Genomic DNA, 230686 nt, shown 5'->3' on the forward strand with positions numbered 1-230686 from the left:
CTGATGTTTTCAAAGCGTCTTCTGAGAATTCGATGTTCATCCCACTTACAACCTCCGAATCAGGACACAATTTTTTGATATCCTGAAAGGTATGTCCAAGCCATCCGGCATTTGAGGCAAAAGGAATGATTTTTTTACCGCGTAAATCTATTTCTGATAAAAATGTAAAGACTGCTGGTGCCATGGTATACCACCATACCGGTGTGCCAAGAATGATAATTACAATTTTTCATATACGTCATCTGTTACGGCCTCTAACCATTCATTGCAGCCACCTTCTGCCGGTACTTCCACAGCCAGATGTGAAAACCAGCTGTCGCTGGCTGCACCATGCCAGTGTTTTACTTCAGGCGGGATGTTTACCACATCGCCCGGCTGCAGTACTATTGCTTCTTTTCCCCATTCCTGATAATATCCTCTGCCGCCTGTTACTAAGAGAATCTGTCCACCCTTATGATGGATATGCCAGTTATTGCGGCATCCTGGTTCAAAAGTCACGTTTCCAATGGGAACTCCAGTGGTTGTTAACATATTCAGGTACGCCTGACCGATAAAATACTTGCTGAACATTTCCGGGAGTTTATCACCGATGTGAAAAATAACGCCTTTACTTAAATCCTTTGTTTCATTCATGTGTTTGCCTCCAATCGTTTATGTTTTTTTTGACTTTGCTCATTCAAGTTTTTTACTTGCTTTCCTCTATCACGACTGACGCTTCATTGACACATCGAAGAGCATTCAGGCTCCTTGGATATCCAATATACGGCAAGCACTGGGATATGATTTTAATCAGAAATTGCTTGTCATTGCCTATCCTCATATTAGCTGCTGCGTGACTTGTAAGCTGCGGTTCGCAGCCGCCCTGTGCAGACAGAAAGCAAAAGGTAATCATCTCACGCATTTTGTAGTCAAGACCTGTACGGGTGTAATAATCACCGAAGCAGTTAGCTGCCAGCCAATAATTGATATGGCGTGATTCCTCCGGTCCTGATTTGTGAAACCCTTCCATCTGTGGCCCGAAAATATCCACCTGTGCCTGAATTCCCATCTCCAGACGGTTTTCAGTTGTTGTGGCTGCCTGTCCTTCCAGTGGCAGCGTAATTCCACTCTCTATCAGTACATCATTGGTAGCATGTAAAAAATCAAATATCCTTCCTATTCCAAGGTAAGCGACTGCTTGATATACCACCTCTTTTATCTCAACAGGAGTGACTCCGAAGTTCATTGCTGCCTTCATCATCGCCTTGTATTCATTCACGCATTGTGCACCAACGAGTGTCGCCAGTATTGAAATCATACGTGTGCGGTCATCTAGGTCATCACAATTTACTACTTCGTCAAAAGCAAAGTTGTCAAAGCGTTCAATAAATTCCGGATCTGTTTCTAAAAGTTTAGATTCATATCCCGGAAACATTTTTTCATGATATTTTTTAGAGAATTCCGTAATTGCCATAAATTGCTCCCTTCTTAACTGCTGTATTATTATCTATCTGATGTTAGCTTAACATCTGGAGTTCACTCCAAGTCAAGGCAATGTTTTCATTTTTTTCTTATCCATTTTCTAAAGGCCACAGCCTAATCCATCCATTACTCTCCTCCCGGAAAGTCGGTAGAAGCTGCTAACTCTGTCTGTGTTTCGTAATCAGCAATGCGTGCCTTTAGGGTTGAAATCGTACTTGCAAGTGCCTGTGAACCAAGCATCATACGCATTGGCGCATTTTCCTTTTCAACACTCTCGATGATACGTGCAGCCATTCGAACAGGATCTCCAGGTGCAAGTCCATTAGAAGCATCAAGCATTTTCAGGAAACTATGTGCAGGATTGCCATCATATTCAGGCATGAGGTTGGCAATCTTTGCACTACCATAGCGGAACTCTGTACGAGCTCCACCAGGCTCAACAAGTGTCACCCCAATATTGAAAGGCTTAACTTCCTGAGCAACTGCCTCACAAAATCCCTCGATTCCAAATTTTGTAGCGTGATACATAGAATTTCCAGGGAAAGCAACCTGACCGCCGTAGGAAGAAATCTGAATGATACGGCCACCTCCCTGCGCGCGCAGATGAGGCAATGCTGACCTAATGAGCTGAATTGAACCGGTCAGATTAGTAGCTATAATATTATTAACCTCTGTGTCAGAAAGTTCTTCAGCAGCTCCGAATAGACCATAGCCTGCGTTGCTCACGAAGACGTCAATACGTCCAAATTTTTCGAAAGAACTGTCAACAAGTTTATGGATGCTAGGAACATCTGTTACATCCAAGATTTCACACTTGAATGTGTCTGGATGCTTATCAATAAAATCTGCAACCTTTTGTTTACTACGAACGGTGCCGATAACCACATCTCCTTTTTCGAGAAGTTGTTTCGTTAACTCATGTCCAAAACCACTGCTAATTCCTGTTATAAACCAAGTACGTCTTTTCATGATAACTATCTCCTTTACTTTGAATTAATTAATTTGCTACTATCATGGATAGAATAATTTCGATTTTAATTTAACAACTAAATTATTGTCCAATTGATGTCAGCTTAGCACTTGGAGTCAACTCTAAGTCAAGATATATTTTTTATTTTTTTCCACTTTATCTACCAACATTCAGAAAATGTTTTCCAGCCTTCCATAATGCACTCATAGACAAAGGTTACCTTTATAACAATAAAAAACGGCTGACTTAAAGTTTTCACTCCAAATCAGCCGCCTTAATGATTATTTTATTCACCGCCACATTCCATCTCTGTCCCGTCCATAAAGGTAAAATCTTCTTTGCTACATCTGCCGCATCTTCCGCCAGAATCGATCCCTGGTATAACAGTCATGGTCACAGTACTTTCGCTCGTTGGCTCAGTGTTGTAATAAATCCAGCCATCGAGCACAGAATTCAGCTATTTCATTTGGCCTAGCTTTTTACTATACTGTTTGCCTCTCGTTATAATCCCATTGACTCAGCGACGAGTTCAGTGATATCTAGGACCTTGATATCTGCGCCAATTTTCTTAGCTGCATTTTTGAAGCTCCATTTGCAGAACGAACACGCAGTGACAAGTGTTGTTGCTCCAGTCGTTTGAGCCTCTTTTACCCTTTCCGTACCTGCTAGTAATGTAGTTTCGGGTAATTCTTGTGGATAGTGCCCGCAGCATACGGTGTAATCTTTATTTCCTTCCATCTCAACCAGATTTATGCCAGGGATACTCCCGATAACAGTTCTTGGCTGTTCAGTGATTTTAGCGGTTCTTGACAGCTGACATGGATCCTGGAAGGTAACTGTTTCCAGGTATTCCTTGGATAACGTAATCTTCTTTTCTTCGAGCAGTCTCGCCAGAAGCTCTGAGCTATGCAATACGGTGAAGCCCAAATCTCCGACAACCTTGGGATAATCCAATTTAAGGGTTTTGTAACAGTCAGCGCAAGTTGTAACAACTTCTGTAGCACCAGAGGCTCTTATGGCCTCAACATTATGCTTTACTTGATCTTCAAATTGCTTGACCAATCCAGCGTTAAGCAATTGCGGTCCGCCGCAGCACCATTCTTCTTCACCTAGAATTGCAAATTCAACTCCGGCTTCATTTAAAATTTTAGCAAAGCTCTGTGCGTTTTCTTTATTTCTATACGAAGCCATACAACCGACATAGAAGAGAAGCTTTCCTTTACTCGGAATCTGCATACCCTCTGGAACCCATGCCGTTCTATCAGACTGGAGTCTAGCAAAGCGGTTATGGCCTTTTTCTATGGCTGCCGCAACTTTCTTGAAGTTGTCGGTGGGGCCGACGCCGGCTTTGACAAGGTCAGCTCTGAACGCTCTGACGACATCAGGCACCTTGACACCGTGGCCGATGTCCTTGCCGATCACCGTCCGGAGAAAATTAAACACTTCGCCGCAGCTCGTTTCGCAGTGGCCACAAAGCACGCACGCGTAAATAGCGTTGACGAGCTCGTCACTAATCTCGAGATCGCCCTCGATCACACCTCTGGCAATCGTATTCATGCCAGCACCGCTGTAGCTCAAGAAACGGTCTTTTTCTCTCATAGGGCAGGTCCTGTTGGGCATGTAGTCATGGAAAACGACATTAGGACGGAAGGGATCGACAGGTCCCTGGACACACTGGCCGCAGATGCTGCATCCGTAAATTTCGCCTTTAATTTTATTAAGATTTTCGAATGACATTATTTATTCCTCCTTGTATACGGAATAACTTTCGGATTCATGATATTATTCGGATCGATAGTATCCTTGATGCTCCTCAGGAGCGCATGATGCGTCGGCTTGAGCGGATCGAGGTTCCACTTCGTCGTGCTCGTAACCGACATGCCCGGAGCAGAATTCGGCACAGAGAACCACGCTTCGCAGATTTCTGTCCAAGCTGCGTTCATTGCATCCCGCTGGTCAGGCTCTCTATAGGCAACGACCGGGAAGGAGCAACCGACACCCTTCATAAACCAACCAAAGATGCAGTTCTCGTGTAGGCCATGCTTAGCCAAGATTTCCTTGAAAGACTTATAAAGAAATGGATATACCTCCAATGAATGCCAGTAAGAGTCGATAAAGACTAGATGGCCATAGCCTTCCTTCTTGTAAATATAAGCGGTCAGCGCTCCTCCGTAGTAAATCAAGGATGCCACATCCGGACCTAGGTCAAGTCCGCCGGTTTCAACACCGATTTTCTGACAGAGCTTTACTTTTCTGGAGACTTCATCCGGATGACCGGAAATTGTCATGGAGATCATATGCGGAAGAGGAAGATCAAGGCCGATGATTTTACCCACACCGTCATCGTTGATGTCGATGGTATCCGGGATGTCGGCACGGAAGATGAGGTTTACGGCTTTAAGCAGGCCATCAAAATTATCGTGATTGTAGGCAAGCGTGATGAAGCCAAAACTCTCAGGCTTGGGGTGTATACGGCAGCTCACTTCAGTCACTACGCCCATTGAACCACGCGAGCCGACGAAAATACCAGTCAGGTCGCTCGTGTGGGTGTATCTGCAATAGGGTTCGCAGTTTTGCAGGCCGTTGACGCCGGTCCTGACGATTTCGCCGGTAGGCAGGACGACTTCGATACCTGTTACGTTCTCGGAGAAGTATCCGTAACGGGCGCAGTTGCCACCGATTCCGACAGTGTTGACCCAGGCGCCGATGGAGGCGACAGGACCGAACATCGGACGGCCGGAGAGAATAAATCCTCTCTTATCCAGCTCTTTGCTGATCTGATAAACCGAAGCTCCACCCTGAGCTGTCAGATATAAACAAGCATCTTCATCGATCTTTATAATTTTGTTCATTCTATTCAGGTCAAGAATGATGCCTTCTTTTGAAGTACACAGAGCCGCCGTTGTGGCGCCGCCGCGGACGTTAATGGGCGTATCCGTTCTATTTGCGAGACGCATAATCTCGGCAACTTCTTCCGTACAACCAGGAAGGACTATGATTTGTGCCTTCTGTGGTGGCAAGGAACTGTAATCCCGGGAGTAAACAACCAGGGAAATCGGATCATCCGAAACATTTTTAGCACCGACGATTTGTTCGAGCAAAGGCTTTATTTCTTTAATATTCATGAAGTTATTTCCTCCTTCTGGGTCATAAAATTAAGCTGTAAAGACATATTTTGTAAAAATAAAATCATATAAAGATTTAGCACGTTTGCGTTATGGCGGATGGCCTCGGTTGATATCCAATGTTGTCATCTCCTCCTCATTGTCCTTCTATTCTTATTTAAAATCATTAGGGACCCTCCTTCAAGGTACAAATCTTTGCGAATGCGCATGAAGTATACATGGAGTGAAAATTGTGAATAATCTCAAAACAAAATAAACCGTCTTAAGAAAATTTCCTAAGACGGTTTATAATGTATAAAATTGGTAATTTATATTTATCTTTTGAATGATTTATATTTTTCTAAATATATATACTATTTGCGTTAAAAAAAATAATTTAGTAATTTTGTTCAGACATTTAATAATTTTTTTAAATCCTGAGACATATTGCTGACCATTTTTTGGGCAATAGATTCCGGAGAATCAACCATTTTCTTACTGAGCCATTCCCATGCTATGTTAACTTGACCATAACAGTTGTACTTAATGATGAAGACTACATCATTGGAAAGTGCATCCTTGCCAAAACGTCTTTCTATTAAACCCGCATAAAAATTATAGGCGCATTCGGAAAAAAAATCCAGAAAACAGTTTTGCCCTTCTATGCATAGCGCATTGGAATAAAAAACTTCGTTATCTTTCATAAAACTTAAAATGCGGCCTATAACCTTATCCACAGGCTCAATATCGGCATACTGTTCCACGATATCGTTAAAACTTGTTTTAAATATCCAATTGATCAAATCGTATTTATCGGTAAAATGGTTATAAAAGGTTCTTCTTACAGCCTGACAATTATCGACAATGCTTTGGATGGTTATTTTGTCTAAAGATCTTTTTTTAGCCAGATCAATAATAGAATCTGCCAGAACCCGTTTAGCATCTACATGCATCTTTAATTGCATTTTAACACCTTTCTCTCTTGCCTGGGCAGGATAATATTATAAAATTGACCCATTACCGAATATCTTTGGTATAGTTACTTCGCCAGAAAACAGCTTATAATGGTGTTTGGAACCATCCTAGTATTAGCGACTTTAATTTTTGCGAATATACACACTACAATTCTAGTTTATTTTAGCATAAACACATTGTTAAGTATAGAATCATGTGTACAGACTACAGAACGCGAACAATGGACTTATGTGTCAATAATCCCTCCCCCCTGACAGACGTAAACAGCGGGAGCTTTTAGTCTGATATTCTTCATCCGGGTAATAGCCCAGCATACGATACGCTTTATTAATGTCCTCGTGCCTGAGGCAAGCGTGGATTAGGGTACTGGATACCACTTCATCCTCAAAAATCACCGGGGGTAGAATGTGTGCCTGAAATCCGTATTTTTCGCCCAGGGTCATTAATAATTGAAAAACCCTGCCCCCGCTTTTTTGGTTTTCGGACCCGAATCCATTAGTCCAAACGAAAGAAACGGCTAAGCAGGGAAAAGATGATACGATGAGGCAAAATCTCTCTTTTCAGTTCCATAAAATAAATGATAATCAAACGGGCTTAAAGAAAGCGATTACCACAGCCAAAGAAATTGCAATGCGAGTAGCGTTGATATTCTCCACAAGTAAAAAACTCAAAATTGTGGCCATGACCAGTATCGCCCAAATAACTGTTGGCGTAGAGATTATGTTTTTTTCTTCATTCGCCCTCAATAAATAGAATAAGGGAAATAGAATCCGAAAACCCTCCACACTTATTTAAAATCATCAGGGCCCTCCATTCAAGGCACAAATCTTTGCGAATGTGCATGGAATATACATTATATGAAAATTGTGCATATTCTCAAATTAGCAAAATAAGCCGTCTTAAGAAAATTTCTCAAGACGGCTGCAAATTTTATTGTTCTTCATCATCACTGCATGACGCGCCAGGCTCCGCCCAGGATTACCAGGACACTGAGCACTGTCCAGACTCTAAAGATGATATTACAAGGAAAAGCCCCTTTTTTCAGTTCCATAAAATAATTGATAATCAGCGTAGATTTAATGGCAGCGACCAGAACGATTACCAATACTACACTGCGAGCAGACATGGCGCTCTGCCCACACGCATAGCTCACAATTGTGGCTACCATCACTGTCACCCAAGCAACTGTTGTATTTCTCATCATACCACCCTCAATAAAAAGAATAAGGGGAATATAAAGACCCACAGCATATCGACCACATGCCAGAAACTGCCGGCGGATTCAAGCCACCCGACATAGCCTTCATCCACCGGGGCGTTTTTCGCTTGCAAATAACACAAAATTAAAAATACCAAACCTGCCAGCACATGCAGGAAATGATAGGCGGTTACACAGAAGTAATACCCGAAAAACGCATTTCCGTCGATTAAATTCCCCGCCTGGACATCTCCCACCCAGCCAGTTATCTTCAGCACTATGAATACAAATCCAAGCACGATGGCCACTCGCAAATTGCTTTGTACCTTGGCGCGAATACCCTCTCTCGCCGCTTCAAGAGCCCGGACGACAAACCAGCTGCTGGTGAGTAAAACAAGGGTTATGGCTAAGCCTATATTGGCATTCAGCTGTTGCCGGCTCGCCTCAAAAATCGTCGGATTTTGAATTCGCATGATCATGACGAATATCCAAAAACCCAGGAATGTGATTATGTCGAGCGTAATGGGCATCCATATACCAGGTTTGCCCGGCAGACGGGACTTCCTGTTTGCCTGCTCGACCGTGGAAGTGTTAGTTGACATACTTACTGATCATCCTCCCATAACTTTCTCCGGATTAGTTAGCCGTCAGGTCTTCTGAAAGCCAGCGTCGTTCAAACGCAGGCAAGCGATAAGGCTTGCTATATCCTCTATGCTTTTGCTGCCGCTAAGGCTTCCAGCTTCTCCTGCTTCAAGCGCGGGATAGCCTTCAAGCCGTAGAAGGAGAATAAAAAGGCCCAGCTAAACCAGATCGGGAACTCAAACCAGTAGTTGAACAGACCGCCGCGGGCGAAAATACCGTCATACATGAACGGCATCACGCACTCTGCAGCGAAGGAAACGCCGATAAAAATGCAATACCAGTTCACCCAGGCAGGAATAAGCGGCTTTTCCCGGTAATCCTGTAAAAACGCGCTGCCCAAGGCGAACATTTGTATCGATGTTACGGCGTACGCCAGATCAAAGATCATCCAGCCGTTGTCAAACAGCTGCATCAGCTGGGTACCCGGCAAGCTTGGACGGTAGCCCATAGTCAGCCAGTAAGCACAGGAAATCATCAGGCTCATACACGTCAACGCGCCGCCAATGACTTGCAGAGGAATCAGAATGCTGTCCTTGCCGACGACTTTTCCCATGAGTTTTCCCATACCAACGGCCCATACATAATTAAGCGTAAGTGTGCTCATGGCCAGGACCATGCCCAAACGTATCATATTATAATTTTCGCGGACAAGGATTTCAATTTGATCCGGAGTCATAAGGGCGGATATAGGCGGCATATTAGGGGTCATTATTCCCCAGAATACTATAAAACACAACATGAAAATCATTCCAGCTAAGTTGCAAAAAGTCCAACCATGGAACTCATACATCGGGTCTAATAGTAACTTTTCTTCGATACTGGCCGGTCTTCGCTTAACATTGGACTTTACCGACGTCTTTTCCGATATGCCACCGGTTACTCCCAAGTCACTCATCTATTTCACCCCTATTTTTTCAATCTCGCAATTGACTAAATAAACTGATTAGTCTAAAGAAATAACACTGTGTTACGGCGGATGAACGCCATTGTTAGCCACTAACATTGCCAATCACCTCCTCACAGCTTCTTCTATCTAAATTTAAACTTATGAGACCCGTCCATTCAAGGTACATTTTTTTTCAAATGCGCACGAGATATACACGGAGCGAAAATTGTGAATAATCTAAATTCAACAGACAGGAATGTGCACCTGTCCATCGTAATGGGTATCCACAAATGTAGAACCCTGGCCACTCTTATGAGCGACCAGGGTTCTCTGATTTTGTCGAGTCTAAATTACTTTGCTTGGGCTAATGCCTTTTCTACAGCTTCCTTGATTGCACCCGAACTCTTACTAGCTCCGGTAACAGAATCCACTTGAGTCGATTGTGATGTAACGATTAATGCGGGAAGCTTTTCAACAGCCACAGAGCCGATCCCGTCGGTCTCATGGTGTTCAGTAACTTTTATTTCAGAAATCTTTCCATCTTTCACGACGACAGATACCTTTAGGCCTGGATGTATTCCTGCATCGCTGGAGCCTTCGTACGTACCGTCTTTATAGCTACTTGCAGATGGGGCGACATTAGTGGCCGGGGACTTTTTTGCTATAGCATTAGCTTCATTTCCAGTCGGTTTCTCAGTTGTCGTGGGGTTAGAACTACATCCCGCAGTAATACCTAGGGCAAGTAATAATGATAACGTTAAGACAAATTTGTTCTTTTTCATTTTCTGAACTCCTCATAGAAATTATTATCAGATTGACTTATTTCCCAAGTAGCACATTGATCAAATGGAAGCTAATTTTGCAGCATGCCCGCCTGCTTTGCGTCCCCAGTGTACAGTACCCATAATTGCGGTCCCAGAGCCTGGATAGTAGGGGCCAATCCAAGCGCCCGCATTCAGGCCCCCTGCATACAGGCGAGGAATAAATTCACCGTTCGGCCGAAGAACCTGCCCGTCCACATTAATTTTTACACCGCCCAGTGAGCCAAGGTTAAAGGAAAGATTTTTATAGGCATAAAATGGTCCTTCAATAGGGGCTAGACCTGTTTTTCTGCTATATTGATTATCTTTTTTATTCTGCATATCGGAATTCCAAGTTGCCAATGTCGACGCAAGATTTGCAGGGTCGACTTTAATCAAATCGGCCAGTGCCTCAATGGTATCTGCTTTAAAGACAACACCATCCGCTACATCCTTGGCGACAGTTTCTTTCGTCCAGGGAGCCTTTTCTGCTGAAAGACTACTCTTTCCAAAAACCATGTAGGTCGGACCATCGAGTTGTTTTTCTTGCTGGAAGATTGCCCGATAATGGTAGGCGTAGGTAGCATCTTCACAGACGAACCTTCTTCCTTTTTTATTGACGATAAAGGATGGGAATAAGGGTACACGATTATCCGTTGCAGCGCCCGTTTTACCACAAAAATCAATTGTGCCACCAAAACCACAGACTGCGGCACCGATTTCCATAGCTATACGAATTCCATCACCCGTATTGGTAGGAGTACATAGACATTTCTGAGTGGTCAAATCCCAGTAATGTTGCGGGTTTAAGGCTTTAGCCATTTCTTTATTTTGATCAATACCTGCCGCGGCTAAAATAACACCTTTCTTGGCCTTTACTTTAATTTCAGCACCTTTCTGCTTTGCAGTAACACCAATGACTTCCCCCGCTTCGTTGGTAAGAAGTTTTGTGACTTCCGTTTCGTATTCGATAAGTGCACCTTTTGCCTCGGCTACCTTTAAGAGAGCCTTCGTAAGGATCGTGCCACTGCCTATTCCGCCTCCATTCTCATAAACATGAATGCGATCAGCGAACAGGGACTCCTCAACATAAGGAATATGGGAATGTCCATAAACACTTGTCCATTTAAGACCTACTGTATCTGTCAGCCATTGAATATGCTCCGGAGCTTTGTATGCCAGATCTTTCACTAGTTCTTCGTCGACTGTCCCTTCACCGGCTTTCAGCCATAACTTATAGTGTTTTTCTGGAGTATCATCTTGATAAGAAGTCTTTTGTTTTTGAATATCTGTGCCTGCCGCCTGCATAACACCGCCGGAGAGGTTTGTGGTTCCTCCTGCAATACCAGCCTTTTCAAGAACTAATACCTTGGCACCATCAAGGGTAGCTTGAAGAGCCGCCGCGAGTCCGGTACCTCCTCCACCGACGATAACCACATCTGCCTCTTTATCCCATTTTGCTTCGTTGGGCTTTGAGGTTGACTCCTGGGCACAACCGCTAAGAAAACCTACCGTGGCTACGCCTACAGCTCCAGCTGCAGCACGTTTGACAAAATCTCTTCTTGAAATCATAATACATGCCTCCTTGCTTGTACTTTATTTCTTTTTCTGATTTTATTTTAATGAGTTATTTCGTTTTAGCATAGAAACAAGCCAATCAATCTGTCTCATTCCAATGAGACAAATAGATAAATATGTCTTATCATTTTTAACAGTTCTAGAGAAGAGATCTCTTGACTATCTGTTGCAACCTATTATAATTTAAGAAAAAGAAACCTTGGCTTCACTCTGTACTCCTAAGTGAAAATAATTTTTTTCTTTAATACAGAAAGACGTTACCCTGAAGGAGGAATAGGGATGGAGCAGAAATTGTGTGAAGAATTGTTATTTGGCGCATTAAGTAACTTGCTTCACAAAAGACCTATAGACAAGTTGTCGGTTACCGATATCATAAAAAGTTCAGGGGTAAGCAGGGCTACTTTTTACCGATACTATAACGACAAGTATGATTTGCTAAACTCAAACTATAAAAAGATTCTAGAAGACACCTTATTTCGTTTTAATGAAGGTATCCCCTGGAAGGATACCCAGTACTTGTTATATAAAGAATTGAAGGAAAATCTAAGGTTATTCCAAAATGCCTTTCGGTCATCCGATATAAACTCTCTAAAAAATTATATCTTCAATATGAGCATGGATTTTCACCTTAACGTTTTAAAGAAGAATGGTATAGATATCCATGACTGGAAGCTTAGGAAGCAGATGGAAGCCTGTATATATGGAAACTTAGAAATTACTGTGATCTGGATATTAGAAGGGGCTAAGGAGCCCATCGAGGATCTTTTGGAAGTCATTAATGCTGTATTGCCGTCCCAATTCAGACAATACTTCATACCATCGGACAATCCAAAGTAAGATGTTAGACACTCTCGTAAGCGGTGGAACATTAAAAGGGACCCTTGTTTGCCACGTAAATGATTAGCGTGACCTTCAAGGGTCCCTTTTCACCTCTATATCTCAAGTTATTACAATCTTACTTAAATCAAGAATTGGAAACAATTCAAGAAGTAAAAGGCATTAACCAATCATGCTTCAGTGTTCCTTCTTTTCAGCGTCTTATTTCGGACTAAGCAAACGGTCGATTTTGGACTTAAGCAGCATTCTTGCCAAGCCCATATTGGTCATTTTGCCTCTTGCCCGTCCAAGCTTGATGTTCATGGTGGCGACGCTTTTAGGGACAAGAGCATGGGGGTTGTCCGTCTTGCGCTTCATGCTCAGCGAATGACCGGGACAAGTGTTCACGCAAAGCCCACAGCCTATGCAGCGATCTGCATCCAGCACCGCTATGCGATTTTCAAGTTTGATCGCATCCATCTGACAACGTTTGAGGCAGAGACTACACCCGATACAGGTATCCGGGTCGACCTGAGCCGTGAAGGGTGAGCTTACCAAGTCCGCCGGTTTCGGATGGGATTTGGCGCTCCTCAGCACTGCGCAGCAACACCCGCAGCAGAAGCAGATGAACGACGCTCTTTGGGAGTTGCTTGGAGAAACTACTAATCCGGCCTTTTGGGCCTGCTTGAGGATGCCCAAGGCCTCCTCCTGGGTGATCGCCCTGCCCCAACCGTTGTGCCGGTAAAAGTCGGCTCCGTCGCCAAAGCTCAGGCAAGTTTCAAGAGGCTTATCGCAGCCTTTGCCCCTCATGCGCTGCTCTTGCCGGCAGATGCAGGGGGTCACGGTCATCCTGTCTTGCGCCCGGACTAATTCTTCAGCCTTCTCATAGGACATCACATCCATCGTGGAGTCGATGGATTCATTGATAGGGATCGTGCGAAGCTGGGGCACCTTGTTCCAGCTGGCCGCAAACAGATAGGGCATATATTCTTCGAACTCCTCTATTAACCCCGGTGTTAAGCGGGCCACCTGAAACTCCCAGATACCGACGACAAAATTCATCGCCATATATTGCGGTGGTTCGCCCGGGGGATGCACGGCGAAGAGGAGACCCTTGGTCTCCATTTCTGCCAACCGTTGTGCAGCCTCCTCGACCGGAATCCCTGCTCGATGGGCAATTACCCGGGATTCTTCGGTCAGCAGGGTTAAGGACAGAGCCAGTTCGGCTTCTTCCGGGGTGAACAGCCGCCGCAAGATGCGCAGCTCTACTCCGCTTGGGGTTGACGGGAAACCGCCGGGCAGGCTATCCAAATGCTGGGCTAGTTTGATATAAGCATCAGTGGTCATTAATCCATCACCTCCTCGTAAATATTTCTTAAAAAATTTGGTTGCAGTAACCCTTAGTTGCACTTTTCGTGTACCTCAAAAAAAGAATTCGCGATGAATAACAAATACGGAAATATTAACTATTATTTCTTGTTCGACATAATTTGATAAGTCCCCTTTTAAGTTGAGGAAATATTTGTAGGATAAACAAAAAACAGAAATAGCGCCCTTCAGTTTCGATTGAAACTAAAAGGCGCCGTTTAACGCTATTCCGCATCATCGTCATTCTGTAATGTGCCAATCAAACGGGGCGGTAATTATACGGTCTAATTTGGGTTTCTATTGTTTGGCTCAATTTCAGGGTCAAGAGAAGGGCTATTTGTCACACAGCTCCTTTAAAAACAGCGGCACGTGCATGCTGAAGATGCGAACCGCCGTCGCAACCGGCATAACCATACCATCCCTGCCCCACTTTGTGGTGAGCGAGGCCAGTGCCCAGATGGTGTAGTCGAGTTCGATCAGCTCCTCTTCCGTCCACCGGTGGTTTTTGCGGACCGCAACGTTTTGCTTTACCGCAGAAAAACCTCCTCGGTAGCCATATTCCAAGATTGAATTGTTATCATTTTCCCGGTAGATTTTGCTGAAAAGTGACTTGTACCGCAAAATGTTCTCAAACATGATGCGGTGACCCTCGTCCCAGGTAAGGCCGTCGCCGATCTTATAAAGCGAGTTTCCCATCATGCTATCCCATTTCCATTGGGGAACGGAATAGATATCATTGAAATATGAATAAAAAGTTGACCTCGGCACGCCGCTCAAGCGGCAAACATCCTTCACTTTGACCTCCGACAGGCTCCTGGTCTGAACCAGCTTTTCCAGAGAATCGCAGATTTTTATTTGTCCCTCGCGCTGTCTTACCCCCACCACAATCCACCCCCAATTGCTGACGTTTCCAGGTGTACCGAGACGTCCGAATACCATTTAACGCATGTATATTATATCACAATGTCTGTAGAATGTGAATCCGTATCAGAGCCGATTCGATTTTTTTAGACATTTTTTATTATTTGTCCAGATTTAATGGACAAAATGTCAAATCTGTTCGATGTATTTTCCGGTGATTAATCGTAAAATGAGTCATGCATGTGATAACTTTCATTAAGGAGGAAAAGATAATGAGCAGTAATATCTCCCGCAGAGACTTTTTCAAAAGTGCTGCCATCGGAGCAGCCGGCATTGGAATCATGGGACTGGCAGGCTGCAGCACGCCCACGAGCGAAGCCTCATCCGCGGCTCCCACATCGCCGGAAGGGTCGGTCGCGCTTCCCGGCACTTTCTCACTTGACGAGTTCAAGGATTCGCTCGTACAGCTTGACCCCATTACCAAATTTGTCGGCGAGGTTACAGCAGACATCATCGTGATAGGAGCCGGTGCGTCCGGTGTACCGGCGGCGGTTACTGCGGCCGAAGAGGGCAATTCCGTCGTCGTGCTGCAAAAGCAGGCTACGGTCGTCTCCCAGGGTAACTGCGGCTCCGGCCTCATTGTCAACGAGAGCGACACCGAGGGTCTCCTGCGGTATGTGCAGCAGACAAACAGCCTGAACAACTGGCGGTCCGACCCTGAGCTTCTTAAAGCCTACGTCATGAATTCGGGTGAGGCCGTAAAGTGGGTCTACGACCGCGCACGCCTGACCGGTACTTCTCCCAACAAGCCCAATGACAAAGGCCTCTTCGCCTACCTAGACACCAGTATGGATTTCACCGGGGAATGGACCGACGGTCGCTACAGCAAGTTCGACTATGGCAAAGCTAAAGCCCGTATGTATGCGCCTTGGATGGGCCCAAAGCCGAATAATATCGGCACTTACCTGAGCTATGTGCTTGACGAGGCCGCCAAGCAGTATTCCGACCACATGAAGGTCTTTTACAGTACTCCGGGCGTCCAGCTTATTATGGACTCCGGAAAGGTAAAAGGAGTCGTCGGTAAGCTTAGTGACGGGACTTATGTAAAATTTAACGCTAACAAAGCCGTTATTATAGCCACAGGTGACTATCAAAACAACCCCGCTATGGTGAAGCACTGGTGCCCGGATGTGGAGAACTTTGACAAGAAGCAGTTTCAGAAGACGGGCGACGGCCACCTCTTGGCGGTCACAGCCGGGGCTGTCATGGAAAAACTCGGACACACCAAAATGCTCCACGACTTTGATGCCGGCCTCATGTTTGAAGAGCCGTTCCTTTCCGTTAATATGAAAGGCAAACGCTTCTGCAACGAGTTCGTCGGCTTTGTCTACATGAACGACATTATGTGCCATCAAGATATGTACAAGGGCGGCAAGAACTACGACGATCCCAACAAGGGCTCTCTCGGTTGGTATTGTCAGGTTTACGACAGCGACTACATGAAGCACGAGAAATTCGACACCTTAGTCCCACCTGCCGTCATGGAAAAATACATGCCGGAGATTTCCGATAAAGATTACGCTGCCCTGCACAATGGCGCAGCCCGCACGGGTGTCTTCCCACACCTGATTGATACCTGGCGCGCCGACACCCTCGAAGAGCTGGCCGGCAAACTCGGCATCGAGGATAAGGCAGCATTCCTTGCCACGATCAAGAGCTACAATGAACAGTGCGAAAATGGCGTAGATAAGGACTTTGGCAAAGATAAAAAGTGGATGAATGCTATTAAGACGCCTCCTTTTTATGGTATTCGCCGCCATCTGCGCGTCTCAGCTCTCTGCTCCGGCGTCTACATTAACGCAAACGGGCAGGCTCTCAATGAAAACAAGGCGCCTATCGCAGGACTGTACTGCGTAGGTAATCTCGGCGGACAGTTCTACGGCGGGGCGGATTATCCTTTCCACGCCACAGGTCTCTCCATCGGGCGTTGCTTCACTTTCGGCCGTCTGTCTGCGAAACATGCCGTCTCCCTCTCCGGCGGTAATGGAAAGATCGCGGAGTCCGGTACCACAGCCATCGCCACAAGCACAGTCGGCTCCTCTGGCAATTGGAAGGACGGTACCTATCAAGGCACCGGTTCCGGGGTCATGGGAGATCCTATCAAGGTGAGCGTCACGATATCCGGCAAAAAGATCAAGTCCATCACCGTAGATGAGCAGAAAGAAACCCCAACCATCGGCGGCGCGGCATTGCCCAAATACGTTGATGCGGTCATTGCTAACCAGTCCACCAAGATTGATGCGGTCTCCGGCGCTACCTTGACGATGAAAGGCTTCACAGATGCGGTAAACGACGCGCTTAAGAAGGCATCCTCCTGAAACGTTAAAAATTAATCACCGAAATAGTGCTAAAGGTCACCTGTCGAGCGCTTAAGCTCTTACACAGGTGACCTTTCTATTCTCGAAATTGCTATTATTGAAGACAATATAAAAAGCCTTTAAGCGTAAGCGGTGGAACAAATAGTGGTGCATAAAAATTTGCCCCGATTATATTGACACAGCCCCTTATTATTTGGGACAAGTCACTTATTGTATAAATCATTGCAGATAAAGTACAAAAAGAAGGTTTAGGAATGCCCTACTACAAGGCACTCCTAAACCTTCTTTTTGTGTAAATTAGCTATTCAACCGAGCTTCAAATTTTCAAGGTGCCACTCCCGAATCATCGCACCTTTATATACTGATTGACTAGCCTTTCTTAAACTATTCATCCAACTTTGCTAATTCAATGAATACATTGGTTCCCTTTGATAGCTTAGATTCTGCCCATATCCTTCCGCCGTGCTTTTCTATTATCTCTCGTGATATGAACAAACCGAGACCTGTGGATTCATCATTATTATCTTTTTTCACAGCTTTGTAGTAACGATCAAAAATATGCAGCAAATCCTCCTCAGCTATACCAATACCATTGTCATGAATACTTATAACAACCTTATCATCCTCTTCCCATACTCTTACAATTATACTTCCGTTTTTATTTGTATATTTTATTGAGTTTCCTATTATATTATCAATAACTTGATGAATTCTATACTTGTCACCTTCTATTTTCAATTCACTAATTGAGATTTGAAAAGATATGTGTATATTTTTTCTTAATGCCTTTTTTTCCGAATCATTAATTACTTGTTCAATTAAAGAAATCAAATCAAAAACAACCAAACTGAATTTAATCTTGTTGTCCTCGAGCTTTGCAACAAAAAATAAATCTTCTATCAACCTGCTTAAATATTCTGTCTTAGCCTGTATTCGCTTTAGGTATTGTGACAAAGCTTCCTTATCCTTAACCAAATCCTCATTTATTGCTTCAATATAGCCTTTGATTACAAATAACGGACTTCGCAAATCATGTGATATATTTAAAAGAAGATTATGCCTTTGTCTCTGAAGGTTCATTATCTGATTGTATGAATTTTTAAGCTCTACAGTTTTTTCATCCACCATTGCTTCTAAGTTTTTATTCATATATTCAAGCTCATCGCCCAATTTCTCAGCTTCATCGAATTTTTTGGCAAACTTGTTAGCTACGGTTAAAACAATAATTATTGTAAAAATTAAATAGGCATATTGTGAAGTATTAATATAAATGCTGACCATACCAACATCTAAAAGCCCGGTATTGATCAATACCTCGAATATAAATGCCCAGGTAAACAAAATACCTCCAGCCATAATAAGTGTATTGCACCTTCCTTGAAGAAAAGCAGATACTATTATAAAAAAATTGATAGGAACTAATATTCTAACAACATACAAACTTAAATTTCCTCTGAAGAGTGTTACCTCCAAAGGAAGCAATGCTATTATTAAAGCCAGTGAACTTGACACCGTCAAAAATATTTTCTGTTTTTTCCCTGAAAATGAACCATAAAAAAGCTTATTAAACATCATAAATACAAATATGGGAATAAACAAGGTTGCCATGTTAATAAGCCTGATCCAGCCCTGCGCCCTTATATTAAATATCGGAATAACTGAAAGAATATTAGAATCCAATGAATTCGCTAAAATATTGTTTAATGCCAGCAACCCAAGATACAGCAGGTATCCTTCGCTTCTTTTTTTCACAAACAATGAAAAGCTGTAAATTACAACAAGCATATAACAACCTATAGCAAGCGTATTTAAAACAAGGTTAATATCTTGAGTATTTGCTAAAGCCGATGAATTACCTATCATCAGCTTAATGGGTCTTTCTCTGTAGCTGATTCTATCTTGAACTTCTAAGACTATTTCTATTTCATAGCCTTTAGGGGTAATATTGTATTGTTCCTTACTAATCAATACAGTATTCATTCTCTGGATTTCTGAGTTCTTATTGTTTAATCTGTAATCCATAATTAAGCTATTGTTAATCCACAGTTTAAATGCACTTATGTCAGGTATAAGAAGCCCCATCTCATAAATATCATCAGATAAAATTCTCAATCGATATGTTCTGTTATGACTGCCGGAATTAATACTATCTCTGCCACTTGACATATAAGTCATTATTGGTGCATATTTTTCAATTTCTTCAGGGCCAATCAGCACTCCATCATATATCTCCCATTCACCGCTAAGAAGATATTTGTCATAATCGTCCAATTCAATTCCTGAAATATCTAACACACCCTCGTGTGCATACAATCTGCCGCTATATTTGTTATATTCAATTATAACTTGAAATAAAACCAGCGAAGATAGTATTAATGCAAATAAAACTACAACGCTCTTCCTCTTACCCATAATATGTTCCTTTTTATTTAATTTAATTTAATTTATTATATAATATCATAGTAGTATTTTGGGAGGATTATCTATGTATAAAATATTACTTGTTGAAGATGATTTAGATATTTGCGAGATTATTAAAATGTATATGTCTCGCACAAAAAACAGCATTTATATCGCAAATTCTGCCAATGAAGCTTTGCAGATGGTCAATGAAGACAGTTTTGACTTAATTCTGCTAGATATTATGCTGCCGGATATAACAGGAATAGACCTATGCAGCAGGCTTAGAAAGGATTTGTTATGTCCAATAATATTTATTAGCTGCATCGATGATGATGAGACAATAATAAAAGCTCTTGAAATGGGCGGAGACGATTATATAGTTAAACCCTTCAACTGCAGTGTACTCTTAGCCCGCATAGAGGCAAATATGAGGCGCGTGCGAATTGAGGAAAAAAATCCCTCTGCTAAAAATAAAATCGTATTAGATGATTTCACCATAGATGGCAGCGACTACACGGTTATCAAGGATGGTCACAAAAAAACCCTGACACCTATAGAATTTAAGATTGCAACCTATATGTCAACACATCCCAACAGAGTAATAACTCTTGAAGAACTGTATCAAAATATTTGGAACGAACCAAGCTTTGATGACGTCAGAACCGTCAAAGTACACGTAAGCAATCTTAGGAAAAAAGTCGAGGATAATCCATCAAATCCTAAACATATTAAGACTGTCCGCAAAATAGGATATATCTTTCAATAAAAAGGACGTTTCAAATCCTTCATTTAAGATTTCTGAAACGTCCTAATAATATATTTCCAATATATTTAAAATTTATTTAATTTCAGCAGCAACTGCTTCTGCTGACAATTTGCCGGAAGTTAATGCCCAAGCATTGTTAGCACCTGAAGGTGAATCATCACCCATTACTCCGCCTACAACTTCACCTGCTGCAAAAAGTCCTGGAATAACTTTATCGCTTGTATTCATAACCTGAAGTTTAGTATTGATAACCAAACCACCCATAGTTGTTGCAAAACGAGGTTTCTGCTCGACCAAATAATAAGAACCGTTGCCTATTTCTTTTTTTAGATAATCTGCTGAACGTCCAAAATCCGCATCATTTCCTGCCTTCACAAATCCATTATAGCGATCAACTGTAGCTTGGAGAGTTGAAGCATCCATTCCAGCTTTTGCAGCAAGATCTGCTATCGTATCTGCATGGAAGAAGTAGGGTTTTTTTGATCCGTTGTTTCCCAACCATTCGGTTAGATTACTTTCAGTAATACTCGCCTCACCAAGTTTTGATTTGAATGCATCAAATGTCGATTGATCCATCAGAAGATACATCATTTGATCTTTTTGAGTCAATTCAACTTCTAGAATGCTTCTATTGCTAGATTTTTCGTTTACAATTCTTTGTCCGCTTGCGTTTACTAGGATGCCACTCTCAGTGAAAGCCGCATAATTACCGGCAATTGTTGATTTGGCAGCGCCTTCAGAAACTTCAATACCGTTTGGATATCTTTTTCCATATTCCATAAGGCGTGTTGCTGCGTCAATACCTTTTGCAGTAGCCATACCCAGTCCGTCACCTGTTGAAGATGCAGGTCCGTAATAAAGTGCTTTATCCATTTCATCAGAAAGGATTTCCTTGTTGTTTCCATATCCTCCGATAGAGTACAATTAAGTTCGCAAAAGTAAAAAAGGAAAAGCCATCGGTAACTCCGAAAAGGTAAGTGCTGAAGCAAACCAAAAAGGAGTTGTTAACCGATGGCTTACCCAAATTCTACCGTACCTTTTGAAAAAATGCTAATGAAATTTGTAACCGAAGAAGATCCCATGCAGGCTATGTTAAAATGGCTCTGCGAAAGGCTGATGGAAGCAGAAGTGGATGCAAAGCTAGGTGCTGAAAAATCAGAACGGTCTACTGAACGTCAAGGGTATCGATCAGGCTATCGCGTTCGCCGTTTCGATACCCGGATGGGGACACTGTATTTAATGGTACCCAAACTGCGAAATGGCGGCTATATCCCTTTCTTTGTGGAAGGTAAGAAACGTTCTGAATTGGCCTTGATGAATGTGATTCAAGAAGCCTATGTTAATGGCGTATCCACCCGTAAAATAGAGAAACTCACTAAGTCCTTAGGCATTGACTCCATGTCACGAAGTCAGGTATCAAGCATCGCTAAAGAACTGAACGAACAGGTTGAAGCCTTTCGTAATCGAAGTCTCGATAAAGTCTATCCCGTACTCTGGGTGGATGCTCTCTATGAGAAAATCCGAGATGATCGAAGGGTCAAAAATATGGCAGTGCTGATTGTAACGGGTATTGATCTAGAAGGCAAACGAGATATTCTGGCCGTAGAGCCCATGCCAGAAGAGTCCACAGCAACCTACACCAGTCTCTTCGAAAAGTTAAAGTCACGAGGACTAGAGAAAGTCTGGCTGGTTGTCTCAGATGCCCATAAAGGGTTAGTTAAAGCTGTTCAAGAGTCCTTTATCGGGTGTTCCTGGCAACGCTGTAAAGTGCATTTTATGCGGAACATCCTCGCTCATATATCCGGTCGAGATAAGCAAGCGTTTGCTAATAAACTAAAGCAAATCTGGCTTCAACCAGACTATAGCAGTGCAAAGAAATACGCTAATTCTCTGATGGATGAGTTTGAGGCCAAATATCCTGAAGCCATTAAAACTCTGGAAGAAGGGTTGGAAGACTCACTACAGTTTTTCAGCTTTGCAGAGATTGATTCAAGAAAGATCGCGTCAACCAACCTGCTGGAAAGACTCAACCGAGAAGTACGTAGAAGAACCCGGGTGGTTGGGATATTCCCAAGTATGGATTCCTATATTCGGCTAGTAACCAGCTACCTTATTGAGTATAGCGAAGACTGGTGCAGTGGCCGATCCTATATCAATCCAAAAATCATCACTTCGATTGAGCAGGAACGTTCAAAAGCTGCGTAAGCCTTAATCATTAATTCAGAAAAGCATGACGCTCGGCGCTAGCCAAGCAAACTCTCTTTGATTTAGGGTTACTCTTTGGGGTGAAAGAGACTTTGCCGTCTTCAAGCGTTTTGGTAGGGTGCACGTGTCAATGGGATGATGCCGAGCATATCCTCGGCCTGACGGCCTCCGGTATCCCTCGCATCACCCTTGACACTCTTCCCAACTTACGCTTTTACATAAAACATTTAGCCTTAAGGGGTTCTGATGGTTTTTGCGAACATTTCTTGACACTATCATATCCTCCGGTAGCCATTACAACAGCTTTAGCTGTAATATTATAAGTCTTTCCGGTATTATCTTTCGCAACAACCCCTGTCACAGTTCCATTTTCACCTGTAACAAGTTTCTCGGCTTTTGTCTGAAGATATACTTTAACTCCGGACTCTGCGATTTTTTTGCGAGCCTGCGCAGCAAATCCCTGTCCTCCGCCTTCATAAGCGAGTTCACGGTTATGGGAATATTCCGCTAATTTATGAAGTCCGCCCTTCATGTCATATTGTATTCCTACATACGAGTTTAGCCAATCTGTTGTTTGACCAACATTTTTTGCATATAAAGTTAAAAGTTCTACAACATTTTTTTGAGCACCATTTTTACGGAAATCTTCAACCATACTTTCAACGCTATCATCAGTTACACCCGCTTCTTTCTGAAGTTTTGAAAGAGTTACAACCTGATTTCCACCGCTGATAGATATCGCACCGCCAATGGTAGGCATTTTCTCAAGCAAAATTGTTTTTAAACCAAGCTCATCAGCACGAAGTGATGCTGACATTCCTGCTGCCCCACCACCAATAACAACTACGTCTGTTGTTAAATTAACAACTTCGTTAGAAGTTCCTTTTTCTTTTGCTACTTCGAAATCTGCGGGGTTGCCGCCAGCCTGTACGATACAATCCCTTACGGCTGCAATAATTCCCTGTGATGCATGTGTAGCTCCTGATATTGTATCTACAGCAAGGGTTTGACCATCAACAATTGCTTGCGGTATGGTTTTAATTGCAGGATCAGATATGCCTGGTGTTTCAGAATGTTCTAAAACTTTTACAGAAGCAATTTTTCCTCCTTCAATCTTCATTTCAACCTTAATATTTCCATTGTTTCCTTTACCTGTTCCCACATATGTTCCGTCTTTTAATGTGCTTGCAGGGGCACTTGCAGGAGCGCTATTTGTACATCCTGAAAGCATACCAACTAACATTAATGCTACTAAAAGAATCGATAATATCTTTTTCAATTATCTACGCCCTCCAATTTATTTGATTTTTTCTCACATTTATTATTAAATATTTACCCCCTCCTATGTGTTTGACATCTCTTTCACATTCATTATTATAATATAAAACTTGTAAAAGTTTTTTAAAGATATGGTAAAGAATAAACTCCGGGGTAAGGGGCAGAGCCCCGTTCTTTTAAAGATGGATACCTAAATACGATAGTTTCAAAATATAATTGATATTGCAAAATCCGCAAGAGATTCTTCGCTCAACTGCTCAGAATGACAATTAGACGTCATTCTGAGGAGCTTTAGCTCCGAAGAATCTTATTGCTTCGTGCACAGTTTCTTTGGAAAGCTTATTGTGCAACAGCCTCTTCGAGGCTATGTTTTACGCTATTGAGTGCCTGACCGTGTAACCTATGAATCTGACGATAACTATAGTTCATCCTTTCCGCGATATTTTCCCAGGTCAAGAAGCTTAGGTATCTAAGTTCCAACAGGAGATGATACTCAGGCTGCTCGACGGAGTTGATGACCCTTATGATTTCGCGCTTCAGATCCACAAGCTTGTCAATATCCGCATCAATCTCCTTTTCCAGGTCAAGCATCTTAACGATAGCATTCTCCATCGGACTGCGCTGCTTTGACCCGCTGACACGCCCCACCTGGATACTTGCGGTCGCTTTATTCGCCAGCCCACTCAGGGCAGCGACCTGCTCTAATTTACTACTTATTCTCTGGTCCAACCGAAACGCAAGTACCAATCGAGGAAATCAACAAAGGATCTGCGCTCCGACAAAAGGGCAAGATCTCAGAGCTCGCCCTGGGTTACGGCGAACTGAAGGTACCAGCGGAACTGCTGGACTTCAAATTCCGAGTCCTGAAACGTAAAGGCTACAAGGTCATTGATCCCCCGCTCAAGGCGAATTCCGATTCTCTTAAGAAAGTATAACAATTGGGTGATACAAATGGACGATAGTAAGGTTTATGTGGAAGTAGTCGTTTCTTTTGCCCGCGACGGAAGATTGCTGCCAAAGTCCCTCACCTGGGAAGACGGTCGTGAATATAGAATCGAACGAGTACTGGCTGTCCAATCGGCGGCCGCTTTGAAAGCGGGTGGACAGGGGGACCGTTATACGGTCCGTGTACAGGGTCGGGACAAATACCTCTTTTTTGAGCGTAATGCTAGCATCAAGGGCAATAACCTTGGCAGATGGTTCGTGGAACGACGCACTGCAAATTAACAATCTCCCCTATTTTCGCAATAGCCCTGACTCTCAATCTGAACGGCCTCGCAACTAATGATACTTTCTCAGGCGAATTTTTCTAAGTCCTTATTTATAATGCATGGGATACATCAATTTAGGACTAAAGGATCGCAGTTTATGTCTAGAGACCTGTTGGACAAAAAAAAGCCACGAAGAGAATCGCCGTGCTAGATTTGGTGCCTTGGCCCTAATAGCAAATAACCCACCGGCTTTCACTTTCCGGTAGGTTATCTGTTGTGTTCTTAGTATGGATCGGCCATCACCTATTATAGCGACGTCTTGTGTCGCTCTCGCTTGTTCCTTCGTGATGGTTAAATTTCCTTTCCTAGGTACTTCATTATTTCGAAAGGAAATGTAGAAGTGGAAAGCTGGCAAGGAGAAGGATTTCAAATAGCAGAAGTCTTCTTTCCGATCGTTTGTTTCTAAAGCTGAAATATTCCCCTGTTATGGAGTCCACGATTTTCATCTGATTAGATAAAACGGTATACCTTTCATCAAGCTCAAAGTACTCGCTCATTGTGTCAAATAGTTCTCTTGATTCGATCGTTCGATTAAATTCCGAAGGTCTGTCAAGAAGTCTTAGGCTTTCAATGCTCCTATATTTAAAGCGGGTGCTTTTAGCTATGGTTGAAGTCACCTTTTTGGTATTTGCCCTGAGATATCCATGATTTAATTGTTTTAAAAACTTACCCGTTTCATCAAAGACTTCCGACAGCTCAGTTTCAACGTTATAAAGTTCGGTGGACTTCGCTAATACTGCTGCCGCAATATCCTCGACAAACGGTTGATAATGAAATTCTACGTCAGCGTCTTCCCATAAGGATACCTTGAAATCATCGGAGAGGTACAGGATATGGGTCTCGTTAAACTTAGTCAAGGATCTATAATCGATATCGATGTAGAGTGTCTCTAAATATTCAAAGAAACGAGAAATCTCATCCTGGTTAAAGTTTAAAAAGGTAATACACCCAAATTTATAGAAGTAAACTGCCTTTTTAGCTGAAGTATATTTCAGGATCCTATCGACTTCTATCCCCTCTACTTTGATATACTCTTTCCTGCCCGCTTCCTTCCTTAGATTAAAAAAAGGGGCAATCCGACCCAGAGGCAATCTCACCGCAACTTTATAAGTATTAAGAAATATTTTTTCCATCATTCACCTGTCATTATCTAAATAAATCGGGAAGCATAAGTAATATTTCAACAACAATCAAAAGAGCAATCACCCACTCAACAAACAATCCGCGGATGGATTGGCTGATGGTGGCAAGCCCATCAATGATACTTTTTAAGATTTCCGTCTTGCTTTTTATGACTTCGTAGCGATCATTTAACTCAAAAAACTCTGACATTTTTTCATAAAAATCGGCAGCATCACTGTTTATCCAAGTAATGTCGGGTTTATCAAGAATCATAATATAGGCAATGGTATTGTATTCATGGCGAACAATCCTCGAAGTCGTCTTGGCAAGTTCTTTATTGCCAACATTCAATTTGCCTTTTTCCAGATTATCAATTTTGCTCTCAAGATCATCCAGAATTTTACCGAGTTGCTCTTCAATCCTTTCTAGCGCGACAGACTTGGCGATTACGATGGAAATGAGCTCAGGGTAAAACAGCGCCATGTTGGGAATCTGAACATAGCTATCGGTAAATTCAATTTCCTCGCCCTCGGATGGATGAAGCACATAGTCATCCTGAAAGAGGTCATAACGTCTGATATCGATTTCAGGCTTTATACTTTTCAGATAGTGCATAAATATTTCCGTATGTTGTTGGGTCGAGTTAATAAAAACAATACTCCCAAAAGAAAAAACAAGAATCGTCTCTTCTTTCCCGGGTTCCTCTTTAATAATAAGCCTGAGCACCTCGTTCTGAAGAATCAGAGGCTCCTCCCAGGTGTACTTTTTCCGGATATTGCATTCTCCAGCAATCTTATTGAGATCGACTTCATTGGTCACTGCAAAGGCTTTAAACTTTAATTCATTCATATAATTCCCTTAACCTTCTTATGAATACCAAGTGCTTTTATATTATTGCTCGTTATGTAGCAATAATAAACCTAGGTTAACCTCATCTCAAAATATTCTCCAACTGCCGGTTGACCAAATCAATAGAAAGAGCCTCTCATCTGATCCCACGTAATTCAGTTACTCATTCCCTCCAAAAGAACACGACCCTCTGCTAGCAATCTGTTGGTTGAGCTTAATAAACCCATAATGCTCTGCAATGATCGTAATAACAGCACTCTTCGTATCCTTTGAACGCGGTTTAATATTGATCCGTGAGCAAATCTCCAGAAGCTGGTTTTTAGTAAAGGCGTTCAAATAAACTTTTGTTTCATCACGATCCTTCAGTTCAAGATTTCCTAGTACCTCAGAGACATCAAATGTTGGTTTTTCATGGGGAACATCAGGATATTGAGGTTTCGTCGAGATGGGCGAAGGTGTAACTATTACCTTAGAACTAAGCAATTTTAAGACATCAACAAATTCTTCCTCCTCGTAATCTTTGAGGAGATCAAGTATGGCAGTAAGCATCCGAGTGATTTTCTTGACTTTCATTACTGATCTCCTTCTAGCCTTGCTAAGAGTTCTTTAAGAATATTTTTAAGAAGTAAACTCTGCTTGGAGGCATTGCCAAGACTAGTCCCGAGTGCATAAACGGGTATTCCCTCTACGGAGGCTCTTGCTATCCCGTCCCCATAGGTTAGATAGCATTCAAACAAATTATCGGGATAGGTAGTTTTTAATACAGCCAGGATATTTGCCTGAGAGGCTTTTGGTCCACCACGGTCAATTACGTTATTTGCAACAATTCCCGCCAATTTCGTCTCCGTATAATCTTCGCATGCGGAGGCAAAGGTTTTGTTCAGTGAATTAACCTTATGAATAATTGAAGCGATTCCATAAGAAGAGAGTTTATCAGGAATAGTCGGGACTAAGAAATAATCACTCGCATACAGTGCATTTTGCGTGATGAAATTGAGGTTTGGCGGACAGTCTATAAAAATAAAATCATATTCTTTTCGGACCTGCTGCAAAATCCTGTGCAAAATCTGAAATTTATAGATATCGGAATTCAGTAAATTGCTTCTAAAGTCGGCCTTTGAGTATGCAGCAATATTCATATCGCTAAAAATAAGATCCTGATGAGCCGGTAGTAGATCAACGTTACTATATAGATACTTATCAGCCCGACGTACTAGCTTGTGTAGAATGTAATCATTAACCTCGATTCCCGGTTTGTCCTGGGTCAAGAAAAGATCGATAAGATCTTTTATCGTTGGGGTGTTATTGACATAGACATAGTTCTCAAATTTATCATCACGCAGGCATGAAATAGATAAATTACACTGAGCATCGAGGTCGATTAACAGAACTCTGGGATAACGACTTATGTGCAAATATTGTTTGATATCACTTAGAGTTAATTCTTGTAGCCCCGTACCGAGATGATGGGTCAACGTGGTCTTACCAACGCCACCTTTCCAATTCAAAACACTGATAACTTTTGTACCGTTCATAGTAACCCCCTAACAGAAACTTTCATTGTTTATGAGTATTCTTCATCATGTGAAATGAGAAGTTTTTGTTTCTGGGTTGGTTTAAAGCTGGCCTCTGCTAAGGATGATTTCGGATTTTCTCAAGAAAGTAAAGTAATCGGGTGATAAAATAGAAGATAGTAGGGTTATATGGAAGTAGTCTCTTTTCCCGTGACGGAAGCTTACGGCCAAGGTCTCACCTGGAAGACGGGAGTGAATATAGGATTGAACAGGTATTGCGGTTCAATCTGCAATAGCTATTAAAGCGGGTTTCCAGGGGGATGCAGCTCAAGTGCAATAACTCTGGCATTGTTTTATAAATTTCTCAAAAAATTACTTGTATAAATGAAGTTACCTTTAATGTACCTTGCCATGATTAATTTAATAGTCTCTCATTTTATCCTTCTCTTCGTCAACAGCTTGAAAATATCAGGTAGTTTTTGTTGCTTGTTTTTCAGCCAAGTTAGTAATATAATTTTAGATTAGGTTACTGTATCTCTACTTTATGAAAGGGCGTAATCTTATGGAATATGACAGTTTATATGATTCTACTAATCCAAAAAGCATAGAAGCATATGCCCAGAGATTAATCGGACATACCTTTTTAGAAGTTTTAGAGTGGAGCAGTCCTTCTATAATTCACGAAGCTGCTGTTTCTTATGGAAATTCATCAAGGAAGGGTGGCTTAGGTAATTTATTAGAAGAAAAGTATTTCGGTTATAAGGCAAACAGCAATTCTGAAGCAGACTTCATTGAGGCTGGTGTAGAACTTAAAGCAACGCCTTATGAGAAGAACAAAAATGGGTCACTTCGTGCCGGCGAGCGACTCGTCCTCACAATGATAAATTATGACCGGCCTGTTGATGAGGATTTTTACAAATCACATCTATGGAAGAAAAGTCAGTTTATTCTATTGATTTATTACTGGAGAAATAAGCTTCTTCAAAGCAATTTGTACTATACGATTGACTATATCAAGTTGTTCTCGCCACCTAAAAGTGATTTGGCGATTATTCTTAATGACTACACTATTATTATTGGAAAAATTAAAGCAGGGAAGGCTCATGAACTTTCTGAAAGCGACACAATGTATTTAGGGGCATGCACCAAGGGAGCAACAGCGATCAAGAGTACTGTTCCTCAGTTTTATTCTCCTCAAATACCTGCAAGAAAGAGAGCATTTTGCTACAAAGTTTCCTATATGTCTTATGTATTGAATTCCTATATCGTACCAAACAAAGAGACTTATGAGCCGATTGTAAAGAATCCGGAAGAACTTGAGAAAACTACTTTCATCAATTACGTAACTGGTTTGATTAACCAATATGCCGGAAAATCTGATAAAGAACTATGTGCTTTATTTAGCAGAGAGTACAATAACAATAAGTCACAGTGGATTGAGTTAGCGTATCGTATGCTTGGAATTAAATCTAATCGTGCCGAAGAATTTGTTAAAGCTAACATCTCAGTTAAAGCAATAAGGTTAGAGGAAAATGGCACAATGATTGAAAGCAGTTCATTGCCTACTATAGAATTCAAAAAATTAGTGAATGAAGACTGGGAAGACTCTTCTCTGTATTCTTATTTTGAAGAAACGAAGTTTTTATTTGTTGTCTACAAAAGAAAAGGTTCTAACTATAAACTTAAGGGTTGCCTAATGTGGAATATGCCATATCATGATTTAAACGTAGTTGTAAGAAGCGGATGGGAACAAGTAAGACAGATAGTCAGAAATGGTATTGTATTTACGAAAAAGCCTGTGAAAAATGGTGTAGAAGTTAAAAACAATCTACCGCCCAAAAGTGCAAATCCCATTATTCATGTTCGGCCACATACAGCTAAACGATTTTATCAATTTGAAAATGGTGAAATCTTAGGTAATGGTTCGTATTCAAATGCTGATGAACTTCCTGATGGTAGATGGATGACTAAACAAAGTTTCTGGATTAATAATAGCTATATTTTGGAACAGTTACCATCGCACCTTAAAACTGATTAATATTGAGTATTGAGATGCCGTAATCATTTTATTGAAAGAGGAAGGAAAAAATATGGAGAAAACTGTCTGTGAATTGTTTGCCGGAGTCGGTGGCTTTCGTCTAGGATTAGAAAGGGCTTCAAAAGAATGGAAAACCGTTTGGTTTTCACAATGGGAACCCGGTAGAACAAAACAATGGGCACATAATTGTTATGTCAGCCATTGGGGAGATATTGATGAAAACACAGGTTTAGATATTGGAATTGTGGATAAAGAACAAATACCTAGCCACAACTTATTAGTAGGCGGCTTCCCTTGCCAGGATTATTCTGTGGCCAGACCATTACCAGGAAGTTCAGGAATTGAAGGGAAGAAAGGAGTCCTTTGGTGGCAGATTAGGGATACTTTGCAAGCAAAGGGAGCCTCGTTTGTATTGCTTGAAAATGTTGACAGATTGCTTAAGTCCCCAGCATCACAGCGTGGAAGAGACTTTGGAGTTATTCTTTCCTGCCTCGCTGATTTAGGATATGCAGTGGAATGGAGAGTTGTCAACGCAGCAGAATATGGAGCAGGTCAGCGTAGAAGAAGGATTTTTATTTTTGCTTACAATTTGTCTTCAAAGTATTCTAATGCCTTAAAGGGTGCTGCGGTAAGCGAGATAGTGAACAGCAAAGGTTTCTTCGCTCGCACATTTCCCATCCATCCCACTGATATCATTTCTTCTACTACACTCAATTATCATGATATTCCAAATGTGTCTGAAACCTTTAAGTTTGGGTTTGAAAACGCTGGATATATGATTAACGGAACTGTGTATACAGCTAAGGTTTCTCCTGTCATTGAAAAAGCTATTCCTCTTAGGGTATTACTTGAGAGGGATGTGCCAGAAAAATATGTCTTAAAATCAGATTTAGGAAAATGGGAATACTTAAAGGGTTCAAAAAAAGTTAATCGTATAAGCAAAACTGGTCACGAGTATGTGTTTAGCGAAGGACCAATTGCCTTTCCAGATGACATAGATATGCCTGCCAGAACAATGCTAACCTCAGAATCAAGTCTTAATAGGAGCACTCATGTTATTAGAGACTCGCAAAATGGCGAGCTTCGTCTATTGACTCCAGTAGAAGCTGAGCGAATTCAAGGCTTTGACCCTGACTGGACGAATACAGGAATGCCCGAGAAGTTTAGATATTTCTGTATGGGGAATGCTTTAGTAGTACCAATGATTACAAGAATGGGCAAAACGCTTAATGAAATATTTGACGCTGAATAACGTTAAACTCAAAAAGGCAATTACCATTAAGAAGTGGTAATTGCCTTTTTCATAAGTGTAAAATTAGTTAATCGTATCGTTTCTATTGATACATTATTTTCCTAATCTCACCACGCGAGTCTTCGACATCCAAGTGGTAATAAGGAATACCCTGCATATAAATATGGAAAACAGTCTCTACTGTTGCTCCGACATTGACCCCAATATTATACGCTCCTGCAGGAATTTCTTGGCTACAATGTATAACTTCAAAACTATTAGCAAAATGCCGTTATTGCCTGCTTACTTCATAATCTGAATATTACGGTTCACGAGAGCCACTATTTGAACCAGTAGAAGATTCATTCAATTATTATTAAGAACCTAATACTTCTGCTCTATAATCTTTTTGCGTAATACTCCTCCAACTTATCGTCGCAATGTCTCACTATCCACTCCTTCTCCTGAGTGGATAACTTTTTGAAGATATGCCGATTGAACTCCACATACTCAATTTCCTTACACCGATTCATAAATCTCATGTCCTCAAAACGTTTAAAGGGATTGGCGAAAATATTCCGTTCGATTTCCTTTTTGGTATAGCCTTCTTTGCAATAAACACTTGATTTTTTCTCAACGATTAGACCCTTTTCTTTCCTGTCACGATAATAGTCCATGAAGTAATTTACGATATCCTCTACTGGCACTCTACCATTTTCGTTAACATGTCTTAGCATGGCCTTGAGTAGCAATGGTTTATAAGAGAAACTCATATCCATGGTCCTGACCATCTCCATGAATTTATCCTTCATATTTGCTGGGTTAAGCAAGTCCTAACCGAGCTGTTCTGCATATCTCTTAACCGTTTCTTCTTTAAAGTATTTAAAACTCCATTGGGTCCCTATAGGTACGTCAAGGTCAGAAGTTATTTTCCCTTCGCGGATATATCTTTCAATGGTTTCTGATTGCACATCGACCATCCGTACGAATTCCAGTTGAGATATCATATCTTTGACTTCATCCTGCCAATTAAATAGGTCTATCAATTCATAATCTGAGACATCCATAGGGAAGTCTAGATAAACTGAGGGCTTTTGACCTTTAGCCAGTAAATCCTGGTCTAACTTAAACTGTTCTTTTGAAGCCAGGACATATTTCCCTGGCTGATAGTCCTTTATGTTAAAAATCCTATGCAAAGAGTAAGGCGCATTAAATAAATTAACATTTTCTATGAAATCAAAAACCATCAAATATTCTTTGCCCTTGCTCTTGCGCATTCCACTCCCCAGTTGCTGAAGGTAGAGTGTTTTTGAGAGAGTCGGCCTTGCCATAAATAATACCTCGGTTTTGGGGCTATCCCAACCTTCGTTTAGGAGATCACAGGCGCATAGAACATCAATATCTCCATTTTCATACTGTTCCAGGATTCTCAATCTTTCCGAAGATTTTAACGTTCCTGATACAGCCTCACTCCGGATACCGTTTTGTTTAAACAACTCTGCAATTTCCTGAGCATGACGGACTGAGGCACAGAAAACCACCGTCTTTTTATTCTTAACCCAATTCTGGTAGGTATCAACGAGTATCCGGTTTCTCTCCGGCACAAAGAGTTTACTTTCCAAATCCTGCGAGTTATATTTAATGCCATCGATTCGGACCGTTGAGAGGTCAATATTAGTTTTTACTCTAATACATCGAATAGGGACGAGCTCTCCGATTTCAACCGCTGTTTGCAAATCCAGCTTATGGGCTACTTTCTTAAAGACTTCGAGCAAATCTCGCTTTCAAGTGCAAAATCGATGAAGCGCCTATTTCCGTAGATATCGGTAAAAGGGTATTGAACAAAAAGATATTGTGATTTATCCTGCTCACCTACTCCCCTATGATACTTAAATTATACAAGAAAAAAGGTACAGCTACTCATTTTTCTTGAGTTGCTGTACCTTTTTTCTTGTATAAAAGAACTTTTTCAGTGGCCACCCATTTCGAGCAGGGTATTTCCTTTTGTGAGAGTAAACATAAGAAGGATTATCTTGTTTTCTAATGAGTCCCAGTAAATTACCGGTAGCTATGCTGAAATTTCTTCTAAGATCTTCCCTTTGGTTTCTTCCCCTAGAATCGCTACTACTACAGCTGCGACCACAAAACAAGCTGCACCTAGAGCAAATACTCCCGAGTTTCCTGCTGTGGGAAGAATGACTGCAACAATATAAGGTCCTAATAAGGAACCAAAACGGCCAATCGAAGAAGCAAAACCAGCTCCAGTTGCCCGAGCCCGAGTCGGATAAAGTTCAGGGGTGTAGGCATACATACTCGACCACATTCCAAAGAGGAAAAACTGCATACATAAGCCGAACCCTATGAGAGTGTTTAGACTTGAAGCAGTTCCATAGAAGTAAGCCGAAACAGCCGATCCTAGGAGAACGAAAATAACGGTTGGTTTTCTCCCGATTTTTTCAACCAGGTAAGCTGCCGTAAAGAAACCTGGAACACCCGCTAGAGATATAAGCAGTGTATAGAATACGGACTTCGTAACAGAATAACCTGCTTGTTGTAGAAAAGCACCGAGCCACGTTGTTAATCCGTAATAACCGAGGAGAGCAAAAAACCACAGGGACCAAACCATAATCGTCCGTTTTTTATAGCCTGGAGCCCACAATTCCAGGAAGGAGAAACGGCGCTCTTTCTTAACTTTTGGAGCGTGAACTTCCTTAATCGGCGGTAACTCTGCGCCTCCTAATTCAATTTGCACACGATTTTCAAATTCTGTCATTACTCGATCTGCTTCCGCGTCCTTACCACTATCGGCTAACCAACGTGGAGATTCAGGCACAAAACGACGAATAATAAGTACGAAAATTGCTGGTATACCTTCAGCTATAAATACCCAACGCCAACCGCCGACTGGCAAAATGAAATAGGATAATAACCCTGCACCGATAAAACCGATGGGCCAAAAACCCTCTAAAAGTGCAATGTAACGTCCACGATTTTGGGCAGGAATAAATTCTGAAACGAGGGATTGACCGATAGGGAATTCCATACCCATTCCAAAACCTAAAAGAATTCGCAATATGGCTAATTGCTCAACAGACTGGGCAAAGGCACAACCAATACTTGCAGCCCCCCACAGAATCATACTGGTCTGAAAGACAATTTTTCGTCCAAACTTATCGGCGACCATACCTGCAGTTGCGGCTCCTAGGAACATTCCTAAAAAGCTTGCACTGGAGAGCAACCCCGCCTGAACATTATTTAGACCAAAATAAGTTTTGATGGATCCTAAGACGAACGTTAACATACCAAGATCCATAGAATCGAAAAACCAAGCTGTTGCGATGATGTAGAAAATCTTTTTCTGATATGAAGTTAGGGGTAACCGCTCCAACCGCTGGGGAATGCTATACTGAGAATTCAATGAGAGTTGAGCCATAAACTTCACTCCTTTCTAATAATTGAAATTATTCTGATAATTATCTTCAAGAGTTACCCCCACTTTTTTGGTGGGCAACTATGAATTCTTATTCTGTCAGGACTAAGACCATTTCTTTAGCCACTAGCTAAATAAGTGATCTTCAATACTTAGTCCGTTTTGAATCTGTACAAAATCCTCATCCCAAGGTCCTAAAAGTAATTTCCGAATGTAATCTAAGGATCCGGCAATCTCTTCATATTGGAGTTTGAAGAACCTAGCGAATTCTAGGACGTATTTTTTTGCTGAATCTTCATTCTCTTGGGTACGGATCAACACGGTTCTACGATAATGCTTTAAACTCTCCGTAGCTGTCCACTCAGCGGTCTCCTCATCATACTTTTCAAGGGTTTTATAATACTCTTTTAAAGGGTCATCTGCAGCTTCGACCCATCCCTTTGTAAAGTAGTACGTCCCTGGATTCTGCGCGAACTCAGTATAGTACCTTGACCTAAACCCTAGACTTAAACCGATACAATCATCGATTTTCGGGATGATTAGGGTTTGATTCTTACCAGCCGTAAGCCCTATTACTGCTCGACTGCATAACCCATAGCCTAATAAAATGTAATCGTAGGTATTGGCCTTGAAGATCTCACGCTCTAACTCTTTTCTTAACATGGCGGGTGTTCTGTGGAGGCCCTGCTCCAGATAGGTGTAATCGTAGTTCATTGCCCCAATGGCTTCGATTTGATCCTTCAGTACATTACAGGCAATAACTAGGGTTTTTATGGGAGTATCTATCCCCCTTTCATCCACTTCCATCCTGTCATCGTCACCTCCCTAGCATTGAACGTTCTTAAAGGAGGAGATTATTATTTTTAGTAAGGATAAACTCAATATTTACAGTTATCTTGGAATGTCTCCCACATCGCAATAAAGTTTTCAATAGGAACGTCATCTTGTATATTGTGAACTGCCGAGAAGACAAAACCTCCATCTCTTGCAAACGTGTCAATATTTCTCTCAACTTCTTCTCTTACCTGTTCAGGCGTTCCGTTCGGAAGAGTGGATTGGGTATTGATCCCTCCGCCCCAGAACACGATGTCCTTCCCGAACCTACTCTTTAATAGTTCAGGGCCCATATCCGCTGCGCTTATTTGCACCGGATTTAAGATGTTAAAGCCTGCGTTAATGATGTCCGGCAAAGCAGCAGTGACTGATCCGCAGCTATGCAGGGTCATTTTGATATCTCCCTTAGACTTAATATAGTCATTCAGCTTCTTATGATAAGGAAGAATCATCTCTCGAATGAGCTTGGGCGAAACAAAGGTTCCCCGCTGTGTTCCAAAATCATCCGCTTCACAGCAAACATCCACCAGACCACCGTAGACCTCAAAAATGTTGTCATAGTACTCCATTTTCTTTTCAAGCAATGTATCCATAAACGCGGTACAACGCTCAGGTTCAGCGACTAACATAGCAAGCCAGTTTTCAAAATTCCAGATCAAGGGACCAGTCTGCAAAAATCCATTTCCAAACGTCTCAGATATCGTGGTTGCAAGGCCTGCTGCTCGATAATCTTCGAGCTCCTTCCGACCCGAAGGATCAAATTTATCCGGTGTAGGCCAAACGAACTTCTTATCATCATCTTCATCTTCAGCATTCTTCAAGATGCAATCATATAAATCAAAATAAAGCCCGTTTTGCTTTGGCATTCTGTAGGTGGTTCCCCAATCATTCATATAATAAAAGCTTTCTTCGTCTTCCCATTTCTTTGCGTAGACACTTATTCCTTGTTTAATGGGTTTGAGCCTAGCTGCCCGTACATCACAGCGTAGCAAATCTAACACCTTGTCAGATGCGTAAACAAGTTGATAAGGAACATGGCAGACTTGAATTTCCTCCTCTTTAATGCCGAAATAATCTAGAAGTTTGAGATAAAAATATTTAGTGAATTTACATGAATTCCCTGCTCCCAGGTCGAGAGGTATGCGATCTGGTTCTTTATGATTAAGAGCACATAAAAGCCTTTCTCGACTGTTCATTCTGTTACCTCCACCTTTCAAAAAATTAGGATAAATCTTCCTATTCCTTAATTGTTGGCTTCATTAACCTACAACTAGGCAAGAATTTCTTTGGCAATGTCAGCAGCGGTTGCTGCATCAGGGGCAAAAGCATCGGCGCCGATTCTATTCGCATATTCTTGAGTGATTGGTGCACCACCGACGATTATTTTAACCTGGGTGTTCAAACCTGCCTCAGTAATTGCTTCGATGGCCTCTTTTAAATGGGGCATGGTTGTCGTTAATAGGCAGGAGAGACCGATAAGCTTACATTCCGGATTTGCTTTAATGGCTTCGATGAATTTTTCTGCTTTGACATCAACACCTAAGTCGATAACATTATAGCCGGCGCTTTCAATCATCATCGCGACAAGGTTTTTGCCGATATCATGCAAATCGCCATCCACTGTCCCGATTATGAAGGTCTTCGCATTATCACTGTAGTCAGTGACTAAATAAGGTCTTAATACTTCCACACCTTCCTTCATGGCACGTGCAGCGACGAGCATTTCCGGGACATAAATTTCACCGACTTTAAATTTCTCCCCCACTAAACTCATGGCATCAATCATACCTTGATTTAAGATATCGATTGGGCTAAGACCTTCGGCTAGTGCCTCTTCAACAAGATTGCGTACATTTTTCTTCTTACCGAATTCAATTGCTTTTGAAATCTCTTGAATTTTTGACATATAAGTCCCTCCCATTTTAAAACTTATTTGTAGTAAATCTTTTTAACTTAGTTCGCAGGTTTAGGCAATGCTCCGATTAAGCCCTCTTTATATATAGAGATAAATTCTAAGCAGTATTCATCTTTTTCGAGCAATGCATTTGTAGCGTACTACTTTCCCCTTTTTGTAATTTTCAGCGGTTAGATCTTATTAACAAACTAATACACTGCAATATTCATGCCAATTTGAATAGTCTGAATCTTACGGCTGTTGGGGAGTCCCTTGATTCCGATTATAATCAAATACATAGTTTGTACGCTCTAATGAAGTTAGTAAAACTCAGATCTACTGAACAAAAAAAGTGATTACAAACGAAATCACTGATTCCATCTGTAATCACTTCACAGGATAGTTCAACTCTCACCTAAGCTATATTTTTTCATTTTCTTTACTAAAGCCGATTGACTAATTCCTAATAATTGTGCAGCTCTACGAGTGTTTTTTGTTGCTTTATATGCCTCATCGATCATCCTTTTTTCTTCACCTGCTAGGTATCCATAAAGAGAGGTGAGGGCCTTTACACTTTTCTCTCGTGGGAGGAAAGATAAAACACTTAGATTATTTTCCCCTATACAATCTTCTAGACTTGTTACGAGGAGTCGTTCAATGGTATTTTCTAATTCACGAACATTACCTGGCCAATTATACTCCAGTAATTTCTCCATAACATCGGGATGGATCCATTTTTGAAGCTCATAACGTTGGTTAAACTGATTCAGGAATTCCATAACAAGTGGTAAAATATCGTCTTTCCGTTCTCTTAACGGAGGGATGGTTATAGGTACAACCTTTAATCGATAGTAAAGATCCTCTCGAAATGTTTTCTCTTCAACCATTTTTTCCAGGTCACAATTCGTTGCCGCCACTATCCTAATATTTAGTTTTATTGATTTCTGAGCACCAATCCGAGTTATCTCTTTTTCTTGAATTGCTCTTAACACTTTAACCTGTAAATCTAAAGGCAATTCCCCTACTTCATCTAAAAATAAAGTCCCCTCATTAGCAAGTTCGAAAAGTCCGGGCTTTCCTTGTCTTAAGGCTCCCGTAAAAGCACCAGGCTCGTAACCAAAAAATTCTGATTCCAAAAGGTTTGCGGGTATCGCTCCACAATTAATTTTAATAAAAGGCCCCTTTGAACGTTTGCTTGCTCTGTGAATGAGTTGAGCAATAAGCTCTTTCCCTACCCCGGACTCTCCTAATATAAGAACTGTACTATCAACCTTGGCAACATATCGAGCCATCTCTATGCTAGTCTTCATTTCTGAATTCCGAGTTATAATTTTCTTAAAGGGCTCTTGGGATCTCAACAATTCTAATTCATGAAAATAAGAATTTTTTACCTTTTCACTGTTTGCGAGTTGCTCTTTCAAAGCCTTAAGCACCGATACATCTCGGACAGCGGTCACGACGTAAATTATGTTTCCTGAATCATCAAAAACGGGCATTCCTGTGAATAATAAGTCTTTACCGTTACGAATATCAATAACATCCACTCTGGATTTTCTTTCGATTACCTTCTCAGTAACGGAAATATTCATATATCCCTGTAAAAGCAGCTCTCTTACATGCTTCCCCACAAATTCTTTAGCTGTAATACCTGTCATACGTTGGTATGCATCATTGGCTCGAACAATATAGCACTTCGCGTTAGCTACGACAATCCCATCCTCTACAGCTTCGATAATGGCATCAAGTTCTTTGTTTAATGCCTGTACTGAGTTCAATTGATTCGAAAGAACTTCATAATCAGACATATCCTGGAAAATTCCGATCGCACCGATAATCTCGGCTCCGTTGCGAACAGGACTTCGATTTACTATAACGAGTCTCTTCCCCATCCACATTTTTTGATTGAGTTCAGTTTTTCCATTCTCCATAACTTCGATCAAGCGTGTATTAGGAAGCACTTCCTCGATTTGGATACCTAGCGTCTGAGATTTTGGCGATTCAAGGATTTGCTCAGCCTTTTTGTTATATAAAATAATTTGCCTCTTACGATTAATAGCAATCATTCCGTCATTCGCATTTTCAAAGATCTCCTGCCAATTTGCTTTTTCAAAATCAATTGTCATAGAGATTTCTCTCCTCACTCCTAGCTTATTTTCTCATCAGTCTTATAAAAAAATTTAAAATTAGTTTATAATTCGGCACAGATATTTCTGAACCTTCTGAAAGATATAAATCTATATGCCCTTATTTGGTGTAAAATGCTCCACCGCAAGTTAGCGTAGAGAGATAATCCCCAAACAGGGGGTGAGGCAGATGAACTATTTCTGCATATCTTATGGAAGAAAAAGGTTTTCTTGGAAGGAGGAATAGCCTTTGAATGAAGCATTATTCCGAGCGATGATGAAGCAAAATGGTAAAAAAATAGCCAAGCTTTCAACGGGGATCATCCTCTATGAAGGACTCTTAACCTACGTGTACCCCGTTATTTCTGAGAATCCAGCAGTGACGCAAATCGCTGAATCCATTCCTTCAGCTGTCAAGACGGTATTTGGTGTCTCTGAGGAGGCTAGGGTGGATACGTTTGAAGCCTTTATCTCAGCTCAGTTTTTTGCCCGAATCTGGGCGATGCTTATGGCTTTATATAACGTGGAGAGTGCTAATGAACTTCTGGCCAAAATGGTGGATGATGGCTCCCTAGCCTTTCTCCTCTCCACACCAGTTCCACGCGATGAGTTTCTTTCCACGCAAGCGCTGGTACTTTTTAGCGGGAATGCCCTCCTGGTACTCTTTACTATCTTGGGGTTATATGGAGGAACTTACCGTTTCGGGATCGAGATTGATCGCTGGCGCTACTTTCGTTTTGCTATTCTCGGGTTTGCTTTCTTTTCTCTGATTGGTGCTTATAGCCTATTTTTCTCGGCATCGCTTGCCCGGGAGGATATTGCTGTCACGCTTGCAGCCGGGTTAACCTTAACCTTTTATGCCTTTGATGTCGCGGGAGGACTTAGTGATAAATTGTCCTCACTTCGCAAACTCTCTCTTTTTCAAGCTTATCAACCACAAGAAGTATTGGAGGGTACTGCCGATCCCGCGAAAAAGATCTTAGGACTCACTGCTGGGGCCGCCGTTCTCTTAAGTCTGGCTCTATTCGCTTTTGACAAGAAGGATTTGCCCCTTTAATGGAAAAATATGAAGCGAGGATTAAAGAATGCTTGGAATACCCTTAAGACACCTTGCTCGTTATTCGGAAATAATCTCTGTATTGATACGCTACGACTTAGGTTATTTCGTCATGGCACAGCTCCCGCTACCCATGACGACTAGCATCGGCAAGCCAACTCAACGTGATTATTCAGAAGCAGATTTAGCACAGATTGGGGCTCGTTTGCGGGGAGCCCTCACAGAACTTGGACCTACCTTTATTAAGATGGGGCAATTGGCAAGTACCCGTTCTGATATCCTGCCACAACCGCTTGTCGCAGAATTGACGAAGCTTCAAGATCAGGTGCGACCGCTCTCATTCGCGGACGTCCGACACGTTCTGGAAAGTTCCCTTCAACAGAGCTTGGATACTATATTTAGGAAATTTGACCCAAAGCCTCTTGCAGCAGCATCAATAGGGCAAGTGCATCAGGCTGTGCTAACGAACGGTGACAAAGTAGCCGTTAAAGTTCAACGACCTCATCTGCGTGAGGTCGCTAACGTCGACTTGGAAATTTTTAAGACACTTGTTGCTCAGTTAGAACAGCGAACAGACTGGGGAAAACGTTATCCCCTACGGCTAATCCTTGATGAGTTCGGAAAAAGTCTATTGGCAGAGCTGGATTTTACGCTGGAAGGACGAAATTCGGAGAAACTGGCTCAACTTGATGGGCAAGAGCATTTCATTATTCCGAAAATCTACTGGGAATTTTCTAATGCTACCGTCCTCACTCAAGAATTTATGGCTGGGGTTTCTGTGTCCCAAATGCTTCATACGAAGAACGTTGCACCCCCTGCTTCAGACTATAATCTCCCGCTTATCGCCAAACAGTTAAGTCAAGGTCTTCTTCAACAAATCCTGCGAGATGGGTATTTTCATGGTGACCCCCATCCCGGAAATATCCTGTTTTTACCTGGTGGGAAAATAGCGTTAATCGATTTTGGCATTGTTGGAATGTTAACTGATACCATGCGTTCTCAGCTAGCTGAGCTTGTCATTGCTCTTATTCACGGAGCCGAGACGGAACTTTTAGATACTCTCTCGCAAATGGGGATTGTCCCAGAACAAATTGACCGAGTTCTCTTTCAAGAGGATGTCTCGGTTTTACGCATAAAACACTTTAAAAAAACCAACTGGAAAATAGGCTTCAGCGAAGTTGTGCAGGACTTCTTTCATATTATAAATCGTCACGGAATCTATATTCCTTCAGAGTTCGTGCTTGTTGGTAAATCCTTATTGACCCTAGAGTGTATTCTAAAGCAACTGGATCCTGAATTTAGTCTGGTTGATCAAATTAAGCCTTTTAGTCGGAAGCTGATCTTGAAAAAATATACTCCACTAGATTTCTTCCAGAGAGTTCAAAATCACTTCCATACTTTGAGTAGCTATTTTTCCCATTAACTTGTATCCTTCAATCCCAGGATGGAATTCATCTCCAAAAAGTTTAGCGGACTGTCCTTCCTTCACTGCAGTCCAGAAGGGTGAGTAAAAATCTATTATCTTAAGATTTTCCCTATTAGCATAATCCTTTAGCCAATTACGATAGTCCGCCATAATATTCTCTTCTTCCGGCATCAGGGAAGGTATGGGTAAGCCGAGAATAGGGATAATCCCCTGTTGGCGACTCATTTCCACCATTGCTGTAAGATTTGTACTTACCTCAGCCAGTGGATAGCCTGCAATTGCGTCATTAGTTCCACCTAGTATGATTACGTGCGTAGGACTGTATACAAGTACCTCCCTCCGAAAACGCTCACGCATATTCAGGGTGAGATCCCCGCATACCCCTTTATTTAGAATATCAATATTTAATTCCTGGGCTACGTATCTTACCCAGGACTCCTTAGAGCTATATGGATATCCCTTAGTGATTGAATCACCTATGGCAACGATTTTCATGGTCCTTACTCCCTCTTTTCAATTGCCTGAAGATTGTTTCTGCATTACTTGTCTAAATCCTGCCGATTCTTTTCACTATGCAAAAAAGGCTCATCCATACTCTGGAATTATTCCATTCTTATGATCATTACATTCTTAATAAAATAAGGCTTACGCATGAGACGGTGTTTTTGCCATTATAATAGGGCATCCCACAACTTTTTTCCAAGGCCATAACATCAATTCCATAAGACTCGACAGAAGGAACTGCTTCTTCTGGAAAACGGCACTCTTGACTGTCAAGGAAAGCACACTTACCACAGTAAGTACAGGGACCTACGTTCAAGGGCAGAATCTCTTGGAGGGTATCCATCTTTCTTAGCTCAGCTAAGATATTCCTAAAAGTTATGGTATGATCGACAGTAGCTTGCTGCATACCTTTCCAATCAAAGGAGCTTTTGAGTTGATACACGGTCTGGAACAATAATCCATGGTTATATTGTAAAACTCTATTCCTTAGTTCATTAATCGAACCAATACTTGGAGGGCACATCCAGTTTTTATTGTAGCTGCCACAGGTATTCTGCTCACATTGCATTCTGAAGTCTTCATTAAACTTAATATCTTGCACAGCAATAATGGCAGCATGAGCTACACCTAGAGATTTTGCCAGAGAGCATAAATTATCGAGATTAAATTCCAAGTGTATTACCTCCTCTCCTTGATGCAACTACCTTTTTACTAACGTTGAAACCGGGTACTCTTTTTCTACACAGTCCTCAAAGCATTGCCTTGCGTATCCGTCAAGTATCACCTTAGTCGTACCAAATATTATTGCAGTTGCATTGATGGTGACCTTTTTTAGTTTCGCTTCACTCCATCCCGCAGATGGATTCATATTAATAGCCTTACCGGTAGAAGATAACCAAAGATTTTCCGTCCCCTCAATAAAAACCTTAATATGCCCTACAAACCCCTCATTATTACTCACCCATTTGAGGATCTCTTCGATCCAGTGAACCAGGGCCTCTTGGACAGGCAGCGTGCTGCTTTCTTTCATAAGTAAAAATTCATAGGTTTCGGAAAAAATCGCGGGATCGAGACTATGATCATGATCGTTTTCATGGGCATGTTCGTCTTCATGCCCATACTCATTCTTGTGCTCGTGACAGTGCTCATACTCATGCTCGTGTTTAGGTTCGCTCATCACTTATCACCGCCTCACGCCAGATTTCCGGCCTAATTCCCGTAAAGGTAGATACACAATAAAGCTGTGCGGAGGGGTTCAGCTTTGCCAAGCTTTTCTCTATCTCAGTCAAAGCCTCGGGCTGCAAACAGTCAATCTTATTTAAAAAGACAGTATCGGCATTGCTTACTTGACCTTCGACAAGCCCAGGTACTATCTCCGTGAGTTCTTCCCAACGTTCGGCATCAGCGACGATCATAATCTTCAAGCTCTCGATTCCCTTCCCATAGCTGCGAAGCGTTTCGGCGATTTTATGGGGATAAGCCATTCCAGTTGCCTCGATAATTACCCATTGAGGATCATAGGTCTCATAAAGTTCATTCAAGGTCACCGTAAGTTCCGTGGTTAGTGTACAACAGATACAGCCTGAGAAAAGCTCCCGTACCATGAGTCCATCGGCCTTGAGGATCTTGTCATCTATTCCTGTCTCTCCTACTTCATTTTCAATGATAACTAAAGAAGGCTTTTCCTGAATTGATACGGATGCTTTTTGGATATTTTCCGTAAGGAATTTTGCGGCGGAGAGAATTAATGAGGTCTTTCCCGAACCTAAAAAGCCGCCAAATAGTAGGATATTCAAGCTATTTCACCTCCGGGAATGCTAGATTCTTAATAAAACTTTTTTGAAAATGGGGATGATTTGCTAATTCAATGAACTCGGCTTTCTCGGCGATAGCTCGACAACGCTGAATATTGTAGCCTGAGAGCAAGGCCTTGACAGCCCCTTCTCCAGCAGCGTTTCCAACCGAGCGAACCTTTTGACGCTCTTGCACAGGTATTAAGCCTATAGCTAAGGCACTATCCAAATCAACAAAGCTTCCAAAAGCGCCGGCGATAAGAACTTGTTCAACGTCCTTTGGATTGACTCCAAATCCTTCCATTAAGATTTGGGAACCGGTGCAAATCGAGGACTTAACCAGCTGAATTTCCCTAACATCGGCTTGGGTAATCACAATATCCGAATGGGTTGCGCTCTCCTCAGCAAAAGCCAGCACAAATTCCCGATGCCCTTCCCTTTCTTTTATTCTTGACTGGAGCTTACCGGGGAGTTTAGAAATTTGACTGCCACTAATAAATCGTCCCGAAGAGGTGATAATTCCCGCCCGGACCATTTCTGCTAGTGCCTTAATAATACCTGACCCACAAATTCCTGCTGGTTTTTGATCTTTAATCGTCCAGATTAAGACATCCTCCGTAATCATTACATCATCGATCGCTCCATCGGTTGCCCTCATACCACATCTTAACTGTGCTCCTTCAAAAGCTGGTCCAGCAGCAGTCGAGGAAACGATCAGCCGCTCCCTATTGCCGAGTACAATCTCTCCATTGGTTCCTAAATCAATCAATAAAGTGAGTTTTGAAGTCAGATCCTGATCCATTGCCATAACAGCTGCAGTTGTATCCGCACCAACAAAACTAGCAATATTGGGCAGGAGTAACACTCGCCCGCCAGAATTAATATCAAGGGAGAGATCCTGCGGGCGTTGGGGACGTAAATATTTAAAGCCTTGAACATAGGGAGGCATCGTTAAGCAAGTCGGGGAGATCCCCATCAGGAGATGTTCCATCGTTGAATTCCCCACAACTGTTACGAGATAAACATCCTGTCCTGTAATCCTGACTGTGGCACAAAGCTGTTCAATAAGGTTATTTAAGCAATTACAAATAAGATCAGAAAGTTGCTTTAACCCTTCTGGGTTTTCTGCTGCTTTGATTCGGGAAATCACATCTGCACCAAAAGCGGTTTGAGGATTTGTTTCAGCAGCTGCAGCAACCACTTCTCCCCTATTCATATCCATAAGCATTCCTGCTACAGTCGTACTCCCAATATCAAAGGCTACTCCGTAAAATGTAGCGGAAGTATCCCTTGGTTCCACAGCCGTAACGGTATTGTCTATATGAATCAGCGTATACGTCTCAGTTTTGGTCGGCGCAAGCAAAGAGATTTCTTGCAGGGCCAGCCTATCGAAATCGAGTTCCATCTTTAGGGCATTTTGGATCATGTCCTGCAGCGAATAGTTTTGGTCTAAGGCTGGATAAGTCGGTCGAACACTAGACTTTTTGAGCACTGGAATTCTATGTTTGACTGGAATATGGATTCTCCCAATTTCGCCTTTTGCACTTACCCCTTTGGGAACCATTTTGTCCAAGACCACTTGTCCTTGAGCATAAACCTGACAAGCTAAGTATGTACCATCTTTTTCAGGTTTGGCAGGGCTTCCACTGCTATCCACGACCTGCCCACTCAAAACGCGTACTTTGCATTTGCTGCAAGTTCCTTTCCCACCACAGATCGACTCCAAAAAAATGCCCGAAGCCGTTAATGCCTCCATTAGTGTCTGCTTTGTATCTCTAACCTGGACAGGTTTTTGCCCCTCTAGGATGATTTGGGCTTTAATCTCCTCACTCATCGTTAAAAAACCTCGCCCTAATCCTCAATTTTTTTATATTACTTCGCTATACCGATCAGTGTCTGCAGCATCGGTTCGGAATTGTCGAGGCGTAAATGGTTTAAGGTGACTATCCCTCCCGGAGGAATAACCACAAACTCATGATCCCAAGGACCGGTGAGTAATTTTTTCAAATAACGGGTGGAACCGGGTATAACCTGATGAGATAATTTTAGGGTTTCAGCAATCTTTTCTGTGAGTTCAAGGAATTCAGACACCTCATAGGCGCCGGTGTCAATCACTGCAAGACGATGGTAATGATTGAGTATTTGTCGGAAAAGCCGCTCTGCTTTTTCTTTCCCATAGCGCTTAACCGCATATTGATATTCCTGCCAAATGTTACTTTCAAATTCCAGCCAACCTTTGGTGAGATAATAGGTACCCGTTTCTTCGGATATCTTTTTCCGTGCTTGCTGGGAGCCCAACAAAAGGCTGATACAGTCATCGACCCGGGGAAAAACCAATTCAGCAACAGGAGATGTCAACCCGAGCAGCGAGTTACCACAATACCCGAAAGCCATTAACACGCGATCCACATTGGAGATCCGATCTAGTTCCTGTTGCAGACGCTTATTTAAAGTTTCCGTATAGAGATGCAAACCGGATTCTACCCATAAAACGGGATATTCGCATCCCGTCTCTTGAATCGCGCAGTTCAGTTCGTCATTCATTGTATGGCAAGCCAAAATAACAGTTTTCATGCAATTCACCCTCAGGAAATTTCTTGATGTGCCTCAGTCTTGAAAAGAGAGGAACAGAGCTTAACTCCTTCCGAACAGTCCTTTACCCAATAATCTGCCTTTGTGAACTGTCTCACCTGTTCGTTGACTAACCCTCCAATGATGACTTTTACACCCGGTCTTAAGCCCATTTTTTCAAGGGCCTGAACGGTTAAGCGCATGGAATCATAGGATTGGGTAATCAGACCAGACAAGCAAACGATGGAAGCTTTATATTCAAGGCAGGCTTCCACAAATTTCTCAGGTGCTACATCCACACCCAAGTCGATGACCTTAAACCCATTAAAGCGAAGGAGGCTAATCATTAAATTCTTACCTATATCATGGATATCTTTTTTTACAGTTCCGAACAAAAGGGTATTGGATGGATTTAATACAGGTAAGGAATCTGCCTTGTCCGACACAAGTCCAATAACGTCTTTAAAGATCTCCGCAGACATCATGAGATCCGCTAAAAAATACTTTCCCTGGTCGTATAAATTTCCAACTTGTGTCATCCCTTGGCGTGTTTCTTCAATAATTACAATGGAGTCTTTTCCACTTTTCATTTCCGACTCTGCTAGAGATAGTACTTTATCCACATCGAGACGAGTCACTGCGGCAGAGAGCATGCTTTCAACCATTTACGTACCTTCCCCTCTAATTTGGAAGCAATTTTACACTATCAGAATGTATAACTTTTTATCGGTAGATAGTATAAGGTGACTAAGGCTTCCGCCTGCGCTAAGGCTAACAGGTGCGAAGGCAATGCCTTCGGGCGCAAACCAAGTTCTCTTTAGCTGAAGAAACTTTTTGTTGAAGCGACGAGATGATATTTTTCGCCATGACAAATCATGATTGATAATCCTAAAGGAGTACTTTGTCTTCCATAAACTAGTTGTTCAATTTTTAAGGCAGGAATTCCTTCCATAGTTTGTAATAATTCGGAATCGGTAAGGGATAAGGGTACAGCAGTTATCGTGACTTGATTGCGTTCAGATACCATTCCTGTATGATTGGCCACCGCTTCAGGAAAATCTGCATATTTGATTTCATTCTCTACAAGGGGTTGACCTCTTCGATAGGTTAGATAGCGATTCTCCACAGCGATAGGTTCCTCGTCTATAAGGAGCAGCCGGCGAAACTGAATGAGTTTACTTCCAGGCTTGATCTGAAGAAGCGAAGCAACACTTTCATCTGCCGAAACAACATGGATACCGAGAAACTTGATATCGTGGTTACTCGAACTTTCTAAGCTCTGATACGAGAGTTTAAGAATAAGCTCATTCAGGTTGGGGCGAGCTACAAAACTCCCTTTTCCTCGGAAAGATTCAATCAGTCCTTCCTCTACCAAAAGCCTTAGTCCATGGCGTACAGTCATTTTACTAATACCATATTGCTCACCCAATTGTGTTTCCGAAGGCAAAGCATCACCAGACATTAGTTCTCCCGAAAGGATTTTCTCCTTGAGGTCTTCAGCAAGCTGAAAATAAGCAGGAACAAATGATTCACGATTCTTCATAATGGCCTTCTTCCTTTAGTAATGTAGGCAAAGGCAGTCCAGCTGCCTTTGCCCATTTTATAAACAATTATTTGGAGGTTACAGCAGCTACCATCGCTTGGACATTTTCTAATTTGGCGTCAATCGGAATATCGCATCCCGGATGCAGAATGAAACCTGTGGGTCCGATCTCTTCAATCAATTTTTGACAATATTTATGCACAGCATCTGGTGTGCCCAGGGTAAGAAGAGATGCCGGAACATCACCCATAATACACATGGTATCCCCTAAAATTTCTTTAGCCTTAAAGATATCCGTCATGCCATCAAGCTCTAAGATAATCTTTCCTTTCGGGAAGTCTTTGAAACGCGCTAAATCGCGGGTCCAGTTCGAATCAAAATGCAATATTGGCGTAAGTCCTGCGTCAAGGATTTCGTAGGTAAGTTTTTCATAATACGGGAAAACAAAGCGATCCCACTGCGCCTGCGACAACATCTCACTGGCAGCCCGCCAGCCGCCTAGCCAAATATATCCTGCACCTAATTGTTTCGATCCTGCTAAACTTTGGGGAGCCATGTAGGGTAAAACAACATCCATAGCCGCTTGAACTTTATCCGGTATTTTAAACAAATCCCGTACGAACTTGGAGAAAGAGCGGCCTCCACAAAATGCTTCAAACGGAATGGAAATGGGAGCACCACCAGTCAAAGCAGGAATACCAGCTTCTTTCCACATCTCTGCTACTTTGGGAGCATATTGCGCTTGAGCCATAACTTGGGGGAACAGGTCAGGACTGATCCGTTCATGAATATAGGACATAAGCCAATTCGGCCAACCTTCGGCAATAATCCGGTCATAGTCATCTTGTTTCATCAATTCTGCCTCAACGACCTGCCACAATTCGTTTTCCGGAAGCTCCTCCCCCGGAAGTTTTTGTTTGCTTAACCATAACATTTCGAGGCCATGTTTAAAATAGCTTCCATAGTCCACGCCGTCTGCTCCGCCGACTTTTTCCACCGTCTTAATCATGGCTTCGGCAGAAGTTAAGCTATGACTCGTAAATTCAGCAACCGTCATATTCTGGGCCCTGGCTGCAAAGGCTGCAAATTCTAATACTACAGGAGTCCGATCCGTTTTCTCGAGCGCCACAGCTTTAGCTATTCTAGCTCTCCGCTCTTCATATAACTGACTATTTGTCATTAATTTCACTCCTAACTTTCACAAAGTTCTCGGATCTAATAATCTAAGCTTGATCATATAGCCCTTCTCTAAAAGCGTTATTGTAGGCCCGACAATGCCTATCCAACCCAAGCAAGGCCATGGAACCTTTCAGTGATCCCAACATTCCTTTATCCGTAGGATTAAGAATATAGGCATCCATACCTGCACTCATGGTTTGAACCATAAAAAGACGGTTTAAGACTTTTCGGGCAGGTAATCCATAGGAAATATTGCTCAAGCCACAGATCGTGTGAACACCTGGATATCCCTCCATAATTTTACGAATAACCGCTAATAAAATCTTACCGGTTTTTTGGTCTGTGCTTATGGGAGTCACCAAGGGATCAATATAAATATCAGCTAAGGGGACTCCAGCCTGAGTAAGTTTGTTAATGATCGCATCAGTGATTCTTAAACGATCCTCAAGACCCTTTGGCATTCCGGCTTCTTCAATGCATAGGGCAATGATTTTAGCTTTGTATTCCAAAACTAAAGGTAATACGCTATTCCAACGCTCAGTTTCATCAGAAATCGAATTTATCATCGGCTGACCATTCTTAGACCGGTTTAACCCTTTAACCAAAGCAGCTGCATTGGGACTATCGATACTAAGGGGTAAGTTTGATACCTCTTGAATCGTATCCACTAGCCAGGTCATCGCTTCAAGTTCCTGTTCCACCAAATTTCCGCAATTTACATCAAGGTAGCTAGCCCCCGCTTCCTCTTGGGCTTTAGCCACCCGTTGAATGGTATCTGCATCTCTGTTTAAGACAGCTGTCTTAATTTCTGCACGACTAGTATTGATCAATTCTCCAACAATGAGCATTAGAGGGCCTCCTATTCTAGTTCGATTCGCTTCTACCGAATGCCTTCGTTTTTACGCAATGAATTTTTGTGTGACGTCCACGGCTTCTTGGGCACTCTTACAGACAGCATCCGCTTTTACGTAATCACATACGGTTTGATCAACAGGACCTCCGCCAATAAGAATCTTTAGGTCTTTCCTTAATCCAGCTTTATCAATCTCTTCGATGGCAGTCTTTATGTTGTCAAACGCAGTGGTAAGTAGGCAGGAGAAACCTATTACTCTTGGTTGATATTCTTTAATAGCTTCGATGAATTTCTCCGTGGGTACGTCTACACCAAGGTCAACCACATTAAAGCCATTACATTTTAAAACCGTACCCACAATATTTTTTCCGATATCGTGAATATCGCCATAGATTGTACCCAACACGAAATTACCGAGATTTGATGTATCTGCTCCAGACAGATCACCTAGTGAATCAATAGCTTCATTAAAGATTTCTGCAGACATAATTAATTCAGAGAGGAAAAATTCTTTAGCTTCGTATTTTTGACCGACTACTTGCATTCCTTCTTGTAATTCCTGAATGATCTCTAGTCCGGGAACGCCTTGCTCCTTTAACGCTTGTACTCCTGCTAAGACCGCATCCTCATCCAATTCTCCAAGTTGTTTTGCTAGTTCACCGTTCAAAACAATTACCTCCTTTAACTATTATAGGTGTATATACAACTATACTTGTTTTTTATAATATATCTAATTTTCTAAATTGTAAAGACAATTTTTACTTCTTATAATGACAGGATTCTACAAGTGTACAAGCTTTCTTTATATTCTTGCTCTAATCCTTTCAACTGTTAGTTATTACTAAGATTAACTTACAATCCTTGTATAATAATGGTAATAATTAACCTTTACGAAAATTAGAGAGAAATGCTATGATTAAGCTATTATTTTGTCCATAAAAAACATTTACGGGTTTTTGACTTAAATTTTAAGCGAAAATTCCCCGAGTTCTTCTTCCTACTCTCGAAGACAAGTATCCGGTTATCGGCCAGGCTTTCTACCCTGGTACTTATTCGTACTAAACCTGACCTGACTTTGGAACTTTCTCCTATCAAATAACTTACGAGGTGGGGTTTACATTTGATTTGTGTAAAAATGGACGAGAAGGAGTGAATGTATTGAAGCGTAAATTGATTGCCTTAAGCACGATTATATTAGTCCTTTCTCTACCGACAATTGCTCAAGCTGATTTACAGCAGAATCTCTCGAATTATCAACACCAATATAAGGACTTAGAGAATCAACAAAATGCTCAGAAGCAAAAAGAAAACGAACTCGTCGGTCAGGTTGCTGGGCTTAATCAGTCTACCCGGACTTTAAACGCAAATATTGCCTTACAAGAACGTTCAATAAAAGACAACCAGGCAGAAATAAAGAAATTAAAGGATCAGCAAAAACAACTCGCTGACCAAAAAGAAAAAAACCTTCAAGAACTACGATTCATTTTACGGATGAATTACATGGGTAGTCCTTTGAACTATTTAGAGAGTTTATTTGAGTCTAAAAGCCTTATTGATATGCTCGAAAAAGTAGAACAAATCAATTATATCGTTAAAGGGTTTGACAAATCCCAAAAAGAAATTGTTCAATTAAATCAAGAAATTAGCGAGAAGAAATCCTTAAGCGAACAGAAAAGTAGTGAATTGCAAGCAGCCTTAGAAAGCCTTAAAACCTCGAAAGCAAGTACAGAACAAGCTACTAATAAGCAAAAGGATTTACTCTCGCAATTAAATGCGGAACAAAGAGCAACCCTAAATTCCAAGAACCAGACCCAGGCCAACATTGATTATGTTCAGCAATTAATTATCCAAGAACAAATTGACGCGGAAAATGCGAAGAAAAATCCTGTTGTCAGCGATAATGGAGGAGGAAGTATTTCTCAGCCGGTTAAACTCACTGGAACGGTAGGCGACCTTATTGCTTATGCCGAGAGATTTATCGGGGTTCGCTATTTATGGGGTGGTACAACCCCTTCGGGCTTTGATTGTTCGGGTTATACCCAATATGTTTTTCGGAATTTCGGAATTAATCTCCCCCGAGTATCCCAGGACCAATTTAATGTGGGAACTTCTGTAGACAAAGGAGATTTAAAACCGGGGGATCTTGTGTTCTTTAGCACCTATGGGCCCGGTGCAACTCACGTTGGAATTTTTATCGGTGGGGACACCATGATCGATTCAGAGTCCAGAGGGGTAACTGTGACCTCCTTATTTAGCAATAATTATTGGTCACCCCGATATATTGGAGCAAGACGAGTAATTCAAAATTAAAATAGTTATGATCGAACATCAAAAGTTTATAGTGTAAAAAGCAAAAAGGCTTAGGAGCAGTTCAACTTGAGCATTCCTAAGCCTTTTGTCATGTAAACTCCGGTTTTCTTATAAGTACTTGCTGCCCCATGATGGCATTCAACTCAATCAAATAATGAAAGCTGAGCATCTCCGTATCCATGCTTATAGTTTTTAGTAATATCATTCATTTTATAAGAAATACCCAGTCTGTCACATTCACCTTGAAACAATCTCCACAACTCTTTAGCTTTTGGCGAGTGGCATTCATACGCATTTCCATATTGCTCTATATATTTTCTCTTAATGGACGGAAAATGCTCATCTAATTTACAATAATACCACTCTCTCTGATTTTGTCGTAAAGTCACTCCAAAAGCGGGGTAAATAAATTTTGCCCCATTTTCATGGGCAAGTCTAATAATGCTACTGATGTTTTCCTCGTTATCTTCTAAAAAAGGAAGAACAGGCATCAATAATATCCCTGCAAAAACACCTTTATCCGATAGCTTTTTTATAGTGGCAAATCTCTCAGATGATATAGCCACATTGGGTTCAATCTTTTTACACAAAAAATCATCAGCGGTTGTAATTGTCATCTTTATAAGCACTGGAGAGTGTAGCGAAATTGCTTTTAGAATATCAATATCTCTTGAAATCAAATCGCTTTTCGTGTCGATAGAAATCCCGAATCGGTAACGGTTAATAAGCTCCAACGCACCTCTGGTTAGCTTAAATTCCTTCTCAAATGGATTGTAGGGATCACTCATTGCACCTGTTCCAATAACACCAGTTTTTCGTTTGGACTTGAGCTCACGTTCAATTAAGGCAAGTGCATTTTCTTTTGCCCTTACCTCATCAAAATTCTCTACATGATAACATTCACTGCGACTGTCACAGTAAATACAGCCATGACAGCAACCTTTATAGATATTCATATTATAGTTGTTACCAAACCAAGAATTGTTAGCACTGTAACCAGATATAATTGTTTTTGCCGGTATAAACTTCATATTAAAAGCCCTTTTCCTCAAGGAATTTTATAAACTTACTATCCAACTCTATCACTTTGTATGATATGCTCTACATTATTTCAAGAAGTGAATTAATTTGCAAATGCATCACCCACTTTATTTTACCACAAATATATGACAACATCGTGTCCTATTAACGTTCGGTCAAGGTGAACCGAAATTCATACTGGCGCACTATTCAAAACCGCTCCTTCCAATCCGGAGGAAGCGGTTACGTTCTCTTAGACTTCCTCAAACAAAGATGCTTGATATATTTTACTTCAAATCATTTACTGTAATAAATTTGTATCCCTCTTTATTAAACAATTCTATTATTTGATGAAGGATAGATGTTTCCGAGTAAGTATTAAGTGGGTAACCCTCAGAAGATTTTGTAATTACAATATCATCAAATTCAAGATAAGGATGATAGAAAAAACTTGCTAAAATAGTATCTCGTTTTCGCTTCAACCTTATTTACAGATAACCACCAGCTAATTATAAGTATTCTCGGTGCTTGCCGAGTGTTTCTGCTTGGTATAATTATAAAAGGATTAAAACTAGATTTGAAGGTGAACCATGAATAGTAAATTAAGCGAACAGGATATAGCTCAAACTCTCAAGGACTTCGATACTTTTTGCACTTATCTCGAAGAGAATCGGCCGAAATTAACCAAGGCTCGTGAAGAGCTAGGTAAGAAGGATTGTTTTAATATTAACTCCCAGCTTTCAGCCCCTAGAGATATGGATGGCCCCAAATACTTAATGACCTCCTATCCAAGTGTCAACCTCTTCTTCAATATTGCATTGATTGCGGAATTCTTTGGCCTGGAGTATGGAAAAGGGGATTCTTATTTCTTGTCCCTACAAAAAAACTAGAACTTTATCGGGCCCTAAATCCAATCAATCGGTATATGCTACTTCTTAAAATCTATTGGACAAAACTTGATTTCGCTGAGCTGTACTATGACTCAATGTCCATGTATTCTAAAACCATACCTCTGCGGGCTCAAGTCATTGAGAGAAGAGGATAAACAACCCCTAACTAGGTTCCATTATCGATATAGCTAGAGCTGCTTTGGAAGTGAAAAGCCAGTTTTGTATCTTAGTTAACATCCTTCAAAAAAGAGCAAGAAGCTCCCATCTTAAAAGGGGGTTTCTTGCTCTAATTTTTTGCTATAACAATCCATGGCTAGTATTAAGATAATTCCTCAATTAATTGTTCTACAAACTTAGCCAACTTAGAATAGGCCTCTTCCATTCCAACCATAACACCAGGGATGCCGTTCACTAACGGTCGCATTTTCCGCCAACGCAATTCTGAACCATAAGCATGGCGAAACATATGCCTAAATCTTCGATATTCATCCAGTTCCTCCGCCAATTCCAAACTTATGATTGCTGGTCTTATATTCGGAATTTCATAGCTCATGGAACTCACTAGCTCCCGATGGTAGTCACCACTCGTTGATGCCCCTCCATCTATTACCCGTGCAATTCGTTCAAACATGGATTCTATACCGGTATAAAAATGGTGGATAAAGGCCGCGCAAGAAATTAAATCACGACTAGGTATTGTCCCTTGAATTTTTTCAATATCTTGGGCTATTTCGTCAATCTCATGTCTGAGTTTCTTAATAGAGTCCATGTCCACCTGTAAATCGCCAATCAGTTTATGATACCGTATGATTTTCTTTTCCCCACTCGTCATAACCTCACTCCATCCCGTTCGATTTTCTGACCCATTGTTTCCGATGCAAACTCTACCTGTACTAGATCTACCGTTATCGGTTTAGCAATAAATTCAGCGATTTTAAGGGCTTTATAGTACTCCTCTTCAGGTAGTCCTTTTATGGCAAGGTCAATATCCGAATTTAACTCATAAAGGTCGGATGTAAGCGAGCCGAAAAGCCATACTTCGACCCCTGGATATGCCTTAATGAACTCTTGTGCAATGCGCTTGGCCTTAATCATAGCCTCATCATAAAATTTTTCTCGTCGTTTATCCTCGGCTTCAATATTGGCTTTGTGTCCAGATATATACGGAGAAATATCCACAAGCCTCACCATCCCATTATTTTCCTATTATCAGAATAGCATAAATAACCGCCCATCACAATGCCGAATCAAGATGACAAAAGGGGAGCCCACCAAAATGCACTCCTAAGCCTTTTTTCCACAGCTTCAACTCCTATTGTTGCAGTTTCTGTAAAAGCATATCGAATTCTTTAATATAATAAAGAGATATTCTTTCAGCAATTTCCTTAGCCATTTCTTTCTTATACATGTGTGAAGTCATGTTTCTGTCATTTAACATGAGAAGCCAGTTTTTTTCATCAACTAAAAGTTTCTGGACATAGGCTTCTTTAATTACGCCTTTTGGAGAATTCACTTCAACAATACCTTGATCCTCTAGGAACACTTTAATGGTTTTCCAAGCGAGTTCGTAAGTAATTCAAATCTTTGAATCACTCCATCTTGTATTACACCACTCGCATTGGGCTGCTTAAATTCTTCAATTGCTTCGCTTAATCCTTCATATGCATCTTTGAAATTTGTCAGTTTCGTTTCAAACTTACTATTCATAGAAAATTACACCCTCTCTTGTAATATTCTTCAGTAAATCATCAGTAGCACTATCATAGATAAATACTATATCAATTTTTTTAAGAGTCTCAATTTCATCTACATCTGCTTGGTCCCAGTCACGTAGCTTTATCTGAATGGCATGGGTTTGTCTCCCTGCATAGTTGACCCGGACATAACGGTCTATTCCTTTGATTCCTTCAGCGACTCGCTGGGCCTGCTTTCCCTAGGGCGTGACGGTCCACTCTTGAAGGTCTGCTGTAGATATTGTTTTTGGGGACATTTCAGAAAGATAGGTTTCGATCTGAGATCGCATTGTTCACTACTCACCCCTCTTAGGCTTATAAAACTAGTTTACCATGTCTTGGCAAAGCGTAAAACCTTACATTTCCCCGTTATAACCACTCTCTTAGTTTAGCAAGAGCAAACTCCTTAAAGCGGGTGAACCCGATTTTAACGATGAAAACCCAGCATTTCGTCGTTTTGCTCAGTTTTTGCAAGATCATTACAAAATGGCCGAAAATGAAGCAAAGGAAATTGCCTATGAATGTCAGCAGATTATTCAACAGGATCTCGGTACATCTGGTCTGGTTAAATTCTTAGAGACCCGGATTGAATTTCCAGCCTTCGAGTTTATGCAACTTGTGACTCGTGAGCTTGTGTATCTCTCAAATCATACGCGTCGATGGATTCTTAAGGGTCATACTCCAGACGAGCTTTCTTCGGTTAATACGGAATCTTTGTCTACCATACCCCCCTTTGCCCTTTGATGTTCACCTACTCCCTGTTGAAAAGCCTCATGCCTTAGCTCCTTCTTTAGCTCACCGAAAAAATGTAGTCATGACTGGACAGCCTACTCAGCCTACTAAAACGGCTAATAATATAGTCGATATGAGAACACGACAAAAAATTGGTCGTAACGATCCTTGCCCTTGTGGAAGTGGAAAGAAGTTTAAGCAGTGTTGTGGTAAAGGATGAGAAAGAAGCTTCCCTAAGGCTAATAAAACACCCCCAGGCCTGAAACAGGTTCTGGGGGTGTATCTTCTTTCTTTTACTTTGACTTAAACAATCCTGAGTCAAAAATATCATAATCTGCTCGATGAATATACAAGGACTTTCCATCGACGATAAGTCGTGTCATTTTAGGCAGATCAGCCGGTATCTCTACGAGAACCTTGTTCCCTTGGTAGACCCCAATAATAATGCCCATCTGACTCTTAACAATGATGGTTTTATTCTTGCCTACAAGATTCATATAGGAGTTAATTGTTCTATCTACAGGAACCAGTGTCCCCTGCCCTGTGGTCGATGCATTTTTAAGATACTCCATATCATAATCTTTAATCATATCGATGCCCTTTTCAGCAAAAATCATGGTTGAACCTACATGAAGTAATTGTTTGCCTTCAACAGTAATGTCTAAGACTTCAGACTTAAAACCATTACTTGTCGCATCTCTATTTGCGAAATTCTCGAAAAGACCGATATTGATATTTCTTCCTTGGGCAGTCAAGGTGTTATTCCCAAAATCATCGTAGGATAAGATTTTGTAGTCATCCCCGACGAGTTTCCCTTGAATTTTGTTCGTAAATGCTGAAATGGCGGCACAACCGCTTAGGGTTACAAGTGTTAAAATTAATAACCCTACCAATAGTGAAAATCTTTTTCCTGCTTTCATTGCCCTATCCTCCTCTTTTAAGTAGAAATCTTCTCCCATTGTAACCTACTGTATCATCAATAAAAGGCAGCTTATACTTCGTCAGTACTATCCTACATTTTTCTCAATTAGGAGTGACCTCAGAATCCAGGGGGTTGAACGTCGGGGTCACTTTATCGTTGGTTAGGCGACCATCTCCTGTAATGGGAATTGCTTCACCTAAGAAAGTTGGCTTAGGTTTTAAGAGATTCACATAGAGATAGTCTTTATTCCGAGCTGCCATTTCTCGAAGTTTATAACGTTCAATTCCAACATAATTATGTTTGTCTGCGGGAACACCATATGCCTCAAGCCCAATTGCTCGGGCTATATAGAGCGCTCGGTAGAGGTGATATTCCTGAGTCACAATGACCAACTTTTTAATTTGAAAGATTTCCTTTGCTCGGTAGAGACTTTCATAGGTCGAAAAACCTGCGTGATCCATAAATACATCTTCATCGCGGATATCTTTTTTCGTCATAATATAGTTCTTCATTGAATTTACTTCATCATAGGTTGTCCGACCATGGTCACCACTGACAAGAAACTTTGCCTCGTTCTGATCATAGACTTCAAGCGCTGTATCTAAACGATCTGTCAAAATATCTGAAGGGCGACCTGTCGGGTTGACATAGGCTCCCAAAACAAGTATCGCATCTGCCGAAGGGACTTGTTCCAGATCGACGATGTACTCAGACCCTACGGAGCGAACATGGTAGTCGATAAGAAAGACCATCGAAGCACTCAGTAAAAAAATCACAAGACTGGATAAAAGGATGGTTTTTATGTTCAGAAGTCCTCTTTTCTTTAATTTTTGCTTTCGGTTGTTCATAAGACTTGAGATTCTCCTTCTGTTCTGTGACTTGGAAGTTCCTATTTGTATATCTAACATTCTAGCCTTTACCATTTACACATACTAATCCTACAAGAAGTTTAAGCTTCTTTCAACTGCCTAAAGATTAATAAATCAGCTTTCTCATAGAATTTCCTTTGTCTTCATTTACTATTAGAATCGTCGGTACTATCCACTTGAGTAAGCTTTATCCTTTAAACACCACAACCGCTCCTTCACATATATGGAAGAAGCGGTTGTCGGGTACGCCCCTCTAATACTCTAGAATAAGATCCTCGAGTTTTCTCTTCGGAACATGATGGATACCCTGTTCATCACGCCAGTAACGTACATTTCCTGATTCCTCTAATTCATCCAATACGACAATCTCTTTAGGCTTTCCAATCGCTAATACCATCAGGATTTCATATTCATCCGGAATTCGCAGTTCGGCACGCAGCACTTCTCGATCAATATTGCTAAACTGACAAGCTCCGAATCCTTTTTCCGTTAAACCTAAAAGTATCGTCTGGGCTGCTAAACCATGATCCCAAAATACAGGTTGCTTTTGCTCTTTGAGCATAATGATATAGGCGGTTGGTCGTTCGCCCTCATTGGGTCCTGGCCACTCCTTTAAGTACCCCGCCCATCTAAGAGTATTGAATATTCGCTGGTTCTTCTCTTCTTCATTAGAAAGAAGATATCTTAAGGATTGGAGGTTACTCCCTGAGGGGGCAAGTCGGGCAAGGTCAATTACCTCCCGCAATATCTCCATAGATACAGGGACGTCTTGAAAAAATCTCCTGTAACTTCTCGTTCTTACTACTAGATCTTTAAGCATAATATTATCTTCCCTTTCTTTATGATGATCTCCTTTTCAGTAGCTTTCCTCTTAGTATGGCCTCAGAACTTTGATGATCTTTCGACGACTTCAGCCCTAACTTAATTCTTCATTATTTTCCCTATCCCTGCTATCCCCTATTTATTTCCGCACACCCCATAATGTAGAATTCCTTCGAAAAAGAGAAAGAAGCTCACATTTGTAATGAGTTGCGTTTTGTGTTCTAGGTTTAACTATTTATTTTTAAGGATTTATGATTCGTGCTTTTGTCATTTTTGAGCTAGGACTATCTTGGCGAGTTTAAAAGGAATTATATGAATTTTGTAGAAATATCTATATTGTAAATTCAATACTTATTTCTCGGAGGAAGATACTACGATGCACGGTCTAGATTTTCTAAACGCCAATCCCAAACTACAGCGGATTCTACTGAATTCGAAACTACTAGACATCATCCCAGGCGGGTTTTCCATTGCCACAGATGTATCTTGTCAAACAATTATTCATAATCCAGTAGCCGCCAACTTCCTCCGTATTGAGCCTTGGGGTAAGTTATCGTATTCATCACCTGAGCCCCCACCGTTGACTTGCTTTTCTAATGGTAAGCCGCTCGAGCCAAAAGATTTGCCGACTCAACGAGCAGCTTGGAAAGGTGAGGAAGTCTCTGGATTGGAAATCGAATTTGTATGGGAAGATGGGGTCTCAAAAACTGCCCGATCCAGTTCTAGCCCTTTGAGAGACGAAGAGGGCAACATCTGTGGAGCCATAACCACTATGGAGGATATCACTGATCTTGTCCATCTAGCTAGAGAACTCGATATGAAAAACAAAGAGTTTGAGCAAACCATGAGCGATCTCCAGCAGAGTAAAGAGCTTTTTTATAATACTGTGGAAAATCAGATGGATTCTGTTATTATCTGTACAGCGGTCCGGGACGACGACAGCAAGATTGTGGACTTCACTCTTGACTATGCCAACCAAGTCGCTTGTAAAACCAGTAATAAAACTAGAGAAGACCTTATCGGCCATAGTTTATTAGCCTTTTCTACAGATATGGTTGATACTGGGCTTTTTGATGCATACTGTCAGGTAGTAGAGACTGGCGAATCCTTTTCGAGTGAATCCATTTATTATAGCAACCCGAATAACAAGGTTGTCGAGGGAGCTTACGATAACAGAACGTTTAAAGTGGGCGATGGGGTAGTCGTTACTTACCGGAACATTACCGAAAGGAAGCGGTCAGAAACGGACATACTTAGAGCTTCTGAGGAACGGTTTGCTAAGATTTTCTACTCTAGTCCATTAATGATATTAATCATGGGTGCTGACGAATTTCGTATTATCGATGTTAATGACCGTTTTCTGGAGTTCGCTGAATGTTCAAGAGAAGATGTACTTGGAAAAACACCATTGGAACTAGGTCTACCTAAAAAAGATTTTAGAAAATTTATTAGTTTATTTAAAAAGCAAGGCTACATTCGTAATCAAGAACATTGTACTCAAAAAAACCAACAAATTCTTTTTTCTTCTGATCCTATGGTGTTGAATGGTAAGGAATGCGTCTTAATAACTTCCTTTGATATTTCGGAAAAGAAACTAATGGAAAAAGAAATGGCGCGTCTTGACCGCCTAAATTTAATCGGTCAAATGGCAGCCGGTATCGGCCATGAAATCCGGAATCCAATGACAGTGGTTAAAGGATACCTCCAGCTAATGGGGGCTAAGCCGAAGTTTGAATCAGAGCATTCTACTATAGATACTATGATCAATGAAATCGATCGTGCAAATTCAATAATCTCCGAATTTCTGTCACTTGTTAGGAACAAGCCTACTGAGAAGAGAAGTCAAAACATTAATGGTATCTTACGGAATCTATACCCACTTCTTGAGGCTGATAGCTTTACTCAAGACAAACAAATAGTATTGACAATGCAGGAAACCCCCGACATCCTTTTGGACTCGAAAGAGATATCTCAACTCGTGCTTAATTTATGTAGAAACGGTCTTGAAGCCATGCAAAATCACGGTTCTTTAACCCTTCATACCTATGTCGAAGATGACCAAGTCGTTCTATCTGTTCGGGATGAGGGGACTGGTATAGCTGCAGAGTATTTAGACAAACTGGGCACTCCCTTTTTTACAACTAAAGATAACGGTACCGGACTGGGTTTAGCGACCTGTTACAGTATAGCGGAACGACATAACGCTAAGGTTAGCGTAGAAAGTAGTCCGAGTGGTACCTCCTTTAAGGTACATTTTCCTCTTTGATTAGCTTAATCGATACTATTGAAAAAGGCTTAGGAAGCGTCTTATGCATTCCTAAGCCTTTTCCTTTGAAGGGAGTTTCATTAAATTGAGCCGCCTAAAAGACCTTTGCTAATTGAATTGCTGCTTCAATACCCTTCGCTTTAATCTTCTCCGCCTTATCCGGTGCTTGGGCCATTCCTTCAAGGATTAAGGATTTGATTGAGGTCACACCAAGAAAAGTGAGTATGGTCCGCATATATCGGTCTCCAAATTCAAAATCCTTCATCAGTCCCTTAGAGTAGACCCCTCCTCTAGCTTGGATATGAAGTGCCTTCTTGTTTTTTAATAAACCGACAGGTCCTGATTCGGTATACTTAAAGGTTTTACCTGCAATGCATATCGCATCGATGTAGGCTTTCATCTTAGGCGGAATACCGAGATTCCATAAGGGAGTAACAAAAACATACTTATCAGCCTCGAAAAATTGATTACATAGTTTATCGATCTGAGTCACTTTCGTTTGTTCTGCAGGGGTTAAAGCGTTTAAATCGGTTCCCTGTGCGAGTTTCCCCCAACCGTTGAACACATCCGCATCGACATAGGGAATATCAAGATTATAGACGTCGAGTTTTATAATCTGATCTCGAGGATTACTATGGATATAAGTTTTCATAAACGCTTCACCAGCGGATAAACTAAATGACTCCCCCACTGCCTTGGGGTTAGCACAGATATACAAAACAGTGCTCATTTCAATCGAAACCTCCTTTGGGTGAATGCATCAACCTAGAGGCCTAAGAATCCTTAAACCTCGTATTAAAGCTTTAGTACCATTATAAACGGGTAAGACAAATACTATACAGCCTAATTGATTACTTCTGGATGATAGGAGCGACTGATTGACTGATTCTGTTCGAGAGCGCTTGGTAGCCTGCCGAATTCGGATGCATACCATCTAGGGCAATGTATTTTCCGAGATTATATTTCACCAAGTCATGGGTGGGAATAAAGATGGCCTTCCCATCCGCTTCCACGAGTTGTTGGGAATTATAGTTCCAGGTATTCAAAAGCCGGACATCATCGAGAGTATCTGCTTTCTCATAAGGATTATAGAGACCGAGAAAAACAATCGTAGCCTTGGGGTTGGTCTTCCTTAGTTCTTGGAGTGACAGCTTTAAGCGATTCATATAACTGTCCAGTCTTGTTTTGAAGGCATCTTCTTTCTGAAGGGTGTTCAGTGAAAGGATTTTGCGCACATCATTACCTCCGATGGAGATAAAGATCAGATCGGAGTCGGCGATGTTTTTCACGAACCTTTGGCTATGGAGCTGTTCTAGAAGCCCTGCGCTTTCGAGTCCATCTACGGCTTGATTATCAACGACGATTTCTTTCGAGGTCGTGTTTTTCAAAGCTTCCGAGAGATCACCAGAAAATCCTTTGCCTGTTTCATCTCCTGTACCTTTAGCAAGCGAATCTCCTAGGAAGAGCAGTTTATATGAGTTGGGATCCTTCGAGGAAGGAGCTGAATTCTCGGCTGGCTGAGGCAGAAGACCTTCTGACGAAGGCTGAGCTTCAGGGGCTTCCTGTGAGGGTTGCGCAACTGCGGCAGCGACCGGTGAGAGAGAGCTCGGCAACGTCGAAGTAAGAAGGGCTTGATAGAAGCCGAACGCTAAGACGATGATGCCTGCACAGGCAAGCGTAAGAATAGAGTACAACATACTCTTTTTAAACATAGCGATTTTCTCCTTTAGCGAGGATAGCTTAGACCAAGACATCTTGTCGTGTGAAATAGACGAAGCTAACGATAATCGAGGCAAGTGCCCAAACTGAGAGGACTGTAATTGAGAAAAGCATATTCATCCCCTCGATCGGCTGGACCGATCCGGATAAGTAATCGGTGAGACGAAGGTTGACCATAAACATGTAACGGGCAATCTGCCAATCTGCGAGAAAATAGCTGATGAAATTACCTGCGATGAGAGAGGCCATGATAATGCCGATCGAAGCCGCGGTGCTTTTGACGAGAACCGATATCATAAAGGAGATGCTGCCAACGACGACAGCCACAAAATAAGCTAAAGAATAGACCATGAGGGTATAGTTCCACTGCGGAACATTATAGACCAGGGAGGTGTCTAACTTTCCGCCGATGACTTTGAACCCTGCCGCCACCGGAGCAAACCATCCTCCGAAACCAAAGTAGTAGCCTGAAATGAGTACAGAAAACAGGAAGGCAAAAAACAACACGACAACCTCAAAGATTAACAGGGTGATATACTTACTCAGCAGGATTTTCCAGCGCGGAACGTTTCTGACGAGAAGGAGTTTGATGGTTCCGCTTGAGGCTTCTCCGGATACCATATCTGCAGCTAACATGATGACTAAAAGAGGGAAAAACAAAAAAATCGCTTGCTCCATGTAGCGGGTTGTGAATTTTGCAGCAGACAGATCGAGTGGATTGATATTATTATCCAGGTTGTATTGTAGCTGTTCCATGCGGACTTGGAGTGAGGATTTACTTTTTTCATCCATATACGGGCTGTTCAGTCGGCCCTTCATATCGGTTAACTGCTGATCAGCCAACGTGTGCCAGTCATTTGTCGCCGTGATTCCCATTCGGTGAGTGAGTTGTGCCTTTGTTCTTAGCAAGTTTTGGTTTTGCCCATAGGCAAAACCCGCGATGAGCACCACCAGAATGGCCAAAATAAATAGAAGGCGTTTCTTGGCAAGCATTTTAATGATTTCATTTTCAACCAGGTTAAACAATTTCATCACCTTCCGTAAGATCTAAAAATAGATCTTCTAAAGTGCGCTGCTTTCTCGTGCAATAGCTGAGAGCGAGGCCTTCTCGAATAAAAAACTCATTGAGCTTATCGAGGGGGTGCTTACCTATGTCCGCGCTGAGGGTATTCTTCTTTAACCGAGTCGCTTCGATATACCAATGCTCCCTGAGAAGGGCGATGGCTTTCTCAGGATCATCCAACTGCCATTCAATGGTATAATCCTGCAAGATCTCCTGAACCTGGGCCGTTTTAATGACCCTCCCTTGCTTGATGATGGAAACGCTATCACACATCTGCTGAATTTCCAAGAGTAAATGGCTTGAGATGAAGATGGTCATACCTTCCTCATAGGCAAGTTTTCGGATTAAATGTCTAAACTCTGTAATTCCAGCGGGGTCAAGGCCATTGGTGGGTTCATCTAAAATAAGAAGCTTAGGTTTACTCAGGATGGCTTGAGCGATTCCAAGACGTTGCCGCATTCCTAAAGAATAGGTGTTGACCTTGTCCTGGATTCGATGCTGGAGACCGACCATTTCCACCACGTCAGCGATCCGCTGCTGAGTAATCGTTTTATTCATGGCAGCAAATTGTAACAAGTTATCCATTCCTGTTAAGTATTTGTACATATCGGGGCTCTCGATGATGCAGCCGACGTTAGAGAGTGCCTTGACAAAATCCTGGGTTACCGAGTGGCCGCAGATACGGACGGACCCTTCTGTCGGTTTGATTAATCCGACAATCATCCGGATCGTCGTCGTCTTTCCTGCGCCATTCGGACCTAAAAAGCCAAAGATTTGAGAGGGGTAAAGCGTGAGATTCACCCCTTTGACGATGTCCTTCCTTTTAATGGTTTTTCCTAAGTTAGTCAGTTCCAATACTGGCGTTTGTTGCATATTTTTCTCCTCTTCTGAAAAAACAAGGGGCTACATCACTATAAATGCAACTTCCTTCGTTCATTGTGCAAAAAACCTATAGTCTTTTTTAGTATATATTGGCTTCCTGAAAGGAAACTGATAGTTAGCTGAGTATATGCTGAAAAGCTCAGTTTTCTCCTCTTCGATGTATTTGGCCCAAATTAGTCTATCAATAAACAAACCCGAGAAAAGGCCATGGAAGCTCTTCTCGGGTTATGGCATTCATCTGACATGATCATCTCACAGCGCTTGCAGTTGATTACCGGAGCCTCGTAAACCCAAAACTTGGAGTCCATCTACACCCTTTATGTCCTAGTCATTTTGAAATTTAATTTCCCAATATGATAAAGAAATCATTACTTTTAAAAATAAAATCATGATTAACATAGGCTTCACATCAGCAAAATTTCTGGCATTAAAATTGCATGGTTATATTTATGGAAAAGCTTTTGCTTTCTTTTGTGTTAGATTGTAACAAAATGTATGGGAGGTTAAATAAGTTGTCAAAAGAACTTGCTACATTTACTGGTGGTTGTTTTTGGTGTTTAGTTCCACCCTTTGAAGAATTACCGGGGGTGGAGAGTGTAACGGTAGGTTTTACCGGTGGTTTGGTGGAAAATCCAACCTATGAACAAGTTGCCCTGGGGCAAACCGACCACTTAGAAGCCATTCAAATATCTTACGATTCTGAACTCTGCTCTTATGAGAGATTACTTGCTACCTTTTGGAAACAAATTGATCCGACAGATGATGAAGGGCAGTTTATCGACCGAGGATATACCTATTTAACTGCAATCTTCTATCATAACGAGAAACAAAAACAGCTGGCTGAACAATCGAAAAAGGCTTTGGCGGAAAGCGGAATCTTTTCGAAGCCCATCGTAACAGAAATTCTTCCTGTAACGCCTTTTTATCGCGCCGATGATTCTCAACAAGGATATTATTTAAAAAATCCTAATTTTTATTGTGAGTATCGCCAAAAATCAGGTAGGGACGAATTTTTCGATAAAATCTGGGGCCAGAACAAAAAATAAGCTAAGGCATCTTCTTATATCGTCATAAGTCCAAATGTCAAAAACCCGCTATCCAAAACGGATTGCGGGTTTTAACGTATGCATTATAAAAGTGGGGTGCTTTGGAATTACCCCGCTCTGTCTCCACTGTATGTCATATCCGTTTTCACTATTGATTTCGCAGCTACTTCATATAATCAGGAAGTTCGTCAAAAATAGCCATGGGTTTGTTTTCCTTGAGGATGGCCTTGGCAACGATATGGTCGGCAGCTTTCTCCACCCTAATGGAATTCTTAGTCTGATCTAAAGCCCCCGGAGCTTCATCAATGTGCTTGCGGCGCTGTTCATAATCAATCGTAAGATCCATGTGTGAACACGGTTGTTTGGAGATTGCTTCTTTTAAATCTTCTTCGGTTACCTCAGGTGATAGCTTCTCTGATATAGCCTTGAGCAGCAGGTTCTTTTTGATCATTGCTTCGGTTTGGGGACGAACTTCTCTTTTAAAATCGTCCAGTGTACGCCCCGAAGATTTCATATAGCTTTCAATGTATTGCGGTCCCATTTGCTGGCGTAATTGGTTGATCTCGCCCATGATCTGCTGCTCAATGATTTCTTCCTTCAGATTAATTGGGTTTGCCTCGAGGAGTTTATTCATCACGGCTTCTTTTCTGTTAAAATTGTTTTTTTCTTGGGCCACCAATGTGAGAGAACTGCGGATGTCTTCTTTCAGCGCTTCGATTGAAGCAAAGTGCATTTTTTCAAGAAGTTTTGAGTCGTTGTTATCGGCACCATAACTTTTGCGCAGGCCGTCAAGTTGCCGGGCTATGTCATCCTCAGTAACGATTACCGGTGTATACGACGCCACCAACCCTTCGAATTGCGTGAGCTGAAATTCGGGTTCAAGGGCAACCCGCACTTCGACAACGCAAGGCTCCCCCACTTTCGCAGCTCTCGGCATGATATTAGGGAACGAAATGGGTCGGAGACGAAATTCATTGATAGCGCTCAAAAAATAGGAAGGCATAAGCTTTTCCAGTGCCTGTGCAGCAATTTTCTCCAGTTCAGGATATTGTCCCAGCAGAGCCTGGTTGCTCAGAAATGTTGGTGCTGATTTCATCTTTTTCGACGCTGGAGCCTTTCTATATTCCTCCATCAACGCATTTTCAAAGGTCCTTGCGTCTATGTCGATCAGAAAACTCGCTTCTTCTGTGTTGGCATTAAGCAGTGTAGCAGACATGATTCTCTCCCCTTATTTTTTAGCATTACTCGAACAATGATTAAAAAAGCAAGCGCTACTCTCGCTTTCTTAAGAAAATTGTCTTGGTTCGGAACTCTAAATTAACAGGAAGCGGATTCTCTTTTAGGCGTTTAACTTTATTCCATATTCTTTAATTCTTCTATATAACGTAGTTCTTGATAAACCCAAGAGCTTCGAGGCTTGATCCATATTATTCCGGGTTTGTTCTATTGCCTCTAGTATTTTTTCTTTTTCTATTTCCTTTAAAGACAGGCTGTCTGTAATTCCATTGAGTGAGTTACGATATTTGAGCTCATCTGGCAAGTTACTAATTTTTATAAGTCCATCTTTAGCCATGACAACCGCATAAGTCATGACATTCTCTAATTGCCTTATATTTCCGGGCCAGCAGAACTCTTTCAAAAGACTGTCTACCTCTGGGCTTAACTCCGGCTTGGGGCATTTCAATTTGCGGCTAATTTTTTCAATAAAAAACAGGGCAAGGAAAGTGATATCCCTCCCTCTATGTCTGAGAGGAGGCAGCTCAATCTTAAATGTCGACAAACGATAATAAAGATCATTGCGAAATTTTTTCTCCTGGACCATTTTATAGAGATTTTTGTTCGTCGCCGCTACTAAGCGAAAGTCCACAGGAATATATCGATTGCCACCCAGTCTTAATACTTTTTTATCATCAAGAACCCGTAATAAAATAGGCTGAACTTCCAGTGGCATATCGCCAATCTCATCTAAAAAAAGCGTTCCACCATGTGCCATTTCAATTTTACCTTGACGACCTCTTCGTTCTGCACCTGTAAAAGATCCTCCTTCATATCCGAATAATTCACTTTCAATTAAGCTCCTGGGTAAAGAAGCACAATTGATAGGAATAAATGGTCCGTCAGCACTATATTGATTATGAATCGCTTGAGCTAATAATTCTTTTCCTGTACCGCTTTCGCCATTCAGTAAGACATTATAAGGTGTTTCACTAACATGTCTGGCCACTTCAATGGCTTCATGGAGAACTGGACTAGTTCCAATAATATCTTCAAATGTGTACATCTTTGAGTTCTCTTGATGGTTAGGAACCATGCTGTCAACTTTTTGCGGCTGCCCCATGTTAATTATCACACCTGTTCTCTTCTTTCTTCAAATAACTGGGAATGCCTCAAAAGCTTTGAGACATTCCCTCGTTTCCGAATAAATTACTTTTTATCTTTTTCCTGCTTCAAGTCAGCTTGGCATTGCTTACAGGTTTTGTTGCTCGGTGGATTTATTGTTCCGCAGGCGGGACATTTAGCAGGTTTTTGTGTTGTAGCCGGACGAAAACACATAGTAATATTCCTCTCTTTCATGTGATTCCAGCAGTAGTTTTTGCTCTCTATTTTTCCCTTACAGAATCAATCTTCACTTTAATTGCTCCGGAAGGACAAATTTTAGTACAGGCCATACATCGAATGCAGCGGCTTGACTGAAGGACTACTACTTTTTGCTCTTCATTAGTTCCAATTACGCCTCTGGGACAAACCTTCATGCAAAAGCGGCATCTGTTGCAGGAAGAAGGATTAATAAAAACACTTCGGGAATAGTAGTGATACGGATTATAAAATGCCGTCAAAACGTTCACCTTAATTCAACTTTAGGATCTAATATTATAAATCTATTTTTGAAAGTGGATTGTTGTTTCGGGCATTTTGAAACCCTGAAACAACAATCCTTCTGCTCATGCATAAGTCTGGGAAAATAACAGACTACTTATTTAGCTTAAAATTTTTGAGATGACTATATTCCTTGTGCCAGAAAGTGTCACCCTTCTTGAACTCTTCAACAGGTATATTGTCATCAACACGATCATAGGGATCGATGCAGGGATAAATTTTGCACAGCAAGCCCCGGGTGACCCACGATCCGGTTCCCTCATCCAGAGATTCGATGGAGTCATCGGTTAAGACGTTACCATTTGATTCAAAAACGCCTTGTGACCAGGGTTCCTCAGCGGGTAGCTCAGGGAACCACCAGCTGGGTTGTGCCTGAGCAACACCTTCAACAATATCCCATCCCAATTTTGCCATTTGACGAATCCGGCCGCGTGGTGTTTCGATCCAGACCCAATCTCCGTCGCGAACGCCAAGCTCACGAGCATCGCTCATGTGCATTTTTACGATTGGATAGGGGAACATCGAGCGAGTTCCGGTTCCCGGAACACGGTGCTCGGAGTGATACATCGGTGACCAACGGCCGCTGATGGTCAGGCGCAATGGATATTCCTTGGCCAGCTCAGGGTTGCTAACCGGAGTTTCAGGCAATTCACGATAGTACGGGATCGGCTTATAACCAAGCTCCTGGATAACACTCGGAAGATTTCAGCCTTGCGTGATGGTGTAGCAAAACCGCGCAATTGTCCATTATGAAGGAATTGCTTATGCTTTTCAGCTTGGAACCCATCAGGTGGCATATACATCGTGGCGTCGACAAATTCCTCATAACTAAGCCCTGCTCGTTCTACACGGTGAGCGATGACATCTTCGTAAGTTTCCCAAGGCCACATTTCTTCTTGGCCCAAACGTATTCCCAAGCCACGGAAGAAATCATAGTCTACACGCCTGTCGCCTTCCGGCTGAACGGCACGGTCCCCACCTAAAACCAAGTCAAAGGAGTCTTCAATCGTTGTGGCGATGGGGCGTTCTAGGGAGTCGGCTGCGGGGATAATATAGTCAGCTATAGCTGCGGTAGGCGTCTTCCAGTAATCCACTACAACCAGCAGGTCTAGCGCTTTGAGTGCCTCGTAGACATGCTTGGTATTCGGTGCCCAAGCCATCGGGTTGGAACTCCAAACGATCATGGCCTTCATCGGATAGGGTTTTTCTTCAAGAATAGCATCCCAGGCCAAGGGCGGCGTAACCAATAATTGATGAAGCATCGGGCGCGGGATATTCCACATCTTTTGGTAGCACTTATCAATTTTTTCAAAGCCTGGCCAAGCCATGATCCGAAATTGATCGTTGCCGAGGAATTTCGCACGGGCTTCAGGGGTTACAGTCTCGGACAGCTCCAGTTCGGAGTCACGCAGCGGGAAATTTTTCTCCCCGTTCGGTCCAACACGACCCGGGTCGCCAACATATTCACCGCCAACATTATCAATATTACCGGTTAGGCAACGCAATAATGTCTTAGCAAGTGCTGAGTTAGTCGCGTTGTAGCCATGCATGTCGCCGCCGCCGACGCCCCAGCCGATGAAGGCCGGACCATTGGTTGCGTAGATGCGAACTGCTTGTTCAATACTTGATGCGGGTACACCGGTGACTTCCGAAGCCCGTTCAAGCGTATATTCCTGCATCTGTTCCGCAATAGCGTCAAAGGCAGTCACGCAGAGTACTTTGCTTCCATCAGCAAAAGTAACCTCATATTCACCGTACAAAGGCGCCTCGACCTCGCTGTCATAGTAACGGTTCTCATCGGAACACCAAACGGTTGCACTGCCTTTCTTTGCATTCCAGGCTACGAAATCTTCTTGTTTACCATCTTTGTCGATATCACAACCGCGCACTAACTGCTGATTATCCTTGTGAATCAAGAAGGGGCCGTTGGTCCAGGTCTTAAGGAAATCTTCATCATACAGCTTATTGCTGATGATGTAATTCACCCAAGCCAGCATCATGACGAGATCAGTACCTGGTTTGACTGCCAACCAAGAATCAGCGTATTTCACCGCATCGGTGCAAACGGGGTCCACAACAATTATGCTGGGCTTTTTGCCTTCACGCTGCATAGCTCCCATAATGGTCCGCCATACCGGAGATTTCGGACTATATCTTTCATCAGTCCGCACTCCCCAGAACACCATAGTATTAGATTCTGCTCCCCAGGGTGGCATCATATTCTCAATCGGCCAGCCGACAATCGACATATTGATGGTGTAAGTCCAGCACCAGCAGATTGTACCCGGGTCAATAATATTGCTTGGATTGCCAAAGAGATTCGTAAAACGGGAACGCGCCCATAAATGATCAGAGCGATAGGTTCCCTCGGAAACGCAGAGGGTTTCCGGTCCGTATTGATCTTTTAGCTTCTGAAGCTTTGTGGCGATTTCATCGAGAGCCTGTTCGTAAGGGATTTCGTCCCATTTGTCTTCGCCGCGCTTGCCAACGCGTTTCAAGGCATGGTTAATGCGTTTGGGGTGATAATGAAACTTGATGGCTCTTTCACCCTTTTTACCCATTCTTTCACACAGGACAGTCCCCTGCTCTTCATTAGGGCGAATCTCAGCGATTGTCCCATCCTTAACCCCGACGTAGATGGCACAGTTTTGGTGACAGAAAAAGCACCGTGATTTGGTCCATTGTACGCCATTCTCATCAATTCCCTTATTTGGCATACCTTCCAGTGAGATTTGGGTCATTGCTTGGCCTCCTTAATGTATTTATTTTTAAATGCCATGATAATAAAATAAAATATTTCACAATAAAAAACATGCTCTTCGTCGAATGATTTTAGGGGGTGATAAGGGGGGTGAGACGCTGTAAAAAGCAAAAAAAATAACCCTTATCGGGTTAATCATTTTGTTCAATGCTTTTGTAGAAGTTAAAGACCTACGAAAGCTTATTTTCTACTGAGGCACGAAATAAATCCGAACGATTATGGACTTCGAGTTTGTTATAAATATTCTTGATGTGAGATTTTGCGGTATTTATTGTGATTTTTAAATACTCCGAGATTTCCTGACGTGACATCCCCTGATTTAATAATGTAAGAATTTCCAGTTCGCGTTCAGTAAGCGCTTCATTTAACGAATTGAGGGTATTAACTGTTTCTGACTGGGTTTCTAATGTTGGAATTGCTTTGACAAAGGCTTGCAATAAACTTTTTTTAAATATAGATGAGACTTGATCAGTCCTGCGATCATATAAAATCTCATAGAGAAGCATTCCAATGGTATTTCCTTCATTTAAAAACACTCGAATATAGCCCTGCTTCGCGGCCAATTTAAGCGCTTCAATTAATTGGATCATAGCCTGTGATTTTTTCCTTAAGGCTTGAAAACAAATGACTTTTAAGACCATCATTTCTAAAAGTACAGATACAAGCTTTCCCTTATCGGCTTTCAAAGATAATTCGGACAATAGCTCCAGCGCCTCTTCCATCTTGTTTTCAGCCATCAAAATTCTAACCCTAACACATTGCCAGCTTAGAAAATTAGTAATATCGAGTGCGGAAACTTTACTTGCTAATCTTTTTTCTATTTTCTCTGCTTGAAACACATTCCCGCGAACAAGAGCAAGCCGAGCCTGGCAAACTAAAACCTGTAAATCTACCCCCCGCGGAATAATGTTATTGTCAGCTATATAAACCGCCTTCATTATGAGCTCAGACGCTTCAGCATGCTTCTGTTGTGCCATAAGCAATTGCACTTGAGCAATATAGGCTTCGAGGAGCATATCAATATTTCCGGAAAGGGATAGTATTTTTATAGCTTTTCCTATATTGAAAGCCGCTTGCTCAATATTATTCCATTCCAATTGAACCCGTCCCAACCCGCTATATAGTCCACCGGCAAAACTATTGGTCGTGGAATCCTTTAAGGCCTGTTGATACGTCTCGACTGCATGCCTTAAATTTCCGTGAAGATATTGCATTAGACCAAGTTCATAACTGCAAAACAGAGAAACCTGAACAGATCCGTCCAATTCGGAAATAATTCTAGCCTGCATATACATTTTCTCTGCTTTTTCCAGACACCCAACGCGTTCATAAGATTCACCCAGGCTATGAAACAACAGACATTGCATCCACATGTTCTGGTTTGAAGATTCTTCAAATTCATCAAGCAGTTTATTGCAAAGCTGAATGCCTAAATCGTAATTCCCGCTTAATGACGCCCCCAGAGCTAGAATACATTCTGTCTCAATACGCGTATGTCCGGCTTTATCTTCTTCAAGGGGAAGCTCGTGAGTAAACCATTCAGAGCTATCCTTGGGGCACCCCAGGTAAATGAATGTCCAGGCAGCTAACTTGGAAAGGGCTTGATTGGCACGGATGGTTGCGGTTGGGATTTTTTTCAGCCACTTATAGATGGCATAGATATCCTGATGATAGGGAAGATTTCCAACGGATGATATCAAGTGAACGATGTAATCAATATCATTGGCACAGAGAGCCTGTTCAATTGCATCCGACATAAACCCATTTTTCTCAAACCACTTGCTTGCCCGTAGGTGTAGGTCGGTCTCCTGTAGGGGATGATATGCTTTAAAACGTTTTTGCAAGAAGTCTCTAAAGAAATGGTGATAACGGTACCAATCACCATCGTTGTCCAGCGGAATGATAAACAAATTCAGATGTTCGAGTTGTTCTATCAAGCTTTGGCTATGGTTTGTTTTTTTGATAGAGTCATATAAAGCAGAGTTAAAGCGATTAAAATTAGAGGTTTCGAGTAAAAAATTCGTGATTTCTTCAGTTAACCCGTCAAAAACCTCGGATAAAAGAAATTCTTCAATATAGCGATTGCCATATCGACTACCAGCTTTCGTTTTTCGGATATTTTCCCTTATGGACAAGGCCGAAAGCTGCAACCCTATAATCCAACCCTCAACATAATCCTGCAGAGCGGATATCTCTTCTGTAGATAGAGTTAATCCCATTTTCTCATTGAGGAAGATAGACGCTTCTTCATGACTAAACATTAGGTCGCTTGCCGTCAATTCCAGCAATTGATTCCTGGCTCGTAAACGGGCCAAGGGGAGCTGCGGTGTTACCTGTGTAGAAATGACAAGGTGGATTTCCGAAGGAATCAGGTCGATTAAAAAAGATAGGGATTTATGAATCTCTTTATTGTGTATGAGGTGATAGTTATCAAAAACAAGCACATAATGTTTTTGTGCCGAAGAAGGTTGAGCGACAATGCGTGAAAGGTAATTAATTAACACCGTCAAAAATTGTTCAATCGATTTTGAGTGAATCAACTGAAGGCTTGGATAAACGTCCTCTTTGATGCCTTTCCAAATTGAATCCATAGCAGTCAGTATATGTGCCCAAAAAAGAGAAGGATCATTATCAATTTCATTTACAGTGAACCAGACAATATCCTTCTGAGGTAGTTTTTGCTTTTTTAAGCCATTGCACCAATCGGCCAAAAGAATAGTTTTTCCGTATCCAGCCGCCGCTGAAACGAGAATTAGTTTATAATTGAAACCTTCGTGAAGGCGTTCCAGCAACTGAGGACGCTTCACAAAGTTAGGAGGCAATGTGGGTAAATGTAACTTTGAAAAAATCAGATTCTCGTTAGCTACTACATAATTGGATTCGTTGCTCGATTTTTCACAAGACATTTTCCGTCCTCCTAACTGGCTTCTAAATAATTTAACCTTAACAGGAATTCTATGAATGCATAGGATGCTCGAGTGGGAATGCTATTAAATTGTTTTATTAATTCGACGTGTTAATAAGATATCCTTTTGCTGGTTTCACAAAGAATAGGTGTTGAGTTTGTCCTGGATATACTCTTCTGAAATTGTGATTTTCCATTTTGTGGCAGTTAAAAACACCAAGAATATCCTATTATATAACGGAAAAGGAGGGATGACCGATGTTATTTTTTGGTTGCGGTGTTGCTATCGTCGTTGTTGCTATTCTTATGCTTATTGCCCTGGGGCTTGTATTCTAGATTTAATTTCCTAAAAATCGAATACGACCAGGCTAGAAAGGCCTGGTCTTGTCAATTAACACCCTGTGCTTTACAAAGCCATATCATGTGGTCAAAACCAGGTCCCCAATAGTCCTTTACCACTTTATAGGGTTCTCCAAATTTCCTTAACCATCTCTTCTGCGCACGTTTGTAGCCACTGTCTAGACAGAATTGCTCTATCCTTTGTTCAGAAAGGTAGGTTACCAAAGCATGAATCAATGCTGAACCTACACCTTGTCCTTGAAAACTTGGCAAGACGTATAAGCTGCCCAGTTCACCTATCCCATCAAGCTGATTTTCGGTACATTTTTTTATATCCTCACCACAGGGCGCAAAAGAGATCGTGCCAACAACAGTCTCCTCGAGTTTTGCAAGAAGAAAATAGGGTTTTGAATCCGTTGGGGTCATTGAGACGTCAAGCAAATGCTTCTTGTGCTCAATTTCCCTATGAATATCTTCTTTCAAAAGCCCAAGTCCCTCTTTTTCATAAGCATCAGGAATTGATGCTTCAAAAACCTGATAGGCTGCTTTAATGTCGGCTTGAGTGGGATTGCTTATTATTAAATTTTCGATTCTGATGTCCTCCCCTCTTTTCCTTCAGTATATATAAATTTCTAAACGTTTTAAATGAAATTTTATTCCTATTGAATATGAAACACTAGAAAATAGGCAAACCTTAACTGGAACTCTGTTCCCGATAAATACTAAAGGGATCCAAAGCACTTATCCGATTAATAAATCGTTCTTCAAACGAGTAAGGGAAGATATTCAAGCTCGTTTCATTGTCTCCTGAGAATTCTTCGATGTAGAATTCAGTTGTCACAAACCCTTGCTGACTCATGATTTCGAGGGTGACCAAGACACCCTTTTGACGTTGTCCTTTGTTCTGAAGCGTTTGGATAGGGTACCAGCAGTAGTCGTCGTCTAATATGACAAACTCGTTAAGTTCAAGTTTTTTAAACGTCTTCATACACTCCTTCATGTTCACCCGAGAACCGAAGGTTACTGGAAGGGCTTCTTCCTTGGAGTTAAGAAAGGTTATATTGACTCTTAAATTTTTAAAGGGCAACGGAAAACCCAGATAGACTTTTGAATCAACTAATCTTAAACAGGAGGATATTGCTGCAAGAGTTACAACACTTAGGCTTTGGTTTACTTTGTCAGCATCTATGATTTCAGGAACGGTCGGCAGCCTTCCCACTTTACTTGTAGTTTTCAGGTTGCCAAAAATCTTAAAAATAAAATAGAAGGTGAGAGAAAGTGAAAGGACTAAACCGCAGATGAGGTAAATGATTTCCTTATAGGGCCTATTTGAAACCATGTGGTCAAAAGCCATGGTGGTCCATACTAGAATACAGAACCCTAAGGCTATCTGAGCAAATCGAATAATGATGTTCGAAAAATCATGTTTCTCGTTAAGTATTTGCTCATAGAGTATAAATTTACGAAAGACTTCCTTCCCAATGGTGCCTTTCTCTAAAAATATATTTTTCTCGTAGGGCAAAGAAGCTAGGCTCCAGAGAATTTCACGACTACGCTGTACGTTATGTTGGCTATTCATAGAAATGAAAATGGACATGAGCCCGACTAAGGAAAAAATCCCCGACGTAAAACTGAGGATAATCGTAAGTGTTGAACCTGACATATATTTGTCTTCCCCTTAAACGCTAATATCTACTATTTACGAAGTCATGTTTATTAGCATTTCCTCGGGAAAGGGATATCATCCCAAAGCTAGAAGATGGGTTATTTGGATATCTGAAATACACTTACAGTATGTACCAATAGAAAATGAAGTGACTTTACTTTATAATGAGCAAGTTGTAAATCGTCTAATTTATTAAGGAGGAGACATCTTGCTAAAATCTAAAAAGTTCCTCGTTATCGTGCTAGCTCTTGTTTTAGTCCTGGGAGGCGTCGGCGGAGGTTACTATTACTTAAATGCTGCTAAATTAGGATATTTAAAAGCCGAGTCTAAGGGGTTGGAAACAGTACTAACCACTTTAACTTCATATCAAGGTGATTTAGGGAAATCTCTTGAAATTTATAACACTCCTTTGACAACCAAACAGGAATTAACATTAGGCTTGGAAAGTAAAGAAATGAATGAGCAAATTCAAATGATTGCTCAAATCTTAAAAATGAGTAAGGTCGAGGTTGAGTCTTTTCAAGATATGAAGAATAACCAAAACTATGTAAAAGCAACCATCACTCCTGTTGGAGCACAGCCCGTTGTGATGGAATCTTTCTCCGACAAAGAAAAATCCGGATATGGAATTCCTGCTTTTTACAACAAGTATCTGTATGCGAATGTAGCAGATAGAGAAAAAATAAACAAAGAACTTGGACAAACCATTCCTTCTAGAAATATCAATCCAAATGATCTAGTCTCTGCATTAACCGTCAATAAAGCAGAAGTAGAAGCTATCGGGAAAGAATATGCAAAAATTTATGCTAACAGCATCAATCGTAAGCAAGTTGAGGCAAAAAGTACGGAAGAAGGCAAACAGTACACCGTAAATTTTGATGATAAACAAGGGGAGCAATTCCTCACCAATTTCACTACAAAATTAAAATCAGATGATAAGCTGGTTGATTTGATTTTCACTCACTATGAGAAAGTCACAAATGTCTATAAAAATGCGGGAGTTCCCCTTGAAAAACCCCAATCTAAAGAAACTATCAAAAAGGAAATCGGTGAATATGCTGATAACCTTGTTAAAGACATGGACGAAAAAGATAATAGTCTAAGAATGCTTATTATTGTTGACAAGAACGGTAATATCGTTCAAAGGAACATGTCCTCAAGCAATAATAGTCCCGAAGATACAGACATCGTTAAAATCTTCAACAAATCTACAGTCGATACTACAGATATCCGAGTTCTCGTAGAAACCAGTGATAAAGAAACTTCAGTTAATGAAAGATTCGATTTCAATTACACCTTAAAACCTGAAGGCGATAGTAAAAAAGGAGCTGTCACCGTACTTTCTAAAAGCACTAGTAAAGAAAATCCTAAAAACAGTGAAATAGCAGTAAACTTCACGACGACTAAAAAGGATAAGGCCCAAAAATTCGACTCAACGATCCTCGTTAAGTCCACTGAAAAAGGTATAGCTCAAACTTTCAATGGAGGATTTACCTTTAACCTTGAAGAGACAAGCGACAAAACTGCAAACTTCGACTATGCTGTTAAAGCAAACTTAAATGCTCAAACTATGCCTGATTTAAAGCTTGTTTTAAGTGGTAAAGGTGGCTACGAAGTAGGGAAGACGATGACCCTACCTACAGTTAATGAAACCAATGCCGTTAACTTAGGTACGATTACAAAGGCAGACATGGAGAAAATCCAAGAAGAATTAGGCAAAGGGTTTGGCAATTATGTCATGAATAACCCTGTAATTCTTCAAAGTGTACTTGCAGGCATGTTATCTTAGTCTGAACAATGGGGCCGTGGTAAAACTTGATTTTCCTATAAAACAGATTAGTCCGTACCACTTCAACTTGGTACGGACTATTATTATGCGTGGTATCCCCTACTGAAGATCATTTTTTCTTCTGTTGAATTCCTCGGTATCAATTTCACCTTTAGCATAACGCTCTCTGAGAATAGTGAGCGCATTGTCGTTTTCGTACTTTGTTTCCTTAAGTACTTTTGATTTTTTTGAGTGGAAAACTTTATACAATACAACGATTATCACGATAAAGAAGAGCGCTTGTAGCAACATACATCCTAATCCGAACCACGGATGTGCACCATAACCATAACCGTATCCATATCCGCCCATCATTGAATTTCCCCATCCCATCATCATCAATTCCTCCTTTGGTGTTATTCGCTTTCTAGAACTCGCTTACGCTCATTAAACTCTGCAGAATCGATCTCTCCATGTGCAAACCGCTCCTTCAAAATTTCAACGGCGTTTTTCTTCTGATTATCTTTATAATCGTTTTGGGTATGACGGTTATAATTTGTATCCCAGAAATAGAATGCAATCACCAGAAGAATAATCCAGCCAAACATCATGTTAATCTTCCTTTCTAAGGGGGCATTTAGTATTTAATCTATACATATCTTACACCTTAGTTATGAAAAACTCATGAATGGATTGTGAACTAGTTATGAAAACAAAGGCGAAAAGAGTCTTATAGCTTTCTTTTATGGGTACTCATCATGGAAACCCACCACGCGACATAGAAAAGCGAAAAGTAGAAGGAATCGAGCCAAGCCCCTGCCCAGGGTGTAAAAAAGGTTGTCGTCAGCCACACATCCATCGGCATAATTCCCCCCTGAACTTGGGAGGTTACAGGAATAACCCACACCGTTTTACGGATAAGTTCTGATATGACATAAATAATGATCGGACTACTCCCTAAGAGGATGAAGGGCTTAAACAGCGTAACATTCTTTCTTAAGTCAATGAAGACATAAAGCAGAGCAACAAGTAGATAGGCCAATCCTGATGTGAATAAGACATAGGTACTGGACCAAACATTTTTATTAATGGGAATCCACTGATCTAAGGTTGTGCCTAAGAGAAGCAATAATACCCCACCCCCAAAAAGGGTAAGATAGGCTTGGGTATTTTTCTTATACGAATGGGATAAGATTTGTCCTGCGGCAAGTCCAAAGAGTCCTGAGGCTATGGAGGAAAATGTGCCGAGAATTCCTTCCGGATCCCACTCGGGGGTATAGAGATGTCCTTTGAGGAATTGTAGATCAATCTTTTGTAGGAGATTCCCCTGTTCTGGCACGGGAGCAAAGTTAAAGATCCAGGCATAAAGCAGGATAATTCCAAAAGCCAAAGAGAATTCTAGGGAAAGCTTCTTAAGCTGAGAATGACTCATCAGCTTTTTAAGGAACAGATAAATCGAACCAGTGCACAAGTAAACAATCGCTAATCGTTGAAGGACCCCCGGGATACGAATAACACTCACATCATAGAGAGGGAAACCATTGAGTAAGAGACCCAAGAAAAACAGGCCAATACTCCGGAGGAATATATACTTCAAAATGGCAAAACCCGTGTCACCTCGTTCAATTCGTTTATTGATCGCAAAGGGGACCGCTGTCCCCATAATGAGGATAAAGAACGGAAAAGCTAGATCTGCTATAGTCCAACCATTCCACGCGGCATGCCTAAGTTGGGGATATACGCGTAACGGATTTCCAGGGTTATCTGCCATAAGCATTAAAGCAATGGCAATCCCTCGAAAGGCGTCCATGGACAGCAAACGAGTAATCCTTTGAGGACTTACGTTTTCGTTTATTTTCATAATTCTTCCTTATTCCTTGTCAAAAGGTTTAAGATCCTTTCAACGGCCCGAAGATCAATAAATCGGCTTTCTCTCAGAATTTCTTTGCCTTCATGGATGATTAGAATCGTCGGTACTGTGAAAACCAGGAATTGACCTGTAACTTCCACTAACTCATCGATATTGATTTGGGCTACCTTGATGAAGTGATCCTCTACTAGATTTAGCAGTTTCGGTAAAATAGCATGACAGACATTACAGTTTCTAGAGCTGAAGTAAAGGATATACGTTTTCTCTTCTGCCATTAATTTTGCTAGTTGTTCTTTGGTTTGAATAATAATATCAGGTTCATTTCTCATTTCTTATTTCTCCTATTCAAGACCTTGGGCTTGATTCCGTGGCCCTAAATTAACTTGCGCTTTTCAAAAGGTGCTTTCGCAAAGGTGTCGCTCACTAGGACATTATCTCAAGGCTTAGATTCTTATTTTCTTGAGTTGCTGCTTGTAACACGCTCTTTAGGGTACTCCCATACTCCCCTAATTGTTTATCGAGAAGGTCGGGGTTCAGCAAGCGGATCTGTGTTGGACTTCCTATAGTCGTCAAAAGATCCCAAAGTGCATCTAAATTTTCACCATAGTAATCTGGAAAATTCAATTTTTGTTTTAAATACAGATGCGTCGCCTTACGGGAAGTCATTTCTTTCCCATCTAGAGTGATATTTCTCATACCCATTCTCCCTATCTAATACAGGTTTTTAAACGTCTTGTAGTGGTCGTTCGTATAATAGATCAAACTATCATTAGAGTACAAAATCCGCTCGCTTCCTCGATACCCTCCCTGATAATTCACATCACACTCATACCACTGTCGGCCAGATTTCTTCGGTAGTAGCCCTTCATAATTACCAAACTTATCTCCCCCGATTGATTTCTTATCTGTAACCTTCCAGAGGTTTCCTTTGTCACTATCCCAGCCTAACGCGAGAGCCTCACTCTTGGTGATATAATTCGAGGGTAACTTATGATAGGTATGAATATATTCAGCTACCTCTTCAGTTTTTGAATACACCCCATTTTCTACAATCTTTTTAACGGTGATCCTAGCACCATCTGTAACTTTGCTCTCCTTTTGAGGAGTGGTAGTGCTACAACCGCTTATCGTTAGGACTAAAAGTAAAACTAAGATAAGTAAGGCAGTTATTTTCTTCTTCATCCGATTTCTCCTTTAAACTCCTAGAAAATATTACTACTTCCATAGTAATATAGTTTAAATCTGATCTCAACGGATGTATCGATCTATCCAATCCATGCACGGGTCAGTATTTTGGAGATAATCTTTAAACGTTACTTCAAACTAGATATCTGGCATGAACGAAGGAAGTGTATCATCGTCTATGAGCTCGTAATACTTAGTTAAACAATCCTTTATCACCCATGTATTCTTTAGGTCATTATATCGCATATCATCTTTATTGGTCGAACAAAACTCTCTAATTTTTGTCCCAGACTTAATCCTTTAATCCTGGGAATACTGAGATTATCCAGAGCTGATCTTCTCACTTTCAGTAAGTATCGTTCTTTCCCTCATTTTTGAACCGCCGTTTTTGAGCAAAACCTAAATCATGATATCGAGGAGAAGACGGAATGAAAAATATGAAACGTTTTACATTTTGGCTATATATCCTTTTAAGCGCGTCGATTATCCTTGCTTCATTCGAAGAGATTTATCAAATTAACTGGCTCTCTTTCGGTATGTCGATTCTCACGCTGATATTTATGTCCATACCGTTCCTTATTGAAAAGCGATTTAGATTAGAATTCCCCCGTGAATTCATAAGCGTTTTATTACTTTTTTTCTATGCGTCCATGTTCCTTGGAACGGCAAATCATTTCTTTGTCCGGTTTTGGTGGTGGGACAAAATGCTTCATGGTTTTTCAGGGCTAATATTTGCTAATCTCGGATTTTTGATTGCTATGTATCTGGATCGCGGCCAGAAGCTAGATTCTAAGTTCAGACGTATTTTAGTTGCTTTATTCGCCTTTTGTTTTGCTGTTGCTTCAGGGGCTATATGGGAAATCTATGAATATTCAATGGATCAAAGCTTTGGGACCCTTTATCAAGGGGTTGGTATCGACGATACCATGAGGGATATCATTCTCGATACTCTAGGGGCTTTACTATTTGCGCTATTCCTTTACTTTAAAGGAATAGGAGAACTCAAATTGATCTCTGAAGGGGAAGGGAAAACTGAACATTAATAACTTATTATTTATAAATTTCATAAAGTAGGACTCCATCATAAAGCCAAAAATTTCACCCTTGATTTCTTCTTTTGGAAACCATATTATGGTATAATTTAGTTCTATCACCATAGTATAGGGGAGGTTCTCGATGAAAATAGCGGATGGAGTAGAAATGCTGGAGATTTCAGCAGTGATTATGGGTGCGAAAAATACGATTTACCCTACCCTTTTCTGGGATTCTGAGACTGTCATCTTAGTTGACACAGGATATCCTGGACAACTGCCTCTTATCCGCCAGGAGATGCAAAAGGCTGGTGTCCCTCTTGAACGACTCAACCGAGTTATTATCACTCATCAAGACATTGACCATATAGGTTGTTTACCTAATATTGTCGAGGAAGCTTCTCGAAAAGTTGAGGTCTTAGCTCATGAGCTTGAAAAGCCCTACATTCAGGGGGATAAACGATTACTTAAAATTACTCCTGAATCGATTAGGGCTGCAATGGAAGCTTTGCCACCTGAACTGCCAGAAGAGTTGCGTAAGGCCTTTAAAGCTCGGCTCGAAAACACACCTAAGGCGCAAGTGAATAGAACACTTGTTGATGGAGAGGAATTACCTTACTGTGGGGGGATTACTGTAATTCACACCCCCGGTCATATTCCAGGCCATATCTGCCTCTACCACAGCCAGAGTAAGACTCTTATCACTGGGGACGCCATGAACATTGTCGATGGTGAGTTAGTAGGAGCAAATCCTCAACATTCAAGTGATATGGACTCAGCCAAAACGTCTTTGAAAAAGCTCATACAGTATGATATTAAGGCTGTAATCTCCTATCATGGGGGCTTATATGTCAATAATCCCAACCAGCGGATCGCTGAATTGGTAAATGAATAGTGAAAAGGCATAGGAATGCTCATATGCACTCCTATGCCTTTTCCTTTTCCACTATAGACTCAACCGATCCTGAAGTTCTTTCCTCAATATATCCTTAGGAAAATATTGACCCGGGCATTCTGTCGCTGCTCCAGGGACTTCTCGATGTAACTCGATATCTTCGAGATTTAAATGGTAAGCTGCCATGAGGGACATGATCTTATCGATAAGGCCGTTGAACTGTGCATCTGGGACTTCCACGACTTGGCTAAAGTTCCCGACTAAGCAAATCCCGATTCCTAGAAAATTTCGATGTCCAGTAGCACAATGGGCCCCTGGTCTGTAAAGTGAGCGTCCCTCTTCACAGCGACCATCAGGTAGAATTACAAAGTGGTAGCCGATATCACTCCACCCTTTGGTGAGGTGCCACTCTCGTATCATGGCGGTATTTACAGGTAAGATGTCTTTCCCCCGGCGTACAGTGGTTGGGCTCGCGGAATGATGTATTACGATTTTCTGCCAGTCCATTTATTTGACCTCTCCTCTCACTTCTAGGACGGTTATGGCTTTGAGGTGGATTTCTTCCATGCCTTAACCCCCTTCCCCTCTTATTTACGTTCCTACTCTATGTCTTGTGATAAAGGAGGCGAGAGAGCTGCCAAAAAGGCAGCTTTTATAGTCACTGAATTATAGAAGGAGGGACGTTGGATCAGTGAAAATGACCCCCCGCATCGATATCCTCTTTAGCTTGATTCACCAGAGCTGTGATTTCCCCATCTGCTAACGGTTTGCCACTCTCTAACTGCGACAAAGTATCTTGAAAATATCGGATTAAAGTTTGGTTCAATTTGTGGTAAACGATATCAGCATCTTTGGGTTCTGGGTCTCTCCCACTCCAAATTCCGTTCATTTTGGCAAAGATATCGTTGGTAATCATGCTCATGATTAGAGCGAGAGAAGCAACTTGAGGATTGGCAAAACTTGCTGTCCCTTCATAGCTGGTAGACAATAATTTTAGTCGTCCTTCGGCTTGTAGGCTTTGATACGCTTTTGTCCCTTGTAAGATAATCTGAGGATGGTACAGAACGTTAGCTGTAATCGACAAATCCTTGAGCAAATCATTTCTTTTTAAAAATTCAAAATTTGTTCGGATATCTTTGAGGGAGGAATCCGGTTCAAACATAATAAACCCTACATTCGGTTCGATCCCATATTGACGGAGAAGCCGGATCGCCCGTTCATTTTGTTCAACAGTAGTCCTCTTATTCAGTCGCTGCAGGGATTCGTTTCTTCCGCTTTCCAGCCCAATCAGAATCTGATGTAAGCCAGCCTCCACCAAGGCACTGAGAGTCTCCTCTTCAATATCGTTAACACGCCCCTCAATTCCAAAGCGGATCCCCCTCTCTTTAAGTAAGGAAGCTAGTCGGAGTACTCGCTCTCGCCCGTGTTGGCCCGGACCGAAGAAGTTGGGATCAACAAAATAAAAGTTCTTTTGTCCATATCTGTCTATAAGTTGATCGATCTCGGCGATAATGTTTTCCGGTCTTCGACCACGCCAACAACCCGTCCTTCCGTAGTAGGGGTTAATATAACAAAAGGTACATCCCCCATAACAGCCACGACTGCCTTCGATATTGATTTCCGGTAGACGAAGCATAGCCTCCGAGTGAACCGGGTAAGGTAATCGATCAAGGTTTTCGATGACCTCCCGACGCTGAACATAACTCTTGCCTTGTTTGTCTTGCCAGGCCAGACCCGTTATATCGCTCAATTTAATCTGATCGAGTTCCTCTTTTGCCAGTTCAGCAAAGGTTAGTTCGGGCTCTCCGACCATAATAGAATCAATTTCCGGGCACTGCTGGAATATCTCTGGATAGGCAAAGGTGGGATAAAACCCATAGGCAGTGATATGTCGTAGTCCTTCTTTTTTAATAGCTTTCAGAAAGGAAAATAGGCTTTGGTTATTTTCCCAACCATAGACGATGTGGACCCCGAGGATATCGGGTGCAAAGCGACTTACGATCCTCGATATCTCAGTATACGAGGTTTTTTCGAGGTATCCCTCCACAACTTTTACCTCATGGCCCTGACTCATAAGCATTCCGGCGAGATAACTCGTGATTAGACTCGAAGAGAGCGGAGTATTGGCAATATCATTACACCGGTCTTGAGGGATCTTTCGTGGGTGCTCCAGTAATAGAATTTTCATTTCACATACTCACTTCCTGCCACATAAAGACGTTCTTCTGTAAATGATAGGTTTCCAGACGGTAACGAAGGGTTTCATAGTTCTGCGGGTTATAATAGACCGGATAAAGTAAGTCCGCTTTTGGATGGATGATCCCTTCTTTTCGAGCAAGCTTTTCGATCGGCGTTCCAGGAAAGATACGGATATTATTCAGCACAATGGTTCCCAGATTTCTTTTCGCGCTATGAAGCTCGTAAAGGCGATCAAAGAGACGTATTCCCTTTTCTATCGTATGCTCGTTTTCCCCGGGCACATTGACCATGAAATGATACATAGTACAGACAGTCGTTTGGGCCGCTAAGGCCGATGCTTTCAAGATATCATTTGTGGTTAGCCCCTTGCCAAGTACTTTCAGCGACTCATCACAGAGTCCATCGGGGGAGAAAGAAAAACAGTTGCATCCGGCTTTCTCAAAGAGTCGGATATTGCTTTCATCTAAATAATCCTCTCGGAAAAAACCGCTCCAGGTTATCCTAAGCTTTCGGCGAAGGAGTTCCTGACAGATCGTCTCCAAATGCCCTGCGGGCATATTAACCACAGGATCGTTAAAATGAAAGTTATTAACTCCATATTCCTTGTGCAGAAATTCGATCTCATCCACGACTGCGGCCGGTTGGCGACAACGCAGTTTTTTACCCTGGAGTCGTGGGTAGACACAATAGGTACAATGTAGAGAGCAGCCACGTTTGGTCTCAATCCCGATGGTTGGTACGTAGCTATTAATATCCTCATAACGCTTGGGCGATAAAAGTTCCCGAGCTGGGATTACATAACTTCCCATATCATAATCCATAGAAGGTGGATTAACATGGACTCCGCTTTCTTCCCTATAGCAAAGACCCTTAAGCTCCTTGAGGGCTGGAGGATTATTTAAGGAGGCCAGTAAGAGAGGAAACGTCCCTTCCCCTTCACCAACAACCCCATAATCAATTTCCGGTAGTTCAAGCATTAGTCGTTCAGGAAAGAGGGAAAATCCTGTTCCGCCTGCCAAGATCCAAGCTTCGGGCAGAAGGGCTGCTACCATTTTTACGACCGTTACAAAGGGAGGGACTAAGGAACTTGTCTTATTCGCTAAGGGATCGATATTGCGTAATGACAACCCAATGGCTTCAGGTCCTTCACTCAGCAGCTTGTTCTTCAAGGCACCAAAGGGGTCTGATTCAAGGTTCATATCCAATAACTCGACTTCAAAACCGGCTTTTTGCAAATGCGTAGCCAAGGTTACAATCCCGATCGGATAAACTCGTTCTTGGGAGACCCCTTCAACGGAAGGGGTCTGCACCAAAAGTATGCGCATCGTCATCACTCCAAAAGCAAAATCGCAAAGTACTTAACGAAATCCCGGCCCTCTGTCAAGGGGCGTAGGGCAATGCCCGCTTTTTGTACGGTTGAAAAAACATCAATTCCCGATGCCTCCATAGACGGCCGGGCCTCCTTTGTATTAATGCAGCCTTTTTCCCCATTACATTTTTCGCAGAGGGTGCATGGTCCTGCCCAAAGCGCAAATGCTTTATAATACCCTGCCGTAAAAGCCTCCTTCTCCGCCTTGAGCACCAGCCGCTGAAACGATGACGTGGGTGGTGTTCCTTCCAAGAGTAGACCATGAGTGTAGTCCTTGAGCATTTCCTTGGTCTTTTCTGCGGATAAGCTATTCGGCGGGCAATGCGGTTTACCGTAACTGCTACATCCAAATTGGCAGCGCAGATCAGTCCATCCCGGAATCTGAATATTCTCCACAGGGAATATGCGCACACTACTAAACCCTTGTCTTTGGATTCGGGCCATGAGCTGAGTTTTTGAGTCCAAACAAAGATTTTGCAAACAGTTCTCATCTTTGGCAGCAAAGATGAGAGCAGTATCTGAGTGAAGAGGTAGCATTTCAGTAACCGAAAGATTCCGTAGCCCTAGTTGTTCTCTTATCCACTGGGCTTCATAGACCTTACCATTATAGGTATTCACGAACATATTTATATCGAAAAGAGCCGCCTTTTCTGCAAAATGTTCGTGAAAAAAGTCATGAATGAGTAACAGCCCGTCTGGTTTTAGGCAAGCGACTGCCCGATCCAAAACTTCTCTAATCTCAGCCTCGGCATAAGCGTGGACAATATTCGAGAGGATAACTAGGTCATAATGCTCTTTCTTTAGAGGCCAGGGTTCGAGGATATTGGCTGAACAATATTCGAACCTGTCGCTATGTTCGGTCACTTCAAGCTGTTCTTGGGCATAGTCGAGCACTTCAGGAATATCCATCAAAGTGGCTCGGGCATCGGGAAAATGTTCGAGTAGCCTGATAGAAATCGTTCCTGGGCCTGAGCCTACGTCTAGAATTTCCCCTAAGGAGTCCAGTTTAGCTAAAAAAGGCAGGAGCTCCTTGACCTTGTTTTCTGCCACGCAGTCCATCGCCCGCCCATACTGTCGTATGCGTCGGACCACTTTCTCTTGGCCCTCATCTTTTCGGGTATACCTCACCCTGCCGCCCATCTTAAGGCAACGGCGGAGACTTCGCCAGTTGGGAAAGAGGCGTTTGCGCCATAAGATGGATTCTCCTTGGTAGTTCTCTTTACCCTTGACTAGGTACTCCTGTGAAACCCTAGTGTTAAAGTAAACTTCCCCGTATTGATCCAGTAATCCCAAGGCACAGAACGCTTGGAGGAAACGCTGAAGACCACTTGATTCTAAATCCAAAGATTCGGCAAGTTCCTTTAAACGTTTCCCTTCTGGTTCCAGAAGCGTAAAAATATTCAGTTCCACCGCTGTGAAAAGAGCCTCAGAGTACCAATACCCTGTAGCTAAATCCTCGAGGTATTGTGGACCATTCAATTGAGGATCATTGGTCTGAAAAGGTAAAGATTTTCCGGTCATGCCCGACCCAGCCCAAAATATTCGGCAGCAACCTGAGCAGCACATCCGGTTCCACAGACTGTACAATTGTGATCCGAATGGGTATCTCTGGCAGCAGCCTCCAATCGATCGGGATACAAGGCAGCCTTTATTTGCCTGTCCATATCCAGGGCAACTCGGGCCCGGGCCATTTCTAAGTCTCTCTCCCATGCTTGCTTATTCCCTCGAGCAATATCTGCGATATGAGCTGCCATTCGGGTTGTGATGACTCCGGTTCTTACGTCTTCCTCGGTTGGTAACCCGAGGTGTTCCGCGGGAGTCAGATAGCATAAAAAGTCCGCACCACTGGCTCCAACCAAAGCACCGCCGATTGCCCCAGTAATATGGTCATAACCCGGAGTTACATCTGTGGCAAGAGTTCCTAAGAGATAGTACGGAGCATTATTACAGAGACTTTTTTGCACTTTCACCGTTGCTTCTACGTGGTTGAGGGGGACATGACCCGGTCCTTCCACCATGACTTGAACACCGGCTGTTTGAGCTCTCCTTGTAAGCTCTCCCTGAATAATCATCCCTTGAAGTTGGGCTCCGTCCAGTGAATCGGCAATACTGCCGGGGCGAATGGCATCCCCGAGGCTTAGAGTTACATCATAAGCTTTCAGAATTTCTAATACACGATCATAATGTTCATAGAGGGGATTTTCTTTCTGGTTATGGAGCATCCAGCCTGTAAGGAAGGAACCACCCCGGCTTACGACATCAGTTACCCTGCCGGTTGTCTGCATTCTTTTGATTACGTCGAAATTCAGGGCACAGTGTATCGCCATAAAGTCTATACCATCAGCCGCTTGTTTTTCGATTACCTGAAGAATCTCCTCTATTTTCATCTCCACGACGCTTCCGTATTTTTCAATCGCTTCAATCCCCGCTTGGTAGATTGTTGTGCAGCCAACCGCTACATTTGCAAGGGATAGAGTCTGTTTTCTCATGCCGTCAATATCTGATCCCGTACTTAAATCCATAAAGCTGTCACATCCGGCTTCTTCAGCTATAGCAAGCTTTCTGGCTTCCATTTTCATGTCTTCACGGTCGCTTGAGGTACCGATTAGAGCATTCGTTTTAATCCGCAGTCCTTCTCCAATACCACAGTAATTAAATTCCTTCCGGTTTTTATTTCTGGGGATGACGATTCTCCCTTCTGCTACTCCTTGGCGGATAAACTCTACGTCAACATTTTCCTTCGCTGCGACGGCTTCCATTTCCTCAGTAATAATTCCTTTACGTGCTCTTAAAACCTGAGTCATAATATCCCACCCTTTCCTTCATTAACAGCTATGTTTTGGTGTTTTTAGATACTTCGATACGATCTCCATCGCACAGTACTTTCCGCACATGGCACAGGCTGAAGATTCACCATTGTTCCGGGTTTTTCGAATCTCTGCGGCTCTTTGCGGGTCAATAGCAAGTTCTAACTGTCTCTTCCAGTCGAGCTTTTTCCGTGCGATAGACATTTCTAAATCCCATTGATGAGCTGACTTCAATCCTTTGGCCAAGTCACCTGCGTGGGCAGCAATACGAGCAGCGATGACTCCCTCCCGTACCTCGTTGACACCGGGTAACCCGATATGTTCCGCTGGAGTCACATAACAGAGAAACTCTGCCCCAGCCCAAGCACTCAGTGCCCCGCCGATCGCTGCATTAATATGATCATAACCGGCAGCAATATCGGTTAGCAGGGGCCCGAACACAAAGTAGGGTGCGCCCTTACAGAGGCTCTTCTGCAAAGTAACTGTTGCCTTGACATGCTCGAGGGGCATATGTCCAGGGCCTTTAATCATGATTTGAACCCCTGCCTCGCGGGCACGCCTGACCAGTTCTCCCAAAACCACCAGCTCTTGTACCTGAGCTCCGTCTAGGGAATCTGCTAGGCACCCTGGCCTCATGCCATCCGCAAGACTTAAGGTCACATTATATTTTTTGGCAATTTCCAGGACACGGTCATATTGTTCGTAAAGGGGATTTTCACATTGGTTGGCGATCATCCAACCGATTAAGTGAGATCCTCCGTAACTTACGAGGGGATCAATGCGGCCTTCGCTTTTTGCCCGTTTCACAATATCCATGGTCGTTCCACAGTGCAATGCGAGGAAATCAACCCCTTCTGCCGCATGGCGTTCGATAACCTCAAACATCTCTTCAACACCCATTTTCACACTCGAGCCGTACTTTTTCACGGCTTCAGCCATCGCTTGATAGACGGGTAGGGTTCCTACTGGTACAGTAGCGGAACTTAAGGTTTCTTGGCGCATTGCATCAATATCACCGCTGACACTAAGGTCCATTAGGGCATCTGTACCTACTTCTAGAGCGGTTCTGATTTTTTCAACTTCCCCACTGATTGTGGCCTCGCTTCCATACAGACCGATACTGGCACTGACCTTCGTACGCAGTCCTTTGCCAATTCCAACCGGAACGATATTCTTATGGTTGATATTACCGGGAATAACAATCGTACCCTCAGCAACTCCTTGCCGAATAAATTCCGGTGAGACTCCTTCCCTAGACGCCACCTGTTCCATTTCAGGTGTAATGATTCCCTTTAAAGCGCTAGTCAATAAACTCATAATTGTCCTCCTCTTTGATTTAATTATTTCTTATATTATGGAAACCTTTGAATCGGTTCCCAAAAGTTGCACAGGGTAAACACCGTCAAAACAGGCTGTGCAAAAATCGTGGGGTCGCTTCAATACTCGAAGCATTCGTTCTAAATCGAGATAATGAAGACTATCTGCCCCGATATGAAGTCTAATCTCTTCGATAGACCTGCGAGCAGCGACGAGTTCTCCAGAGGATGAAATATCGATTCCGTAATAACAGGGATAGCATAGGGGTGGAGAAGCCACTAAAAAATGGACTTCTTTTGCCCCTGCCTCCCGTAGTATACGGATGATGTGACTACTGGTAGTTCCCCTCACAAGTGAATCGTCTACAATCACTACCCGTTGACCCTGAAGTATCTCATCGATAGTATTAAATTTCATTCTGACAGCTTGCTCCCGGTTTTTTTGCCCAGGCCTTATAAAGGTCCTGCCCATATAGCGATTTCTGATCAAACCTTCCCGGAAAGGCAGACCGCGCTCTTCAGCATATCCCATCGCCACGGCCATTCCAGAATCTGGGACAGAAATTACCACGTCCCCCTCCACCGGAAATTCTTTAGCCAGTTCCCTGCCAAAATCCCGACGAACTAAATTGACAGTTCTACCGTCAATTACGCTGTCGGAGCGAGAAAGGTAGATATATTCAAAAATACAGAGGTGGCGGTTACCCGAGCTAGAGCGCGTAGGTATAGAATGAATTCCATTTTTGTCTATAATCACGATCTCCCCGGGTTCAATTTCCCTGATAAATTCTCCGCCCACAGTTTCGACGGCACAGGTTTCAGAAGCAAGTACATAGCCTGATTTCGTTCCTTTTAATTTTCCAAGGCAGAGGGGCCGCATTCCGTATGGATCCCGCAGGCCGATGAGACTGTTTTTTGTCATCACGACTAGAGAAAACGAACCGGAGATTTCACTCATACAGAGTTCTAGGATCTTCTCTAAGGGAAGTTGTCTGTACTTAGCCATAAATCCAAAAAATATTTCACTATCGGTACTGATTTCCTTAGATAAACGAGTCGGTTCCAATCTCTTTTTCAATAGAGAGACATTGGTTAAGTTGCCGTTATGAGCGAGAGCCACACTCCCCCTATAATTCCTGTACAATAAAGGTTGAGCATTGACCTCTGAACTATCGCCTGAGGTGGAATACCTGACATGACCAATCGCTATGCCCCCTTTTAAGGTGCTTAAAAGATTTTCATTAAAAACGTCTGTTACTAGCCCCATTTTTTTGTGTAAATGAATTTCCGTCCCATCGGAGATGGCTATGCCTGCACTTTCCTCTCCTCGGTGTTGTAGAGCGTTTAAACCAAAATAGGTTTTAAAGCCTACCTCATCACCAGGAGAATAGATACCGAATACACCACATTCATCTCGGGGCTTATCATTAGATTCATCAAGGTACATTTTTTCTTCCCTCCCTTGTGACTTCGTTTATCACCTAAATTGAACGAGGAACATTTTTCGATTAATGACCAGAGGCTAATGAAAAAATAGATAACAAAAAAATCCGCAACCCTAATAGGGTGCGGATTTTTCCATCATCCTCACTCAAGCCGACTTATACGCGAAGCCGACAGTTCAATTTTACAGGCAGGTCTCCTGACTCAGGTTCACGGCCTTTTGCCTCCTTCCTTCTTACAAAGTGGAAATGGCAAAGGCTCCCCTTTACAGTGGCGGGTCCGTCCGGGAATTCCACCCGGTTCCCTATTCTCCCTCTCGGGCACCTGTAAAAATATAGTGAATTTACTTTAGATAATATTCTCATTTTTCAGACTTGTCAAGACTATTCTTATATAATTTACCTATAATTTATATCCTAAAACCACAAAAGGCTTAAGCATGCGTCATATGCACTCCTAAGCCTTTTCCGTTTTCCACTATAGAGTCAACCTATCCTAAAACTCTTTTCTTAAAGTGGCGACTTGTTCTACAGACATCGATTCTTCTTGAGCAGATAAAGCGATCGTATCCATGATGGCATCAAGCTCTATTACGGATTGCTCAAGGGTCTCAAATTCTGATTCGACTTTATGGGACATTTCCTTACCCTGTGTCACTTGCTTTTCTCCAGTATTCATTTTTTCAACCGCTTCAGCGACGACGGCAAAGCCACGTCCCTGTTCTCCTGCCCGTGCCGCTTCGATGGCTGCATTCAAAGCCAGTAAATTCGTTTGCTCGGCGATACCAGAGTCTCTTTGAGGTACTGGAAAAATGATAAGCGGGCTGTACGCCCGCTTAATCTTAATCTTATCCTTATACGTTTACTGACTCACACACATACGTTTACTAAACTCACACTACGTTTATTTACTCACTCGTCTTTTCCCGAGCTTCTTCTTTCGACCTGTGACGATTTCTACTCGGAAGCCTTTTCGGCTCTGCCGAACTGTAGCGGCCATAAATCCAAGAAACATCACTGCCCATACGCCGCCAGTCACGATGGTTCCCATCAGAATCCGTAACGTTGTCGGCCACAACAAGGGTCGGCTCAAGAGATACAAAACATAAAGGATAGCTGACAGAAACCCACCTTCGAAGGTTATCGGCGGGAGTTCCTGAAGAAGAGAGACCAGCTCTGCCGGTCGAAAAAGATAGACGATGCCCACTGCTAATAAGAGGATAAAAAACAAGTTAATAAGATACATAAATAGGGAAGCTCCGGGTGAAATACGCTGTTGGGGAGTGTCTGGATTATAGCGGCAGTTATTAATGGAGTAAAAGAGTCCGATCGCGCTTGACCCCAGGGAGAGAAGCACCGCCCCTATCGCCAGAGCAAAAATCAAGGTAGTAGACATACCGATTGCATAGGATGTCCCGACTAACAAGACTTCCATTAATAACAACGTCGGAAGAACGGCTGCTAGCAATTTCCCCCAGACCACTGGCCATCCCGCAAGGGGAACGCTATTTAATAGCCAGTCAGATTCTCCTTCGCGACCGAATGATTGCAAAGCCATGTTACCGCTGAACATGACGGTGTACATAATCAATACGGTTATTAAGGAAGTGCGGCTTGAATCGGCATGGGAAAACATGAATTGGGCCACAAAGAAGAGCATGATAATCAAGGGCGTCAAATAGCCAAACCATTCCCGGGTGTCACGCTTCATATAAAGTAAATCTTTCTTAGCCACTGCCCACATTCCCAGCCAAGGAGAGCCTACACCGATGACCTCTTCCTTAAATAGTGAAGATAAAGCCTTTCCCTGCAGGCGATGCTCTTCCCCTTGCACGACGGTAACCCGTTTTTTACGACGTCTACCCCCTTCTCCTTGACTCAGTGATATGAAGCCCTGGCGGAATCCCCGTTCAACAAGCTTGAAAGCCATCATAAACAGGAAAGCGCCCACGAAGAAGATCAAGAGGCTCCAGCCAAGTCCGGCGAGGAAGTTCCCTGAAATCCCTGCAATTAAAGCTTCTGAGCCCCATCCCCAGGGGAAGAAGTCCATCACTTTGAGCATCTGTTCTTGGCCTGCTAGCCAAACGCCTATGTTTAACTTATCTTCATTATTTATCACCATGCTCGGAAGCTGAAAAACCAAGGCAATCAGAATGCCTGCCAAAGCCCCGATAAAGCCAACGGCTTCCTTACTCCGATGTGGCGGGACAAGACGCATCACCAGCAGGTTGAGGAGTTCAGCTACAGCGGTACCTATCGCCAATAGCCCAAGACCCACCAAGAAAACCAAAAGGTAGAAGGTGGCTCCCGCTTGAAAAAATAGCCCACAAAAAACTCCCGGTAAGAAGACAAATAAAAGTGCTGTCAATACGTTACTTCCGATCACTGACAGAGATTTTACGGCAAAAACGACCTTGAGGGGGACGGGTGCCATGAATAGAAGCTCTAAATCCTCGGACATATAAAGGGCAGCAAAGGCTGCCGTAATGCCAAAAATGATCTGGCTGATCAAGCCACCCATGAATAACAGGGAAAGGAACCCTTGGACCGTTTGGGGTGACATCGTTTTCAAAGACCCATAGGCAGAAAAGCCTAAGGAAACTAAGAGGGAGAGCAATCCCAACAAAAGGACTACCATTCCGATTAACGCACCCTTCGGCCGATGTCTCATCTTATTCCAAGCTACTCGCAGTTGGTTTCTCAGTAACAACTTAAAATCTTGGACAAAGGATTGTTCCTGCGGTGGATCAGTAAGGGGAGGAGGTAAAATGATGTGCACGGGTTTATCCCTCCCCCAGACTATTGATTAACTCGGCATTTTCGTGACCGCCTGTGAGTTCCAGGAAGATATCTTCCAAGCTTTCTCCACCGTGCCCAACCTTCTGACGCAGTTCCTCAGGACTACCCTGAGCAATCAGCTGTCCTTCTTTGAGAATAGCGACACGGTGGCACATTCTTTCTGCAATCTCCAAGATATGGGTCGAGATAAAAATGGCCGCCCCCTGCCGAGCCATCTCCTGCAACACGTCCTTTAAAAGGCGAGCACTAGCAGGATCCAAACCGACCGTAGGTTCATCGAGAAGGATGACTTTGGGCTGATGGATGAGTGCTGACGCCAACACCACCTTTTGACGCATGCCGTGGGAGTAACCCTCCAATAGCTCATCTGCTCGGTCTGAGAGACCAAACAAACTCAAGAGCTGTTCCGACCGTTCCTCGATGCTCTCTTTAGGCATCCGATAAAGGGAGGCGATAAGCTGTAAAAATTCCCGTGCCGAAAGCTTACCATATAATTTAGGCTGATCAGGCACGTAGGCCATCAAAGACTTGGCTTGAGTGGGCTGTTTGCTGATATCGTAGCCGCAGATAACGGCTTCTCCTTCACTGGGCTCCATTAGGCCAGTTAACATTTTGATGGTGGTTGTTTTGCCTGCACCATTCGGTCCTAGAAACCCGAAGATTTCTCCGCTCTTGACCTCGAGGTTAAGTCCTTTAACCACCGAGACTTGCCCATATCTTTTAGTGAGTTGCTGCGTCCTAATCAGGACACGATCCATAAATAATGCCCCCTTTTCGGTTCCCTATGGTTACTTGATAGGCTCTTTCTTAAGGCTCTTACTCTATCGAATTTTCGCTCCAAAAGGTATAAGCCCCAACATAGCAAATTTAAAGTGCTGAAGTCCGAAAGGTATACCAATAATCGTTAGGCAGAAGATTACCCCGATAGCAAGATGACTCAAAGCCAATTCCCATCCAAATACGATAAGCCATAGGATATTCATCAGTAAATCACCGACTCCAAAATGGCCAAGTTCTATGTCTTTTCCAAAGGGCCATAATACAAACTGGGCTATCTTGAAACATTGAAGGCCAAAGGGTATGCCAATAATCGTGATACATAATATAAGACCTGCTAAGGACCATGCAATAGCTGCAAGAATTCCCCCAAAGATTAGCCAAATCAAATTCCCAATAAAATTCATGATCTTCCTCCTTAGATCTTAATCAAGACGCAGCGCCCATTTAGGACAAACCGACGTACAATAGATTATGACTTACCTTAATGCGTCATATCCTTTATCATGATTATATAATTAAATTCTATGTGTTCTCGCCAAGTCCTTCAACCATCGGCAGATTCTCTCTTTGAGTTCTTCTCGAGTGATCCCTTTTTCCCCAATCAAACTCTTTATTCGTTTAAGTCCGTGTAGTAAAGCTCGTGCTCGGAGGAAAAGCACAACAAAAAAGAGGTCCAAATGACCTCTTTATCTTAACTAATATTTTCGAAGAAACACAGGAGGTTTACCAAACCATTCCCTTCGAATTAGGGTGTGGCATAGATTGAAGACTTTCTCAACGTCTTGCGTGGTATGAGCTAAAACACGCAGAGAGAAGCCCGATACAGAAAGCAGAGATAACCCATATTTGGACGTTAACTCCTTACTTTCTAGTAAATCTCCTAACCTTGATAAGAAATCAGCATCTGCCCTATCGCCTATGACCAACATCGTTCCAAAATGGGTATACCCCTCTAAAAGGCCGATCTCACGTATACTTTGACTCCTAGGTGTCAGCCTCATATGATCTGCTACGACCAAACTCTCCCCTAAATAGACTTCAGTATTTAAATCGAGTAGGTCGTAGGAAAACAGTGTTCCTTCTGAATCCCATCCGGAGGTTATAATATCTGTCGTAATATAACAAGTCCCTTGTTCCATATGTACGACAGTTTTTTGCTTATACCTTGAATTCCGATAGCCGATAATTGGATCCGGCAGATACTCTAATATACTACCCTCAGTTAGCGTAATATTAACTTCCTGGAAAACAGGTCTGTTCGGAGTTTTATAGATTTTCGTCGCCGATTGGGTGGTTAGCAATAACTCAGCCTGCTTGGATAACTGGATTTCGATTTTATATCGATCTCCATCCACATAGCCGCCCCCAGGATTCATGATGTAATAGCAGGCCTGTGCGTCATTTTGTAGATAGAACGGACTCATCATTTTAAAGGCTCCATAAAAATAAAGGTCTTCGGCGACGGTCTTTCCTCGTTTCTTTTCTGCCGCCAATTGCAGGTAACCCGTCCATTGTTCCATTCTAGCCTAGCCCTTCCAAGAGAACATTCTTTTTGATCCAATCCACAACGTACTGAAGACCTGTATCGTCTTTTAAATTCGTAAAAATAAAGGGCTTATTCCCTCTGAATTTATTCGTATCCGCTTCCATTACCTTGAGATTTGCTCCCACATAAGGAGCCAAGTCGATTTTATTAATGACAAATAGATCCGATTTTATCATTCCTTGACCGCCCTTACGCGGGATTTTCTCTCCTTGTGCGACATCGATGATGTATATCGAAAAGTCTGCTAACTCAGGACTAAAGGTGGCTGCGAGATTATCTCCACCACTTTCGACAAAAATAATCTGTACATCGGGGTGACGCCTTGTTAATTCGTCAACCGCCGCAAAGTTCATCGAAGCGTCTTCTCGGATAGCGGTATGAGGACAGCCCCCCGTTTCCACACCAATAATACGGTCAGCTGCTAACACACCATTTTCCATTAAGAATTTGGCATCTTCTTTTGTGTAAATATCATTCGTAACGACCGCCATGCTGTACTGATCCTTCATGGCGCGAGTTAACTTTTCGACGAGCATTGTCTTTCCGGCCCCTACTGGACCCCCTACTCCAATTTTTATTGGCTTCATCATGGTTCCTCTTTTCACACCTATTGCCTAAGACATAAAGATACGTATGTTTAATCGTTCATGTCTCATTTGAGAAATTTCAAGGCCTGGCGCGGTTATCCCAAAATCCTCGAGAGTAAGTGTCTCAATAACTTCACAGGACTCACGAATTAAGGTTGCAGACTCTTTAATCAGCTGCTGCCCTTCGGTCTGACCGAGTGGAATTCCCCGAACGGCATTTTGGATGAGACTCGTAAGCGAAGAAAACAAGTAACTCGATACGGTCGTTGCCTTGGGAATATGAAGACCATGCGCGATCAGGGCAAAGGCGAGTGCTGGGTGACTATGACAGGTTCTAGCTTTGACCCGTTCCCCATACTCAGATAGGGGTAGGGAGGGGTACAGTTGATTTCCTAAGGTCAACAACCTTTCACCCATCCTTCTACTTCCTTCTCTACTCTCTTGGGCGAGAATCACAGCGACTAACCTCTGATCGAGCTTCCAGATATCCTCCAACCGATTGTCCTCCAATGCTTCATACGCTAACCGGCAGGCAAGTCCATCGGTATACACGAGCTGCTCCCGAAGGAATACTTCAATCCACTGAGACAAGGACGCCTTATTATGCACTAGATCCTCTTGAATATAGGTCTCCAGACCAAAAGAATGGCTAAAAGCCCCGGTCGGCAGGTTAGAGTCACAGAGCTGAAGCAAGGCTAATAGGTTATTATCCATGACTATGCCCTATGTGACGAAAAGCCTTCTTCACTTTCTTGCTCTCTCGAGAATAAGGAATTCTCGCTTCCTTTAATAAGTCTTCGATAAGATAGTCATATTGGACTAACATGGTATCCCCTTCAAATTGGGCAGGGAGATGGCGATTTCCGATGCGATGGGCGACCTCTCCCATTTGCTGCACACTCGTTGGACGAATTATAAGCAAATCCTCGGGCAGGACATCGACCACAATGATGTCATGCTCATCCATATAAAGTATATCTCCCGCAGAAAGGTCCTTGGGTTCGGCTAAGCGAAGTCCGATTTCCCTGCCATGATCAGTAACTACTCTTTGGATTCTCTTGACCAAGTCTGAACTTTCTAGATAGACTCTCTCCACATGGCGGTTCTGTAAAAGCCCTTCTGGAATTTCATTGATATGGGCTACGATCTGTTCTACAATCACTAAACAACACTCACCTTAAAATAAGAAATAGCGCTGAGCTAACGGGACCACATCGGCGGGTTCGCAGGTGAGGAGTTCATTATCGACTCTCACATCATACGTCTGTGGATCTACAGTAATCTCAGGTGTCTCAGAGTTATGCTTCATATCTTTTTTGGTTAAGTTTCGAATACCATGAACAGGAAGTACAATCTTTTCTAGCCCTAAACTTTTATGAACGCCAAGCTCATAAGCAATCTTAGAGACAAATGTGATTGAATTCCTCTGGATGGCTTTGCCATAAGAAGCGAACATAGGGCGATATAAGACGGGTTGAGGTGTAGGTATCGAGGCATTGGGATCTCCCATGATGCTATAGGCGACCATTCCATTCTTTAAGATCATCGAGGGCTTCGCTCCGAAAAACGCCGGTTGCCAAAGCACCAAATCGGCATACTTGCCAACCTCTATCGATCCCACATAAGAGCTAATTCCATGAGAGATAGCTGGGTTAATCGTATACTTCGCAATATAGCGTTTTGCTCGATTATTATCTCCTACGTGACCCTCATCTCCGGCTAATTTACCTCTTTGTTTTTTCATCTTGTCCGCAGTCTGCCAGGTTCTTATCACCACTTCGCCAATTCTCCCCATCGCTTGAGAATCAGAGCTCATCATACTGAAGATACCCATATCATGTAAAATGTCTTCTGCCGCGATGGTCTCTTTGCGAATCCTCGAATCGGCAAAGGCTACATCTTCGGGAACATGACTCTTTAAATGGTGGCATACCATCAGCATATCCATATGCTCATCCAGCGTATTGACGGTAAAAGGACGAGTCGGGTTAGTCGAGGACGGTAAAATATTAGGATAACTCGCTATTTTGATGATGTCTGGAGCATGTCCACCTCCAGCACCTTCCGTATGAAACGTGTGGATAACCCTTCCATCGATCGCAGCGATGGTATCTTCGACAAAGCCACATTCGTTGAGTGTATCCGTATGTATGGCGACTTGAACATCATATTCATCAGCAACGCACAGAGAATGGTCAATCGTAGAGGGAGTAGCTCCCCAATCTTCATGGATCTTCAGTCCGATGGCCCCTGCACGAACCTGCTCCGTTAACGCTACCTCGGAGGAGGAATTTCCTTTGCCGAGAAAGCCGATATTGATCGGAAATCCTTCAGCAGCCTCGAGCATGCGGTGCATGTGCCATTCCCCAGGGGTACAGGTTGTAGCCTTTGTCCCTTCTGCAGGACCCGTTCCCCCACCGATTAAAGTGGTTACTCCGGAGGCCAAAGCGGTCTCGACTTGCTGTGGGGAAATAAAATGGATATGTGTATCTATCCCACCTGCGGTTACAATCAGCCCTTCCCCTGCGATAATTTCTGTCGAGGCACCAATGACAAAATCTACGTCCTTCATAATCAGCGGATTTCCACTTTTGCCGATTCCTGCGATCTTACCATCACGGATACCTATATCGGCTTTGTAAATTCCGGTGTAATCAAGAATAACTGCGTTCGTAATTACCAAATCCATCGCACCCTCAGTACGGGTCATCATCGGATCTTGTCCCATTCCGTCACGAATGACTTTGCCCCCACCAAAGACGACCTCGTCCCCATAACTCGCGTAATCTTTTTCGATTTCTATAAATAGATTCGTATCACCCAAGCGAATGGCATCACCAACAGTGGGGCCGAACTTTAAAGCATATTGTTCTCTAGACATAGAAAAGCTCATATCTAATCCCTCCTAATCTAAGGGTCCATCTATTTTGTTGTTAAATCCGTATACCTGACGTTTCCCAGAATAGTCTACCAGTTGTACCTCTTTGGAATCGCCCGGTTCAAAGCGAACGGCGGTCCCTGCTGGAATATCTAAGTGCATTCCTATCGTCTCTTCTCGATTGAATTGCAAAGCAGAGTTTGCTTCATAAAAATGAAAGTGTGAACCCACTTGAATCGGACGATCCCCTGTGTTCACTGCTTGAAGGATGATCGTTCTTCTTCCTTCGTTACAAATAATGTCGTCATTTTTTAGAATATATTCTCCAGGCCGCATCTGAACTGCCTCCCCTGTTCTATTTTATCCGATGACTAATCGCCACTAAACTCCTGCTTCTTAAATCGAGATAAGTGGCGCTAAGTCCTTGGATAAGGGTAACTAAACTTCACTTGAAGTAAGTTTACTTTATGGGTTGATGTACTGTAACCAGTTTTGTGCCATCTGGAAAGGTCGCCTCGACTTGAACATCGTGGATCATTTCCGGAATTCCTTCCATGACATCTTCACTGGTTAATATCTCTCTTCCTAACCGCATTAACTCAGGAACTGACTTACCATCCCGAGCCCCTTCCATCACTTCATAGGTAATCAGGGCAATCGCTTCAGGATAATTGAGTTTAAGTCCTCTTTCCTTTCGGCGTCTTGCGAGGTCAGCAGCTACCACGATGAGTAGCTTTTCTTGTTCACGAGGTGTGAGCATCATAAAATATCTCCCCCTAAAAGAAGTTCAAATAAATTCCTTATGTAATATGGCATCAAATAGTTAGGAATACTCTCAATCTTTATTTACTCGAGGTTTAGTATAACAGTTCAGTACACTATTGGAAAGCTTAGTACAGGAATATCTGGCTTCTTCAGGAATTCCGCATATCCGCCGAGGATAATGGATTCTAGATTATCGTCCTGTATATAAGGCTTTGTAATGCGCAATCTGCATCATGGGGCTGTGTGAAAACTATTCTGCTAGGGCTTGGTGATTTTCGAAAAGAAGGAAGCAAACAAAAAAGACCTAGGAATGATCCATTCTCACTCCCAAGCCTTGTTCAGCATTCTTTCTAATCGGTACTTTTATTTATCCTTTGTCTGTAATGAGTACTTGGTAAGCTTCCTTATACTTTACTGAGATGAGCCAAAGCGATACCCCAATCAAAACAAGACCACTTAAAATATACATAATCTATCAGCTCCCGTATAGTTCTTCCGTATAATTCTGAACTTAGTATGTGTTAAATCAAACAAATTATTTGTCGTATAATGTGATAATAGCACGGAAGAACACAATAAAAAAGACCGCCCGAAAAAGTCAGGCAGTTCTATAAAATGCAATTATTTAAAAAATAATAGTTCAATGGTTTCTAGCATTTACAAGCAAAAACCAATCCTTTGATTCTTTTTTCAGGAGGAAATATACAGCTGATAGCTGGATAAGGATATTAGCAAACTGTAAGATAGCATTGAAAGGTGTTGATAGCAATAAAATTGCTAATTGAGGTACATAAAAGATCAGGCTAAGCAAAGCAAAGACGATATAGACTTTTCTGGCCCAATTCCTATTTTGGGATATCTTATAAATAAAATAGCCGTTAAAAAGCAAACCCAAAAGAATAATATAAGTGTAAATCATAAAATATTGATTTTCTGCGGATCCTAAATTATTGATATAACCTACTAGGACACCAAAAACTAAGGATGTTAGCAGCAATTTTATGGCATATTCGACTTCTTTGGGTCTCATTATTACTTTGGGCGAAGCATTTTCTGTAGCCATAAGATCTTCCCTCCAAATATCGCGTATTGAAAACTGGCCTTTGCCAGTTTTCAATACGCTTAAGCATAATCTTTATTCTTCCTTATAAGTTTCCGCGAGTATCTGAACAGGATGAACGACCTTAGCCTGAGAGCAGGCTTTCTTTAGTCCATAGCTTAATTGCATAGTACACGTCGGACAGGATGTGGCGACAAAGTCGGGGGCAACCTTCTGAGCGTTGGCAATCTTCTTATCTAAGACCTTCATGGATAGATCGTGGTGCATGATAGTGAAGCTTCCGGCAGAACCACAGCAGCGGTCTGCCTCCTTCATTTCCACAAATTCTACACCTGGAATACTCTTCAGCACTTCCCGTGGTTCTTTGAAAACCTTTTGCGCTCTCTTAAGGTGACAGGGATCATGGTAGGTCACTCGAACTTTCTGTTCTTTTTTGCCAGGTTTGATCCCCGTTTTAGCGACGAGGAACTTACTAAGATCCCAGGTCTTGACTGATAAGGCTTTCGCCATGTCATATTCTTGAGTGCCTTCTTCGAAAAGCTGCAGATACATCTCTTTAAATGTCGAAGAGCAGGAGGCACAGTCAGAAATAATAGCATCATAGTCATCTTTGAGAAGGATCTTCAGGTTGTGTTTTGCCAGTTCCTTTGTTGTAGCTATCTCTCCGTAAGCCATATGTGGCATACCACAGCATTTTACCCCTTCAACGGTAATAACTTCGCAACCATTCTGACTTAAAACCTCAACTCCAGCTACAGGAACATCGGGATAGATATGATTCGTAGCACATCCTAAGAAATAGGCCACTTTAAATTTCTTCTCCCCTTTGGCCGGGGTGACGACAGGAATTCTTGAACGTGCAGGCTTTTGACTCACATCTGGCATGATCTTGGTACACGCGTTAAGCTTCTCGGGCAATAGTTCAAAAAGTTTGGATTTGCTTAATAGGCTGTGAAGGCCCACTTTCTGATAGAGACCTGCCAAGGTCATCGTGGCGTACAACATGCCTGGGCGAGTCAGGAAACCTTTCAGGATGGCTCCTTTGATCAGGGGTTGATCCATAACTTCATTAAGATAATTACGAGAAGCCATGATGATCTCGTCACTAATAACTCCTGAAGGACATTCTACTGCACACGTCTTACAGAGAAGACATGTATAGACGATTTCGGCCAATTCCTTGGTGGGCTTAATCTTGCCTTCGTGCAGTTGTTTGATAAGCGCCAATCGACCTCGGGGTGAGCCATATTCGCCTTTGATTTCGACGAACAAGGGGCAGTGAGCCCGGCAGGTTCCACATTTAACACACTTCTTCAGCTCTTCGGAAAAATTCATTTTATAGGTCGATTGCATGATTATTCCCTCCCGATCTTCCAGATTTTCCCGGGGTTCATAATCAATTTTGGATCGATGGCTTTTTTGATAGCCCACATAATATCTAAGGCCTTGCCATGTTCTTCTTCCATATAAGCAGCCCGAGCAAATCCTACCCCATGCTCACCTGTCGTCGAACCGTTCATTTCAAGAGCTAAACGGTGGATAGCCTCAGCTACTTTATGAGTTCTTGTTACTTCATCTGGGATAAGGGGATCCATAATGGGGGCGGTATGCATATTACCATCCCCGATATGACCATAGATTACGACAGGAATGTCGAATTCTTTACTAATTCCTTTGATTCTTCTTAAGGCTTCAGGAACTCTGGAGATTGGAAAGCAAACATCTTCGCCGGCAAAGATCCGGGTCTTGCCTTCCTTATAACGAGCTGAGGCCGCTCCAATCACAGCGCGTCCTTGCCAGAGCTTTGCCATACGGTCAGCATCCGTTGCCCATTCCACACTCCGAGCACGCTTCTCTGCGATGGCTTTGACTTGTGCCCCTTCTTCCTCGACAGCTGGTTTTGTGCCGTTAATCTCAAAGAATATTGCAGCTTCGACTTCAGGGATATTTAGATCAGGCTTAAACATGTTGGCACAACGTATCCCGCCCTCATCGAGTATCTCAATCCCAGAAGGTATGATACCGGCCTTAAATACATCGAGAACGGTATGAGCGCTGTCTTCCAACTTATCAAAGAGAGCTAGCATGATTCCCCTGGACTGGGCTTTGGGTAATACTTTCAAACGAATTTCTGTGATTACACCCAAAGTACCTTCTGAACCACAATAGATTCTGGTTAAGTCAATTCCAGAAACACTCTTTAAAGCTTTGGATTTGAGTCCACCCGTTTTCATAACGTCTCCATTGGGTAAAACGACTTCAAGGCCAAGTATATACTGGAAGGTGGCTCCGTATTTTACAGCCCTGAGACCACTCGCATTATTACTGACCATTCCGCCGACGGTAGCCATGACGGAACTCCCTGGATCTGGCGGGAAAAAGAGTCCATAAGAGGATAACGCCATATTTAAGTCAGCATGAACAATTCCCGGTCTTACGACGACTTGCATGTTAGCATCATCGATCTCAACGATATCATTCCAACCCGATAAATCTAAGACTATGCCACCTTTAATCGCTACGCTGCCTCCGGTCTGGCCACTTCCTGCCCCCCTCGGGGTAACGGGGACCTCCTTTTCGTAGGCATACTTCATGAGCTTTGATACTTCTTCGGTACTGTTTAGGCAGACGACGACATCAGGATAGTATTCGTTTTGCTGGGAAGCAAAGGAACTATCATAGGTGTAAGTGTAACGAATGAGTTCACTTTTAAGAACCTTCCCTGAACCAAACAGCCCTTCCATATCTTTGACGAGCTCTTCCCTAGAGATCATTATAATTCACCTCTTCTACCTTCTTCTATACTCGTTTTAGAATCACAGAAATGGTACATGGGGTAAGTCGTTATTAGGGTCTTGTAATCATTCCGTTAAGTGCCGATTTTGCGACCGTCAGTGGTGAAGCAAGATAAATCTCTGCTTCCTCAGAACCTATCCGTCCAGGTGAATTACGGATGGTCGTGGTTATTGCAACATCTTGGGAGGAAAGCAGTCCAAAGTGCTTGCCTGGGCAGGGGCCACAACCTGGGGGCAATAGCACTGCACCGCTATTTCTAAGAATTGAACTTAAGCCCATTTCGTCCATTTTATTCGCTATCTTGCTGGAGGCAGGTGTGACTATTAAAGTAACCTCAGGATGTATCTTCGTATCTTTCAGTACAGAAGCACTTATGATCATGTCCTCTATCCTGCCAGCTGAACATCCTCCGATGATTGCTACTGTGATTTTCTTTCCTTCTAAGTCCTTCACTGGATGTACTTTGGTTGGATCGGGGGGTACGGCAAGCATAGGTTCAATGTTGCTTAAGTCTATACGGTATACTTCTCCTTCAGAATCTTCTTGAGACGGAAGGATAAAGGCGGTAACAACACCTGCCTCTGGGAGTAAATTGCATAACGTCATTTTGCTATCTATACTGGCTTGCTCGAGGTAAGGTCCTGTTAAAGCAACCGCCTTACCTTTAATAGTCTGACCTAGGGTTCCTAGGATATAAAGCGCTATATCCCTGGCCATAACATTGGACTGGAGCTGATTTTCTAAGGAAAGGGTTATAACTTCTGGTACAGTAAGTTTGTAAAAACCTGTTTCTAGTGGGGGCACCATTTTTTCAGGAGACAGGGAAAACGCAAGAGCACCAAAGGCACCAGAAGTAGCTACATGTCCGTCAGCTCCCACGATGATCATCCCTGGCCATAAGGATTCCTCTTCAGCTACGACTTGATGTAATACCCCTTCCCCATGGTTATATAACGTTAGATTCTTAGCTTTGGACTCCTGGAAAAGCTCCTGTTGAAGAGCACGCTCTGAAATCGTAGGGGCTGGAAAAGCATGATCTAAAGTGATCAGGACCTTATTGTCTTCTGCCAGACTATAGTCTGACTTCTTCCAAGCAGAGTGTACTTTTGACCACGTTCCGTCATGTCCTAATATGAGATCCACCTTGAGGTTTATTTCTTGACCTGAAACGACTTCGGGTAAGGAAGCAGCTTTAGCTAAGGATTGTGTAAAAAACTTCAAAGGAAGCCCTCTCTTCTTAAGATAGTAACGCTTAAAGAACTTTATTTCTTCTCAAGGATAAACGAATGACGCTGAATATATTGCGGGGTTATTCTTCGTTCGATATTTGGGGAGCCCCCCTATTATGATAGAGGGGCTTAAAGTGTAAGAAAATGCGCTACGCTTAGCTATTTAACGATGCCGATGACTGTGAAGAGAATCCAACAGAGGATTGCACCGAAGACGGACATCGACAAACCCCAAATCATCATGCCTTTAAATAACGGTTTAGCGTCGACACTATCCGGTGCACCAGAGATGAATACTGCTCCTGTAGTCGAAAGAGGACTCATGTCAGTAAGGTGACCTGCAACTACGATCGTTGTGATCAAAGCAGGCAGATTGGCCGGATCAGATCCTATTTTCTGGAGAAGGAGTGGTGCCATAGGCAGGAAGGCTGGCATAATAACCCCAGAAGTACTGGCGTAAGCGGACACGAGTGCGGCAAAGAAGCCAACGACCAGTGTTGCAGTATACGGTGTGGAGAAATTAGACATAATTTCAGCGAAGAGATCCATACCTCCGATATTCTGCATGAGACTTACCAAGACTGTGACACCAGTTACGAGAATGATAGCTCCCCAAGGCATAGCTTTGAATGCAGCTTTCTCTTCGGCGGCTTTCATAAAGATGAGGATTGAACCAAGCAGGAAGGCTGTTAAGCCGATATCAAGATTAAAACCAATAACAGCAATGATTAAGATTAGAATTGCGACCATGGTGGATTTCTGGGCGAAATTAAAAGGTTCAACATGCATTTCGGCTAATACTTTGGCTGGACTTTTTGCATCATTACGATTTTTCCATAGTTTAAGACCACCAAAGAGGAAATAAGCAACTGCGGCCACTAAGATATGTACAAGCAACATACTTACCCACATGGTCATTGCCATGTCGGTGATGCCCATCTTGGCTAAAACACTGTTCCCAACAATTCCGTTAGGAGCAAGTGGGGACATTGCACCGGCCTGTGCACCATTACCTACGACTAATGCCATGAGGAGGGGAGGAATTCCTACTTCCACAGCAAGAACCATTACAGGAGCTGCCATCAAAGCAGAAATGGAAATCTGACCAGGTCCGACAGAAGAGAGTATAAAGGCGAGGAAGAATAGCACGATAGGAATTATTGCGACATTACCTTTGGCTGATTTAACGGTATATTTCGTGATCTTATCCAAGGTACCATTAACCTGTGCAATTCCGAAAAGAAAAGTTACCCCGGCGAGCATTATAAGTAAACTGACCGGATAGGCCGCGATTAAAGTCTTAACTTTAATTCCACCGATGAGGTTCCCTATGATAAGCGTCAAACCAAGGGCTAAGGTTCCAAGGTTGGTATTCTTCCAGATGGATACTATAATTGCCAATACTAAGGCCACTAGGGATATGACATCCATGTTATTCGCTAGGAAATGCGCAAAACCGGTATTTGCTAAAAAGCCTAAACTGAACATATGCATCCTCCTCATTTAATAATAAGTTCATGAGATCTTTAAACGCCTCAAATACCATTATTTATTTTGATGATCTCAGTTCTTTTTAGAAATTAGCCAATAGCCATCTGGAATTTCGGATGCGCCTATAGTTCTTATTCGTCAAAATAAGAACTATAGGAAAACCTTATAAAATACTATTCTCTTTCAGTGCTTGAAGGAGTTCTTTCTCACAGTCGACTCCACCTTTAAAGTCAGGACCCAGTCTAATGAATTTTACATTCTGTGCTTTAGCGCCAAGGACCTCTGCATCTACCCCTAGTGCCATAACGACACCGCCTGGTTTTAATCCTTTGGTTACATCGGAAATTCCGAAAAGACTATTATCCAGTACGACGACAACATCTGGGGTTGTGTCATTTTCGGAGCGCTCAATGATTACTCCCTCTGAGACTCTTAAGGTAGAGTTCATGGGGTTTCCGGGACGAAAAGCACCAAATCCATCAAATACTTGAACATGCTTTCCTTCGGTCATGAGCTGCTTACCTATAGTCCTAGTTACTTTCCCTACGGGTTGACCAAAACGTCCGAGAAATTTTACTTCTACCATTCAGCTCACTCCCCTCTCCCGTAATAAGCATTGACAGATTTCTGATATTCGTCGATTTGCTCTGCTGTCAGATTCTTAAATCGTCCTTGTGATTTTAAATAATCTGCAACTGGAGTAAAGCTAGGCTCATAAGTGCGGGTTCTCTTTCCTTCATCGACTTCGAAGAGTTCCCAAAGTCCACTTTCTGTGGCTTTTTTACAAATCTCGATGGTTTCATCCGGTTTAATTCCCCAACCACGATGACAAGGAGCTAAGATATGAATATAAGAGAAACCTTCTTTAGATGCTGCCTTTTTGAATTTGGCCATCAGATCTTCGGGATAAGCGATATTGGCACTTGCTACATAATCAATCCCGTGCGCTTCCATGATTGCTAGCATGTTCTTTTTACGAACCCTTTTACCTAGCGAACCATTACTCGTAACAGCATACAATGGAGTCTGACTCCCTGTCTGCCCACCGGTATTCATATACATTTCATTGTCATAAAGCACATGAATCATATGCTCCTGACGTTCAGCAGCTCCCGTGAGAGACTGGAATCCGATATCTGCGCTTCCAGCATCTCCACCCCAAGATACCACATTGACATCCTTGATTCCTTGGATGTCTAGGGCTGCTCTAATTCCAGATGAAATAGCCGGTGCACATTCAAATAGTGTATGGTAGAACGGCACTTTCCAGGTGGTCTTGGTGTTGTTTCCGCCGAGGGTTGCCATACAGGAAGCAGGAATGGTGATGATTGTTCTTTCGCCAAGAACCTTCATCGCCTGTCTTCCAGCGATTGCAGCTCCACAGCCTTTACATCCGACATTGCCTTGTCCAAACAATTCCTCTTTCGGCAGGTTCTTGAAGTCTACCATCTTTCTTCCCTCCTTTACAATCCGATCCATTCGGATCTATTTTTGTCTGAATCGCTGCTTTCTGTATGATTAACGGCCTCTTTGATTTCCTCAACACCACACTTGCCGCCGCCAAGTCCTAAGATAACCCCGTTGATTACCTGGTTATCTTGGCCATAGGATGCAGCCTTGATGTCTGTCGCCAAAGCGCCACCAACACCAAAAACAATATTTTTGTCTAAAACTGTGACATAACGAGCATTCTGGATATGCTCAAGAATGGCTTTAGCAGGGAAGGGTCTCCAGGTCTTGACTTTTAAGAGACCTATCTTTTTGCCTTGTCTTCTAAGCTCTTCCACTAAAATCCTCGCTGTGCTGACGATTGACCCCATAGCTACAACGACATGCTCAGCATCATCTAACCGATAGCCTTCAACTAAGCCACAGGATTGAGCGTCAAACTCTTTGTTATATTCTGCTGCAACACGAGGGATAACGTTCAAAGCCTGAAGCATCGCTTCATTTTGAGTATATTTATAATCTGTATAAAATTCAGGTCCAGTGACTGTATTGACCCCTCTGGGATTAGTTATGTCTAGCGCCGGTTGGCGTTTCAAAGGGAGAAAAGTGGTCACTTTTCCCTGATCAGGTACAAATACTTCCTCTAGGGTGTGAGACTGGATATACCCTTCATAGTTAATCATGACTGGAGTTCTAAGCTCCTCAGCGATTCTAAAGGCTTGGATCGTATTATCGATAATGTCCTGGTTATTTTCACAGAAAAGTTGAATCCATCCGCTTGCTCCTTGAGAAACAGCATCACCCTGCTCTGGAAAACGACTATGAGGTGCGGACAAAGCCCGATTTGCAACCCCCATAACGATCGGCTGCCGCAGTCCTGCTGCATGATAGGCAACCTCAGTCATGAGTAATAATCCTTGCGAATTGGTAACTGTATAACTACGAGCGCCAGCTAAGGAAGCGCCTAATACGGCGGCCAGAGCACTATGGTCGGATTCCACTCTAATAAATTTGCAATTCAACTCGTCATCATCGATGTATTTGCTTAACCTTTCCATTGCGGGAAAAGCAGGGGTTATGGGGTAATAACCGAGTACTTCAATTTTGGCAAGCTTGGCTCCAAGGGCTGCTGCTTCACTTCCTGTGATAAGTACTTTATTCATATATCTATCCTCCTTTGCCTAAAAAATTCCTTTTGGGCCTGTATATTCTGGAACCATCACAATGCCTTCACTCTCTTTGGCACAAATTCCGCAGCCTTTACATAGCTTATAGCTAATTACAATTCCGTTTTCGTCGAGAGAAAGTGCTCCATCCGGACAGTAAAGAAGAACAATGGGGTTTACCTTCGCCAAATCTGTGATTTCCGGACGATAGATCCTCTGTACTACTGCATTTGCTGCTTCAGCCAGAGCCCCAGGATCACCTGAGGGAACGATGGGCAAGTTCTTTAAGACCATAATTCTTGTACACCTCCTTACATGATCTACTCCATACTTATATATAAGCAAGAAGTGTGCCACAAAATGACTTATATTGCATAGATATCCTTAGTTTTTAATATTCTGGTAAACTGCTTGGAGCTTAAGCCCTCAACAATGCCGTATTCCAACGTTTTTTCCATATCCAAAAATTCAGAACATATATAAAATTACATTAGTTTTGAGCGTGCTTTCTATGTCCACAAAAACATAAATTAAGACTATATGTTTCGCATTTGAAACATATAGTCTTAATTTATGTAACACTACCGTTTATTAGTGTAACGGTTACTTTCTGTAATAATTTGGGATTTCTTATTTACAAAGCTGAAACCATTCCTTTGATTTTCTTTGCATGAGAAAATAGATTGCTATTAGCTGTATTACAATATTAGCTAATTGTAAAGAACCACTGAAAAAGGTTGATGAAAACAAAGCTGCCAACTGAGGCACATAAAAAATAAGGCTAATTAAGGTAACTACAATATATACTTTTCGAGCCCAATTCCTGTTTTGAGATATTTTATAGACAAAGTAGCCGTTAACAAGCAACCCCAGAAGAATAAAGTAAGAATAAATCATGAAATATTCATGATTAGATACTGCAGAATTATTGAAATAGCCTACAAAAGCTCCAAAGACTACGGAGGTTAGTAGAGTTTTTATGGCATACTCAACTTCTTTGGGTCTATTTATTATTATCTTAGACGACGCATTGCCATTAGCCACAGGTTTTTCCTCCCATCGGAGTCTTATCTACCGCACAAACTTGAATTAAATTTCAATAAATTTACAAAAGTATTTGAGCTGTGTGAAATCAATAAATCTAATGAGTTAGTATTGGAACTGGCCTTAGCCAGTTCCAATACGTTTCAAGTCTAAATTGATAAATTTCATTATGCTGAACTAGTACCTCGGTCAAGTGGTTACTCAGGCCTTGTAATCACTCCGCTAATAGCAGATTTCGCAACTGTAAGTGGCGAGGCAAGATAGATTTCAGCTTCTTCGGAACCTATACGTCCTGGTGAATTACGAATGGTCGTTGTTATCGCTACATCTTGGGAAGAAAGTAGTCCAAAGTGCTTACCTGGACAGGGTCCACAGCCTGGTGGCATTACCACAGCTCCACTATTCCTAAATATTGTAGTTAATCCCATCTCGTCCATTTTATTGGCTATTTTATTTGAGGCAGGTGTGACTATCAGTGTAACCTCTGGATGTATCTTCTCTCCTTTTAAGACTGAAGCACTAACCATCATATCTTCTATCCTACCAGCTGAACATCCTCCAAGGATGGCTACAGTAATTTTCTTTCCCTCTAAGTCCTTCACGGGTTGTACATTGGTTGGGTCCGGTGGCACAGCAAGCATCGGTGAAATAGTACTTACATCTATGCTGTGTACTTCTCCTTCAGCTTCCTCTTGGGAAGGAAGAATAAAGGCTGTGACAACTCCCGCTTCTGGAAGTAAATTGCATAACGTCATTTTACTATCGCTACTGGCTTGTTCCAGATAAGACCCCGTTAAAGCAACCGCCTTACCCTTGATGCTCCGACCGAGACTCCTTAGGATATATAGAGCTATATCTCTGGCCATGACACTGGGCTGTAGCTGACCTTCTAGTGAAAGGGTTATTACTTCTGGTACGGTGAGTTTGTAAAAGCCCGTTTCTAAGGGCTGTACCATTTTTTCTGGAGAGAGAGAGAACGCTATGGCACCAAAGGCGCCAGAAGTAGCCACATGTCCATCAGCACCCACGATAATCATGCCTTGCCACAAGGATGCTTCTTCAGCTACGACTTGATGCAATACCCCTTCCCCATGATTATACAACTTAAGACTCTTTTCCTTAGATACTTCAGAAAGCTCTAGCTGAAGCACACGCTCCGCAATCGTAGGTGCCGGGTAGGCATGATCTATGGTAATTAGTACGTTATTAGCTTCTGCTAGCTTAAATTCTGACTTCTTCCACGCAGAGTGTACTTTTGACCACGTTCCGTCGTGTCCTAGTATGAGATCTACCTTAAGGTTTATTTCTTGACCAGAAACGACTTCAGGTAATAAAGCAGCTTTTGCTAAGGCTTGTGTGAAAAACTTCAAAGTGAAGCCCTCTTTTCCATATCGATATTAAAAAGCCCTATATATTTTCTTTTCAAGTATCTACTTATAGCGATGCGAGTAATGCTATTTGCAAAATAATGTAATCTTCATAGGGAGCCCCCCTATTTAGTAGGGGGGCTTAATTAAGTAGAAGATGAACTCTAAGTACTAATGATTAAGCAAGTCCTAATACGGTGAAGAGAATCCAGCAGATGATTGAACCGAAGATGGCCATCGAGAATCCCCAGATCATCATGCCTTTGAATAAAGGTTTGGAGTCGACGGAATCTGGTGCACCAGAGATGAATACAGCTCCTGTAGTGGAAAGCGGACTCATATCGGTTAGGTGACCAGCAACGATGATCGTTGTAATCAACGCGGGTAGGTTGGAGGGATCGGAACCAATCTTCTGCAGAAGGAGTGGTGCCATAGGAAGGAAGGCGGGCAAAATAACCCCAGAAGTGCTGGCATAGGCAGAGACAATTGCTGAGAAGAAGCCAACGACCAGTGTTGCAGTATACGGTGTGGAGAAGTTAGCCATAATGTCAGCAAAGAGATCCATACCGCCGATATTCTGCATGAGACTTACCAAAACGGTGACACCGGTTACGAGCATGATAGCTCCCCAAGGCATTGCTTTGAAAGCAGCTTTCTCGTCTCCAGCTTTCATGAGGATTAGGATTGAACCCAAGAGGAACGCTAATAATCCAATATCGAGATTAAAGCCAATAACACCAATGATTAAGATGGCGATTGCGACTAAGGTCGATTTCTGTGCGAAATTGAAAGGTTCAACAACCATATTCGCCAAAACTTTGGCTGGGCTGTTTGCATCATTACGATTTTTCCACAACTTGAGACCACCAAAGAGGAAATAGGCAATTGCTGCTACTACGATATGGACAAGTAGCATGCTAAGCCATATTTGCATAGACATGTCTGTGATGCCCATCTTGGCTAAAATACTGTTTCCGACGATTCCGTTCGGAGCAAGTGGGGACATTGCACCAGCTTGGGCGCCATTACCTACGACTAAAGCCATAAGGAGGGGAGGAATTCCTACTTCCACAGCCAGAACCATTACAGGGGCTGCCATTAAAGCAGAAATAGAAATCTGACCAGGTCCAACTGAAGAAAGGATAAAAGCAAGAAAGAATAAAACGATAGGAATTACAGCGACATTACCTTTGGCTGACTTAACGGTATAATTCGTAATCTTATCCAAGGTACCGTTCGTCTGTGCTATACCGAAAAGAAAAGTTACCCCGGCGAGCATTATGAGTAGACTGACCGGATAGGCTGCAATCAAGGTCTTGACTTTAACTCCACCGATGAAATAACCAATGATGAGAGTTAAGCCAAGAGCTAGGGTTCCAAGGTTGGTATTCTTCCAGATGGATACGATAATTGCTAAAACCAAGGCCACTAGGGATATGACATCCATGTTATTAGCTAGGAAATGGGCAAAGCCAGTGTTCGCTAAAAAGCCTAAACTGAACATTATGCATCCTCCTCAATTAATTATAGATCCAAAATATTTTCAACATGTTAAATACCTTTATAATCCATAAGTAGTAAGATAATAATTCATCTGATGATTTATGATTTCAGTTATTTTTAGGAATTAGACATTTATCCATCTGAACCGCGAATAAACCCTATAGTTCTTATTAAAATTTTAATAATAAGAACTATAGGAAGCCCTTCTCAAATACTATGGGAGAACCTTATAGGATACTATTGTCCTTCAGAGCTTGGAGGAGTTCTTTCTCACAGTCAACTCCACCTTTAAAGTCAGAACCTAATTGTATGAACTTTATATTCTGGGCCTTAGCGCCAAGGACCTCTGCCTCTACCCCTAGTGCCATAACGACACCGCCTGGTTTTATTCCTTTGGTTACATCAGAAATTCCGAAAAGACTATTATCCAGTACGACGACAACATCTGGGGTTGTATTATTTTCGGAACGCTCAATGATTACTCCCTCAGAGACTCTTAATGTAGAGTTCATGGGGTTTCCGGGACGAAAAGCACCAAATCCATCAAATACCTGAACATGCTTTCCTTCGGTCATGAGCTGCTTACCTATAGTCCTAGTTACTTTCCCTACGGGTTGACCAAAACGTCCGAGAAATTTTACTTCTACCATAAAGCTCACTCCCCTCTCCCGTAATAAGCATTGACAGATTTCTGATATTCGTCGATTTGCTCTGCTGTCAGATTCTTAAATCGTCCTTGAGACTTTAAATAATCTGCAACTGGAGTAAAGCTAGGCTCATAAGTGCGGGTTCTCTTTCCTTCATCGACTTCGAAGAGTTCCCAAAGTCCGCTTTCTGAAGCCTTTCTGGAAATCTCGATTGTTTCACTAGGGTTAATCTGCCAACCACGATGACAAGGAGCTAAGATATGAATATAAGAGAATCCTTCTTTAGCTGCTGCCTTTTTGAATTTGACCATCAAATCTTCGGGATAAGCGATATTAGCACTTGCTACATAATCAATCCCGTGCGCTTCCATGATTGCGAGCATGTTCTTTTTATGAACCTTTTTCCCTAACGCTCCATTCGTTGTAATAGCATACAATGGAGTCTGGCTCCCTGTCTGCCCACCGGTATTCATATACATCTCATTGTCATAAAGCACATGAATCATATGCTCCTGACGTTCAGCAGCTCCCGTGAGAGACTGGAATCCGATATCTGCGCTTCCAGCATCCCCACCCCAGGATACAACGTTGACATCCTTAATTCCTTGAATATCGAGCGCTGCCCTAATTCCAGATGAAATAGCCGGTGCACATTCAAATAGTGTGTGGTAAAATGGCACTCTCCAGGTGGTCTTGGTGTTGTTTCCGCCAAGGGTTGCCATACAGGAAGCAGGAATGGTGATGATTGTTCTTTCACCAAGAACCTTCATCGCCTGTCTTCCAGCGATTGCAGCTCCACAGCCTTTACATCCGACATTGCCTTGTCCAAACAATTCCTCTTTCGGCAGTTCTTTGAAGTCTATCATCATTTCTTCCCTCCTTTACAATCCGATCCATTCGGATCTATTCTTATCTAAATCATTGTTTTCAGTATGATTAACGGCCTCTTTAATTGCTTGAACACCACATTCACGGCCTCCGAGTCCTAAGACAACCCCATTAATGACTTGGTTTTGCTTTTCTTGGCCATAGGATGCAGCCTTGATGTCTGTTGCCAAAGCGCCACCAACACCAAAAACAATATTTTTGTCTAAGACTGTGACATAACGAGCATTCTGGATAAGATCAAGAATGGCTTTAGCCGGGAAGGGTCTCCAGGTCTTGACTTTTAAGAGACCAATCTTTTTGCCTTCTTTTCTAAGCTCATCCACTAAAATCCTCGCTGTGCTAACGATTGACCCCATAGCTACAATCACATGCTCAGCATCCTCTAAGCGATAGCCTTCAACTAAGCCGCAGGACTCCGCGTCAAACTCTTTGTTATATTCTGCTGCAACACGAGGGATAACGTTCAAAGCCTCAATCATTGCCTCGTTTTGAATATATTTATAATCGGTATAGAATTCAGGACTGGTCACCGTATTTACCCCTCTTGGATTGGTTACATCGAGAGCCGGTTGCCGATTCAGAGGGAGAAACGCAGTTACTTTTTCCTGGTCAGGTACATAGACTTCCTCTAGGGTATGGGACTGGATGTAACCCTCGTAGTTAACCATAACTGGAGTTCTAAGTTCCTCAGCGATTCTAAAGGCTTGAACCGTATTGTCTAATACATCTTGGTTGTTCTCACTAAAAAGTTGAATCCATCCACTTGCTCCTTGAGAAACAGCATCACCATGCTCAGGGAAACGACTATGGGGTGCCGACAAAGCTCTGTTCGCAACTCCCATAACAATCGGCTGACGCAGTCCCGCAGCATGATAGACAACTTCTGTCATAAGTAATAACCCTTGAGAATTGGTAACTGTATAACTACGAGCACCCGCTAAGGAAGCACCTAATACGGTGGCAAGAGCACTATGATCTGATTCGACCCTGACGAATTTGCAATTTAGCTCGTCATCTTCGATGTATTTACTTAACCTTTCCATGGCCGGAAAAGCCGGGGTAATGGGGTAATACCCCAGTACTTCAATCTTGGCAAGCTTAGCTCCTAGGGCGGCTGCTTCACTTCCTGTGATGAGTACTTTGTTCATAAATCTAACCTCCTTTGCCTAAAAAATTCCTTTGGGACCTGTATATTCAGGAACCATTACAATGCCTTCACTCTCTTTAGCACAAATTCCGCAGCCTTTACATAGCTTATAGCTAATTTTAATTCCATTTTCGTCGAGGGAAAGTGCTCCATCCGGACAGTAAAGAAGAACAACGGAGTTCACCTTAGTCGGATCTGTAATTTCTGGACGATGGATTCTTTGTACTACTGCATTTGATGCTTCAGCTAGTGCCCCAGGATCACCTGAGGGAACGATGGGTAAGTTCTTTAATGCCATAATTCTTGTACACCTCCTTGCGATGATCAAACTACATAGGTAAATATAAGCAAGAAGCATGCCATAAACCGTCAAAATAGTGTTGATATTGTCATTTTTCCGTATACTGAATTAATTATTTTGGGTCAAAACGCCTTAACCATGCCATATCCCTACGTTTTTGTATATTATAAAATTTAGAAGCAAGATATGATTTAAAGAAATCAGAAGATAATTTTTACGTTCACTAAAAACAAAAATAAACGTTAAGTGTTTCTTGATTGCAACACATAACGTTTATTTTTGAAACATTTCGATTCATTGTGTGACAACTACTACTTTAAGACTGAAGTTTCCTCCAGAGTGTAGTTCTGCTGATCCCAAGACGACGTGCGGCCTCAGTCTTATTCCCTCCGGTCTCTTCCAACACTTGCTTTATTACTTTTTTTTCAACCGCACTCATCCAATGATCATTAATTCCTTCTTCAGGACCATCCTGATTTCTATTACGAATAATTTCCGTAGATGTTGGGCTATCTTCCTGGAAAGGAATCTCTTCATCAAGCATAAGGACGTTTGCAATATCCTCTGATTTTATTTCTTCCTTCCACGACCTCATAGCAAGCCTCTCCATAGCATTACGAAGCTCACGAATATTACCTGGCCAGTTATAGTTTATGAGTATCCTCTCGGCCTCCGAAGAAAATGTCCCAGGTGCTTTCCCTCTCTTCGAACAGAATTCGTTCAAGAACCTATAGGCAATCATGATAATATCGTTTCCCCGCGCCCTCAAAGATGGGACTTTTATGGAAAGAACATTGAGCCTAAAAAAAAGATCCTCTCGAAATTCTGATTTCTCAACCATTTTTTTCAGATTTCTATGTGTAGCTGCGATTAGACGGACATCCACAGGAATGATGCTACTATCCCCTAAGCGCATAACCTCACCCTGCTCGATGACTCTAAGTAATCGAGCTTGAAGCATCGGAGACATTTCTCCTACTTCATCTAAGAAAAGTGTTCCTCTATGGGCCATTTCAAACATACCCGCTTTTCCTGCTTTACGCGCTCCAGTAAAGGCCCCTTCTACATAACCGAATAATTCGCTTTCTAATAGACTCTCAGGTAGAGCTGCACAATTCACCGCAACAAAAGGTTCACTCTTCCTTTTGCTCAAATTATGAATCGAATGAGCGAACATTTCTTTTCCGGAGCCAGTTAGTCCATGTATCAAAACAGTGGAGTCAACTCCCGAGTACTCCTTAGCAATATCGATCGCGTCTCTTAAAGGCAAGCTATTGCCGATAATATCCTTAAAGTTATACTTTGCAACTAGTCCTCTCTCGGCAAGTTTTCTTCTCACCTTTCCCTCTAGCTTTTGCAGCCTTTCTACTTGTTGAAAGGTGGTTACAACACCCTCCACTTTATTGTCTACGATAATCGGCACACGATTTGCTATAACTTTAGTATCTCCAATATCTAAGAATTCCGCTATTTCTGGCTGTCCCGATTCTAGTAAGTTATGACAATGTGCTTTAGGAATAATACTGGTAATATACTTACCAATTGCCTCCTCTGCCTTCCATCCAGAAATCTTTTCTGAGGCCTTATTAAAGACAGTAATTTTCCCTTCCTTATCGAGAGCAATAATTCCATCATATGAAAATTCCAGGATTGCCTTAAATTGTTCGGCTTTTTTCATTTCCTGTTTGCGAACCAGGTTAACTCTTCTTGCTTCGTCGACAGCCCTTCGTACAGAGTCAAGCCCTGAAGAGACAACCACTGATTTCAACCCTTGCCTGAGAGCTTCGTTAGCCATGGCTACTTTACCTATGATTACTTCGACTCCCCGCTCACGTAAATACTGAATCCCTTTGCTAATGTCTTCCAGACCATCACTGCAAGTGTAACGTATTATTTCATCCTCAACCATTTCAGCAAAAGAGTCGAGATTGGAGATAACTTCCTCCACGTCGACAATTCCAATTTTCTTTCCTAATCTTCTTGCTTCAAAATAAGCACTAACGATATCGTACCCCCCAATGGACATCTCAACTAATGGCAGGTCGACTTTGGAATTTCGAATCTTCCAGAGTGTGACCCCTCTACTAATAATAACATGATATCCACTTCGCTCAGCTTTTCTAGCACGTTCGACAGCATCGTCCATTCTAGCAATCTCGATAGTAATATCCTTACTACCCTTACAGACTTTTTGGGCTACTTGGGCGATATCAGGATAAGGCGCCAAAAATAGAATTTCCGGCATGTTAACGTCCTCCTGGAATTATTCATTTCACTATTATCTATTTCTTCATTACCTTTTTCTTCATTATCTTATTTAAACCCTTACTAAACAAGTATAATTCATTAAACATATTAAGTCTTCTGAATTATTACCATTTATTATTTTGACAGGCTCAAAAAAGAGCACCAATCCAGGTGCTCTTTTTCATACTTGAACTATTCCTATTTATCTATTAATCCCAATCTTTTAATGAGATAAGGTATCGCTCTTTCGAAGCATACGCCATATCTTCTTTCTTGCTCTGCTTCTACGGTCAACGCGATACACTTGTGTGTGTAATCCACAGCGATTTGGATGGCTTCTTCAAGGGGGAAATCATTTAAAAGCGCTGATAGCAGTGTACTACCGAATACATCGCCTGTGCCATGGAAGTAACCCTCAATCCGATCATTGAAGGCGTAACTCACCTTATCTGTGTAGCTATCATAGGCTGCCGCTCCTAGCTTGTCTTTTTCAAACGAAACACCGGTCAGTACAACCTTCTTCGCTCCCAGTGAGGATAGTTTCCTTAGCGTAGCTTCAACATACTCAGGTGAATAAGTATCGCCAACATAGTCTTCCTCCAAGATGAACGCTGCTTCCGTCAAGTTGGGTACGACAATATCTGCCAGGGCACATAATTTCGCCATTCCCTTGGCCATTTCTGGCGAATAGATGGAGTATAAAACACCATTGTCCGCCATAACAGGGTCAACCATGACGAGGGTGTCCGTTCTTCTAAACGTATTAAATAGATCGGCCACTAAATCAATCTGTTCAAATGAACCCAAAAAGCCACTGTATAAGGCATCAAATTTTAGATCTAAGGATTGCCAATGATCGGAAATAGGTTTTATGTCCTCTGTTAGATCTCGATACGTAAAGCCCTCGAAGCCACCCGTATGCGTGGACAAAACCGCGGTTGGTAATACACTTGTATCAAAGCCTGCTGCTGAAATAATGGGTAATGCTACGGTAAGTGAGCATCTCCCTACACAAGAAATATCGTGAATTGCAGCTACTCTTTTTTGTTTGCTCATAGTACTAATTCTCCTAGCCTTATGAAATTTTCTAATTTTTGTCTTCAAACTATCTACGTTGCCCTCTATCCCAACTTTTTAAGGGCACTTTTCATATCTTTGATAAAAGCTTCTACTGCTTCCTTTTGAGTTGCCCAAGAGGTGACTAGGCGAATTGCAGAGTAATCGGAATCAACCTTTTCCCAGATATGAAAGGAATAATTTTCTTGAAGTTCATTTACTAATGAATTGGGGAGTATCGGGAATATCTGATTAGAGGGTGAGTGGGTCAGAAACTCAAAGCCTGCTTTGCTTATTTCCTCGCTCAGCATACCAGCCATCTTATTGGCATTCCGTGCCAGATCAAAATACAGGTCATCCCTAAAAAGCTCGAGGAACTGTACCCCTAGGAGTCTTCCTTTGGCGAGGAGCGCTCCTTTTTGCTTCATATGAAATCGGAAATCCTCCTTAAGTGAATCTCGGCAAAGGACGAGAGCTTCCCCGAGGAGTGCTCCATTCTTGGTCCCACCAATATAGAAAGCATCCACAAGAGTTGTCAAATCAGAAAGCTCTAGGTCATTCTCCTCAGAGCACAGTGCCGAGCCCAGTCTAGCCCCATCCATGTACAAAATAAGGTTGTTTTCCTTGCAGAACTTACTGAGCTGTTCCAGTTCACCTTTTCGATAGATTGAACCTATTTCTGTCGAGTTCGAGATATATACGAGCTTAGGCTTTACCATATGCTCGTCAGTATGAGCCTCGAGTACAGCTTTTATATGCGAAGGATTCAGTTTCCCCTCGCAACCTTCTATGGATATGACCTTATGCCCTGTAGCCTCAATCGCTCCAGTCTCATGTACGAAGATATGACCAGTGTTTGCTGCAATCGCGGCTTCGTGAGGTCGTAAGAAGGCAGAAATAGCAATGAGATTCGTTTGTGTGCCACCCGAAATAAGGTGGATGTCTATATCGCTTCGTCCAATTCTTTCTTTTAATAATTCAATCGCTTGTCGTGAAAAGCGATCCTCCCCATACCCTTCGTCCTGGACAAGGTTAGATTCAAGCAGCGCATTTAATATTCTTGGATGGGCCCCTTCAGTGTAATCGGTCTTAAAGCTGTACATGTGTTAGCCTCCATCTTTGTCTTGTTTCTTTTATTTCATATAATCCTAGCCTTTTCTTCATTATATAGTGTCTCGTCATGGATTCAAATCGTATTCTTGATGGATACCCTATTCTAGCTAGTTCTCCTTATGGTGAATTACGCATTAATTCTTGAACCTGTAAAGCACGTGGACGGTTCCCCTGCTTCCTAATTTCTAAACTGTGCAAACTTTATCCTGATGCCTTGGCTGCTGAATTTCTCTTCATATTCTGTCTGGATATTTCCTTGGAAGTCGCTCTGGCCTAAATCACAGGTCCGATATAATTCTGTGAACCCAGTAGCCTGGAAATACGCAAGACTGTCTGTAAAGAGTATGTCATCGTCTGTTTTAAACCAGACTTCCGATCCCTTTTTCAAAAAGGATTGATACCTTCTTAAAAAATTGGGATGGGTTAGTCTTCTTCTATGATGTCTATTGCTGGGCCAAGGATTACAAAAGTTAATGTAAATTTTCTCAATTTCATTAAGAGCAAAGACCTCGTCGATATTCTCGATATTCATGGGGATAATCCTTACATTATGGAGGTTGTTTTCGTTGGCTTTCCTTAAGACCTTAACCAAAAGTTCATGATGGACATCCAACGCTAGGTAGTTAATCTCTGGATTTTCCCTTGCAAGTTCGGTGATGAAACGTCCTCGCCCACATCCCAACTCGAGATGAATCGATTGATTATTCCCAAAGAGCTCTTGCCATCTTCCTTTGTATTCTGATGGGGTGAAAATAACCTTGTGATCTTTTTCTAGCTCGGGCTTTGCCCACCACTTTTTTCTAAGTCGCATTTGAACGTTCTCCTTTGATTCGCGGATTGAGGGACAAATCAGTGTTTTGGGGGGATTTCCATTTCGTTTTGGATACTCTGGGATGAATTTGAGTCGCAAGGGGCGTTACGTAGGGAAAGCGAGGCAAAGATTGAAGCAATAGGTTGATTGAATACTGAAGCTAAGATGACAGGAATCGCAACAGCAATCGGGAAATATGTCATGGCCAGAACAAAGCCAAAATTGATGTTACGCATGCCTACATTGAAAATCATGGTTAGCACGATGGGTCGAGTTCGATTGCGCAAAGCAAAGGAGGCCAGATACCCAACGAGGTAGCCACATAGCATCAGCAAAAGGATCACCAGCAAAAGTTTGAAGATAGACATCTCCCACACAATTTGGGGTGCGATAATGGCAGCATTGATTAAGATAATGAAAAATACCCCGATTTTAGCCGTCAGCCCTCCGAGAGACTGAGAGAAGTAATCCACTTTGCCTTTTGTGATATCATTGAGTGCCATTCCTGCTATACTCGGCAAAGCGACCATTAAAATCAAATCCAAGATCATTTTAGAGTAGTTCACGGCAACACTCTGCCCTAACACGAGGGCGAAGAAACCAGGAAGAATGAGCGGAGCGAGTAGCGTGTCAAGCATCACAACGACTAAGGCAAGAACCACATCGCCCCCTGCTATTCCTGTCCAGACGATCGAGGTGAGCCCGATGGGAATGACCGAGCTGATCAAAAAGCCAAGGCGGATGGAGAAATCCTGGGGATAAAAAAAGAAGCCGATACCCCCGGCGATGATCGGCATGATGACATGTATCAGAATAAGCATACCGAGCGGAACAATCGGGTGTTTAATAATCCTCAGTAAATCCTTGACATGAATATCTAGAGAGGTGACAAAGGTCAAATAGATAAAACAGAACAGGGTTATATTTTGAGATAAAAGGAAGCTAGGTAAGTCGAAGCTGAAGCCTATAATTAAAGCGATTAAAGTGACAAAAAACATCCGCTGTCCTAGCCAACGGTTCCATTTTGTTAGATAACTCAGCATTGTCTCCTCCATAGTCTCTAGTATCAGTATTATTGAATTAACTTACATAGTGTACTTCGATAATCCAATGGTTTCAACCCTATAAATATCTCTTTCTCGAAAAACAAGTAACGAGGAACACGTCTTTTCCCTAGCTACAAAAGCCTTAAGACAAAGCAAAAGCACGTTAGATAAGGCTTTGAACTTTCTAACGTGCTTTCCTCTAGTGGGTCTGAACGGCAGGAGCTGGCTTGCTTTTTATCTTTTTAGCTTCAAAGAAGAGGAAGGTGGCTGTCATCATCACGGACAATGTATCAGCGATCGGTGCTGTTCTCCACACTCCTTCGATCCCCCAGAAATTAGGTAATATGATTAGAAGCGGAATGAATATGAGTACCTGTCTTGATAGGCTAAGGATCGTTGATTGAACAGGTTTGCCAACTGCTTGGAAGTAATTGGCGCCGACGATTTGAAATCCAATAATTGGGAGAAGAGCAAGGAACGTGAGCAGAGCGTGAACCGTTAATTGCGTCAGGGCGATATCTCCCTTGCTAAAAAGTTCCACGATAGGAGTAGCAAAGAGTAGTAAGAGGATGTAACCCACGCTGGCTATGGCCACACCGGCTATAATCCCTTTTTTTATCGTTTCACTCACTCGATCGTAAAGCTTTGCACCGTAATTAAAGCCGATCAGAGGCTGAGCCCCCTGACTGATCCCGACAACTGGCATTAAGAGGAACATTGCGACACTCATGATAATCCCCGCAGTTGAAAGTGCTAAATCTCCACCATATGCCATTAAGGTTTTATTTAAAATGATTTGCTGAATAGTATTGGCAATTTGCATCGCAAAAGGTGCGAATCCAATGGTCATAATCTTTAAGGCGATTGGAATTTGGGGCATAAAGTTTTTCAGTCGAATTTTAATCTTGCTTCGACCTGTATAGAAATAACCGAGCACCCAAATCGCCGAAACAGTCTGCCCAGTAATCGTGGCCAAGGCTGAGCCCTTGATACCTAATCCGAGGTTAAAAATGAAAACATAGTTCAAGATAATATTGATTACTGCGCCAATGATTTGTGTCATCATTGCAACCCGAGGATTCCCTTCGGCCCGGATGAAGTTATTCACCCCAAAAGAGATCGCTCCAGGGACCGCTCCCATCATGATGATATGGATATAATCTCGGGCATAGGGTAGAACTTCATGGCTTGCACCGAACAGTCTTAAGATAGGGTCTGAGAAGAGGAAGTAAATTCCTGAAAGTAGCAAAGGCAATAATATTAACAAAAAGGTAGCATTACCTGCTATTTTATCAACCTCATCTTTTTTTTGCTCCCCAAGGCGGATCGATATCAAGGCGGTCGCTCCAACGCCAATCAACATGGCAACAGCCGCCAAAAGAGTCATTATCGGGAGGGCTACAGTAGTCGCAGCTATGCCTACGGAACCAACACCTCGCCCTACAAATATCCGGGATATGATATAGTAAAAGGCATTCACTAACATGCCGATAATTGCGGGTAAGGAAAATTCCCAGAGAAGCTTCCCTATATTCCCATCACGAAGGTCAAAGTTTTTTATCATATAAACACTTCTTTCTCTTTTCTCTTTCTCTCTGCTCTCTGCTCTATAATTTCTCTTTACTTCTATTTTCTATACTTTTACTTTCTATCAATGCTACGCTTTCTTCAGAAACTCAACTACTTTTTTTAGGTTGTTCTGAAATTCTTTGATTTCAGCAGGATCGGCCTTCAATAAAGATTCATCTATTCTTTTTGCAAAAAAATCCATGACCCGTTCCATCTCTTCCCTCCCCTTTGTGCTCAGGGATATAAGAGTCTTTCTTCGATCTGCGGGATCATTAGACCGGATGACAAGATCTTTCTCCTCTAGAGAGTCGATAAGGGTGGTCAGGCTCCCTTTTTCGATATCCAGCCTTTTGCCGATCTCGGTCAAGGTCATCGGGGCATGTTTGTACAAAATACTTAAGATTTTCGTATCGTTTTTTTTCAAGTGGGACTCACAGTTAATCTCATGCCGAAAACGGCGGAAGAATTTCTCATGGAATAATCCCATGAAGGCAAATAATAAATCTTGGATCTCTTTGGCTTTATCTAAATTCATGTTATCACCTCGAATTGCTAAGTATTTTCTTCCTCCCATTGATTACAACTCAATCGTTAGAATTCTAACAGTAAGAATACTTATATTATAGTGTGTGAGACGCGTCTAATCAATACAAGAATTCAAAGAAACTCGATTCAGAAAATTGCCGCTTGGAAAAAGCACCATAAAAAACCACCCTTATACAAGAGTGGTTCATGAGATCTATCCTTTTGATAACTGGACATCATTTCTTGACTTTGTTCTTAATAAAGTAATGAATAATATTGGGGTTACTCGTTTTTCGTGGCTGAATTTCAAATTGCTTTAAGGACGATATCAGTGGGGTGAGCTTAGTATGACCGTAGTTTCTCGTATCAAAATCGGGGAAACGCTTATTTAACCTTTTCCCGACTTCACCTAAAAATGCCCATCCATCTTCGTCAGAGCTCTCCGTTATGATAATTCTAATCGAATTTATGAGTTCATCAGTTGTTGCCATGCCATCTTTTGAAGTCTCATGCTTTTCAAGTCTAGGAAGGGCATTCACCTCATGAGAATTTGTGGTGATTGAGGCTAAGACTTCAAGGTATTTAAACTTTTCACAGGCAGCTATGAAGGGCATAGGCGTTTTCTTTTCACCCATGCCGATAACATACATTCCAGCCTCTCTAAGGCGAGCAGCCAGTCTCGTAAAATCACTATCACTTGAAACGATGCAGAAAGCATCTACATTATGCGAATAGAGTATATCCATTGCGTCAATGATTAATGCCGCATCTGTAGCATTCTTACCTGTGGTATAGCTGTATTGCTGAATAGGTGTAATCGAATAATTAAGTAATACAGTTTTCCAAGAGGCTAGTTGAGGTTTCGTCCAATCTCCGTATATTCTCTTGTACGTGGGGATTCCATGGTTAGAGACTTCATCAAGTATATATTTTATATATTTATCCGATACGTTATCTGCGTCAATTAAGACGGCAATCTTCTTATCATTTTCCATATGGTATCCCCTTAATATCAAATTCTCTTGCAAATATAAAAGTAACGATTAAGAGACAAATCTGTATACCCATTATTTACTAGTATAATAGAATTTCGGAAATCATACAACTGAGTATTTCTATCAAGATATTTTTTCCCCCGATTCAAAAGGCTTCGGAATGCATCGAAAGAGCACTCCAAAGCCTTTTAGTTTTTCAGTTGAACTAACTGACAGCCGTCAGTCATATTTTCGCTTTGGAGCTACCTTAGCCTTAGAACCAAGGAGCTTGGCTCATAACTGAGGAATAGAACAAAACTCGTCCTGCTATTTCCCCGACGTATAACGGTACTACACCACCTGACTTATCCTCATAAAGCTGTAGAAGTAATGGCGAGAATGCTCAAAAAGGGTGGAGGGTTGATCATCTCCGACTTTGCCAAGCATAAATATCCTGAGCTCGTCGAAGAAAATCGCGATCTATGGTATGGTTTTACAGAAGAGCAGTTTCTCAAATTTTTAACGGATGCTGGTCTAAAGAACGTTTGGGTTGAGATACATAAAGACTTCCCTCGTCTATTTCACACCAAGTCTGGGAAGATTCTCAGGATTCCAACTATTATTGGAGGAGGGGTAAAATAGAGAAAGGAAGGGCGCTGGAAGTCTCTACCTTACAGGGATTTCCAGCACCCTTCCTTTTTCACTCTATAAGCCATCGTTCCCTAAAGTTAATAACACTCAGTATCATCAGATCGGAATATCGGTCATAGCAAGAGTCCTTCTTCACTAGTAAACGCTAGTTTTACCATCCAATCTCTTTTGTTTTCGTTTGAAGGATATTCGCGGAAAGAGTAAAATGAGTATGTATGGAGAGGAGAGTGTAGATAGTGAATAAAGTCATACTTTTATCGGGAAGCCCCAATGCTGAGGGGAATACAGCTCAGGTTCTACAGGAATGCCAAAAGGTCATTGAAAGTCTGGGCGTAGAAGCTGAATTAATCAGTTTAGCGGGGAAAAGAATCCAATCCTGCATTGCCTGTAGAAAATGCGCCGAACTTAAGAAATGCGTGCTAAACGATGGTCTTAATGATATTATCGAGAAAATCAGAAATTCTCAAGGCTTTATCATTGGATCACCGGTCTACTATGGTACTGCCCGAGGGGATCTGATGTCAGCACTCCAAAGAATCGGTATGGTATCCGGCTCGACCGATCGTTTTCTGTCTTGGAAAGTGGGTGGCCCGATCGCCGTTGCCAGAAGAGGCGGGCATACAGCTTCAATTCAAGAAATGCTCATGTTCTACCTCATCAATGACATGATTATACCAGGGTCCACCTATTGGAATATTGTCTTCGGTAAGCAACCTGGCGAAGTTTGGGAGGATGAAGAAGGGATTCGAACCATTCGACGTTTTTCTGAAAATGTCGCGACGCTCATCAAAAAAATATATCCACCTGCAGAATAATCGTTCTTAAAATAGACCTCTGATTGGCTTTGAAATTTGAAATCGGATCATTATTCGCACAAAAATGACCTCTCACTACTGTGAAGAGGTCATTTTAAAATGTATATAATCCCGCAAAGTTCCTCCTGACTAAACACTGATAATCGACCAAAAATCACCTACTTCATTCGTTCAGGACCTGTGTCCCAGCTAAACACCTTTCTACATATTTGTTGTTCCCATTGAAAATGGTAACGCTAAGGGTGTTAAAGAAATCGAACGAAACGTTTCTAAGATTGACCAACCGAACTCACTGACTAAGCCGATCCACTGACAAAACCGACAAACTGACTAAACCGAACAAGATACTAACCGACCAAGATACTAACCGACCAAGATACTAACCGACCAAGATACTTGCCGACAACTGACTAACCTGAACCACTCGAACTAACCGACAGACAATGAAATTGAACCATGGGATTTTGATAGGAGAGACAGACAACACTTCGGAGGAACTTTGCGGGAAATTTGACGATAAAAACAACAAAAGCCATCCTCAAGGGTGGCTTAAAATCCAATCGGCAACATTCACACTATCTTTCCCACGTTGCCTCGGATTGTATACCAGCCCTCGTCTGTAGAAAGTTGAACACGGAATGTATCATCGATTTATTCACTTTATGCTTTGATAATAAATCCTGTTGCATAGTTTGTCAATAGATTTTATGATATTAAAATATAGTAAAATATAGTTAAAGTGAAGGAAACTGTAAGCCCCACCGCTAATCCATAGATAACATAGGGTTAACTGATCGTGGAGATTATTCTATAGTTTGGGAGGAAAATCATGTTTTATGAAGGGATTATTTATCGCCCACCCAGTGAGGGCTCAAGCCTGATCCTTCAAGTGACAGTAGGCTGCAGACACAATCAATGTACATTTTGCAGTATGTACAAAGGAAAAAGCTTTCGTATTAAAAGTCGGGAAGAGATAATGGGTTTGATTGAGGCCGGAGCACGCCAGTACCCCTTTGCGGAACGAATTTTCCTTGCTGATGGAGATGCTCTGACTTTAGATACTGAGCTCTTGCTCGATATTCTTAAAGAACTTTATCGGCAATTTCCACATCTGAAGCGTGTAGGGATCTATGGCGGACCCAAAGACATCCTCGATAAATCCCTTAAAGAGCTCAAGCTACTCAATCAGAAGGGGCTGGGGATCGTCTATTTAGGAGTAGAAAGTGGAAGCTCCATCATCCTCAACCAGATTAGGAAAGGAGTAACCCCCGAGGAAATGATTACTGCTGGGCAACGGATTGTGGCAAGTGGTCTAAAGTTATCCTGTACGGTAATCCTTGGTCTCGGTGGTATGGAGCTTTCACAAGAGCATGCTCTTGATACAGCAAAGGTGATCAGTGCCATCAATCCCCAGTATTTAGGGGCATTGACCCTCATGCTGGAACCTGAAGCACCTCTCTCAAGACACGTTAAGACGGGAGATTTCAGACTGCTCTCCCCTTGGGAAGTTCTTCAAGAACTTCAACTCATGATTCAGCACATAGACGTTCAGAATTGTGTATTCCGAAGTAATCATGCTTCAAACTATCTCTCTCTCAAAGCGAATTTGCCTTCAGAGAAGGAAGCTTTACTTGCAACTTTAGCTCGCGTTATCGAGGAAAATCGAGAGGAGCATTTGAGACCTGAGACGTGGCGAGGGCTCTGAAAGAGCTTTACTTGGAGTCGCTCGTTTCTTCATCTGATCGCTCTTCATCTAGATCTTTCTTCGCCTCCAGGCGGTTCGTCCCAAAGCCAGCTCGTGTTCTTTAGTTTCATCTTGGATTCTATGTAAATATTCTGGATGCTCTACGTCCAATTTCTCGCTTTCAGTGAAGATATCTGTTCCATACATCGTTTCTTTCTTATAGACAACCTCAAGTTCAGAGAGTTGATAATCCTGGGCCATATCTTCAGGAATTCCTTCAATCATCCAATCCACATATCGCGTGTTGTTGACATGCCCATTTGTGTCTATATCACTTCGCCTCACGTGGAAATTCATTTCGAATTGAGCATCAGTCATTTCTGGAAGATCCTTGAAGGGGTCCTCCATTACTCCCTTCCCTTCATCCAACCCATACGCCTGCTCAAAGTGTGCGGGAATACGTGTGGTTCGTTTTTTATCCACGTTCAGATAAATCCATAAAGAGCTGGCATGACCTAAGCGGTTTCCTTCAGAATCTATAATACTAAATTCTCGATTTGCGTAAAACCTCTCGAACTTCGATGGCCAAGTTTCTATCTTGATCTTCTCACCCAACTTGGGGTAACTATCCATTCTTAGCAACCAACGATTGAGCACCCAACCAGTTCTCTCTGCTAATAAATGATCGATACCAAGGCCGACTGCCTCCGAATGGGAAGTTGCGATATCCTCCAGAAAATGGAGTATGGAAACTGGATTAACCGCCCTGTTTTGGTCTATTTGAAAATAATAGATTTCATATCCTTTTTGAAACCCTGGCATTTGATCACTCCTTTCGTATTCGTGACCAATATTTTCATAGCTTCTTTCCTAAACTGCGATAATAACATATCAGAGCAGTGATAAAAGCGGCTAAAATCTTTACAAGGATATCTGTTGCCGTATCTTCAAGCCCACCCTTTACCATTCCTGCTTTGATCAGATAATCCCCGACAAATTCAAACATTTCCCATAAAGTGCCTAAGGTAATAGAAATACTGAAGGCAAATATGACTTTGAATAGGGTAAATCGCTGTTCAGTTATTTCTTGTTCCTTTTTAATCGTCCCATTTATCGAATATAAGGTGACTACAACTACGAAACTTCCAAAAATAGCGTGAAGAAGTAAATCCCACCACCAAAATATTTGATAGAGTTTCTTGATTTCTCCCAGGTATTGTGCCATAAAAATAAAAAGCACGGTTATAAGTTGAAAACCAGAAGGTAGCACAATGTTCTTACACTTTGCAATACGTGCAATTACGAAGGGGAGTATAAGACATACCATAGCAAGTAGCGACAAGGCTAAATCCTTCCATTGCCTGGATGCAGTACTAACCATCGCTGTTATTAATAGTACTATTTCAAACACGGCTGCTACGTGAGCAGCTTGCTTACTATGATTATTCACTAAAGTAAACTCCTCTACTGGTTCTATTTAATTTCAGCTCATTAATCTATTATTAGCAGTTTCTGCAAAATTACTGCTACAAAGTCGAGCTATTACATCGTCTTTTCAACTCTGGACGACTCATTCTTCTATTCTGAATTGCCTCCAGAGCTCCGTTTTCATTTTTCAGGTAAAAAATACCCTCCTAAAGTAGATGCTTAATCTACCCTAGGAGGACCTTTAATTTTTCTATGTCAGATTAACCCTTCGTGGCAATTGAAATGTCCCTCTGTCTCCCCAACCGGAGTGTCACCGTAACCCCTTCTCCAGGGGGGCTTTGAATCATCAGTCCATATTCTTCGCCATAATACAGTCGAATTCGTTCCTCTACATTTTTCAGTCCTACCCCTCCCAATCGGGTATGGGCATTCTGCGCCGCTACCTCCACCACCTCAAATCCAACCCCATTATCCTTAACGCTTAATAGTAAGCTATCTTCACTCTTTGCGGCGGTGATCTGGATTAGCCCTGTTCCAGGCAGCTTTCGGATGCCATGATAAATAGCATTTTCCACCAACGGCTGCAGTAGAATTTTGGGGATGCTAATATCGAGCAGGCTTTCGTCGGCGAAGATCTCATAAGAAAGCTTGTCCTGATAACGTTCCTTTTGAATGAACAAATACTGCCGAACATGATCCAGTTCATCCCTAACCGTCGTCAGTTCACTTCCTCCACGTAATGAGAGACGGAAAAACCGGGCCATTGCTTTGGTCACGGATACTACCCGTTCCATATTACCGAATTCGGCTAGCCAGACTATAGTATCTAAAGTATTGTACAAGAAATGAGGATTGATCTGGCTGTAGAGAGTCTTTAATTCACTGGCACGAAGGGACTGTTCCTTTCCACGGATTTCATCCATCAAGTCTTGGATGCGATTCATCATTGAGCGAAAATGACTGGATAAGCTGGCAATTTCGGCACTACCTTTGGCGGACACTTCAGTATCTAATAGTCCTTGTTCCACTTTATCCATCGCTTTTTCAAGCTTGCGGATAGGCCGAGACACGCTATTGGCAAATATACTGCTGCTACAGAGAGCCACAAGAAGCATGACCGAACCCAATATCAACAGCACCATGACAATATCCTTTTGCATGCGCTTCACCCCATCCAAAGAGGCGACACCGACTAACAGCCAGTCTGTGTTTACCAAGTCATAGCGGTGGGTAAGCTTTTGCTCGCGGGAAAGCTCATCGCCCTGCATTTCCAACACACGGATCAGTTCTTGCCGTTTTTCTTCCTGACTGAAAAACTCCTTGTTGGGGTGATAGACCACTTGTTGATTCTTATTGAGGATGAAAGGATACCCCTTCTGTCCAAGATTTAGATCTTGTAGGATGGATTCGATGGCATTATATTTCAAATCGATCCGCAGGACACCAAGATGCTGACCCTTTTCATCCTTCAATTCCCGCCCCAAGGAAATCACCCATTTATCCTTGTCCATGGAAAACTCCTGCATCCGGGCAGAGGTAAGAACGGGCATAGTACTGTCCAAGGAGGCTCGGTACCATGCTTGATCACGAATGTTTCCAGTAAATTGCATGTCAAGATTGACTTCGTTAGTGATAAGTTGCCCGTCCGCACCGATCAAAATGATGGAAGAAATCTCTGGATTGGACTTTAAGATAGACTCGACAAGCGCTACGATATCCGCTCGTTCGGTATCCGACACGTCTTTTCCCGTAGAAGTACCACCAAAATACCGGTGCACCTGGGGGTTCTCGACAAGCAGCTCAGATAGTCCCTTCAATTGCTCAATGTACATTTCCAACTGACGACCGCTCTTATCTATCGCCATGGCAGTGGTCTTTGCTGCCTCCTGCTGGATGATACCGGTCGTACTGAAAAATAGAGCAACCCCCATGGCTCCAACAATCAGGAAGGAAGCGATAAGATAGAAGGCAAGGATCTGGGTACGAATCCCCCATAATCGCCATGGTCTCATGAAGGATCTCCTCTCATGACATCCCTAAAGCTGTTAGGGGATACTCCAAAACGTTTTTTAAAGCTGCTGCTAAAGTAATTTGGATCCTCAAATCCGACCTTCTCCGCAACTTCATATACTTTGCAAGAAGTGACCAGCAGCAAAATTTTAGAACGCTCCAGCCGCATGATCGTTAGGTATTCCTGAAAGGGAATACCCAAGATCTGTTTGAATACGGTACTTAGATATCCGGTACTTAAATTGACAGCTTCGGCCAGTCTCTTCAAAGAAAATGTCGGATCAGCTAGGTAAGTGTCCATAGCCTGCAGGATGGTCTCACGGTATTCCAGATTTCGAGCATTCCCTCCGTTGGCCAGTAGCTGGAGACTTTCCAGGGATTCAAGCGCCCGTAAATGGGCCTCATTCTCTTGAATCTCATTCACCAATTTGCGCAGCAATTCCTGAATATCGTTTCTGGAGACAGGCTTTAGTAAGAAATCATCCACCCCCACTTTGATAGCTGCCACTGCATAGTCAAAATAATCGTAGCCGGTAATTATCCCCACCCGAATATTTCGGTCTTGTGCTTTGACGGCACGTGCCAAGGTCAGTCCATCCATATTGGGCATGTTGATGTCGGCAAGTACGATATTCGGTCGTTTCTCACGGACGAGGTCTAGAGCCTGGATGCCGTCTTCAGCCTCATAGACCTCATCAATGAAAAGCCCTTTGAAATCAATAAGCTGTTTTATTCCTTTTCGGATAATGGGTTCATCATCCACAATGAGCAGCTTATACATTGTCGCACATCCTTCCCTGCCCGGGCACAGCCTTACTGTTTAATCCAGTATTATTGCACTAACCCAGTGAATTTACCATAGCCTTCCTTTTCCATGTCTGCTAACGGTATAAAGCGGATTGCCGCACTGTTGATGCAGAAGCGAAGCCCGCCCTGGGCAGGAGGTCCGTCATTAAAGACATGACCCAGATGAGAATTTCCTACCCGGCTGCGAACCTCGTTACGCTGCATGCCAAAAGCCTGATCCTGCCGGGTGGTTACTACATCTGGAACCAGGGGTTTTGTAAAACTGGGCCAGCCTGTTCCGGAATCAAACTTGTCAGCGGAACTAAACAACGGCTCATCGGTAACCACATCCACATATAATCCTGGCTCGTGGTTATCCCAATATTCGTTATTGAACGAGGGCTCCGTGGCGTCCTTCTGGGTGACTGCGTACTGAATTCCGGTCAACATAGCCCGAAGTGCAGCGTCCTCTGGTTTGGAATAGAGAGTAGGGTCTACATCTATAAGGTGCTGTTCTTCTAGCGGTGAAAAATCGATATGCGAATAGCCGTTTGGGTTTTTTTCGAGATAGTCCTGATGATATTCCTCAGCTTCATAATAATTTAACAGAGCCAACACTTCAGTCACAATAGGCTTTTCATATTTCGACTGTATATCGGCCATCACGCCTTTAATAATCGGCAAGTCGTTCTCGTCTTGATAATATATTCCGGTGCGGTACTGAGGACCCGCATCATTTCCCTGTCGGTTCATCGAGGTTGGGTCAATGATCCTAAAGTAGTATTCGAGCAGGGTCTTCAAGTCCACCCTGTTAGGATCATAGCGAACGTAGGCTGTTTCGGAATGCCCTGTATTTCCATTACTGACATCGGAATAGGACGGATTTTTCGTGGTACCGTTAGCGTAGCCGACAGTCACATCAGCGACACCGTAGATACGAGACAGGTAGGCCTCTACATCCCAGAAACAGCCACCCGCCAGCCATATTTCCCAAAGTTCTCGGTTCTCATAATGGATGCCCAGATTAGGGTTGGCTGGAAATCTTTTTGCTGATGGGCTAAGCACCGTTTCACTACCGCAACCAGCAATTACTATCGCGCATAGAATCAAGACTGCGGCGATTAAGCACCGGTAAGCCTTATGTTTCACGGTGACCATCCTTTCTATCCATGGTATCTGTATTCATAATGTACGTCAAGTGACTTCGCGAAGGGTTCATTTTTATAGCACACTGCATCATATCGGTCTATTTCATGGTATCTTTTTTCATTGTGTCTTCCTTCATCGTATCTGCCTTCATTGTGTCTTCTTTCATCGTGTCTTCCTTCATTGTGTCTTCTTTCATCGTGTCTTCCTTCATTGTGTCTTCTTTCATCGTGTCTTCCTTCATTGTGTCTTCTTTCATCGTGTCTTCCTTCACTGTATCTTTCTTCATTGAATCGGGCTGTTGAGATATGTTTCCGTTACACCCGCTTAATCCTAGTAACAAAATCGCTATTAAGGTAGACCATAGAAAAGTTTTCAAAACAAAGCACCTCTTTCTTTTTACATTTTTGCCTCCTGTCCATCGGCCATTGGGCATCTCCAACGCAATTGCTGATTTGGCTGGTTTATACTAATTATAGGATTCTTACCGAAATGGAGGAATGGAATGGCATCAGGAAAAACTTGAATTTCTTCAGGTCTTCAGGAATCTTTTCACGAGTAAATCTTACTAACATAGCATGCTTAAATTAGGCGCTTGAAAATGCTTGCTCTCCTTTTTCCTCGTGATCAGGATAGATTTCAACAAAAATACCCTCCTAAAGTAGATGCTTGGTCTACCCTAGGAGGGGCATAAAGATTTTTCTATTTTAGTCCAAAGTAAGGATTACTCACATGATCGCCAATTTCTTTTATTGCCTCTTGGATTAAGTCGCTTATTTCTTTATTCAACTCCGGGGTTAAGGAGTTCTCCACAAGTCTAAAGCTGTTTTCTAATCCTAAGTAAGTAATGATCGTTAAGATATTATCGACTAAAGTCTTGAATTCGACATCCCAAACAAGCTCTATCCAAGATTCAATTCTTTCTTTCGTATCCTTATCGATGAGTTCATAGGTATGCCATTGTCGATCCGCGAGTTCGACTAAGGCCTTTGACGTCTGCAAGGGGTCGATATTACCCAATTGTATAGCTTCATTTAAGACGCTAGTGAAGTATTCACGAATTTCACTTGGCTCCATGTTATCGGGTAAATTTCTTATCTTTATCAAATTCATATCTCCACCACCTGACACTCTAAGAGCTATTTGAAGAGATCCTTAGTCCTCTATTTATGAGGAAAATTTCACCCAGATTCTCAAACGTTATCAATAAGTATATCAATTATTCCTTATCTTTTCACTGTTTTCTGTGGCGAACCTTTTATTTCTTCTGGTGTACTTACAACAGGCGGCATGAGAGTAGTAGTTTGCGGCAAACAAAACGGCCAAGGATAGCTCCTTGACCGCTTCTGCTTTCGATATTAAGAGAATATGTTAGTTGGTGTATCACCCTTCTTTTTATCATTCTTCTTTTTCTTCTTTTCAATGTTCTTAGGACTTTTATCTCCCATTTTGTATACCTCCAATCACTCATTACTCATTACCCCTAGTATTACAAATAAAACATCATTTTATACATAATAGGAGTCGATGAGTTCGAGAGGGAGCGGGTATCTGTAGCCTCAAGAGACGATTTACAAGAGGGTATTTTCACTTTAAACTAAAGGAAACCTTTAGCAATAACTAAATAACGATCCTTGGTATATATACTCTGGAAAGGAGCCCACTATGAACAGCAAAAACTACTCCTCCCTTCCCCGATTTGCACAAGCCTATATAAACCATTTAGGAGTCATTAATAAATCTCCCAATACTCAGAATGCCTATACACTTGAACTTCTTCTTTTTTTCCATTTCCTCTGCGAGTACATGCCAGGTTTCCCTTCTTCCCCTGGTGATTTGTCCCTGACTCAGCTTGAGCAGCTTCAGCATACCGATATCGAAGCCTATCTTAGTTGGGCCAGAACACACCGAAAAAATGGTGTTCGAGCACTCTCACGTAAACAAGCGGTCATTCGCTCCCTCTTTCGCTACCTACTCAGAGAAGATCTAATGACCAAGGATATCACGATCAAACTTGATCCGATTCAAATCACCCAAAAAATACCTAAAGCACTTGAACCCGATCAAATAGCTGACTTAGCCGATATTCTCGAAAGCGGCAAGGGGCTTAGTGAAGGGCAACTCAAATATCACACTTACACCGAAAAAAGGGATTTTGCAATCTTTCTAACATTTATCGGGACCGGGCTACGACTTGCTGAACTTTGCAGTCTAAATCTGCAAAGCATAGACTTCAATAAGGGAAGTTTCGAAGTGGTCCGCAAAGGGAACAAGGAGACCAATATTTACTTCAATCAAGAGATCGCCGAGGCTATCGTAGATTATATAAAAAACGAGCGTTCTCGGTACGCTTTCGACAAACCGGACGCCCTCTTCCTCTCCATCCAGGGAAAGCGCATTAGCAAACGCGCTGTCCAAGACCTTATTAAGAAATATATGGTTGTTCTTCGCAGTGCTGGACATAACACAGAAGGCTTCAGCGCTCATAAATTGCGTTCCACCTTCGCTACACTTCTTCTCCGAGAAACTGAAAATCTCGCGATTGTTCAAGATGCTCTTGGGCATTCAGATCCGAGGACTACGCGAATATACGCTAAGGTTCTCGATGAGCAATTGAGACGAGCGGCCGACACTATAAAGTTCAGGTGAATTTTAAAAAAATCCGCTGTCCTGCGGATTTTTTGTTATGGCAATACTCTTGTTATCGATTAGTCCATTATTCCTAAGGCCGCCTTAGCCTTCTTATCGACATAATCGTTAAATTTGTTCCCACTATGGCCTTTAACCTTCTCGAATACATAAATCCCTTTATACTCATGCATAAGTTTGACATAAGCTTGTGTAAATTCATTCTTCGCTCTCCATTCACCTGTAACCCAAAAAGCAATCCCCGCATAATCATGATGAATCCGAATCTTTGCGCCCAATTGAGCTGCACGTTTAACTGAGTAGAGAGCTGCAGCAATCTCACCGGCTACATTACGCATCACTGCTGCGGCGGGGTTTTTCCCTACATCACTATCCTCGTAAACGACCTCATCCTCCTTTACGAAGGCATAAGCCCAGGAATATCGACCATCGACATAACTTCCGTCTGTGTACACCTCATAATCCGCTAGAAATGAAGTTACGCTAGAAGCAGCGTTTGGTTCTTCAGTAAAGGTTGGGGTGAGTGATTCGCCGTTAAACCACGCTCGCGCCGCGGCTTCACTTTCAAAGGATTTATAGACTGCACCCGAGAATCCGAAAATTGCATTCTTACACTCTGCCCACGACGTGAAAATTCCTTTTTCCCGTCCCTCTCTCACTGCATAGAACTTTGGTTTTTTCGTTGCCATAAATACCTATTCCTCTTTTAATTATTCGAATAACTCATTACTATCACTAAAATGTCCAATTTCCTCTAATTCGATAATCAGTGTTCTTAATCCTTTTTAACCATATACAATACATAAAACAAAACGAAAAAGCAGGACGTCTCCTGCTTTTTTAGTGTTTAGCAAATTATTTCTTTTCAATAACCTCAACCGCTTGCTTTACGATATCTTCCGGAAAATTGACCCCAATGGCTTTGGCTGTATCTTTATTCAAATAAATATGCATCGTGCTCATCGTCCTGGCTGGGATATCGCCTATTTTCTTACCGTTTAAGACCTCGACAGCCATGTCTGCCGTTTCCTTACCCAGAATTGTATAGTTAATTCCTTTCGTTGCCAAACCTCCGTCTCTCACTAAAGAATCCGCGGTGACATAGACCGGCAACTTCGCTTTTATGGCGATTTGGGAAACCGAGAGCATTGCTGTAGCGACAGTATTATCATTGGGAATAAAGATAGCATCCACTTTTCCAACCAGTGAATTGGCTGCTTGTTGAACCTCAGAGGAGCCCGTCACAGGGGCCTCAATGAGGCTTATATTGTTTTTCTTAGTATATTCCTTGAGACTATTAATCACCCATGCCGCATTGGATTCACTTGGGTTGTAGATTGTCCCGATGGTTTTGATATTTGGTGTAATCAGGTTAGCCATTTCCATGACCTTCTCGGCAGATACCGCATTTGACGTACCGGATACATTACCGCCAGGCTTTTCAAAGTTGCTAATAATTCCGGCCCCGATCGGATCGAGAACTGACGAGAACAGGATAGGAATATCCTTGGTTTGACTCACAACAGCTTGAGCAGAAGGAGTTGCTATGGCAATGATAAGATCGTACTTGCCATTCACAAACTTCTGTGCGATAGCCTTAAGGTTCGATTGATCATTCTGGGCGTTCTGATAGTCAATCGTGATATTCTCGCCGTCTTTAAATCCCTTTTCTTTTAACTGGTTTACGATAGATTCTCTGATTTCATTGAGCGAAGGGTGTTCAACAACCTGTATAATCCCAATCTTTTTCTTTGCCTCCTGAGAACTTGTTGCTTTCTCAGTTTTTGGGGAAGCACAAGCTGTCAAGGAAACCATGAGGAGTAAGGTTACTAGACCCGCCATCATTCTTGTTAAGTTCTTTTTCACTGAAGAATCCTCCCTTATACAATAATTGTAAATTGTTCAGGGTTTCTTCTCTGCACTTTCCCATTCACCCGCGGTTATAAATGGGAAATTTAGGATCGTACCCAAATAAATAAACGCCTGCCCTTATGTAAAGGACAGGCGCTATAAACCTGCGGTACCACCTTAATTAATGCATTAAAAATGCATCCTCTTTGCAGAGTGCCATCACACCCTTAGCCCAGTAACGCTGGCTATGCGTCAGTAGCTACTCAAGCCTTAGGCCTTTTCGCCATGCCCTCAGGGGTCCACTTATCCGATCCGTGCCTGCCGAGCTTCCACCAATCTCGACTCTCTCTAAGGTTGGTCTTCGGTTTTACTTCCCCTTCATTGGTTTATATTAAGATACCATTAACGTGGGGAGAATACAATAGCTTTATATCATTTATAATAATTCTACAAATTGAAAGTCTGTTTTATAACAGAACAGTCTCGGTTCATCTTAGCTCTCTGCTATTTTCTTGAGCTCCTGAGCGATCTTATCCAGTAATTTATTCATTTCCTCATCGACATCCATGTTCTCACTATTACACCACTCGCCCCAAAATCCTTCGTTATCCGTGAAGATCCGATAGAGTGGGATTTTCTCTTTGTTCATAATCTCCTTAGCCTCATCAGGCAAGGTATCACTAATCTGAGTTGCTAAAGCCATCGCCATGCAAATCGTTTCTTCGGAATTCGTAAGTGTGTCTATGGTTTCGAAGCCTACACCTGAGGGTGAACTTTGGTCATAGAAAAAGCTCATAATCTGATGTTCATGGGTTTCTTCCAAGGGGATACCCTCCTCATACCTGCTTTTCTATTAGCATACCCTTTCTGTGCTCATTTCACTCAACGTGCTCAGACTCACCTTTTTTTACAGAACCAGCTGATCCCCTAGACTCCCGCCTCAGAATGTGGGTGTCCCGTTTTCTCTACGAGATGCTCCGAGAACTATCTTAAAATCTCCAGTGTATAAGATATACCCATACCTAATGAGCCGACGAGGCCAAAATAAAGAATAGCAAATTGGACTCTTTCCTTAAAGGGAACTTCATAGTAAACCTTGAGCTCAGCCCTGTTCTTCCAAAGCTTATAGACCTGGGCTAATCCGAGGAGGACGATAAGCATCATGATGGGGTTGAAGGAGAGAATCATTAGGTAGACTAAGACAGGGATCCCGATGAGCCAGAGATAAGGTGACACAGCCGAGACGATACGACCACCGTCGAGGGGGTGAACAGGCAGTAGGTTAAATATGTTCAGGAGAAATCCGGTGTAAGCCAAGACAGCGGCGAGCTCATAACCTGTTGCCCAATACACCATGAGACAGGCGACGGCAGCCATACTTCCAAAGAGAGGCCCCCCATAGCCGACTTGTGCCTCCATGACCGCATCCTTTGGCGACTCTTTCATCCCAATTAAAGCTCCGACAAAAGGAATAAACACGGGACCAGACACTGCAAGCCCTACTCGTTTGGCAATAACATAGTGTCCCATTTCATGGACAAAAAGTAACCCTACGATCCCAATCGCATACTTATAACCGTAGATTGCAGCGTAGATCCCTATCGTTACAACCATCGACAGGGCAGTAGCGGCAAACTTCCCAACCTTTAAGAAGATCAGAAGAAATTTGAGTTTGGATAACACAAAGATAAGTATGAACTTTCCCTTCATTAGAGCGGCAAGTAAGAAAGCAAGTATAGCGAATAAGCCTTTTTTCTTGCCCTCCTTCGGTATGGGGGTATCTTCATAGGTTAACGGGGAACGTTCAGATTCCTCTTTCTCATTGTTTGGATTCATCCCATCATAATTCATGATTTTTCTTCCCCTCCAGCCTGTCAGCAAAATTCTAATCTTCTCTACTGACGATTCGCTATCAAGAGTTTGTCTTCCTCTTTCACTTTCAGAAACCCATCAGCTCCAAAATTCATCGAGTATAGGGTGAATTTGCTCCGTATCTCCGACATACTGAACGGGTTTCCACTCCTTCGGAAATAACTTCTTATAGGCTGTCCGTGAAAAGCGCTCATCGATGAGGAGAACGACCCCTCGGTCCTTTTCAGTCCGAATAACACGACCGACGGCTTGAAGTACCTTATTCATCCCCGGGTACATATATGCAAATTCAAAGCCCAATCGATGACTTGTATCAAAGTGAGAACGGATAATCTCTCGTTCCGGCCCAATCTGAGGAAGTCCGACACCGACAATAATTGCACCTGAGAGACGATCTCCTGTCAGATCGACCCCCTCACCGAAGATCCCTCCCATCAGTGCGAAGCCGACCAAAGTCTCTGCTGGATCCGACTGAAAGGCTTCGAGAAATTCCTCTCGAGCTTCTTCAGTCATTCCGATGGTCTGAGAAAGGACACGAAGCTCTGAGCAGAGCCCCTGAAATCTTTGAAGGACTTCATGCAGGTAATCATAGGAGGGAAAATAGACGAGATAATTCCCTGTCTTGGCCTGAACGACTGCTGCTATGGCTTCTGCCACCTCGCCCATCGTGGACGCCCTCTGATTATATTTTGTGGAAATATGATTATGAACCATAAGGCATAGATTTTCGGAGGGGAAAGGAGAACCCAATTTCAATTTATAAGATGTCATCTCTCCGCCAAGAATCTGAATAAAATACTCGATCGGACTGAGAGTAGCGGAAAAAAGGACTGCAGCCCGTCCCCTGTCTAGCCCTTCGGCGAGGCGTTTTGACGGGTCGACACAGAACAGCTTCACGACAAACTCCTGCTCTGAATTCCGATAATAGGTTACATAATGCTCATCATAGCTCTCTGCGGTCCGCAGAAAGCCTAGCGTTTTAAAATACAGCTCTGTGAGTCTCTCCATCCAGGCAGCAGGAGATTCTTCCTTCTTAAAAACCTTCTCAGCCTCTTTCAGAAACTTCTCCAAGGAGGAATACAAGGAGGTTGGAGCTTCTTTCTCAACCTCTAACCCTTTCTTCCTCAGTTTTACCAGGTGATTGTTTACGGTCTGAAGCCGTTTAGCCAAGGTCGTCTCGTCCTCTTGCACCACATATTTCAGGTGGAGAAATTCCTCTTTCTTAAGCTCTGCAGAAAACATCTCCCGAGCTCGATCCACGAGGTTATGAGCTTCATCGACTAAAAAGGTATAGTCCCCACCCTCCAGGAAAAAGCGTTTGAGATACACCCGAGGATCGAAGACATAATTGTAATCACAAATAATGAAATCTGCCCAATTCGCCAGATCCAGGGAGAATTCAAAAGGACAAACTGCATGGTCCTGAGCACATTGTTCGATATGCTCTCGATCCCAGGCGTCACCTTTAAACATTTCTTCGATAGCCTGGCCTACACGATCATAATATCCTTTGGCATAACGGCATTCTTCAGGGGTGCAGGCACTTTCCGGACAAAAACAAATCTTATCTTTTGCAGTAAGTGTTAATCGCTTGAGGGATAATCCTTGACTCTGTAACGTGGCCAAGGACTTTTCAGCTACGGTTCGGGTCATTGTCTTAGCTGTGAGATAAAACACGGGAGTGCCTAATCCTTCGGCGAGTGATTTTAAGGCGGGAAATATTGTGCCAAAGGTTTTCCCAATTCCCGTAGGTGCTTGGGCATAAAGCCTTTTCCCTTCCTTTATCGTCTTGTAAGCAGCTACGACGAGTTCGCGTTGACCAGGCCGATAAGATGGGTAGGGAAATTGAAGGTCCCCAATACTCGTATTTCTTAATTCAGCCCAGGAGGACATTCGTCTTGCCCAGGCCAAGTAGTGCTGAACGAGATTCAAGAAGAACTCTTCTAACTCCTCAAAGGAGTGAACTCTCGCAAACGTCTTCGTATCATGGCTATCCAAATGAATATAGGTGAGCTGGACTTCCACTTGAGTTAACTTTTCTTGTTCTGCCAATATATAAGCATAGCACTGAGCTTGCGCCCAGTGCAAAAGGCTAAAGGATTCATCAATGAGTTCTAAATCGAGCGTCGTCGACTTGATTTCTTCGATACAAATCCCTGATTCTTTTTTAAATAACCCATCCGCTCGGCCATGGATTTCAAGAATAAAATCATCTTGGTGATAGGTGATCCGTAAGGTCACTTCAGGCTGATACTCTGAACCTCGTTTTTTCTGAAGGAATTGATGAGCATGAATTCCCTCTACCATCCTGGAGCCTCCGGTGATGCCAGTCTGTAAATCACCCTGCCTTAACACGAACTCAACTAAGGTCCGAACGGATACTCGCTGTTTAATCTCACTCAACTTTTATGCTCCCGTTTTAGTGAACTCGGTTAAATCCTTTACTCCTTGGTAGATGAGGTTGAACAACTCTTCAAGATCTTGCTCTTCTACACAGGAAAACGCAACACGCACATCGCTTTCTCCCAGGGCAATAATCCCTACCCCATACTGATCTAAGAGGTGGTTCCGTAGCACTTCAGCCTTTACTTTTTTCAGCTTCATACACATGAAATATCCCGAATTAAAAGGATAGTAATCCCACGCCTCTTGGAATGTATCGTTATTAAGGATTTCCTTGACCTTCAAGGCTCTTCCTTCCAGGATCCTGTACTTTTCCTCTTTTTGCTCCTTAAAATCAGGAGATTGAAGGGCATGGAGCACAAAGGTCTGAGCAGGATGAGAAGAGTTAGAGATTGTTCCGCGGATAATGCCCATCGCTTTATTTTCTAAAGCTTTGCACACAGCTTCGCTCGCATCGGCAAACGTAATGAATCCTACGCGGAAACCCCAGACATATTCCTCTTTTGTAGGGCCATCCACCTTAATCGCCAAAATCCTAGGGTGAAGATTTGCAATCCGGCCAAAGAGTGATTCTTTAATAGAATCTTCATAGAAGAGTCCAAAGTAGGCATCATCTGTGACGACCGCAAGATTAATTCCCTGATCAGCGACCTCCTTGAGTGCCTCTACGATAGCCTGGGCTTCTTCTTCCACGGGGGTATATCCCGTAGGGTTGTTCGGAAAGTTAAGCAGCAAGACTGCCTTACCCTGCTCCTTCTGAGCGAGGAGTGCTTCCTTCATTCCCTCAGTATTGAAGTGCCCCCCCTCGGTAAAGAAGGAGAAGGTTCGGATTTTCGAAGCTCGACGGATACCAAAGATCAGGTTATAGTTACCCCACATCTTATCGGGAAGGACCAGGGTGTCCTGAGGATTTAAGAAGAGATCCGCGACGACACTTAAGCCATGGGTCAAGGCATTTGTGACGATAGGCTGACTGAAGGTTTTCCCATCTAGAGATGGATTTTCTACCAGCATTTTTTCACGCCAGGCCTTCCTTAATTCCGGCTTTCCAGCTGGAGGGGCATATGTATAAATATCCTTCGGATCATAGGCAGCCAACGTATCCTGAATCACAGATAAGTACATGGGGTGACCTTGCTCCGTTGCCATTCCTATAGTCGCATTAAAGCGATGGGCTTTCTGTTTGGCTTCATCGGTTTGAGTGAGAATACCTTTGGGAAAATATATCTCCTTGCCTAGGTCGGACAGTAATTCATAAACATATGGGCTCTCTTTTAGAATCTGACCCTTTAACTCTTGCGCTATTTCATGCATTAAGCTATCTTCCTTTCGAATTGCATCAAATCCATATATATTATAGGGTATTCAGAGAATAAACTCATTGTTTTCTCCTGAAAAAATGATTTTTTTACTACAATATTCGCTATAATTTATTCGAGATAAAATTCTAAGTTCCTCCCCTAAATTTGTGAGTATATAGAATACATGATTAATACAAAAACGGCCGCTGAATAAGCAACCGTCTGTTAATTTTAAGAAAGAGGTCTTGACATCTGCTTTTCTTGTAGACCGCTCTGTCCATCATAGTGACGTTCGAGGACTTGGATTCCCTGCGTTGTCTCTTCAAGTAAAATCTGCTCTGTATACTCTTCTTGAAAGCCTGATAACACTCGGACGACTTGACCTCGTGTCATGATTCCCATGGAATCCACTTGAACTTCTTCCCCTATTTGGGCGGTTTCTTCCGTAGCTATAGGGATTAAGGCATACTTTTCATTGGCGACGATCACTTCATATCCCGTTCGATTCTGATAGTATTCATCTCCGGATCGAGCAAGTTGGTCGATTTCAAGAAATTTCGTGACCGGATTAATAAGATTCGTAGCCATCTTCAGGCCCCCCTATTTTTACTTCAAAATGAGCATGTTCCAAAATCCCCGTTAAGACATCTAAGGGAGTAGTTGCCACTTCGCGGTACATACGATGCGTATAGAGATGGTGAACATTAGGGAGTTCTTGATTGAGCAATTTACGGATTTTTTCGCCGGAATCATCTGCATCGACGAGTAGGTAGATTTCAGCCTCTTCAAGCTGGGTCGCCCATTCTTCCAGCTTCTCATAACTCATCGTCCCATAGCTACATAATATTTCAACGGGTTCATCCAAAATTTCCTTAAGTCGTTCTTTATCTGTTTTCCCTTCAACGATAATCACCTTCGACATAATTCACATCCCTAATCTTTTTACAGTAAACTTGGCTGGAGCCTAAAAGGTCCATTAAGTTTTTCGCACGATTTAGCCAATGACTCAGGCGACAGCATAGTTACCCTTATGCACCCTGATAGTATACTTTCTGATATGCTAATTTTAGCCTTTGCGAACGCTTGTTGAATTATGCGTATTGCGCTTGCCGAATTATGCGCATTATTAATAGCAGTAACAATCGCATCAGTTGTTCTAATCCTACTTGCTATAATCTCCTCTTTTACTGAACTGGTCCATCGACGATTACCGATCGATTCACCTGCTAGGTTTATTACTACGTCAATTTGCTCCAGTTTTCTAATCGAAGATATAGGGGAAAGATTGTCCCATTCTATTACTTGAATTTCATTTCCTAAGCGGTTGGCAGTTTTTTGAGGATTTCTCGTTGCATCGTGCCCACAGACTGAGACAGCGCCCGGATGGCGCTGCCTTAAACAATCACGCAATAATCACATAGTAGAATATAAGAATAATTGGACTGCTAAATCAACTGTGCATTATGCTAAATATGTTCATTATTTAATACCTAAGCTTATTACGAAATAGCCCTTTTTAGCTTTCTCGCAGTTTCATTCATGTGCGTATTATCAGTACCACAGCACCCCCCAAAGATTTTGATATTAAAGTTTTTATATAACTCTAGCATACCCGTTGCAAAACTATATGCATCTGAAGTTTTTAACTCAAGACTAATATCCAATAATTCTGGTGATAAAGAAGAAGTATTCGCTTGAATTCCCTTAAATCTTTCTTCAACAATAGTTGTTTTATTATAGATTTGCGATAATGCTTTAAAAACAACCGTCGGATGAACACAATTAGTCATAAAGCAGAGAGGCTTTCTATTTGTTGAACTATCAATTGTCACTATAGCTTCATGAATTGTTGTACCATCTATTAATTTGCCATCTTCTCTTATCATAAAGCTAATAATATAGGGTAAACCTGTATTTTCCATTGCTCTTGCCATACCTATAGCTTCAGATAAAGCGGGCATAATACCTGCATATAAAAAATCCGCTTTAGCCTCCGCAAACAAACCAGCTTGCCAAGAATGAAATTCAAATGCTTCGTTTTCAGATAAAACTTCATCAGCTTTATAAGCATCGCCTTTACACCCCATAAGCCCACCAATATATACTTCAGAAAGAAAGTTATTCTTTATTTCATGCAAGAATGAAACGTTGTCATAAATAATATTCTTATTAAATTTAGATTGTGAAACACGTTCTTTATTTGCTCTTCGAGTGGGTGTTGTTATCATAATAGGGAAATTATACTGCGTTGATATTTTTATATATTGACCAAATAACTCTTTGAGTGCTTGCTTAGATTTTTCATTGTTAATATGACCAGCAAGAGCAACAATTTCATCATAAGGAATATCATATTCTCTTTTTAAACGTTCTCCCAATGCACCTTCCATCAAAATAATCGGAGAACTGTTATAGCAACTTTCAAAATCCATTTTATTTTCCATAGTCTATCTCCTTAACTTACTTATGACGCATAATCCTCCCTATAATATCTTGTGATTTTCTTCAGTTTTCTCTTGTTTTCATAGAATTTCTAACTTGCCAAAATAACTCACCATGGATAGAATTCGCATAGAATGCATAATTCAGAGAAACTGAGTATGGCAAAGCCAACGTCTGCTGTTTTTTATATGTTGGCCGTTGTAAACCCACTATACTCACGGTGGTAAACCTCCCATGTCTAACAGGGTCAAGATTATTACATCTGCCCTAAATTCCTTCGTTCCACCTATCCATGATTGGGTGTCAGTAATGCTACAAGACCGAGTCTTTGCTCTAATGGATAATATGTTGACTGACTACCAGCTCTTTTGTCTTGCTAGATTATGATCTGAGTACATTCTGTGGTGACGCCTACCAACAGAACTGTTTACTTTTGCGTTTTCTGTTATGCTGCTAAATACTCAACGGGACGATGAATGTCATTAATTAGTTTTTGCGGGTCGTAGTCTATGCCTTTCGTTAATATTGCATAGAATACCCGAATCAGTTTACAGCTTAAGGCGATTAGCGATTGTTTCTTCTTTAGAGGATTCTTTTTCCTGGTCGTGTAATAGTTGTGTATCTCTGCAAACTCTGTGTTGTTAGCGACTAGGGGCATCACCGCTTGAAATAGAATTGCCCGCAGTCGCGCTCGCCCCCGTTTGCTGATCGTGGTCTGTCCTTTGTGCTTGCCCGAGCTACTTTCTCGCAAGGCTAAGCCTGCAAGTTTTTGGATCTGCTTTGGAGAATTAAAGCGTCTAATGTCTCCAACCTCAGAGAGAAATCCAGCGACTGTAACAAGACCCACACCTTTAATTTCAAGCAGCTTTGCTACTTCTGGTATTTGCCTGCACAACTCATCGATGACCTCTGTGACAGATTGATATTGTGCCGCTTTATTGTGATAGTCTTGGAGTAATAGCTTGATTTCCATTCGGGAACAAGACTCTCCTTCGGTGCAGCCAATACTCTCTTGAGCAGCTTCATACAGGCTCTTAGCCCTTTTCATACCCACTGCCCTCAGTTTGTTGTCTCTCCAAATTCGGTTTATTCCTTCTGCTCCAAGTTTTTCAATATCGCTGGGTAGCGGGGCTTCTTGTAGTACCAGCATGCTACTTGTGGTATCAAACTTTCCAAACACCGTTTCATGCTCGGGAAAGTATATTTTAAGCCACCGCTGAATGCGATTTTTTATGCTGTTCATGTCTTTTTGTATACGCATTCTGCAAGCCGTCGCTATTCGCAGTTCTGCGAATACCCCTTCCGGAATGTAAGGCTCATTGTATCTACCCTCAATTACCAGCTTTGCGATAGTTTTGGGATCTTTGGCATCAGTTTTACTCGGGTGATTGTCATCAAGTTCTTTACTACGCTTTACGTGGAATGGGTTTACCAGGACTAGTTTGATGCTTTGTTCTTTTAGGTATGATGCTAGACCAAACCAGTAATGGCCGGTTGGCTCTGCACCTACCAATATGAAGTCCTTTCGTGTCTTCTTTTTTAGCCGTTCAATCCAAGCATTGAAGTCCTTGAATCCCTCTGCACTGTTTGTAAACTTGAAGACTTTGCCTAACTCTACTCCTCGCCAGTCGAAAGCTCTGGCATAATGAAGTTCGCTGGCTATGTCCACGCCGATGACGATACTATTTTCAGATAGTTGATTTAGTTTCTCATTTTGTGTAAAATTCACCTGGATGACCTCCGTTATTTTTTGATTGGATCTGTTGGCCAACAGTCCGTCCTCTCAAAGTTTAACGTGAGGTCATCTTTTTTTCAAAGTTCATTTTTGTTTCTTACAGGAATGCTACAAGTGCGCACTACCAAATTCCGTGATCCGCGCATGGACGCCGCGGCCTTTGCGTACGGTTTCGGATAACGTTCAGGAATTCCCGCAGCGTCCCAATCACATACATCATCCTCTAGTTGCGGGGAATTCTGTGTTATCGGAAGTCGGAAACTCCCCAAATTCTGCAATAAAAATGAAAGGCAAACTATATCTGTCAGCCTCATGTTGCTATATAATATTCTCTTTAGGTTCCTCAACCTCTGGGCAAGAATTATAGAGTTCTTCTGGGTCTAAGTCTAAGCAATTATTCGGGTCAAACTTTCCCGATAAATCCCATGCCAATGTATCATTTAATACAGTGCATGAATTCTTAAATACATCAATGTTTTGGAGCTGCTGAAAGACACCCTTCTGAATAAGCTCCGAAGCATCATATAACTTAATCTTCCCATCCGCAAAATAAATATATACTTTATGATCATCTGTTGGCATTACCTGGACAACTTTATGAAACATACATGGCACCTCCCTTTAAATCAAAGGATTTATCTTCATAAATTGATTATTTCCTTCACCATTCTCCCAATTTACTATCAACTCATCTTTATGAATTTCACACCACGCAAGCACTAGTGGGAACTCTGTGTTAGACGATGCGGCGGTGAGCTACTTAAAACTGAAATTGTCTTACCGTGAACTTTCGATAATCATCCTCTAGAGTGCCCATATAAATATCAGTTTCATAGTTCCCCTCAACGACTGCACCTTCTCTGTCAATACCCTCTATAACAAATCCACATTTTTCGTAACATCTAATTGCTCTTTTGTTATACTCCAAAACTCGTAAATACACCTTATGATATCTCAATATATTGAATCCATAATCAAGTACCAGCTTTGTAACTTCCGTTCCTATTCCCAACCCATATTTAGTAGTGTCAAATATTCCGATTGAGTACCTTGCTTTGTTATCTTGGTTATATGGAGTTAAACCGACTTCGCCAATGCAGTATCCATCATACTCTATAACCCACTTGCATGGATGAGACAATATTTTCTCATACCACTTATTCCCTCTTAACTCCGGTAGATCACTCATATATTGACCTCACAAACCACTATTTAATAAATACTTCAGCCGTTTCGTCTAACGTTCTGTGAATTCCCGACGCGTCCCAACCCGCTTGCATAATCCTCTAGTGTCGGGAATTCGGTGTTATCCGAAGCCGTATGCCCCCAGATTTAGCGGCCGCCACGGACGGCGGCCCCTTGAATAAACAGCCAATAAGATTTCACATTAGTACATTTACCCAATTTGCAAAAGTATGGGATATTCCAGGTGCGACAATATTTTCCGTTTTAATCATTATATATCCCGTAATTAAGCTAATTGGTATAAGAGAAACTGAACTTATTAGCGCTTCTAGAGGAGATAGTCCCAATGCAATTCGCTGTGGGATGTGAATGAGAGCCATCAAAATTGAAGTTAAAACCCATCCTTGCCATTTTCCGATCCATCCCATTAAGCGAACCTGTAAGAATCCCCTATACATGAATTCTTCAGAAAAACCTGCTATTGCATAGTAAAGCAATGCCCAGAAAGCACTAATAGTTAATTTCTGCCCGACATCTGCAAGATTATTTAAACCAAATAATAAGACAATGGCAATAATAAGTACGGCCAAAATAGTACCTATCCATAACGACTGTTTTAAGTTATGCTTTGATATACCACAGCTTCTCCATGTTTCCTTTCTAATTCTTTTAATAATAAATACTGGAGATAGCATAATCAACCAAGTAATCATGATGTTTATTACTTTATTCAGAGTATAACTAGTAGTACTTAAATCACTTTCCGAAGCATTTTGTGTACTAATTGATAACATTAATCCTGTGATCATACAGGAACTGATTATTACTGCGCCTAGTGCATATAATGCACTTTGTTTAGGATACGAAAGCTCAAAGCCTTTATATTTAACTTTCATAACTCTAGATAAAAGACTCACAACTACACCTAAAACAAAATAAACCAATAGCAAACCTGCTGATTCAAATAAAGTGCTACTATTAACCATTATCTCTCCCCCTTACGGTACCAGCAGTAAGGACTGAGCAAATTAGCGGCGTATATTTACACTTTAACCCGCGCATGGACGCGCGGCTTTTTGCGTACGGTTTCGGATAACGTTTCGCGTATTCCCGAAGTCTGGTTACTACGTTCATATTTTCTCAGATTTTAGGAATACGCTGTTCTACGACGTATCGTGCCCCCAGACTCAGGCAGCGCCATGGACGGCGCTGCCTTGAATTCACCCGGAATACAATCTACTGCGCAAAATAAGAAAGATGCGTAACAATCACAACATATAAGCAGGTAAAATACTAATTATTATAAATTCTTTTTCATACATACACTATTTATATTTCCTATATATGGTTCATAATTTTCTATTACGCCATATCCAGTATTTTTATATAGAGTAATTGCTTCATGTTGTTTTATTCCCGTTTCCAACAAAGCATATTTATATCCTGTACTTTTTCCTAATTCTTCTAATTTGCTAATTATTAATTTTGATAATCCTTGTCGTCTATTCTCTTTTATTACAAATATTCGTTTAAGTTCTATAGTGTTAATATTGTGTTCCTTAAATGCTCCACATGCAACAGGAACTTTATCTTTATAAATAATTACCACATCATTTATATAATCAACTTTGTTATGTTTCTTATATTGCTCTTGCAACTCTCCATATCGTTCATTAAGGTCATCATCTAATAATTTTATAAGTTTCATAAAATCAGTATTCTTACTATCCGTTTTTAGTATTTCTAAACTCATTTTATTTACCTCCATAAATGTTAATAACTTAATTTGTCATATCCTACTACTGCGAAGAAATACTGCAAATTCTTTTCGTCCGCGCCAAGGATGGCGCGCCTTTCGCACGATATGTCGTAGAACGTCTTAGTAGTGTATCTGAAGTTGAGCAAGATTTCCTAAATTCCATAATCTTTCCTCATCCTCAATTTCAGATACACTATTGTTGAACGATGCCGCCCAGCGTTCTATGGGGATTCGATCTTGGAGACCCCCATGAAGATAGATCGAATTGATTCTTCAACGTTCAAAAACTGCCATTATATCCACGCAACTTGGAAGAATCTGTAGAATACTTCGCTTTGAATAGGCCAAATACCTGTTTTTGACTCATATTCTTTAAAAAAGGACAGACCTATCCCAGTAAACTGTCAAGTTAAGCTACAAAGTTAGCTGGCGGAGAATAAGCCTTGGGTACGATGAGTTCTCTCCTAATCATTTGGCCGGCATTGCACACCGGACATGCTCGAATATCTATTCCTTTGATCTGTAAAATTAACTCTTCCCAAGTTTGCTTTATCGTTTCTTGGTACTCCCTTTTAATCCCGAATATGTCCTGACACCTTGTTAGTTTTGTCTTTCTACTTCGATTACTAAGAATCCCATAATGCCTAATCTTTACAAATTTAAGGGGTAATACATGGAGTAGAAACCTACGGATAAATTCTTCTCCGTCAAGCTCCATAATTTTATGTTTGTTATGGTCGGCATAGTCTTTCCATTTAAAGCTAACACGTCCATTCTGGAGATTTAGAATTCTATCATTGGATATTGCAACTCGATGAGTATATCGGCCTAGATATTCCATAACTCTCATAGGGTTACTAAACGGTTCTTTACAATAAACAATCCATTCCTTTTTGTAAAGAGTGTCAATTAAAATTTTCAATTCCTCAGAGTCTCCAAATCTTCGAAGTTGACCCGGAAACTTTATCTCTCCTTTTTGGCAAGCTTCTTTAAGGTACGCCATGAACTTTCCGCGGTAAACCCTTGAAATGACTTTAATAGGAATGAAAAAATTCTTTCGTGAGTGAATCCACCTTTCTCCGTCTAAGGACAATCCACCGGCTGGCACAATGCTATGTACATGGGGGTGATCCATCAAGTTTTGTCCCCAGGTATGAAGTATAGATATATGCCCGATTTCTGCCCCTAAATATTTAGGGTCCTTTCCTAATTCGGTTAATGTTTCTGAGGATGCCTTAAACAAAAGCGTATAGATTTGTTGCTGATTCCTTAAGGCAAACGCATTCAAATCGTCTGGTATCGTAAAGACAATATGAAAGTATCCAACGGGTAGTAAATCATTTCCTCTGGCTAATAGCCATTTCTCCCGTACCAACCCCTGGCATTTTGGGCAATGTCTATTGCGGCATGAGTTATATGAGATTTTAATGTGTCCACACTGGTCGCATTCATCAATATGACCACCTAGTGCAGATGTCCGACAACGTTCAATAGCATTCATGACTTTATGCATATGTTTCGTTAGTTTGTGGTACTTACGGTAGTTGGGTCCAAACTCTCTAAATATATCGGCTACCTCTGCCATTTGGAACTCCAACCATCAAGTGGACTTTTTATCTTAAGCAGGGTTTCTTGTTTTAGGTGAATATACATAGAGGTTGTTTTGGTTGAATTATGACCCATTAGCCTTTGGATATAGTAAATATCCGTACCAGCTTCTAGTAAATGCGTAGCAAAACTATGCCTCAATGAATGTACCGAAACATTCTTTGTGATCTGAGCCTTTTCTTTACTCGTTTGAAATACCTTTTGAATCGTTCGAGTTGTAATAGGCTTATCCGACATGGTACTAGGGAAAAGCCAAGTTTTAGGTCGGCACTGCTTCCAGTATGTTCTTAAAAGGGATAGATTGACTTCAGATAAGATCGTATATCGGTCTTTTTTACCTTTCCCTTGTCTTATTCTAATTTGCATACGTTTGCTATCTATATATCATTGACTCTCAGATTAGCAGCTTCACTCACTCGTAGCCCTGCTGCATAAATAGTCATTAACATGGTACGATGCTTAATATTTGTGGTGGCTTTTAGAATGGCTTTAATCTCTGAAGTAGCGAGTACCTCCGGAAGTTTTTTACTCTTCTTTGTTCTCGGTATCGTGAGATTGTTCCAACTTCTCTGCAAAGTAACCTGGTATAAAAACTTTAAAGCGCTATAAGCACCGTTTATGTAGGAATCGCTTCTTTGTAGAGATACTAAATAATGTAGAATTTTTTTATCTCACTTTCACCCAAGTCATATGGGTATTTTCCAAAGTGGTTAGCAAACCCCTCGACTCTTTTGATGTAGGAACTTAGAGTATTTGGACTATAGCCCTTAAGCTCCATATCCGTTTTCATCTTAGTTCTTAATTCGCTCATACTTAATCTCCTTTACAGGTTTTTGGGTATTCTTACCTAAAGGAGATGGATATAGCCCAATTAGTTCCGAAAACTAAAAAAGACCCTTCTAAAAGAGCCACCGCGATAGCGGTTTTGTTCAACGTGGGATTCCCGTAATGTTTATTCGTCTAAACTCCAATAGTTATAGGATTCCCGTAATAAGTTCGTCTACTTTACATTTAGGCGACTTAGCGTCTTGGTCCAAATTACTCATCGTCTAGCTTGAATACTAGACTCCTTACTTCGAAGTTTTCTACATTTCTTCACCATCAGCAGTTTCCTGCTACAGCGGAAATAAGAAGATTATGTATTAGAAGTTCTTTTTTAATATAAATTCTCAAGGCATTAATGAGTAAAGATAAAGTATTAGTTATCGTTTAAGTGCTTCACAATTTCCTACAAATGCCAAGTAGCTTCCACAAGAAAACCCGTCCATGAGCGTATGTCTAATATTTCTTATTATACATTAAATTACAGAAATCGGTTCATTTACCTCTTGCTTATTGATACTAACCCTTATGGAAGTGCTAATTCTTTGCTATTTTCTAACTTGACCAGAAACGAGCGGGATAAAGCAAAATCAGCAGATGCTACAAAAAAATCTGCTGATTCATGCTAAAAGCTAATGACTTATCCAACCAGATTGGAATCTTTATCTTGCGTCAAGCCCGCTGCAACCTTCTTCGTGGTGTCTGGTTTTTTCTGTTCTGCCGTTTCAGCGCTCCAACCTTCTGACATCATTTTTGCCATGACTTGAGCTGCGTTGATGGCATCATCCAGAGCTGAGTGAAGAATTCCAATCTGTTCGATAGCATTCTCCTCAATTGCCCTTTTTAAAGAGGCTCTCCTGTCTAAGGAACGAAACGATTTATAATCTTCGGCAAGATCGACATAGTTCTCATAGATAAAGGGGTACTCCAAACCATACTTTTCGCAGCAACTTCCCAATACCTTTCGATCAGCATCTCCCCAGGCGACGAGCCAAGTATCTCGCTCTGGAGCCAAGGTTTGAAGATGCGTGATCGCTTCTTCAAGGGTTATCCCCTGATCGACATCCTCCTGTCGAATTCCCGTGATCGCATAGCTTTCCTCCGCTAAGCGGGGCCAAAAGCGCGGTTTTACAAAAGCACTATAGGTTTTATCCGATAAATTTCCGTTTTCATCCATAAGGATTGCCCCAACTTCGATAATTTCTTGAAACCAGGCCCTCGGTTTTCCATAACTCCTCGGGACTGAAAACTCGAAATCGACGACCAGGAAGTTCATTCCTTTTCCCCCATCCTATTTGACAATTCCTACTTATGTCAATTCTCTATTTCTAGTATAAATCAAGTTTTGTTCAATTGAAACAAAACTCAAAGAACATTTTCCATTTAACCAAAACTTCTCAATGATTCTCCAATTCAAACTATGTTATAATCGACAAGCACTCATAATGTACAAGTATTTGGGTCAAAGGAGGTACTCTATGCTGAGAAATCGGATTTCATACCTAGTTCTCGCAGCCTTTCTCTTTTTGAATCTCTATCCAGTAGCACCCGTTCTAGGCATAGAAACAACCTCAGGAGTTTCTAGTGCCCCTACGGAAAGGCTATATGGCAAGGATCGTGTCGCAACTTCCATAGCCGTTTCCCATCAAGGATGGACAACTTCGGACACTGTAGTTCTCAACGAATTAACGAATTATGCCGATGCAATTTCGGCTACTCCTTACGCCGTTCAACTGGATGCTCCTGTCCTTCTTACTTCTGGATACACACTTGATCCACGGGTCCTCGAGGAACTGAAGCGCCTGAAGGCCAAGAAAATTATTCTGCTCGGTGGAAAGGGTAGGTTAACAGCTTCGATTGAAAAAGAACTAACCGCTCTTAACTATTCTTGGGAACGAATCGGTGGAGCCGATCGCTATGAGACTTCTGCCCTCATCGCTCAGAAGGTAACCAGTGACTCCATGATTCTAGTGAATGGGGACGATTTCCCAGATGCACTTTCTGCTGCATCCTATGCAGGAATCGAACAAATTCCGATTCTACTCATGTCGAACCCGGATTTCCCGAAGAAAGTCTCTGACTATTATAAGGATAAAAAACCATCGCAGGTTATTGTCGTCGGTGGGCAGGGTGTCGTTCCAGACAAGCTTCTCCAAGAGCAAAATATCCCTGTAAGCGTTCGCTTGGGTGGTAAAGACCGCTATGAAACCGATGCTCAGCTCTATGCCTATGCTAAAAACTCCTACACCTCAAATCAGCTCTATCTGGCCTCGGGTGAACAATATCCTGATGCAATGGTAGGAACTGTATTAGCCGCAAAAAACAAGTCGGCACTTCTCATTACGACCCGTTACGATTTACCCGCGTCTATCGTCCCAATTTTTGATCCACAAAAAATTTCTAACCTGAAAGTCTTTATTCTAGGTGGGACTGGAGTTGTTTCAGGCAAGATTCAGGCCAGACTCGAGGGAAAAGACTTCACTCAGGTTTTGCTTATTGGGAAGACCGTCGTCGTCGATCCTGGCCACGGTTCACCCGATCCAGGAGCCAAAGGACCCACTGGAACGTTAGAAAAAGATAATAACCTTGCTATTGCCCAATTTCTAGCCGAAGAGCTAAAGACAGCCGGTGCCAAGGTCATATTAAGCCGCACCAATGATAACTCCCCTGCCTATGCTTCAGGTGCTGAGTATACAGAAAAAGCTGATCTACAAAAGCGCGTGGATATCGCCAATGAGAACAATGCCGATCTATTTATCAGTATTCACAACGACTCTTGGCAAACGGCTCATGGTACGTCTACGTTTTATTCTTCAGAAAATCCGAGTGCTTCAAGTTACAAATTAGCCCAACTCATCCAATCCCAATTGACTCGGGAAATCGGTACACAAGACCTCGGAGTAAAAGACTCTCGTCTCTATGTATTAAGAAACAACACCATGCCTGCGGTTCTCGTAGAGGTCGCTTTCATTTCCAATCCAACCGAAGAAAAACTCTTAGCGGACGAAGCCTTTAGGAAAAAGGCAGCTCATGGAATTAGCCAAGGAGTTCTACAATTCATACGCAGTGAAGAGGGAATATAATAAGGAGGGGAGTGTTGCAAGACTACTTTTTAAGTAGATAGCGGCACTCCCCTTTTCGTATAACGCCAATGTAGTGAACGTTCTTGACCGTTCATTGGGCAACGGCTTCATCAATTTTTTCAATTCGGGTTAAGGCAGAGGGATGCGTGTAAATAAACCACTCAATAAAAGGTGGAGGGGATAAATCGGAACGATTCCTAAGCGCCAGGTTCATCTGCAGGCTTATCGCCGCTGTTGTATCTCCTGTTAGGAGAACAGAAGTCTGATCGGCTTCAATCTCCATCTGCCGCGAAATCGAGTTTTGAATCGGACTGCTCACAAAGGTAGCTAACACTATGAATAACAGAAAAACGCACCAAGCCATCGGAGGATAGTGATTACCCTTTATTCCTGATCTCAGAACAAGGTAAGCACCTCCCCATACGATAAAGCTACCCAATATTCCTAAGAGAATGCCTTTGACGATATGCCCTTTTTGCCAATGAGCCATTTCATGGGCGATAACCGCTTTGACTTCTTCGAGGGAATACTGATTCAAAAGATTATCATAGAGAACAATCCGCTTGGTATGACCTAACCCTGCAAAATAAGCATTAGCCTTCGTCGTCCTCTTACTTGCATCCATGACAAGGATTTCATCGATTTCTAAGCCCGCTTTTTCCGCAAGCTCGTGAACCATACTGGTGACTTCAATATTTTGAACCGGCTCAAAATGATTAAAGAGTGGGGCAATCACAATCGGCCAAAGCACACTTTGAATAATAAGCCATGCAGAAAAGAACAGTGCGCCCATGATCCACCACGTTCTGGGCCAAATCCTAAAGGCCCCGAACAAAAGGAGAACTCCTACTCCACTAATAATCAGATCTAAACCTGCTTCTTTCAAAAAATCTAGCCACCAGGACCCCATCGATTGAGTCGAAAATCCCCAGAGATGCTGCCAATAAAATCCGTTAAAGAAACTCAAAGGAAGACTAATTAGATTTAACGAAGCCCAGATGACGAAGAAAAAGGCGAAAATTCCCAGACCTTCTTTTCCCCGTGCCCATTGCTCACAGATCGAAGAAAGTTGCCAAGCACGTCCAGATCGAATCAGCCAAGTCAGGAAGGCCGCCTGCAACAAAAAGCCTAAAATATAGGTCAATCTCGGCCCTAGGCTATAAGCACGGCCACTTTGGATGTTTTCCGCTTTAAATAAGCTCAAAGCCTCTGAATTCACTGGCCCAGGAAAAAGCGTGAACCATAAGTAAAGCGAACTAAACAGGAGGGCTATGGAAATTAAAAAAATCCATAGCGCATTGGCTCGTGTCTGCAAATTTCATCCCTCCTGTGTATGCAGTCTAACAATCTTTGATAAGATTTGCTCCCAGAACTGCAATGACATTTCCCTCTTTATCACGAACTGGAAGAGAAATTGTTACTACAGGATAATTATTATGTGAGACAGCTGAAAAATATGGTTCAGTACAATAATTTTCTCCCTTCTTTGCGTGCAAAAACCAAGCACGATAGGAACGGTTCGTGTTCGAGGAAGAAGTTGTAAAAATAACCTCTCCGTTAGGTTCTACGAAGTGCAGCACATCAAGAATCGGTCCTTTTGCTTTTATAAGCGCCTCACGGCATTTTTCACGCTCTAACTTTTGGAAAATATCCTGCTTCGCGAGTGACTCAAGCTGACTAAACCCCTTTTGAATTTTATTTTTTATTTCAGGACTTATTCCGTCTTTTCCTTCAGCTAATTTAGTCGAGAGTTTTCTAAGATCTTGCGAAACTTTAACCAACTGCTGAGAGGCTGTTTCTATTTCCCCTTGTGAGTTTAAAAGTTCTTCTGACATGGAGGCACTACTTTGCGCCTCGCTCATACTCTGTTCCGCCAAGACAGCAATCTTACGAATTGCAGAGTCGACGATTTGTGAACCTTCATATTGCTCGACGGCTAAGAGCGTTATTTCTTGGACTGCTTCCGCCATTGGAGTAAATTCCTGTACTAAATTCCCTAGGAACCCTTGGGCCGAGTCGACTTCTTGAACATCTGTTTGAACCTTGAGGAAGTTCTCTCTTATGAGTTCAGCGAGGGAATGCATTTCCTTTAGAATGGTATTAACGATTTGGTTGATTTCCTTGGCCGCTTGTTCCGATTCTTCGGCTAGTTTTCGGACTTCATCAGCAACAACGGCAAATCCTCTTCCATTTTCTCCAGCTCTTGCTGCTTCGATGGCCGCATTAAGTGCCAAAAGATTGGTCTGGCTCGCAATCTCACTGACTGTTCCTACAATATGACTTATCCTTGAAATCTCTTGCTCTAATTCAGTAAACCCTGCATAGGACTTTTCACTGGACATCGCAGTCTCTTCAATTCCTTGATGTACCCGTTGAAACACCGCCTTCATTTGCTGGACGGACTGTTCAAGGGTCTTAATCCTGACAGAAGTTGTATTCGCTTTATCTTTTACAGTATTCGACGAATTTACAAATTGCTCAACTTGTCCTTTAGCAACGTAGATATTGTCCGTTTGTCTTTCCGAACTTGTTGCAATTTCGGCGACCGCGTGTGCGACTTGTCGATTACTTAAATTTGCCTCTCCAATATTATCCTTTAAATTGGAGGCAGATACATAAGTTTTCTCAGAAGCTGTTAATATATCGCTCATCATGGAACGAATACTACCAATCATCTGGTCACCCGTCTCAATGATAGGCTGAAACATTTTATCCTTAACTTCTAAATGGAAGGCGACTGTAAAATTTCCCCCAGCCAATTGATGTAGAACTTGATGAATCTTTTGGTAAGGTCTTGACAGATGTGTCGATATATACCAAATATCTAATACTACGAGTAGAGTAACGGTAGTTACTAAAATTACCCAGCCAAAGGTTGTGCTTACAAAGGTGCTACCCAAACTTAAACTGATCACTGGCAAGAATAGATTTCCTAATACCCATGGAAAGAATTTTGCTAAATACATGGACAAGCCTCCTTTAACTTAAAAGGTTTCATCACTTTTGATATTTCAGGTGAACAACCCGTCACTCATGTAGCCAAAACTAGAACCTTGCCATACTCCCTAGTTCTGCTACAGTTACAGCAGGCAGGTTTTTGAATATTACTCCCTTCACCTTTTTATATTGTTGCAATTTTGGTGCCAAAAAAACTGTCCAAATTTTTAGCTTTTTGAAATTTTTAAAAAGTTGTAGAATCAATCAAGTTTCCATAAAGTAATAACAATATATAAATTTTACAAAATCAAAATAATATTAATATGAAAAATTCATCGTTAACAAATGAAACGCATGGTGTTTCATTTGTTCCACCGTTTCAATATTGTTTCATCAAATAATAATAAGATTGTACCTGGAGCTAACCGACTACCCCACTTTTAAAAATTATACAAAGACCACTAATTTCGACTATAAATTCCAAAATTCTCTTTTTTCAATTGAATTTTATGTAATTAAGAAACTTAGGAATTTCGTTTCAGTACAAGATAAAGCCCCCCCATCATTAGGAGCACTCCAGTTAAGCGAGAAAAACTGATGGGATTTCGCTCCACTCCTAAGAAACCAAAGTGATCAATAAGCATACCGGCAAGCATCTGTCCTAAGACGATCGAAGAAATTGCTGCAGCAACTCCAATCCTCGGGACAGCTAAAATAGAACACGTGAGATAAATAGCACCAAATACTCCGCCGAGAAGGAGTCCCTTAGGAGCTGAGAATACGCCGAAAAAATTCCCTTTCCCTAAAAATTGCAAAGCAATGATTAAACCAAGGGTCCCCACAAGGAAAGAAACCAAGGCCCCTTCGATTCCGCCGATTCGTTTTCCGAGAGCCCCATTGATGGGTGTCTGAATCCCAGCCATGAGACCTCCTAATATTGCCATTGCTACATAGAACCACTTCATCCTTTTTTCTCTCCTCAATCGATCTGTTTTTCCTTCATTATACACGAAGTGCAGAAAAGCTTGCCACGTTAGCAGCAAGCTTTTCTTAGTTTTATTCAATTTCTTGTTTTTAGAACCTTCGACTTCCTTGTTCTCCGCTCGACATCTAGGATTGAGCAGGGATAAAGGTTTGACATTCTGTTTGCTCTGCAGTACTGGATACTTCGTTTTGAATTTGAACATGGTCTGCTTGACATAGCTTAGCTGAGTTATAGGTACAATTCACAGCATTACAGCGTACTTTGGGATCCATGACTTGGTCTTCAGAGACGACTTGCTGTAGAGCACCACTGTAATTCATATTGCCCATGGAGGATACATAATTCCCCATGCTTTTCGAGCTGAAGGTCCCACAAAAGGTAGCTTCTCCTCCCTTAGTGTCTCCTCCTTGGACTTCGATTTCTTCGGCGGAACAAAGTTGACTACGATTGTACAAACAATTTTCGGCCTCGCATTTGAGTTGAATGCTCATGGTCATTCTCCTTCCACATTTTAGGATTAATTTGTATGCTTAGTGTCCCCAATCTATGGTTCAATATTCCCATCTAGAGGATGACACGGACCCAATGTTCTTGCCCATCATCGAGTAGTTTTATCGGGAATTGTCCAGGATCTTGATCGAAGAAGACCTGTTGAACCCCTCCCATCCGTCTGTGGGGATTTTCGACACGAATCCGATAAACGCTTGATTTATACCGATACTCCATCTCATAGCTTGGCCAGTGGTCTGGAATACACGGCTTCAAAGAAAATTCTTCCCCTTGCTTATCAAATCCCAGTATTCCCTCTAGGCCAGCCTGGTACATCCAACCTGCTGCTCCAGTGTACCAAGTCCAGCCTCCTCTTCCTGTATGAGGAGAGATTGCATAGACATCTGCTGCCATGACATAGGGTTCCACTTTATAGCGGGCTACCTCTTGCGGCGTACGGGCATGGTTTATCGGATTAAGCATGTTAAAGAGTTCGGCCGCCTTGTTTCCTTCGCCAAGCATGGAGAAGGCCAAAACCGACCAAATCGCTCCATGCGTATACTGACCGCCGTTTTCTCTCACCCCAGGGACATAGCCCTGGATGTATCCAGGATCAGGGTCTGATTTTATGAAGGGCGGAGTCAAGAGAAGAAGAATTCCTTCTTCTTTCTTCCAGAGATAATTCTCAAGGGCTGCCATAGCATCTTTAGCGCGGCTTTCCCTAGCCCCTCCCGAAATGACACTCCAGGATTGAGCGATGGCATCGATCTGACACTCAGGGTTTCGCGCTGAACCGAGAGGAGTGCCATCATCAAAGTAGGCGCGACGGTACCAGCCTCCATCCCAGCCCGCTCTCTCCATGCTTTCCTTGAGTTGTTGAACCCGTTGTCGATAATCCTCTGCTCGGCTGTGTTCCTTACGTTCATCACAAACCCGCGCGAACCGACTGAGTGTCGTGATTAAGAACCAGCCTAACCACACACTTTCCCCTTTACCCTCGATGCCGATGCGGCTAAAGCCATCATTCCAATCCCCTGAGCCGATGAGAGGTAGACCATGTTCTCCGAGCTTAATCCCCCGTTCAAGGGCACGAATACAGTGCTCATAGACCGTTCCCTGTTCTTCTGAGACCTGAGGGATGGAATAGCGCTCATCCTCTTCTTCTCCCAGACAGCAATCCTTCAGGAAGGGTGTGACCTCCTCGAGAATCGAATAATCCTCAGTATGTTCGATATAATCAGCTGTGACAAAGGGCAGCCAGAGTAAATCATCCGCGAACTTCGTGCGAATTCCCTTATTAGCCTCCTCATGCCACCAATGCTGTACATCCCCTTCGATAAACTGGTGGGCACAATGCCTTAGGATTTGTTCTCGTGTGTATTCCGGAGAGAGACTTGCAAAGGACATGACATCCTGAAGTTGATCTCGGAAACCAAAAGCCCCTCCTGACTGGTAAAAGGCTGAACGGGCCCAGATCCTGCACGCTAGGGTCTGGTAGAGAAGCCAGCGGTTCATGAGCAGATTCATCGACTGATCTGGAGTATGGATTTGAAGCTTACCCAGATGATTATCCCAGAACTTTACGACCTCTCGATAAGCTTCTTCCACTCGATCAACATTACGGAACTCTTGAATTAAAGCCAGTGCTTCTTCACGATTATCCCCTTCTCCCACGAGAAACAGAACTTCCATCTCCTGATTGGGTTCAAGCTCTATGACTCGCTGGAGGACTCCACAGGGATCAAAACCCGCGCCATAACTTCCAGAGAGCTTTTCTAGCGTCGCACCTTGGGGCTCACTGAAATCTCCATTTCGTCCAAGCCACTCCTCACGATCACCAGTATACGAGCCACACTCTCCACCGAAGCCACTTAAGAAGGCAACCCGACCTGCGAACTCTTCTTGGTAGGTATTCCAGGCCAAAAGTGCTTCACTGGGTTCATGGAAATCGGTCACGATGTAAGGAGCGGTGAGTTCCCGAGCAACTCCTAAGACCCATTCAGCATAGTAACTTACAGTAAGCCTGCGCTTTGCTCCTGAATCATTCTGAAGGAGTAACCGAGCAATCTTCACAGGTTTATCCATGGGGACGTAGAGCAAGTAATCTGTCTCTATATCAGAGCTCCTATGCTTAAACCGGGAGTAACCCTGACCAAAGTGAACCTGATAGGGTGTTCCTTCCCGAAGGGGAGCTGGGGTCGGACCCCAAAGGGCACCTGTTTCATCATCGCGAATCACGACTCCCTCTCCCACCGTATCGAGCACTGGATCATTCGACCAAGACGTCAACTTATTCTCCCGACTGTTACCTGACCAAGTATACCCAGCACCAGACTCCGAAATCTGAAAGCCGAAGTGTGGATTAGCAATCACATTAATCCAAGGCAACGGGGTATGGGTTCCTTCCTTCAATTCAAGCACATACTCCCGCCCATCCTGGGTGAAGCCGCCAAAGCCGTTGAAGTAAAGGAGCTGGTTTTTTAACTCAGTTATCGTGATAGAGGAATCTAACCGTGTATTGGAATCTCCCGCTACCCGCTCTACCCCATATCCACCTTCCCTTACGCTCAAGGAATGTGGAGAGACTTCCGAGGCCTCCTTCCCCTTTTTCCTGAGTTGTACCGTCAAGGACCCTTCCTCAGCAGCCAAGATCACGCGGGCAACGGTAAAGAGTAGGGTGAGAATTTCTGGTGGAATATGGCTTTGCTGAAGGAGAAAAACTCCCCCAGGTTGTTTGACCCGATCGTGAGAATGTCCTGCTGAAACTAAGTCTTTCAACGCATCTTGCAACGCTTGAAGATAACCCGTTTCATCCTCATTGAGAAAAACTAAATCAACGGAGAGGCCCTTCATTTTCCAATACTCATGGACCTTGAGAACTTGCCGAACAAATTCTATGTGTTCCATGTTCTTTACCTTAACGAGAACGATGGGCAAATCTCCTGAGATTGCGTAGGGCCATAAGGCAGACTGACCTTTGCTATTCTCCTTAAGGGTGCTCGAATAGGCTCTTCGTGCTGGGCTTAAATAGAGAATTTGCCCTCCAAGACTTAGGGCTTCATTGGCCTGATTGGCTGTGATGTTCAGGTGTTTTAACTCCATCTGACTTTGTGTCCAAGCCAATTCGAAAGCCCGGTTTACAGTCGCAGCTTCACGATACTTTTCTGCCAGACGAATGGTACTCTCCCGTTCCTCTGCAATTCCAGTGGTAAACGTTATCCTGGCAGTCTGCCCTGGCTTTATAATCATCCGTTGCCTTAAGCTCATAATGGGATTGAGTACGGCACCTACTGAGTTCGACAGAGGCTGATTGAGTTCAAGCGCCTGGGGATTCTTAAGACTTCTTCCCCGTCCGATAAATCGAGCTCGATCCGTCTCGTATTGAAGTGAGCCAACCCCCTCACCTTCGAGTGCTAAGGTATGCATTAGCCAGCTGCGGCCTTGTTCTGGTCGGCGTGGCCTACGGGAGGCAAGTATCGCCTGATGCGTATACTCCGTTTGAATAAAGAGATTGGTAAACGCAGGATGAGCTAAGTCATCATTGGAACGCGTAAGTACTGTTTCAAAATAACTTGTAATTTCTAATTCCCGCGTCGAGGAGCTGTGATTGGTTAACGATATTCTACGAAGCTCTACTGGGTCCTCAGGCGATACGACAACTTCCAACTTCGTACTTACGTTTCCATCTTTTCTGTAATACTCCACACGATCCGGAGCATAAGTTACTTGATAATCTTCTCCCCGATTCCTACAGGGTTGATACGTAGGGGACCAAAAATCTCCTGAGTTTAAATTCTGGATGTAGAAATACATTCCCCAGGAATCCCGAGTGACATCCTCTCGCCACCGTGAAACCGCTATCGTTCCAAAGCGGCTAAAGCCCGATCCTGAATTCGTAAGCATGACAGAGTACTGCCCATTCGAAACGAAGTGGGTCAAGGGAACAACCGTATCGACCTCTGTATAGGTCATAAAACGATTCCCTTCCGTCTCGAATCCCTCTTTCCGTTCTAGCGCCTTCACGTGTACTTCGGGAGGAGGAATAATCCTCTGCCCCACAGGGACCCGCTCTTGTAATAAGAGTTCACTGGCTTGAACAAGGGGATCCCGATGGAATCTTTTTTGCATTCGTCCTTCACCAAGGACATTCCCCAAAGCAAGAAAGCTCATCCCTTGATGATGTGTCATATAACTTTTTATGATCTCGTACTCTTTCTTAAGGGCAATTCGCTCACGAGTGTAGTCGATGGCTTCGAATAATCCAAAACGTCCAGTAAACCCAAACTCCGCCATCTGCTGAATATTCTTTAAGCTAGCTAAGGGGGCTACCTGTAAGGCCATAAAGGTTGCATAGGGGGCAAGGACAAGTTCTTTAGTCAAACCCCTTTTTAGACCAAGGCCTGGGACACCAAACGCCTTATATTGGTAATTCAACTGGGGGTCAAACAAATAATACCCTGATTCCGAGATTCCCCAGGGAATTCCCTGACTCTCTCCATACTGTCGCTGAATCTCAACGACGGCCTGATAGGTCTCATCTAAGAGGGTTCCGGGAAAATTCCGCATGAGTAAGAGTGGCATGAGAAACTCGAACATCGTTCCACTCCAGGAAACCAGACTTCTCTGACCCTTGACCTGAGTTAGGGAGCGCCCTAGATGAAACCAATGGGCTTGCGGAACATCTCCTTTGGCGATGGCGATGAAGCTCGCTTGACGAGCTTCTGAAGCCAATAGATCATAGTAGGAGGAATCGAGCATCCGATCAGCCACCCGATACCCAATCGAAAAAAGCTGCTTTTCGGGATTATAAAGCGGTCGAAAGTTCGTTTCGAGTGCAATTCGACGTAAGTCTGAGGTAAGACTCTCGACTTTCTCCATAAAGTCTTTTAGGGCTTGTTCGGCATTCCGACAGACCATCTTCAGTTCCTCAGAGCTGAGCTTCGGGCAGATTTCCTGGGCGTAGCGAAGTTGAAGTTCCCTTACCCCAACCTGTCCTAAGCCCTGTAGGGAGAGTCCTGGCTCCCCTAAACTCTGTAACGCCAAAAGCATGGTTCTCGGATAAAAACGTTCGAATTCTTTATTTAAGGCTTGAATCATATGCTCTAGCCGCGTGACCCAAAATCCTGTTTCCTCAGAAGAGGACGCCTCAAGAGAGTCAAGCTCCAGAGGGAGAGACCAATGTTCCAAGAAACTCTGCCAAAACCATAAATCCTCAGAATTCAGGAGTAAATCCTCGATTTCTGTGCCCAGTGCTTCTAATTTCTCGGGTACGTTATCTTCTCCCCAGGAACCCCTTGCGATGTGATAGGTATCTTGGAGGCCTTTCGCGACCTGGAGACTAAGAACCGGCTCTTCCAGGAGCTCTTCCGCTCCTTGACTTAAGCTGAGTAGTGAAACGACGAGATTTCCACTATCCACCGTCGAAATATAAAGCGGCTGGAGGGGGTGTAAAGTGAGTGTGTCATACCAGTTATAGAAGTGGCCATCCCACTGTTCTAACTGTTCAAGCGTATTTAAGGATCCACGTAGGCGAGTTAAAGTATCACCCAGAGTAAGGTATCCCTCATCACGGGCAGCTCGATTCGCTAACATTGCTAACCCAATATTCGTCGGCGAAGTTCGATGCGCGATTCCGTTTGGTGGGTCGATCTGAACGTTATCGGGGGGCAACCAATTTTCTTCGGCAGTGACATATTCCTCGAAAAATGCCCATATTTTACGGGACCAAAGACGGAGTTCAGCCTGGTTCTCTTCAGAAAGATCCTTCTCCATTTTATGCGGTAAACTTATCCAGTAGGCAAAGTAAGGGGAAAGTCCCCAAAGAAGGGCTACAGGTAAAAAGAGGATCAATCGAGTGGGGTCATAATAGAGAATTCCTGTCAGGAAAACGATAATCACACCCCAGGTGGACCACATCGAACGGAGTGAGGTCTGAAAACTCAAATCGAGTCGCGCCTCTGTATCTGCTGCTGTCTCCCACTCGAGAAGATTGCGCTTTGTCACCCCTTGACGTAGCAAACTACGCAGGATTGCATCCAGTTGAAGAACGGCTTGATAGGCTAAGGTGGAGAATCGAAACACTCCCTGAAGCACTGCCTTCTTCAGTTCCTGCCTGGTCGAAAAGGAATTCTCTTGCCATTTAACCAAAGGATTCAAGAGTTGAATGAGGAGTGGCCAGAAAATCCCCATCAGAACAAAGCCAATCCAATAATACGGGTTTTGCTCCAGGAGAGTGAAGGCAAGGTAAAGCAGTAACACCTGACTCGGCGCTTCGAGGCTGCGCCGTAGATTATCGAAAATCTTCCATTTACCAAGGGTAGAAATATCTTTGAAAAGCCAGGGCAGTATTTGCCAATCTCCTCGAGTCCAGCGATGTAAGCGTTGCATATAGGCGGGGTATTTGGCGGGATAACCGTCAATCAATTCGATATCTGTGACTAATCCAGCACGCGCATAGATTCCCTCGAGGAGATCATGGCTGAGAATTTGATTCTCTGGAAATGCTTCGCCAGTAACCCGATGAAAAACCTCTACATCGTAGATTCCCTTGCCTGTGAAGCTGCCTTCACCGAAAAGATCCTGATAAACGTCCGAAACTGCGGTCGTATACGGATCAATTCCGCTATTCCCCGAGAACAAGGAAGCAAAGCGTGACGCCCTGGCGCTGAGAACCGATACGCCTATTCTCGGTTGCAATACTCCATATCCCTTAACAACGTTTCTTCCGTCCTCTCCTAAACGGGGGATATGAAGGGGATGCGTCATCGTTCCAATGAGCTTTTTCGCCACACCCCTTGGCAATTCCGTATCTGCATCGAGGGTGATTACATAATGAATCTTCGGAAGAACCTCTAGTTTCCCGATCTGAACAGTATAGCTCGTTGTCCCCTCTTGTCGGAGTAGACGATTAAGTTCAATCAATTTTCCACGTTTACGCTCCCAACCCATCCAGGTTGCTTCGGAAGAATTCCATAGTCTCGAGCGATGAAGTAGCAAAAAGGCATCCTCACGATACTTCAGATTAAGAGCTCTAATCCGTTCTATTGCGGCCTCTAGAAGCTCTTTATCCCCGCTCATCTCTGGGGAAGGGGCATCCTTAAAGTCACCTAGCAAGGCAAAATGTAGGTGGGGATCCTGATTGGCTAGATAGTAAACCTCGAGCTGCCCTAACAGCTCTTTAACTCTCTCGACACTCGTTAAGAGCGTCGGAATGACGACCAAAGTCCGAAATTCAGAAGGAATTCCTTCTCCAAATTCTAGTTTAGGAAAATACGCTGGAGAAACAATGCGGTCGACGAGCCAATTCATGAGGGGGATTGTGAGGGCTGTTACGGGGATGAGCAGCACGAAAAGGCGAAATATCCACTCTCCCCAACCTTCTACTCCGCCTAGAAAAGGAACCGATAAAAGCTTAAGGAGGAGGAGTGTCGTTAAAAAGATTCCTCCGAGATAAAATTCATGTGGCTTATTCCGCAGACTGCGCTTAACATCGCACCAGAACCGACGGATTCTTCCCCATTCTTTCTCAAGCTCAATTTCTAATTCGGAATACCCCGCACTAAATAAGTCAAACCCAATATGGGCAAATTCAGCGTTCGGGCTTTCAAAACGCTCCTTCGCTCGATCGAGAAGCTTTCGTGCCACCACCAATTCTGATACTTGGAAAGACCGCGCCACTTTTTCAACGAGATGCCGATACTTATCCCTTGATTCAAAGTCCATCCTTGGATAAATTCCTGAAGGATCAAGTTCGAGCATCTTTTGGACGGGGCTTATCTCTTCAAAGAAGCGTGGCCAATTCTCCTCGGCAAGAAATCGAATACTTGTTATTGCATGTCCCATGGATACTTGATAGATGGCTTGCTTCTGATGTTCTAAGTGGGCCAACCCATCCATAGATATATCTTCCCGACTGAGAACTCGATTAAACCAGTTGACCAGTGGAGTCGAGTCGCTACCCAATTCCCGCATTCGATAGAGTAATCGTTCTGCATACGCTGTGGAGTTGTCAGGGACGGCATTTACCGAGTTCAGCTTTCCTTCCCATTCTTCTGTCGATTGCTCCCCCGCTAGAAAGGGAGTAATCCATGACTCCGCTTTTTGTCTTTCCTTCTGCGTCAGAAGTACCTGCTCAGCGAGACGCCGTACATTTTCTAAGAGAATAATTTTAAGCATGATGGGGAGTGCCCATAATTCTCCACTGGTCAAAGGTTGCACCGATTGATAAGCATTGACAAAATCTCGGAGAAGCTCACCATTGACTTGGCTATCTGTATGCTCAACTAGCTCTCTCATCAGGATAAAAATACGAGGCACCCCTTGCTCTTCTCCACTAGCTAAGCACGTCAATTCTCGTTCATACTTGCGGGGTAAGTTCTTCTTAATATCCAGCCTCAGATCCTTGAGAAGGTAGAAGTTATCGAGAAACCACTCTGAAGCCGGTACCCAATCTTTGGTCTTATCTTCATATTCGGACATCTCTATCCGTGCCTTCTCAAGAAATTTGCTATTTTCCTTAACTCTCGGAAGTAATCGACTACATCCTTGAAGGATACCCATCTGAATATGGGACTGCGCAATTTCTATTGCATGTTTAAGTAGTTCGTTGCGATTTAAAGCAACATCTCGTAACACTGGATTTACGAGCAAATTCGCTTTAACCCTCATAGCCACACCCCATACCTCTGCTTCTTTTTGTCTAACCTTAAAAATTATGTCCATTTTCCTCCAAATCATGCGCGAATCGGAACGGTGGAGAGATATGAAGCGCAAATAAAAGTGGGAGTGTTGCCAAACTACTTGAGTAGCTAGCAACACTCCCCTGTTTTATTCGTGTGAATGTAGGGAACGGTTTTAACCGTTCCGAATCTTTAAATCTAGACGTTATCGCAATGGAACAGTTAAGACCGTTCCTATAATTATTAACCAAAACGCTCTTCAAATTCTTCAATCGAGAGTAATATCTGACGTGCCTTACTTCCTTCATACCCTCCGACGATACCATTTTCCTCAAGCAAATCCATCAAGCGAGCTGCACGTGCATAACCGATTTTCAATTTTCTTTGCAAGTAAGAGACTGACGCCACTCCCATGGTAAGAATGAGTCGACCTGCATCCACAAAGAGTTCGTCATCTATTCCAGGACCCTCTGCTTTTCCTGCAGTCATAATGCTAGTGAAGCCCTCCGGATCGAGATACTCTGGACGTCCCTGGGCCTTCCAGAAGCTAATCACTCTCTGGACTTCCTCATCCGCAACCATACATCCTTGAACACGCACGGGCTTATTCAAGCCTTGGGGAGAGTAAAGCATATCCCCCCTCCCGAGTAGCTTTTCTGCACCCGTTGCATCAAGTATCGTCCGAGAATCAATCTGTGAACTCACCGCAAAGGAAATCCGACTGGGTATGTTGGCCTTGATCACTCCAGTGATGACATCGACAGAAGGACGTTGGGTGGCGATCACTAAATGAATTCCTGCAGCTCGAGCCATTTGAGCTAAGCGACAAATGGCTTCTTCTACTTCATCCGCAGCGACCATCATTAAGTCCGCTAATTCATCGATAATAACTATGATCCAAGGGAGGGCTGGAGCTATCTCACCTAGCTCTTTTCCTTGCTCCTGTGCTTTCATACGATTATAGCGTTCAATGTCACGTACTCCAGACGCTGCAAAAAGTTCATAACGGGTTTCCATCTCCTTGACTACCCATTTGAGGGCGGCAGCGGCCTTTTTCGGATCGGTAACGACCGGGGCGAGGAGATGCGGAATCCCATTATAAATACTGAGCTCAACCATCTTCGGATCCACCATTAAGAACTTCACTTCATCAGGCCGAGCATTAAATAACAAGGAGTTAATAAGTGCCGTAATACAGACACTCTTCCCTGAACCCGTTGAGCCAGCGACCAACAGGTGCGGCATCTTCGCTAGGTTCGCGACGACAGATTGATTGGCGATATCCTTCCCTAATGCAATCCGCAGTTTAGAGGAATTCTCACGATATTCTGGTGTTTCCAAGACCTCTCGAAAGTGTACAGGACGGGGCTTCTTATTTGGCACTTCGATTCCTATGGCGGCTTTGCCGGGAATCGGGGCCTCAATTCGAACATCCCGGGCAGCTAGCCCCAGGGCGATATCATCCGCTAAATTAACGATTCGGCTAATCTTCACTCCCGGTGCGGGAGCTAACTCATAACGAGTAATCACCGGTCCACGTGCAACGCGTATAACCTTTGCATGGACTCCAAAGTCCTCCAAGACACGCTCTAGGTGCTGTTGCGTTTCTGGATCATAGACTAGGGGAACTTGAGGAAGTGCATCAAGTAGCTCTAAATCAGGCAATTTCCAGGCCACAGGCTTTTCCTGATTCTCAATTTTCTCTTCCATTGCCTGAGTATCCTTCATAAGACTACCCAACACAGCCGGCATCACAGCGCTCGTAGAACACTCAGAAGATTCATCAACCTCTTCAACAGGATTCGTCTCAATCGCTTCGACTGCAGTGCCCATCTCAGTGGATTCAACCTCAGTGACCGCCATAGTAGCTTCAAACTCCGTGACCGTCCCCATTGTTGCAGCCATGGTGATCTCTTTTCCCTTACCCATCTCGTGATCCAAGGCCTGAACTAAGTCGGCGCCCCAATTCACGATCGTTCGAGCTCCCTTATGTGGCCCATCCTCAGTCGTTGAAGCCTCTACCTGGGGTATCTCAGTTCCTGTCTTTCCCAGTAATTCGGCTCTTTCCTCTGGAGATACACCGACTGAAGCTTTCCTCTCTAGCTTGAGAAGGTGAGCTACCTGTCCTGGAAAGCCCTTCGAATCAGGATCTGATACATCCGCAAGATTTGGGGTTTCCCATTCTCGTTTGGGCGGAAATAATCTTCCCGCATCCGGTCGGGCATAGCTCTTAAGTTCTTCTTCAAGCTCTGCACTCACTTCATCAAAATAACCTGAGAACCCACGTATGGGAGTCAATCGTGTACCGAGGGGTTTGAAGGAAAACTCGTTTCCTTCCTTAAAGTAGGTCGAAAAATCCTTTCCGACGTCCTCGAGTTCCTCCAGAGGGGCTTGTCTTTCAATCTCTGGACCCTCAGATGAGGAAAAATACTCATTAAATCCTTTTAAGCTCACCAGCTTAGCTTTTGGAAGAGCAATTCCAGAATCAAACGAGGTTAAAGACGGACCTTCGTCATCGTTTCTATGTACTGCTTTCTTTGCTCTGTTTGAATCTTGTCTTGATTCTTGCTTTATTTTCACCTTTTGCTTAGGTTTACCCTGTCTTTGAGAACTACCTTTTGAACGTAATATTCCAGCCTTTGCACTTTGATTCTTCGGCTGAAATGAAGTGGATACCCAGGTTAAAAAAGCAAGAATGAAGAAAATGAATGGCCCGAACCATGCCTTATCACCTAAAGGATATTTCAAGAGAGCGTATATTTCTCTCCCTATACTTGTAATTCCTAGTTCTCCTAGCAAGCTTAAAAAACCAAATAGTCCTAATAGGATTGCAAGTACTGGCCTTACTTTACCTGAAGTTCTATGTTTTCTCGACACAATTCCACCTCCACCAGCTCTAATTATCCTTGATGTCTAAAATATAGTCAAAAGGTTTTTTTCAGGATGACTCAATTCCCATAAAACAATCACAGGAACTCCCTCGAAGAGAGTCCCTGTGACGGTTGTCTAATATTCCAATAATATGCCCTGTGAATGACGGTGACCGAAGGAATAAAAGGTTTCTTCTGCTATTTTTCCATCGGGAAGCATTTTTACTTCACCTGTGTAAAGAAAATCCTCCTTATCCCAATACCGAAGATCTAAAAACTCGACCTTCGATTCAGTTCCATCATCGACTCTAACGACATGAAAATAAGGTGTAAACTTCGTAAAGATTTCGGCAAGCCCTCCCTCGAGAGCATTCGTAATCCACGGATCCTTCTCATCCCATTGGGGAAGAGTTTTCAGGATCTTAGGTTCTCCTCGTAGAAGCACTCCGAAGCTTACTCTTTCATCTTGAAAGATGAGGAACGACCAGTTAAACGGTCGATACATGGCCGGAAGAACTTTGATAGTTACTTCCTTGGGAAGATGGAACTTCTCCACTAACCGTTTCCGGGTTCTTAGGCGGTCAAATTCTCGAAAAAGAAGATAGGTTATGCTTAAGATAAAGGCAGCACTCGTTGAATTCCTCGCAAATTCAGGGTGAACCATGGATAAAATCAGTGAAAAAAGGAACAAAGCAAACACGATGGGATCCGTTAACATCACCATATCAAAGGTAAATTTCTTACGATAAAACGGCCATAACAACTGAGCTCCATAAGAATTCAGAAGATCGGCTAAACCATGCGATAAGGTTCCAATCAGAGTCCAAAAGACAACGGTCATCCATGGAGTACTAGGGAAGATAGAATAAACGACACTCCCTAAACCAAGAGCCATTCCGCCCAAAGCTAGAAGTGAGTGGCTGGCACCACGATGTTTGAGCAGATAATTTATTCTTCCTTTGAGGTGAGTGACAATATCGAGGTCAGGAAGCATAGCGCCAAGTGTACACCCAAGGAAAACAGGATCATTAAGCTGCATCGGGTGTCCGGAAAGTGTAGCCAATGCTGCCCCAATCAAACCATGTGTTATAGGATCGATGTTTAGCCACCTCCATGTCTTTTTGACAACTCCAAGATGAGTGTATGATTTTTGCGAACGGTTTCATTATATCATATAAAAAAACAATAAGGGTTTCCTCATTCTAGTAATTTTTTATCTCTTACCTTGTTTAGGCAATAATTTCAAAAACATTTATTTACTTCTCTACAACTCTAATTAACTCTACAACAATAGAAGAGCTCAGCTTTCACCCTGAGGGAAAACCGAGCTCCTGTTATTTATTCGCTACAGATAGTGATATGGATTATTTAATGGAATGCGAAGCAACTTTAATCGAACTATTAATCCCCGTGATACCTTCTACATGCTGGCCCATGGATTCTGCCCAGCGTCTATCCTCATCCGAGTATACCTCACCACTGAGGAAAGCAATTCCTTCTTGAACAAAGGCGCGAACCTGTTGAGATGTCATGCCATGTTGCCCTAATTTACGGACGAGCTGCTCGGTCATCCATAGATCTTCCCCTTGAGAACGATGACGGGCAAAGATTTCACTGACGACGGCCTTCACTCCTGGAACTTGATAGGCCGTATCCACTGCCCATTCCATTTCCTCTTGATAACCGACCATCCCGGTTAGAGTGACCAAACCATTCCGTGCAGTGGTCTTGATCTCGTGTGCATCCACCCATGGAGAGACTACCATCGCATCCTCTACGCGATTAACAAGGGTTGCATCATCCACTGCCTTCTCTAGAAAATCAATCTCACTCCGTATCTCTTTCACTCCCCTCACTTGAGAAGCAATTCGTTTTGCCAGCCGCTCTGTACTTTGTGTCTCAACATGCCCTAGAAGAGTTACAACCCCTTTACTGACTCGGCAGCCTAGACCCATTATTTCCTCATAATTGGATTGAGTAAAGCGTTCCCCTACCTGTTTTTCAATATCCTTATCCGTGATTTTCCCATCGTTAGCCACTGTCAGAGCATTATCAACTTCTCTGACACCATCAATTCTTCGAATCCTTTGCCCGATAAAATCTTTCTCACCCAGATTATCGACGGTACCCCATAACGAAGCCTTATCCCCTTTGACCTCAACATGAATCCCCTGTCCGGTTTCTCCAAAATGCGTTTGGATAAGTTGTTTTATGTCTTGAAAAACGTCCTTTTCCGATCGAGATCTTTCCATATTTGTCCCTCCACTGTCAAAAAACTAAACCTAGTTTTACACTGAAGGTGCTTTTTTATCCACGAGACCAAGAACTCCAACTTTAAAACTCCGCAGAGCTTAAGCCAGGGAAGCTCGCGAACCTCTTTCAAGAAAATTGATTAAATCCTCAGCACAATGCTTTGGTACATCAATCTGGCCCATATCGACGGGTCCATACATTCCGTGGAAATCACTTCCGCCCGTTGAGAATAGAGCCTTTTCCCTTGCTAACTTCTCATAGTCCTCTATCAGGGTTTCACGTTTTTCCCAGTAACCGTAATAAACTTCTAACCCTATAGGTCGCAGGGATAAAAGCTCTTGCACGAGCTGATTATCCTTGAGTAATCCAGGGTGGGCGAGAACAGGGACTCCACCACATTCATAAATAAAATCAACAGCTGCTTCAAAAGGATTTTCTAAAAAGGGTAAATAGGCGACTCCGTATGGCTGAAAAAGCTTTGCAATACTTGGCCAATGAATATTTCCGTGCTCATGCTCATGAAGTGCTCGCATGATATGTCCTTTCGTCACTGCACCTTCTGAGCTCGCCATATCTTCCACTTCAGCCCACTTCAAGGTAAAGCCATCCCTTTGTAAACGATTAACCATTTCATACGCTAAAGCTGTCCGATGAAGTCTGAGTTCCTTAAGACGGGACTGAAAGCTTTGATTCTTCATCGACTCTGGCTTAAAATAGCCCAACAGATGGACTTCTCGGCCCCTATACGCTGTGACAAGCTCAACTCCTGGAATTATGTGAATGCCCTGTCTCTCTCCTAACTTTACTGCTTCTACGACTCCGTTTGTGGTTTCATGATCTGTTAAGGAAAGAACACGAATTCCCTGTTCAGCCGCGACACGAATCACGTCACGAACAGAAAGCGAGCCATCGGACTCTTCGGTATGGACGTGTAAATCTATATACGTGCGATCCACCCCCCATACATTTTTCGCACTGTTACAGTCATTGTTATCGTATTCTTTTTTTATAGTTATAATCCTGCTTAAAAACCTCATAGGATTATTATAAGTATTTCTTACATATTAGTCCTCTATTTGTCCTCTTATTTTTGATATTTTCGTTTGGGGGAAATATAATTCTTTAACACATAACTTTTCTTAGTTTTTGTTCAAGTTTTTATCTATAACTTCTATGACGTCTGTTGACACATAACCCACCTTCAAGTATAATAGCTTTTGTCACTATTCATTCATTTTAGATGACCTAGGGGATTAGTTTAATGGTAGAACAGCGGTCTCCAAAACCGTTAGTGTGGGTTCAACTCCTGCATCCCCTGCCAAAAGAAACCTAGACACCGCAAGCCTTTGCGGTGTTTTTTATTGTACTGCTATTTACCTATTTCTACCTCAATATAACTTTTTTTATGTCTTTGAGCACGTTTTGGGCACGTTCTTTGTTGCCAAATCGATAAAAATAAAGGCCTAGACAATAGGTACCTCCCCTTATCCTGGGAAGTAGCTACTGTCTAGGCCTCTGTCGTGCAGTGCGCCTATTACTCGAGAATAGATTCTATAAAGACTGTTCGTTCCTCAACTAAATTATATTCCTTTGCTTTGACAGATGATAGCTCTTCGTTACCTAGTAACACTCTGACGATAGGACGCATAGGCAAACTTCTGTTTTGATCAACGATAATCCCAATCTCACCCGTATTGAGCTTTACCGTACATCCTGTTGGATATGCTGCTATATGCTTTAAGAAGGTAACGACAAGGTCATGTGGGAAGAAATTATTTGCTGCTCCCATGACAACTTCAATTGCTTCATACGGTAAAATTCGAGAACTCCCTGGACTATCATTTACTAAGTTATCATAGAAATCTGCCAACCCAACAATTTGCGCTAAGTTATGGATACGGTCGCCCGCAAGTTCACGAGGGTATCCCGTTCCGTTCATCCATTCGTGATGCTGAAATGCGATGTGAGCACTCAAGAGACTTAATTCCCGTTTGACTCGGAGAATTTCAAATCCTTCTTCTGTGTGTGTCTTATACAGTTCAAGTTCTTTTGGTGTAAAAGGTTCTCTCTTGCATAGGAGTTCTTTCGGTAACTTTATCGTTCCAATATCGTGAAACAAGGCTCCTATTGCTAAAGCCTCTAAATTCTCTTTCTCCAGACCGGCCGCTTTTCCTAAAATCGTTGCTAATACACAAACACTCACGGAATGAGCAAAAACTTGGTTATCATAACTTCGCATGTCAGCAAGACTTAAAAAAATATCTTTTTGTGAGAAAATGTCCTCAATAATATTATTGACAGCTTTTTTAATTTTAAAGCCATCAAAGTCTTTTCCAATCCGGACGGCTTCAGCGGAATGCTCTAGCGAGATCATTGCTTCTCGTCGATGTTCTTCAGAAATCACATCCTCAATTTGGATATCCTTTGTTTCCTCATCGTCTATGTAAATGATGTTAATGCCCAAATCCCGCAACCGATTTGTATACAAGTCGCTAAGAGCAACTCCTCTACCAAGCAAGACACGTCCATCATGGGAATAGATGGTGCGTCCTAGTACATCTCCTTTGTTGATTCGATTGATACTTAACTGTCGCAATTAAACCTTCCTTTCACAAAAAAAATCGCCATGCAAAAGTAAGCATGGCGACAACTTCTTAAAATAGAGCAAATTCGGCGGCTTGGCAGTCATTAGTTTTTATAAACTAGAAGACCCATAGCTTTGCGTCCTTGACTTTCGCCAAGTTTGCCATTGTCGATGCTTTTGAGCTTTAAATTAGGATAAATAACTTTAAATACGATTATAACATAGTTTACTTTAAGTTAATTCAGAAAAAAACATTTTTGTTTTTTTAAAGTAAAGTATTTTTCAAGACATCTGCCCGTAATTTTGGCCATAAAGCCAGATACATAGAATACATATAGATTGTTTGCTCTGGATATGGTAATAAGTTTATTTAACCAGGCTTTACGCCTGGTTTACTTATCTAACTATCTCCTTACCTGCCTAATAGCACCGCTACAATCATGAATACAGACGTGAGAAAGCACTGTATGAATACTTACGATGAATTTATTAAATAATACTTAAGAAAGGGTGATGACTTTGAAAGATCGCTTTACCTTTGGTTTCTATTCTGGTGTGGTAGCTGGTTTAATCATGAATGTTCTAAATCTTATATCTTATTACGTCTTAAATATTGCTACTCTACGATACCTTGATTTTATGGCAATTATCGTTTATGGGAACAAACCGATGAATACTTTTGATAGCATTTTGGCGTTAATCATCCACTTAGGTTTTACTGGCATGTGTGGAGTACTTTATGTATATATCGTTCCTTTGATTAGAACACAAAATCATATGTTCAAGGGTATTCTCTTTGGACTTACAATTTTTTTGCTTACTTATTCAATAACGTTTTTATTTAAGGTAAATGATCTTATGATTATTCCACCATATACTGTGGCATCAAATACAATTACTGCATCAATCTATGGCCTTGTCCTGGCGAAACTATATAAAAATAATATTAGAATTGACTAAAATAAGTTCAAAGAAAACCCGGCTTCGCCGAACCTTTTAAGCACTCATCCAGAAAGGCGAAGTCGTTGGTTGCCCTTGTGTACCGTGAAAGTTATACTTTCTGATATACAAAAAAATGACCCGAGGAATGACTTCCCCGAGTTGTTGGCTGAGAATATGCTGAAAAGCTTTCGCTTTGCTAAACTAAAATGCCAATTCCCCCAACCCTTAAATATCGATATGATAATCCTTTATCTTACGGTATAGGGTAGTCTTGCTCAAGCCCAATATGCTCGCGGCGGCACGCACATTATTCCCGGTTAAAGACAAGGCTTTTTTTATCATTTCTTCCTCCGTTTCTTGTAAAGAGGAAAAGGACTGGAACTTCCCTAACTTTTCATTTGGCCGCGGCATATCCAAATTTCTATATACGCTTGCAGGCATATCCTGCGGCTTGATCACTTGCCCCTCACAAATATTTGCAGCGTAAAGCATGGCGTTTTTCAACTGTCTAACATTCCCCGGCCAGGCGTAATTGAGCAAGAACGCTTCCACCTCTTTATTCAGTTTGAGCGGTGCGCGCCCCTCTTTTTCGCAGATTTTCTCAAGGAAATGGTTCGCAATCAGCAAAATATCCTTGTCTCGTTCCCGGAGCGGCGGCAGATCCAATTCCAGAGTTTCCAGCCGGTAATATAAGTCAGCGCGAAATTTCTTTTCCTGCACCAGTTGAAAAAGGTCTATATTGGTCGCCGCGATCAAGCGGAAGTCCACGTGAATGTCTTTATTGCTGCCTAAACGCATGACTTTTTTGTCTTCCAGCACGCGCAAAAAAGATGGCTGAATTTCCAAAGGCATATCGCCAATTTCATCCAAAAATAACGTGCCGTCTTTCGCCAACTCGATTTTGCCCAACCGGCCTTTATTTTCGGCACCGGTGAAAGCCCCGCCTACATATCCGAACAATTCGCTGGCAATCAGGTTGCTGGGAAGGGCGGCGCAATTGATCGCGACAAAAGGCCCGCTTCTTCCACTGGCCTGATGAATGGCATGGGCAAACATTTCCTTTCCTGTACCACTTTCTCCGGTAAGTAGAATGCCGCTGTCGGTCTGCGTAAAACGTGCGGCCTTCCGGACCACGTTTTGAATTTGCTGGCTCTCGCCCAAGATACTCGAAAAAGAGCGGTTCGCCGCTAAATATTCTTCGGATCGTTGAAGCTCTACTCTAATTTCCTGTTTTGGCACGGGGCGTTCGCTGTTTTTTTCTGTAAAAAGAGTCTCTCCCCCGAACGCGTAGCTGCGCTTCGATAGCTCCAACTGGCTTTCCACCGTAAAGCGCAGAGTGTTAATCCAGAGCAAAATCCGATGGAGGGTTTCCTCATTGAGCAAGCCATCCTTAACATGATTAATAGTGGTAATCAGGCCCAGCCTATTTCCCTGGGCGTCCCAAACCGGCGTCGTGGTTGCCAATTGATGTTCCAGAGCTTTGCAGTAATGCCGCGATCCGGCTAATTGCGCCATTTTTCCGTATTCGATACAGAGTGAGGTCGAAGAGGTCCCTACAGTTTCTTCCCTCCAGATAGAACCACTGTGGGGGTTCAGTCTGAGCAGATGGTCGTTATCCGACAAGTCTAATAACGTGCCGTTTTCGTCGAAGATCGTAAGTGCTGTGTGCATGTTCAGCAGGGGGAGAAGCGCATTAAAATAAGATTTTGTTAAGTCGATAAACTTTTTCTTATCGCGTAATAGCGCTTTCATTTCCTGTGATCTAAGAACATAGGGTAATTCCTGCATTTGCGGATCAATCTGCAATTTTTTGCATCTTTGCCACGAAGCAGCCACCTCTGGCTCAAGCAAAAAAGAGGTACTCGGTTCCTCACAGTTTTGCAAAAAAACGTCCTTATATAGGCTGATTGCTTTTAAATCAGCCATATTTGCTCTTGAAGTCGCAAGAATATCTTGTTTATTGTAGTAAGGCTGTATCATTTTTCACAAAACACCTCCTAAAATAACATTTGAACGAACTTTCGACTCCGAGGTTCATTGATAGTGCCTTTGTATCGTTTGCAAATAATTATATAGCAAGGAAAGTAAGCTTGCCACATAATTATATGTAAATAGCCTCAATTTCGTTTTTAACGGGCCACCAAAATTGGTGGCCCACCATTTATTGAAAAAACTATGCTTTATTTACCGAATCATTGCTATCTTTTATCTTAGTCAAATCTGCTTTGCATTTTAAACAAGTTTTTGCGGTGGCAGGATTAATAGAACCACATTCTGGGCATTTTACTGGCTTTCCAGCAGTTGGTGGACGAAAACACATGACCTAGTACCTCCTATTATAATTGTCGCGACGCAGCTACCCAACGCCAAGGCTTACCTGTTAAAGAAACCGGTAGAGTTCGCTCAGCCCGCCACGTTTTTCGTCGCGTCTTTAGCAACGGCCGAGCGCAGAGTCCCTGCCGCTAAACCGATGAGCGTTAAAAGGACTAAAAGACCGAGTATTGTTGCGAGGGGCATAGGATTGCCGCCGAGAAGTGCCATTGTCGTTCCGGCTATCGCGTTGCCAGCGCCGATACACATAAGCAACAACGCTCCACCGCCCCACTTACCGAGTGCATCCATCATGCCGAAAGGCGTAAGCAGCGCACCCAGCGCTATACCTAAAACGAGAATGTGTGGAGGATCTAGCTTCGTAAAATTCATAAAGATCTGAAATAACGCACATAGAATTCCGCCCAAAAGAAATGCATTAATGTACATCATCGTGACTGACCTCCTAAACGGTATAAAAGGCGACAGCACCTATTATCACCGACAAAATTGTTCCAAGGCCTAACACAAACAAAACAAGCGAAACCGCCGCTTTAGTCGCCGCGCCCGAAGAACCGGCCTCCATTTTGGTTCCCGTGAAAACACCCGCTACGGCGGCGACTAAGCCGCAAAGGGGAAGAATTGCGCCAAAATATCCAATCTTCTCTATCTTCTGGTAGATCCCAGCAATAAACAGCAGTCCGCCAATCATGCCGACTAATAGTAAGGTCATGGGGCCAACAAGTGGCGATTGTGCTCCTAATGCGGCAGCAGACAAGTCCATCAAACCCTGCGCCAGCACGGATAAAAGTCCGCCTACAATGAATGAAGAGGATATTTGTTTGAACATCTTCATCTTGCTCCTTTAAAGAACAAATAGATGCAGGCCGGCGGATGCCCGCGGCAATCCGCCGGCCGTTCTTTCGTTCTAAATTAAACTCTAATCCAACGCAAAAAGAACTTGTTTGGGGTGATCCGCTAGAATTTTCGCCAGTTTTTCTATGGATCCGAAGGTCATGCATTTAGCCTGACAATGTTGTACGCAAGAGGGGAGTTTGCCTTTTTCCACCCGCTCTGCACAAAGGTTGCACTGGTTGGTGGGCATGGGGATATAGCTTATCTGCCATTTATCTTGAGCATACTCCCAAGGGCCAAGCTCCGCGAGCTTGATACCGAATTGACCCACTGGAAGGCCTAACTCCATTTGGCAGGCTACTTCACAAGTATGGCAACCGGTACACCAGTCGTAATCGATTAAAATTCCGTTTTTAGCCATGCTTATTCACCATCCTTTACTTTGTACAGCTTGCACAGCATCGTCTTGAAATTGGAACCAAAACCACTTCTACCAGGAATCCAGGGAACGAGATTGTTGATGTTCAGGTCGAAGACATCATATAAGTTATCAGGACCAGCTTCCGGCAGCCACCAAGCGTGGTCGCAGGTTACCGTACGAGGATCGATAACTGGGGAGGCTTTTACACGCCTTTTAGCACGGCCGCGTTGATTTTCTACCCAAACCCAATCGCCATCCTTAATACCAAACTTTTTGAGTGTTTTAGGATTCACTTCAATCTCGGCATCTGGTCTTAGGGCACGGTTGCGTTCGATCTGGCGGTGCTCCGAATGGAACATACTCCAGATGCGGGCACCGGTGGTGAGCACCAATGGATATTCATCAAGCAACTCCGGTGTTGCACCCGGTCCAGGGGATGGCTCTTCAAAGTAAGGAAGGGGATCAAGATTGGCCATTTCGTAGAACGTTGAATAAAGCTCGATTTTTCCGGTAGCGGTGTTGAAACCAGGCTCTCCATCCGGTCTTAAAAGTCCTTTTTCATAGCGTTTGTAGTTAAAAGGCATATAGGCCGGTGACTTTTCCTGGAGTTCTTGGAAGGTGAAGCCTGTTGGTTTCAGAATATGGGTGAACATATCTTCGTCGTTATTCCATGGCCAAGCTTCTGGGTTAAAGCGTTTGCCCAGTTCAAGATTGATTTGCATATCCGACTTGCATTCCCCGATTTGGGTAACTTTGTTGATGACTTCGCCACGTTGTGCGCCATCGCCAACCCGGAGCCCGTTGCGCTCTGGGAATGTAGCGGCCGGCAAAACGACATCTGCTACTGCCATAATCGATGGAGTCATGAAGATATCAACAAAAACTACGAAGTCCAGTTTCGACACTGCCTCCATCCAACGCTTTGGTTCGGCCGCAACACAGGCAACGGGATTCGTGGTTTGGTACCATGCACCATGAATTTTGTAGGGTACTCCTGTTTCCAGGGCTTTCTGGACAGCATCGGGTTGAGCAATCTGGAAGCCATACTGCAGTAAGGGATAATCTTTTAAGCCGATGCGCTTTTCAGCTTGCTCTGGGCTTAAGAGGTCTCGTCCCCAACCACCGGAGTAAGGAAGAAGTTCGGGCGGAACGATGATTCCACCGGGAACGTCCGCATTGCCAGTGATATAGAACAGCGCAGCGATGGCTTGGCTCGCCGGTAGTGACTCTTTGGTCATATCTACAGCGAGTCCCCATTGTAAGGTTGCCGGTTTGCTCTTAGCCAGAATGTGGGCGGCATTGCGGATTTTTTCCGCTGGTATCCAGGTGATTTCAGCGACTTTATCTACAGGGTATTCCTGCACCCGTTCTTTCAGCTGTTCGAAGCCATACGTCCAATTTTCGACGAACTCCTTGTCATAGAGTTCTTCATTGATGATGACATTGAGCATACCGAGTGCCAGGGCGGCGTCGGTGCCAGGACGAATCTGCAAATGCTCCTCAGACCTGGCAGCAAGCCAGGTGACTTTCGGGTCAATACTGACGATCTTCATACCGCGTTTCATCATGTCGATAACCCAGTGACCGTAAAAGCCGTCCGAGTTAGAGGTAAGCGGATAATTGCCCCAAATAAACATTGTCTCAGGTACTTTATACTCAGGGTTATTGTAACGGTCCATGAATTGCTGCGAGGCATCCGCCACCCAGTAGCCCCCCGTGGTGGCTACCATGCCGGCCACGCGCGGTAGGTAACAGGCAGCACCGGAAAGCGGGTAGCAATAGTTCGGTGAACCGAAGGACCAGGAGAGACGAGAAATCCATTGTGCAATATCGCGGCCGGTCCCCTGTGTGAAGAGGACTGACTCCGCCCCAAATTCCTCTTTAATTTTGTTGAACTTTTCTACGATGAGATCGTAAGCTTCTTCCCAACTGATGCGCTCCCATTTATCCTTGCCACGGTCTTTCGGATCGCGTTTCATTGGATAAAGCAGCCGATCCTTGTGATTTGTCACTTCATTCACATTCAAGCACCGAACACAAAGTCTGCCGTCGTTGTATGGGTTTTCCGGGTCCCCTTCCACTTTGACCAACTTGTCGTTTTCGTCTGTGTAAAGCAAAACACCGCAACCGAGATGGCATCCAGGTCCTGACCAGGCACTACCCCGTGTGACCTTAAGATTACCTTCTTGGTATTTGAAAGGTTTGGCATGCTGCGCATATGACCAGGTTTTTCCTTCCATTAATTCAACCTTCCTTTCTCCCTGTTCACCATTTTGTTTGCTTTTCGATGGTTAGAAAACCCCAGCGCTGGGTTCTGCAGATATATAATGCAAATCGCGTGCCAACATAAAAGCGAAAATAAAACCTTGTACTTCAAGGCGTTTTGCTGAAAAAAGAAAAATAACAGTTGTCCCATTTGTTTACCAATGTTCCCGTTTTGTAAAAATAAGCACATACTAAAAATCAGCGTTCTAGAATTGCTCCCTTAACTTAGTGACTATTTGCTTAAGCAATATTGCCATGAATTTGGCCGGATTAAATCTTCATCCGCTCTATTGCCCAAAAGCAAAGCCCAAATATTCGACAATCTGGGCAGTAAATAAACATACAAGTTCGTGGCATCATTCTTGCATTTTATTATGACAATAGTGTAAATCTAAAAACTTCACTGGAAGGAGAGATCGTTGTGGAAGACGGGTTTGACGATATTAACAAAAGGATCAAACAAGATGAAGTTGTTATCACTGATGAAAAAATCCTAAATGACAAAGCTGAAAAACAAAAACATGTAGATGCAGTGACAGCTCCTACAATGGCAACACTTTTTGCTAACTTGGGCAAAAAATCTCTAGAACGAAAAGAAAAATCTAAGGAGTGAAAACATAATTAGTTACTATCATTTATTTAGAAAATCGACAGATCTTAGAACTTTTACACTTAACGAAAAAGAAACGTTTTTAAGAATCAGCATTGAAAAGGAAAGTTACTCCGAAAGTTTAATTTCTTTTTGCAATGATTCCTTATTAAGATTAAGGTCGGATATTGAAAATTATATTAAATCCCATCATAATTTTAAATCATCGTTTAAACCCTTAAAAATTTCACCTAATGCTCCTAAGATAATCAAGCGTATGGGAGATGTAGCACAAGCATCGAATGTAGGTCCCATGGCTGCAGTTGCAGGCGCTATAGCTGAAGCTTTGGGTGAGGAAATGAGCCAGTATTGCAAGGAAATAATTATAGAAAATGGTGGAGATCTTTATATTAAGTCAAGACAGAAGCGAATTATTGCTATTTTTGCCAGCAAAACAAGGTTTTCTTATCAAATCGGTATCGAAATTGCCGGGGATGAAACACCCCTTGGGCTTTGTACCTCCTCTGGTACCATTGGCTCAAGTATGAGTTTGGGCAAAGCCGATGCAGTAGTTATTAAGGCCAATACTGCCTCCTTGGCAGACGCTGTAGCTACGGCAACAGCAAACATAATTAAAACCTCTCAAGATGTGAAACCTGCCGTTGAATTTGCAAATAAAATCACAGGTATTACTGGTGTTTTAGCTATTAAAGACAATCTTTTAGCTGCATGGGGCGATTTAAAAATAGTAAAAATTTAAATGACAAATAGCAAAAAAGTACCTCAAAAAAAATGACCCGAGAAATAATATTCCCGGGTTTTATAGTAGGAGGAGGAAAGAAAGAAAGTTCCTGTCACCTATACTATGCTTTTTGTCTGAATTGGTCCTGATTGTGGCCTGAGAATATACTGAAAGTTACTTCCATAGATCGTGCTCCAGATAGCGCTCCCTTCGATTCGAATAAGCCATCGAAACACTCAACACAGCGGTTAGCCTTGATACCACATGAAAAAGACAGGGAATTCACCCTGCCTAGACATTCGTTTCTTTCTTTTTATATTCCAGATATCTTTTTCTTCCCTCTTCATAAGCTTGTTTTTCTTCATCCGTGCTCAAAATAATTCCTGAAACCTGAGTCGGCTTTCCCATCTGATCTAGGGCTACAAAAGTGAAAAATGCAGTTAAGGCTACTTTAGGTGGCGCTTCACACTTCAAATCCTCCACCTTTAACGTGACTTTTATCTCCATCGAGGTTTTTCCTACAAAGACCACATGGGCTTCACAAATGACCAATTGCCCTACAAGCACGGGCTGATGAAATACCATTTCATCGACTCTAACGGTTACAGCATTCATCTTAGCATGCCTAGCGGCCGTAACTCCGGCACAACTATCCATCATTTTCATGACTTCCCCACCATGTACTTTGCCATCTGGGTTTGCCTTATTCGGAAGCATAAGTTCCGAAAGGGTTGATCTTGATTCATAAACCCTCTTCATATTCGTTGGCATAGCGATATCTTCTCCATCCATACTATTCTTTTTTATGATTATTATTTTGACTTAAAAAAGCAGACTTTGCAAGGGTGGTTTTCAGACACATTTCGGACATATTTAAAGGGTTACCTCACTTGCCGAGACAACCCTTTAATGTGCTCTATGAGCAATAACAAACGCTGAGCTTTTAAGACCAGTACAAATCCTTAAAGCCTTCCATATCTTCTGTCAATGAATCGCCGCGGTTATTCCGCTGCTTTGCTAGTTCCGACCTCTTTTTCTTATCGATATCCTTTTTACCCCAGAATGGAAAAGCCATGGAAAATCCCTCCTTTTTTTACTTAGGATGGACAAATCCATGCTAAACCATACATTTTGATCCTCAATATTTCGACTAAGTTCAGGGCTTTTTAAGCACCCCTCTCAGAAAGTTCTAGAAATAATAATAAGCTCATTGATTTGATTCCTGCTTCTTATAGCGTTTTTAGCTTGTTATAAAGAGTCGCTAAGGAGATGTTTAACACCCCTGCTGCACGCTTTTTTCCTTCGACCGAATTTCCATAACGTTGTAAAGCAAGGCGAATCATCCGTTTTTCTAGTTCATCCAAGGCCATGGGCTCTCGGCATTTCAGCTCCTCTTCCTCTGGGGAAATTTCAATTAAGCCCATAAAATCTTTATAATGGAGCACATCCTCTTCCACGGAATCCATCGCCCGCTCGATCACATTCTTTAATTCTTGGATATTCCCTGGCCAATGATAATCGAGCAAGAGTTGCTCCGCTTGGGTCGTCATTCCTAGTACACGCTTTCCGAGTTTACGATTGAATTTGAGGATAAAGGTTTGAACATAGGTTAGAACATCTTCTTTATGTTCCCGCAAAGGGAGAAGGTGTAATTCGGCACCATTAAGCCGATTATATAAGTCTGCAGAGAACACTCCCTGGGTAACCTGTTCACGCAGATTGCGATTTGTCGTCACAATAATTCGAATATCCACGTTATGCGTAGGTGTTCCGCTACCATTCCCGAATTCCCTCTTATGTAGAATTTGAAGTAGTTTCGTCTGTAGCGGATAATTCATCTCACCAATCTCGTTAATGAAAAGTGTACCCCCGCTTGCTAACTCTAATTTCCCGAGTTTCTTTTCAGGCGTTCCCCCTTTTATGCTTTTCTCATACCCAAAGAGTTCCCACTCCAAGAGACTTTCGGGTATATCCGCACAATTCACTTTCAAAAATGGCTTATTCTTTCGTGCACTTGCACTATGAATTGCATGGGCAAAGGTCTCTTTTCCTGTGCCACTTTCCCCCAGAATCAAGATGGGTGCATTGGTATTGGCGAATCGGCGAGCTTTGTTACGAATGCGTTCAAAATCCGGATGACTACCTAAGATATCATCGAACGTATAGGAACTCATCGCAATTTGATTGACTCGCGTACTAAGTTCACTAATAACCTGCTTTAAGTCTTCTATTTCTTCCACGAGCTTACAGGTCTCTGTAAGCGGATGAAAGACACTAAATCCAGCTTCGATATTCCCATCGACGATAATTGGGGAAGCATTGGCAACAATTTCAAGATCACACTCCTCCATTTTAGAACGATGGGCATAGATGGGTTCATGGGTCCGCAAAACTCTGGCAAGCGCTCCATCAGGTGAGATTTCAAAAATATTTTTCCCTACCCGTTCATGGGGAGATATACCTGTCACTCTGCTAAAAAAAGGATTCACATACTGAATAACTCCATCTTTATTAGCGACTTCGATAGCTTCTTGTACAGAGTTATAAAGAACCTCCAGTTCCTCTTCCAGGCGTTTAATACCACCAACAGTCCCCGCTCTAATCTTCAGTCCCACGTCTGCTCCCCCTAATCTCTCTCTAGCCACACATATTTTATATAATAATTTGAATATTCAACACAATCGTGAAATTTCCTTTCTTTAGAAATAAGAAAACTCAAAAAATAAAACAGTCAGGGGACCCTGACTGTTTTTTGTGCACTCGATTCGATCATCTTAATGTCTCAAGAAGCCACTTAACTCTCCTGAGCAGCTTTTAACTGGCTGATAATTCCCTCGCTAATTTTTGAAGGCACTTCGTCATACTTTAAGAACCTTAGGCTAAAGGTTCCTCGACCCTGAGTCATGGATTTTAAGTCTATAGCATAGCGCATCATCTCTGATTGCGGCACATGAGCCCGAATGATCTGGAATTTCCCTTCGGCCTCCATCCCCAACACCTTGCCTCGCTTGCCATTCAAATCTCCGATGACATCACCCATGAAGGCTTCAGGTACTCGAATCTCAACTTCAGCAATCGGTTCTAGCAAGGTTGGCTTAGCCATTTCGGCTCCTTTACGGAAAGCGATTATTGAGGCGAGCTTAAAGGCCATCTCAGAAGAATCAACAGCGTGGTAAGAGCCATCACAGAGTGTCGCTTTGAAGCCTGTGACTGGATATCCTGCCAAGACCCCTTCTGACATGGCTTCTCTGATCCCCTTTTCGACTGCCGGGAAATACTGCTTTGGAACAGAGCCCCCAAAGACTTCTTCCGAAAACTCGAAATCTCCCTCTGACAGGGGTTCTAAATTGATCCAGACGTGCCCATATTGGCCATGACCACCACTTTGTTTCTTGTGCTTTCCTTCGACTTTCACGGGCTTGCGTATTGTTTCTCTGTAGGGTACCTTTGGAACCCGCATATTGACTCCCACTCCGAATTTACGTTGGAGCTTCTCCATGAGGATTTCTAAATGCATTTCTCCCATCCCAAATAGAAGGAGTTCCTTCGTTTCCACGTTCTTTTCCATCCTCATGGTGAGATCTTCCTCAGCTAATCGTGCAAGAGCGGTCCCGAGTTTATCTTCATCTCCTTTGCTCTTGGGTGCGATAGCTACAGGAAGACGAGGTTCGGGAAAATCAATGCCTTCAAGTTGAAGCGATTTATCCTTATTACAAAGGGTATCCCCTGTTCCCGTATCGAGGAGTTTGGCTACAACTGCAATATCCCCAGCGGGAATAACTTGTACAGGATCTTGATTCTTCCCCCGAAGAATAAAGGGAGTCCCCAATTTCTCTTCTTTCTCCTTCGTGGCATTATAGACCACACTATCCGCATGTAAGCTACCGCTGTACACTCTTAGGAAACTCATTTTACCGACATAAGGATCAGCTAACGTCTTAAAGACCAGAGCACTTCTTCCTTCGTTAACCTGAGGAGCAGGAGCATTATCAATAATAAAATTGAGTAGGTTTGAGGTACCTACATTCTTATAGGCTGAGCCTGCTAACACCGGCACCACTAAATTTTGTGAAAAAGCTGCTTTTAATCCCTTCCTCAGGTCATCATCTGACAAGGCTTCACCATCGAGATACTTGGTAAGAACCTCATCATCCGCCTCTGCTACGGCTTCAGCTAACACATCACGATAACTATCTACTTCTGCTTGAAATTCAGCAGGCATCTCTTTGACCGTAAATTTTCCGCTTGCATTATTTTCGTATACGTAGGCTTTCCGTTCGATAATATCGATGACTCCTTCAAACTGAGCCTCTTGACCCAAAGGAAGATTCAGAGGAGCAAACCGCATCGTAGGGAAGGATTCTTTTAGTTGATCCATTACTTTAGCAAAATTCGCGTTTTCTCTTTCCAACTTATTGATAAAAATAACGCGGGGTAACTTCTGCTCATCCATCAAGTCGAGGATCATTTCAGCTTGCACCTCAAGACCTGATACACCGCACAGAACTACAACCCCGCTCTCTGCCACACGAAGGGCAGATTTAACCTCGCCAAAAAAATCAGAATACCCCGGAGTATCGAGAACATTGATCTTCATACCTTGCCATTCCACTGGGATTAGGCTTGTACTGATAGACAATTTGTGTTTAATCTCCTCTGGTAAAGCATCCGATATGGTGTTCCCCTCAGGTACTTTTCCCATTCGGCTTACGTAGCCAGAATTAAACAGAAAGGCTTCAGATAGAGAAGTCTTTCCTGCACCGCCGTGGCCAACAAGGCAAACGTTGCGCAGATTCATAGTGTCATAGGTCTTCAAGACAATCAGCCTCCTTGATGTTTATTAGAAAAAGGTCTAACCTTTGACTTCTATCCTCGGAGTTTCCACAGTCTGAAGATGACTCGCCAATGATGTCTCATACATCCCAAAAACAATAGGTTTGCGGTCACGAATCATAATTCTTCCCTTAGCCCACACCTGATCAATCATTAAATCTTTATCCAGGACCACTAAATCTGCATCATAGCCTATTTTTATACTGCCCTTATGATGAAACTTTAAGATATGTGCTGGGTTTGTCGTAATCGTTCGTAATCCGACTTCAAGTGGAATTTTATAATGAAGTATCGCTTCCCTAATATCACGCCATAAGACTCGAACTGAACCAATCCCCATCCCGACAAGAACCCCTCTTTCGTCATACTGAGGAAGGCTTCCATTTCCGTCCGATGTAACAGTGACACGCTCATTTAAGAGCCCTTTCTCATTGAGCCATTTCAGGACGGAAGGGACCTGTAGCTGGGGTGCAAAATCATCGCAGCCAGCTGTTAAGTCGATACTACCGCCTGCTTCGAGAAACTCAGCCCCCTGACTCAGGAGTGATTCTGTTCGATTAATGTGTGTCGGCATAAATTGGGTAATAGGAATTTCGGTTTCCTCCAAAATTTTATGTATGGGGGATAATCCCTTTTTCCCTTCACCCAGATGGATATGAATAACTCCCGCTTTACTTCCTAGCATTCCTCCTACTCGTGCTTCCGCCGCAAGACGCTCTAACTCTGCAGTCTGTGGCTGCGCAGAGCGATGATCAGAGATTGCAATCTCACCTGCTCCGATCACTTTATCGATTAAGACCAAATCTTGGCGTAGAGATCCGAGGAGTGTCCGGTCTGCCTGGTAAGCCCCACTATAGATATAGCAAGTTATGCCTTCCTCCTCAAGCCCTCTGGCTTTCACAAGGAGTTCTTCCATGGAACGTGAAATGGCATCGGTCCCCAGACATCCGACCACCGTCGTAATTCCTGCCTGAGTCAGTTGGGATAATTGGACTTCCGGTGTTCTTGAGCTCGGACCTGCCTCACCTCCTCCACCACAAAGATGTACATGAGCATCGATAAATCCGGGTACGAGGTACCTGCCCTCTAAATCAATCACTTCACCCTCAACATAGGGAGGGAGGTATAAGTCCTTTCCTAAGGCTGCAATTCCCCCCCCTACAAGCAAGATATCTTGCTCATCTATGGGCTCAGGTGCAAAGATTTTAGCATTCTTAATTAGATTCCACATAGGTCAAGCCCCCTATTCGGAGGTATATTACCCCAATTCAAGTAAATTATTCTTTTTCCTTGAATTTTATGTTAATTCACTAATTGATACTTCTACATCCGAATCACAAATTCCTTTTCTTGGTGCTTTGCATCTATAAAAATATCTTGTCATCTCCTCCCTTCTTCGGGCATAAAGTTATACATGGATTTGGGACACTAGAGGAGTTGGAGAAGGTACATGGCTAAGCGAACTTTTGTCTATGGCGCAGCAATTCTCTTGGCTGCTAATTTTTTAAATCGGATGTTAGGCTTTCTTTATCAATACTTAATCATGACTCATATCGGTGGAGAAGCCTTTGGTTTATTTAATATGGTTTTTCCCGTCTATATGTTAGCACTTGTCCTGACAACAGCGGGTATACCTTTAGCGGTCTCGAAAATGATCTCCGAAGCAGTTTCCACCAACCAACTCTCTCGTGCAAGGTCAATCTTCCGAATTGCACTCATCTTTCTCACGACCTCCGGAGGAATCATAGCTCTCGTGCTCTATATCGTCTCACCTTACCTTGCACATCGGATTTTCCCTGATCCGCGTGTCTTAAGAATTTTCCTTATTTGTACCCCCGCAATCTTTGTTGTATCTATATCTTCGGCTTTCCGAGGATATTTTCAAGGGATGCAGAATATGCTTCCGACAGCGATCAGTCAGATTTGCGAACAGTTAGTTCGTGTGGTCGTCGGCTTCACTACAGCCTTAACCTTATTACCTCGTGGAATAGAATGGGCCGCAGCGGGTTTAGCCTTCGGGATGCTTGCTGGGGAAATCGTCGGTCTCTTCGTCATCATCATCCAATATACCTTGCAGAAAAGAAAAAAGCTCTCTCACTCAGAAGAACCGATTCATCCGGTTCAAACGATGAAAGAGCTATTTCACTTAGCCTCTCCCGTCACGATGGGGAGGCTCCTTGCGACAGGGCTCTCCTCCTTGGACGCCATGTTAATTCCTCAGCGACTTCAGATTGCTGGCTATACTGCTAGGGAAGCAACCACACTCTTTGGACAATTGGGTGGAGCCGCCTTTACTCTTCTCAACTTCCCCAGTGTCTTCACGTTTGCCTTAGCTACCTCTCTCGTTCCAGCCATCTCAGAAGCAGCTGCCCGAAGACAGTTTCAGGCGGTAAAGCTAAGGAGTGCGCAAGCCATTCGCCTGACAATTATGCTGGGGATACCCTGTCTGATCATCTTGTTCTTCTTTGCCACACCGTTAAGCGCCTTTTTTAAGAGCCAAAACACCAGCGCCGTCCTACGTATTCTTGCCCTAGGGGGAATTTTTTCCTATCTTCAGCAAACCTCGACAGGGATCCTCCAAGGCTTAGGCAAAGTCCATCTCCCTGTCCTTCATTCTATTGTTTCGGCGACAATAAGAATTCCCATCCTCTATACTCTGACAGCATCCCCAGAGTGGGGACTCAAAGGAACCGCTGTTGCATATGTCGTAGGTTACGTCGTCACAGCTATCTTAAATCTAGCTGCGATCGTTCGTTATACAGGTATGCCTGTGGACTTGCGCGAGTTTCTAATACAGCCTTTAATTGCTGGAATCGGTATGATGCTGGTCTTTAGACTGATTCACCTAATCCTAGGACCTCATCCCTTAGGGTTTATCCTAGAGATCGTTCTGGGTGCCTTCGCCTATCTCGCCATCTTATTCTTCAGCGGTGGATTTACTTTTATGGACTTGAGACGAATTCCTTGGTTTGGAAAATTTTTGCCCCGTTAAAGACCAAACCACCGTTTTATCTTATCTCCCCATTGCCAATAGCTCATCAGCAGAGTAAATCCAGCAAAGAGTAGAAGTAAAATCTTATAGATAAAAAATACCTTAATGACCGTTAAAAAAGTCATGAGAAGAGCGATAAGAGCCGGCAAAACAAAGAGCCGTGAAAAACGCCCATCTTTCCGTCTCAGCTTCTCAGGGGAGGAAAAAACAAAGAGGAATAAGACCATATAAAATAAAAAGGCACCAATAATCAAAATGAGTTTCCTCCCTTAACATAAAAACTTAAATTCTCCATAATTTCAGTACTATATTATTATCGTTCTTAGCTAAAAATAAGAGTGTTTCCATTAGACAGATGAAAGGAGATGCTTAACTTATGAGTCGAAGAAATCGCTCCGCTGGCATTTTACCCCAATCTGTTTTAGACCAATTTAAAATGGAGGTTGCTTCTGAATTAGGTCTTACTGATCAAATTCAAAGCAAGGGTTGGGCCAATATGACTTCCCGTGAATGTGGTCACGTCGGTGGACGGATCGGTGGAAGTATGGTCAAAGCCATGATTCGAAGGGCGGAAGATAGCCTTAAGAATGATTCTCTCTAAGGAACTAACTATCTAAAACGCCAAATCATAAGTAGGAGTACAGTTTTTCTGTACTCCTACTTTAATTCTGAGATACTCTGCGTTCCAGCCACTCTCTCGTCCAGAAGTTTCAACTGTGCGTAATCCGTCAAGTCACAATGCATTGGAGTCAAGGATACATATCCGTCCTGAAGGGCATAAAGATCCGAATGTTGATCCGTTTCTTGAGACATTGTACCCCCCTGCCAAAAATATTCCTTGCCATGAGGGGCTTTACGGTACTCGAAGACATTTTCATAGACAGCTTTACCTAGCTTCGTTACTTTAACACCCTTCCACTCGCTTTCGGGAAGGTCGGGAACATTAATATTGATCAAGCCAAGCTTGAACAGCTCTTTTTCTTCGCTTCTCGTGTATTTTCTTAAAAATTGAGCCATAAAGCGAGCTGCAGGTTCATAGTTCGAACTTGTAAAACACGCCAACGAGATAGCCACAGCAGGGATTCCTAGAAGTACCCCTTCCATAGCCGCTGAGACTGTTCCAGAATAGAAAACATCCGTGCCCAGATTTGGTCCATTATTAATCCCGGAAATGACCAAGTCTGGTCGGGGAATAATTTTCCCTTGTATAGCCAATTTGACACAATCTGCAGGATTTCCTCGTACAGCATACCCGGTGAGCCCCTTGCTCAAGGGATGCCTAGTAATAAACAGGGGTTCTGACAAGGTTATAGAATGCCCTGTGGCAGATTTTTGACCTTCGGGTGCAACAATTGAAATCTGATAATCTTCTTGATTCAAAATCTCATATAAGGCTTGCAAACCTGCGGCAAAATAACCATCGTCATTTGTTAACAAAATGTGCATACAGTTCTCCAATGACTTATTCAACTTCGTAGATGGAAATCGTCATACTTTCTTCTTTTTTTGATAAGCCAAACATCAATTGATGTCCTTTAAGATTCTTATTTAAAAAATCAACGACTTTATACATCTCGGAATTTGCACGTACTTTTTGAATAGCTATAAGTTCTATTTTACCATTCTTTTGCTCCATGTATTCCATCCTTTGTGCTTCTTCTCGCTCTAGGTGTTTATTTTTTCTTCTTTAAGTCGTCTTACTTTGGGCTGATTAGAGAAAAGCCCTCTGCCCGGGTCGTTTGATTCGTTTTGAATATCCCTCGCACTGCCGATGTCAGAGTCTTCGAGCCAGCCTTTTTTACCCCACGCATCGTCATACACATATGCTCTGCTTCGATCACGACCAATACTCCTCTTGCGTCGAGCACATCCATAACCGAATCAGCGATTTGTGACGTTAGACGCTCTTGAAGCTGTGGACGTTTGGCAAACCCTTCGACAACTCTGGCGATTTTGGACAATCCCGTTACTTTCCCGGATTTGGGAATGTAGGCCACATGTGCTTTACCATAAAACGGGATAAGATGATGTTCACACATAGAATATACGGGAATATCCTTTACAATAACCATTTCTTCATGATCCTCTGAGAATTGAACTTTCAAATGTCTGCTCGGGTCATCATGAAGGCCGGCAAAGATCTCTTGGTACATTCGGGCAACACGCTTCGGAGTGTCCCTCAATCCTTCCCGTTCCGTATCTTCTCCAATGGCTTCTAAAATCATTGCCACGGCCTGTTCAATTTTTTCCATATCAAAACCCAAGTCGCCCACTTCTCCTCCCGGATTCTCTCTACAACTCCATATTTGGTAATATTATCGAGAGTTTTCTAGATTATCACAACCATTATACCAGATAAACTTAAATACATCCCTTAAAATTATATCCCAAGCCGAAGTATTGTCAAAGTATTGCAAAAAAATAAGACGCTAAACGCCTTATTTTTACTTTATGCTAATTTTAACGCCCGATTAAAGCAATCAATCGCTATTTTATGGTCGGATAGTTGCTCGTAAATATTTCCTAAGAGCGCCCAGCCTTCTGTATGTTCTTCATCGATTTTCAGAAGCTTATGCAAGGTTTCGATACCTGCATCCCAATTCCCCTTCTGAACGTGGCAAACGGCTAAGTTATAGAGAATCAGGGGATGTCCTTGAGCTAGGTTCAAGGCTTCTTGATAATATTCCGTTGCCTTTCGAGATCGACCTAAATGAAGCATAGTATAAGCCATATTGTTGAGTAAGATAGGATCATTCTTGCAAAGCAAGTAGGCTTTTTCTTGCAAGTTCAAGGCTTCAAGCGATCGCCCTTGATTTTGATAGACTGCTGCTAGATTACAAAGTGCATCATAATGATCCGGTTCATGCTTTAAGACCTTCCGATAAAGACGAATCCCCTTCTTCAACTCATTCATCTGAACATAGCAATAGGCGAGGCGCGCCGTAAGGTCAGGGTCCACTCCATATCGAAGGGCCTTTTCAAAGCTCACACTGGCCTGAGGAACTTGCTCTAATTGCAGATGGGTTTCCCCTTTCATCTCCCAGTACATTGCCTGGTGAGGCTTAAGTTCGCAGCATCCTTGGAAGCATCTTAGGGCTTCCAGGTGTTCTCCATGATAGGAATAGATTGTTCCCAATCGAAAAATCGTCATCACTTTTTTGGGGTTCGTCCGAATGGCTTTATTCAAGGCATCGACTGCGCCTTGCCAATCTCCTTGCTCAAGAAAACAATCCGCCTGAAGCTCGAGATATTCGGACTTCTCCGGTTCGGACTTTAAGGCCTTAGCCAAGATACCTCTAGCTTCACTTATAAGCCCTTGATTGAAATAACAACGAGCCAATAATAAGTGTACTTCCCCATCTTTACCTGGATATTTACCGAGGATACTTTCAAGATAATCTCGAGCCTCTTGAAAAGCCTGATGTTCAAGCAGACGGTTTACAGCCTTAAACTGTGGTTTATCAGCATCTTGCTTCACGAGATGAAGGCAATGTTCCAAAGACTTATCGTCTTTCCCAGTAAGTATCCTGCCAAAATTCTGCAGATGTCCTAACCAGGAGGTGTATCCATGAAGCTCCCTCCGTCCGGTAGCGAGTGGGTACATGGGCGTCGTCTCCTTTTATCAGATTTTAATAATGAATTTCGCCCATTTGGAATATATTTCCTCCTTTTGACCTTAAGTTTATTGCGTCAAATCATGAGTTGATGCTGCTCGATTCAACATAAGCCCTGTTTCACAAGAGGAAATCGTCATTTTCGTAAGATAATTTAGTAAGATAACTTAATTTTCGCCAGGGCTAATTTATGGAATGTCTTGGAGATGTTTTCTAGGTTTTCTCCAGGATTTTGTTTCACACCGTTTGCTCAGTAAGCTGCACGGACCAATCTAACGCTCAAGTTCTCCACGGAGACGGGTGCCTGGCTAAATCGTCTCCTGACTCATAGCCAGTTGGAAACGTCCATGTTTCCAACCCGTCTCCGCTGCGTACTTTTCGCGAAGATTGGTTTCCGCTCGCTTAGAATGCGTTCCCTCATGTAAAACAAAATCCTTGGGTTAGTCCTCGGGATTATAGCTAATAGTCTCTATAGCAACTCATCTAAGCAATTCTGTAAAAATTATTGTACCTAGACCTTCTGAGAAGTGAGTTACGATTACAGTACGCGAGGTTTCTTCGCGAGCAGCCACCAAACTTGGGCTAAACTACACCCGAGATAGCGGGGCGGGTCACAAGGATGTGACACGCCGCCTATTGAGCAGGAGCGATTTAGGCGGGTACCCCGCAGCTTTCATAAGCAGTTTAGTCCATAGTTTGGTCTGAGAGCGTATTTTCCGAGCATCTGTAACGCAACTCGACTTACAAACGTCTATAACAAGCTCCACTTTCACGACTTCTGTACAGTATTTTCTTCTGAGCATGCAAAAAGCACGTTAATCTAACGTGCTTTGACATTTCGTACAATATCCATAAAACTTCAAATCATGGTCGACGACCTTGAACCCATTACGTTTTTGAATCACAGTTTCTAAGGATTCAAGTAGGTCATCATCGAACTCTGAGACATTTCCGCAATGGATACAAATTAAGTGATGATGATGGTGCTCATCTTTACGGCTAAACTCATAACGACTCCGACCATCCCCAAAATCATTTTTTTGTAGAACTCCGAGCTCTGCTAGCAAATCCAACGTTCTATATACAGTGGCTAGCCCAATCTCAGGATAGTCATTTTTTACAAGCATATAGGTGTCTTCAGCGCTAAGATGCCGATCGACATGCTCTAAAAAAGTTTTGAGAATGGTTTGTCGCTGGGGAGTCAATTTATAGGAATTGTCGCGTAAGCGTTCACAAATTTTGTTATACTCTGCTTCCCTTTTCTCCATAATCTCCCCCCTCACACTCCATATTCTTCCTCAAATTATAGTCTAAACTTATGAGTTTGCATAGTCAATCCATGGTATTAACCGCGATCAAATACTTCGAAAATGGCAAACTTAAGATAATCGGTTTCCGAGCTACCTAATAAAACCGGATGATCGACTCCTGCCCGACGAAACTCAATGAGTCTGAGCACTTTCTTAGCATCAATCGCTGCGTTCTGTACGGTCTCTAAAAATTTCTCAGAGCTTAAATGATAGGAGCAGGAAGCGGTAACAAGGATTCCACCTTCTCGTACAAGCTTTAAGCCTTGTAAATTGATCTCTTTATATCCTCTCAGCGCGCCCTCTAAGGCTTTCCGATTCTTTGTAAAGGCAGGAGGATCCAAAATAACAACATCCCAGGATTTATTTTCTTTAACTTGTTCCCTTAAGTAATCGAAGACATTGGCTTGCACAAATTCTGTACGATGCAAAAATCCATTCTGCAAGGCATTATGTCGTGCCATTTCAATGGCTTTATCCGAGATATCGACACTTGTTACTTTCTTCGCTCCATAGGAGCAGGCATGGAGCATGAAGGAACCGGTATGGGAAAAACAATCAAGGACTTCCGCCCCGTCCCAAAACGGATTCTTTATTTCCTTACCTTTTTGATCATAGGGAATTCCTTCCCTTAACTCTATTCCTCGTTTTGCGCCCCACCCCTTCATCAAAGGCTTTAGAGACGCTCGATTTTCACGTTGGTCAAAGAAATATCCTGTTTTCTGCCCTTCGGCAACGTCTACTGTTATCTTCAGATCATTTTCTTTGATGGTTACGGAGGTATCAAATTCTTTCCCGACAAATCCTGCCCTTTGCTCAAGTCCTTCCAATACTCTTACTGATACATCACTGCGTTCGTATATTCCCCGAGGATTAAATACCGTTTCTAGTGCTCCGAATAACCATTCTTTTCGTTTATCCATCCCAAGAGCGAGAAGTTGAACGACCAAGACATCCTCGTACTTATCGACGATAACACCTGGCAGAAAATCCGCTTCGCCATGAATGATGCGACAGGAAGACGCTTCAGGGAGGAGCCATTGGCGTCTTTCCCAGGCCATGCGAACGCGTTTCAAGAACCATTCTTGATCTATCTCCTCCTGCTTATAGGAAACGATTCGAACAGCAATCTGAGAATTTGGATTATAAAATCCTAAAGCGAGAAAATGTCCAACGTGATTAAGCACTTGAACTACATCCTGCTCCGAATTGACTTCTCCTTCGATCTTGAGAATCTCACTTTTATAAATCCAAGGATGTCCTTGTTCAAGCCTTTTGCGACGATTCTGTACTAAAACAACTTTGTTCTCTGTCAATCTAAGTCCCTACTTTCCTTAACACAGGTATGCTTTAAAGTCTCTTTCATTCCTTGCGCTTCACCCTAGTAGCGTTAAACTTTGCTCTTTAAAATATACCGTGAATATCCAAGAAAGGAAAGCTTTTCGCTTTCCTTTCTTGAATATTAATACCAATAGGGGTAACCGTAAGGGTAAGCATAGGGCGGTGGAGGGGGATAACCATAATAAGGATAAGCTCTATATGGGGTTAACGCACCCAGGCCAAACCCTAATCCTAAGCCGAGGCCAAAAGGAATGAGCCCAAAAGCCATTCTCATCGCTCCTTCCATAAAATAGTCAAGAAGAATATAAGAAAAGATGTTCCTCATCCATTATATGGAATCAATACCTTTCGGTCACATAAAAAGAACCACCTTCAATAAAGAAGGCGATTCCAGGAAAGGTCCATATTCTCGTAATTTTAGCAAGAGTTAGGACAGGCGATCTCTTAACACCTCGACAACCTCTTCTGCACTTCGCCCTGAGGCATGAATGACTGGACAATGAAATTTCGCTTCAGAGGCCAAGATATCCGTACCATCTCCTTTAACGACCACGGCCCTGACATTATATAGTTTTTCATCTTCTAAGGGCATGGTTTGAAATCCTGCGGTATGCAACTCTTGGACGACATTCGTCAGGCCATCTTCTACAGCTATTTTTTTATACACTATCATCAACCTCCTCTTTCATTAGTTTTTCTACTCTTACATATCCTATCCCTAACGAAATTTACCACTTTAAAAGTCAAAATTCACCTGATATATTTCTTCATAATTTGGAGAGACTTGCGGATTTTGAATAATCATTCCCGGGGCTTCATCTGCAAAAAGAGTCTCAACGGTGCATGTGACCGAGCCGCTCGCCGCAATACCCCATTGTATTTTTGATTTATGGGGAGGAGTACGTTCTAAGATTAAGGAATACTTTCCATTACGTTCTTTTCCTTCAAGCTTTATTTTACGAGGAAGCTTAGAGATGGGTAAAAATTCATCCATCTGTGAGATTTGAAAAGGTTTCTGACTTTCAAGTTTGATACGTAATAGGTAAGGTTCACGTAAATAATTCATGGAGAAGCCTAGCTTTCTTACCCCTTCTCCTGCTTCAGAGATTGCTACTTCCATTTGCATCGGGGGTTTTCCAGGTGGTACATCAATCTCAATACTCTTCCCCGTAGTGAGATTAAATCCTTTAAGCAAGGGCTTCGGCAGAGTATCCGTACCTATAATCTTAATTTTCGCCGCTTGGTTTTCCGACCACTCTTTACGAACAGTGACAGGTTGAGGATAGCTTTTAGTGTAGTTTGGAAGTAGACCCATGCCGAGTAAGATGCATAAGAGTCCTATAAGAGCAGGGATTTGCAAGCGACGAAGGATCTTCATCCAAGGCCAACGTCTCTTCTCAAGGATGAAAAGGCCGGCTAAAAAGGAAGGAACCAAAAATAAGGCATACAGAACAATAAAAAGAAGTGGATAGAGATGTACTGTCTCATAAAAGCTCGCCCACTGCTGTGAATTAAGGAGTTCCCAATGTGCTTTATAGATAAAGTATGGCCCTAGAAACACGAGAAACAAACTTGGGAAGTAATACAATAGATTAAAGCAGAGTAACCAAAAGAGAAACGGGAAGGCTAAATCGATACGATAAAGTCCTAGTATAACGCTCATCAAAAGAAGAAGTCCTGTTCCGATAAGCCAAGAGAGGTTTCTTGATCTGGGTCTGGGACATCTCGACAAGCCTATACAGACTAATACTAGAATGCATAAAGCCAGGAAAATTCTTAAGGCTAAAAAAATCCCAGGATAAGCATTCCAGAGAATGTCTTTCCCTTTAAGGTGTTGCCAAATAAATTCTCCCGTTCCACTGAGAAAGCTTACCACGAAGGCAGCAATGGGGATTCCAATCCCAAGGCTCAAATATTCTCTTAAATTCCCTTTTCTTGAGTCTTCCTTCTGCCTTACACCACGGACTATCGTGAATCCAGTGAAGAAAATAATCAAGATGAATAATGCTCTTAAAGCTAGCGTAGGTAAAATGAAGACAAAGGAACCGAATTGAAAGGGTAGATATAATGAATCCCAAGTCCGCTGCCCAGTTCCAGGGATTTGCACCGTGCTTATCAACTTAGGAATAAGCTGTCCGATGCTCTCTAACTTCTGGAGGGTAACTTGTTCTATTTGATCCTCTGGACGATGAAAATACCCACCAGCACGCCCTGAAATACCCAGGCCAACCGCTGGGATTCCCTGATCTAAGAAGGGACTAAAATCACTATTTCCCCCTTGAACGCCCTCTCGAGTCATCACCATAAAATCTCGACTTACATGAAAAGGAATTCCTTCGCTTCGTGCAACTTGCACAATTTGCCGTACCAACTCAGGTGGTGCAGATTTTTTGCCTGCTATGTCAATCTCCAAGGGCGTCCCAACCATATCAAGATTTAACATCCAGCGGATTGCGGAAAGGTCACTTTGGGCAGCATAATAACTTGATCCTACGAGTCCGGATTCCTCTGCTCCAAAAAAAACAATTTGATAGGTTTCCTGGTGCTGAGTTTGTCCTAGCATTCTCGCTAACTCCAGCAAGACTCCAACACCTGACGCATTGTCAACTGCCCCCGGAGCAGACAGATTGGCTGTATCATAATGTGCACCGAGCAGGATAGTATCGGTTTGTTTCCCTGGTAATTCTGCGATAATATTTTGGCTATTAATGACTTGAATCCGATTTTCGGTTTGGAGAGGATTGGAATTGACTACGATTTTACTAAAGGGTTGTTCCCGCACCTTCCATCCATTTTGTTCAAGAATGTAATGTAGATATTGGGCCGCTTTGAGCTCATTTTTACTCCCAGCGGGTCTAGGACCGATTTTCTGGGATAATTGAAGAATATGCTCATAAGCCTTTTCGGCGGAAAATTCACCCAAAGAATCCTTGGCGATTGCAGGAACGACACTTTGAGTGTCTTGGGCCCAAACTGGATACGGATTCGAACAGAATACGAAAAGGAATAAAACCATTAAGACCGTTTGATATCTCCTTCTCATCATCAAGACCGTTCCCCTTTTTCATTTCTGTGCTTGAAAATGTTTATGAGGAAAGCGATCTTTCTATACCTAAGAGATTTTTTAACAAGACGCATTTATGGTATAATAAAGCCGAACTTAATTGAAATCTAAACTTAGGAGTCGAAAAGCTTATGTTTAAACGGTTTTTCGCTTTATTAATAATTCTTTCCCTTTTTACGACGGGATGCTCTGTCGATTTGAAGAAGCTCTTTGTGAAAGAAAAAGAAGCCCCCGTCTCCAATCTATCCGCAAGTGCACTCGATTTTGATGGGGGAACTATCCATCAAAAAACTGAAGCGCTCCTATCCTCTGCCAAGAAATCAATATTTATTGAACAAACCATTTTTTCTGATGAAAGCCTTATGAATTTAGTGGTTCAAAAGGCAGCTGCTGGAGTTGAAGTCCGGGTCTTGCTTGACCAGTTTGAGACTCCAAATCAAGCCACATTGAATCAACTCAAAAGCAAAAATATTTCGGTACAGTATTATCCGGCTCGTAAGGGGCAAACAAATGAAGCTAAATTCCTGATTGTGGACATGACTCAAGCCCTTATTTACTCTTCTCCTTGGACAGCTGGAGGATTCGAGGCACACACTATGTCTGTCTTATTAACAGGCAAATCCGTGTGGAAATTAGCGGGTATCTTCAATCGTGATTGGCAATTTACGACGACTCTTTCACTTGATATCCCAAAAACAACGGATCTTCCCGAGGACAATATTCTGCTTGCTACCAACGCCAATGTGAAGCAACAATTGATCGAGCAAATAGCGGGTAGTCAGAAAAGCGTCTGGGCGATCGTCTCTCAAGTCACCGATCAGGATATGATTCAAGCTTTTATTGATGCAGCTAATAAGGGACGAGATGTACGTATCATTCTCGACCCTGGAATCATGCCAGCGAATTGGCCTGAAACTATTGAGAAACTAAAAGCTTCAGGGATTCAGCTTCGTTACTTTAAACTTCCCACGAATAAACCACTTGAATTGAATGTAGGAATTTTCGATGGTGGCACCTTTATCTCGAGCAGTTCAGGCTGGGGCTATAAATCCTTTGTCATGAACCATGAACTGTCACTTACGGTTCCAGCACCGGAGGCTACCCTAGAGCTCATTAAGCGCTTTGACCAGGACTGGCAAAGTAGCTCCACTACCCCTTGAACTTACGCAAAGTAAAAGCCAGCCAGGATTAATTTCCTGTGCTGGCTTCTTCTGTTTTAATGAAACCTGAGGAAGGCTTTATCGTTTCGTCTGCCAAATGAGCATGATCTGCAATAAGAACCGGAATAAACTCACCCTCCTCGGAAATATCAAAGATATTCACTGAAGTATTGTATTGCCAAGGTACATTCTCCCACTGTTCCACGGGAAATCCTAGTGCCTTCTTAACGAGAAGTTGAAGCGTCATTCCATGGGTTACCACAAAGATAGTTTCCCCTGGATAATTTTTTAGGAGTTCCTGGATGAATCCCCAGGATCGGTTTGTGACCTCCAACATACTTTCTCCCCCGGGAATTTGAACCTGATCGGGGCCCTTATCCCAGACTTCAAAAAGCTCAGGATAGAGATTCCTCAGATCCCACCATGCTTTACCTTCCCATTCTCCGAAAGATAATTCGCGAAGCGCTGAGCTGAGGTAAATCTCGCCCAAGCCGAGTTCTCTTCTCACTTCCTCGGCTGTTTGGATGGCACGCGGTAAGTCGCTGGAATAAATACGCGTAATTCCTTCACCCTGCACACGCTTTCCTAGTACACGTGCTTGTAAAATGCCTTTTTCCGTGAGAGGCGAATCCATGGCTCCCTGAACGCGTCCTTCAATATTCCAAAGTGTTTCTCCATGTCGGGTTAAGATGAGTCGTGTCACTTTACTCCTCCTTAAAAACAATGGTAGGGATCGCTCCCTACCATCCCCGCCTTGCCGTAAAACTCCAGGTTTCTGACCCTGCTCTCGCAGGTGGGTACCTAGATTAAATGTTCCGCCTTCCCTATCCTTATCGGAGGGCATGACGTACTAGGCTAATCACTACAGTTCCCGGGTCATAAATAGGATCAAAACCAAGATATTTCACGAACAACGCAGGCTATGAATTTATTATAACACCAAACCTCAAAAAATTCTCGTAGAAACCACTGGAAAATTTACCTGATAACTCAAGTTTCTTTACTTTTTATAGAGCTTATCCTCGATCTCCGCGATACGATCCTGCAGGAGTGCTATCGTCATTTCCTGAGTACGGAGTCTTCTGCGAAGGCTCTCAACGATAGTTTCTAATTCATAAATTTGAGCATTAAGATTAACTTGTTCTGAATCACTTTGGGTTGGAAGTAGCTGGCTCGGCTTTTCTTCTGCAGCTGGTACGACATTTTCTGGAATTAATTCCTTAATGTCCTTAGAAATAACTGAAAACCTGCCATAACGAGAATTTCGACCTGGTTTAACCTCTAGCCATCCCTCTGCCACTAAGGATTCAAGTGCTCGCTTCATTGTAATATTAGCTGCCCCTGTCTCCCGTTGGATTTCAGAAAAGGCAAGTTCGAACTCTTGCCCTCCGTACATTTTAAAAGTCTTTACAAAAAAATCCTTAAACTTTTGATTAGTTTTGTCTCTTAACGTCAAAATACCATCTCCACAGTAAGTTTGGGCTTAAAACAATAAACCTCACCTATATTATAGACAGCATTTTATAAATAATCCACATTTTAAAGTTGAAGTTGCACTAAACTTTCCTGTTATCCTTTTCCATAGAGCTTTTCAACAACTTCTTCTGAAATAGAGAAGGTATGCTCCTCGTTTTTCGGGAATTTACCTTCCTTAACTTCAGAGATATACATTTTAATGGCATCTATAGCAGGTTCTCTTAAGTTCGCATAGGTCTTCACGAATTTAGGCTTGAAACGATCGAACATTCCTAATAAATCATGAAAAACAAGAACTTGTCCATCACAGTCTGCTCCGGCACCTATCCCAATCGTCGGAATAGAAATATCGGTAGAAATTCGTTGAGCAACTTCAGCAGGAATTGCTTCGAGAGTTAAAGCAAAGGCGCCTGCCTTCTCCAAGGCTCGAGCATCCTGCATCAATTTCCGGGCGCTTTCTAAATCTCGACCTTGAACCTTGAAGCCCCCCAGTTGGGTCGCTGTCTGAGGAGTGAGACCAATGTGGCCAACAACAGGCACTCCCGCCTGGACGAGCGCTTCAACTATAGGAGCAAAATGTTCCCCTCCCTCAAGTTTTACAGCATCTGCTCCGCCTTCTTGTATAAGTCTCCCCGCATTTTTGAGGGCAAGTTCAACCGTCGGGTAACTCATGAACGGCATATCCACAACGATAAACGTATTTGCAGCTCCACGTCGAACGGCCTTAGCATGATGAATCATATCCTCCATGGTTACTGGAACAGTAGATTCGTATCCCAGTACCACCATACCTAAGGAATCTCCAACTAGAATCATATCAAGTCCAGACTCTTCAACCCATCTCGCGGCTGGGTAATCATAAGCGGTTAACACGGTTATTTTTTCATTAGCTTGCTTCATCTTCAAAAAATCCGGAACCAACTTCTTCACTTAAAATAGCCTCCTACTCATCTTATTTCGTTAAGCCTTATGTTTGCGTGATGTTCATGGCCTTTTGGATTATTATACCACGAACCAGGACTTAGCAAAATTACGGAATACTCTACTGCCTAAATGCATAGAGTCTAATAGTCAAAGGAGGTATGCAGGATGCCCAAATCCTTTCACTTAAGTTTAGTTATTAAAGGGATTTTAATAGCAGCAGCAATCGCCCTCATTCTCTCATTTCTCTTCAGTTTGCTTCTATCCTTTACTCGTCTCCCTGAATCTGATATGACTCTCAATATCATCTTCGGAGTCAGTGTATTCTTAGGAGCAGCTTTGACGGCCTATCAAGCCGGAATGAAGGGGCTATTTTACGGTCTGGCTATTGGTTTCGGGTTTATTCTTTTCTTGCTCTTGATCTTTGCTATCCTCACTCCTGGTTCTCCTTCTTGGATCTTATTTGGAGAAAAGGCCATCATCTCACTGATCTCCGGAGGGATCGGCGGTATCATAGGAGTCGTTGTTAAGAGATAGTGGATCGACAATGATTGAATCTTCTTTGGGTAAGCCCAAGGAGATTTCATTTTTTCGCCCTATGTCTTAGCCTTATGAAAAACTCTAATAGCTCCCATTTTCATGAACTCCTTCTGAATCTTCTTTTAATTTCCTCTCTAAAGAGCTAGAATAAGGTAAGAAAGAAAGATAGATAGATGGGGAGGAAAATTCTATGTGTGTCGAAAAGACCCCTTGGGAGCTGGTCATAGACTTTCATGGCCATACTTGCCCAGGTATCGCTTTAGGTTATCGCATCGCTCAACTTGCCCTACGAGAAATGGGGATTCGTCCTACTCCTGATTCCGAATGTCTGGTTAAAGCGTATACACAATCCTGTGCTGTCGATGCGATTCAAGTCCTTAACCGCGCAACGATTGGCCGCCGGGCTTTGATCATCGAAGAAGCGCATAAACACGTTTATCAATTCCACTTTACGGGTACTGAAGAAATTCTGCAATTTACGATAGGTCCTAAAGTTCTTGAGCGACTTACAACGTTCAAATCAGAGAACAGCTCTGAGAACCTTAGTCCTCGCGAAAAACAGAATAAGATGCTTGAAGGGGTTCAATATATACTGACATTAGAGGAAGCCGACTTTTGCGAAATGGAGCGAATTCCGGGGCAGCTTCAAAAGGTTTAAGTCTTTTAGCTTGAGATCCAAGAATATAGTTTTTCTTATGGCGAAAAACAATAAAACAAGCAGATTTAATTTTAAATCTGCTTGCTTTTTGTTTTCTACACCTAGGAAAAACCTATATTCATAGAATTTGAGGTACTGCATATCACGCGAAGTGAAGCCTACTTAACTTCTTTAGCTTCAGCCTCTACCCCGAGCTCATCTTCGCCCTTCTTCGCTCGGTAAAATCGCCAAACGATGAGAACCACTGCGATAAGTACCGAAACTGCGCTGCTCCATTCTGCCGCTGTCCAATTGAATAAGTATCGAGTACTATCTCCCCTTAACTTCTCCAGGAAGAATCGCGCCCCATTATATCCGGCGACATAAGTAAGGAAAACCACACCCGATGGCCATTTCTTTATCTTCATAATCAATAGGAGCGCAAAGAGAATCACATCGAATTGGCCTTCCCAGACTTCAGCTGGCCACAAAGGCTGATCCCCAAAGGTATCTCGGGCAATTGTCCCTAAAGGATATAAGATCCCAAAATCTCCTCCGGTGGGTCCCCCGAAGGCGTCTCCATTCATAAGATTAGCATCCCGGCCAATACTTTGGGCGAGGATCAATCCCGGCGTCATTAAATCAGCAAGGGTCCAAAAAGGAAGCTTCTTTTTCCAGACATAGATTCCTCCGACGATAAGTGCGCCGACGACGCCACCTTGAATCGACAATCCACCATGCCAGATTGCGATGATTTCTCCCGGATTCTCTCGGTAAAAGCCCCATTCGAAAAAAAAGACCTGCCAGAATCGAGCTCCAAGGATCCCTCCAAGGAGTAGCAGAGGTGCTAAATCGAGTATCGGGTCAATATATTTGGATTTGCCTTCTACTTTTGCGATATAGACTGTCACTCCGACCCCGAGAATAAAGGCTAATGCAAACAGGGTTCCATAAGCGCGAATCGGAAAATTTCCGATAAAAAACCAATATTGGTGCATGCGACCTAATGCCTCCTAAAAATTCCCAGATTTTAATATGCTAAAAGGCTTGATGATTTCATCAAGCCTTTCCACACATCTTGATAAGGACCTTAACGGGTATTCAGCTTCGAATAGAAGCTATCATGCTTGGAAGAATCAGGGATATTAGCAGCCCGCTCACCTTTACCTGTCGGCGTTTGGACGCGCTTAAAATAGGTGGAGTGTTTGGACTTACCTACCCAGAAATCAGATACTACGATAAAAAGGAGCGCAACAATTGCAATAATAGCAACTAACCATTGGAATAACATATTTTATGACACCTCCAATACTATTTTATGGCCAATTAGCAGAATGTCAAGAGGACAAAATCAACCACTCACACTTCATTTTCTACCATTGGCGTTCTTTTTACTGACAATGACCTTCGAAGCGCCGTATACTGAGTTCAAACACTCCTCTACCCTTTTCCACCCGGGCGAGAGCCCATTCCCCATCGACGATGGGGTTTTTTTTATTTGTCTTCGACTTTTCTCCACTCAATTTCTATTCGGTCTCCTGGATGGAGAAGTGTCGTGAACTCTGCGTCTTGATTATTCCTTCGTAACGATAACCTCGATCCCGAGGTCATTTCTTGCGAGATATGCGAGTAGGGAAGAAGATCGGAGAGCATTGGCATGCGCTCATAACCCTCGACCAGTAATTCCATCCCATCCTCTACCTTTTCATCTCCTGATAAGAATTTTCCCCGAGAGGAAATTCTAAGTGTCTGCGGGGGATAAATTATTTCACGACCATTCACGTGGAAAAGCAGCGGCTGTGCCCTGAGATCTAAATCCTTGACGCAAAGTTCACTTTCTCGAATAATGACCTCATCGCCCTCTTTAAGGCTTAAATCGAGAATCGCCATTTGTTGATTAACGAGGATTTCCCGCTCTGCAGGGTAAACCTGTTCTTTCCCATCAATCTTAAGCCTAATCTCCTTAAGCGTTGTGGGTGGGATATTCAGAAAACACAGTAGATCCTTTAGGGTATGGTTCAGCCTGAGCATAATCTTACAACCATCTGGGACCTCTGATTCTCTCTCCACTTTGACCCCGTTACAATGAATTTCGGATTCAAAGACTACCCTTTGACGATTAACCCAAATTTCCTTTCCCTGCTCTGAGGGAATGAATTCTTCAAAGGTTATGTGTGCCTTCTCCCCATCAACAGCTGGAGAGAACTGAATTTCGTCTCCAGGATGAAGTTCCTGATCTAAGCTCACTTCTTCACCATTGAGAAGGAATTGAGCAGGTTTGCCAAAACCGCCTTTAACGATATTAATATCTCCATCGATCTCATACGTTAACGCAGCACCTGGGCGCCCTACTAAAAGACGCGGTGAAATTCCTGAAGCGAGCAAGGCATCAGATACAGTTGCTAATTGCAACTCAAAAATTGGCACCTGAAGCGTATTCACCTTGACCGAGAAATAATGTAACCCTTCTCCTTCAATTGCCGACATCCCGATTCCTATCGGGGTGATGGCCTCTGGGCCTTTCACTGATTTCTCTCCTGATATACCATTTAAGCGTTCACGAATCTGAATACCCACTCGGTTTCTATGGAGCCCTAAGATATCCGAGATGCATTCTGGAAGCAAAGGAGTTAAACTTCCACCCCCGATAAGAATAACCGCATGGGGGACACCTTGGTTCAATCTTAAAATTTCTTGAGCAATTTTATCTGCCAACTCCAGAACCACAGGTTTGATGAGTTCATAAACCTCATCCCGCGTAACTGAAGTTTTCATTCCTAAGAAATCCGTGAAACTGAGCTTTGCTTTACTACCAAGGCTGCGTTTTAGCTTTTCTCCCGTTTGAAAATCCACAAGATAGTGTTGGCAAATTCGCTCAGTAATCTCATCTCCCGCCATCGGGACCATCCCGTAAGCAAAGAAGGATCCATCACGGGTCAGGGCAATATCCGCCGTTCCTGCACCCACATCCACTAAGGCCAAATTCATTCGGCGCATATCGGGTGGAATAGCCGCCTGCCCTGCTGCGATAGGCTCCAGCGTCAAATCTCTCATCTCGAGACCCACAAGGGATATCACTCCGGTTAATCCATCGATGACCGTTCGCGGCAGGAAGGTAGCGATAACTTTGACCTGAGCCTCCTTGCCGCGTTGACCGATCAAGCTTGTTAGATTTTGACCTTCTAAACAGGTTTCGATGGTACTATACCCCACACAGTGGTAGGTCGTTTCGGCTTCCTCTGACTGAACTTCACGAAGGGCCTGTTGAACCGCTTCCATCTCAAGCGCGAGAATACTTTCCCGCTCCCAGATTACAGGAACGGTCTCGCTTTGCTTGGCACTTGCAACCGCTGTTTTTAACGCTCTCCCAGCAGCAGCCACAGAAACGAAGCGTAGCTTTTCTTCGGTCTTTTGCTCAAGCTCTTCTTTAATTCGTTCTACTGCATGAGCGACCTCATCGATATCATGAACCTGTCCATCATACATAGCTCTTTGACGATGCTCTGTACGCGCACTTGCTACAATTTGATAACCTTCTTGAGTTTTTTCCATAATTAAACCCATTACAAGTCGTGTTCCAATATCTAAGGCAAACACCCGTTCCACGCACATCACCCCATAGATCAAGAATTCGACCTTATCCAACAGAAATCCTTCTCTGAGGACATTGTAAACGAAAATGCCCTCGCTTCTTACAATAAAATAAAAAACGTCTGGAATTTATCCAAACGCTTAAATTACATTGACCCGAACAATCTCAATCACATTTTCCAAACTCCTAATCTGCGTCTTTATCCACATCAAGATCTTCGCATTCCACTTCATCCACTTCGTCAGGCTTTGGCACATAATCTGGAGTGTCATGCTCCGCTTCCTCATAGGGATCCTTCTTCTCATCTTTGGGTCCATCTTTCATAATAGCTCTCCTTTCCATACACGTATTTGCTCGACCCCACTCCCCTTTTCTCCTCAGATATGCTGCGTAAGCGGGATAGAAAGATTAAGTAGCTAAATCGCCAATTGATTGGCTAATTCATAGAGAGCCAAATTAAAGGGTTTACGTTCTCCATATGCGACTTCTAATGGCAAGGAAATCACTTCCTGTCTGACATAGGCCGTCATCCGATCAGATTCTCCCTCACAAAGGATTTCAACCGCTTTGCCACCCATGGCAGATCCAAGGACCGCATCCACAGCGCTAGGATTCCCTCCACGTTGGATATGACCCAAGATCGTAACTCGTGTCTCGAAACCGGTTCTCTTGCGAAGTTCTTCCCCAAGATTCCAAGCGCTTGTTGCACCTTCAGCGACGATAATAATGCTATGATTCTTCCCCCGCTGATGACCCCGTTCAAGCTTTGAGATCACGTCCTCTATATCAAACGAAATTTCCGGTACAAGTATAGATTCTGCTCCACAAGCGAGTCCAGCCTGGAGTGCGATACTGCCACATTCCCGTCCCATAACCTCAACTAAGAAGGTTCGTTCATGAGAGGTCGCTGTATCGCGAATTTTGCTGACTGACTCCACCACAGTATTGACAGCAGTGTCAAAACCAATGGTTAATTCTGTGCCTGGAATATCATTATCGATTGTTGCAGGTATCCCGACGATGGAAATTCCCTGAGCAGAAAGTGTCTGTGCCCCTCGGAAAGATCCATCCCCTCCGATGACAATCAAGGCATCTATTTCACGGTAACGCAATTGATCGGCGGCAATTTTTTGCCCTTCAGGAGTCATCATTTCTTTTGAGCGGGCAGTCATCAGCATCGTCCCGCCCCGATGGACGATGTCAGCGACAGTGCCTAAATTCATTTCGCTAAACTCTCCATGAATGAGCCCTTCATACCCTTTTTGAATGCCATATACTTTCAAGCCGTGATAGATCCCCTTCCGAACGACCGCGCGAATCGCTGCGTTCATTCCGGGTGCATCTCCTCCACTTGTTAGTAATGCAATGTTTCGTACTTTAGGTGCCAAAGTATCAGGTGCCAAAGTATCACTCCCTTTTCTGAATTCACTATCTTTTAGCGAAAGTACTGAAGCAGTAAATTCAACTTCTCTTCCCAGGCTGGATTTTCCTTCATTTGATTTGGAAATTGCTGGCATGATTTTATGATCGAACTATGCGCCTTATTGAAGTAACGACCAATCTCTGGATAAGAAAGCTGGGAAAGCATCCTTATAGCGTAGATTGCAAGTTGTCGCGCCTCGCGGATTCTTGTCATCCGCTGATCTCCATAGATTTGTGCCGGTTCGACCTCCGTTAATTCCGCAACTTTTCGAACGATATTATCGGGGGTAGGAAGATGGTCACTCTCTTTCACCTTCAAGGCTACAAACCGAGCTAAGGCACTTGCATCCAAGGCCTCATCGATTTTTTCAGCATACCGTGTGAAGCCCTGAAGGAATTCTTGAGCTTCACGGAAATTCCCCACTCGAGATGAAATCTCTTCTAGTACCTTCTCCTCTAGAATTAAGTAGCGCGATTGTGAATATCGACTGAGATAATGATACATTTCAGATTTCATAGGGGAATTGATGGGTATCGCTAAGCCACCGAGCAGGCGGGAAGTGAGCTTCTCTCCAAGAAAATCCAGTTCTGAGATATTACCCCGGAAGCCAACGATCAGCCTTGCTCCCTGTTCGAAGAGGGTCTCATAGGTATGTAAGAATTCCTCAATACTTCGTACTTTTCCTTTTAGTTTCTCCAGATGATCGAATATCAAAACGGATGTTGAACGAAGCCTCTCCCGAAACTGAGTCAATGTACCTTCCTGTGCGGCGAAGGCATAGCTTCTCGAGAAATCAAGGGCATCGATGTAGATTACTCGATGTTGCTTTTTTAACCGAAGAAAGCAGGAACAAAGAAGTTCCGTCTTCCCCACCCCAGCTGGACCATACACAAGCGTTAAGAACGGAGCATGCTTAGGTTCATAAGTTTGTAGGGTATTTACTGCAATCTGATTGAAACTTGAGGTAACCCAAATCATACTCACCCACCTTTCTACTTATCCCTACCGCTCTGCGCCAAGAAGTCGTAACAATAGCGAGCAGCTTTCGTGAAAGGCTTTTGGCGTCGCGTGAGAAGATAAAAGCCCCGTTCGATCTTTAACCCATCGACATCACAGGAGACCAGTCCTTCAGGAGATAAATACATTGCACTCTTCGACAAAAACGAATAGCCCATTCCAGCGCGAATAGCATTTTTAACCGTCTCTGCACTCCCTGCCTCAAATCCTATCCTGAAATCCTCTAGATTATATCCTATCTTGGCAAAAGCATCCTCAATGGCTCTTCGATGACCCGATCCGGCTTCTCGAAGTACCATAGGATAGGCTAAGAGATCCTCTGGGCGTATCCTTTCCAAATGGGTTAAGGGATGTCCCTCTGGGACAACGCATTGAATATCATCTTTAATCCAATGCGTAGAATCCAGCTTCTCCGTCTGGAAATTTGAACCGACGACTGCAAAATCCACCTCTTGAGAAAGCAATTTATCTGCAATTTCCAAGCTATCCCCGATGGTTATCTTAAAGGTAATCTTGGATTGTAGCTGCTGAATACGACTTAAATACTCGGGCAATAGATACTCCCCAGGGATATGCGAAGCTCCAATATGGATCCTGCCTCCCAATTCAACTACATTCTCATCGAGTTCTTCGAGTAAAGAGTTCCACTCCTCAAGAATCCTTTTCGAATATTTAAGGACCGCATCTCCCTGAGGCGTCAATGTAAAACTTTTGCCCTGTCTTTGAAAGAGCTTTACACCGAGTTTTTCCTCGAAAACACGCATTTGATTGGAAATAGCCGGTTGGCTCACTCCCAGATGCCGTGCCACTTTGGTATAGCTTTTCTCTTCAACCACCTGAACAAAAAGGTGCATTAGATCCACCATCCGAAGTCCCTCCAATTAGAAAAAAGAGGGGCCTAGAGTCCCTCTTTTAGCGATTCCTTCTGTTAAAAACGCTTTATTATTATTCCCCAAAAAGTTCAACGGTAACTGTTTTCATACGTTGATCTTCATTGGGTTTATCCCGATAATCCCGTTTTACATTAACAATTCGATCCACTTCTTCAATTCCTTCAATGACCCGTCCAAAGGAAGCATATTGGCCATCTAAATGTGGTGAATCTGCTGCCATGAGAAAGAACTGGGAGCCCGCAGAATTAGGATCTGCCGTACGGGCCATAGAAATAACCCCTTTAGTATGTTTCAAATCATTTTTAAAACCATTGGATGTAAATTCACCTTTGATACTGTAGCCACATCCACCGGTCCCATTTCCCTTCGGATCTCCGCCTTGAATCATGAAACCAGGGATAACTCTATGGAAGATGATTCCATCATAGAACCCTTTACCTACTAAGGTTACGAAATTCTTCACGGTCTCTGGAGCTACTTCGGGGTAAAGTTCTACTTTGATTTTATTCCCATTCTCCATCTCAATGGTTACAATCGGGTTTTTGGAAGTTGCTTCATTATTATTCGTCACATCAAGGTCCTCCTAAAAAATAAATTCTCTCCTGATTATAACCAATATTGCCCTACTTTACCACTTTCCAAAAAAAAATATACTCCAAATTTGACATTCGCAGCTTCCTGTAATACACTTTCTTATTGAAACAATGTATCAATAAGGAGGCTCCTATGAATTCTACACTTTCTCGACTCTTAAAGGTTACCCTTTTAATCGCGATTCTCGGTTTAAGTGGCTGCACCGTTGAAAAGCCAGCCAGCACTCTTAATCAAAAGTTAGTTCTAACGAGTATTTCCCCACTCGCTGATCTAATCAAGCAAGTGGGTGGAGATAAGGTTCAAGTCGTTAACTTAGTCCCACCTGGTACAGATCCCCATGATTTTGAACCAAAACCTGAAGCTGTAAGGCAAGTCGCCAATGCGAAGCTCTTCATTGAAAACGGAGTAGGGCAAGAATATTATCTCGAAAAACTTATTAAGAACGCCGGAAATCCTACATTACACACAGTCACCTTATCTGAAGGCTTACCTATCCTCGGACAGGAGTCGGGTTCACTTGGAAATCCCCATCTCTGGCTTGATGTTCAAAATGCACAGGTCTATGTAGAGAAAATTCGAGATGCCTTGATTAAGACCTACCCGGAAGACAAAGTAACCTTCGAGAAAAATGCACAAGCCTATCTTGGTGAGCTTAAAGTGCTTGATCAGTGGATAAAGGATCAAATCCTTAATCTTCCTGATGAATCCCGGAAGATTGTTGTGTTTCATGATGCCTGGTCATATTATGCTAACCGTTATGGTCTTACAGTTCTGACTCCAGTCGTTCATAGCGGACAATCTGAACCCTCCGCTAAGGAATATGCAGAAATCCTTCAGTTGATCCGCCAAAACAAGGTGAAAGCCGTTTTTGGAGAAGTTGGTTTTAACCCCAAGCTTATTCATCAGTTAGCCAGTGATTCTGGGGCCAAAGTCGTTGACGACTTATATGACGATACTCTAGGAAATACCGCAGAAACGGACTCTTATATCAAAGTCATGAAGTATAATACAAATGCTTTAGTCTCTGCTTTAAAATAATTTTGTGAAGAAGGTTTTACATGCAACCCCTTGCTATCGAATTCGATTCCTTTTCCTTTTCTCTCGGGGAACGAGATATTCTCTGGGATATTAATCTAAAGATCTCAAGTGGATCTTGCATTGGGATTATTGGGCCAAATGGTTCAGGAAAAACGACTCTCATCAAAAGTATCGTGGGGTTAAACCAACCCACCAAGGGAAGCGTTAAGGTCTTTGAGAATCCTCCCAACCGAGATTGGCGCCGAAAAGTCCAACTTGGCTATGTTCCTCAACTGAAATCCATGGACAAAGACTTCCCGATTTCGGTCTATGAGGTGGTGCTTCTTGGGCGAACAGGACGTTTAGGCTGGTTTAAACGCCCGAGTTCCGAAGATCATCGCCTTGTCGAATACGCCCTAGGAAAAGTCAACATGCTCAATTTGAGAGATCGCCCGATCGGACAACTTTCCGGCGGCCAGCAACAAAGGGTGCTCATCGCTCGAGCTTTAGCCACGGAGTCGAAGCTTCTCCTCTTAGATGAGCCTGCGACCGGCCTTGATATTCCCTCTCAGCAGAGTATATATCACCTGCTTGATGATCTTCATGGAGATGGAATCACGGTACTTACAACGACGCATGATCTTTCGGCGCTCGAATACCATCATTTTGATTTGATTCTCTGCCTCAACCAAACCGTAATCGCCTTTGGACCTCCCGAAGACGTTTTGACCCCTGATATTCTTGGGCGAACGTTTGTGGGGAGCCATCTAGGGGGGGTAATAAAGTGATGCATTATTTAATCGATCCCTTACAGTATGCTTTCATGCAACGGGCTTTTATCGGGACCGTATCCGTAGCTATCCTCACAGCCTTAATTGGCACCTTCGTCATCTTGCGTCGCCTTGCATTCATCGGTGAAGGCTTAGCCCACGGCTCCTTAGGTGGTCTTGCTATCGGCTATCTGCTTCATTGGAATCTTTACTTAGCAGGGAACATCTACACGATTGGACTCGCTATGGTTATCGGAGTACTACATGAAAAGTCGAAGGTCAGTCTTGATACCGCGATTGGGATTCTTTTCTCGACCTCTATGGCTTTAGGTATCGCTCTGATTAGCTCCTTGAAGTTTTATACGACGGATTTAACTGGTTACCTCTTTGGATCCGTTCTCTCAATTACGTCCTCCGACTTAGTCATCATTGTTGCCTCTACCCTTTTTATCCTTGTTATTCTTGCCTTGTTCTACAAAGAATTTCTGTATTATGCTTTTGATCCTGAGATGGCTGAAGTATCCGGCTTACCTCGGGCAAGATTACACTATGCCATGCTAGCTATGATCGCAGTCACTGTCGTTGTGGCCTCTCAGACCGTTGGAATCATCCTTGTAACCGCTCTTCTCACTATTCCTGCAGCCTCTGCTTTCCAATGGACGAATTCTCTAAAAAAATTAATCCTCCTGGCTGTTCTTTTTGGGTTATTGAGCGCGATCGTCGGTCTTTACCTTTCCTATTATTTCAATGTGGCTTCTGGGGCAAGTATTGCCCTTACAGCTGCCTTCGTCTTCTTAGTTAGCTTCCTCCTAGCCCCTGGGCGCACGAATTTACGCCGTAGTATTGGCTGGGTTAAATCCTAACGAGAGGGGATGAAAAACATGGAATCTGATGAAATACTTCAAGTTATACAACAAAATGGCCATCGACTGACTTCAGCTAGAAGGAATGTCGTTCGAATCTTGTGTTCACACTCTAATTTTCTAGGAGCCTATGATATCCATCACCTCCTGGAGCAAGAAGAAATTCATATCGGGGTAGCTTCAATATACCGGGTATTAGGCATGCTCAAAGCTTTGGGACTGATAAAAAGTGAAGAGTTCAGTACTGGCGGAGAAAAATTCCGACTCGAAACTGAGCATTCCCACCCTCATCATTCTCACCAACTGATTTGTTCCCAATGTGGTCGTACTGAAGAATGGGCTGGTGATTGTCCGATCGCTACGTTAGCTCAGAAACTCGAGATGGACAGCGGGTTTCAAATTGAGGAACATTGGTTAAGATTCTTCGGAGTATGTCCGCGTTGTCAGAATCATTAATGGAACTAGAAATAGACTTCAGAGAGAATGGGATATTCTCACTGAAGTCTATTTCATTACCCACCGGGCATCAAGGAAAAAGAGGTCCATCATTATCTCCTTCGCCGTCGGTGCGTGAACCAATAGCCTATCCCACCTACAATAATTACTCCAACTACTAAATCCATCCGATGAAAAAGAGGCTTCAAGGCATCCCAGTTCTCGCCAAGTTTTTCCCCAACGATAATCAAAAACATACACCAAGGTAAGGCTCCGATAACGGTATAGATGGCCATCTTCACAGGATTCATCTTAGCAATTCCTGCAGGCAGGGAAATAAAGGTGCGAACGATGGGCAACAAGCGTCCCACGAGTACGGTCACTTCCCCATGACGCCTAAATAAGCGTTCTGTCCAAGCCAATTCTCGTTCTTTGATCAAGATATAATGCCCGTAGCGTTTGATCAAGGGGCGACCTCCCCATACCCCGATATAATAAGCTACAAGTGCTCCAAAAAGATTCCCAAGGGTTGCGGCAATCGTCGCCGGCCATAATTCAAAATCTCCCCGATAGACCAAATAACCCGTGAATGGGAGTATAATCTCACTTGGCAACGGGATACAGGCACTTTCTATCGCCATCGCGAGAAACACTCCAAAATAACCCATGCTGGATATCAGCTGCATAACAAATTGTCCTAGTTGAGTGAGCAAAGCTTCTAGCACTACTGCGCCCCCCTATCTCTTTGTTCTTTTCAATCAAGCTAACAATCAAGATTACATAGGAAAGGCAGTTGCAACCGTGTTATGGCCCAAGAGAACTTACTTTGCAACTGCCTTTCACTATTAATCTAAACTATTCTTATTAATAATCTACACCACTCACTCATTCTCTTCTAACCGCTCCTGATGTTTGGAAAAGTTTTTTCGTGAAACCATACTGTTTTGACACTCGTATAGAACCTTTTTACCATCCATAATTGTCTCGAGATACACCCCTTTTCCCCATAAACTCTGCACGAAGATTAAGGTTTTCTCAAGAGAGACTTGATCCAGATCGAGTCCTTCGTGCACATGCTTTAAATATAATCCCCTTTTCCCTTCATAATCCCCATCCAGAGCAAGAATGCGCGGATGTCCACCATGCACGAGCTGCTTGACAAGATTATCTCGAACGCTCTCCCATTCAGTATCCGTAACCTGCCAGTGTGCTCCAATCTTACGGTAATTGAAAAGGTTCAATTTCTCTACGAGATCTCGATTCAGGTAATTACGGATAAAGGAAACATCATTCTCGACTTCCCGAACCTCAAAAAGAAAATCTAAGTCATGTTGTTCCGCGAGAGAATCCCAAATTTTCACCCCCAAATAATAGGGGTTTAGTTGCAATCGGGAAGGCTGGACCACCTGGCTATGCATAACCGCAAAATCCATAACCTCCTCATCACTTAGATCCAGTTCGCGCATAATTCTCGAATGCCAAAAGGTGGCCCATCCCTCATTAATGATTTTTGTTTCAATTTGGGGATAGAAATAGAGTGATTCTTCTCGCATCATACTTATGATATCGCGTTGCCAATCCTCAAGGATAGGAGAATTCATGATGAGAAAAAGCAATAAGTCTTCTTCTTCTGGGCTTTCCTTGGCCTGGTCTTTCACTGGATCTAACTCCCATAGATCTTCATATTCCGTATGGGGTCCAGGTTTTTTCTTTTCTTTCTCGCCTTTCCCCTTGGGCTTGGCGTAAGCTTCGTGCTTCGCTCCTAAATAGGCTCGAGAATCAACATGTTCTTGAATAGAAAGTACGGAATCTAAAACGTGCTCGACCTTTTCCCTCCCATAGAGTAATTCATACTCACGAATTTGCTCTGCATGGGCTTCCATGCGAACTACCATATCACGAGGGGTTCGCTGAAAATAGCGGTTATTTTTGAAAAAATCCACATGCGCGTAGACATGCCCAATGACGAGTTTATTCTGTATCAATTGATTTCCTTCAAGGAGGAAAGCATAGGAAGGATTGGAGTTAATGACCAGTTCGTAAATTCGACTTAGATTCAAGTCGTACTGTATCTTTAATCGATAGAAGGCCTTCCCAAAACTCCAATGTGTGAATCGGACGGGCATTCCATATGCTCCAAAAGAGTAAAGTGCTTCTGCAGGACAGACTTCAAAATGAACAGGATAGAAATCGAGTCCTAACCCCCTTGCGACTTCAGCAATTTCCTTCGCGTGGAATCCCAATTCTGATACTTCTTGATCCATGGCTATCACTCCCCTCCCGCTTAGGAAAAGACACTTTTCAAGGCTCCATAGACTTCATTACGATCTCGGATGGTCACAAGACGAAGTTTAGGATCTGTAATTCGTTTCAGTGTTGACATCAGAGTACTCGAATAATGCGTTCTCAAGATTTCTCCGTAGCCAACGATCTGGCTTACCTCCACTAACTTTTGCATTAAATTCAGGGCGCGAGCATTATCTGACCCGATATTATCTCCATCCGTAAAATGCACCGGATAGATATTATAATGTTGAGGGGGATAGTCTCGCTCGATCATGTCCAGTGCAAGTTGGTAGACGGAGGAACATCGGGTTCCTCCACTCTCCCCACGCGTGAAGAACTCCTCTTCTGTCACTTCCTTTGCTTCTGTATGATGAGCTAAAAAACGCATCTCGACATTTTCATATTTCTTACGCAAGAAACGAACCATCCAGAAGAAAAAGGTGCGTGAAATATATTTTTCAAATTGTCCCATCGAACCGGACGTGTCCATCATGGCAAGGATCACGGCATTCGTCTCGAAATTCGGATGGGTTTCCCAGGTCTTAAAACGCAAGTCCTCTGGAGTAATGCGCAAATCCGAGCCTTTGCCTGCTAAGGACTGACGTTTTATGCTTTCGATTAAGGTGCGTTTCTTATCGATATTAGACATCAGTCCCTTTCTTCGTACATCTTTAAACTCTGGTTTATCATGTGCGATCAAGGGCCGTTTTTTATCATCTAGATTCGGGAGCTGTAGTTCGTCAAATAATATGGCGGCTAAATCCTCATAGGTTACCTCTGCTTCATAAACATCAATCCCTGGCTCTTCGCCGGCACCTGGACCATTTCCGGCCCCTTGTTTCCGACCGTGCTCCCTGGCCAAAATATCCCCGTTCGTCATTTTTTTGTTGGACTGCCCGGTATGATTTTTCTTATTATGATCAAAGCGGAAATGGAACTCTTCCAGCGAGCGCATAGGAATCTTCATCGCCTTTTTGCCATCGCTGAGGATGATGCTTTCATCCACGATCAAATCACCCAGTTGCTGTTTGACAGCCTCCTGAACTTTCTCTTTATGACGACTTTGATCGAGATATCCTTTGCGATGAAGGCTCCAATCATCACGACTGACAATAATATCGTCACTCATACTGATCCCCCCTCCCTAGCGGTTAAGGAGAGAACCAACGTATTTCACGATTTCGTTCGCACAGGTTGGGCAATACCCATGTTGCTGTATTAAACGATCCGTGACATCGTTTATCCGTCGCAGCTGTTCCTGATCCGGGTGCGAAATAGAAGTCGTTACCTTGATAATGTCCTTTAAATCCGCAAATAATTTCTTCTCTATGGCTTCCCTTAAGCGGTCGTGTGAGGTGTATTGAAAAGACCTGCCTTTACGAGCGAAGATGGAAATTCGAATGAGAATCTCTTCGCGGAAGGCTTTCTTCGCGTTTTCTGATACCCCAATCTGCTCCTCTATGCTCCGCATGAGCTGTTCATCGGGGGCAAGTTCTTCTCCAGTAATGGGATCGTAAAGTTTACTGGAATTACAATATGCTTCAACATTATCCAGATAGTTATTCAAGAGGGACTTCGCCGATTCCTCATAGGCGTAGACAAAGGCTTTCTGGACTTCCTTCTTCGCGACTTCATCATATTCTTTGCGTGCTTGAGAAATGAGGTTGACCAGATTTTCCCGTTCTTCCTTCGTAATCGAGGTATGCTGGGATAATCCATCTCTCAGCGCTCTGAGAATATCTAGGGCATTGATACAGGATTTATGATCCCGGATTAAGGCTGTGGAAATCCGATTAATGACATAGCGGGGATCTACTCCGCTCATTCCTTCCCCTTGCTCTTCCCCTTCAGTCATCAGATCCTTGATATCTTTTTGGTTGAATCCTTCGACATCCTCCCCATCATAGAGGCGCATTTTCTTCAGAAGATCCATACCCTGCTTTTTTGAGGGTTTGAGACGAGAGATGATACTGAAGACAGAGGCGGTCCATAGACTATGCGGTGCAAGATGCACTTCGTGAAGATCGCTCTGTTGAATGAGCTTTTCATAGATCTTCACTTCAGAGCTCACCTTCAAATTGTACGATACTGGAATCACGATGATGCGGGATTGCAAGGCCTCATTCTTCTTATTAGCGATAAACGCTTTATACTCATTTTCATTGGTATGAGCAATAATGAGTTCGTCTGCTGAGATTAAAGCAAAGCGCCCCGCCTTGAAATTCCCCTCTTGGGAGAGACTAAGGAGATTCCAAAGAAACTTCTCGTCGCTCTTTAACATTTCTTGGAATTCCATCAATCCTCGATTCGCCTTATTGAGTTCCCCATCAAAGCGATAAGCACGGGGATCTGATTCTGAGCCGTATTCCGTAATCGTCGAGAAATCAATACTCCCGGTCAGATCTGCGATATCTTGAGACTTGGGGTCAGAGGGGGTAAAGGTACCAATTCCAACCCGTTCTTCTTCGGAAAAGACAATTCGCTTGATGGGCACATCTTCTACTTTTCCCTTGAATTCTTCCTCTACCCTCATCCGACAAACGGGACAGAGGCTTCCTTCAATTCGTATATCGTACTTTTGTTCGAACTCTTCCCTTAATACAACGGGTAGGAGATGGAGTGGATCTTCGTGCATCGGACAGCCATCAATCGCATAAACTGCTCCCTCATCCGTCCGGGTATACTCCTCAAGCCCTCGTTTTAAGAGAGTCACAATCGTTGATTTTCCACCACTTACTGGCCCCATTAAGAGGAGAATCCTTTTTCTTACATCGAGGCGTTTCGCCGCTGAATGAAAGTACTCCTCAACTAAACGTTCCAGTGTTTTGTCCATTCCAAATAACTCTTTATTAAAAAACTGATAGCTCTTTTGGTTATTTTCTTCCTTGATACCTGCCTTGCGAATCATCTCATAGATTCGAGCATGAGAATGCATCCCTAATGCAGGATTATCCACGACCATTTGCAGATAATCTGCAAACGTTCCACTCCAAGCTAAAGCCGCTTCTCTATCCCTATAATTTTTTAGCCATTGCACAACTTCCATAGTAGCCCTCCCTTTCGCATAACCTTCCTTCCCATCAGTAACTATTAAAAGTATATGCCTCGATTAAAAAGAAGAGACATGACTTTTTCCACTGGGCTTATGAATACATGAAAGACACTGATAAAAAAATGAAAACGCTTGCAAAGGCTCAACTCTAGGAAGGCCTCGCAAGCGTTTTATTCATTCTCAAAACTCTACTAAGAATATCTAAATGGGGTTAATATTTTAATCAAATTCTTCTGGTTGATATTATTCAATCGAATTCTTCTCAGTATTCCTTACTGGTGGCTAACTGCCCTGAGATTCAATGCTTAAACTTTCTCTAAATCCCAGGCATCATAGGCAAATTCACCTGACAAGATATCTAATTGAACCACTAAGTATTCACCCTGCTCATCCTTATCTAAACGGACAACGGTTCCTAAACGAGAGTTGTTTGTAATGACTCTGTCCCCTCGTTGAAACGATGTTAATGTTTTTCGTTGAGTATTTGCTTTAGAAGTTTCGTATTTCATTGCTAGCATTCTTAACACCATCCTTTTGTGAATGTGAAATCTTACTCTATTTGAGTTTATTTTACCATATTAATAAATTAAAATCTAGTAGCAATTGTGAGATAATTCTAAATAAACTAATGTTATTCTTTGGTAAAAAAAGAGACCCTTGAGGTCTCTTCCTTTTACTACTAAATTATCTTGACGTATTAAATTAGTACATTTGGAGATATTCGTCGATTTCCCAGGGATGGACAATCACTTGGAATCTTTCCCACTCTTTCATTTTTGCTTCTATGTAGCGATTAAAAATATGCTTTCCAAGGGCTTCACGCATCACATCATCCCGCGCTAATTCCTGAAGGGCCTCGAGTAAGCTCCCAGGCAAAGAGTGAATCCCATGTGCTTTTCTTTCTTCCTTACTCATTTCATAGATATTCAAATCAACGGAGGCTGGAGGTTGGAGTTTTTCCTTGATTCCACTCAGTCCAGCTTTCAATTGAACGGCTAAAGCGAGATAAGGATTGCACGAAGGATCTGGGCTTCGTAGTTCTACGCGAGTCGATGCTCCACGCTTCGCAGGAATCCGAATCAAGGGACTGCGATTCCTTCCTGACCAGGCGATATAACAAGGTGCTTCATAACCCGGCACCAAACGTTTGTAAGAGTTGATCGTCGGATTCGTTATGGCCGTAAACGACCGAGCGTGCTTCATTAGCCCTGCCATATAATGATAGGCATCTGAAGAAAGTTGTAGAGGGCCCTCTGGCTCATAGAAGGCATTCTTACCGTTTCTGAAGAGCGACTGATTGGTATGCATCCCCGAGCCCGCGATACCGTAGATGGGTTTTGGCATAAACGTGGCATGGAGTCCATGCCGTTGTGCAACGGTTCGTACGACAAATCTGAACGTCGCAATTTTGTCTGCCGTATCTAAAGCATCGGAGTATTTGAAGTCGATTTCGTGCTGACCAGGGGCAACTTCATGATGTGAGGCTTCTATCTCAAAACCGAGTTGTTCCAAGGCCAAGACCATATCTCTTCTGGCACTCTCCCCTAAATCGACAGGAGTCAAGTCAAAATAACCCGCTTTATCATGCGTGATGGTCGTAGGACGGCCTTCCAAATCCGTCTGAAATAAGAAAAATTCAAGTTCCGGACCGACATTGAACATAAATCCCATGTCTTCTGCTTCAGCAATGACTTTCTTTAACGTGCTTCTGGGACACCCCTCAAACGGTCTTCCCTCCGGATCATAGACATCGCATATCAAACGTGCGACTCCACCGTCGGTAGGCCGCCATGGAAAAATCAGAAACGTATTGGGATCTGGATGAAGGTACATATCTGACTCCTCTATTCGGGCAAATCCTTCGATTGAAGAACCGTCAAACATCATTTCTCCATCCAAAGCCTTTTCAAGTTGTTCAATCGTAATGGCTACATTCTTAAGCACCCCAAAAATATCTGTAAATTGTAATCGGATAAATTTTACACCTTTATCATAGGCTTCTTTCAGGACATCTTCTTTGGTTAGCGACATAAAATTCCCCTCAATTCTACCCGAGTAAATAAAGTATTCCAAGAAAATGAAAAGACCATACTCCTTGCTGAAGAATATGGTGCTTAGTACTCTATTCCTAGGCGGGCCTGGATTCCTTGTTCAAAAGGATGCTTTACTTGTACCATCTCAGTTACTAAATGGGCCTTTTCGATTAAGTTCATAGAGGCATTTCGACCTGTAAGTACGAGCTCAACGTGTTTAGGCTTTTGGTCTATAAGACGAAGTACTTCATCCTCAGTAAGCAACTCGAACCAGATGGCATTAATAATCTCATCAAGAATAACAATGTCCCACTCCCCAGATGCTATAATCTCCTGAGCTCGCCTCAACCCTTTTTGCGCCTCGATACGATCTTCAGGCTGAGCTTGTCCTTTGTGTACCCACCCCTGGGTTCCAAATCCTTCAATTTGGCATTCGGGCTCTAATCGCTTTAAACCAGTAAGTTCACCATAGTCTTGGCGTCCCTTCATAAATTGAAGGATATACACATGGAAGCCATGCCCCACGGCTCGGAGTGTCAAGCCCAAGGCGGCTGTAGTCTTCCCCTTACTCGTACCCGTATAAATCTGAACTAAACCTTCGCTTAAACGCTGCACTTAAAGCACCCTCTTTAACCATTGTTCTAACTGGGGATGAATATAGGCTACATTCGGGGAATGAACAAGTTCCGGAAACTGCTCCACGGCTTTTCGTGTAAATGCTATGGAAAAGAGCATCTTCACCGCCGACTTTTCGTCAACCGCTCTTAATTCTACTTTATCCGGATAGAGATAATATGTATAACTCCCATCTCGCCAAACCACTTCTAATTCGCCAAGCTTTATCTTGATTATCCCAAATTGCTCGACTTTTATTCCACCTATGCTTGAAAATGTCTGACTGAGCTGACCAGCTTCTAAAGCGACTTGACCCGATCTTTGTCGGCTATGCATAAAATGCTCAATAATGAGTCGCGCAGGTGAAGAGATCTCTTCAAATACCCTACGGTGATTTCGTAGTTCCTCTTCCCATTCCTCAAGGAGAGTAACATGAACAGAGTGCACTTTAGAAATCTTCTTTAAGGATTGCTCCAAAACATGATGAATATCTTCTAAACACTCTAATAGTAGAAAATCTTCTTCTCTCACAGCAATTCCTCACTTATCCTTAAACTTTTTTACGGACAATGACTTCCACATCATCCGAAAGCTGCAAACGATAAAGCACTTGGGTCTCTAAGGCTTCATATGTAGCGAGCTTTGCTCTAAGGGCCTCAACGACCTGTTCCTTAATCACGAGTTCATGGATCAAGCTCTCCATCGCTTTGGTCAGTCCAGCCAAATCAGAGGCTGGTGAAGAGTAGAGATTCTGCTGTGTTCCCACTAAATATCGATAAATCTTCGGGGAGCGACGACTACCTTGCTGTACTACTTCAAGTTTTCCAGTTTCAATCAAGCCATCCAAGGCCTTATATATTGTGACTAAGGAAAGCTGCGTTTCCCTTTTCATATCCTCTATGGTGACTTGAATTTCTGAGATTCCTCGCATGGCGGTTTCACGGGCAAAATAATCCTCAATTTTACGTAAGGTTTTATCTTTAACCTTGACCACGATATCACCACCCCTAACTATACTTTATTTTACCTGAAAATGCTGAATATTCCTAGTGTCCTTCCAAAAATTTCAACGTTTCTTCTTTCGCACTCTCTTAGAGATCCTTTGAATTGCTCGTTCCAACTCCTTTGTTTCATACCCAATCTCACGTGCTATTTGTAGAGATTGCCAATAACACTGAAGGGCGTCCAGATAATTATGTCGTTGCTCGTAATATTCAGCCAACCGCTGAACCGCACTCAAGGATATAACATTTTGCCCCACAAGGGTACGGATGGATTCTTGACGATACTTTTCTGCTTCCTCTTCTTGCCCGAGACACTCCGCTAAAAAGGTGAGGTGCTCATAGGCTTCTCCCAGCCTAAGGTCATCTCCTAAATGCTCAAAAAGGGAAGCTGCCTCAATCATAGACTCTTTTGCCGCTGCGAAATCCTGCTTTAACGTCATCAGTTTACCCAAGCTAAGTAAACGCAGGGCCATACCCACGTTCTCCTCATGAGTGCACTCAATTGATAATTTCAAATAGTAGTGAGCTTCGTCCAAAAGATCTAGCCCTTGAAGAATCTTGGCTAAAAAGTAACTACTCTCACTGACTTCTTCCCAAAAAGCAAAGTGTACCTGTAGAACGACTGCACGTTGCAGCGATTCTCTAGCC

220 protein-coding genes, 1 tRNA gene, 1 other RNA gene, 2 pseudogenes, 2 riboswitches and 1 other annotated feature (2 of these 227 running past the window's edge) are annotated in these 230686 nt (G+C 42.7%); of the genes and pseudogenes, 37 read left to right on the plus strand and 187 right to left on the minus strand.

The window, feature by feature from the left end:
* The 7 genes from ACZ42W_RS13135 to ACZ42W_RS13165 all read right to left on the minus strand — a co-directional run.
* Positions 1-184: the 5' portion of a flavodoxin gene (locus ACZ42W_RS13135; RefSeq protein ID WP_464165800.1), read on the minus strand. It extends 35 nt beyond the left edge of the window; only the first 184 of its 219 coding nucleotides appear in the window; the start codon lies at positions 182-184; the stop codon falls past the left edge of the window.
* A 35-nt stretch (positions 185-219) separates the two neighbouring features.
* On the minus strand, positions 220-633 hold the full coding sequence (locus tag ACZ42W_RS13140) for a cupin domain-containing protein (RefSeq protein WP_464165801.1): 414 nt from the start codon (positions 631-633) through the stop codon (positions 220-222).
* Between the two features lie 52 nt (positions 634-685).
* Entirely contained in the window at positions 686-1453 is a 768-nt protein-coding gene (locus ACZ42W_RS13145) for a carboxymuconolactone decarboxylase family protein (RefSeq protein WP_464165802.1), read from the minus strand.
* Between the two features lie 134 nt (positions 1454-1587).
* Complete coding sequence (locus ACZ42W_RS13150; RefSeq protein ID WP_464165803.1) at positions 1588-2430, minus strand: SDR family oxidoreductase; 843 nt, start codon at positions 2428-2430, stop codon at positions 1588-1590.
* A 502-nt stretch (positions 2431-2932) separates the two neighbouring features.
* Positions 2933-4168, minus strand: a complete 1236-nt coding sequence (locus ACZ42W_RS13155) for a (Fe-S)-binding protein (RefSeq protein WP_464165804.1) — start codon at positions 4166-4168, stop codon at positions 2933-2935.
* On the minus strand, positions 4168-5556 hold the full coding sequence (locus ACZ42W_RS13160) for an FAD-binding oxidoreductase (RefSeq protein ID WP_464165805.1): 1389 nt from the start codon (positions 5554-5556) through the stop codon (positions 4168-4170). Before ACZ42W_RS13160 ends, ACZ42W_RS13155 begins: the two co-directional genes overlap by 1 nt.
* A 389-nt stretch (positions 5557-5945) precedes the next feature.
* Positions 5946-6500 carry a TetR/AcrR family transcriptional regulator C-terminal domain-containing protein gene (locus ACZ42W_RS13165; protein ID WP_464165806.1) on the minus strand — a complete coding sequence of 185 codons (555 nt, stop codon included), beginning with the start codon at positions 6498-6500 and terminating at the stop codon, positions 5946-5948.
* A gap of 550 nt (positions 6501-7050) precedes the next feature.
* Here ACZ42W_RS13165 and ACZ42W_RS13170 point away from each other — a divergent pair.
* Entirely contained in the window at positions 7051-7263 is a 213-nt protein-coding gene (locus tag ACZ42W_RS13170) for a hypothetical protein (protein WP_464165807.1), read from the plus strand.
* Between the two features lie 193 nt (positions 7264-7456).
* Here the strand turns inward: ACZ42W_RS13170 and ACZ42W_RS13175 are convergent, their stop codons facing one another.
* The 5 genes from ACZ42W_RS13175 to ACZ42W_RS13195 all read right to left on the minus strand — a co-directional run bounded on the left by ACZ42W_RS13175 (position 7457) and on the right by ACZ42W_RS13195 (position 11608).
* On the minus strand, positions 7457-7711 hold the full coding sequence (locus tag ACZ42W_RS13175) for a cytochrome C oxidase subunit IV family protein (RefSeq protein WP_464165808.1): 255 nt from the start codon (positions 7709-7711) through the stop codon (positions 7457-7459).
* Positions 7711-8310 (minus strand): cytochrome c oxidase subunit 3, encoded by a 600-nt coding sequence (locus tag ACZ42W_RS13180; RefSeq protein ID WP_464165809.1) that lies wholly within the window; start codon positions 8308-8310, stop codon positions 7711-7713. Before ACZ42W_RS13180 ends, ACZ42W_RS13175 begins: the two co-directional genes overlap by 1 nt.
* 107 nt (positions 8311-8417) lie before the next feature.
* Positions 8418-9245, minus strand: coding sequence for a hypothetical protein (locus tag ACZ42W_RS13185; protein ID WP_464165810.1), 828 nt, complete (start codon positions 9243-9245; stop codon positions 8418-8420).
* Positions 9246-9586: 341 nt separating this feature from the next.
* A complete protein-coding gene (locus ACZ42W_RS13190) occupies positions 9587-10018 on the minus strand; it encodes an FMN-binding protein (RefSeq protein WP_464165811.1) in 432 nt (143 codons plus the stop codon).
* Positions 10019-10078: 60 nt separating this feature from the next.
* Positions 10079-11608, minus strand: coding sequence for an FAD-dependent oxidoreductase (locus ACZ42W_RS13195; protein WP_464165812.1), 1530 nt, complete (start codon positions 11606-11608; stop codon positions 10079-10081).
* A 285-nt stretch (positions 11609-11893) separates the two neighbouring features.
* On the opposite strand from ACZ42W_RS13195, the gene ACZ42W_RS13200 reads away from it, so the two are divergent.
* Complete coding sequence (locus ACZ42W_RS13200) at positions 11894-12451, plus strand: TetR family transcriptional regulator (protein WP_464165813.1); 558 nt, start codon at positions 11894-11896, stop codon at positions 12449-12451.
* Positions 12452-12652: 201 nt separating this feature from the next.
* Here ACZ42W_RS13200 and ACZ42W_RS13205 read toward each other — a convergent pair whose 3' ends face one another.
* Entirely contained in the window at positions 12653-13777 is a 1125-nt protein-coding gene (locus tag ACZ42W_RS13205) for a DUF362 domain-containing protein (RefSeq protein WP_464165814.1), read from the minus strand.
* 354 nt (positions 13778-14131) lie between these two features.
* Positions 14132-14680, minus strand: coding sequence for a hypothetical protein (locus ACZ42W_RS13210; protein ID WP_464165815.1), 549 nt, complete (start codon positions 14678-14680; stop codon positions 14132-14134).
* Between the two features lie 251 nt (positions 14681-14931).
* Here ACZ42W_RS13210 and ACZ42W_RS13215 point away from each other — a divergent pair, with 251 nt between their 5' ends.
* Positions 14932-17037, plus strand: coding sequence for an FAD-binding protein (locus ACZ42W_RS13215; RefSeq protein ID WP_464165816.1), 2106 nt, complete (start codon positions 14932-14934; stop codon positions 17035-17037).
* A gap of 384 nt (positions 17038-17421) precedes the next feature.
* Here the strand turns inward: ACZ42W_RS13215 and ACZ42W_RS13220 are convergent, their stop codons facing one another.
* Positions 17422-19449: a sensor histidine kinase gene (locus ACZ42W_RS13220; RefSeq protein ID WP_464165817.1), complete on the minus strand. Its 2028-nt coding sequence runs from the start codon at positions 19447-19449 to the stop codon at positions 17422-17424.
* Positions 19450-19522: 73 nt separating this feature from the next.
* Between ACZ42W_RS13220 and ACZ42W_RS13225 the strand changes: the two genes are divergently transcribed.
* On the plus strand, positions 19523-20206 hold the full coding sequence (locus ACZ42W_RS13225; RefSeq protein WP_464165818.1) for a response regulator transcription factor: 684 nt from the start codon (positions 19523-19525) through the stop codon (positions 20204-20206).
* A 72-nt stretch (positions 20207-20278) separates the two neighbouring features.
* On the opposite strand, the gene ACZ42W_RS13230 is transcribed toward ACZ42W_RS13225, so the two are convergent.
* On the minus strand, positions 20279-21079 hold the full coding sequence (locus ACZ42W_RS13230; RefSeq protein ID WP_464165819.1) for an FAD-binding protein: 801 nt from the start codon (positions 21077-21079) through the stop codon (positions 20279-20281).
* Between the two features lie 138 nt (positions 21080-21217).
* On the opposite strand from ACZ42W_RS13230, the gene ACZ42W_RS13235 reads away from it, so the two are divergent.
* Positions 21218-22411, plus strand: coding sequence for an IS256-like element ISDha1 family transposase (locus tag ACZ42W_RS13235; RefSeq protein ID WP_011459365.1), 1194 nt, complete (start codon positions 21218-21220; stop codon positions 22409-22411).
* Positions 22412-22625: 214 nt separating this feature from the next.
* Here the strand turns inward: ACZ42W_RS13235 and ACZ42W_RS13240 are convergent, their stop codons facing one another.
* Positions 22626-23690, minus strand: a complete 1065-nt coding sequence (locus tag ACZ42W_RS13240) for an FAD-dependent oxidoreductase (RefSeq protein ID WP_464165820.1) — start codon at positions 23688-23690, stop codon at positions 22626-22628.
* A 338-nt stretch (positions 23691-24028) separates the two neighbouring features.
* A complete protein-coding gene (locus ACZ42W_RS13245; RefSeq protein ID WP_464165821.1) occupies positions 24029-24436 on the minus strand; it encodes a DUF1492 domain-containing protein in 408 nt (135 codons plus the stop codon).
* Positions 24437-24640: 204 nt separating this feature from the next.
* On the opposite strand from ACZ42W_RS13245, the gene ACZ42W_RS13250 reads away from it, so the two are divergent.
* Complete coding sequence (locus ACZ42W_RS13250; RefSeq protein ID WP_464165822.1) at positions 24641-24916, plus strand: hypothetical protein; 276 nt, start codon at positions 24641-24643, stop codon at positions 24914-24916.
* Positions 24917-25277: 361 nt separating this feature from the next.
* Here ACZ42W_RS13250 and ACZ42W_RS13255 read toward each other — a convergent pair whose 3' ends face one another.
* The 4 genes from ACZ42W_RS13255 to ACZ42W_RS13270 form a co-directional block, all read right to left on the minus strand.
* A complete protein-coding gene (locus ACZ42W_RS13255; protein ID WP_464165823.1) occupies positions 25278-26096 on the minus strand; it encodes an RMD1 family protein in 819 nt (272 codons plus the stop codon).
* Between the two features lie 10 nt (positions 26097-26106).
* On the minus strand, positions 26107-26931 hold the full coding sequence (locus tag ACZ42W_RS13260) for an RMD1 family protein (protein ID WP_464165824.1): 825 nt from the start codon (positions 26929-26931) through the stop codon (positions 26107-26109).
* 159 nt (positions 26932-27090) lie between these two features.
* Positions 27091-27504, minus strand: coding sequence for a hypothetical protein (locus tag ACZ42W_RS13265; protein WP_464165825.1), 414 nt, complete (start codon positions 27502-27504; stop codon positions 27091-27093).
* The gene (locus ACZ42W_RS13270; RefSeq protein ID WP_464165826.1) at positions 27504-28466 is read right to left on the minus strand and encodes a ParA family protein; all 963 of its coding nucleotides are present in this window, start codon (positions 28464-28466) and stop codon (positions 27504-27506) included. The genes ACZ42W_RS13265 and ACZ42W_RS13270 overlap by 1 nt, the downstream gene beginning before the upstream one ends.
* Positions 28467-29007: 541 nt before the next feature.
* Here ACZ42W_RS13270 and ACZ42W_RS13275 point away from each other — a divergent pair.
* Positions 29008-30483 (plus strand): Sau3AI family type II restriction endonuclease, encoded by a 1476-nt coding sequence (locus tag ACZ42W_RS13275; protein ID WP_464165827.1) that lies wholly within the window; start codon positions 29008-29010, stop codon positions 30481-30483.
* Positions 30484-30535: 52 nt separating this feature from the next.
* Positions 30536-31735, plus strand: a complete 1200-nt coding sequence (dcm, locus tag ACZ42W_RS13280; protein ID WP_464165828.1) for a DNA (cytosine-5-)-methyltransferase — start codon at positions 30536-30538, stop codon at positions 31733-31735.
* Positions 31736-32112: 377 nt separating this feature from the next.
* Here the strand turns inward: dcm and ACZ42W_RS13285 are convergent, their stop codons facing one another.
* From ACZ42W_RS13285 to ACZ42W_RS13315, 7 genes are all read right to left on the minus strand, one after another.
* Positions 32113-32511 carry a hypothetical protein gene (locus ACZ42W_RS13285; RefSeq protein WP_464165829.1) on the minus strand — a complete coding sequence of 133 codons (399 nt, stop codon included), beginning with the start codon at positions 32509-32511 and terminating at the stop codon, positions 32113-32115.
* Positions 32512-32547: 36 nt separating this feature from the next.
* Positions 32548-33489: a DEAD/DEAH box helicase gene (locus ACZ42W_RS13290; RefSeq protein WP_464165830.1), complete on the minus strand. Its 942-nt coding sequence runs from the start codon at positions 33487-33489 to the stop codon at positions 32548-32550.
* 293 nt (positions 33490-33782) lie between these two features.
* Positions 33783-35147, minus strand: a complete 1365-nt coding sequence (locus ACZ42W_RS13295; protein WP_464165831.1) for an MFS transporter — start codon at positions 35145-35147, stop codon at positions 33783-33785.
* Positions 35148-35270: 123 nt separating this feature from the next.
* Complete coding sequence (locus ACZ42W_RS13300; protein WP_464165832.1) at positions 35271-35951, minus strand: DUF1638 domain-containing protein; 681 nt, start codon at positions 35949-35951, stop codon at positions 35271-35273.
* Positions 35952-36022: 71 nt separating this feature from the next.
* A complete protein-coding gene (locus ACZ42W_RS13305) occupies positions 36023-37174 on the minus strand; it encodes a uroporphyrinogen decarboxylase family protein (RefSeq protein WP_464165833.1) in 1152 nt (383 codons plus the stop codon).
* Between the two features lie 74 nt (positions 37175-37248).
* Entirely contained in the window at positions 37249-37884 is a 636-nt protein-coding gene (locus ACZ42W_RS13310) for a cobalamin B12-binding domain-containing protein (protein WP_464165834.1), read from the minus strand.
* A 392-nt stretch (positions 37885-38276) separates the two neighbouring features.
* A complete protein-coding gene (locus tag ACZ42W_RS13315) occupies positions 38277-39995 on the minus strand; it encodes a sigma-54 interaction domain-containing protein (protein ID WP_464165835.1) in 1719 nt (572 codons plus the stop codon).
* 250 nt (positions 39996-40245) lie between these two features.
* On the opposite strand from ACZ42W_RS13315, the gene ACZ42W_RS13320 reads away from it, so the two are divergent.
* Positions 40246-41052 carry an ABC transporter permease subunit gene (locus tag ACZ42W_RS13320; protein ID WP_464165836.1) on the plus strand — a complete coding sequence of 269 codons (807 nt, stop codon included), beginning with the start codon at positions 40246-40248 and terminating at the stop codon, positions 41050-41052.
* A 28-nt stretch (positions 41053-41080) separates the two neighbouring features.
* On the plus strand, positions 41081-42475 hold the full coding sequence (locus tag ACZ42W_RS13325) for an ABC1 kinase family protein (protein WP_464165837.1): 1395 nt from the start codon (positions 41081-41083) through the stop codon (positions 42473-42475).
* Here ACZ42W_RS13325 and ACZ42W_RS13330 read toward each other — a convergent pair.
* The 11 genes from ACZ42W_RS13330 to ACZ42W_RS13380 all read right to left on the minus strand — a co-directional run bounded on the left by ACZ42W_RS13330 (position 42413) and on the right by ACZ42W_RS13380 (position 51588).
* A complete protein-coding gene (locus tag ACZ42W_RS13330) occupies positions 42413-42973 on the minus strand; it encodes a GDSL-type esterase/lipase family protein (protein ID WP_464165838.1) in 561 nt (186 codons plus the stop codon). The two genes, ACZ42W_RS13325 and ACZ42W_RS13330, sit on opposite strands and share 63 nt — an antisense overlap.
* Positions 42974-43100: 127 nt before the next feature.
* Positions 43101-43655, minus strand: coding sequence for a DUF2284 domain-containing protein (locus ACZ42W_RS13335; protein ID WP_464165839.1), 555 nt, complete (start codon positions 43653-43655; stop codon positions 43101-43103).
* Between the two features lie 27 nt (positions 43656-43682).
* Positions 43683-44159 (minus strand): hypothetical protein, encoded by a 477-nt coding sequence (locus ACZ42W_RS13340; protein WP_464165840.1) that lies wholly within the window; start codon positions 44157-44159, stop codon positions 43683-43685.
* Positions 44146-44778, minus strand: coding sequence for a GTP-binding protein (locus tag ACZ42W_RS13345; protein WP_464165841.1), 633 nt, complete (start codon positions 44776-44778; stop codon positions 44146-44148). Before ACZ42W_RS13345 ends, ACZ42W_RS13340 begins: the two co-directional genes overlap by 14 nt.
* A 1-nt stretch (position 44779) precedes the next feature.
* Positions 44780-46609 (minus strand): ASKHA domain-containing protein, encoded by a 1830-nt coding sequence (locus ACZ42W_RS13350; protein WP_464165842.1) that lies wholly within the window; start codon positions 46607-46609, stop codon positions 44780-44782.
* Positions 46610-46647: 38 nt separating this feature from the next.
* Positions 46648-47349: a DUF1638 domain-containing protein gene (locus ACZ42W_RS13355; protein WP_464165843.1), complete on the minus strand. Its 702-nt coding sequence runs from the start codon at positions 47347-47349 to the stop codon at positions 46648-46650.
* Positions 47350-47360: 11 nt separating this feature from the next.
* Positions 47361-48011 carry a cobalamin B12-binding domain-containing protein gene (locus ACZ42W_RS13360; protein WP_464165844.1) on the minus strand — a complete coding sequence of 217 codons (651 nt, stop codon included), beginning with the start codon at positions 48009-48011 and terminating at the stop codon, positions 47361-47363.
* A gap of 152 nt (positions 48012-48163) precedes the next feature.
* A complete protein-coding gene (locus tag ACZ42W_RS13365; RefSeq protein ID WP_464165845.1) occupies positions 48164-48889 on the minus strand; it encodes a GntR family transcriptional regulator in 726 nt (241 codons plus the stop codon).
* A 67-nt stretch (positions 48890-48956) separates the two neighbouring features.
* On the minus strand, positions 48957-50069 hold the full coding sequence (locus ACZ42W_RS13370) for a uroporphyrinogen decarboxylase family protein (RefSeq protein WP_464165846.1): 1113 nt from the start codon (positions 50067-50069) through the stop codon (positions 48957-48959).
* A 43-nt stretch (positions 50070-50112) separates the two neighbouring features.
* Positions 50113-50916 (minus strand): methyltetrahydrofolate cobalamin methyltransferase, encoded by an 804-nt coding sequence (locus ACZ42W_RS13375; RefSeq protein ID WP_464165847.1) that lies wholly within the window; start codon positions 50914-50916, stop codon positions 50113-50115.
* Positions 50917-50967: 51 nt separating this feature from the next.
* Positions 50968-51588, minus strand: coding sequence for a cobalamin B12-binding domain-containing protein (locus ACZ42W_RS13380; RefSeq protein ID WP_464165848.1), 621 nt, complete (start codon positions 51586-51588; stop codon positions 50968-50970).
* Between the two features lie 491 nt (positions 51589-52079).
* Here ACZ42W_RS13380 and ACZ42W_RS13385 point away from each other — a divergent pair, with 491 nt between their 5' ends.
* Complete coding sequence (locus ACZ42W_RS13385; protein WP_464165849.1) at positions 52080-53231, plus strand: C40 family peptidase; 1152 nt, start codon at positions 52080-52082, stop codon at positions 53229-53231.
* 143 nt (positions 53232-53374) lie between these two features.
* On the opposite strand, the gene ACZ42W_RS13390 is transcribed toward ACZ42W_RS13385, so the two are convergent.
* On the minus strand, positions 53375-54262 hold the full coding sequence (locus ACZ42W_RS13390; protein WP_464165850.1) for an SPL family radical SAM protein: 888 nt from the start codon (positions 54260-54262) through the stop codon (positions 53375-53377).
* A gap of 579 nt (positions 54263-54841) precedes the next feature.
* Here ACZ42W_RS13390 and ACZ42W_RS13395 point away from each other — a divergent pair.
* Complete coding sequence (locus ACZ42W_RS13395) at positions 54842-55141, plus strand: hypothetical protein (RefSeq protein ID WP_464165851.1); 300 nt, start codon at positions 54842-54844, stop codon at positions 55139-55141.
* A gap of 319 nt (positions 55142-55460) precedes the next feature.
* Here ACZ42W_RS13395 and ACZ42W_RS13400 read toward each other — a convergent pair whose 3' ends face one another.
* The 4 genes from ACZ42W_RS13400 to ACZ42W_RS13415 form a co-directional block, all read right to left on the minus strand.
* Positions 55461-55973: a ribonuclease toxin HepT-like protein gene (locus ACZ42W_RS13400; RefSeq protein WP_464165852.1), complete on the minus strand. Its 513-nt coding sequence runs from the start codon at positions 55971-55973 to the stop codon at positions 55461-55463.
* The gene (locus ACZ42W_RS13405; RefSeq protein ID WP_464165853.1) at positions 55970-56332 is read right to left on the minus strand and encodes a nucleotidyltransferase family protein; all 363 of its coding nucleotides are present in this window, start codon (positions 56330-56332) and stop codon (positions 55970-55972) included. The genes ACZ42W_RS13400 and ACZ42W_RS13405 overlap by 4 nt, the downstream gene beginning before the upstream one ends.
* Positions 56333-56453: 121 nt before the next feature.
* Positions 56454-56684: an HI0074 family nucleotidyltransferase substrate-binding subunit gene (locus tag ACZ42W_RS13410; RefSeq protein WP_464165854.1), complete on the minus strand. Its 231-nt coding sequence runs from the start codon at positions 56682-56684 to the stop codon at positions 56454-56456.
* The gene (locus tag ACZ42W_RS13415; protein WP_464165855.1) at positions 56675-56848 is read right to left on the minus strand and encodes a hypothetical protein; all 174 of its coding nucleotides are present in this window, start codon (positions 56846-56848) and stop codon (positions 56675-56677) included. Before ACZ42W_RS13415 ends, ACZ42W_RS13410 begins: the two co-directional genes overlap by 10 nt.
* A gap of 512 nt (positions 56849-57360) precedes the next feature.
* Here ACZ42W_RS13415 and ACZ42W_RS13420 point away from each other — a divergent pair.
* Entirely contained in the window at positions 57361-57618 is a 258-nt protein-coding gene (locus ACZ42W_RS13420) for a hypothetical protein (RefSeq protein ID WP_464165856.1), read from the plus strand.
* 121 nt (positions 57619-57739) lie between these two features.
* The gene (locus ACZ42W_RS13425) at positions 57740-57826 is read left to right on the plus strand and encodes an SEC-C metal-binding domain-containing protein (protein WP_464171001.1); all 87 of its coding nucleotides are present in this window, start codon (positions 57740-57742) and stop codon (positions 57824-57826) included.
* A 73-nt stretch (positions 57827-57899) separates the two neighbouring features.
* Here the strand turns inward: ACZ42W_RS13425 and ACZ42W_RS13430 are convergent, their stop codons facing one another.
* The 3 genes from ACZ42W_RS13430 to ACZ42W_RS13440 form a co-directional block, all read right to left on the minus strand.
* The gene (locus ACZ42W_RS13430) at positions 57900-58526 is read right to left on the minus strand and encodes a DUF5052 family protein (protein ID WP_464165857.1); all 627 of its coding nucleotides are present in this window, start codon (positions 58524-58526) and stop codon (positions 57900-57902) included.
* Between the two features lie 103 nt (positions 58527-58629).
* On the minus strand, positions 58630-59376 hold the full coding sequence (locus ACZ42W_RS13435; RefSeq protein WP_464165858.1) for a SanA/YdcF family protein: 747 nt from the start codon (positions 59374-59376) through the stop codon (positions 58630-58632).
* Between the two features lie 274 nt (positions 59377-59650).
* A complete protein-coding gene (locus ACZ42W_RS13440) occupies positions 59651-60217 on the minus strand; it encodes a nitroreductase family protein (RefSeq protein ID WP_464165859.1) in 567 nt (188 codons plus the stop codon).
* A 378-nt stretch (positions 60218-60595) separates the two neighbouring features.
* Here ACZ42W_RS13440 and ACZ42W_RS13445 point away from each other — a divergent pair, with 378 nt between their 5' ends.
* Positions 60596-62485 carry an ATP-binding protein gene (locus ACZ42W_RS13445; RefSeq protein ID WP_464165860.1) on the plus strand — a complete coding sequence of 630 codons (1890 nt, stop codon included), beginning with the start codon at positions 60596-60598 and terminating at the stop codon, positions 62483-62485.
* A gap of 94 nt (positions 62486-62579) precedes the next feature.
* Here ACZ42W_RS13445 and ACZ42W_RS13450 read toward each other — a convergent pair whose 3' ends face one another.
* From ACZ42W_RS13450 to ACZ42W_RS13465, 4 genes are all read right to left on the minus strand, one after another.
* A complete protein-coding gene (locus tag ACZ42W_RS13450; protein ID WP_464165861.1) occupies positions 62580-63215 on the minus strand; it encodes an FMN-dependent NADH-azoreductase in 636 nt (211 codons plus the stop codon).
* 121 nt (positions 63216-63336) lie between these two features.
* The gene (locus tag ACZ42W_RS13455) at positions 63337-64197 is read right to left on the minus strand and encodes a DUF459 domain-containing protein (RefSeq protein ID WP_464165862.1); all 861 of its coding nucleotides are present in this window, start codon (positions 64195-64197) and stop codon (positions 63337-63339) included.
* 28 nt (positions 64198-64225) lie between these two features.
* A complete protein-coding gene (locus ACZ42W_RS13460) occupies positions 64226-65236 on the minus strand; it encodes an ABC transporter permease (protein ID WP_464165863.1) in 1011 nt (336 codons plus the stop codon).
* Complete coding sequence (locus tag ACZ42W_RS13465; RefSeq protein WP_464165864.1) at positions 65223-66140, minus strand: ABC transporter ATP-binding protein; 918 nt, start codon at positions 66138-66140, stop codon at positions 65223-65225. Before ACZ42W_RS13465 ends, ACZ42W_RS13460 begins: the two co-directional genes overlap by 14 nt.
* Positions 66141-66661: 521 nt before the next feature.
* Between ACZ42W_RS13465 and msrA the strand changes: the two genes are divergently transcribed.
* Positions 66662-67195, plus strand: coding sequence for a peptide-methionine (S)-S-oxide reductase MsrA (gene msrA, locus ACZ42W_RS13470; RefSeq protein ID WP_464165865.1), 534 nt, complete (start codon positions 66662-66664; stop codon positions 67193-67195).
* A gap of 163 nt (positions 67196-67358) precedes the next feature.
* Here the strand turns inward: msrA and ACZ42W_RS13475 are convergent, their stop codons facing one another.
* The 8 genes from ACZ42W_RS13475 to ACZ42W_RS13510 form a co-directional block, all read right to left on the minus strand.
* Positions 67359-68411 carry a trigger factor gene (locus ACZ42W_RS13475; protein ID WP_464165866.1) on the minus strand — a complete coding sequence of 351 codons (1053 nt, stop codon included), beginning with the start codon at positions 68409-68411 and terminating at the stop codon, positions 67359-67361.
* 123 nt (positions 68412-68534) lie between these two features.
* Entirely contained in the window at positions 68535-69545 is a 1011-nt protein-coding gene (locus ACZ42W_RS13480; RefSeq protein ID WP_464165867.1) for a sigma-54 interaction domain-containing protein, read from the minus strand.
* Between the two features lie 250 nt (positions 69546-69795).
* Entirely contained in the window at positions 69796-70041 is a 246-nt protein-coding gene (locus ACZ42W_RS13485; protein ID WP_464165868.1) for a 4Fe-4S dicluster domain-containing protein, read from the minus strand.
* Between the two features lie 124 nt (positions 70042-70165).
* Positions 70166-70672 carry a molybdopterin dinucleotide binding domain-containing protein gene (locus tag ACZ42W_RS13490; protein WP_464165869.1) on the minus strand — a complete coding sequence of 169 codons (507 nt, stop codon included), beginning with the start codon at positions 70670-70672 and terminating at the stop codon, positions 70166-70168.
* Complete coding sequence (locus tag ACZ42W_RS13495) at positions 70663-72813, minus strand: molybdopterin-containing oxidoreductase family protein (RefSeq protein ID WP_464165870.1); 2151 nt, start codon at positions 72811-72813, stop codon at positions 70663-70665. Before ACZ42W_RS13495 ends, ACZ42W_RS13490 begins: the two co-directional genes overlap by 10 nt.
* Positions 72814-73003: 190 nt before the next feature.
* On the minus strand, positions 73004-75739 hold the full coding sequence (locus ACZ42W_RS13500; RefSeq protein ID WP_464165871.1) for a LuxR C-terminal-related transcriptional regulator: 2736 nt from the start codon (positions 75737-75739) through the stop codon (positions 73004-73006).
* A 386-nt stretch (positions 75740-76125) separates the two neighbouring features.
* The gene (locus tag ACZ42W_RS13505; RefSeq protein ID WP_464165872.1) at positions 76126-76560 is read right to left on the minus strand and encodes a GNAT family N-acetyltransferase; all 435 of its coding nucleotides are present in this window, start codon (positions 76558-76560) and stop codon (positions 76126-76128) included.
* Between the two features lie 211 nt (positions 76561-76771).
* A complete protein-coding gene (locus tag ACZ42W_RS13510; RefSeq protein ID WP_464165873.1) occupies positions 76772-77740 on the minus strand; it encodes a hypothetical protein in 969 nt (322 codons plus the stop codon).
* Between the two features lie 211 nt (positions 77741-77951).
* Between ACZ42W_RS13510 and ACZ42W_RS13515 the strand changes: the two genes are divergently transcribed.
* Entirely contained in the window at positions 77952-79532 is a 1581-nt protein-coding gene (locus ACZ42W_RS13515) for a hypothetical protein (RefSeq protein WP_464165874.1), read from the plus strand.
* 99 nt (positions 79533-79631) lie between these two features.
* On the opposite strand, the gene ACZ42W_RS13520 is transcribed toward ACZ42W_RS13515, so the two are convergent.
* The 6 genes from ACZ42W_RS13520 to ACZ42W_RS13545 all read right to left on the minus strand — a co-directional run bounded on the left by ACZ42W_RS13520 (position 79632) and on the right by ACZ42W_RS13545 (position 82563).
* Positions 79632-79910, minus strand: a complete 279-nt coding sequence (locus tag ACZ42W_RS13520; RefSeq protein ID WP_464165875.1) for an SHOCT domain-containing protein — start codon at positions 79908-79910, stop codon at positions 79632-79634.
* Between the two features lie 17 nt (positions 79911-79927).
* Positions 79928-80122, minus strand: coding sequence for an SHOCT domain-containing protein (locus ACZ42W_RS13525; protein WP_464165876.1), 195 nt, complete (start codon positions 80120-80122; stop codon positions 79928-79930).
* 119 nt (positions 80123-80241) lie between these two features.
* Complete coding sequence (locus ACZ42W_RS13530) at positions 80242-81372, minus strand: acyltransferase family protein (RefSeq protein WP_464165877.1); 1131 nt, start codon at positions 81370-81372, stop codon at positions 80242-80244.
* Positions 81369-81710 carry a thioredoxin family protein gene (locus ACZ42W_RS13535; protein ID WP_464165878.1) on the minus strand — a complete coding sequence of 114 codons (342 nt, stop codon included), beginning with the start codon at positions 81708-81710 and terminating at the stop codon, positions 81369-81371. The genes ACZ42W_RS13530 and ACZ42W_RS13535 overlap by 4 nt, the downstream gene beginning before the upstream one ends.
* 94 nt (positions 81711-81804) lie before the next feature.
* A complete protein-coding gene (locus tag ACZ42W_RS13540) occupies positions 81805-82077 on the minus strand; it encodes a barstar family protein (RefSeq protein WP_464165879.1) in 273 nt (90 codons plus the stop codon).
* A gap of 15 nt (positions 82078-82092) precedes the next feature.
* Positions 82093-82563 carry a ribonuclease domain-containing protein gene (locus tag ACZ42W_RS13545; protein ID WP_464165880.1) on the minus strand — a complete coding sequence of 157 codons (471 nt, stop codon included), beginning with the start codon at positions 82561-82563 and terminating at the stop codon, positions 82093-82095.
* A gap of 431 nt (positions 82564-82994) precedes the next feature.
* Between ACZ42W_RS13545 and ACZ42W_RS13550 the strand changes: the two genes are divergently transcribed.
* Complete coding sequence (locus ACZ42W_RS13550) at positions 82995-83609, plus strand: DUF2238 domain-containing protein (RefSeq protein WP_464165881.1); 615 nt, start codon at positions 82995-82997, stop codon at positions 83607-83609.
* A gap of 133 nt (positions 83610-83742) precedes the next feature.
* Positions 83743-84492, plus strand: coding sequence for an MBL fold metallo-hydrolase (locus tag ACZ42W_RS13555; RefSeq protein WP_464165882.1), 750 nt, complete (start codon positions 83743-83745; stop codon positions 84490-84492).
* Between the two features lie 51 nt (positions 84493-84543).
* Here ACZ42W_RS13555 and ACZ42W_RS13560 read toward each other — a convergent pair whose 3' ends face one another.
* The 42 genes and pseudogenes from ACZ42W_RS13560 to ACZ42W_RS13765 form a co-directional block, all read right to left on the minus strand.
* Positions 84544-84999 carry an N-acetylmuramoyl-L-alanine amidase gene (locus ACZ42W_RS13560; protein WP_464165883.1) on the minus strand — a complete coding sequence of 152 codons (456 nt, stop codon included), beginning with the start codon at positions 84997-84999 and terminating at the stop codon, positions 84544-84546.
* Between the two features lie 181 nt (positions 85000-85180).
* The gene (locus tag ACZ42W_RS13565; RefSeq protein ID WP_464165884.1) at positions 85181-86680 is read right to left on the minus strand and encodes a B12-binding domain-containing radical SAM protein; all 1500 of its coding nucleotides are present in this window, start codon (positions 86678-86680) and stop codon (positions 85181-85183) included.
* 1 nt (position 86681) lies between these two features.
* A complete protein-coding gene (gene bzaD, locus ACZ42W_RS13570) occupies positions 86682-88016 on the minus strand; it encodes a B12 lower ligand biosynthesis radical SAM protein BzaD (protein ID WP_464165885.1) in 1335 nt (444 codons plus the stop codon).
* Positions 88017-88021: 5 nt separating this feature from the next.
* On the minus strand, positions 88022-89581 hold the full coding sequence (locus ACZ42W_RS13575; protein ID WP_464165886.1) for a DUF2284 domain-containing protein: 1560 nt from the start codon (positions 89579-89581) through the stop codon (positions 88022-88024).
* Entirely contained in the window at positions 89578-90864 is a 1287-nt protein-coding gene (gene bzaB, locus ACZ42W_RS13580) for a B12 lower ligand biosynthesis ThiC-like protein BzaB (RefSeq protein WP_464165887.1), read from the minus strand. The genes ACZ42W_RS13575 and bzaB overlap by 4 nt, the downstream gene beginning before the upstream one ends.
* Positions 90865-90885: 21 nt before the next feature.
* Positions 90886-92184 carry a phosphomethylpyrimidine synthase ThiC gene (gene thiC, locus ACZ42W_RS13585; protein WP_464165888.1) on the minus strand — a complete coding sequence of 433 codons (1299 nt, stop codon included), beginning with the start codon at positions 92182-92184 and terminating at the stop codon, positions 90886-90888.
* Between the two features lie 30 nt (positions 92185-92214).
* A complete protein-coding gene (gene purF, locus ACZ42W_RS13590; protein ID WP_464165889.1) occupies positions 92215-93630 on the minus strand; it encodes an amidophosphoribosyltransferase in 1416 nt (471 codons plus the stop codon).
* Positions 93631-93798: 168 nt separating this feature from the next.
* Positions 93799-93969: riboswitch (cobalamin riboswitch) on the minus strand.
* A gap of 340 nt (positions 93970-94309) precedes the next feature.
* Positions 94310-94415 (minus strand): annotated as a pseudogene (locus ACZ42W_RS13595) (methyl-accepting chemotaxis protein); the annotation flags it as partial.
* A gap of 114 nt (positions 94416-94529) precedes the next feature.
* Positions 94530-96404, minus strand: coding sequence for a putative ABC transporter permease subunit (locus tag ACZ42W_RS13600; RefSeq protein ID WP_464165890.1), 1875 nt, complete (start codon positions 96402-96404; stop codon positions 94530-94532).
* Between the two features lie 4 nt (positions 96405-96408).
* The gene (locus ACZ42W_RS13605; RefSeq protein ID WP_464165891.1) at positions 96409-97182 is read right to left on the minus strand and encodes an ABC transporter ATP-binding protein; all 774 of its coding nucleotides are present in this window, start codon (positions 97180-97182) and stop codon (positions 96409-96411) included.
* 63 nt (positions 97183-97245) lie between these two features.
* On the minus strand, positions 97246-97608 hold the full coding sequence (locus tag ACZ42W_RS13610) for a YccF domain-containing protein (protein ID WP_464165892.1): 363 nt from the start codon (positions 97606-97608) through the stop codon (positions 97246-97248).
* Positions 97609-97899: 291 nt separating this feature from the next.
* Entirely contained in the window at positions 97900-98724 is an 825-nt protein-coding gene (locus ACZ42W_RS13615; protein ID WP_464165893.1) for an urease accessory protein UreD, read from the minus strand.
* A gap of 1 nt (position 98725) precedes the next feature.
* Entirely contained in the window at positions 98726-99337 is a 612-nt protein-coding gene (gene ureG, locus ACZ42W_RS13620) for an urease accessory protein UreG (protein WP_464171003.1), read from the minus strand.
* Positions 99338-99364: 27 nt separating this feature from the next.
* Positions 99365-100051 (minus strand): urease accessory protein UreF, encoded by a 687-nt coding sequence (locus ACZ42W_RS13625; RefSeq protein ID WP_464165894.1) that lies wholly within the window; start codon positions 100049-100051, stop codon positions 99365-99367.
* Positions 100044-100499: an urease accessory protein UreE gene (ureE, locus tag ACZ42W_RS13630; protein WP_464165895.1), complete on the minus strand. Its 456-nt coding sequence runs from the start codon at positions 100497-100499 to the stop codon at positions 100044-100046. Before ureE ends, ACZ42W_RS13625 begins: the two co-directional genes overlap by 8 nt.
* Before the next feature lie 15 nt (positions 100500-100514).
* On the minus strand, positions 100515-102230 hold the full coding sequence (gene ureC / locus ACZ42W_RS13635; protein WP_464165896.1) for an urease subunit alpha: 1716 nt from the start codon (positions 102228-102230) through the stop codon (positions 100515-100517).
* A gap of 12 nt (positions 102231-102242) precedes the next feature.
* Positions 102243-102551, minus strand: coding sequence for an urease subunit beta (locus ACZ42W_RS13640; protein WP_464165897.1), 309 nt, complete (start codon positions 102549-102551; stop codon positions 102243-102245).
* 124 nt (positions 102552-102675) lie between these two features.
* Positions 102676-102978 (minus strand): urease subunit gamma, encoded by a 303-nt coding sequence (locus ACZ42W_RS13645; RefSeq protein WP_464165898.1) that lies wholly within the window; start codon positions 102976-102978, stop codon positions 102676-102678.
* A 642-nt stretch (positions 102979-103620) separates the two neighbouring features.
* Positions 103621-104043: a hypothetical protein gene (locus ACZ42W_RS13650; RefSeq protein ID WP_464165899.1), complete on the minus strand. Its 423-nt coding sequence runs from the start codon at positions 104041-104043 to the stop codon at positions 103621-103623.
* A 72-nt stretch (positions 104044-104115) separates the two neighbouring features.
* Complete coding sequence (locus tag ACZ42W_RS13655; RefSeq protein WP_464165900.1) at positions 104116-105393, minus strand: (Fe-S)-binding protein; 1278 nt, start codon at positions 105391-105393, stop codon at positions 104116-104118.
* 2 nt (positions 105394-105395) lie between these two features.
* Positions 105396-106814, minus strand: coding sequence for an FAD-binding oxidoreductase (locus tag ACZ42W_RS13660; RefSeq protein ID WP_464165901.1), 1419 nt, complete (start codon positions 106812-106814; stop codon positions 105396-105398).
* Between the two features lie 73 nt (positions 106815-106887).
* Positions 106888-108057 carry an aconitase family protein gene (locus ACZ42W_RS13665; RefSeq protein WP_464165902.1) on the minus strand — a complete coding sequence of 390 codons (1170 nt, stop codon included), beginning with the start codon at positions 108055-108057 and terminating at the stop codon, positions 106888-106890.
* Positions 108058-108224: 167 nt separating this feature from the next.
* Complete coding sequence (locus tag ACZ42W_RS13670) at positions 108225-109553, minus strand: SLC13 family permease (protein ID WP_464165903.1); 1329 nt, start codon at positions 109551-109553, stop codon at positions 108225-108227.
* Between the two features lie 166 nt (positions 109554-109719).
* Positions 109720-110142, minus strand: coding sequence for a 2-oxoacid:acceptor oxidoreductase family protein (locus tag ACZ42W_RS13675; RefSeq protein WP_464165904.1), 423 nt, complete (start codon positions 110140-110142; stop codon positions 109720-109722).
* A 5-nt stretch (positions 110143-110147) separates the two neighbouring features.
* Positions 110148-111005, minus strand: coding sequence for a thiamine pyrophosphate-dependent enzyme (locus tag ACZ42W_RS13680; RefSeq protein ID WP_464165905.1), 858 nt, complete (start codon positions 111003-111005; stop codon positions 110148-110150).
* A 14-nt stretch (positions 111006-111019) separates the two neighbouring features.
* Positions 111020-112168 (minus strand): transketolase C-terminal domain-containing protein, encoded by a 1149-nt coding sequence (locus ACZ42W_RS13685; protein WP_464165906.1) that lies wholly within the window; start codon positions 112166-112168, stop codon positions 111020-111022.
* An 18-nt stretch (positions 112169-112186) separates the two neighbouring features.
* The gene (locus ACZ42W_RS13690; RefSeq protein WP_464165907.1) at positions 112187-112465 is read right to left on the minus strand and encodes a 2-oxoacid:ferredoxin oxidoreductase subunit alpha; all 279 of its coding nucleotides are present in this window, start codon (positions 112463-112465) and stop codon (positions 112187-112189) included.
* A 336-nt stretch (positions 112466-112801) separates the two neighbouring features.
* A complete protein-coding gene (locus ACZ42W_RS13695) occupies positions 112802-113215 on the minus strand; it encodes a hypothetical protein (RefSeq protein ID WP_464165908.1) in 414 nt (137 codons plus the stop codon).
* A gap of 197 nt (positions 113216-113412) precedes the next feature.
* Positions 113413-114585 (minus strand): aconitase family protein, encoded by a 1173-nt coding sequence (locus ACZ42W_RS13700; protein ID WP_464165909.1) that lies wholly within the window; start codon positions 114583-114585, stop codon positions 113413-113415.
* 175 nt (positions 114586-114760) lie between these two features.
* Complete coding sequence (locus ACZ42W_RS13705) at positions 114761-116086, minus strand: SLC13 family permease (RefSeq protein ID WP_464165910.1); 1326 nt, start codon at positions 116084-116086, stop codon at positions 114761-114763.
* Between the two features lie 226 nt (positions 116087-116312).
* Positions 116313-116735 (minus strand): 2-oxoacid:acceptor oxidoreductase family protein, encoded by a 423-nt coding sequence (locus ACZ42W_RS13710; protein WP_464165911.1) that lies wholly within the window; start codon positions 116733-116735, stop codon positions 116313-116315.
* Between the two features lie 5 nt (positions 116736-116740).
* Positions 116741-117601, minus strand: a complete 861-nt coding sequence (locus tag ACZ42W_RS13715; protein WP_464165912.1) for a thiamine pyrophosphate-dependent enzyme — start codon at positions 117599-117601, stop codon at positions 116741-116743.
* Between the two features lie 12 nt (positions 117602-117613).
* Positions 117614-118768: a transketolase C-terminal domain-containing protein gene (locus ACZ42W_RS13720; protein WP_464165913.1), complete on the minus strand. Its 1155-nt coding sequence runs from the start codon at positions 118766-118768 to the stop codon at positions 117614-117616.
* Positions 118769-118786: 18 nt separating this feature from the next.
* Positions 118787-119065: a 2-oxoacid:ferredoxin oxidoreductase subunit alpha gene (locus tag ACZ42W_RS13725; RefSeq protein ID WP_464165914.1), complete on the minus strand. Its 279-nt coding sequence runs from the start codon at positions 119063-119065 to the stop codon at positions 118787-118789.
* Positions 119066-119384: 319 nt separating this feature from the next.
* Positions 119385-121313 carry a sigma 54-interacting transcriptional regulator gene (locus tag ACZ42W_RS13730; RefSeq protein WP_464165915.1) on the minus strand — a complete coding sequence of 643 codons (1929 nt, stop codon included), beginning with the start codon at positions 121311-121313 and terminating at the stop codon, positions 119385-119387.
* 200 nt (positions 121314-121513) lie between these two features.
* Positions 121514-122371 (minus strand): pyridoxamine kinase, encoded by an 858-nt coding sequence (locus ACZ42W_RS13735; RefSeq protein ID WP_464165916.1) that lies wholly within the window; start codon positions 122369-122371, stop codon positions 121514-121516.
* 65 nt (positions 122372-122436) lie between these two features.
* Positions 122437-123474 (minus strand): threonine aldolase family protein, encoded by a 1038-nt coding sequence (locus ACZ42W_RS13740; RefSeq protein ID WP_464165917.1) that lies wholly within the window; start codon positions 123472-123474, stop codon positions 122437-122439.
* Between the two features lie 188 nt (positions 123475-123662).
* Complete coding sequence (trmB, locus tag ACZ42W_RS13745; protein ID WP_464165918.1) at positions 123663-124295, minus strand: tRNA (guanosine(46)-N7)-methyltransferase TrmB; 633 nt, start codon at positions 124293-124295, stop codon at positions 123663-123665.
* Positions 124296-124333: 38 nt separating this feature from the next.
* The gene (locus ACZ42W_RS13750) at positions 124334-125338 is read right to left on the minus strand and encodes a bile acid:sodium symporter family protein (RefSeq protein ID WP_464165919.1); all 1005 of its coding nucleotides are present in this window, start codon (positions 125336-125338) and stop codon (positions 124334-124336) included.
* A gap of 202 nt (positions 125339-125540) precedes the next feature.
* Entirely contained in the window at positions 125541-126905 is a 1365-nt protein-coding gene (locus tag ACZ42W_RS13755) for an MATE family efflux transporter (protein ID WP_464165920.1), read from the minus strand.
* A gap of 93 nt (positions 126906-126998) precedes the next feature.
* A complete protein-coding gene (locus ACZ42W_RS13760; RefSeq protein WP_464165921.1) occupies positions 126999-127445 on the minus strand; it encodes a MarR family winged helix-turn-helix transcriptional regulator in 447 nt (148 codons plus the stop codon).
* Positions 127446-127671: 226 nt separating this feature from the next.
* Positions 127672-128430, minus strand: a complete 759-nt coding sequence (locus tag ACZ42W_RS13765) for an NYN domain-containing protein (protein WP_464165922.1) — start codon at positions 128428-128430, stop codon at positions 127672-127674.
* A gap of 378 nt (positions 128431-128808) precedes the next feature.
* Here ACZ42W_RS13765 and ACZ42W_RS13770 point away from each other — a divergent pair, with 378 nt between their 5' ends.
* The 3 genes from ACZ42W_RS13770 to ACZ42W_RS13780 all read left to right on the plus strand — a co-directional run bounded on the left by ACZ42W_RS13770 (position 128809) and on the right by ACZ42W_RS13780 (position 131580).
* A complete protein-coding gene (locus ACZ42W_RS13770) occupies positions 128809-129051 on the plus strand; it encodes a hypothetical protein (RefSeq protein WP_464165923.1) in 243 nt (80 codons plus the stop codon).
* A gap of 245 nt (positions 129052-129296) precedes the next feature.
* On the plus strand, positions 129297-129875 hold the full coding sequence (locus ACZ42W_RS13775; protein WP_464165924.1) for a flavodoxin family protein: 579 nt from the start codon (positions 129297-129299) through the stop codon (positions 129873-129875).
* Positions 129876-130704: 829 nt separating this feature from the next.
* Entirely contained in the window at positions 130705-131580 is an 876-nt protein-coding gene (locus tag ACZ42W_RS13780; protein ID WP_464165925.1) for a radical SAM protein, read from the plus strand.
* Between the two features lie 48 nt (positions 131581-131628).
* On the opposite strand, the gene ACZ42W_RS13785 is transcribed toward ACZ42W_RS13780, so the two are convergent.
* The 7 genes from ACZ42W_RS13785 to ACZ42W_RS13815 form a co-directional block, all read right to left on the minus strand.
* Positions 131629-132381, minus strand: a complete 753-nt coding sequence (locus ACZ42W_RS13785; protein ID WP_464165926.1) for an acyl-[acyl-carrier-protein] thioesterase — start codon at positions 132379-132381, stop codon at positions 131629-131631.
* Between the two features lie 34 nt (positions 132382-132415).
* Positions 132416-133009, minus strand: a complete 594-nt coding sequence (locus ACZ42W_RS13790; protein WP_464165927.1) for a DUF2238 domain-containing protein — start codon at positions 133007-133009, stop codon at positions 132416-132418.
* A 238-nt stretch (positions 133010-133247) separates the two neighbouring features.
* Complete coding sequence (locus ACZ42W_RS13795; protein ID WP_464165928.1) at positions 133248-134999, minus strand: cache domain-containing sensor histidine kinase; 1752 nt, start codon at positions 134997-134999, stop codon at positions 133248-133250.
* Positions 134996-135778, minus strand: coding sequence for a response regulator transcription factor (locus ACZ42W_RS13800; RefSeq protein ID WP_464165929.1), 783 nt, complete (start codon positions 135776-135778; stop codon positions 134996-134998). The genes ACZ42W_RS13795 and ACZ42W_RS13800 overlap by 4 nt, the downstream gene beginning before the upstream one ends.
* 50 nt (positions 135779-135828) lie before the next feature.
* Positions 135829-136932: a peptide-methionine (R)-S-oxide reductase MsrB gene (gene msrB, locus ACZ42W_RS13805; RefSeq protein WP_464165930.1), complete on the minus strand. Its 1104-nt coding sequence runs from the start codon at positions 136930-136932 to the stop codon at positions 135829-135831.
* Between the two features lie 97 nt (positions 136933-137029).
* Positions 137030-137308, minus strand: coding sequence for a pentapeptide MXKDX repeat protein (locus tag ACZ42W_RS13810; protein WP_464165931.1), 279 nt, complete (start codon positions 137306-137308; stop codon positions 137030-137032).
* A 323-nt stretch (positions 137309-137631) separates the two neighbouring features.
* Complete coding sequence (locus tag ACZ42W_RS13815) at positions 137632-138042, minus strand: hypothetical protein (RefSeq protein WP_464165932.1); 411 nt, start codon at positions 138040-138042, stop codon at positions 137632-137634.
* Positions 138043-138594: 552 nt separating this feature from the next.
* On the opposite strand from ACZ42W_RS13815, the gene ACZ42W_RS13820 reads away from it, so the two are divergent.
* Complete coding sequence (locus ACZ42W_RS13820) at positions 138595-139578, plus strand: tyrosine-type recombinase/integrase (RefSeq protein ID WP_464165933.1); 984 nt, start codon at positions 138595-138597, stop codon at positions 139576-139578.
* 59 nt (positions 139579-139637) lie between these two features.
* Here the strand turns inward: ACZ42W_RS13820 and ACZ42W_RS13825 are convergent, their stop codons facing one another.
* The 20 genes and pseudogenes from ACZ42W_RS13825 to kapD form a co-directional block, all read right to left on the minus strand.
* The gene (locus ACZ42W_RS13825) at positions 139638-140267 is read right to left on the minus strand and encodes a ribonuclease H1 domain-containing protein (protein ID WP_464165934.1); all 630 of its coding nucleotides are present in this window, start codon (positions 140265-140267) and stop codon (positions 139638-139640) included.
* Positions 140268-140433: 166 nt separating this feature from the next.
* A complete protein-coding gene (locus ACZ42W_RS13830) occupies positions 140434-141444 on the minus strand; it encodes an ABC transporter substrate-binding protein (RefSeq protein ID WP_464165935.1) in 1011 nt (336 codons plus the stop codon).
* 127 nt (positions 141445-141571) lie between these two features.
* Positions 141572-141820, minus strand: a binding site (T-box leader).
* Positions 141821-141922: 102 nt separating this feature from the next.
* On the minus strand, positions 141923-142252 hold the full coding sequence (locus tag ACZ42W_RS13835) for a hypothetical protein (RefSeq protein ID WP_464165936.1): 330 nt from the start codon (positions 142250-142252) through the stop codon (positions 141923-141925).
* 161 nt (positions 142253-142413) lie between these two features.
* Positions 142414-143139 (minus strand): site-2 protease family protein, encoded by a 726-nt coding sequence (locus ACZ42W_RS13840; RefSeq protein WP_464171005.1) that lies wholly within the window; start codon positions 143137-143139, stop codon positions 142414-142416.
* A gap of 240 nt (positions 143140-143379) precedes the next feature.
* Complete coding sequence (locus tag ACZ42W_RS13845) at positions 143380-145608, minus strand: ATP-dependent DNA helicase (RefSeq protein ID WP_464171007.1); 2229 nt, start codon at positions 145606-145608, stop codon at positions 143380-143382.
* A gap of 99 nt (positions 145609-145707) precedes the next feature.
* On the minus strand, positions 145708-147018 hold the full coding sequence (locus tag ACZ42W_RS13850; RefSeq protein ID WP_464165937.1) for an aminotransferase class I/II-fold pyridoxal phosphate-dependent enzyme: 1311 nt from the start codon (positions 147016-147018) through the stop codon (positions 145708-145710).
* Positions 147019-147236: 218 nt separating this feature from the next.
* The gene (locus tag ACZ42W_RS13855; RefSeq protein WP_464165938.1) at positions 147237-147593 is read right to left on the minus strand and encodes a hypothetical protein; all 357 of its coding nucleotides are present in this window, start codon (positions 147591-147593) and stop codon (positions 147237-147239) included.
* Positions 147574-147927 carry a toprim domain-containing protein gene (locus ACZ42W_RS13860; RefSeq protein ID WP_464165939.1) on the minus strand — a complete coding sequence of 118 codons (354 nt, stop codon included), beginning with the start codon at positions 147925-147927 and terminating at the stop codon, positions 147574-147576. Before ACZ42W_RS13860 ends, ACZ42W_RS13855 begins: the two co-directional genes overlap by 20 nt.
* Before the next feature lie 200 nt (positions 147928-148127).
* Positions 148128-148355, minus strand: a pseudogene (locus ACZ42W_RS13865) (TIGR01777 family oxidoreductase); the annotation flags it as partial.
* Positions 148356-148504: 149 nt separating this feature from the next.
* Positions 148505-149437, minus strand: coding sequence for a homocysteine S-methyltransferase family protein (locus ACZ42W_RS13870; RefSeq protein WP_464171009.1), 933 nt, complete (start codon positions 149435-149437; stop codon positions 148505-148507).
* 455 nt (positions 149438-149892) lie between these two features.
* The gene (locus tag ACZ42W_RS13875) at positions 149893-151176 is read right to left on the minus strand and encodes an IS110 family RNA-guided transposase (RefSeq protein ID WP_464165940.1); all 1284 of its coding nucleotides are present in this window, start codon (positions 151174-151176) and stop codon (positions 149893-149895) included.
* 324 nt (positions 151177-151500) lie between these two features.
* Positions 151501-151788 (minus strand): DUF2442 domain-containing protein, encoded by a 288-nt coding sequence (locus ACZ42W_RS13880; protein WP_464165941.1) that lies wholly within the window; start codon positions 151786-151788, stop codon positions 151501-151503.
* Positions 151789-151942: 154 nt separating this feature from the next.
* Positions 151943-152371 (minus strand): GNAT family N-acetyltransferase, encoded by a 429-nt coding sequence (locus ACZ42W_RS13885; protein ID WP_464165942.1) that lies wholly within the window; start codon positions 152369-152371, stop codon positions 151943-151945.
* Positions 152372-152564: 193 nt separating this feature from the next.
* Positions 152565-153353 carry a CPBP family intramembrane glutamic endopeptidase gene (locus tag ACZ42W_RS13890; protein WP_464165943.1) on the minus strand — a complete coding sequence of 263 codons (789 nt, stop codon included), beginning with the start codon at positions 153351-153353 and terminating at the stop codon, positions 152565-152567.
* A 314-nt stretch (positions 153354-153667) separates the two neighbouring features.
* Entirely contained in the window at positions 153668-154120 is a 453-nt protein-coding gene (locus ACZ42W_RS13895; protein ID WP_464165944.1) for a GNAT family N-acetyltransferase, read from the minus strand.
* Between the two features lie 415 nt (positions 154121-154535).
* Positions 154536-155711, minus strand: a complete 1176-nt coding sequence (locus tag ACZ42W_RS13900) for an IS91 family transposase (RefSeq protein WP_464165945.1) — start codon at positions 155709-155711, stop codon at positions 154536-154538.
* Positions 155699-156100: a tyrosine-type recombinase/integrase gene (locus ACZ42W_RS13905; RefSeq protein WP_464165946.1), complete on the minus strand. Its 402-nt coding sequence runs from the start codon at positions 156098-156100 to the stop codon at positions 155699-155701. The genes ACZ42W_RS13900 and ACZ42W_RS13905 overlap by 13 nt, the downstream gene beginning before the upstream one ends.
* An 11-nt stretch (positions 156101-156111) precedes the next feature.
* Positions 156112-156309, minus strand: a complete 198-nt coding sequence (locus ACZ42W_RS13910; protein WP_464165947.1) for a tyrosine-type recombinase/integrase — start codon at positions 156307-156309, stop codon at positions 156112-156114.
* Between the two features lie 71 nt (positions 156310-156380).
* The gene (locus tag ACZ42W_RS13915; protein WP_464165948.1) at positions 156381-156545 is read right to left on the minus strand and encodes a phage integrase N-terminal SAM-like domain-containing protein; all 165 of its coding nucleotides are present in this window, start codon (positions 156543-156545) and stop codon (positions 156381-156383) included.
* A 651-nt stretch (positions 156546-157196) separates the two neighbouring features.
* The gene (gene kapD, locus ACZ42W_RS13920) at positions 157197-157832 is read right to left on the minus strand and encodes a 3'-5' exonuclease KapD (protein WP_464165949.1); all 636 of its coding nucleotides are present in this window, start codon (positions 157830-157832) and stop codon (positions 157197-157199) included.
* A 202-nt stretch (positions 157833-158034) separates the two neighbouring features.
* On the opposite strand from kapD, the gene ACZ42W_RS13925 reads away from it, so the two are divergent.
* Positions 158035-159639, plus strand: coding sequence for a cell wall-binding repeat-containing protein (locus tag ACZ42W_RS13925; protein ID WP_464165950.1), 1605 nt, complete (start codon positions 158035-158037; stop codon positions 159637-159639).
* 91 nt (positions 159640-159730) lie between these two features.
* Here ACZ42W_RS13925 and ACZ42W_RS13930 read toward each other — a convergent pair whose 3' ends face one another.
* The 9 genes from ACZ42W_RS13930 to ACZ42W_RS13970 all read right to left on the minus strand — a co-directional run bounded on the left by ACZ42W_RS13930 (position 159731) and on the right by ACZ42W_RS13970 (position 178807).
* Positions 159731-160954 (minus strand): M48 family metallopeptidase, encoded by a 1224-nt coding sequence (locus tag ACZ42W_RS13930; protein ID WP_464165951.1) that lies wholly within the window; start codon positions 160952-160954, stop codon positions 159731-159733.
* Positions 160955-160979: 25 nt separating this feature from the next.
* A complete protein-coding gene (locus tag ACZ42W_RS13935; protein ID WP_464165952.1) occupies positions 160980-162605 on the minus strand; it encodes a methyl-accepting chemotaxis protein in 1626 nt (541 codons plus the stop codon).
* Between the two features lie 495 nt (positions 162606-163100).
* On the minus strand, positions 163101-163541 hold the full coding sequence (locus tag ACZ42W_RS13940; protein ID WP_464165953.1) for a DMT family transporter: 441 nt from the start codon (positions 163539-163541) through the stop codon (positions 163101-163103).
* 145 nt (positions 163542-163686) lie between these two features.
* Positions 163687-164052, minus strand: coding sequence for a DUF1540 domain-containing protein (locus tag ACZ42W_RS13945; protein ID WP_464165954.1), 366 nt, complete (start codon positions 164050-164052; stop codon positions 163687-163689).
* Positions 164053-164125: 73 nt separating this feature from the next.
* Positions 164126-172771, minus strand: coding sequence for a glycoside hydrolase family 94 protein (locus tag ACZ42W_RS13950; protein ID WP_464165955.1), 8646 nt, complete (start codon positions 172769-172771; stop codon positions 164126-164128).
* A gap of 200 nt (positions 172772-172971) precedes the next feature.
* A complete protein-coding gene (locus ACZ42W_RS13955; RefSeq protein WP_464165956.1) occupies positions 172972-175605 on the minus strand; it encodes a DNA translocase FtsK in 2634 nt (877 codons plus the stop codon).
* Between the two features lie 129 nt (positions 175606-175734).
* Positions 175735-176661 carry a metal-dependent hydrolase gene (locus ACZ42W_RS13960; RefSeq protein ID WP_464165957.1) on the minus strand — a complete coding sequence of 309 codons (927 nt, stop codon included), beginning with the start codon at positions 176659-176661 and terminating at the stop codon, positions 175735-175737.
* A 301-nt stretch (positions 176662-176962) separates the two neighbouring features.
* Positions 176963-177850 (minus strand): BON domain-containing protein, encoded by an 888-nt coding sequence (locus ACZ42W_RS13965; RefSeq protein WP_464165958.1) that lies wholly within the window; start codon positions 177848-177850, stop codon positions 176963-176965.
* 99 nt (positions 177851-177949) lie between these two features.
* Positions 177950-178807, minus strand: coding sequence for a PHP domain-containing protein (locus ACZ42W_RS13970; RefSeq protein WP_464165959.1), 858 nt, complete (start codon positions 178805-178807; stop codon positions 177950-177952).
* A gap of 291 nt (positions 178808-179098) precedes the next feature.
* Here ACZ42W_RS13970 and ACZ42W_RS13975 point away from each other — a divergent pair.
* A tRNA-Trp gene (locus tag ACZ42W_RS13975) sits at positions 179099-179172 on the plus strand.
* Between the two features lie 213 nt (positions 179173-179385).
* Here the strand turns inward: ACZ42W_RS13975 and ACZ42W_RS13980 are convergent.
* Entirely contained in the window at positions 179386-180447 is a 1062-nt protein-coding gene (locus tag ACZ42W_RS13980; RefSeq protein ID WP_464165960.1) for an HD-GYP domain-containing protein, read from the minus strand.
* A 73-nt stretch (positions 180448-180520) separates the two neighbouring features.
* Positions 180521-180609, minus strand: a riboswitch (cyclic di-GMP riboswitch).
* A gap of 345 nt (positions 180610-180954) precedes the next feature.
* Between ACZ42W_RS13980 and ACZ42W_RS13985 the strand changes: the two genes are divergently transcribed.
* Positions 180955-181395: a hypothetical protein gene (locus ACZ42W_RS13985; RefSeq protein ID WP_464165961.1), complete on the plus strand. Its 441-nt coding sequence runs from the start codon at positions 180955-180957 to the stop codon at positions 181393-181395.
* Positions 181396-181602: 207 nt separating this feature from the next.
* Here the strand turns inward: ACZ42W_RS13985 and ACZ42W_RS13990 are convergent, their stop codons facing one another.
* The 6 genes from ACZ42W_RS13990 to ACZ42W_RS14015 all read right to left on the minus strand — a co-directional run bounded on the left by ACZ42W_RS13990 (position 181603) and on the right by ACZ42W_RS14015 (position 187203).
* Positions 181603-183357: a sigma-54 interaction domain-containing protein gene (locus tag ACZ42W_RS13990; RefSeq protein ID WP_464165962.1), complete on the minus strand. Its 1755-nt coding sequence runs from the start codon at positions 183355-183357 to the stop codon at positions 181603-181605.
* A 193-nt stretch (positions 183358-183550) separates the two neighbouring features.
* Positions 183551-183697 carry a hypothetical protein gene (locus tag ACZ42W_RS13995; RefSeq protein ID WP_464165963.1) on the minus strand — a complete coding sequence of 49 codons (147 nt, stop codon included), beginning with the start codon at positions 183695-183697 and terminating at the stop codon, positions 183551-183553.
* Between the two features lie 83 nt (positions 183698-183780).
* On the minus strand, positions 183781-184140 hold the full coding sequence (locus tag ACZ42W_RS14000) for a SpoVA/SpoVAEb family sporulation membrane protein (protein ID WP_464165964.1): 360 nt from the start codon (positions 184138-184140) through the stop codon (positions 183781-183783).
* Positions 184141-184153: 13 nt separating this feature from the next.
* Entirely contained in the window at positions 184154-184537 is a 384-nt protein-coding gene (locus tag ACZ42W_RS14005) for a SpoVA/SpoVAEb family sporulation membrane protein (RefSeq protein ID WP_464165965.1), read from the minus strand.
* A gap of 90 nt (positions 184538-184627) precedes the next feature.
* A complete protein-coding gene (locus tag ACZ42W_RS14010) occupies positions 184628-184963 on the minus strand; it encodes a 4Fe-4S dicluster domain-containing protein (RefSeq protein WP_464165966.1) in 336 nt (111 codons plus the stop codon).
* Between the two features lie 2 nt (positions 184964-184965).
* Positions 184966-187203 (minus strand): molybdopterin-dependent oxidoreductase, encoded by a 2238-nt coding sequence (locus tag ACZ42W_RS14015; protein ID WP_464165967.1) that lies wholly within the window; start codon positions 187201-187203, stop codon positions 184966-184968.
* 446 nt (positions 187204-187649) lie between these two features.
* On the opposite strand from ACZ42W_RS14015, the gene ACZ42W_RS14020 reads away from it, so the two are divergent.
* Both ACZ42W_RS14020 and ACZ42W_RS14025 read left to right on the plus strand, forming a co-directional pair.
* Positions 187650-187841: a hypothetical protein gene (locus ACZ42W_RS14020; RefSeq protein WP_464165968.1), complete on the plus strand. Its 192-nt coding sequence runs from the start codon at positions 187650-187652 to the stop codon at positions 187839-187841.
* 7 nt (positions 187842-187848) lie between these two features.
* On the plus strand, positions 187849-188577 hold the full coding sequence (locus tag ACZ42W_RS14025; RefSeq protein ID WP_464171011.1) for a UPF0280 family protein: 729 nt from the start codon (positions 187849-187851) through the stop codon (positions 188575-188577).
* Positions 188578-188850: 273 nt separating this feature from the next.
* Here ACZ42W_RS14025 and ACZ42W_RS14030 read toward each other — a convergent pair whose 3' ends face one another.
* The 5 genes from ACZ42W_RS14030 to iadA all read right to left on the minus strand — a co-directional run bounded on the left by ACZ42W_RS14030 (position 188851) and on the right by iadA (position 194623).
* A complete protein-coding gene (locus tag ACZ42W_RS14030) occupies positions 188851-189330 on the minus strand; it encodes an acyl-CoA thioesterase (RefSeq protein ID WP_464165969.1) in 480 nt (159 codons plus the stop codon).
* Positions 189331-189502: 172 nt separating this feature from the next.
* Entirely contained in the window at positions 189503-189634 is a 132-nt protein-coding gene (locus ACZ42W_RS14035; RefSeq protein WP_464165970.1) for a hypothetical protein, read from the minus strand.
* A gap of 154 nt (positions 189635-189788) precedes the next feature.
* Complete coding sequence (locus ACZ42W_RS14040) at positions 189789-191174, minus strand: sigma-54 interaction domain-containing protein (protein WP_464165971.1); 1386 nt, start codon at positions 191172-191174, stop codon at positions 189789-189791.
* A 179-nt stretch (positions 191175-191353) separates the two neighbouring features.
* On the minus strand, positions 191354-193375 hold the full coding sequence (fusA, locus tag ACZ42W_RS14045) for an elongation factor G (RefSeq protein WP_464165972.1): 2022 nt from the start codon (positions 193373-193375) through the stop codon (positions 191354-191356).
* 36 nt (positions 193376-193411) lie between these two features.
* Positions 193412-194623, minus strand: a complete 1212-nt coding sequence (gene iadA, locus ACZ42W_RS14050) for a beta-aspartyl-peptidase (protein ID WP_464165973.1) — start codon at positions 194621-194623, stop codon at positions 193412-193414.
* A gap of 219 nt (positions 194624-194842) precedes the next feature.
* On the opposite strand from iadA, the gene spoVB reads away from it, so the two are divergent.
* Positions 194843-196384 (plus strand): stage V sporulation protein B, encoded by a 1542-nt coding sequence (spoVB, locus tag ACZ42W_RS14055; protein ID WP_464165974.1) that lies wholly within the window; start codon positions 194843-194845, stop codon positions 196382-196384.
* Here spoVB and ACZ42W_RS14060 read toward each other — a convergent pair.
* A complete protein-coding gene (locus ACZ42W_RS14060) occupies positions 196381-196638 on the minus strand; it encodes a hypothetical protein (RefSeq protein ID WP_464165975.1) in 258 nt (85 codons plus the stop codon). The genes spoVB and ACZ42W_RS14060 overlap by 4 nt on opposite strands.
* Before the next feature lie 122 nt (positions 196639-196760).
* Between ACZ42W_RS14060 and ACZ42W_RS14065 the strand changes: the two genes are divergently transcribed.
* Positions 196761-196985 carry a small, acid-soluble spore protein, alpha/beta type gene (locus tag ACZ42W_RS14065; protein ID WP_464165976.1) on the plus strand — a complete coding sequence of 75 codons (225 nt, stop codon included), beginning with the start codon at positions 196761-196763 and terminating at the stop codon, positions 196983-196985.
* 56 nt (positions 196986-197041) lie between these two features.
* Here the strand turns inward: ACZ42W_RS14065 and surE are convergent, their stop codons facing one another.
* The 8 genes from surE to ACZ42W_RS14105 all read right to left on the minus strand — a co-directional run bounded on the left by surE (position 197042) and on the right by ACZ42W_RS14105 (position 205692).
* On the minus strand, positions 197042-197830 hold the full coding sequence (surE, locus tag ACZ42W_RS14070) for a 5'/3'-nucleotidase SurE (protein WP_464165977.1): 789 nt from the start codon (positions 197828-197830) through the stop codon (positions 197042-197044).
* Positions 197831-197846: 16 nt separating this feature from the next.
* Positions 197847-198020 (minus strand): YpmA family protein, encoded by a 174-nt coding sequence (locus tag ACZ42W_RS14075; RefSeq protein WP_464165978.1) that lies wholly within the window; start codon positions 198018-198020, stop codon positions 197847-197849.
* A gap of 61 nt (positions 198021-198081) precedes the next feature.
* Positions 198082-198648 carry a GTP cyclohydrolase I FolE gene (folE, locus tag ACZ42W_RS14080; RefSeq protein WP_464171013.1) on the minus strand — a complete coding sequence of 189 codons (567 nt, stop codon included), beginning with the start codon at positions 198646-198648 and terminating at the stop codon, positions 198082-198084.
* A gap of 185 nt (positions 198649-198833) precedes the next feature.
* On the minus strand, positions 198834-199988 hold the full coding sequence (locus tag ACZ42W_RS14085) for a tetratricopeptide repeat protein (RefSeq protein WP_464165979.1): 1155 nt from the start codon (positions 199986-199988) through the stop codon (positions 198834-198836).
* An 825-nt stretch (positions 199989-200813) separates the two neighbouring features.
* Positions 200814-201266, minus strand: a complete 453-nt coding sequence (locus ACZ42W_RS14090) for a Fur family transcriptional regulator (protein WP_464165980.1) — start codon at positions 201264-201266, stop codon at positions 200814-200816.
* 77 nt (positions 201267-201343) lie between these two features.
* Positions 201344-202621 carry a class I SAM-dependent rRNA methyltransferase gene (locus tag ACZ42W_RS14095; RefSeq protein ID WP_464165981.1) on the minus strand — a complete coding sequence of 426 codons (1278 nt, stop codon included), beginning with the start codon at positions 202619-202621 and terminating at the stop codon, positions 201344-201346.
* Positions 202622-203073: 452 nt separating this feature from the next.
* Positions 203074-203316, minus strand: coding sequence for a YkuS family protein (locus tag ACZ42W_RS14100; RefSeq protein ID WP_464171014.1), 243 nt, complete (start codon positions 203314-203316; stop codon positions 203074-203076).
* Between the two features lie 66 nt (positions 203317-203382).
* Positions 203383-205692, minus strand: a complete 2310-nt coding sequence (locus ACZ42W_RS14105) for a M28 family metallopeptidase (protein WP_464165982.1) — start codon at positions 205690-205692, stop codon at positions 203383-203385.
* A gap of 149 nt (positions 205693-205841) precedes the next feature.
* On the opposite strand from ACZ42W_RS14105, the gene ACZ42W_RS14110 reads away from it, so the two are divergent.
* On the plus strand, positions 205842-206870 hold the full coding sequence (locus ACZ42W_RS14110; RefSeq protein ID WP_464165983.1) for a phospholipase D-like domain-containing protein: 1029 nt from the start codon (positions 205842-205844) through the stop codon (positions 206868-206870).
* A gap of 28 nt (positions 206871-206898) precedes the next feature.
* On the opposite strand, the gene ACZ42W_RS14115 is transcribed toward ACZ42W_RS14110, so the two are convergent.
* The 4 genes from ACZ42W_RS14115 to panB form a co-directional block, all read right to left on the minus strand.
* Positions 206899-207573, minus strand: a complete 675-nt coding sequence (locus ACZ42W_RS14115; protein ID WP_464165984.1) for a histidine phosphatase family protein — start codon at positions 207571-207573, stop codon at positions 206899-206901.
* A 39-nt stretch (positions 207574-207612) separates the two neighbouring features.
* Positions 207613-207795: non-coding RNA, 6S RNA (gene ssrS, locus ACZ42W_RS14120), on the minus strand.
* Positions 207796-207870: 75 nt separating this feature from the next.
* Positions 207871-208326 carry an IclR family transcriptional regulator gene (locus tag ACZ42W_RS14125; protein WP_464165985.1) on the minus strand — a complete coding sequence of 152 codons (456 nt, stop codon included), beginning with the start codon at positions 208324-208326 and terminating at the stop codon, positions 207871-207873.
* Between the two features lie 113 nt (positions 208327-208439).
* A complete protein-coding gene (panB, locus tag ACZ42W_RS14130; RefSeq protein WP_464165986.1) occupies positions 208440-209276 on the minus strand; it encodes a 3-methyl-2-oxobutanoate hydroxymethyltransferase in 837 nt (278 codons plus the stop codon).
* 159 nt (positions 209277-209435) lie between these two features.
* On the opposite strand from panB, the gene ACZ42W_RS14135 reads away from it, so the two are divergent.
* Together ACZ42W_RS14135 and ACZ42W_RS14140 are read left to right on the plus strand one after the other, a co-directional pair.
* Positions 209436-209804 carry a TIGR04086 family membrane protein gene (locus ACZ42W_RS14135; RefSeq protein ID WP_464165987.1) on the plus strand — a complete coding sequence of 123 codons (369 nt, stop codon included), beginning with the start codon at positions 209436-209438 and terminating at the stop codon, positions 209802-209804.
* A gap of 193 nt (positions 209805-209997) precedes the next feature.
* Entirely contained in the window at positions 209998-210465 is a 468-nt protein-coding gene (locus tag ACZ42W_RS14140; RefSeq protein WP_464165988.1) for an FmdE family protein, read from the plus strand.
* A gap of 158 nt (positions 210466-210623) precedes the next feature.
* On the opposite strand, the gene lgt is transcribed toward ACZ42W_RS14140, so the two are convergent.
* The 8 genes from lgt to ACZ42W_RS14180 all read right to left on the minus strand — a co-directional run bounded on the left by lgt (position 210624) and on the right by ACZ42W_RS14180 (position 217889).
* Positions 210624-211442 carry a prolipoprotein diacylglyceryl transferase gene (gene lgt / locus ACZ42W_RS14145; protein WP_464165989.1) on the minus strand — a complete coding sequence of 273 codons (819 nt, stop codon included), beginning with the start codon at positions 211440-211442 and terminating at the stop codon, positions 210624-210626.
* 92 nt (positions 211443-211534) lie between these two features.
* Complete coding sequence (locus ACZ42W_RS14150) at positions 211535-211735, minus strand: hypothetical protein (protein WP_464165990.1); 201 nt, start codon at positions 211733-211735, stop codon at positions 211535-211537.
* Positions 211736-211938: 203 nt separating this feature from the next.
* A complete protein-coding gene (locus ACZ42W_RS14155) occupies positions 211939-214056 on the minus strand; it encodes a cell division FtsA domain-containing protein (RefSeq protein ID WP_464171015.1) in 2118 nt (705 codons plus the stop codon).
* A 166-nt stretch (positions 214057-214222) separates the two neighbouring features.
* Positions 214223-214360, minus strand: a complete 138-nt coding sequence (locus ACZ42W_RS14160; protein ID WP_464165991.1) for a hypothetical protein — start codon at positions 214358-214360, stop codon at positions 214223-214225.
* 92 nt (positions 214361-214452) lie between these two features.
* Entirely contained in the window at positions 214453-215367 is a 915-nt protein-coding gene (pfkA, locus tag ACZ42W_RS14165) for a 6-phosphofructokinase (RefSeq protein WP_464171016.1), read from the minus strand.
* Positions 215368-215471: 104 nt separating this feature from the next.
* Positions 215472-216437, minus strand: coding sequence for a DnaA/Hda family protein (locus tag ACZ42W_RS14170; RefSeq protein WP_464165992.1), 966 nt, complete (start codon positions 216435-216437; stop codon positions 215472-215474).
* A gap of 14 nt (positions 216438-216451) precedes the next feature.
* The gene (locus ACZ42W_RS14175; protein WP_464165993.1) at positions 216452-217342 is read right to left on the minus strand and encodes a LysR substrate-binding domain-containing protein; all 891 of its coding nucleotides are present in this window, start codon (positions 217340-217342) and stop codon (positions 216452-216454) included.
* Between the two features lie 79 nt (positions 217343-217421).
* Positions 217422-217889 carry a peptidylprolyl isomerase gene (locus ACZ42W_RS14180; RefSeq protein WP_464171018.1) on the minus strand — a complete coding sequence of 156 codons (468 nt, stop codon included), beginning with the start codon at positions 217887-217889 and terminating at the stop codon, positions 217422-217424.
* Between the two features lie 206 nt (positions 217890-218095).
* On the opposite strand from ACZ42W_RS14180, the gene ACZ42W_RS14185 reads away from it, so the two are divergent.
* The 4 genes from ACZ42W_RS14185 to ACZ42W_RS14200 are packed head-to-tail and all read left to right on the plus strand — an operon-like array spanning position 218096 to position 221069.
* Positions 218096-219001, plus strand: coding sequence for a metal ABC transporter substrate-binding protein (locus ACZ42W_RS14185; protein ID WP_464165994.1), 906 nt, complete (start codon positions 218096-218098; stop codon positions 218999-219001).
* Between the two features lie 20 nt (positions 219002-219021).
* Complete coding sequence (locus tag ACZ42W_RS14190) at positions 219022-219768, plus strand: metal ABC transporter ATP-binding protein (protein ID WP_464165995.1); 747 nt, start codon at positions 219022-219024, stop codon at positions 219766-219768.
* On the plus strand, positions 219768-220613 hold the full coding sequence (locus tag ACZ42W_RS14195) for a metal ABC transporter permease (RefSeq protein ID WP_464171020.1): 846 nt from the start codon (positions 219768-219770) through the stop codon (positions 220611-220613). Before ACZ42W_RS14190 ends, ACZ42W_RS14195 begins: the two co-directional genes overlap by 1 nt.
* 18 nt (positions 220614-220631) lie before the next feature.
* Positions 220632-221069: a Fur family transcriptional regulator gene (locus ACZ42W_RS14200; protein WP_464165996.1), complete on the plus strand. Its 438-nt coding sequence runs from the start codon at positions 220632-220634 to the stop codon at positions 221067-221069.
* Between the two features lie 92 nt (positions 221070-221161).
* Here ACZ42W_RS14200 and ACZ42W_RS14205 read toward each other — a convergent pair whose 3' ends face one another.
* From ACZ42W_RS14205 to ACZ42W_RS14250, 10 genes are all read right to left on the minus strand, one after another.
* A complete protein-coding gene (locus ACZ42W_RS14205; protein WP_464165997.1) occupies positions 221162-221773 on the minus strand; it encodes a DedA family protein in 612 nt (203 codons plus the stop codon).
* A gap of 156 nt (positions 221774-221929) precedes the next feature.
* On the minus strand, positions 221930-223312 hold the full coding sequence (locus ACZ42W_RS14210; protein ID WP_464165998.1) for a SpoVR family protein: 1383 nt from the start codon (positions 223310-223312) through the stop codon (positions 221930-221932).
* 20 nt (positions 223313-223332) lie between these two features.
* Positions 223333-224463, minus strand: coding sequence for a sporulation protein YhbH (yhbH, locus tag ACZ42W_RS14215; RefSeq protein ID WP_464165999.1), 1131 nt, complete (start codon positions 224461-224463; stop codon positions 223333-223335).
* 15 nt (positions 224464-224478) lie between these two features.
* Positions 224479-226380 carry a PrkA family serine protein kinase gene (locus ACZ42W_RS14220; RefSeq protein WP_464166000.1) on the minus strand — a complete coding sequence of 634 codons (1902 nt, stop codon included), beginning with the start codon at positions 226378-226380 and terminating at the stop codon, positions 224479-224481.
* Between the two features lie 311 nt (positions 226381-226691).
* A complete protein-coding gene (locus ACZ42W_RS14225) occupies positions 226692-226895 on the minus strand; it encodes a hypothetical protein (RefSeq protein WP_464166001.1) in 204 nt (67 codons plus the stop codon).
* Positions 226896-227088: 193 nt separating this feature from the next.
* Complete coding sequence (gene glnA / locus ACZ42W_RS14230; RefSeq protein ID WP_464166002.1) at positions 227089-228417, minus strand: type I glutamate--ammonia ligase; 1329 nt, start codon at positions 228415-228417, stop codon at positions 227089-227091.
* A gap of 83 nt (positions 228418-228500) precedes the next feature.
* Entirely contained in the window at positions 228501-229034 is a 534-nt protein-coding gene (cobO, locus tag ACZ42W_RS14235) for a cob(I)yrinic acid a,c-diamide adenosyltransferase (RefSeq protein WP_464166003.1), read from the minus strand.
* Entirely contained in the window at positions 229035-229565 is a 531-nt protein-coding gene (locus ACZ42W_RS14240; protein ID WP_464166004.1) for a hypothetical protein, read from the minus strand.
* 19 nt (positions 229566-229584) lie between these two features.
* Positions 229585-230028 (minus strand): hypothetical protein, encoded by a 444-nt coding sequence (locus ACZ42W_RS14245; RefSeq protein WP_464166005.1) that lies wholly within the window; start codon positions 230026-230028, stop codon positions 229585-229587.
* A 72-nt stretch (positions 230029-230100) separates the two neighbouring features.
* Positions 230101-230686: the 3' end of a tetratricopeptide repeat protein gene (locus ACZ42W_RS14250; RefSeq protein WP_464166006.1), read on the minus strand. Its footprint extends 680 nt past the window's final position; 586 of the gene's 1266 nt are visible here — the last part of the coding sequence; its start codon lies beyond the right edge, outside the window; the stop codon is at positions 230101-230103.

The sequence above is a fragment of the Desulfitobacterium elongatum genome, assembly GCF_055378975.1.

Coding starts and splice junctions, on each gene's coding strand:
- ACZ42W_RS13140 (WP_464165801.1), bottom strand. CDS start 633: ATGAATGAAACAAAGGATTTAAGTAAAGGCGTTATTTTTCACATCGGT.
- ACZ42W_RS13145 (WP_464165802.1), bottom strand. CDS start 1,453: ATGGCAATTACGGAATTCTCTAAAAAATATCATGAAAAAATGTTTCCG.
- ACZ42W_RS13150 (WP_464165803.1), bottom strand. CDS start 2,430: ATGAAAAGACGTACTTGGTTTATAACAGGAATTAGCAGTGGTTTTGGA.
- ACZ42W_RS13155 (WP_464165804.1), bottom strand. CDS start 4,168: ATGTCATTCGAAAATCTTAATAAAATTAAAGGCGAAATTTACGGATGC.
- ACZ42W_RS13160 (WP_464165805.1), bottom strand. CDS start 5,556: ATGAATATTAAAGAAATAAAGCCTTTGCTCGAACAAATCGTCGGTGCT.
- ACZ42W_RS13165 (WP_464165806.1), bottom strand. CDS start 6,500: ATGCAATTAAAGATGCATGTAGATGCTAAACGGGTTCTGGCAGATTCT.
- ACZ42W_RS13170 (WP_464165807.1), top strand. CDS start 7,051: ATGAGGCAAAATCTCTCTTTTCAGTTCCATAAAATAAATGATAATCAA.
- ACZ42W_RS13175 (WP_464165808.1), bottom strand. CDS start 7,711: ATGAGAAATACAACAGTTGCTTGGGTGACAGTGATGGTAGCCACAATT.
- ACZ42W_RS13180 (WP_464165809.1), bottom strand. CDS start 8,310: ATGTCAACTAACACTTCCACGGTCGAGCAGGCAAACAGGAAGTCCCGT.
- ACZ42W_RS13185 (WP_464165810.1), bottom strand. CDS start 9,245: ATGAGTGACTTGGGAGTAACCGGTGGCATATCGGAAAAGACGTCGGTA.
- ACZ42W_RS13190 (WP_464165811.1), bottom strand. CDS start 10,018: ATGAAAAAGAACAAATTTGTCTTAACGTTATCATTATTACTTGCCCTA.
- ACZ42W_RS13195 (WP_464165812.1), bottom strand. CDS start 11,608: ATGATTTCAAGAAGAGATTTTGTCAAACGTGCTGCAGCTGGAGCTGTA.
- ACZ42W_RS13200 (WP_464165813.1), top strand. CDS start 11,894: ATGGAGCAGAAATTGTGTGAAGAATTGTTATTTGGCGCATTAAGTAAC.
- ACZ42W_RS13205 (WP_464165814.1), bottom strand. CDS start 13,777: ATGACCACTGATGCTTATATCAAACTAGCCCAGCATTTGGATAGCCTG.
- ACZ42W_RS13215 (WP_464165816.1), top strand. CDS start 14,932: ATGAGCAGTAATATCTCCCGCAGAGACTTTTTCAAAAGTGCTGCCATC.
- ACZ42W_RS13220 (WP_464165817.1), bottom strand. CDS start 19,449: ATGGGTAAGAGGAAGAGCGTTGTAGTTTTATTTGCATTAATACTATCT.
- ACZ42W_RS13225 (WP_464165818.1), top strand. CDS start 19,523: ATGTATAAAATATTACTTGTTGAAGATGATTTAGATATTTGCGAGATT.
- ACZ42W_RS13230 (WP_464165819.1), bottom strand. CDS start 21,079: ATGGATAAAGCACTTTATTACGGACCTGCATCTTCAACAGGTGACGGA.
- ACZ42W_RS13235 (WP_011459365.1), top strand. CDS start 21,218: ATGGCTTACCCAAATTCTACCGTACCTTTTGAAAAAATGCTAATGAAA.
- ACZ42W_RS13250 (WP_464165822.1), top strand. CDS start 24,641: ATGGACGATAGTAAGGTTTATGTGGAAGTAGTCGTTTCTTTTGCCCGC.
- ACZ42W_RS13255 (WP_464165823.1), bottom strand. CDS start 26,096: ATGATGGAAAAAATATTTCTTAATACTTATAAAGTTGCGGTGAGATTG.
- ACZ42W_RS13260 (WP_464165824.1), bottom strand. CDS start 26,931: ATGAATGAATTAAAGTTTAAAGCCTTTGCAGTGACCAATGAAGTCGAT.
- ACZ42W_RS13265 (WP_464165825.1), bottom strand. CDS start 27,504: ATGAAAGTCAAGAAAATCACTCGGATGCTTACTGCCATACTTGATCTC.
- ACZ42W_RS13270 (WP_464165826.1), bottom strand. CDS start 28,466: ATGAACGGTACAAAAGTTATCAGTGTTTTGAATTGGAAAGGTGGCGTT.
- ACZ42W_RS13275 (WP_464165827.1), top strand. CDS start 29,008: ATGGAATATGACAGTTTATATGATTCTACTAATCCAAAAAGCATAGAA.
- dcm (WP_464165828.1), top strand. CDS start 30,536: ATGGAGAAAACTGTCTGTGAATTGTTTGCCGGAGTCGGTGGCTTTCGT.
- ACZ42W_RS13285 (WP_464165829.1), bottom strand. CDS start 32,511: ATGGAGATGGTCAGGACCATGGATATGAGTTTCTCTTATAAACCATTG.
- ACZ42W_RS13295 (WP_464165831.1), bottom strand. CDS start 35,147: ATGGCTCAACTCTCATTGAATTCTCAGTATAGCATTCCCCAGCGGTTG.
- ACZ42W_RS13300 (WP_464165832.1), bottom strand. CDS start 35,951: ATGGAAGTGGATGAAAGGGGGATAGATACTCCCATAAAAACCCTAGTT.
- ACZ42W_RS13305 (WP_464165833.1), bottom strand. CDS start 37,174: ATGAACAGTCGAGAAAGGCTTTTATGTGCTCTTAATCATAAAGAACCA.
- ACZ42W_RS13310 (WP_464165834.1), bottom strand. CDS start 37,884: ATGTCAAAAATTCAAGAGATTTCAAAAGCAATTGAATTCGGTAAGAAG.
- ACZ42W_RS13315 (WP_464165835.1), bottom strand. CDS start 39,995: ATGACAATTGATTTTGAAAAAGCAAATTGGCAGGAGATCTTTGAAAAT.
- ACZ42W_RS13325 (WP_464165837.1), top strand. CDS start 41,081: ATGCTTGGAATACCCTTAAGACACCTTGCTCGTTATTCGGAAATAATC.
- ACZ42W_RS13330 (WP_464165838.1), bottom strand. CDS start 42,973: ATGAAAATCGTTGCCATAGGTGATTCAATCACTAAGGGATATCCATAT.
- ACZ42W_RS13340 (WP_464165840.1), bottom strand. CDS start 44,159: ATGAGCGAACCTAAACACGAGCATGAGTATGAGCACTGTCACGAGCAC.
- ACZ42W_RS13350 (WP_464165842.1), bottom strand. CDS start 46,609: ATGAGTGAGGAGATTAAAGCCCAAATCATCCTAGAGGGGCAAAAACCT.
- ACZ42W_RS13355 (WP_464165843.1), bottom strand. CDS start 47,349: ATGAAAACTGTTATTTTGGCTTGCCATACAATGAATGACGAACTGAAC.
- ACZ42W_RS13360 (WP_464165844.1), bottom strand. CDS start 48,011: ATGGTTGAAAGCATGCTCTCTGCCGCAGTGACTCGTCTCGATGTGGAT.
- ACZ42W_RS13365 (WP_464165845.1), bottom strand. CDS start 48,889: ATGAAGAATCGTGAATCATTTGTTCCTGCTTATTTTCAGCTTGCTGAA.
- ACZ42W_RS13370 (WP_464165846.1), bottom strand. CDS start 50,069: ATGACAAATAGTCAGTTATATGAAGAGCGGAGAGCTAGAATAGCTAAA.
- ACZ42W_RS13375 (WP_464165847.1), bottom strand. CDS start 50,916: ATGCTCATTGTTGGAGAATTGATCAATACTAGTCGTGCAGAAATTAAG.
- ACZ42W_RS13390 (WP_464165850.1), bottom strand. CDS start 54,262: ATGAAGTTTATACCGGCAAAAACAATTATATCTGGTTACAGTGCTAAC.
- ACZ42W_RS13395 (WP_464165851.1), top strand. CDS start 54,842: ATGAATAGTAAATTAAGCGAACAGGATATAGCTCAAACTCTCAAGGAC.
- ACZ42W_RS13400 (WP_464165852.1), bottom strand. CDS start 55,973: ATGACGAGTGGGGAAAAGAAAATCATACGGTATCATAAACTGATTGGC.
- ACZ42W_RS13405 (WP_464165853.1), bottom strand. CDS start 56,332: ATGGTGAGGCTTGTGGATATTTCTCCGTATATATCTGGACACAAAGCC.
- ACZ42W_RS13415 (WP_464165855.1), bottom strand. CDS start 56,848: ATGAATAGTAAGTTTGAAACGAAACTGACAAATTTCAAAGATGCATAT.
- ACZ42W_RS13420 (WP_464165856.1), top strand. CDS start 57,361: ATGGCCGAAAATGAAGCAAAGGAAATTGCCTATGAATGTCAGCAGATT.
- ACZ42W_RS13425 (WP_464171001.1), top strand. CDS start 57,740: ATGAGAACACGACAAAAAATTGGTCGTAACGATCCTTGCCCTTGTGGA.
- ACZ42W_RS13430 (WP_464165857.1), bottom strand. CDS start 58,526: ATGAAAGCAGGAAAAAGATTTTCACTATTGGTAGGGTTATTAATTTTA.
- ACZ42W_RS13435 (WP_464165858.1), bottom strand. CDS start 59,376: ATGAACAACCGAAAGCAAAAATTAAAGAAAAGAGGACTTCTGAACATA.
- ACZ42W_RS13440 (WP_464165859.1), bottom strand. CDS start 60,217: ATGCTTAAAGATCTAGTAGTAAGAACGAGAAGTTACAGGAGATTTTTT.
- ACZ42W_RS13445 (WP_464165860.1), top strand. CDS start 60,596: ATGCACGGTCTAGATTTTCTAAACGCCAATCCCAAACTACAGCGGATT.
- ACZ42W_RS13450 (WP_464165861.1), bottom strand. CDS start 63,215: ATGAGCACTGTTTTGTATATCTGTGCTAACCCCAAGGCAGTGGGGGAG.
- ACZ42W_RS13455 (WP_464165862.1), bottom strand. CDS start 64,197: ATGTTTAAAAAGAGTATGTTGTACTCTATTCTTACGCTTGCCTGTGCA.
- ACZ42W_RS13460 (WP_464165863.1), bottom strand. CDS start 65,236: ATGAAATTGTTTAACCTGGTTGAAAATGAAATCATTAAAATGCTTGCC.
- ACZ42W_RS13465 (WP_464165864.1), bottom strand. CDS start 66,140: ATGCAACAAACGCCAGTATTGGAACTGACTAACTTAGGAAAAACCATT.
- ACZ42W_RS13475 (WP_464165866.1), bottom strand. CDS start 68,411: ATGTCTGCTACACTGCTTAATGCCAACACAGAAGAAGCGAGTTTTCTG.
- ACZ42W_RS13495 (WP_464165870.1), bottom strand. CDS start 72,813: ATGACCCAAATCTCACTGGAAGGTATGCCAAATAAGGGAATTGATGAG.
- ACZ42W_RS13500 (WP_464165871.1), bottom strand. CDS start 75,739: ATGTCTTGTGAAAAATCGAGCAACGAATCCAATTATGTAGTAGCTAAC.
- ACZ42W_RS13510 (WP_464165873.1), bottom strand. CDS start 77,740: ATGTCAGGTTCAACACTTACGATTATCCTCAGTTTTACGTCGGGGATT.
- ACZ42W_RS13520 (WP_464165875.1), bottom strand. CDS start 79,910: ATGATGATGGGATGGGGAAATTCAATGATGGGCGGATATGGATACGGT.
- ACZ42W_RS13525 (WP_464165876.1), bottom strand. CDS start 80,122: ATGATGTTTGGCTGGATTATTCTTCTGGTGATTGCATTCTATTTCTGG.
- ACZ42W_RS13530 (WP_464165877.1), bottom strand. CDS start 81,372: ATGAAAATAAACGAAAACGTAAGTCCTCAAAGGATTACTCGTTTGCTG.
- ACZ42W_RS13535 (WP_464165878.1), bottom strand. CDS start 81,710: ATGAGAAATGAACCTGATATTATTATTCAAACCAAAGAACAACTAGCA.
- ACZ42W_RS13540 (WP_464165879.1), bottom strand. CDS start 82,077: ATGAGAAATATCACTCTAGATGGGAAAGAAATGACTTCCCGTAAGGCG.
- ACZ42W_RS13545 (WP_464165880.1), bottom strand. CDS start 82,563: ATGAAGAAGAAAATAACTGCCTTACTTATCTTAGTTTTACTTTTAGTC.
- ACZ42W_RS13550 (WP_464165881.1), top strand. CDS start 82,995: ATGAAAAATATGAAACGTTTTACATTTTGGCTATATATCCTTTTAAGC.
- ACZ42W_RS13555 (WP_464165882.1), top strand. CDS start 83,743: ATGAAAATAGCGGATGGAGTAGAAATGCTGGAGATTTCAGCAGTGATT.
- ACZ42W_RS13560 (WP_464165883.1), bottom strand. CDS start 84,999: ATGGACTGGCAGAAAATCGTAATACATCATTCCGCGAGCCCAACCACT.
- ACZ42W_RS13565 (WP_464165884.1), bottom strand. CDS start 86,680: ATGAAAATTCTATTACTGGAGCACCCACGAAAGATCCCTCAAGACCGG.
- bzaD (WP_464165885.1), bottom strand. CDS start 88,016: ATGCGCATACTTTTGGTGCAGACCCCTTCCGTTGAAGGGGTCTCCCAA.
- ACZ42W_RS13575 (WP_464165886.1), bottom strand. CDS start 89,581: ATGACCGGAAAATCTTTACCTTTTCAGACCAATGATCCTCAATTGAAT.
- bzaB (WP_464165887.1), bottom strand. CDS start 90,864: ATGACTCAGGTTTTAAGAGCACGTAAAGGAATTATTACTGAGGAAATG.
- thiC (WP_464165888.1), bottom strand. CDS start 92,184: ATGAGTTTATTGACTAGCGCTTTAAAGGGAATCATTACACCTGAAATG.
- purF (WP_464165889.1), bottom strand. CDS start 93,630: ATGTACCTTGATGAATCTAATGATAAGCCCCGAGATGAATGTGGTGTA.
- ACZ42W_RS13605 (WP_464165891.1), bottom strand. CDS start 97,182: ATGGATCGTGTCCTGATTAGGACGCAGCAACTCACTAAAAGATATGGG.
- ACZ42W_RS13610 (WP_464165892.1), bottom strand. CDS start 97,608: ATGAATTTTATTGGGAATTTGATTTGGCTAATCTTTGGGGGAATTCTT.
- ACZ42W_RS13615 (WP_464165893.1), bottom strand. CDS start 98,724: ATGGAACAATGGACGGGTTACCTGCAATTGGCGGCAGAAAAGAAACGA.
- ureG (WP_464171003.1), bottom strand. CDS start 99,337: ATGAAGCCAATAAAAATTGGAGTAGGGGGTCCAGTAGGGGCCGGAAAG.
- ACZ42W_RS13625 (WP_464165894.1), bottom strand. CDS start 100,051: ATGGATAATAACCTATTAGCCTTGCTTCAGCTCTGTGACTCTAACCTG.
- ureC (WP_464165896.1), bottom strand. CDS start 102,230: ATGAGCTTTTCTATGTCTAGAGAACAATATGCTTTAAAGTTCGGCCCC.
- ACZ42W_RS13640 (WP_464165897.1), bottom strand. CDS start 102,551: ATGCGGCCTGGAGAATATATTCTAAAAAATGACGACATTATTTGTAAC.
- ACZ42W_RS13645 (WP_464165898.1), bottom strand. CDS start 102,978: ATGATGCTCACACCTCGTGAACAAGAAAAGCTACTCATCGTGGTAGCT.
- ACZ42W_RS13650 (WP_464165899.1), bottom strand. CDS start 104,043: ATGGCTACAGAAAATGCTTCGCCCAAAGTAATAATGAGACCCAAAGAA.
- ACZ42W_RS13655 (WP_464165900.1), bottom strand. CDS start 105,393: ATGCAATCGACCTATAAAATGAATTTTTCCGAAGAGCTGAAGAAGTGT.
- ACZ42W_RS13660 (WP_464165901.1), bottom strand. CDS start 106,814: ATGATCTCTAGGGAAGAGCTCGTCAAAGATATGGAAGGGCTGTTTGGT.
- ACZ42W_RS13670 (WP_464165903.1), bottom strand. CDS start 109,553: ATGTTCAGTTTAGGCTTTTTAGCAAATACCGGTTTTGCGCATTTCCTA.
- ACZ42W_RS13675 (WP_464165904.1), bottom strand. CDS start 110,142: ATGGTAGAAGTAAAATTTCTCGGACGTTTTGGTCAACCCGTAGGGAAA.
- ACZ42W_RS13680 (WP_464165905.1), bottom strand. CDS start 111,005: ATGGTAGACTTCAAGAACCTGCCGAAAGAGGAATTGTTTGGACAAGGC.
- ACZ42W_RS13685 (WP_464165906.1), bottom strand. CDS start 112,168: ATGAATAAAGTACTTATCACAGGAAGTGAAGCAGCAGCCCTTGGAGCC.
- ACZ42W_RS13690 (WP_464165907.1), bottom strand. CDS start 112,465: ATGGTCTTAAAGAACTTGCCCATCGTTCCCTCAGGTGATCCTGGGGCT.
- ACZ42W_RS13705 (WP_464165910.1), bottom strand. CDS start 116,086: ATGTTCAGTTTAGGCTTTTTAGCGAACACTGGCTTTGCCCATTTCCTA.
- ACZ42W_RS13710 (WP_464165911.1), bottom strand. CDS start 116,735: ATGGTAGAAGTAAAATTTCTCGGACGTTTTGGTCAACCCGTAGGGAAA.
- ACZ42W_RS13715 (WP_464165912.1), bottom strand. CDS start 117,601: ATGATGATAGACTTCAAAGAACTGCCGAAAGAGGAATTGTTTGGACAA.
- ACZ42W_RS13720 (WP_464165913.1), bottom strand. CDS start 118,768: ATGAACAAAGTACTCATCACAGGAAGTGAAGCAGCCGCCCTAGGAGCT.
- ACZ42W_RS13725 (WP_464165914.1), bottom strand. CDS start 119,065: ATGGCATTAAAGAACTTACCCATCGTTCCCTCAGGTGATCCTGGGGCA.
- ACZ42W_RS13730 (WP_464165915.1), bottom strand. CDS start 121,313: ATGCCGGAAATTCTATTTTTGGCGCCTTATCCTGATATCGCCCAAGTA.
- ACZ42W_RS13735 (WP_464165916.1), bottom strand. CDS start 122,371: ATGAGCAAACAAAAAAGAGTAGCTGCAATTCACGATATTTCTTGTGTA.
- ACZ42W_RS13740 (WP_464165917.1), bottom strand. CDS start 123,474: ATGTACAGCTTTAAGACCGATTACACTGAAGGGGCCCATCCAAGAATA.
- trmB (WP_464165918.1), bottom strand. CDS start 124,295: ATGCGACTTAGAAAAAAGTGGTGGGCAAAGCCCGAGCTAGAAAAAGAT.
- ACZ42W_RS13750 (WP_464165919.1), bottom strand. CDS start 125,338: ATGCTGAGTTATCTAACAAAATGGAACCGTTGGCTAGGACAGCGGATG.
- ACZ42W_RS13755 (WP_464165920.1), bottom strand. CDS start 126,905: ATGATAAAAAACTTTGACCTTCGTGATGGGAATATAGGGAAGCTTCTC.
- ACZ42W_RS13760 (WP_464165921.1), bottom strand. CDS start 127,445: ATGAATTTAGATAAAGCCAAAGAGATCCAAGATTTATTATTTGCCTTC.
- ACZ42W_RS13765 (WP_464165922.1), bottom strand. CDS start 128,430: ATGGAAAATGATAAGAAGATTGCCGTCTTAATTGACGCAGATAACGTA.
- ACZ42W_RS13770 (WP_464165923.1), top strand. CDS start 128,809: ATGCTCAAAAAGGGTGGAGGGTTGATCATCTCCGACTTTGCCAAGCAT.
- ACZ42W_RS13780 (WP_464165925.1), top strand. CDS start 130,705: ATGTTTTATGAAGGGATTATTTATCGCCCACCCAGTGAGGGCTCAAGC.
- ACZ42W_RS13785 (WP_464165926.1), bottom strand. CDS start 132,381: ATGCCAGGGTTTCAAAAAGGATATGAAATCTATTATTTTCAAATAGAC.
- ACZ42W_RS13795 (WP_464165928.1), bottom strand. CDS start 134,999: ATGAGACCATGGCGATTATGGGGGATTCGTACCCAGATCCTTGCCTTC.
- ACZ42W_RS13800 (WP_464165929.1), bottom strand. CDS start 135,778: ATGTATAAGCTGCTCATTGTGGATGATGAACCCATTATCCGAAAAGGA.
- ACZ42W_RS13815 (WP_464165932.1), bottom strand. CDS start 138,042: ATGAATTTGATAAAGATAAGAAATTTACCCGATAACATGGAGCCAAGT.
- ACZ42W_RS13820 (WP_464165933.1), top strand. CDS start 138,595: ATGAACAGCAAAAACTACTCCTCCCTTCCCCGATTTGCACAAGCCTAT.
- ACZ42W_RS13825 (WP_464165934.1), bottom strand. CDS start 140,267: ATGGCAACGAAAAAACCAAAGTTCTATGCAGTGAGAGAGGGACGGGAA.
- ACZ42W_RS13840 (WP_464171005.1), bottom strand. CDS start 143,139: ATGAAGGGAAAGTTCATACTTATCTTTGTGTTATCCAAACTCAAATTT.
- ACZ42W_RS13845 (WP_464171007.1), bottom strand. CDS start 145,608: ATGGTAGAGGGAATTCATGCTCATCAATTCCTTCAGAAAAAACGAGGT.
- ACZ42W_RS13850 (WP_464165937.1), bottom strand. CDS start 147,018: ATGCATGAAATAGCGCAAGAGTTAAAGGGTCAGATTCTAAAAGAGAGC.
- ACZ42W_RS13855 (WP_464165938.1), bottom strand. CDS start 147,593: ATGGCTACGAATCTTATTAATCCGGTCACGAAATTTCTTGAAATCGAC.
- ACZ42W_RS13860 (WP_464165939.1), bottom strand. CDS start 147,927: ATGTCGAAGGTGATTATCGTTGAAGGGAAAACAGATAAAGAACGACTT.
- ACZ42W_RS13870 (WP_464171009.1), bottom strand. CDS start 149,437: ATGGATTTTGAAAGTTGCTATAACAGTTCTCCGATTATTTTGATGGAA.
- ACZ42W_RS13880 (WP_464165941.1), bottom strand. CDS start 151,788: ATGTTTCATAAAGTTGTCCAGGTAATGCCAACAGATGATCATAAAGTA.
- ACZ42W_RS13885 (WP_464165942.1), bottom strand. CDS start 152,371: ATGAGTGATCTACCGGAGTTAAGAGGGAATAAGTGGTATGAGAAAATA.
- ACZ42W_RS13890 (WP_464165943.1), bottom strand. CDS start 153,353: ATGGTTAATAGTAGCACTTTATTTGAATCAGCAGGTTTGCTATTGGTT.
- ACZ42W_RS13895 (WP_464165944.1), bottom strand. CDS start 154,120: ATGAGTTTAGAAATACTAAAAACGGATAGTAAGAATACTGATTTTATG.
- ACZ42W_RS13900 (WP_464165945.1), bottom strand. CDS start 155,711: ATGGCAGAGGTAGCCGATATATTTAGAGAGTTTGGACCCAACTACCGT.
- ACZ42W_RS13905 (WP_464165946.1), bottom strand. CDS start 156,100: ATGCAAATTAGAATAAGACAAGGGAAAGGTAAAAAAGACCGATATACG.
- ACZ42W_RS13915 (WP_464165948.1), bottom strand. CDS start 156,545: ATGAGCGAATTAAGAACTAAGATGAAAACGGATATGGAGCTTAAGGGC.
- kapD (WP_464165949.1), bottom strand. CDS start 157,832: ATGAACTTCCTGGTCGTCGATTTCGAGTTTTCAGTCCCGAGGAGTTAT.
- ACZ42W_RS13925 (WP_464165950.1), top strand. CDS start 158,035: ATGCTGAGAAATCGGATTTCATACCTAGTTCTCGCAGCCTTTCTCTTT.
- ACZ42W_RS13935 (WP_464165952.1), bottom strand. CDS start 162,605: ATGTATTTAGCAAAATTCTTTCCATGGGTATTAGGAAATCTATTCTTG.
- ACZ42W_RS13940 (WP_464165953.1), bottom strand. CDS start 163,541: ATGAAGTGGTTCTATGTAGCAATGGCAATATTAGGAGGTCTCATGGCT.
- ACZ42W_RS13945 (WP_464165954.1), bottom strand. CDS start 164,052: ATGAGCATTCAACTCAAATGCGAGGCCGAAAATTGTTTGTACAATCGT.
- ACZ42W_RS13950 (WP_464165955.1), bottom strand. CDS start 172,771: ATGGACATAATTTTTAAGGTTAGACAAAAAGAAGCAGAGGTATGGGGT.
- ACZ42W_RS13965 (WP_464165958.1), bottom strand. CDS start 177,850: ATGGAAAGATCTCGATCGGAAAAGGACGTTTTTCAAGACATAAAACAA.
- ACZ42W_RS13990 (WP_464165962.1), bottom strand. CDS start 183,357: ATGATACAGCCTTACTACAATAAACAAGATATTCTTGCGACTTCAAGA.
- ACZ42W_RS13995 (WP_464165963.1), bottom strand. CDS start 183,697: ATGTGTTTTCGTCCACCAACTGCTGGAAAGCCAGTAAAATGCCCAGAA.
- ACZ42W_RS14000 (WP_464165964.1), bottom strand. CDS start 184,140: ATGATGTACATTAATGCATTTCTTTTGGGCGGAATTCTATGTGCGTTA.
- ACZ42W_RS14005 (WP_464165965.1), bottom strand. CDS start 184,537: ATGTTCAAACAAATATCCTCTTCATTCATTGTAGGCGGACTTTTATCC.
- ACZ42W_RS14010 (WP_464165966.1), bottom strand. CDS start 184,963: ATGGCTAAAAACGGAATTTTAATCGATTACGACTGGTGTACCGGTTGC.
- ACZ42W_RS14015 (WP_464165967.1), bottom strand. CDS start 187,203: ATGGAAGGAAAAACCTGGTCATATGCGCAGCATGCCAAACCTTTCAAA.
- ACZ42W_RS14030 (WP_464165969.1), bottom strand. CDS start 189,330: ATGCCAACGAATATGAAGAGGGTTTATGAATCAAGATCAACCCTTTCG.
- ACZ42W_RS14035 (WP_464165970.1), bottom strand. CDS start 189,634: ATGGCTTTTCCATTCTGGGGTAAAAAGGATATCGATAAGAAAAAGAGG.
- iadA (WP_464165973.1), bottom strand. CDS start 194,623: ATGTGGAATCTAATTAAGAATGCTAAAATCTTTGCACCTGAGCCCATA.
- spoVB (WP_464165974.1), top strand. CDS start 194,843: ATGGCTAAGCGAACTTTTGTCTATGGCGCAGCAATTCTCTTGGCTGCT.
- ACZ42W_RS14065 (WP_464165976.1), top strand. CDS start 196,761: ATGAGTCGAAGAAATCGCTCCGCTGGCATTTTACCCCAATCTGTTTTA.
- surE (WP_464165977.1), bottom strand. CDS start 197,830: ATGCACATTTTGTTAACAAATGACGATGGTTATTTTGCCGCAGGTTTG.
- ACZ42W_RS14075 (WP_464165978.1), bottom strand. CDS start 198,020: ATGGAGCAAAAGAATGGTAAAATAGAACTTATAGCTATTCAAAAAGTA.
- ACZ42W_RS14085 (WP_464165979.1), bottom strand. CDS start 199,988: ATGTACCCACTCGCTACCGGACGGAGGGAGCTTCATGGATACACCTCC.
- ACZ42W_RS14090 (WP_464165980.1), bottom strand. CDS start 201,266: ATGGAGAAAAGGGAAGCAGAGTATAACAAAATTTGTGAACGCTTACGC.
- ACZ42W_RS14105 (WP_464165982.1), bottom strand. CDS start 205,692: ATGATGAGAAGGAGATATCAAACGGTCTTAATGGTTTTATTCCTTTTC.
- ACZ42W_RS14110 (WP_464165983.1), top strand. CDS start 205,842: ATGTTTAAACGGTTTTTCGCTTTATTAATAATTCTTTCCCTTTTTACG.
- ACZ42W_RS14135 (WP_464165987.1), top strand. CDS start 209,436: ATGCCCAAATCCTTTCACTTAAGTTTAGTTATTAAAGGGATTTTAATA.
- ACZ42W_RS14140 (WP_464165988.1), top strand. CDS start 209,998: ATGTGTGTCGAAAAGACCCCTTGGGAGCTGGTCATAGACTTTCATGGC.
- lgt (WP_464165989.1), bottom strand. CDS start 211,442: ATGCACCAATATTGGTTTTTTATCGGAAATTTTCCGATTCGCGCTTAT.
- ACZ42W_RS14150 (WP_464165990.1), bottom strand. CDS start 211,735: ATGTTATTCCAATGGTTAGTTGCTATTATTGCAATTGTTGCGCTCCTT.
- ACZ42W_RS14155 (WP_464171015.1), bottom strand. CDS start 214,056: ATGTGCGTGGAACGGGTGTTTGCCTTAGATATTGGAACACGACTTGTA.
- ACZ42W_RS14160 (WP_464165991.1), bottom strand. CDS start 214,360: ATGAAAGATGGACCCAAAGATGAGAAGAAGGATCCCTATGAGGAAGCG.
- pfkA (WP_464171016.1), bottom strand. CDS start 215,367: ATGAACGCAGCGATTCGCGCGGTCGTTCGGAAGGGGATCTATCACGGC.
- ACZ42W_RS14170 (WP_464165992.1), bottom strand. CDS start 216,437: ATGATTTGGGTTACCTCAAGTTTCAATCAGATTGCAGTAAATACCCTA.
- ACZ42W_RS14175 (WP_464165993.1), bottom strand. CDS start 217,342: ATGGTGGATCTAATGCACCTTTTTGTTCAGGTGGTTGAAGAGAAAAGC.
- ACZ42W_RS14180 (WP_464171018.1), bottom strand. CDS start 217,889: ATGGAGAATGGGAATAAAATCAAAGTAGAACTTTACCCCGAAGTAGCT.
- ACZ42W_RS14185 (WP_464165994.1), top strand. CDS start 218,096: ATGAATTCTACACTTTCTCGACTCTTAAAGGTTACCCTTTTAATCGCG.
- ACZ42W_RS14190 (WP_464165995.1), top strand. CDS start 219,022: ATGCAACCCCTTGCTATCGAATTCGATTCCTTTTCCTTTTCTCTCGGG.
- ACZ42W_RS14195 (WP_464171020.1), top strand. CDS start 219,768: ATGCATTATTTAATCGATCCCTTACAGTATGCTTTCATGCAACGGGCT.
- ACZ42W_RS14200 (WP_464165996.1), top strand. CDS start 220,632: ATGGAATCTGATGAAATACTTCAAGTTATACAACAAAATGGCCATCGA.
- ACZ42W_RS14210 (WP_464165998.1), bottom strand. CDS start 223,312: ATGGATCAAGAAGTATCAGAATTGGGATTCCACGCGAAGGAAATTGCT.
- yhbH (WP_464165999.1), bottom strand. CDS start 224,463: ATGAGTGACGATATTATTGTCAGTCGTGATGATTGGAGCCTTCATCGC.
- ACZ42W_RS14220 (WP_464166000.1), bottom strand. CDS start 226,380: ATGGAAGTTGTGCAATGGCTAAAAAATTATAGGGATAGAGAAGCGGCT.
- ACZ42W_RS14225 (WP_464166001.1), bottom strand. CDS start 226,895: ATGAAATACGAAACTTCTAAAGCAAATACTCAACGAAAAACATTAACA.
- glnA (WP_464166002.1), bottom strand. CDS start 228,417: ATGTCGCTAACCAAAGAAGATGTCCTGAAAGAAGCCTATGATAAAGGT.